Annotated in this window: 196 protein-coding genes, 1 tRNA gene and 3 pseudogenes (1 of these 200 cut by a window edge); 91 read left to right on the forward strand and 109 right to left on the reverse strand. The window is 68.8% G+C overall.

The window, feature by feature from the left end; all coding sequences use genetic code 11:
* Nucleotides 1-902: 902 nt before the first annotated feature.
* The gene (locus EV148_RS10105; protein ID WP_131997494.1) at nucleotides 903-1,217 is read right to left on the reverse strand and encodes a hypothetical protein; all 315 of its coding nucleotides are present in this window, start codon (nucleotides 1,215-1,217) and stop codon (nucleotides 903-905) included.
* Nucleotides 1,218-1,243: 26 nt separating this feature from the next.
* Between EV148_RS10105 and EV148_RS10110 the strand changes: the two genes are divergently transcribed.
* The 3 genes from EV148_RS10110 to EV148_RS10120 all read left to right on the forward strand — a co-directional run bounded on the left by EV148_RS10110 (nucleotide 1,244) and on the right by EV148_RS10120 (nucleotide 3,687).
* On the forward strand, nucleotides 1,244-1,738 hold the full coding sequence (locus EV148_RS10110) for an erythromycin esterase family protein (protein ID WP_131997497.1): 495 nt from the start codon (nucleotides 1,244-1,246) through the stop codon (nucleotides 1,736-1,738).
* Between the two features lie 14 nt (nucleotides 1,739-1,752).
* Nucleotides 1,753-2,751: a zinc-dependent alcohol dehydrogenase family protein gene (locus EV148_RS10115; protein WP_241988048.1), complete on the forward strand. Its 999-nt coding sequence runs from the start codon at nucleotides 1,753-1,755 to the stop codon at nucleotides 2,749-2,751.
* 111 nt (nucleotides 2,752-2,862) lie between these two features.
* A complete protein-coding gene (locus tag EV148_RS10120; RefSeq protein WP_131997500.1) occupies nucleotides 2,863-3,687 on the forward strand; it encodes a universal stress protein in 825 nt (274 codons plus the stop codon).
* A gap of 9 nt (nucleotides 3,688-3,696) precedes the next feature.
* Here the strand turns inward: EV148_RS10120 and EV148_RS10125 are convergent, their stop codons facing one another.
* From EV148_RS10125 to EV148_RS10135, 3 genes are all read right to left on the reverse strand, one after another.
* Complete coding sequence (locus EV148_RS10125; RefSeq protein ID WP_131997503.1) at nucleotides 3,697-4,530, reverse strand: cache domain-containing protein; 834 nt, start codon at nucleotides 4,528-4,530, stop codon at nucleotides 3,697-3,699.
* Entirely contained in the window at nucleotides 4,527-5,525 is a 999-nt protein-coding gene (locus EV148_RS10130; protein ID WP_131997506.1) for a L,D-transpeptidase family protein, read from the reverse strand. Before EV148_RS10130 ends, EV148_RS10125 begins: the two co-directional genes overlap by 4 nt.
* A 67-nt stretch (nucleotides 5,526-5,592) precedes the next feature.
* On the reverse strand, nucleotides 5,593-6,246 hold the full coding sequence (locus EV148_RS10135) for a BON domain-containing protein (RefSeq protein WP_131997509.1): 654 nt from the start codon (nucleotides 6,244-6,246) through the stop codon (nucleotides 5,593-5,595).
* A 171-nt stretch (nucleotides 6,247-6,417) separates the two neighbouring features.
* Here EV148_RS10135 and EV148_RS10140 point away from each other — a divergent pair.
* A pseudogene (locus EV148_RS10140) lies at nucleotides 6,418-6,864 on the forward strand (host attachment protein); the annotation flags it as partial.
* On the opposite strand, the gene EV148_RS10145 reads toward EV148_RS10140, so the two are convergent.
* From EV148_RS10145 to EV148_RS10170, 6 genes are all read right to left on the reverse strand, one after another.
* On the reverse strand, nucleotides 6,806-7,732 hold the full coding sequence (locus EV148_RS10145) for a universal stress protein (protein ID WP_131997515.1): 927 nt from the start codon (nucleotides 7,730-7,732) through the stop codon (nucleotides 6,806-6,808). The pseudogene EV148_RS10140 and the gene EV148_RS10145 sit on opposite strands and share 59 nt — an antisense overlap.
* Nucleotides 7,733-7,845: 113 nt before the next feature.
* The gene (locus tag EV148_RS10150; RefSeq protein WP_199222758.1) at nucleotides 7,846-8,955 is read right to left on the reverse strand and encodes an NAD(P)/FAD-dependent oxidoreductase; all 1,110 of its coding nucleotides are present in this window, start codon (nucleotides 8,953-8,955) and stop codon (nucleotides 7,846-7,848) included.
* Nucleotides 8,956-9,072: 117 nt separating this feature from the next.
* Complete coding sequence (locus tag EV148_RS10155) at nucleotides 9,073-12,342, reverse strand: efflux RND transporter permease subunit (RefSeq protein WP_131997520.1); 3,270 nt, start codon at nucleotides 12,340-12,342, stop codon at nucleotides 9,073-9,075.
* The gene (locus EV148_RS10160; protein WP_131997523.1) at nucleotides 12,335-13,342 is read right to left on the reverse strand and encodes an efflux RND transporter periplasmic adaptor subunit; all 1,008 of its coding nucleotides are present in this window, start codon (nucleotides 13,340-13,342) and stop codon (nucleotides 12,335-12,337) included. Before EV148_RS10160 ends, EV148_RS10155 begins: the two co-directional genes overlap by 8 nt.
* 67 nt (nucleotides 13,343-13,409) lie before the next feature.
* Nucleotides 13,410-13,616 (reverse strand): YgaP family membrane protein, encoded by a 207-nt coding sequence (locus tag EV148_RS10165; protein ID WP_131997526.1) that lies wholly within the window; start codon nucleotides 13,614-13,616, stop codon nucleotides 13,410-13,412.
* A gap of 43 nt (nucleotides 13,617-13,659) precedes the next feature.
* The gene (locus EV148_RS10170) at nucleotides 13,660-14,946 is read right to left on the reverse strand and encodes an NAD(P)/FAD-dependent oxidoreductase (protein ID WP_131997529.1); all 1,287 of its coding nucleotides are present in this window, start codon (nucleotides 14,944-14,946) and stop codon (nucleotides 13,660-13,662) included.
* A gap of 141 nt (nucleotides 14,947-15,087) precedes the next feature.
* Between EV148_RS10170 and EV148_RS10175 the strand changes: the two genes are divergently transcribed.
* A complete protein-coding gene (locus EV148_RS10175; RefSeq protein WP_199222759.1) occupies nucleotides 15,088-15,426 on the forward strand; it encodes an ArsR/SmtB family transcription factor in 339 nt (112 codons plus the stop codon).
* A gap of 29 nt (nucleotides 15,427-15,455) precedes the next feature.
* Here EV148_RS10175 and EV148_RS10180 read toward each other — a convergent pair whose 3' ends face one another.
* The gene (locus EV148_RS10180; RefSeq protein ID WP_199222760.1) at nucleotides 15,456-15,938 is read right to left on the reverse strand and encodes a hypothetical protein; all 483 of its coding nucleotides are present in this window, start codon (nucleotides 15,936-15,938) and stop codon (nucleotides 15,456-15,458) included.
* A 222-nt stretch (nucleotides 15,939-16,160) separates the two neighbouring features.
* Between EV148_RS10180 and EV148_RS10185 the strand changes: the two genes are divergently transcribed.
* Nucleotides 16,161-16,856: a DUF2238 domain-containing protein gene (locus EV148_RS10185; protein WP_131997532.1), complete on the forward strand. Its 696-nt coding sequence runs from the start codon at nucleotides 16,161-16,163 to the stop codon at nucleotides 16,854-16,856.
* A 9-nt stretch (nucleotides 16,857-16,865) separates the two neighbouring features.
* On the opposite strand, the gene phbB is transcribed toward EV148_RS10185, so the two are convergent.
* Nucleotides 16,866-17,597: an acetoacetyl-CoA reductase gene (phbB, locus tag EV148_RS10190; protein ID WP_131997535.1), complete on the reverse strand. Its 732-nt coding sequence runs from the start codon at nucleotides 17,595-17,597 to the stop codon at nucleotides 16,866-16,868.
* 176 nt (nucleotides 17,598-17,773) lie between these two features.
* Between phbB and ftsH the strand changes: the two genes are divergently transcribed.
* Nucleotides 17,774-19,615 (forward strand): ATP-dependent zinc metalloprotease FtsH, encoded by a 1,842-nt coding sequence (ftsH, locus tag EV148_RS10195; RefSeq protein ID WP_131997537.1) that lies wholly within the window; start codon nucleotides 17,774-17,776, stop codon nucleotides 19,613-19,615.
* A gap of 242 nt (nucleotides 19,616-19,857) precedes the next feature.
* Here the strand turns inward: ftsH and EV148_RS10200 are convergent, their stop codons facing one another.
* Entirely contained in the window at nucleotides 19,858-21,645 is a 1,788-nt protein-coding gene (locus tag EV148_RS10200) for a PHA/PHB synthase family protein (RefSeq protein WP_131997540.1), read from the reverse strand.
* A gap of 106 nt (nucleotides 21,646-21,751) precedes the next feature.
* On the opposite strand from EV148_RS10200, the gene EV148_RS10205 reads away from it, so the two are divergent.
* On the forward strand, nucleotides 21,752-22,288 hold the full coding sequence (locus EV148_RS10205; RefSeq protein ID WP_131997542.1) for a GNAT family N-acetyltransferase: 537 nt from the start codon (nucleotides 21,752-21,754) through the stop codon (nucleotides 22,286-22,288).
* 46 nt (nucleotides 22,289-22,334) lie between these two features.
* Here the strand turns inward: EV148_RS10205 and EV148_RS10210 are convergent, their stop codons facing one another.
* On the reverse strand, nucleotides 22,335-22,541 hold the full coding sequence (locus tag EV148_RS10210) for a dodecin family protein (RefSeq protein ID WP_131997545.1): 207 nt from the start codon (nucleotides 22,539-22,541) through the stop codon (nucleotides 22,335-22,337).
* 40 nt (nucleotides 22,542-22,581) lie between these two features.
* Entirely contained in the window at nucleotides 22,582-22,932 is a 351-nt protein-coding gene (locus EV148_RS10215; protein ID WP_131997548.1) for a hypothetical protein, read from the reverse strand.
* A gap of 175 nt (nucleotides 22,933-23,107) precedes the next feature.
* Here EV148_RS10215 and mgtA point away from each other — a divergent pair, with 175 nt between their 5' ends.
* The 3 genes from mgtA (at nucleotide 23,108) to EV148_RS10230 (ending at nucleotide 26,813) form a co-directional block, all read left to right on the forward strand.
* Nucleotides 23,108-25,720, forward strand: a complete 2,613-nt coding sequence (gene mgtA / locus EV148_RS10220) for a magnesium-translocating P-type ATPase (protein ID WP_131997551.1) — start codon at nucleotides 23,108-23,110, stop codon at nucleotides 25,718-25,720.
* Between the two features lie 146 nt (nucleotides 25,721-25,866).
* Nucleotides 25,867-26,313 (forward strand): Hsp20/alpha crystallin family protein, encoded by a 447-nt coding sequence (locus tag EV148_RS10225; protein WP_131997554.1) that lies wholly within the window; start codon nucleotides 25,867-25,869, stop codon nucleotides 26,311-26,313.
* A gap of 62 nt (nucleotides 26,314-26,375) precedes the next feature.
* The gene (locus EV148_RS10230) at nucleotides 26,376-26,813 is read left to right on the forward strand and encodes a universal stress protein (RefSeq protein WP_131997557.1); all 438 of its coding nucleotides are present in this window, start codon (nucleotides 26,376-26,378) and stop codon (nucleotides 26,811-26,813) included.
* A 47-nt stretch (nucleotides 26,814-26,860) separates the two neighbouring features.
* Here the strand turns inward: EV148_RS10230 and EV148_RS10235 are convergent, their stop codons facing one another.
* The 3 genes from EV148_RS10235 to EV148_RS10245 form a co-directional block, all read right to left on the reverse strand.
* Complete coding sequence (locus tag EV148_RS10235; protein ID WP_131997560.1) at nucleotides 26,861-27,583, reverse strand: murein L,D-transpeptidase catalytic domain family protein; 723 nt, start codon at nucleotides 27,581-27,583, stop codon at nucleotides 26,861-26,863.
* 299 nt (nucleotides 27,584-27,882) lie between these two features.
* Nucleotides 27,883-28,320: a universal stress protein gene (locus tag EV148_RS10240; RefSeq protein ID WP_131997563.1), complete on the reverse strand. Its 438-nt coding sequence runs from the start codon at nucleotides 28,318-28,320 to the stop codon at nucleotides 27,883-27,885.
* 14 nt (nucleotides 28,321-28,334) lie between these two features.
* Complete coding sequence (locus tag EV148_RS10245; protein ID WP_131997566.1) at nucleotides 28,335-28,772, reverse strand: universal stress protein; 438 nt, start codon at nucleotides 28,770-28,772, stop codon at nucleotides 28,335-28,337.
* Between the two features lie 115 nt (nucleotides 28,773-28,887).
* Here EV148_RS10245 and EV148_RS18490 point away from each other — a divergent pair, with 115 nt between their 5' ends.
* Entirely contained in the window at nucleotides 28,888-29,049 is a 162-nt protein-coding gene (locus EV148_RS18490) for a hypothetical protein (protein ID WP_158287423.1), read from the forward strand.
* A 60-nt stretch (nucleotides 29,050-29,109) separates the two neighbouring features.
* On the opposite strand, the gene EV148_RS18495 is transcribed toward EV148_RS18490, so the two are convergent.
* Nucleotides 29,110-29,274: a hypothetical protein gene (locus tag EV148_RS18495; RefSeq protein WP_158287424.1), complete on the reverse strand. Its 165-nt coding sequence runs from the start codon at nucleotides 29,272-29,274 to the stop codon at nucleotides 29,110-29,112.
* A gap of 11 nt (nucleotides 29,275-29,285) precedes the next feature.
* Nucleotides 29,286-29,672 (reverse strand): universal stress protein, encoded by a 387-nt coding sequence (locus tag EV148_RS10250; protein WP_131997569.1) that lies wholly within the window; start codon nucleotides 29,670-29,672, stop codon nucleotides 29,286-29,288.
* A 312-nt stretch (nucleotides 29,673-29,984) separates the two neighbouring features.
* On the opposite strand from EV148_RS10250, the gene EV148_RS10255 reads away from it, so the two are divergent.
* On the forward strand, nucleotides 29,985-30,176 hold the full coding sequence (locus EV148_RS10255) for a DUF3247 family protein (RefSeq protein WP_131997572.1): 192 nt from the start codon (nucleotides 29,985-29,987) through the stop codon (nucleotides 30,174-30,176).
* Nucleotides 30,177-30,188: 12 nt separating this feature from the next.
* Nucleotides 30,189-30,287: pseudogene (locus EV148_RS19145) on the forward strand (hypothetical protein); the annotation flags it as partial.
* A 26-nt stretch (nucleotides 30,288-30,313) separates the two neighbouring features.
* On the opposite strand, the gene EV148_RS18915 reads toward EV148_RS19145, so the two are convergent.
* Together EV148_RS18915 and EV148_RS10270 are read right to left on the reverse strand one after the other, a co-directional pair.
* On the reverse strand, nucleotides 30,314-30,742 hold the full coding sequence (locus EV148_RS18915) for a hypothetical protein (protein WP_241988050.1): 429 nt from the start codon (nucleotides 30,740-30,742) through the stop codon (nucleotides 30,314-30,316).
* 77 nt (nucleotides 30,743-30,819) lie between these two features.
* Nucleotides 30,820-31,524, reverse strand: coding sequence for a TorF family putative porin (locus EV148_RS10270; protein ID WP_131997578.1), 705 nt, complete (start codon nucleotides 31,522-31,524; stop codon nucleotides 30,820-30,822).
* A 228-nt stretch (nucleotides 31,525-31,752) separates the two neighbouring features.
* Between EV148_RS10270 and EV148_RS10275 the strand changes: the two genes are divergently transcribed.
* From EV148_RS10275 to EV148_RS10320, 10 genes are all read left to right on the forward strand, one after another.
* Nucleotides 31,753-32,370: an RNA polymerase sigma factor gene (locus EV148_RS10275; RefSeq protein ID WP_241988051.1), complete on the forward strand. Its 618-nt coding sequence runs from the start codon at nucleotides 31,753-31,755 to the stop codon at nucleotides 32,368-32,370.
* A gap of 2 nt (nucleotides 32,371-32,372) precedes the next feature.
* On the forward strand, nucleotides 32,373-33,011 hold the full coding sequence (locus EV148_RS10280; RefSeq protein WP_131997584.1) for a zf-HC2 domain-containing protein: 639 nt from the start codon (nucleotides 32,373-32,375) through the stop codon (nucleotides 33,009-33,011).
* Nucleotides 33,012-33,018: 7 nt separating this feature from the next.
* Nucleotides 33,019-34,386 (forward strand): S8 family peptidase, encoded by a 1,368-nt coding sequence (locus tag EV148_RS10285; RefSeq protein ID WP_131997587.1) that lies wholly within the window; start codon nucleotides 33,019-33,021, stop codon nucleotides 34,384-34,386.
* Entirely contained in the window at nucleotides 34,373-35,425 is a 1,053-nt protein-coding gene (locus EV148_RS10290) for a DmsE family decaheme c-type cytochrome (RefSeq protein WP_131997590.1), read from the forward strand. Before EV148_RS10285 ends, EV148_RS10290 begins: the two co-directional genes overlap by 14 nt.
* A 16-nt stretch (nucleotides 35,426-35,441) precedes the next feature.
* Entirely contained in the window at nucleotides 35,442-38,000 is a 2,559-nt protein-coding gene (locus EV148_RS10295) for an MtrB/PioB family outer membrane beta-barrel protein (RefSeq protein WP_131997593.1), read from the forward strand.
* Between the two features lie 11 nt (nucleotides 38,001-38,011).
* Entirely contained in the window at nucleotides 38,012-38,686 is a 675-nt protein-coding gene (locus EV148_RS10300; RefSeq protein WP_131997596.1) for a c-type cytochrome, read from the forward strand.
* 80 nt (nucleotides 38,687-38,766) lie between these two features.
* A complete protein-coding gene (locus EV148_RS10305) occupies nucleotides 38,767-39,174 on the forward strand; it encodes a cupredoxin domain-containing protein (RefSeq protein WP_131997599.1) in 408 nt (135 codons plus the stop codon).
* A gap of 147 nt (nucleotides 39,175-39,321) precedes the next feature.
* Nucleotides 39,322-39,447 carry a type B 50S ribosomal protein L36 gene (gene ykgO, locus EV148_RS10310; RefSeq protein WP_005913193.1) on the forward strand — a complete coding sequence of 42 codons (126 nt, stop codon included), beginning with the start codon at nucleotides 39,322-39,324 and terminating at the stop codon, nucleotides 39,445-39,447.
* Nucleotides 39,448-39,676: 229 nt separating this feature from the next.
* A complete protein-coding gene (locus EV148_RS10315) occupies nucleotides 39,677-40,018 on the forward strand; it encodes a hypothetical protein (RefSeq protein WP_131997602.1) in 342 nt (113 codons plus the stop codon).
* A gap of 3 nt (nucleotides 40,019-40,021) precedes the next feature.
* A complete protein-coding gene (locus EV148_RS10320; RefSeq protein WP_131997605.1) occupies nucleotides 40,022-41,056 on the forward strand; it encodes an agmatine deiminase family protein in 1,035 nt (344 codons plus the stop codon).
* A 9-nt stretch (nucleotides 41,057-41,065) separates the two neighbouring features.
* Here the strand turns inward: EV148_RS10320 and EV148_RS10325 are convergent, their stop codons facing one another.
* On the reverse strand, nucleotides 41,066-43,105 hold the full coding sequence (locus EV148_RS10325) for a diguanylate cyclase (RefSeq protein ID WP_131997608.1): 2,040 nt from the start codon (nucleotides 43,103-43,105) through the stop codon (nucleotides 41,066-41,068).
* A gap of 113 nt (nucleotides 43,106-43,218) precedes the next feature.
* Here EV148_RS10325 and EV148_RS10330 point away from each other — a divergent pair, with 113 nt between their 5' ends.
* The 8 genes from EV148_RS10330 to EV148_RS10365 all read left to right on the forward strand — a co-directional run bounded on the left by EV148_RS10330 (nucleotide 43,219) and on the right by EV148_RS10365 (nucleotide 55,474).
* On the forward strand, nucleotides 43,219-44,106 hold the full coding sequence (locus tag EV148_RS10330; RefSeq protein ID WP_131997611.1) for a carbon-nitrogen hydrolase: 888 nt from the start codon (nucleotides 43,219-43,221) through the stop codon (nucleotides 44,104-44,106).
* A gap of 26 nt (nucleotides 44,107-44,132) precedes the next feature.
* Nucleotides 44,133-45,347, forward strand: coding sequence for a TraB/GumN family protein (locus tag EV148_RS10335; protein ID WP_131997614.1), 1,215 nt, complete (start codon nucleotides 44,133-44,135; stop codon nucleotides 45,345-45,347).
* A 10-nt stretch (nucleotides 45,348-45,357) separates the two neighbouring features.
* Entirely contained in the window at nucleotides 45,358-47,862 is a 2,505-nt protein-coding gene (locus tag EV148_RS10340; protein WP_131997617.1) for a DUF349 domain-containing protein, read from the forward strand.
* 83 nt (nucleotides 47,863-47,945) lie between these two features.
* Entirely contained in the window at nucleotides 47,946-49,016 is a 1,071-nt protein-coding gene (locus EV148_RS10345) for an AraC family transcriptional regulator (protein WP_131997620.1), read from the forward strand.
* Nucleotides 49,017-49,161: 145 nt separating this feature from the next.
* Complete coding sequence (locus EV148_RS10350; RefSeq protein WP_131997623.1) at nucleotides 49,162-50,397, forward strand: parallel beta-helix domain-containing protein; 1,236 nt, start codon at nucleotides 49,162-49,164, stop codon at nucleotides 50,395-50,397.
* 11 nt (nucleotides 50,398-50,408) lie between these two features.
* Nucleotides 50,409-51,572 carry an SO2930 family diheme c-type cytochrome gene (locus tag EV148_RS10355; protein WP_241988052.1) on the forward strand — a complete coding sequence of 388 codons (1,164 nt, stop codon included), beginning with the start codon at nucleotides 50,409-50,411 and terminating at the stop codon, nucleotides 51,570-51,572.
* A gap of 49 nt (nucleotides 51,573-51,621) precedes the next feature.
* Nucleotides 51,622-54,066: a TonB-dependent receptor gene (locus EV148_RS10360; RefSeq protein ID WP_131997630.1), complete on the forward strand. Its 2,445-nt coding sequence runs from the start codon at nucleotides 51,622-51,624 to the stop codon at nucleotides 54,064-54,066.
* Between the two features lie 4 nt (nucleotides 54,067-54,070).
* On the forward strand, nucleotides 54,071-55,474 hold the full coding sequence (locus tag EV148_RS10365; RefSeq protein WP_131997633.1) for a coniferyl aldehyde dehydrogenase: 1,404 nt from the start codon (nucleotides 54,071-54,073) through the stop codon (nucleotides 55,472-55,474).
* A 140-nt stretch (nucleotides 55,475-55,614) separates the two neighbouring features.
* Here EV148_RS10365 and EV148_RS10370 read toward each other — a convergent pair whose 3' ends face one another.
* From EV148_RS10370 to EV148_RS10380, 3 genes are read right to left on the reverse strand one after another with little or no spacing between them, the layout of a single operon-like run.
* On the reverse strand, nucleotides 55,615-58,731 hold the full coding sequence (locus tag EV148_RS10370) for an efflux RND transporter permease subunit (RefSeq protein WP_131997636.1): 3,117 nt from the start codon (nucleotides 58,729-58,731) through the stop codon (nucleotides 55,615-55,617).
* Nucleotides 58,728-62,261 (reverse strand): efflux RND transporter permease subunit, encoded by a 3,534-nt coding sequence (locus tag EV148_RS10375; RefSeq protein WP_131997639.1) that lies wholly within the window; start codon nucleotides 62,259-62,261, stop codon nucleotides 58,728-58,730. The genes EV148_RS10370 and EV148_RS10375 overlap by 4 nt, the downstream gene beginning before the upstream one ends.
* Nucleotides 62,258-63,490, reverse strand: coding sequence for an efflux RND transporter periplasmic adaptor subunit (locus EV148_RS10380; RefSeq protein WP_131997642.1), 1,233 nt, complete (start codon nucleotides 63,488-63,490; stop codon nucleotides 62,258-62,260). The genes EV148_RS10375 and EV148_RS10380 overlap by 4 nt, the downstream gene beginning before the upstream one ends.
* A 368-nt stretch (nucleotides 63,491-63,858) precedes the next feature.
* Here EV148_RS10380 and EV148_RS10385 point away from each other — a divergent pair, with 368 nt between their 5' ends.
* Both EV148_RS10385 and EV148_RS10390 read left to right on the forward strand, forming a co-directional pair.
* Nucleotides 63,859-64,179, forward strand: a complete 321-nt coding sequence (locus tag EV148_RS10385; protein WP_131997645.1) for a c-type cytochrome — start codon at nucleotides 63,859-63,861, stop codon at nucleotides 64,177-64,179.
* A gap of 16 nt (nucleotides 64,180-64,195) precedes the next feature.
* On the forward strand, nucleotides 64,196-64,546 hold the full coding sequence (locus tag EV148_RS10390) for a c-type cytochrome (protein WP_131997648.1): 351 nt from the start codon (nucleotides 64,196-64,198) through the stop codon (nucleotides 64,544-64,546).
* A 62-nt stretch (nucleotides 64,547-64,608) separates the two neighbouring features.
* Here EV148_RS10390 and EV148_RS10395 read toward each other — a convergent pair whose 3' ends face one another.
* Nucleotides 64,609-65,205 carry an NfuA family Fe-S biogenesis protein gene (locus EV148_RS10395; protein ID WP_131997651.1) on the reverse strand — a complete coding sequence of 199 codons (597 nt, stop codon included), beginning with the start codon at nucleotides 65,203-65,205 and terminating at the stop codon, nucleotides 64,609-64,611.
* Nucleotides 65,206-65,369: 164 nt separating this feature from the next.
* On the opposite strand from EV148_RS10395, the gene EV148_RS10400 reads away from it, so the two are divergent.
* Together EV148_RS10400 and EV148_RS10405 are read left to right on the forward strand one after the other, a co-directional pair.
* Nucleotides 65,370-65,717 (forward strand): 4a-hydroxytetrahydrobiopterin dehydratase, encoded by a 348-nt coding sequence (locus EV148_RS10400; protein ID WP_131997654.1) that lies wholly within the window; start codon nucleotides 65,370-65,372, stop codon nucleotides 65,715-65,717.
* Nucleotides 65,718-65,766: 49 nt separating this feature from the next.
* Entirely contained in the window at nucleotides 65,767-67,167 is a 1,401-nt protein-coding gene (locus EV148_RS10405) for a cryptochrome/photolyase family protein (RefSeq protein ID WP_131997657.1), read from the forward strand.
* A 238-nt stretch (nucleotides 67,168-67,405) separates the two neighbouring features.
* Here the strand turns inward: EV148_RS10405 and EV148_RS10410 are convergent, their stop codons facing one another.
* Together EV148_RS10410 and EV148_RS10415 are read right to left on the reverse strand one after the other, a co-directional pair.
* The gene (locus tag EV148_RS10410) at nucleotides 67,406-68,116 is read right to left on the reverse strand and encodes an HAD family hydrolase (RefSeq protein ID WP_131997659.1); all 711 of its coding nucleotides are present in this window, start codon (nucleotides 68,114-68,116) and stop codon (nucleotides 67,406-67,408) included.
* Complete coding sequence (locus tag EV148_RS10415) at nucleotides 68,113-69,561, reverse strand: aminotransferase-like domain-containing protein (RefSeq protein WP_131997662.1); 1,449 nt, start codon at nucleotides 69,559-69,561, stop codon at nucleotides 68,113-68,115. Before EV148_RS10415 ends, EV148_RS10410 begins: the two co-directional genes overlap by 4 nt.
* A 95-nt stretch (nucleotides 69,562-69,656) precedes the next feature.
* Here EV148_RS10415 and EV148_RS10420 point away from each other — a divergent pair, with 95 nt between their 5' ends.
* A complete protein-coding gene (locus EV148_RS10420; protein WP_131997666.1) occupies nucleotides 69,657-70,562 on the forward strand; it encodes a DMT family transporter in 906 nt (301 codons plus the stop codon).
* Here EV148_RS10420 and EV148_RS10425 read toward each other — a convergent pair.
* Nucleotides 70,548-71,612 (reverse strand): RluA family pseudouridine synthase, encoded by a 1,065-nt coding sequence (locus tag EV148_RS10425; protein WP_131997669.1) that lies wholly within the window; start codon nucleotides 71,610-71,612, stop codon nucleotides 70,548-70,550. The genes EV148_RS10420 and EV148_RS10425 overlap by 15 nt on opposite strands.
* A gap of 372 nt (nucleotides 71,613-71,984) precedes the next feature.
* Here EV148_RS10425 and EV148_RS10430 point away from each other — a divergent pair, with 372 nt between their 5' ends.
* Nucleotides 71,985-75,278 (forward strand): Rne/Rng family ribonuclease, encoded by a 3,294-nt coding sequence (locus tag EV148_RS10430; RefSeq protein ID WP_131997672.1) that lies wholly within the window; start codon nucleotides 71,985-71,987, stop codon nucleotides 75,276-75,278.
* A 92-nt stretch (nucleotides 75,279-75,370) separates the two neighbouring features.
* Here EV148_RS10430 and EV148_RS10435 read toward each other — a convergent pair whose 3' ends face one another.
* The 6 genes from EV148_RS10435 to EV148_RS10460 all read right to left on the reverse strand — a co-directional run bounded on the left by EV148_RS10435 (nucleotide 75,371) and on the right by EV148_RS10460 (nucleotide 81,354).
* A complete protein-coding gene (locus tag EV148_RS10435) occupies nucleotides 75,371-76,024 on the reverse strand; it encodes a response regulator (protein WP_131997675.1) in 654 nt (217 codons plus the stop codon).
* A 451-nt stretch (nucleotides 76,025-76,475) separates the two neighbouring features.
* A complete protein-coding gene (locus EV148_RS10440; RefSeq protein ID WP_131997678.1) occupies nucleotides 76,476-77,480 on the reverse strand; it encodes a bestrophin family protein in 1,005 nt (334 codons plus the stop codon).
* A 21-nt stretch (nucleotides 77,481-77,501) separates the two neighbouring features.
* Nucleotides 77,502-78,794: a cytochrome b gene (locus tag EV148_RS10445; RefSeq protein ID WP_425479858.1), complete on the reverse strand. Its 1,293-nt coding sequence runs from the start codon at nucleotides 78,792-78,794 to the stop codon at nucleotides 77,502-77,504.
* 28 nt (nucleotides 78,795-78,822) lie between these two features.
* Complete coding sequence (locus EV148_RS10450) at nucleotides 78,823-79,350, reverse strand: Ohr family peroxiredoxin (RefSeq protein ID WP_131997684.1); 528 nt, start codon at nucleotides 79,348-79,350, stop codon at nucleotides 78,823-78,825.
* 37 nt (nucleotides 79,351-79,387) lie between these two features.
* Complete coding sequence (locus EV148_RS10455; RefSeq protein WP_131997687.1) at nucleotides 79,388-80,170, reverse strand: SDR family oxidoreductase; 783 nt, start codon at nucleotides 80,168-80,170, stop codon at nucleotides 79,388-79,390.
* A gap of 143 nt (nucleotides 80,171-80,313) precedes the next feature.
* Nucleotides 80,314-81,354 (reverse strand): LysR family transcriptional regulator, encoded by a 1,041-nt coding sequence (locus EV148_RS10460; RefSeq protein ID WP_199222763.1) that lies wholly within the window; start codon nucleotides 81,352-81,354, stop codon nucleotides 80,314-80,316.
* Between the two features lie 110 nt (nucleotides 81,355-81,464).
* Between EV148_RS10460 and EV148_RS10465 the strand changes: the two genes are divergently transcribed.
* The 4 genes from EV148_RS10465 to EV148_RS10480 all read left to right on the forward strand — a co-directional run bounded on the left by EV148_RS10465 (nucleotide 81,465) and on the right by EV148_RS10480 (nucleotide 85,273).
* A complete protein-coding gene (locus EV148_RS10465) occupies nucleotides 81,465-82,052 on the forward strand; it encodes a cupin domain-containing protein (protein WP_241988053.1) in 588 nt (195 codons plus the stop codon).
* A gap of 79 nt (nucleotides 82,053-82,131) precedes the next feature.
* Nucleotides 82,132-83,022, forward strand: coding sequence for an RNA polymerase sigma factor SigJ (gene sigJ, locus EV148_RS10470; protein ID WP_131997693.1), 891 nt, complete (start codon nucleotides 82,132-82,134; stop codon nucleotides 83,020-83,022).
* A 344-nt stretch (nucleotides 83,023-83,366) separates the two neighbouring features.
* Complete coding sequence (locus tag EV148_RS10475; RefSeq protein ID WP_199222764.1) at nucleotides 83,367-84,188, forward strand: alpha/beta fold hydrolase; 822 nt, start codon at nucleotides 83,367-83,369, stop codon at nucleotides 84,186-84,188.
* 995 nt (nucleotides 84,189-85,183) lie between these two features.
* A tRNA-Ser gene (locus tag EV148_RS10480) sits at nucleotides 85,184-85,273 on the forward strand.
* Nucleotides 85,274-85,358: 85 nt separating this feature from the next.
* Here EV148_RS10480 and EV148_RS10485 read toward each other — a convergent pair.
* Nucleotides 85,359-87,629, reverse strand: a complete 2,271-nt coding sequence (locus EV148_RS10485) for an ATP-binding protein (RefSeq protein WP_199222765.1) — start codon at nucleotides 87,627-87,629, stop codon at nucleotides 85,359-85,361.
* A gap of 183 nt (nucleotides 87,630-87,812) precedes the next feature.
* On the opposite strand from EV148_RS10485, the gene EV148_RS10490 reads away from it, so the two are divergent.
* The 5 genes from EV148_RS10490 (at nucleotide 87,813) to EV148_RS10510 (ending at nucleotide 99,637) form a co-directional block, all read left to right on the forward strand.
* The gene (locus EV148_RS10490) at nucleotides 87,813-88,688 is read left to right on the forward strand and encodes an SDR family oxidoreductase (protein WP_131998195.1); all 876 of its coding nucleotides are present in this window, start codon (nucleotides 87,813-87,815) and stop codon (nucleotides 88,686-88,688) included.
* Between the two features lie 18 nt (nucleotides 88,689-88,706).
* Nucleotides 88,707-89,081 (forward strand): hypothetical protein, encoded by a 375-nt coding sequence (locus tag EV148_RS10495; protein WP_131997699.1) that lies wholly within the window; start codon nucleotides 88,707-88,709, stop codon nucleotides 89,079-89,081.
* Between the two features lie 52 nt (nucleotides 89,082-89,133).
* Nucleotides 89,134-90,249: a DUF3182 family protein gene (locus tag EV148_RS10500; protein ID WP_158287425.1), complete on the forward strand. Its 1,116-nt coding sequence runs from the start codon at nucleotides 89,134-89,136 to the stop codon at nucleotides 90,247-90,249.
* Entirely contained in the window at nucleotides 90,233-91,042 is an 810-nt protein-coding gene (locus tag EV148_RS10505) for an alpha/beta hydrolase family protein (protein WP_131997705.1), read from the forward strand. Before EV148_RS10500 ends, EV148_RS10505 begins: the two co-directional genes overlap by 17 nt.
* Before the next feature lie 108 nt (nucleotides 91,043-91,150).
* Nucleotides 91,151-99,637, forward strand: coding sequence for a GH36-type glycosyl hydrolase domain-containing protein (locus tag EV148_RS10510; protein WP_158287426.1), 8,487 nt, complete (start codon nucleotides 91,151-91,153; stop codon nucleotides 99,635-99,637).
* Here the strand turns inward: EV148_RS10510 and EV148_RS10515 are convergent.
* On the reverse strand, nucleotides 99,634-100,692 hold the full coding sequence (locus tag EV148_RS10515) for a DNA topoisomerase IB (protein ID WP_131997711.1): 1,059 nt from the start codon (nucleotides 100,690-100,692) through the stop codon (nucleotides 99,634-99,636). The genes EV148_RS10510 and EV148_RS10515 overlap by 4 nt on opposite strands.
* Nucleotides 100,693-100,850: 158 nt before the next feature.
* On the opposite strand from EV148_RS10515, the gene EV148_RS10520 reads away from it, so the two are divergent.
* Nucleotides 100,851-101,162, forward strand: coding sequence for an EF-hand domain-containing protein (locus EV148_RS10520; protein WP_158287427.1), 312 nt, complete (start codon nucleotides 100,851-100,853; stop codon nucleotides 101,160-101,162).
* A gap of 241 nt (nucleotides 101,163-101,403) precedes the next feature.
* Here EV148_RS10520 and EV148_RS10525 read toward each other — a convergent pair whose 3' ends face one another.
* The 5 genes from EV148_RS10525 to EV148_RS10545 all read right to left on the reverse strand — a co-directional run bounded on the left by EV148_RS10525 (nucleotide 101,404) and on the right by EV148_RS10545 (nucleotide 105,701).
* Nucleotides 101,404-101,736, reverse strand: a complete 333-nt coding sequence (locus tag EV148_RS10525) for a hypothetical protein (RefSeq protein WP_131997717.1) — start codon at nucleotides 101,734-101,736, stop codon at nucleotides 101,404-101,406.
* 382 nt (nucleotides 101,737-102,118) lie between these two features.
* The gene (locus tag EV148_RS10530; RefSeq protein WP_131997720.1) at nucleotides 102,119-103,126 is read right to left on the reverse strand and encodes a HEAT repeat domain-containing protein; all 1,008 of its coding nucleotides are present in this window, start codon (nucleotides 103,124-103,126) and stop codon (nucleotides 102,119-102,121) included.
* Nucleotides 103,123-104,361, reverse strand: coding sequence for a HEAT repeat domain-containing protein (locus tag EV148_RS10535; RefSeq protein WP_131997723.1), 1,239 nt, complete (start codon nucleotides 104,359-104,361; stop codon nucleotides 103,123-103,125). Before EV148_RS10535 ends, EV148_RS10530 begins: the two co-directional genes overlap by 4 nt.
* 21 nt (nucleotides 104,362-104,382) lie before the next feature.
* Nucleotides 104,383-105,141, reverse strand: a complete 759-nt coding sequence (locus tag EV148_RS10540; RefSeq protein WP_131997726.1) for a hypothetical protein — start codon at nucleotides 105,139-105,141, stop codon at nucleotides 104,383-104,385.
* A complete protein-coding gene (locus EV148_RS10545) occupies nucleotides 105,138-105,701 on the reverse strand; it encodes an RNA polymerase sigma factor (protein WP_131997729.1) in 564 nt (187 codons plus the stop codon). Before EV148_RS10545 ends, EV148_RS10540 begins: the two co-directional genes overlap by 4 nt.
* Nucleotides 105,702-105,853: 152 nt before the next feature.
* Here EV148_RS10545 and EV148_RS10550 point away from each other — a divergent pair, with 152 nt between their 5' ends.
* From EV148_RS10550 to EV148_RS10570, 5 genes are read left to right on the forward strand one after another with little or no spacing between them, the layout of a single operon-like run.
* Nucleotides 105,854-106,405 (forward strand): RNA polymerase sigma factor, encoded by a 552-nt coding sequence (locus tag EV148_RS10550; RefSeq protein ID WP_131997732.1) that lies wholly within the window; start codon nucleotides 105,854-105,856, stop codon nucleotides 106,403-106,405.
* Complete coding sequence (locus tag EV148_RS10555; protein ID WP_131997735.1) at nucleotides 106,402-107,355, forward strand: hypothetical protein; 954 nt, start codon at nucleotides 106,402-106,404, stop codon at nucleotides 107,353-107,355. The genes EV148_RS10550 and EV148_RS10555 overlap by 4 nt, the downstream gene beginning before the upstream one ends.
* Nucleotides 107,356-107,393: 38 nt before the next feature.
* Complete coding sequence (locus EV148_RS10560; protein ID WP_131997738.1) at nucleotides 107,394-107,984, forward strand: IMPACT family protein; 591 nt, start codon at nucleotides 107,394-107,396, stop codon at nucleotides 107,982-107,984.
* A gap of 52 nt (nucleotides 107,985-108,036) precedes the next feature.
* Entirely contained in the window at nucleotides 108,037-109,803 is a 1,767-nt protein-coding gene (locus tag EV148_RS10565) for an ABC transporter transmembrane domain-containing protein (RefSeq protein WP_131997741.1), read from the forward strand.
* Nucleotides 109,803-111,560 (forward strand): O-linked N-acetylglucosamine transferase, SPINDLY family protein, encoded by a 1,758-nt coding sequence (locus EV148_RS10570; protein ID WP_131997744.1) that lies wholly within the window; start codon nucleotides 109,803-109,805, stop codon nucleotides 111,558-111,560. Before EV148_RS10565 ends, EV148_RS10570 begins: the two co-directional genes overlap by 1 nt.
* A gap of 124 nt (nucleotides 111,561-111,684) precedes the next feature.
* On the opposite strand, the gene EV148_RS10575 is transcribed toward EV148_RS10570, so the two are convergent.
* From EV148_RS10575 to EV148_RS10610, 8 genes are all read right to left on the reverse strand, one after another.
* Nucleotides 111,685-111,891 carry a cold-shock protein gene (locus EV148_RS10575; protein ID WP_131997747.1) on the reverse strand — a complete coding sequence of 69 codons (207 nt, stop codon included), beginning with the start codon at nucleotides 111,889-111,891 and terminating at the stop codon, nucleotides 111,685-111,687.
* A 163-nt stretch (nucleotides 111,892-112,054) separates the two neighbouring features.
* A complete protein-coding gene (locus EV148_RS10580) occupies nucleotides 112,055-112,804 on the reverse strand; it encodes an S-methyl-5'-thioinosine phosphorylase (RefSeq protein WP_131997750.1) in 750 nt (249 codons plus the stop codon).
* Nucleotides 112,801-113,343 carry a hypoxanthine-guanine phosphoribosyltransferase gene (locus tag EV148_RS10585; protein ID WP_131997753.1) on the reverse strand — a complete coding sequence of 181 codons (543 nt, stop codon included), beginning with the start codon at nucleotides 113,341-113,343 and terminating at the stop codon, nucleotides 112,801-112,803. The genes EV148_RS10580 and EV148_RS10585 overlap by 4 nt, the downstream gene beginning before the upstream one ends.
* Nucleotides 113,340-114,359 (reverse strand): beta-N-acetylhexosaminidase, encoded by a 1,020-nt coding sequence (nagZ, locus tag EV148_RS10590; protein WP_131997756.1) that lies wholly within the window; start codon nucleotides 114,357-114,359, stop codon nucleotides 113,340-113,342. The genes EV148_RS10585 and nagZ overlap by 4 nt, the downstream gene beginning before the upstream one ends.
* A 13-nt stretch (nucleotides 114,360-114,372) precedes the next feature.
* Entirely contained in the window at nucleotides 114,373-114,876 is a 504-nt protein-coding gene (locus tag EV148_RS10595; RefSeq protein WP_131997759.1) for a CYTH domain-containing protein, read from the reverse strand.
* Nucleotides 114,877-114,998: 122 nt separating this feature from the next.
* Nucleotides 114,999-116,300: a 23S rRNA (uracil(1939)-C(5))-methyltransferase RlmD gene (gene rlmD, locus EV148_RS10600; RefSeq protein WP_131997762.1), complete on the reverse strand. Its 1,302-nt coding sequence runs from the start codon at nucleotides 116,298-116,300 to the stop codon at nucleotides 114,999-115,001.
* 61 nt (nucleotides 116,301-116,361) lie between these two features.
* A complete protein-coding gene (locus tag EV148_RS10605; RefSeq protein WP_131997765.1) occupies nucleotides 116,362-116,964 on the reverse strand; it encodes a YdbL family probable chaperone protein in 603 nt (200 codons plus the stop codon).
* A gap of 31 nt (nucleotides 116,965-116,995) precedes the next feature.
* The gene (locus tag EV148_RS10610) at nucleotides 116,996-119,803 is read right to left on the reverse strand and encodes an intermembrane phospholipid transport YdbH family protein (RefSeq protein WP_158287428.1); all 2,808 of its coding nucleotides are present in this window, start codon (nucleotides 119,801-119,803) and stop codon (nucleotides 116,996-116,998) included.
* Between the two features lie 43 nt (nucleotides 119,804-119,846).
* Between EV148_RS10610 and EV148_RS18500 the strand changes: the two genes are divergently transcribed.
* Nucleotides 119,847-120,599, forward strand: coding sequence for a response regulator (locus EV148_RS18500; protein ID WP_158287429.1), 753 nt, complete (start codon nucleotides 119,847-119,849; stop codon nucleotides 120,597-120,599).
* Here EV148_RS18500 and recO read toward each other — a convergent pair.
* The 12 genes from recO to EV148_RS10675 all read right to left on the reverse strand — a co-directional run bounded on the left by recO (nucleotide 120,591) and on the right by EV148_RS10675 (nucleotide 133,169).
* Nucleotides 120,591-121,313: a DNA repair protein RecO gene (recO, locus tag EV148_RS10620; RefSeq protein WP_131997774.1), complete on the reverse strand. Its 723-nt coding sequence runs from the start codon at nucleotides 121,311-121,313 to the stop codon at nucleotides 120,591-120,593. The two genes, EV148_RS18500 and recO, sit on opposite strands and share 9 nt — an antisense overlap.
* 17 nt (nucleotides 121,314-121,330) lie before the next feature.
* The gene (gene era, locus EV148_RS10625; protein ID WP_131997777.1) at nucleotides 121,331-122,233 is read right to left on the reverse strand and encodes a GTPase Era; all 903 of its coding nucleotides are present in this window, start codon (nucleotides 122,231-122,233) and stop codon (nucleotides 121,331-121,333) included.
* Entirely contained in the window at nucleotides 122,230-122,898 is a 669-nt protein-coding gene (rnc, locus tag EV148_RS10630; protein WP_241988055.1) for a ribonuclease III, read from the reverse strand. Before rnc ends, era begins: the two co-directional genes overlap by 4 nt.
* Nucleotides 122,891-123,280: a DUF4845 domain-containing protein gene (locus EV148_RS10635; protein WP_241988056.1), complete on the reverse strand. Its 390-nt coding sequence runs from the start codon at nucleotides 123,278-123,280 to the stop codon at nucleotides 122,891-122,893. Before EV148_RS10635 ends, rnc begins: the two co-directional genes overlap by 8 nt.
* Before the next feature lie 50 nt (nucleotides 123,281-123,330).
* Complete coding sequence (gene lepB / locus EV148_RS10640; RefSeq protein ID WP_131997780.1) at nucleotides 123,331-124,164, reverse strand: signal peptidase I; 834 nt, start codon at nucleotides 124,162-124,164, stop codon at nucleotides 123,331-123,333.
* Nucleotides 124,165-124,261: 97 nt separating this feature from the next.
* Nucleotides 124,262-126,052: a translation elongation factor 4 gene (gene lepA / locus EV148_RS10645; RefSeq protein WP_131997783.1), complete on the reverse strand. Its 1,791-nt coding sequence runs from the start codon at nucleotides 126,050-126,052 to the stop codon at nucleotides 124,262-124,264.
* Nucleotides 126,053-126,191: 139 nt separating this feature from the next.
* A complete protein-coding gene (locus tag EV148_RS10650) occupies nucleotides 126,192-127,631 on the reverse strand; it encodes a DegQ family serine endoprotease (protein WP_131997786.1) in 1,440 nt (479 codons plus the stop codon).
* Nucleotides 127,632-127,754: 123 nt separating this feature from the next.
* Complete coding sequence (locus EV148_RS10655) at nucleotides 127,755-128,708, reverse strand: MucB/RseB C-terminal domain-containing protein (RefSeq protein ID WP_206750690.1); 954 nt, start codon at nucleotides 128,706-128,708, stop codon at nucleotides 127,755-127,757.
* A gap of 35 nt (nucleotides 128,709-128,743) precedes the next feature.
* Nucleotides 128,744-129,421 carry a sigma-E factor negative regulatory protein gene (locus EV148_RS10660; RefSeq protein ID WP_131997789.1) on the reverse strand — a complete coding sequence of 226 codons (678 nt, stop codon included), beginning with the start codon at nucleotides 129,419-129,421 and terminating at the stop codon, nucleotides 128,744-128,746.
* A complete protein-coding gene (gene rpoE, locus EV148_RS10665) occupies nucleotides 129,418-130,011 on the reverse strand; it encodes an RNA polymerase sigma factor RpoE (protein ID WP_131997792.1) in 594 nt (197 codons plus the stop codon). Before rpoE ends, EV148_RS10660 begins: the two co-directional genes overlap by 4 nt.
* An 84-nt stretch (nucleotides 130,012-130,095) precedes the next feature.
* Nucleotides 130,096-132,684 (reverse strand): EAL domain-containing protein, encoded by a 2,589-nt coding sequence (locus EV148_RS10670; protein ID WP_131997795.1) that lies wholly within the window; start codon nucleotides 132,682-132,684, stop codon nucleotides 130,096-130,098.
* The gene (locus EV148_RS10675) at nucleotides 132,681-133,169 is read right to left on the reverse strand and encodes a hypothetical protein (protein WP_131997798.1); all 489 of its coding nucleotides are present in this window, start codon (nucleotides 133,167-133,169) and stop codon (nucleotides 132,681-132,683) included. The genes EV148_RS10670 and EV148_RS10675 overlap by 4 nt, the downstream gene beginning before the upstream one ends.
* A gap of 195 nt (nucleotides 133,170-133,364) precedes the next feature.
* On the opposite strand from EV148_RS10675, the gene EV148_RS10680 reads away from it, so the two are divergent.
* Nucleotides 133,365-135,413: a 3-hydroxyacyl-CoA dehydrogenase NAD-binding domain-containing protein gene (locus EV148_RS10680; RefSeq protein WP_131997801.1), complete on the forward strand. Its 2,049-nt coding sequence runs from the start codon at nucleotides 133,365-133,367 to the stop codon at nucleotides 135,411-135,413.
* Nucleotides 135,414-135,415: 2 nt separating this feature from the next.
* Here the strand turns inward: EV148_RS10680 and EV148_RS18505 are convergent, their stop codons facing one another.
* The 8 genes from EV148_RS18505 to ald form a co-directional block, all read right to left on the reverse strand.
* Nucleotides 135,416-135,889: a GNAT family N-acetyltransferase gene (locus EV148_RS18505; RefSeq protein WP_158287431.1), complete on the reverse strand. Its 474-nt coding sequence runs from the start codon at nucleotides 135,887-135,889 to the stop codon at nucleotides 135,416-135,418.
* Between the two features lie 71 nt (nucleotides 135,890-135,960).
* Nucleotides 135,961-136,842: a carbon-nitrogen hydrolase family protein gene (locus tag EV148_RS10690; protein ID WP_131998207.1), complete on the reverse strand. Its 882-nt coding sequence runs from the start codon at nucleotides 136,840-136,842 to the stop codon at nucleotides 135,961-135,963.
* Nucleotides 136,843-136,844: 2 nt separating this feature from the next.
* Nucleotides 136,845-137,447 (reverse strand): GNAT family N-acetyltransferase, encoded by a 603-nt coding sequence (locus EV148_RS10695; RefSeq protein ID WP_131997808.1) that lies wholly within the window; start codon nucleotides 137,445-137,447, stop codon nucleotides 136,845-136,847.
* Entirely contained in the window at nucleotides 137,444-138,688 is a 1,245-nt protein-coding gene (locus EV148_RS10700; protein WP_277871140.1) for a TIGR03862 family flavoprotein, read from the reverse strand. The genes EV148_RS10695 and EV148_RS10700 overlap by 4 nt, the downstream gene beginning before the upstream one ends.
* Nucleotides 138,685-139,095 carry a ketosteroid isomerase-related protein gene (locus tag EV148_RS10705; protein ID WP_131997811.1) on the reverse strand — a complete coding sequence of 137 codons (411 nt, stop codon included), beginning with the start codon at nucleotides 139,093-139,095 and terminating at the stop codon, nucleotides 138,685-138,687. The genes EV148_RS10700 and EV148_RS10705 overlap by 4 nt, the downstream gene beginning before the upstream one ends.
* 133 nt (nucleotides 139,096-139,228) lie before the next feature.
* Entirely contained in the window at nucleotides 139,229-139,879 is a 651-nt protein-coding gene (gene lolA, locus EV148_RS10710; protein ID WP_131997814.1) for an outer membrane lipoprotein periplasmic chaperone LolA, read from the reverse strand.
* 64 nt (nucleotides 139,880-139,943) lie between these two features.
* A complete protein-coding gene (locus EV148_RS10715) occupies nucleotides 139,944-142,271 on the reverse strand; it encodes a DNA translocase FtsK (protein WP_131997817.1) in 2,328 nt (775 codons plus the stop codon).
* Nucleotides 142,272-142,377: 106 nt separating this feature from the next.
* Nucleotides 142,378-143,439: an alanine dehydrogenase gene (gene ald / locus EV148_RS10720; protein ID WP_131997820.1), complete on the reverse strand. Its 1,062-nt coding sequence runs from the start codon at nucleotides 143,437-143,439 to the stop codon at nucleotides 142,378-142,380.
* A 219-nt stretch (nucleotides 143,440-143,658) separates the two neighbouring features.
* Here ald and trxB point away from each other — a divergent pair, with 219 nt between their 5' ends.
* From trxB to EV148_RS18920, 3 genes are all read left to right on the forward strand, one after another.
* On the forward strand, nucleotides 143,659-144,609 hold the full coding sequence (trxB, locus tag EV148_RS10725; RefSeq protein ID WP_131997823.1) for a thioredoxin-disulfide reductase: 951 nt from the start codon (nucleotides 143,659-143,661) through the stop codon (nucleotides 144,607-144,609).
* A gap of 139 nt (nucleotides 144,610-144,748) precedes the next feature.
* Nucleotides 144,749-145,906: a GNAT family N-acetyltransferase gene (locus tag EV148_RS10730; RefSeq protein ID WP_131997826.1), complete on the forward strand. Its 1,158-nt coding sequence runs from the start codon at nucleotides 144,749-144,751 to the stop codon at nucleotides 145,904-145,906.
* Complete coding sequence (locus tag EV148_RS18920) at nucleotides 145,903-146,109, forward strand: hypothetical protein (RefSeq protein WP_241988057.1); 207 nt, start codon at nucleotides 145,903-145,905, stop codon at nucleotides 146,107-146,109. The genes EV148_RS10730 and EV148_RS18920 overlap by 4 nt, the downstream gene beginning before the upstream one ends.
* Here the strand turns inward: EV148_RS18920 and EV148_RS19150 are convergent.
* A pseudogene (locus EV148_RS19150) lies at nucleotides 146,052-146,393 on the reverse strand (hypothetical protein); the annotation flags it as partial. The gene EV148_RS18920 and the pseudogene EV148_RS19150 sit on opposite strands and share 58 nt — an antisense overlap.
* Before the next feature lie 85 nt (nucleotides 146,394-146,478).
* Between EV148_RS19150 and aat the strand changes: the two are divergent.
* On the forward strand, nucleotides 146,479-147,201 hold the full coding sequence (aat, locus tag EV148_RS10740) for a leucyl/phenylalanyl-tRNA--protein transferase (RefSeq protein WP_131997829.1): 723 nt from the start codon (nucleotides 146,479-146,481) through the stop codon (nucleotides 147,199-147,201).
* Between the two features lie 107 nt (nucleotides 147,202-147,308).
* On the forward strand, nucleotides 147,309-147,527 hold the full coding sequence (gene infA, locus EV148_RS10745; protein WP_131997832.1) for a translation initiation factor IF-1: 219 nt from the start codon (nucleotides 147,309-147,311) through the stop codon (nucleotides 147,525-147,527).
* Nucleotides 147,528-147,944: 417 nt separating this feature from the next.
* Here the strand turns inward: infA and clpA are convergent, their stop codons facing one another.
* Both clpA and clpS read right to left on the reverse strand, forming a co-directional pair.
* Nucleotides 147,945-150,224, reverse strand: a complete 2,280-nt coding sequence (gene clpA / locus EV148_RS10750) for an ATP-dependent Clp protease ATP-binding subunit ClpA (RefSeq protein ID WP_131997835.1) — start codon at nucleotides 150,222-150,224, stop codon at nucleotides 147,945-147,947.
* A 178-nt stretch (nucleotides 150,225-150,402) separates the two neighbouring features.
* Nucleotides 150,403-150,729 carry an ATP-dependent Clp protease adapter ClpS gene (gene clpS, locus EV148_RS10755; RefSeq protein WP_131997838.1) on the reverse strand — a complete coding sequence of 109 codons (327 nt, stop codon included), beginning with the start codon at nucleotides 150,727-150,729 and terminating at the stop codon, nucleotides 150,403-150,405.
* Between the two features lie 144 nt (nucleotides 150,730-150,873).
* Here clpS and EV148_RS10760 point away from each other — a divergent pair, with 144 nt between their 5' ends.
* From EV148_RS10760 to acnA, 4 genes are all read left to right on the forward strand, one after another.
* Nucleotides 150,874-151,344, forward strand: coding sequence for an NUDIX hydrolase (locus tag EV148_RS10760; protein ID WP_425479856.1), 471 nt, complete (start codon nucleotides 150,874-150,876; stop codon nucleotides 151,342-151,344).
* Nucleotides 151,345-151,399: 55 nt separating this feature from the next.
* Entirely contained in the window at nucleotides 151,400-152,512 is a 1,113-nt protein-coding gene (gene mnmA / locus EV148_RS10765; protein WP_241988058.1) for a tRNA 2-thiouridine(34) synthase MnmA, read from the forward strand.
* Entirely contained in the window at nucleotides 152,505-153,128 is a 624-nt protein-coding gene (hflD, locus tag EV148_RS10770; protein WP_131997844.1) for a high frequency lysogenization protein HflD, read from the forward strand. The genes mnmA and hflD overlap by 8 nt, the downstream gene beginning before the upstream one ends.
* A gap of 228 nt (nucleotides 153,129-153,356) precedes the next feature.
* Nucleotides 153,357-156,107 (forward strand): aconitate hydratase AcnA, encoded by a 2,751-nt coding sequence (acnA, locus tag EV148_RS10775; RefSeq protein WP_131997847.1) that lies wholly within the window; start codon nucleotides 153,357-153,359, stop codon nucleotides 156,105-156,107.
* Nucleotides 156,108-156,399: 292 nt separating this feature from the next.
* On the opposite strand, the gene EV148_RS10780 is transcribed toward acnA, so the two are convergent.
* Nucleotides 156,400-156,825, reverse strand: a complete 426-nt coding sequence (locus EV148_RS10780; protein ID WP_131997850.1) for a Cif family virulence factor — start codon at nucleotides 156,823-156,825, stop codon at nucleotides 156,400-156,402.
* A 142-nt stretch (nucleotides 156,826-156,967) separates the two neighbouring features.
* Here EV148_RS10780 and EV148_RS10785 point away from each other — a divergent pair, with 142 nt between their 5' ends.
* A complete protein-coding gene (locus EV148_RS10785) occupies nucleotides 156,968-158,650 on the forward strand; it encodes a long-chain-fatty-acid--CoA ligase (protein ID WP_131997853.1) in 1,683 nt (560 codons plus the stop codon).
* Between the two features lie 22 nt (nucleotides 158,651-158,672).
* On the opposite strand, the gene EV148_RS10790 is transcribed toward EV148_RS10785, so the two are convergent.
* On the reverse strand, nucleotides 158,673-159,020 hold the full coding sequence (locus EV148_RS10790; protein WP_131997856.1) for a PilZ domain-containing protein: 348 nt from the start codon (nucleotides 159,018-159,020) through the stop codon (nucleotides 158,673-158,675).
* Between the two features lie 372 nt (nucleotides 159,021-159,392).
* Here EV148_RS10790 and EV148_RS10795 point away from each other — a divergent pair, with 372 nt between their 5' ends.
* Nucleotides 159,393-160,316, forward strand: coding sequence for a crotonase/enoyl-CoA hydratase family protein (locus EV148_RS10795; RefSeq protein WP_131997858.1), 924 nt, complete (start codon nucleotides 159,393-159,395; stop codon nucleotides 160,314-160,316).
* A 28-nt stretch (nucleotides 160,317-160,344) separates the two neighbouring features.
* Here the strand turns inward: EV148_RS10795 and EV148_RS10800 are convergent, their stop codons facing one another.
* The 10 genes from EV148_RS10800 to carA form a co-directional block, all read right to left on the reverse strand.
* Nucleotides 160,345-162,495, reverse strand: coding sequence for an ATP-binding protein (locus EV148_RS10800; RefSeq protein ID WP_131997861.1), 2,151 nt, complete (start codon nucleotides 162,493-162,495; stop codon nucleotides 160,345-160,347).
* Nucleotides 162,496-162,527: 32 nt separating this feature from the next.
* Complete coding sequence (locus EV148_RS10805) at nucleotides 162,528-163,619, reverse strand: response regulator (protein WP_259393283.1); 1,092 nt, start codon at nucleotides 163,617-163,619, stop codon at nucleotides 162,528-162,530.
* 96 nt (nucleotides 163,620-163,715) lie between these two features.
* Nucleotides 163,716-165,236 carry a lysine--tRNA ligase gene (lysS, locus tag EV148_RS10810; RefSeq protein WP_131997865.1) on the reverse strand — a complete coding sequence of 507 codons (1,521 nt, stop codon included), beginning with the start codon at nucleotides 165,234-165,236 and terminating at the stop codon, nucleotides 163,716-163,718.
* Nucleotides 165,237-165,380: 144 nt separating this feature from the next.
* A protein-coding gene (prfB, locus tag EV148_RS10815) for a peptide chain release factor 2 (protein WP_131997868.1) occupies nucleotides 165,381-166,506 on the reverse strand; the annotation gives its coding sequence in 2 pieces (ribosomal slippage) (nucleotides 165,381-166,430 and nucleotides 166,432-166,506; 1,125 coding nt in all).
* Entirely contained in the window at nucleotides 166,429-166,671 is a 243-nt protein-coding gene (locus EV148_RS18685) for a hypothetical protein (protein ID WP_182517691.1), read from the reverse strand. The genes prfB and EV148_RS18685 overlap by 78 nt, the downstream gene beginning before the upstream one ends.
* A gap of 232 nt (nucleotides 166,672-166,903) precedes the next feature.
* A complete protein-coding gene (gene recJ, locus EV148_RS10820; protein ID WP_131997871.1) occupies nucleotides 166,904-168,670 on the reverse strand; it encodes a single-stranded-DNA-specific exonuclease RecJ in 1,767 nt (588 codons plus the stop codon).
* 97 nt (nucleotides 168,671-168,767) lie between these two features.
* A complete protein-coding gene (gene greA, locus EV148_RS10825) occupies nucleotides 168,768-169,247 on the reverse strand; it encodes a transcription elongation factor GreA (protein ID WP_131997874.1) in 480 nt (159 codons plus the stop codon).
* Nucleotides 169,244-172,483: a carbamoyl-phosphate synthase large subunit gene (carB, locus tag EV148_RS10830; RefSeq protein ID WP_131997877.1), complete on the reverse strand. Its 3,240-nt coding sequence runs from the start codon at nucleotides 172,481-172,483 to the stop codon at nucleotides 169,244-169,246. The genes greA and carB overlap by 4 nt, the downstream gene beginning before the upstream one ends.
* Nucleotides 172,467-172,910: a hypothetical protein gene (locus tag EV148_RS10835; RefSeq protein WP_131997880.1), complete on the reverse strand. Its 444-nt coding sequence runs from the start codon at nucleotides 172,908-172,910 to the stop codon at nucleotides 172,467-172,469. Before EV148_RS10835 ends, carB begins: the two co-directional genes overlap by 17 nt.
* A 5-nt stretch (nucleotides 172,911-172,915) precedes the next feature.
* Entirely contained in the window at nucleotides 172,916-174,055 is a 1,140-nt protein-coding gene (gene carA / locus EV148_RS10840; RefSeq protein WP_131997883.1) for a glutamine-hydrolyzing carbamoyl-phosphate synthase small subunit, read from the reverse strand.
* Between the two features lie 206 nt (nucleotides 174,056-174,261).
* Between carA and EV148_RS10845 the strand changes: the two genes are divergently transcribed.
* From EV148_RS10845 to EV148_RS10855, 4 genes are all read left to right on the forward strand, one after another.
* Nucleotides 174,262-174,987, forward strand: coding sequence for a 2OG-Fe(II) oxygenase (locus EV148_RS10845; protein WP_131997886.1), 726 nt, complete (start codon nucleotides 174,262-174,264; stop codon nucleotides 174,985-174,987).
* A 13-nt stretch (nucleotides 174,988-175,000) separates the two neighbouring features.
* Entirely contained in the window at nucleotides 175,001-175,129 is a 129-nt protein-coding gene (locus EV148_RS19070; protein WP_259393282.1) for a hypothetical protein, read from the forward strand.
* A 120-nt stretch (nucleotides 175,130-175,249) separates the two neighbouring features.
* Nucleotides 175,250-176,782, forward strand: a complete 1,533-nt coding sequence (locus tag EV148_RS10850) for a trypsin-like serine peptidase (protein ID WP_131997889.1) — start codon at nucleotides 175,250-175,252, stop codon at nucleotides 176,780-176,782.
* A complete protein-coding gene (locus EV148_RS10855; protein ID WP_199222769.1) occupies nucleotides 176,779-177,555 on the forward strand; it encodes a TatD family hydrolase in 777 nt (258 codons plus the stop codon). The genes EV148_RS10850 and EV148_RS10855 overlap by 4 nt, the downstream gene beginning before the upstream one ends.
* 1 nt (nucleotide 177,556) lies before the next feature.
* On the opposite strand, the gene tcdA is transcribed toward EV148_RS10855, so the two are convergent.
* Nucleotides 177,557-178,348, reverse strand: a complete 792-nt coding sequence (gene tcdA / locus EV148_RS10860; RefSeq protein ID WP_131997892.1) for a tRNA cyclic N6-threonylcarbamoyladenosine(37) synthase TcdA — start codon at nucleotides 178,346-178,348, stop codon at nucleotides 177,557-177,559.
* A gap of 125 nt (nucleotides 178,349-178,473) precedes the next feature.
* Here tcdA and EV148_RS10865 point away from each other — a divergent pair, with 125 nt between their 5' ends.
* The 5 genes from EV148_RS10865 (at nucleotide 178,474) to EV148_RS10885 (ending at nucleotide 183,511) form a co-directional block, all read left to right on the forward strand.
* Nucleotides 178,474-178,671: a DUF6116 family protein gene (locus EV148_RS10865; protein WP_131997894.1), complete on the forward strand. Its 198-nt coding sequence runs from the start codon at nucleotides 178,474-178,476 to the stop codon at nucleotides 178,669-178,671.
* A gap of 5 nt (nucleotides 178,672-178,676) precedes the next feature.
* On the forward strand, nucleotides 178,677-179,069 hold the full coding sequence (locus EV148_RS10870) for a hypothetical protein (RefSeq protein ID WP_131997897.1): 393 nt from the start codon (nucleotides 178,677-178,679) through the stop codon (nucleotides 179,067-179,069).
* Between the two features lie 187 nt (nucleotides 179,070-179,256).
* Nucleotides 179,257-180,738, forward strand: coding sequence for an efflux transporter outer membrane subunit (locus EV148_RS10875; RefSeq protein WP_131997899.1), 1,482 nt, complete (start codon nucleotides 179,257-179,259; stop codon nucleotides 180,736-180,738).
* A 16-nt stretch (nucleotides 180,739-180,754) separates the two neighbouring features.
* Nucleotides 180,755-181,948, forward strand: coding sequence for an HlyD/EmrA/EmrK family protein (locus EV148_RS10880; RefSeq protein ID WP_131997902.1), 1,194 nt, complete (start codon nucleotides 180,755-180,757; stop codon nucleotides 181,946-181,948).
* A gap of 9 nt (nucleotides 181,949-181,957) precedes the next feature.
* Nucleotides 181,958-183,511 (forward strand): DHA2 family efflux MFS transporter permease subunit, encoded by a 1,554-nt coding sequence (locus EV148_RS10885; protein ID WP_131997905.1) that lies wholly within the window; start codon nucleotides 181,958-181,960, stop codon nucleotides 183,509-183,511.
* Nucleotides 183,512-183,614: 103 nt separating this feature from the next.
* Here the strand turns inward: EV148_RS10885 and EV148_RS10890 are convergent, their stop codons facing one another.
* The 7 genes from EV148_RS10890 to EV148_RS10920 form a co-directional block, all read right to left on the reverse strand.
* Nucleotides 183,615-186,818 (reverse strand): WD40/YVTN/BNR-like repeat-containing protein, encoded by a 3,204-nt coding sequence (locus EV148_RS10890; RefSeq protein ID WP_131997908.1) that lies wholly within the window; start codon nucleotides 186,816-186,818, stop codon nucleotides 183,615-183,617.
* On the reverse strand, nucleotides 186,815-187,558 hold the full coding sequence (locus tag EV148_RS10895; protein ID WP_131997912.1) for a hypothetical protein: 744 nt from the start codon (nucleotides 187,556-187,558) through the stop codon (nucleotides 186,815-186,817). Before EV148_RS10895 ends, EV148_RS10890 begins: the two co-directional genes overlap by 4 nt.
* 67 nt (nucleotides 187,559-187,625) lie before the next feature.
* On the reverse strand, nucleotides 187,626-188,828 hold the full coding sequence (locus tag EV148_RS10900; protein ID WP_131997915.1) for an acyltransferase family protein: 1,203 nt from the start codon (nucleotides 188,826-188,828) through the stop codon (nucleotides 187,626-187,628).
* 10 nt (nucleotides 188,829-188,838) lie between these two features.
* Nucleotides 188,839-189,141 carry an Mpo1-like protein gene (locus EV148_RS10905; protein ID WP_131997918.1) on the reverse strand — a complete coding sequence of 101 codons (303 nt, stop codon included), beginning with the start codon at nucleotides 189,139-189,141 and terminating at the stop codon, nucleotides 188,839-188,841.
* 115 nt (nucleotides 189,142-189,256) lie between these two features.
* Entirely contained in the window at nucleotides 189,257-190,132 is an 876-nt protein-coding gene (locus tag EV148_RS10910; protein WP_131997921.1) for a pirin family protein, read from the reverse strand.
* A gap of 158 nt (nucleotides 190,133-190,290) precedes the next feature.
* On the reverse strand, nucleotides 190,291-190,500 hold the full coding sequence (locus EV148_RS10915; protein WP_131997924.1) for a cold-shock protein: 210 nt from the start codon (nucleotides 190,498-190,500) through the stop codon (nucleotides 190,291-190,293).
* Nucleotides 190,501-190,716: 216 nt separating this feature from the next.
* Nucleotides 190,717-191,760: a DUF4124 domain-containing protein gene (locus tag EV148_RS10920; RefSeq protein ID WP_158287432.1), complete on the reverse strand. Its 1,044-nt coding sequence runs from the start codon at nucleotides 191,758-191,760 to the stop codon at nucleotides 190,717-190,719.
* A gap of 282 nt (nucleotides 191,761-192,042) precedes the next feature.
* Here EV148_RS10920 and EV148_RS10925 point away from each other — a divergent pair, with 282 nt between their 5' ends.
* Nucleotides 192,043-192,348, forward strand: coding sequence for a hypothetical protein (locus tag EV148_RS10925; protein WP_131997930.1), 306 nt, complete (start codon nucleotides 192,043-192,045; stop codon nucleotides 192,346-192,348).
* A 43-nt stretch (nucleotides 192,349-192,391) separates the two neighbouring features.
* On the opposite strand, the gene EV148_RS10930 is transcribed toward EV148_RS10925, so the two are convergent.
* The 4 genes from EV148_RS10930 to EV148_RS10945 all read right to left on the reverse strand — a co-directional run bounded on the left by EV148_RS10930 (nucleotide 192,392) and on the right by EV148_RS10945 (nucleotide 199,878).
* Complete coding sequence (locus EV148_RS10930; RefSeq protein ID WP_131997933.1) at nucleotides 192,392-192,712, reverse strand: YXWGXW repeat-containing protein; 321 nt, start codon at nucleotides 192,710-192,712, stop codon at nucleotides 192,392-192,394.
* 104 nt (nucleotides 192,713-192,816) lie between these two features.
* The gene (locus EV148_RS10935) at nucleotides 192,817-193,896 is read right to left on the reverse strand and encodes an aminopeptidase (protein ID WP_131997936.1); all 1,080 of its coding nucleotides are present in this window, start codon (nucleotides 193,894-193,896) and stop codon (nucleotides 192,817-192,819) included.
* 24 nt (nucleotides 193,897-193,920) lie between these two features.
* The gene (locus tag EV148_RS10940; protein WP_131997939.1) at nucleotides 193,921-194,685 is read right to left on the reverse strand and encodes an NAD kinase; all 765 of its coding nucleotides are present in this window, start codon (nucleotides 194,683-194,685) and stop codon (nucleotides 193,921-193,923) included.
* 246 nt (nucleotides 194,686-194,931) lie between these two features.
* Nucleotides 194,932-199,878, reverse strand: coding sequence for an NAD-glutamate dehydrogenase (locus tag EV148_RS10945; RefSeq protein ID WP_131997942.1), 4,947 nt, complete (start codon nucleotides 199,876-199,878; stop codon nucleotides 194,932-194,934).
* A gap of 439 nt (nucleotides 199,879-200,317) precedes the next feature.
* On the opposite strand from EV148_RS10945, the gene EV148_RS10950 reads away from it, so the two are divergent.
* From EV148_RS10950 to EV148_RS10980, 7 genes are all read left to right on the forward strand, one after another.
* Nucleotides 200,318-201,508 carry an efflux RND transporter periplasmic adaptor subunit gene (locus EV148_RS10950; RefSeq protein ID WP_131997945.1) on the forward strand — a complete coding sequence of 397 codons (1,191 nt, stop codon included), beginning with the start codon at nucleotides 200,318-200,320 and terminating at the stop codon, nucleotides 201,506-201,508.
* A 112-nt stretch (nucleotides 201,509-201,620) separates the two neighbouring features.
* Nucleotides 201,621-204,800 carry an efflux RND transporter permease subunit gene (locus EV148_RS10955; RefSeq protein WP_131997948.1) on the forward strand — a complete coding sequence of 1,060 codons (3,180 nt, stop codon included), beginning with the start codon at nucleotides 201,621-201,623 and terminating at the stop codon, nucleotides 204,798-204,800.
* Nucleotides 204,793-205,794 carry a DUF3187 family protein gene (locus EV148_RS10960; protein WP_131997951.1) on the forward strand — a complete coding sequence of 334 codons (1,002 nt, stop codon included), beginning with the start codon at nucleotides 204,793-204,795 and terminating at the stop codon, nucleotides 205,792-205,794. The genes EV148_RS10955 and EV148_RS10960 overlap by 8 nt, the downstream gene beginning before the upstream one ends.
* Nucleotides 205,795-206,568: 774 nt before the next feature.
* Nucleotides 206,569-207,354: a lytic transglycosylase domain-containing protein gene (locus tag EV148_RS10965; RefSeq protein WP_131997954.1), complete on the forward strand. Its 786-nt coding sequence runs from the start codon at nucleotides 206,569-206,571 to the stop codon at nucleotides 207,352-207,354.
* 324 nt (nucleotides 207,355-207,678) lie between these two features.
* Nucleotides 207,679-208,434 (forward strand): class I SAM-dependent methyltransferase, encoded by a 756-nt coding sequence (locus EV148_RS10970; protein WP_158287433.1) that lies wholly within the window; start codon nucleotides 207,679-207,681, stop codon nucleotides 208,432-208,434.
* Between the two features lie 112 nt (nucleotides 208,435-208,546).
* Entirely contained in the window at nucleotides 208,547-208,897 is a 351-nt protein-coding gene (locus EV148_RS10975; RefSeq protein ID WP_131997960.1) for a GFA family protein, read from the forward strand.
* 318 nt (nucleotides 208,898-209,215) lie between these two features.
* Complete coding sequence (locus tag EV148_RS10980) at nucleotides 209,216-210,925, forward strand: hypothetical protein (RefSeq protein WP_131997963.1); 1,710 nt, start codon at nucleotides 209,216-209,218, stop codon at nucleotides 210,923-210,925.
* Between the two features lie 90 nt (nucleotides 210,926-211,015).
* Here EV148_RS10980 and EV148_RS10985 read toward each other — a convergent pair whose 3' ends face one another.
* Both EV148_RS10985 and EV148_RS10990 read right to left on the reverse strand, forming a co-directional pair.
* Nucleotides 211,016-212,176 (reverse strand): acyl-CoA dehydrogenase family protein, encoded by a 1,161-nt coding sequence (locus EV148_RS10985; RefSeq protein ID WP_131997966.1) that lies wholly within the window; start codon nucleotides 212,174-212,176, stop codon nucleotides 211,016-211,018.
* 141 nt (nucleotides 212,177-212,317) lie between these two features.
* Nucleotides 212,318-213,109 (reverse strand): carboxylesterase family protein, encoded by a 792-nt coding sequence (locus tag EV148_RS10990; RefSeq protein ID WP_131997969.1) that lies wholly within the window; start codon nucleotides 213,107-213,109, stop codon nucleotides 212,318-212,320.
* Nucleotides 213,110-213,258: 149 nt separating this feature from the next.
* Between EV148_RS10990 and EV148_RS10995 the strand changes: the two genes are divergently transcribed.
* From EV148_RS10995 to metH, 3 genes are read left to right on the forward strand one after another with little or no spacing between them, the layout of a single operon-like run.
* Entirely contained in the window at nucleotides 213,259-214,185 is a 927-nt protein-coding gene (locus EV148_RS10995) for an ArsR/SmtB family transcription factor (RefSeq protein ID WP_131997972.1), read from the forward strand.
* The gene (locus tag EV148_RS11000; protein WP_131997975.1) at nucleotides 214,182-215,270 is read left to right on the forward strand and encodes a homocysteine S-methyltransferase family protein; all 1,089 of its coding nucleotides are present in this window, start codon (nucleotides 214,182-214,184) and stop codon (nucleotides 215,268-215,270) included. The genes EV148_RS10995 and EV148_RS11000 overlap by 4 nt, the downstream gene beginning before the upstream one ends.
* Nucleotides 215,271-215,306: 36 nt before the next feature.
* Nucleotides 215,307-218,066, forward strand: a complete 2,760-nt coding sequence (gene metH / locus EV148_RS11005) for a methionine synthase (RefSeq protein WP_277871143.1) — start codon at nucleotides 215,307-215,309, stop codon at nucleotides 218,064-218,066.
* A gap of 162 nt (nucleotides 218,067-218,228) precedes the next feature.
* On the opposite strand, the gene EV148_RS11010 is transcribed toward metH, so the two are convergent.
* The 7 genes from EV148_RS11010 to EV148_RS11040 form a co-directional block, all read right to left on the reverse strand.
* Nucleotides 218,229-218,558: a lipid-A-disaccharide synthase N-terminal domain-containing protein gene (locus EV148_RS11010; RefSeq protein WP_131997981.1), complete on the reverse strand. Its 330-nt coding sequence runs from the start codon at nucleotides 218,556-218,558 to the stop codon at nucleotides 218,229-218,231.
* 205 nt (nucleotides 218,559-218,763) lie between these two features.
* Nucleotides 218,764-219,831 (reverse strand): class III poly(R)-hydroxyalkanoic acid synthase subunit PhaC, encoded by a 1,068-nt coding sequence (locus tag EV148_RS11015; protein ID WP_131997984.1) that lies wholly within the window; start codon nucleotides 219,829-219,831, stop codon nucleotides 218,764-218,766.
* Between the two features lie 14 nt (nucleotides 219,832-219,845).
* On the reverse strand, nucleotides 219,846-221,111 hold the full coding sequence (gene phaE / locus EV148_RS11020; protein WP_158287434.1) for a class III poly(R)-hydroxyalkanoic acid synthase subunit PhaE: 1,266 nt from the start codon (nucleotides 221,109-221,111) through the stop codon (nucleotides 219,846-219,848).
* 114 nt (nucleotides 221,112-221,225) lie between these two features.
* Nucleotides 221,226-222,032, reverse strand: coding sequence for a class I SAM-dependent methyltransferase (locus tag EV148_RS11025; RefSeq protein WP_199222766.1), 807 nt, complete (start codon nucleotides 222,030-222,032; stop codon nucleotides 221,226-221,228).
* A gap of 165 nt (nucleotides 222,033-222,197) precedes the next feature.
* On the reverse strand, nucleotides 222,198-222,668 hold the full coding sequence (locus EV148_RS11030; protein WP_199222767.1) for a hypothetical protein: 471 nt from the start codon (nucleotides 222,666-222,668) through the stop codon (nucleotides 222,198-222,200).
* A gap of 47 nt (nucleotides 222,669-222,715) precedes the next feature.
* Nucleotides 222,716-224,908, reverse strand: coding sequence for a bifunctional 23S rRNA (guanine(2069)-N(7))-methyltransferase RlmK/23S rRNA (guanine(2445)-N(2))-methyltransferase RlmL (gene rlmKL / locus EV148_RS11035; protein ID WP_131997990.1), 2,193 nt, complete (start codon nucleotides 224,906-224,908; stop codon nucleotides 222,716-222,718).
* Nucleotides 224,908-225,420, reverse strand: a complete 513-nt coding sequence (locus EV148_RS11040; RefSeq protein WP_131997993.1) for an alpha/beta hydrolase — start codon at nucleotides 225,418-225,420, stop codon at nucleotides 224,908-224,910. The genes rlmKL and EV148_RS11040 overlap by 1 nt, the downstream gene beginning before the upstream one ends.
* A 134-nt stretch (nucleotides 225,421-225,554) precedes the next feature.
* On the opposite strand from EV148_RS11040, the gene EV148_RS11045 reads away from it, so the two are divergent.
* The 4 genes from EV148_RS11045 (at nucleotide 225,555) to EV148_RS11060 (ending at nucleotide 228,396) form a co-directional block, all read left to right on the forward strand.
* A complete protein-coding gene (locus EV148_RS11045) occupies nucleotides 225,555-226,118 on the forward strand; it encodes an N-acetylmuramoyl-L-alanine amidase (RefSeq protein WP_131997996.1) in 564 nt (187 codons plus the stop codon).
* 139 nt (nucleotides 226,119-226,257) lie between these two features.
* The gene (gene tesB, locus EV148_RS11050) at nucleotides 226,258-227,127 is read left to right on the forward strand and encodes an acyl-CoA thioesterase II (RefSeq protein WP_131997999.1); all 870 of its coding nucleotides are present in this window, start codon (nucleotides 226,258-226,260) and stop codon (nucleotides 227,125-227,127) included.
* 61 nt (nucleotides 227,128-227,188) lie between these two features.
* Nucleotides 227,189-227,575 carry a hypothetical protein gene (locus EV148_RS11055; RefSeq protein WP_131998002.1) on the forward strand — a complete coding sequence of 129 codons (387 nt, stop codon included), beginning with the start codon at nucleotides 227,189-227,191 and terminating at the stop codon, nucleotides 227,573-227,575.
* Nucleotides 227,576-227,694: 119 nt separating this feature from the next.
* Nucleotides 227,695-228,396, forward strand: coding sequence for an arginyltransferase (locus EV148_RS11060; protein ID WP_131998005.1), 702 nt, complete (start codon nucleotides 227,695-227,697; stop codon nucleotides 228,394-228,396).
* A gap of 8 nt (nucleotides 228,397-228,404) precedes the next feature.
* On the opposite strand, the gene EV148_RS11065 is transcribed toward EV148_RS11060, so the two are convergent.
* The gene (locus EV148_RS11065; RefSeq protein WP_131998008.1) at nucleotides 228,405-228,671 is read right to left on the reverse strand and encodes a hypothetical protein; all 267 of its coding nucleotides are present in this window, start codon (nucleotides 228,669-228,671) and stop codon (nucleotides 228,405-228,407) included.
* Between the two features lie 68 nt (nucleotides 228,672-228,739).
* Nucleotides 228,740-229,921 (reverse strand): formate-dependent phosphoribosylglycinamide formyltransferase, encoded by a 1,182-nt coding sequence (purT, locus tag EV148_RS11070; RefSeq protein WP_131998011.1) that lies wholly within the window; start codon nucleotides 229,919-229,921, stop codon nucleotides 228,740-228,742.
* Between the two features lie 84 nt (nucleotides 229,922-230,005).
* On the opposite strand from purT, the gene EV148_RS11075 reads away from it, so the two are divergent.
* Nucleotides 230,006-230,686, forward strand: the start of a protein-coding gene (locus tag EV148_RS11075) for a transglutaminase-like domain-containing protein (protein ID WP_131998013.1). It continues 846 nt past the right edge of the window; only the first 681 of its 1,527 coding nucleotides appear in the window; it begins with the start codon at nucleotides 230,006-230,008; its stop codon lies off the right edge, out of view.

The following is a 230,686-nucleotide window of genomic DNA, read 5'->3' on the forward strand; positions in this document are numbered from 1 at the left end:
CAGCGTCGCCACGTCCTGAGGTGTCTTGCATCCGGACAGCAGCGCCTCGAGCGCCCTCTCGTCCACCTTGTCTGCCATCTCTGCTCCTCGCGGCATCTGCCGCTACCATACGTCAGGGAGCAGTTACACAGTTCAAATTACAGACTCGCGCTGTACGGGCAGGAGCGTCTGCTTACTACGGTTACGAACACACCGTACCGGGCACCGAGGACTCCGACGGCCGTGCTCCTCAGAGATGCTGCAGCTGCATCGCTTCTAGGAAGTCCTATAGCAGCCTACTGTGAGAGGTGCGCGAGCGCATGGCAGAATGCACTATCTGGGGCCAGAGGAAGCGCTGATGCACCGACTCTTGATGAAGATCGTGCTGGCGTTCGTTTGTATGCCATTCGCGCAACCGGCAAAGGCGTTCGTCGACACTCCATATCTAACACCTTCAGCACCTCAAGCAGGCCAGAGCGTAATGGTCAATGTACGCTTTGGGGAATGTGATGTCTTCGTTCCTGAAGACCCGTATCCAATCGTGACGAGAGAAGGAAACGCGATCCGAATACTGTTTTTTGGGTACTCGTACAGTGACCCTGAACTATGCGTGTACCCCCCTCTTCAAACGTCGCCTTCGATTGGCGAGTTTTCTCCGGGCAACTACACGGTACAGGTTGATTGGTTGCGTGTCGCAGTAGATGGGACCAGTACGACGACACTAGCTATCCTGCCTTTCACCGTCGGCGGAGTCCCCAACCCTCCCCAGCCCGCACCTGCATTGAGCGTCTTGGGTTTGGTTTTGCTCGCGACAGCCCTCAGCGTTATCGCGTCTCGAAAGCTACGCCTGATACTGCTGCCAGGAATCTTGCTGCTATGTCTGCAAATTCCCACGCAGGTTCGGGCCGATCAGCTGCCGGTCGCTACCAACACCATCGCGACACGTCCTTGATCACATACCCCATAGCGCCGGGCCAGTCTGCAGGCATTTTGAATCCATCAAACCCATCGTCTAGCCACTGCATAAGCTCCAATCCATCCGGAAGGCCTGCAAGCTGACGTCGAAGTGCGAACGCGCAGCAGTCCGCCAACTGCAAAAGTGGCACACGTTTTTGAACAAAATTGATTTCATCAATAGCGACGTCAAATGGATGCTTTGTTAGCCAGTCAAGATTGTTTCCAAAAACTTTGGGCACACGCTTCAGCTTACCCTGAAGAGCAGGCACGTCCTCCGCCATAATAATCATATTCTCGCCGGGGCCGCATCGTGGTCTGGGCGCACAATTCGCATCTGGGCGACGCGCGCGCCACCGCAATGAGCAAGCGCGGTGAATGGAATGTCGGTCAGCTGTTGCGCCAGGAGGCGGGACTCCAGGACACAGTGCTGGTCGGCTTCACGACCTATACCGGCCACGTCACGGCGGCACGCGACTGGGATCAGCCCGCGGAGCGGCGCTGGGTCCGTCCTGCACGTCGCGACAGCTACGAGCATGCGTTCTACGCGAGCGGACTGGACCGCTTCTTCCTGCCGTTGCGCGACGAGGTCGTCGCCTCGATGGACAACCCGTTGCTCGAGCGGGCAATCGGCGTGGTGTACCGACCCGAGACCGAACTCGAGAGCCACTATTTTTCGGCGCAGATCGGCTCGCAGTTCGACGCCGTGTTCCACCTTGATGAAACGAGTGCGGTCGAGCCGCTGGACATGAGCGAGCATTGGATCCGGCACGAACCGCCGGACACCTATCCGTTCGGGCTATGAGCGATGCGGAAACGATGAAAGACGAATACCGCGTGATGCAGCTCGTCGCACCGGGCATGCCACTCGCCGAAGCGACCCGGCCCATGCCACAGCCTGCAGCGGGCCAAGTGCTCGTCCGCGTCGAGGCCTGTGGCGTCTGCCGCACGGATCTGCACGTCGCCGACGGCGAGCTCCCGCAGGCACGCTATCCGATCGTTCCCGGTCACGAAGTCGTCGGCACCGTGGAAGATGTCGGCGCCGGAGTGACGTCTCCTGCTGTCGGGGAGCGCATCGGCGTCCCTTGGCTCGGTCGGACCTGCGGGCGATGCGACTTTTGCTTGGGTGATCGCGAGAACCTATGCGACGCGCCCGAGTTCATCGGCTGCACGCTGGATGGCGGATTCGCGACCCATATGCTCGCCGACGCCGCCTACTGCCTTCGATTGGGCGACATATCCGCGGAACCCGCATCGCTGGCGCCGTTGCTGTGCGCGGGCCTCATCGGTTGGCGCGCATTCCGGGCGGCCGGGCCATGCCGCGATCTCGGCTTGTACGGCTTCGGCGCGGCAGCGCACATCCTTTGCCAGATGGCCGTCGCACGAGGCGTCTCGGTGTACGCGTTCACTCGTCCCGGAGACGGGGCGACTCAAGCCTTTGCGCGAAGTCTCGGAGCATGCTGGGCCGGCGGCTCCGACGATGCGCCACCGCATCCACTCGACGCGACGATCATCTTTGCGCCCGTCGGCGCCCTCGTGCCCATCGCTCTCGGCAGGGTGCGCAAAGGTGGGCGCGTGGTATGCGCAGGCATCCACATGAGCGACATTCCAGGGTTCGAATACCGTCGACTTTGGGGCGAACGCGAACTCGTCTCCGTGGCCAATCTGACTCGCGAAGACGGACGCACGTTCTTCCTCGCCGCCGGCGACGACGTTCGAACCCGCGTGCGCACCTATCCGCTTCGCGATGCGAACCTTGCATTGGAGGCGCTTAGGGAAGGTTCGCTCAGCGGCGCAGCCGTCATCGTCCCGGACTGAGTTCAACGCACGGCACCGACAGCCGGCACATCATCGCGGATTGATCCAGATCAGCATCGACCGGCGAACGGCGCGATAGGGTGCGCTGCATCGTCGAGCGGAGATACCGTCATGAAAGACATCCTAGCTTATGCGGACAACTACTCCTCATGGACGCCGAGCATGAAGTATGCGGCGGGCTTGGCTGCTGCATTCTCGGGGCATCTGACGGGCGTCCACGTCGTGGCGTCACCGTACATGATGGTGTCTCCCTACGATGCCCCGCTCCTGCTGTCACGGATCGTCGACGAGCTTCGGCAGATCAAGGAAGAGGCATGCGCGCGGCGCAGCGCATTCGAGGCCCAGGCACGCGTACTCGGTACCCGCTCGGCACTCTGGGAAGTCGCCGAGGGAGAAGTGCCGGACGTGCTCTCGCAGATTGGCAATTGGCACGACGTGCTCGTGCTGGGTCGTGACGCGAAGAGCAACTGGGGTTCTCCCCAGTCGTTGGGAGGTCTGGTCCTGCGCAGCCACTTGCCCTGCATCGTCACGCCACCGACCTGCTCGACGGCGCGCGCTCAATGCGTGGCGCTCGGCTGGAACCATTCACCTGAAGCCATCCGCGCAATCCATGCAGCGCTTCCGATTCTCGCCACGGCCGGTCGCATCGTGATCCTCTCCGGCAAGCGGCGCGAACAGCCGTTGACGACCAGTTGGAAGCCGGAGTTCGACCTCGGAACATACCTGCGCGGCCATGGGCTGCTCGTCGAAGATCGTGAACTGGACGCGAGCGACGCCGACGCCGGCTCGGCGTTACTGGAAGCGGCTTCGGAGTGCCGCGCCGACCTGCTGGTCATGGGGGCGTACGGGCGTGCACGCTTCAGCGAATGGATTTTCGGGGGCGCCACCCGACACGTCCTCGCCGAAGCGCACATTCCGGTCTTCCTGCGGCATTGACTTGCAAGCTCAGGGGACGGGCGCTTGCTTCATCGTCGCGCTCGAGACGACCAGCCACCCGACAGCGAGCAGGAGCCCGTCGAGTACGACGAGGCTCCACCATGGCCATGGCGAGCCGCCGACAGAGGCTGTCATGGTGACGACGATCGGCAGGTCGCCCGCAACGGCGAAGGCGACCGAAGTGCCTGGTCCGGACGTGCTGACGCCCGCTTCGATGGGCGCACGCATCGCGCCGGCACTCTCCGGAATATCGAGGATCGTTCCACGCCCGCCGGCTTCCGGATCGGCAAGGACACGCCCACCGCGCGAGTGCAGGATGAGGCGCCCGAGGCTTTGCGAGTAAGCGGCGGCGTCGACGAGCGTCGTGATCGACGCCGTTCCCACGACTTCGCCGACCATGGAATCCGTGCCGCGTACCGCGTGGTGAAAGCGCAGGTCCGAACCAAGATCTCGAGAACCGGCTGATCCCGGCTCGTCGTTAGTCACGCGCAGTACCGGGCGACCGTTCGAGTCCGTCAATTCGATCTGCTTCATGCCGATCGCCTGCATGATGCGACGAAAGCGCATTTCCACGACGTCGAGTTCGCCGCTCGAGACGGCACGGCTCGTCGACGGATCGGATGCGAGCGTCGAGAGTGCCGCGCTCGCGGCGTTCGCCGAATGAGCAATGCCGCTCGCGATCGCTTGCACGTACAACTGGCGTGCTGTCTCGCGGTCCATCTCGTCGCGCATCGTCGCCTCGCGCAAGACTGCGACGCCGACCATTGACGGCGCGAGGACGGCCATGCACAGGTACGACATCGCGATCATTCGGCTGCTCAGGCGAAGGTGCGGGAACGTCACGGCGGCACTCCTGCAGTTGATTGGTCACGCAAGGCCGCGCCCATACCCGACTGCAGGATCGGAGCCACGATTTCGCCGCGCAATGCGGGCTGGTCCGTCACCAGTACGGTCGTGCCGGCGACGAGGACATCGCGCACGTGGCCCGCGAATTCGTCGGACACTTTGAGGTGTTTTGCGAGCGAATCCATAGACCACAGGCCGAGATCGCCGCGCAGCGGGTAGGCGAGCCATGTCCGCGAACCAGGCGCCCCACCCTGTTCCTCTTGCGCCACGAAAACGACGGCGCCGTGTCCCTGGAATCCTTCCGTGACGTCCACCGCGCCGGCGCCGATGCGCACGCCATTGCGCATCACGTACGCACGCCGGTCCACGAGGCTCACGAGAATGCTGACGGGTCCTTCGGTCTTCGCGTCCGCATCCCACCAGAATGATGCGGCCTGTGCGATGCCCAAATCCGGTTTCCCTAGAGGCGTTACCGGCGCCAGCACCGACGGATGGATGATCTCGGGGTCGACGGCATCGCGATCGGACACGACCACGGTATCGCCGTTGCGGGTCACCTCGAACAGGTGTTCGGCGAAGGGCTGCGGCACGCGGATGCAGCCGTGCGAGGCAGGATATCCGGGAAGTGTTCCTGCATGAATCGCCACGCCGTCCCACGTGAGTCGCTCCATGAAAGGCATCGGTGCATCGTCATACAGATTGGACCGATGTTCGCGTTCCTTCTGCAGGATCGTGAATACACCAGGCGGCGTGGCATGACCGCGCTTTCCTGAGCTGATCGCACTGGCACCGATCGCGATGCCGTTCCGGTAGACGTATGCGCGCTGTTCGACCAGGCTGACGACAATCACGACCGGACCATCCGGAGCGGTTTGCGGATACCACCATGGGGCATTCGCGATCGACACCGGATTGTTCGGATCGCTCTCGCCAGCGACCGCCTGCACGGCAAGCAGGGCTGCAAGCACGGAAATGACCCATTTGCCCGCCATTAACGCTTCCGGAGCCCGCCGAGCGCGTCGGCGGGCTCGCTTGTATCGGCACTCGTCGACGTGCGTGTCACGGCGCCACGATGATGTGATCGACGACCTGCTGGACGCCCGGAGCGTTCCATGCCGCGGCTTCGATCGTGTCGCGCTCGAGGAATGAATGCGCGGTCCCGCTCAATGTGACAGTGCCGTCGTTCACGGCCACGGTCACTTCCTTCGAATCCTGGTGAGCAAGGCGTTGCAGAGCCGCCTCGATCTTTCCCTTGACGTCCTTGATCGCCGCGTGCGGGCGCAGCGACACTGCATTGTTCAAGCCACGGACCCCGAGCAGCGGACGGACCGACGCCGCCGCGGCATCGCGCTGGTAGTCCCAGTCGACCTCGCCGGTCAAGGTGACGAAGCCGTCGTCGACCTTCACCTGCACGGCGCCGATCGGCACCGAGACGTTCCACTCGAGCGCCGTCACGGCCGCCTTGGCAATGTCCGCATCGGTTCGCTTGTTGCTTCCCGGTAATTTCACTTCCAGGTCCATTGCCACGCCCTTGACCCCGGCGACGCGCTTTGCCGCATCCGCCGCGGCGAACTTCTCGGCGTAGCTGTCGATCTCGCCGGACAACGTCACTACGCCATCTCTCGCCTCGACGCCGATATGGGCGGACTGCACCGCGGCATCCCACCGCAATTCCTCCATCACGTCCTGCTGCAACTGCCGATCGGTTTTCATGATGACTCCTCCGGGTTGAATGGACGTGATCACGATAGGCCCGGTACTGCCATTGTGAATTGATGCAGGTCAAGCGGCTCGATCTCGAATCGAGTTGATCCAGATCAATGCGCGACCAGATATTGAACGCGAGCATGCGCACGGGCCATTTCGGCCTTGTCGGAGCGTGCCATGACAATCACTTGGGTTCTCGTCGCGGACGGTAGTCGGGCGCGGTTGTTCGAGAGCACCCGGCGCGACGAGCCGCTGCACCAGCTGGAAAGCTTCCTCAATCCGGACGTACGCGCGAGCGCGCGGCAATTCACGACGGATCATCCCCCCACCGTCAATGAAAGCGTAGGGTTTGCACGTCATTCCATCGAGCCGCACACCACGCTTCGATCGAAGCAGACCATGCGCTTCGCGAGAACCCTGGCCGCGGCACTGGAGCGAGGCCGCACGGAACGTCGCTACGAACGACTCGTCGTGGCAGCGCCAGCCAAGTTCGCCGGTGCCCTGCATGGGCAATGCGCCAAGCCGTTGCGCGACTCCATTACGGCGGAAATACACCGGGATCTCGTCACGCTCTCCCCGACGGAAATCCACGAGCGTGTGGCGCCGTTGCTGGAGCCGACGGTACCGCGTTCGGAAATCGCCTGAAAGACGCCGCCCGGCGCATCCGGGCGAAACTTTCAGTTGTGCATGAACACGGGGACGGTAGCCTCGTGCAGCACGGTGCGGGTGGCGCCGCCGAATGCCATTCACCGATGCGCGACCGGCCGTAGGCACCCATCACGAGCAGGTCGGCCCCGGCTCTGGATGCCGCGAGCAGCAGAGCTTCGCCGATCCGATCGCCGTCCGCGAATGGTCCTTGGACGACGGGGTCGATGCCGTGCCGTGCGAGATGCGCATGGATGTCGAGCGGAGGCTGCCATTTGGCCTCGCTCTCCGGCGCGCCCCGGGCGCCGTCCAGCAATATGACGCGCGACGCACGCCGCAACAACGGCAGGGCGCTATGGATCGCACGCATGGCCTGTGGGGAGTCGTTCCACGCAATGGCGATGCAGTCGAACGCTGCGTTACGCCTCGCAGGCGGAACCATGAGGCACGGAACATGGGAGCGAACCACGATCGAACCGAGATCGACCGGCGCGCCCCAGGGCACATCCTGATCGCGATCGAGCACCAGCAGATCGTGCCAATTCCCGACGTGCGCGAGCGATTCCGGGGTGCGCCCGTCGGCTACCTGCCAATTCACTTGCTGCACCCCCATGCCGTTTGCCCATGCGATGAACGCCGACTCCGCAGCGCGCGCGGAGCGCTCCAGCGCACTCGCCGACTCAAAGGGCTCGAGCGCCGAGCCCGTCGGCGGTGGCATGTAGAACGGCCATAGGTGCACGAAAACGCCGGTCAGCGAGCCGCCGATGCACGAAGCCAGGCTAGCGGCGTACTCGACGCCGCAGCTCCACGCGTCATAACGCCCCGCATACACCATGATGTCTCGCATGCTCGACCTCCTCGATCAGGAACGCCCGAGGCACCGCGCGTGCGGCACCGCTTCGTGGCGTACTGCGATGGCGACGCGGAGTGGCATTGCTCGCGCCCGCGGCACCGGCCTCGTCAACGATATCGCCTCAAGTAATGGCTTTCGAACGCTGTTTTCACCCAATGCATCGCGCGCAAGGGTGGCAGCGCCCATCCGCGACCATCCGTGCGCACGACCGCCAATCCGCGGTCGAGGGTGTCGATGATGCATACCAGTTCGGGGCGGAACGTCTGCATGTGGGTCTCGCCCCGCAGTTCGCCGAGCAAGTTGCGCGCGGCAATGCTCGCTTGAAGATCCGCTTGATGAGCCTGCTTTGGCATCCAGTCGGGCCCGGGGAAGCTGCCGCCGTCGCCAGCGACGTAGACCATGGGCGCGCCGGCGACGTGGCAGCCGGCATCAGCCTGGACGAAGCCTCCAGGGGAGCGCGGCAGTGAGGTCGCATCGAGCCATGCTTGCCCGGTCAAGCCGGGCATGAACAGCGTCATGTCGCTGCGAATGCTCGTGCGCTCCAGGACGACCGCATCGGGTTCGAAGCGCAGCGGCTTCTCGCCGAGCGCGGTTTCGATGCCGCGTCCGCGCAGTTCACGTAGGAGCAGTTCGACGGCGCGCTCGCCGAGTCGCTGGCCGGGTTTTTCCGACGGACTGAAGAACACGAGCCGGAAGCGTTCACGGCGCTGCTGTCGGCGCAGCAAGGTGTCGATGCCGAGGACGAACTCGAATACCGGACCGCCACGCATCGCCGCGAGCTCCTGCGGGTTGGAGCCGAAGCCGAAGCACAGCGTGCCGCCCTCGAGCGCATCGAGGCGATCGCGAATCGCCTCGCCCGCCGCGATGCCCTCGCACGGGATGATCGCGTGTTCGATGCCGGGCAATCCGCGCAGGAAGCGTGCGCCGGTCGCGATCACGATACCGTCGTTGGCGACCTCCCCGGCATCGGTATGCAACGTGCGTGCATCTGCCGAGAGTCCGGTCGCGCTCGCGCGGTGGAAGCGGACGCGCTGGCGCTGCAGGAAGCGATCGAGGGGGACCACGACCTTCGAGCGGTCGCGTTCTCCTGATGGGATCCAGATCGTCCCGGGCAGGTAATGCAATTCGGCAACGGGCGCCACCAGGGTGAGTTCCGCATCGGCAGCGCGCGCGCGCAAGGTGCGCAGTGCCGTCAGCCCGGCGAAGCCGGCGCCCACCACGGTGATCCTCGGCTTCGTTGCTCTACTCCTCATCGGGTCACTCCTTTCGGCCGCTCGCCGCGATCCACGGAAAGCCCGGTAAGCGAGGCGCGCGTCGTTGTTCCGCTGCGCGCATCATGCAACCTGTACGACCTCACCGGTGCGCGGTCGGCGCTTGATCGCATAGTAGAGAATTGGAATCACGACCAACGTCAGGAGCGTGCTGACCAGGATCCCGAAGATCAGCGAAATGGCGAGGCCATTGAAGATCGGGTCATCGAGGATGAAGAACGCGCCGAGCATCGCGGCCACACCGGTGAGGGCAATTGGCTTGGCACGGACGGCGCACGCGTCGATCACCGCCTCCTCCAGCGGCACGCCGCGCTCGACTTCGTGACCGATGAAGTCCACCAGGAGAATCGAATTGCGCACGATGATGCCTGCTAAGGCAATCATGCCGATCATGCTCGTCGCGGTGAACTGTGCTCCGAGCAATGCATGTCCCGGCATCACGCCGATCACGGTCAACGGTATCGGTGCCATGATCACGAGCGGCACGATGTAGCTTCTAAATTGCGCAACCACCAGCAGGTAGATGAGCACCATGCCGGCGGCATAGGCGATACCCATGTCGCGAAAGGTCTCGTAAGTGATCTGCCATTCGCCGTCCCACTTCACCGCATAGCGGCTCGCGTCCGCCGGTTGCGCGATGAATGTCTGGTGCAACGGCAGCGCCTCGCCTTCGAAGCGCGCATCGCGCAGCTTCCCGACTACCGCGAACATGCCGTAGAGCGGACTGTCGAGCTTGCCGGCCTCGTCGCCGGTGACGTACGCCACGGGCAAGCCGTCCTTGTGATGGATCGTGCCGTCCCACGCGTCCGTTCGCACGCTCGCCAGTTCCGACAACGGCACCAGCCTGCCCCCTTCGCCGCGCACCCGCACGGCGAGCAGCGACGACGAGGTCGCCTGCTCCGCAGCCGGCAAGCGCAGGCGAACGGGGCGCGGATACTTCGAGGTGCCGTCATGGACGAATGTGGCATCGTCGCCCGCGACGGCCGCGGCGATCGCATCCGCGACCGCAGCCTGCGTCACACCCAGGCGTGAGGCGCGCACGCGGTCGAGCACATAGACCTCACGAGGCGCGTCGGCTTCCACGCTCGTATCGACATCGACGATGCCTTCGATACGGGCGAACTGCTCCGACGCGAGCGCGCGCGCGATACGGCGCTGGCCCGCGTAGTCCGGCCCATAGACTTCCGCCACGATCGGGGCGAGCACCGGAGGCCCGGGCGGCACCTCGACGACCTTCACCGATGCCCCGTAGTGCGCGCCTATCGCAGCAAGGCCCGGGCGCATGGCCAGCGCGATCGCATGACTCTGCCGCGAGCGAAGATGCTTGTCGACGAGGTTCACCTGCAAGTCGCCGACGTTACTGCCGCTGCGCAGGAAGTACTGGCGCACGAGTCCGTTGAAGTTGATCGGAGCCGCGGTGCCTGCATACCCCTGGTAGTCGAGCACTTCGGGTATCGTGTCGACTTCGGCAGCCAGTTCCTTCAACAGCGCGTCGGTTCTTTCGAGCGTATTGCCTTCCGGCAGGTCGACGATGACCTGGACTTCCGACTTGTTGTCGAACGGGAGCATCTTCAGAACGACCCATTCGACGATCGCGAGCGATGCCGCAAGCATCACGAGCACGATCATCGAACCGAACAGGAAACGACGCCGGCGGCGGGCATGCGGCACGAGAAATGGCGACATCAATCGCCGGAACAGGCGGTGCAATCTGCCCTGCCGCTGGTCTTCGGAGGATCGCAGGGAATGCTCGCTCGCTTCATGCCGACGCAGCAGCTTGAGCGACAACCATGGCGTGACCGTCAATGCGATGGCCAGCGACAGCAGCATCCCGGCCGACGCATTGACCGGGATCGGACGCATGTACGGCCCCATGAGCCCCGACACGAATGCCATCGGCATGAGCGCCGCGATCACCGTGAAGGTGGCCAGGATCGTCGGGCCGCCGACTTCGTTCACGGCTCCCGGGATCACTTCGGACAACGTGCGCGTTCGCCCGTCGGGACCTGGAAGCGACAGGTGCCGATGGATGTTCTCGACGATGACGACGGCGTCGTCCACGAGAATGCCTATCGAAAAGATCAGCGCGAACAATGAAACGCGGTTGAGGGTGAAACCCATCGCATGCGACGCGAACAGCGTCACCGCGAGCGTCAGGGCGACGGCGCTGCCGACGGCCACCGCCTCGCGCCAGCCGAGGGTGAACAGGACCAGCGCGATCACCGACAACGTGGCGAAGAGAAGCTTCTGCATCAGCTTCTGCGCTTTGTCCGAAGCAGTCCTGCCGTAGTCGCGGGTCACGGTCACGTGCACGCCGTCGGGAATCATCTCGCCCTGGAGTTGACCGACGCGGCGGGTGATCGCCGTCGTGATGTCGGACGCGTTGCTGCCAGGTTTCTTGGCGATCGCGACGGTTACCGCGGGAGCGATGCCGGCCCTCGGCCCCGGGCGGCCCGGTGGTGAACCGTACCAGGCGTAACGCGCGGGCAAGTCGGCCCTCGCCTCGACGGTGGCGACGTCCGAAATCAACAGTGGCTTGCCGCCATTGCTGCCGATGACGAGCGAGGCGACGTCTTCTGCGGACGCGAGGAAGCGGCCGGCCGTCACCGGCAACGCGCCATCGGCGCCCACGCGCTCCCCCGGTTGGTGCACCACGTTCGCGGCCTGCAGCGCCGTCGCGAGATCGCCGGGCGCGAGGCCGTACGCGGCGAGTTTCGCGGCATCGAGGGTGACCATGACCACACGATCCGGCGCGCCGATCGCGTACACGTTACGCGTGCCGGGAATGCGTTTGAGTTCGGCCTCGAGCGCATGCGCCACCTCCGCGAGGCGGCTCGCATCGGTTGACGCGTCGTCGCTCCAGAGGGTCAGGGCCATCACGGGCACGTCGTCGATGCCCTTCGGTTTCACCACAGGCGTGCCGACCCCGATGTTCCGCGGCCATGCATCTAGGTTCGAAAACACTTGGTTGTAGAGGCGTACGAGCGCAGCCTGCCGCTCCACCCCCACGTCGTATTCGACGGTGACCACCGCCACCCCCGGGCGGCTGACCGAGTACACGTGCTTGACGCCTTCGATTTCAGAGAGCGCCTGTTCCAGTGGCACCGCCACCAACTGCTCGACATCGCGCGCACTCGCGCCTTCGAACGGAACGATCACGTTCGCCATCGTCACGTCGATCTGCGGCTCCTCCTCGCGTGGCGTGACCATCACTGCCAGAAGGCCCAGCAGGAGCCCCGTGAGCGCGAGAATCGGCGTCAAAGGGTTGGACTGGAACGCCGCGGCCAGCCGGCCCGCGAGACCGAAGCGCGAAGGGCTCGACACGTCACTCATGCGTCGAATCCGTCGCCCGCCGCTGCGCGACCACGGCCTGCATGGCCGCGACGGGATCGCGAGCGACGATGTCGCCCGCCTTCAATCCGCTGATCACCTCCACCGTGTCCTCGTCGCGTGCGCCGAGACGAACCTGGCGCAGCAGGATCCGATCGCCCAGCTTGACGTAGACGCCGCTGAGCTCGCCGCGCTGCGCGACGGAGGCGGCGGGAATGCGTACGGACTCGCTTTCAGCTCCACCGTTTGCTGCCGCATCGAACACGACTTTCGCGGTCGTGCCCGGCGCAGGCGGCGTCGCGATTTCAGGCAGGCTCACGCGCACCACCACGCTGTGGCTGGCGACATCCGCGGCCGGAAATACGATCACGCGCGGCGACATCGTTTCGCTTCCATCCGGGAACAGGACGTGGGCGCGCGGATCGCGTCGGATCGCTTCGGCGCGGGTCTGCGGTACCGATACTTCGATGCGCAGGTCCCGTGGCGCATAGACCGACAGCAGCGGCTGCCCCGCGACCACCGTTTCGCCGGGTTCGACCTCGCGTCGCGACACCACGCCCGCGAATGGCGCTCGCACCACGGTGTATCCCGCCTGCTGCTCTGCCTGTGTCAGGCGCGCGCGTGCGGCGTCGCGCGCGGCGACGGCCGCATCACGCTCGGCACGCGCCTGATCGAGCTGAGCGCGCGACACATATTGCGCGCCCGACAATGCATCGAAGCGCGCATAGGTGCGCTCCGCCACCACGGCAGCAGCCTCCGCCGCGCGCAACTGGGCGCGTGCCGTGTTGGCGACGGCGTCCTGTTCAACCGCGACGATCCGCACCAGCACCGCGTCGGCTTCGACGCGATCATTCACGTCGGCTTCGACCGCGGCGACGGTTCCCGCGGTTTGCGCGCTGAGATCCGCACGCTGAACCGCTTCGACCACGCCGTCCCAGGCGCGGCCGGCGATCACTGCCGGCTGCTCGACCTCGAAGGTCGACAGTTCGGGCAACGGCGGCATGCGATTGGCCGAGCGCTCACCGCCGCACGCCGCGAGTGCCAGGCTCAGCGCAGTTGGCAGCCATCGCCTATTTGAACGCACAACCGCCCCCCGGCACACCGATCTTCCTGAAGACGATCGCAGCCGGGCAGAAGCCGGTCATGCTCGCCTGCAGGAGGTTCAGGCCGATGAATGCGGTCAGCAGCAGCCACCAGGCGGAAAAGAAGTGCACCAGCAGTACGCTGACGAGAATCATCACGCCGGCGAACGCCATTACGGCTCGATCGAGATTCATGACATCGACTCCTTCATTCACGTGGAAATTGCGTGCAACCTGCCTATCCATGCGTGCGACGTTCCTTGAGGCGCTCGATCCCGAGCGCGGCGAGGACGTACTTCTCGTAGATCGGTTCGGAGGTTCCGTTACGCATCTTGTAGAGGAAGTACTTCTCGAAACCGATCTTCGCCAGATGGGCCCATTTGCCCACACCGGTCCAGGTCACGTTGCGCGGCGGGATCTGCGGCAACGCGACGAAGGCGGCACCGGTATCGCCCATGTCGGCGAGGCAGACGGCGTTCCATGTGCCCTCGTAGTCGGCGGCCTCGCCTTTCAGCTCGGCCTCAATGTTGCGCACGACGGTGCTGACCATCGACTCGATCATGAAGCCGGTCTTCGGCGCTCCCGTCGGTACCGGCGTAGCCTCCACCGGCGGAATCGCGACGCACACGCCGGCGGCGAAGATGCGCGGATACTTCGTGCTTCGCTGATGCGAATCGACGGCGACGAAGCCGCGCGCATTGCAGAGCGACGCCACCGCAGCGACCGCAGGCACACCGCGGAAGGCGGGGATCATCATCGAGTAGCGAAACGGCACGGTGGTCGGAAGCGCCAGTTGGCCTCGTGCATCGAGCTGCTCGACATCCATCCCGTCCGCGCGCACCGTCGCGACGCGCGCGTTTTCGATCCACTTGATGTGGCGCTTGCGAAACTCCGACTCCATCAATGTCTTGGAATCCCCGACGCCGCCGAGGCCGAGATGCCCGAGGTAGGGCTCGGAGGTGACGAACGTGATGGGTACGCGGTCACGGAGACGGCGTTTGCGCAGATCGGCGTCGAGGATCATCGCGAACTCGTACGCAGGCCCGAAGCAGCTCGCGCCCTGCACCGCGCCGACGACGACAGGACCGGGATTCGCGAGGAAAGCCTCGTAGGCATTTCTCGCCTGCTGTGCATGCGATGCGGTACAGATCGAATGCGTATGGCCGTCCGGGCCCAGTCCCGGAATCTCGTCGAAGGCGAGATGCGGGCCCGTGCAAAGTACGAGGTAGTCGTACGACAGACGCACACCTTCGCCCGTCACCACGGCGCTCTCGTCCGCGCAGATGCGCTCGACACCGTCAGAGCGGAACGCGATGCCTCGCCGTGCCACATGCGGGGCGACGGGCATCGTGATGTCTGCCGCGTCGCGCCAGCCGATCGCCAGCCACGGATTGGACGGCGTGAAGCCGAACGCGCCTCCTCGCCCCACGAGCGTCACTTCGTGGGAAGGTCCCAGTGTTTCGCGCAGTTCGTACGCGGCACTCATGCCGCCCAAGCCTGCGCCGACGACCACGATCTTGGACATATGACGTTTCCCGGCAGGGCCATCCTTAATATATTATCTATTTCATATATAATAATCAACTGATATTACGCGATGCTGGACGGGTTAGACTGCGCACCACCGCGCGGTTCGCCGGGCGATGTTTCGCAGGAGGAGCCGTCGATGGCGCGCGGCAGAAGATCGGTTCCCGGGATCGACCCCCAGCGGATGCGCGCGCATTCGCGCGATGCCAGCCGGCTGCTCAAGACGCTCGGCAATGAGAGTCGTCTGGTGATCCTGTGTCTGCTGGCCGAAGGCGAGCGCTCCGTGACGCAACTCAACGAGCATCTCGACCTGAGTCAACCTGCGCTCTCGCAGCATCTCGCAGTGTTGCGTGACGAGGGTCTCGTGACGACGCGACGTGAAGCGCAGACGATCTACTACGCGCTCGCGCCTAGCCCCGCCACACGAGTCGTGCAAGTTTTGCACGACATCTATTGCGGCGCCGAATCGAAGGGCTGACGCCGCCGTGAGGTACGTCCTTCGCTCTTTCATGACGTGCCTCGGCCACGGCCATGCGGCGCCCCATGCCGGACAGCCGTCGACCTGCGGAGTTCGAAGCGGCTGACGGAAATGCCGAAGTCGAAACCTTTTCCCTTCGCCGCCAGCGCGAGCGACACCGGTCCCTTCGTCAGGACGCGCGCAGATCCTGCACGTGCCAGGCCCACTTCACCACCGACGGCGAGGTAGGACCCGAGGACCTCGTCGATGCTCCCGACATGGGAGAAGACGCCTCTTCCGTCGGTGATCTTCCATCTGCCCGCGGCCAGGCCGACTCCCTTGGCGCTGATGTCGACGAGCACCGTCGCCCCGTCGCTGCAGAATACGACGCCCTCGCCCTTTGCGCTCGAATAGAGGGCGGACCATTCCTTCGAGGTGAAACTGAGATGGCACCGCAAGTCCGAGTCTTCCGCGCGAGCGCCCCCGATCATTGCCGGCGCGAGTGCCATCACGATCCACGCTGCCGCTTTCATGGTGGCCTCCGTCAGCCAGTTTCAGGGCCGACACTACGCCGTGCGAACGCCTGTGCATTGACGCGCATCAAGTTCGCCGACGCCCGGCTTCCGGTCATCCGTAAGTGCCATTCGCATCGGTAGCGTGTCTCGCCGGCCCGCGCGCGTGTAGGATGCATTTCGTGAAGCGACGATGCGAGCGGGCATCGATCCGAGCCCGCGCGTGACCCTACGGAAGTGCGCATGAAGCGATGGATTGACATCCGACTCGCATACCCCGCCAGCTTGCTGGCATCGTTCGCCGCGATCTGGCTCGCCCTCGCTTGGCGCCCCTGGTATCGACAGGACTGGCTGCTCGAAAACGCACTGGTCCTCCTCGTGCTGCCATTGCTAATCGCCGGCGCACGGCGTTCACGATTGTCGAACGCCGCCTATACCTGCCTCTTCGTGTTCCTCTGCGCCCACGAGATCGGGGCTCACTACACGTACTCGATGGTTCCGTACGACGAGACGTTCCGCTCACTGAGCGGGCATTCGTTGAATGAATACCTGGGCTTTCGTCGCAATCATTTCGATCGCCTGGTCCACTTCATGTTTGGTCTGCTTCTCCTGCCGGCCACATCGGAGATGTTGAATGCGCGCGTGCGCATGCGCGGCGCATGGGCGTTCATTCTGCCCATCCTGGTCGTCGAAGCTTCGTCTGCGATCTTCGAGCTGGTCGAATGGGCCGCAGCGCTCACCTTCGGCGGCGACCTAGGTCAGGCGTACCTTGGCACCCAGGGAGACGTTTGGGATGCCCAATGGGACATGGCTCTGGCGCTGCTCGGGGCTGTCGTCGCACAGTCGGTGCGCTGCCTGGGCATGCAGCACAGGTCACGAGGCAGCCCTGGCGCACTGTTGGCATTGCGTCACGCGCTGCGGTTCCATGGCCCCCTGTGACACGACCCGTCAGGCCATGTACTGGCCGCCGTTCGCCGAGAAGGTCGCGCCTGTGATGAAACCTGCTGAGTCTTGAGCGAGGAAGGCGACGATGCGTGCGACATCCTCCGGCTCGCCGAGCCGGCCGACGGGGATCGTCGCGAGGATCGATGCCATGACGTCGTCGCGGACGGCGGCGACCATGTCGGTGTGGCAGTAGCCCGGCGCTACGCAGTTCACGGTGATACCGAAACGGGCGCTCTCCAAAGCCAATGCCTTGGTGAAGCCGATGACGCCTGCTTTGGAAGCGGCGTAGTTCGTCTGCCCGTACTGCCCCCTCTGGCCGTTCACCGAACCGATATTCACGATCCGCCCGAACTTGCGGGCCCGCATGCCTTCGATCACCGGGCGGCACATGTTGAACAGGGAACCGAGGTTGGTGGCCAGCACGTCCGTCCATTGCTCGCTCGTCATCCGATGCAGCGGCGTGTCGCGCGTGATGCCGGCGTTGTTCACGAGGATGTCGACCGGACCGAGTTCGCTCTCGACGGCGGCGACGCCACGCTTGCAGGCGTCGAAGTCCGCTACGTTCCATTTGAAGATCCGGATGCCACTTTGCTCATGGAGCATGCGCGCGCTCTCGTCGCCGGCGTGATAGACGGCTGCGACGTGGTAGCCCTCCTTCTGCAGCATTAGGCAGATCGCGCGACCAATGCCACGTGTTCCTCCAGTCACCAAGGCCGTACGACCTGCATCCGCCATTGGAATTTCCCCGCGCTTCGTTCCGCCCGACGCTAGCTTCCTTGGATCCAGCAAGGCCGGATTGATGCATGTCAACTTCACGGTGCTCGCTGATGACCCAGGTCAATTCCATGCGATGTCGAATACGAGAAGCTTGAGCCGTCGCCTCGACCGCTCGGGAATTGCATCGCGCACTCATGAAACGGCAACTCCGCTTTTCGCTCTGGTACGGCATCTTCGCCCTGATCGTGCTCGTCGTCGTCGAGCGCTATGCGGTATCGCTCGTAGAAGTCGAGACGATCCCTTACAGCCGGTTCGAGACGGATCTGAAGGCGGGCGAGATCGAGGATGTCATCGTCACCGAAGAGTCGATCCGTGGCACCTACAAGGCGCACGAACCGGCCGCGCGGCCGCGTCGCTTCGAAGCCGCTCGCGTCGAACGCGACATCGCAGCGGAACTTACGGCAGCCGGCGTGAGCTATCGCGGAGCATCTTCCTCCGGTTGGTTCGAGGGGATCCTTGGCTGGTTGGTTCCACCGCTGATCTTCCTTGCGTTATGGATGCTGTTTACGCGGCATTGGGGCGCCGGACGCGGCTCTGGCCTGATGACGATCGGCAAAAGCAATGCCAAGGTCTATCTCGAGAAGTCGATTCGGACCACGTTCGCCGACGTCGCCGGCGTCGACGATGCGAAGGCTGAACTGGAAGAAGTCATCGCCTTCCTGCGCGACCCGGAAGGCCATGGGCGCCTGGGCGCGCACGTCCCTAAAGGTGTGCTGCTCGTCGGACCGCCGGGCACGGGCAAGACCTTGCTGGCGCGCGCGGTGGCCGGCGAAGCGGGTGTCCCGTTTCTTTCGATCAACGGGTCTGAGTTCGTCGAGCTGTTCGTAGGCGTCGGTGCCGCTCGAGTACGCGACCTGTTTGAACGGGCGAGGGAGCAGGCGCCATGCATAATTTTCATCGACGAACTCGACGCGCTCGGGCGCGCCCGCGGAAGCTCCCCCGTCAGCGGCGGGCAGGACGAAAAAGAGCAGACACTGAATCAGCTCCTCTCCGAACTGGATGGGTTCGACTCGCGCAGCGGCGTCGTGCTGCTGGCAGCAACGAATCGGCCGGAAATCCTCGATCCGGCACTGTTGCGAGCTGGGCGCTTCGATCGCCAGATCCTCGTCGATCGGCCCGACAAAGTCGGCCGCCTCGCGATCCTGCGTGTGCACGCGCGCAAGGTCGTCCTGCACGGCAGCGTCTCGCTCGACGACGTGGCATCACTCACCGCCGGCTTCACGGGAGCCGATCTCGCCAATCTGGTGAACGAAGCTGCCCTCCTTGCGACACGGAGGAATGCGGCCGCCGTGGAGCAGATGGATCTCAACGAAGCGATCGAGCGCATTATCGCAGGGCTGGAGAAGAAGACGCGCATCCTTTCGCCCAGCGAACGACGCACCATTGCATATCACGAGATCGGTCATGCACTCGTCGCGCTCGCCCTGCCTGGGGCCAACCGCGTGCAGAAGGTTTCGATCATCCCGCGAGGAATCGCGGCGCTCGGCTATACCATTCAGCGGCCACTCGAAGACCGCTTCCTCATGTCGCGCGGGGAACTCGGTGACAAGCTCGCCATTCTGTTCGGCGGTCGAGCCGCGGAATCCATCGTTTTTGGCGACACTTCGACAGGCGCGGCTGACGACCTCGCCAAGGCGACCGGCATCGCGCGAAACATGGTCCTCCGTTACGGCATGGTGCCGAAGATCGGCCATGTGAGCTACGATCCTGGGGCAAGCTCGATGCTGGACCCGGCCTCCGATCCATGGAGGCCTCGATTGTACGGCGAGGCCACTGCGGCGACCGTCGATGACGCCGTGCGTTCGCTTCTCGACGCCGCGTTCGAGCGCGCCCGATCCATCCTTTCCTCCGAGCGAGCCGCTCTCGACCACGCCGCCACGATTCTTCTGGAACGCGAAACGCTGTCAGGAGACGAACTGATAAGCATGCTCGCTCCGTCGGCGCTTTCCCCCGCCACGCCGTCGACGAAAGTCTGAGATCTGAGATCGGTGCCACACGGCGCCCCGGCGCCGGCAGCTCGTTGTCGCGCTGGTCGACGCTCTCCCGCGATTGCTTCATTTGATCTGCATCAACATCCTGCGGAGGCAGGAGCTCATGCTGGCCTCAGGCCGCGCGTGAGCGCCGCCAGACGGATTCTCCAACTGGGAGAACCACGGGGCAGTGCTTTCGGAGGCCGGGGAGACCCGGCCTCCTCTTTGCACTGCCGGACGATAGAGCCCTACCTCGTCAGAACGTATTCCCCTGGTGCATCACAGAGGGCGGTCGAAGTATTGTCCGAAAATGATCGCGGCTCACCGGAATGAGCATCCAGCCATTCGATCCAACGCGGCCACCAGGATCCCGATACGACCGGACTCGACCGGCGCCATGTCTCCGCATCGAGGTAGCGGCCTCCGGGAAGTCGACACCCTGCACGATAGTGCTGACCAGGCTGGTCATCGGGCGGGGCCACGATGCCGACATTGTGTCCACCGCTCGCCAGCACGAAGGTGAGGTCGGAGTCGGTCTGGATATGCAGCTTATACACGGACGGCCACGGAGCGACGTGATCGCGCTCGGTGCCGACGACGAACAGCGGTAGGCGCACGTCGCCGAGGGAAATCGGCTTTCCGTCCACCTCGTAGCGCCCTTCAGCGAGGTCATTGTCAAGAAACAGCTTGCGAAGGTAGTCGGCGTGCATGCGATACGGCATGCGCGTCGCATCCGCGTTCCATGTCATGAGGTCGTCGGGTGTCTCCCGCTCCCCGAGTAGATACTCCCGAACGAGTCGCGACCAAACGAGGTCGTTCGAACGCAGCAGCTGGAACGCGCCGGCCATCTTCCCCGCATCGAGGAAACCCTGCTCCCACATGAGATCCTCGAGGAATGCGACCTGGCTCTCGTCGATGAACAGGGTGAGTTCCCCGGCATCGGTGAAATCCGTCTGCGCGGCAAGAAAAGTGGCCGATGCGAGACGATCGTCGCCGTCCCGCGCCATTGCCGCAGCGGCGATCGCAAGTAGCGTACCCCCGAGACAATAGCCTGCCGCGTGCACGCGCGCCGCAGGAATGAGTTCTCCGATGACGTCGAGCGCCGCGCGTATTCCGAGAACGCGATAGTCGTCGAGCGATAGATCGCGATCTTCGGGACCTGGATTCTTCCACGAGATCATGAAGACGGTGTAACCCCTGCCGACGAGGTAGCGGACAAGAGAATTCCGGGGAGAAAGATCGAGAATGTAGTACTTCATGATCCACGCGGGCACCACGAGCACGGGCTCCGGCCTCGCGACGCCGGTCACCGGCGAATACCGGATCAGTTCCATGAGCCGGTTGCGATAGATGACCTTACCCCGTGTCGCGGCGATATCTCGGCCGACCTCGAGAGCACTTGCGGAAGGCACGTGACCCACCGCGTCAAGCGCGTCGTCGATGAGATGATCCATGCCGCGCACCAAGTTGAATCCAGCCTCGCCAAGGGTGCGATCGACCACTTCAGGATTCGTTGGAGCGAAGTTCGCCGGGCAGAACATGTCGAGCCATTGTCGCGTTGCGAACGACACGACTTGCTCGTGATGGCGCGTGACGCCGCGGTTGCCAGTCATCGCGTTGTGCCACCATTGTTGCTGCAAAAGAAATGACTGGTGAATAAGGTTGTAGGGCCAACGCTGCCAGGCGGCCGCGCGGAAGCGGTGGTCCTGAGGCAATGGCTCGATGCACGCGGCTGCGCGGCGCGTGCCATACGCGCTGCGGACCAGGTAGTCGTAAAAGCGCAACAGCTTGCTGGCGAACTTTTCGACCAGACGCAACTGTTGACCGGGTGAAGCAGCGAGATGGCTAACCCAATCCGCGTACGCAGCGGCGATGGCGGCCGGATCGAGTCCGGCCGTCAGCCGCGCGATACCCGCATGGATTGATCGGTCGAACGTATCGGCCAGCGCAGTCGCGCCGTAGGAATCGCGCTCGAGGGCGATAGTACCGGGCGAAACCATGTGCGGTTTTCTGGTGCCGTCTGTGCTCGTCTGCATGACTCCTCCGCGGTGAGAGGATCCCGGAACGGAAACGCGACCTTCTTGACCGAGATCAACGACACGCCGAAGCGGCAGCGGATAGTGCCGCACAGGAGGATCGACCATGAATACGAAGCCCAGTTTCACGCCTCCCAGCGTCTGGACCGAGCAATTGCGTGACGGCCTCGTCGTGCAGATTCGCCCGCTGCGCCCCCAGGACATGGACTGTGAGCGCGCGTTCCTTACTCGCCTGCCCCAGGACGGCCTGGCGCGCCGCTTCGTCACGCTGGTGAAGCCCATCGACGACACCGTCGTGCGGAACCTGACCTGCCCTGATCCCGCGTGCGAAGTGACCATCGCCGCGTTCGCCCGCACAGGCGAAGGCGAAACCGAAATCGGCGCGGCCACCTATGTCATCCGCCCCGACGGGCTCTATTGCGACTGCACCGTGACCGTCGATCCCGACTGGCAGAAGCTCGGGGTCGGCCGCGCGCTGATGCGGCGTCTCATCGACATCGCGCGCGCGCATGGAATTCGTCGCATGTACGCGACGACCGAGCACCATGCGGGCGCGCATGCGCTGGGCGAGCATCTCGGATTCCATGCACGCCCGGACCCCGAAGATCCGCTCGTCACGACGTACGAACTCGCGCTGCCTTGAAGGTGCTGTCGACCTGCGGCCTCAGCCGCTCGGCAAACCTAGCGACCTACTCGACCACGAACGTCACGCGCATGCAGACACGCCACTCTTCGATCTCGCCATCCGGCGCCGTGACGACTTTCGTTTCGCTGATCCAGGCGCCGCGAACGTTGCCAATCGTTCCCGCAACTTTCGCCAAGCCGGTGCGCACTGCATCCTCGAAACCCTTCCTTGATGCGGAGTTGATCTCGATGACTTTGGCCACTTCGCTCATGACAGGCTCCAGTTGACTCGTTGGGATCCCTTCGGGGTGGTCAGGCGACAGCCAAGGCGCTGTCCGCCAATTCCGGATCCAACTCGCCGAACAATCGACGCGCCAGGTTCATATAGTCGGAGAACATCTCGCGCGCGACATCAGCTTCGATCATCGCGAAGTCGATCGGCAATGCGCACGTCGCCATGCGCGACAGCGCACGCACGTCCTTGGCCCAGCGCTCGATGAGGAAGCGGGTCCAGTCGCCCCGTATGCCCGCGGCATTGACGAGCCATGCGGACCAGATGTCGAGAGGCGTCTGCCCTGGAATCGCCACTGACGCCTCGGAATCGTGTGTCATGTCGCTCGCACCGGAACGGATCGGGGTCGAGACTAGTCCGTAGCCCAACAAGGAGAATTGATCGACGTCAATTCACGGTTGCCCGAAGCCCGTCCGGATTTGATCCGCATCAAGGATCCATTCGAAGTCGGCGCTAGATTGGAATCGCCAAGGCTGCTGCAGGTGCGCACGTGGTTCTCCGCGGTCAGTATCGACCGGCACGCCGCAGGCAGACGGCATCGTGACGATGCGCCGCCTGCTGACATTCCGGCGAGATCGTTCTGGTCCTGGTCGATCGGGCCAGTTGTCGGCGCAGCAGGCCGCTGAATGCGCCGCGGGCGAGCTGTTCCACCGAGTGCGGGGCGACACGGGCGGCCTGTCCACTGACGAGGTCGCGCGGCGACTGGAGCAATACGGCTTCAATGAACCGGTGTCGAAGTCGCAGGAGAGCCTGGCTTCATCACTGCTCGCACAGTTCGCCAATCCGCTGATCCTCACCCTCCTTGCTGCGGCGGTCGTATCGGGATTCCTGCGCGACCTGGTCGGCGCGTCGCTGATATCGTTCATGGTGCTGCTGAGCGTCGCGCTCAACACGGTCATCGGCGCTCGCTCACAGCGTGCCGCGGCACGATTGCGCGACAAGGTGACGCCTCTGGCGACTGCGCTGCGGGATGGTGCATGGATCGATGTCCCCCGACGCACGCTGGTGCCCGGCGACATGATCCGCTTGTGCGCCGGTGATCGGATACCCGCCGACGCCCGGCTCATTTCAGGCCGCCTGCACGTCCAGCAGGCAGCGCTCACGGGCGAGTCGATCCCGGCGGAAAAGCACGCTGTAGGGCGCACCGGACCCGACGCGCATGGAGCAGACGCGCCACATCTGCTCTTCCTCGGCACTTCGGTCGTCGCAGGAACGGCCGAAGCCCTGGTGTTCGCGACCGGCCGAGCGACGGCCTTCGGCGACGTCGCCGAGGCATTGACCCACCGCCCGCCACCGACGGAATTCGAACAGGGGCTTGCCTCGTTCGCACGCATGATCATGCGAACCGTGCTGTACCTCCTTCTATTCGTGCTGATCGTCACTTTCGTGCTGGGGCGCCCACCCTTGCAGTCGTTGCTGTTCGCGCTCGCTCTCGCGGTGGGGCTCACGCCGGAATTCATGCCCGTCATCACGACCGTCACGCTCGCGCGCGGAGCGGTCCGGATGGCCAAGCAGAACGTGATCGTCAAGCACCTCGCCGCCATCGAAGATTTCGGCAGCATGACCGTTCTGCTGAGCGACAAGACCGGGACGCTCACGACCGGGGAGATGTCGGTCGTTGCCTCCACCGACGCCTATGGACGGGATGCCGATGCAGCGGCCTGCCTCGCAGCCATCAACAGCGCGCTGGAGACCGGGATCCGCAGCCCGTTGGACGCTGCCCTGCTGCGCGACCGGCGCTGCGACCCGACCACATATCGAAAGATCGACGAGGTCCCGTTCGACTTCGAGCGACGCAGATCCAGCGTCGTCACGGATCTCGACGGGCAACGCGAACTCATCGTCAAAGGCGCTCCGGAATCGGTCCTTTCCCGATGCAGCTGCATCAGTGACGGCGCGCACGACTACCCGCTGGACGAAGGCGCGGTGACACGCAGCACGCAAGCCTATGAGGCTTTCGGCGAACGCGGCCAACGCGTGCTGGCCATCGCGCGACGGCGCGTGCCCGTCAAGGACCACTACTCGGCCGAAGATGAAACGGACCTCGTCCTCGTGGGATTCGTCGCGTTCGCCGATCCGCTCGTCGACGGCGTGGCGGAGTCATTGCGATCGCTCGCCGCCGATGGCATCTCCGTGAAGATCCTGACGGGAGACAATGCCAGCGTGGCGCGCAGCGTCTGCGGCGAGGCCGGCATCAACATCGCCGATGCCACGGGCGGCGACGTGCTCGACGATATTCCCGATGCGGCGCTCGGTGTGCTGGCGGAACGCTGCAACCTTTTCACGCGAGTTTCGCCTTCGCAGAAGCTGCGCCTCGTGCTCGCGTTGAAAGAACGCGGCCACGTCGTCGGGTTCCTGGGCGACGGCGTCAATGACGCGCCTTCGCTGCACGCCGCCGACGTCGGAATCTCGGTCATGAATGCGGTCGACGTCGCGCGTGATGCCGCCGACATCGTGCTCGGCAACCGGGACCTCGGCCTGCTTCACGAGGGGGTACTGCAAGGGCGCCGCGCGTTCGCGAACGTCATGAAATACCTGATGATGGAGACCAGCTCGAACTTCGGCAACATGCTCAGCATGGCGGCGGCGGCGGCCTTCCTGCCGTTCCTGCCGATGCTGCCGACGCAAATCCTCCTCAACAACCTCCTCTACGATCTCTCGCAGACGATGATCCCGAGCGACAACGTCGATGCTGAACAGATACGGCACCCACGACGCTGGAACGTGACTGCCATACGCCGATTCATGTACGTCGTAGGCCCGGTAAGCTCCTTGTACGATTTCCTGACGTTCTTCGCGCTCCTGTACTGGCTGCACGCGACGGAAGCCTTGTTCCAGACCGGGTGGTTCGTCGAGTCGCTGGCGACGCAGACGTTGGTCCTTTTCGTCATCCGAACGCAGGCGAGCCCCCTGCGCAGTCGCCCCAGCCTTCCCCTCGCCGCCGCGGCGCTCGGCGTCGTGGCCGTCGCGCTGCTGCTGCCGCTCTCGCCGCTGGCGGACGACTTCGGGTTCGTACCGCTCCCTGCGGCGTTCTACGCATTCCTCGGCGGCGCAACGACCACGTACTTGGCAATGGTCCAGCTGGCCAAGCAGCTTCTGGGGCTGCTGTCTGATCCGATGTCAGTCCAAGCAGCGCCCGCGCCTGAGGGATCCAAATAGCGGTGCAGCAAGCAAGCCGGCCCGGGGATCTCGCCGTGCATCGGCCTGCTCGATTGATCTGCATCAATGTTGCAAACGGATGCCCGCGTATCGTGAACATGCCCCTTCGGGCTTTCGAGTTCATTGAATGCAAGGAGAGACCTATCATGAGTGCGCTGACACGCTGGAATCCTTTCAAACCGCTGGCGCGTTTCGACGTCGCGAGCGAGTTCGATGATCTTCTTCGTGGCTTTCCGATGCGGTCCGCGTGGCGCGACATGGACCTGCAGCCCGACATCCGTATCGATGTCAGCGAAGATGCCGGTGCATATCGCGTGAAAGCCGAGATGCCCGGCGTCGAGAAGGAAGACATCGAGCTCTCCATCGACGGCAACCTGGTCACGATCGGCGCCGAGGTCAAGCGCGACATCGAACGGAAGGAAGGCGAAACCGAGCTGTACGCGGAGCGCTACTACGGCAAGGCACGCCGGTTGTTCTCGCTGCCGAGCGAAGTCGATGGCACGAAGGCTGAAGCGCGCTACGACAAGGGGGTCTTGTCGATCACGCTTCCGAAGAAGCCGAACGGCCAGACTCGCAAGATCGCGATCTCATAGCGCTCGCCTGCGGGCATCCGTCGACGACGGGTGCCCGCCTTGACCAGCACGGAGTCCCTTCCATGTTCAAGCGCGCCCTCGTACCGATCGATGGCTCGACGCTATCGACGAAGGCCTCACGCGCCGCCATCAAGCTCGCGGCCGAAGTCGGGGCGCGGCTCGTGGCCTTTCATGCCGTACCGACGTTTCGCACCTTCTCGTACGAGGTGCCGATGCTCGCAGATACGGCACGAAGTTACCGTGCTGCCTGTGTCGTGCGTGCACGAAAATTGCTGGGCGACGTCGCCGCCGAGGCTCGCCGAGCTGAAGTGACCTGCGACGAGGTGCACGTGTACAGCGACCAGCCATATCTTGCGATCCTTCGTGAAGCCAAGCGCAAGCGTTGCGATCTCATCCTGATGGCGTCACACGGACGCAAAGGATTGCGTAGCCTGCTGCTTGGCAGCGAAACGCAAAAGGTGTTGACGCACGGCGACGTGCCCGTTCTCGTCTACCGCTGACGGAGCAAACCGTCTGCTCAGAGTTCCTGGGCGACGACCGCAATTCGCTATGATCGAGGCGGGTCGCAGTCACCGAGGTATTGCGACCTCGAAAGCCAGTCCGGGTCGGGATAGTAGGCAAAAAGGAAGGAACCCTTGTTCATCGTATCGATGAGGGAACGAGCGATGGCGGGGCGCACCGCCGGGCAGCCGAAACTCCTCCCTAGTCGTCCTTGGGCGCGAATGATCCCATCATTCACGTAGTCCGCTCCATGGATCACGATTGCACGCTCCATCGCCTGATCATTGAATCCCGGCTCGAGCCCGCGCAGTCGCAAGGAATATCCGTTGTGGCCCGAATAACTGCCCGCGTTCTCGAAGACACCGATGCTGGATTCGAGGCTGCCGGGCCTGTTGGAGAAGTGCTCGGCGAGATCTCCTCCGCTATTGCGGCCATGCGCGACATGCTCCTCGAATAGCAGGTTCTGGGTTGCAACATCGAATACCCATAACCTCGGCTCGGACGATGGGCGCGAGTAGTCGATGACCGCCAAGATGCGGTCGGCCTCGTCGGCCCGCCTATTGCGGCACGCTAGCGCACTTGTCGCCATTTCGAGAACTCGTGGATTGGCCGCGGGAGCGGCACGCCAAAGCGCGCGCGCCGACGCTGCAATGGTCGCCGCCTCGGAGGCTGTTTCGAGCCTCGCTGCGCTGCAGACTCCTTGAAGAAAAAGAGCGGCAGCAAGCGAAGTGACTGCAAGAAGAATGTGCTTGGATTTCACTCTTGGCATCATCTGCTTAGCATATCAGCCATACATTCTTGACTCCATCAATCCCATATTTCGGCCGTAGCCGTTAAATTGTAGTTACCAAGGATATCGTCGCTGCTACATCTACTCGCGGCTTCCGTTTGATTCGCAAGCTCCCATTCGGCTCATCGTTTCCGCAGAGCGAGCGAAGGCTCGCCTTGACTCGTTGCGCCATCGACGAGTTGGCTCGAATGCAACGGACACGGATCAAATGGGCCGTACCCCAATCGGGACACTACGGCGGCGCGGCCGGTGGGGCTTCGCGGAACTCACGGATGCCGTCAACGGTACACGAGCACTGGGATCGTGCTGTGGGTGAGCACCTTCTGCGTTTCACTGCCGAGCAGTAGCGCGCCGAGTCCACGACGTCCGTGCGAGGCCATCAGGATCAGGTCGCAGCCATTCGCCTTCGCCGCTTCGATGATCGCGCCGGCCGGATCGTCGGTCGTCGCGTGGCGCGCGTCGCACGGCACGTCGAGCGCGCGCGCCGCCTTCTGCACGAAGCGCAGGCGCTCGTTCGCGTACGCCTGCGCCGCCTTCGCGTAATCGCCGCGGCTCGTACCGAGCAGGTCCATCATCACGTCGCTCGCGTGGAACCTCGGGATCGCATGGAAGGCGGTCACGCGCGCGTTCATCGCGTGCGCGAAGCGGATGCCCTTGCGCACCGCCTTTTCCGACAGCTTCGAGCCGTCGGTCGGAATGAGGATGTGTTCGAACACGGCGGCGCCTCCGCTCAGCGGTAGACGAGCACGGGCACGGTGCTGTGCGTGAGCACCTTCTGCGTTTCGCTGCCGAGCAGAACGCCCTGCAATCCCCGGCGCCCGTGCGAGGCCATCAGGACGAGGTCGCAGCGCTTGCGCTTCGCCTCGCGGATGATCGCCGCCCAGGGCTGGTCGCTCGACGCGTGCGCGGTGTCGCAGGCGACGCCGGCCTTGCGCGCTTCCGCGGCGACGGCCGCGAGCAGCGTGCGTGCGCGCGCGGCCGAGGCCGCGCGGTACTCGCCGGCGGTGTCCTCAAGCATCTGCGCATCGAGCGTGAAGGTGCGGAACTTCGGGATCGCGTGGAACGCGACGAGGCGCGCGCCGGTACCCGCGGCAAGGCGGATCGCGGCGCGCACCGCCTTTTTCGACAGGTCGGATCCGTCGGTCGGAACGAGGATGCGCTGGAACATGGCGATGTCTCCGCAATAGATCTTCATCTTCGAAAGTACGCCGCCCCACGATCGGCTCGTTGACGTGCATCAACTCGGGAGCGGTTAATCGTCGTCAAGCAGGCGCTCGCCCGTCGTGATCGTCGGCACGCGCCGCGATCTTCGCCGGAGCACTCGCGTTCGCCGCCGACGGCAAGGCACGCGCGTCCATGTGGCACGGGTCGAGGGCGGCAACACAGTGGTCTCGAACCTCAAGGCGGGCAAGATCAACGGCCGCGTCACGCTCGAACTGCGCTGAGCGGCGCGACGGCCCCGCCACGCCGGGTGGCCTTCCGTCAATGCTCGGTCCGATAGAGGATCAGCAGAAGCGTAGCGATTCAGCACAGCAGGATGAACAACGCCCACCCCATCCCATGACGACGCCAAGGCCGCGACGATGGGTCCAATACATCGTGCCGGCGACGAGCGACGGCACCGCGACCAGCGCGGTGATTAGCAGCAGTACTTCATTGGCGTGGTTCATGGCGTCGCTTCTCAGTTGCGCATGAGCACGGGTAGCGTCGCTTCGTGCAGGACCGTGCGCGTCACGCCGCCGAACGCCCACTCGCTGAAGCGCGACCGTCCATACGCGCCCATCACGAGCAGATCTGCGCCGACCTCGCCCGCGGCGGCGAGGATCGCCTCCCCTGCGCGGTCGTCGGGAGCGAGGATCGGCTTCACCGTCACACGCACATCATGCTGCGCGAGCCAGGCCAGCACGTCGAACGGTGGCAACCATCCCATCTCGATCTCCGGCGCGCGCCGCGGACCGTCGAGCAGCACGATACTCGAGGCGTGATGCAGGAGCGGCAGTGCGCTGTGCAGCGCGCGTACCGCTTCCGCCGACCCGTTCCAGGCGATCGCGATGCAGCCTCGCGGCAACCCCTAGGAGCGCTCTTGCCCATGGTGGTATCGGTCGATATGCGAAATCGAATGTCGGCCGTAATCGCCGTCGGTGAACTTATCCGGGAGATTCCGGAGCCCGACAGGACTCGCTACGTGAGTCGCCTTCAAGGCGCCATGAGTACCGATGTCGTAGCGAATGTCATCGCGATCAAGGATGAATTGGAAGCTAGCGGGCGAACTAGTTGACCCCCAACTATCGCACGTCCGCTATGCACGCATCGTCGACGATCGCATTGAGTATATTCGTCTTGACGGACCCGATGCCGTTGTCGCGCCCCTAGCGTTCGGATGGTCACGGGTAACGACGGGCAACGGATCACCGGCACGGTGGTCGAGCGACCGGCGCTGCAGCTGTTCGAAGACGCGGCCGGCAACGAGGGTTTCAACGCGGTCGTGCGCATCGACGACCCGGCCGCTCCGCCCTGGACGGCCCATGTCTGGCTCAGCGACATCGGCGACGTCGATCGCCTGATCGACTGACGCGTCGCGTGCATGCACTCGCCGATCCGCTCCGCGTTCGCTGTTTCGCTTCCCGTGCACGGACGCCCGCGTGGTCAGCATTTCTCGAATGCGGACATCAAGAAGCCCAATCCGGGCGAGAACTTCGTGCAGCTGCGCTATGCGTACCTGCTCGCGCCCCGATCGCGCACGGCGTGGCGCGCACGACTACGCGATCCCGCCGGCGCCGCGAAGATCGCCGCGAGCAGGCAGAGGAAGCCGACGACCGCGACAGCGCCGTGGACGAGCACGAGCCACTTCGGCAGCGGAAGCGCCTTCCAGTGGTAGTTGAGGTTGAGCACGACACCGCCGAGGGCCGCGCCGAGGAACAGCACGAGCGCGACATTGCCGAGCATCGGCAGGCCGGTCGTGAACGCCGCGTACAGCAGCAACGTTGCCGCGGCCGCCGAAAGGAACCCGTGCAGCATCGCGAGGGCGATCGGCGGGTGCGGCTTGCCGCCGAAACGGATCAGCGCCATCACGACGCCGCCCGCCGCGGATATGGCGAGCAGCACCGCCGCGGTTTGCATGACGAGCATCGGTTCCATGACGTCTCCTCGCTGCAGCGACGCACGCGCGCCGATGCGATCATTCGGCGCCCGGATTGAACGCGATCCAAACGCGATCAGAAACTCCAGACCACCGAGCCGACCCATTCCGCCTGCGACGACAACGTCGCCGTGAAGCGGTCGCCGAGGAATTCGTACGACCAGACCAGCGAGTCGGTCCAGATCCGGCTCGCATAGAGGTAGACGTCGCCTGCGCCATAGCTCGCGCCAATGCTGCCGTAGCGGTAGCTGCGCTCGCCGCGCCCGCCCGGCACCGCGATGCCCAGGCCGAGGTCGGCCGCCAGTCTGCCCGCGATGGGCCGGTGGAAGGTGGTCTCCGCCCAGGCACTGCGATGCGTCTTGCCCGAACCGCCGAAATACATGTCGGTCGCGTTCGGCGACCATGTGATCGATGCGCGCCAGAAACCGCGCCAGCCCACCGTCGCATTGAGTTCGTCGTAGCGCAGGCCGTCGCGGCGCCCGTGGCGCACGGCATCGTAATGGAGCACGCCGAGCTTCGCGCTCCAGTCGTCGTCGAGCTGCCAGCGGCGATCGAGGTAGAGGCCGAGTTGCGCATTGCGCGCGCGCCCGGACAGGTGCACCGACGTGGCGCCGATCCCCGCGACCCAGCCGTTGCCGAATTCGCAGTGCGCGTCGGCCAGCGCCGCGGGGCGCCCGTCGGTCAGGCTGATGCCGCGATAGATGTTGTCGGTCGATACGCCGACCGCTCCGCCGCAGGGACCGAGCGCACGCGCCCCGGGAGCGAAGGCGAAGAGGACCACGCCGGCCACCGATGGCCAGCAACGAGCAGCGAAGACCCTCGATTTTCCTTGAACGTGCCGCAAACGCTGTCTTCCCCAGGCAGTGGCGGCGTGCGATTCCGTGCTCGAATCCGCATCCGTGCTCCGTCGGCAGGCGCCACCATTGCACCGGGGCGGCCTGCGGCGCAACCTTTCTACCCGCAACGGGTACCCATGCTCGAGGACGGCCATCGGCGGAGCCTGGATCGCGTGAGCCAGAGAAGGACAGACCACGACCACGCCGCGGGTTCCGAAACGGAGCTCGAGTGGCTGCGGGCGATCGCGCGCCAGGATCGCACCGCGTTCGAGCAGTTGTATCGAAGCTACCACGGCCCGCTTTCGCGTTTCCTCGCCCGCTTCACCGCGCGCCGCGACCTGATCGAGGAAATGGTCAACGAAACGCTCTGGGTCGTGTGGCGTACTGCAGGCAGCTTCCGTGGCGAGTCGAAGGTACGCACCTGGATCATCGGCATCGCCTATCGCTGCCTCATGAAGCAGTTGCGCGATCACCCCGCCGAACCGACCTACGGCGCCGGCGATCGCGACCAGGAAGCATTGCACGAAGTCGCACCCGACGAGTCCGAGGCGCGCCAGGCGGAACTCCGCGACTGGCTGCGCCACGGCATGGCGCTGCTGCCGGACGAACAGCGCATGACGATCGAACTCGCGTATTACCTCGGACAATCGTGCGAGGAAATCGCGGCGATCATGAACTGCGCGGTCGGCACCGTGAAGGCGCGCATGTTCCACGCGCGCCTGCGCCTTCGCAACACGCTGCCCGCGCTCGGCGGCGATGCCGTTCCTCAGTCCCATTCCGCACAGGCTTGACCATGCAGTCTCCGCAACATCGCCAGACCTGGGACCTCATTCCCTGGCTCGTCAACGGAACCGCGACCGCATCCGATCGCGCACTCGCCGAGGCGCATCTCGCCGCCTGCGCCGATTGCCGCGACGAGTACGCGTTCCAGTCGCGCGTGCACGCGGGACTCGGCGTGGAGGCGGCCGTCGCCGACGAGCCCGGGCCCGCGTTCGGGCGCCTGCTCGAGCGCATCGAGGCCGAGCAGGCCGGGCAGGCTGCCCCTGCACACGCGCCGCGCCAGCGGCGCCTGCTGCGCGCACTGGCCGCGGCGGTCGTCGTGCAGGCGATCGGCCTCGCCACGCTCGGCGCGTGGGCGGTCGGGCATCGTCGCGCCGACGATGCGCCGGCCTACCGCACCTTGAGCACGCCCGCGGCGGAGCCTGCAATGGCGAGCCTGCGCTTCGTGCCGTCGCCCGAGCTCAGCGTCGGCCAGCTGCAGCGCCTCCTCGGCGACAATGGCCTGCACATCGTCGGCACCAACGAGGGCGGCACGATCTACACGCTGGCGCCGGTTGCATCCGCGCACACCGATGCCGGCGTCATCGCGCGCCTGCGCGCGGCGCCGGGCGTGCTGCTGGTGGAACCGATCGCCAATCCGTCGGCGAGGTGACCGGACGATGCAGGCGCGCCCCGGCTGGAAAATCCGATTGCCGCGCGTCGCCGCCGCGACGGTCTTCGCCTGCGCGTGTGCACTCGTGGCGATCCGTGCCGCTGCGCTCGATCAGGTGCCGGCGGGGCTCGCCGACGACGCGCGCCTGATCGTCGTCGCGATCGACGACAAGGCCGACCCGGCCGCCACCGCGGGCGCGACGCCGCGTGGCTATGCCGGCCTGCCCGACTACGCCGGCGGTGCCGAACGCACGCGCGCGGCGGCGCGCCGCATCGCCGGCGACTACGCGCTGCGCGAAGTGTCGGCATGGACGATCGATGCATTGCGGCTGCGCTGCATGCTCTATGAACTCCCGGCAGGCAGCGACCGCGCCGAGGCGCTCGCCCGCATCCGTGGCGACCGGCGCGTGAGCCTCGCCGAGCCGCTGCAGCAGTTCAGCACCTACTCGACCACGCCCGCGGCAGCGCCATCGCCACCAGCACCGTCGGCGGGCCCAGCCGGCGCCTACAACGATCCATACGTCGGCTTGCAGCAGGGCTTTACGCGCATCGGCGCCGCTGCCGCGCAGCGCTGGGCGAGTGGCGCGCGGATCGAGGTCGCGGTGATCGATACCGGCATCGACGCCACCCATCCCGACCTCGCCGGCCGCGTCGTCTCGCAGCGCGACTTCACCCGCGACGGGGACGCCGCAAGCGCCGGCCACGACCGTCACGGCACCGAAGTCGCAGGCGTCATCGCCGCGGTCGCCAACAACGGCGTCGGCATCGTCGGCGTCGCGCCCGGCACGCACATCCGCGCCCTGCGCGCGTGCTGGCCGGTACAGGCGAACGGCAGCGCGGCGCGCTGCGACACGTTCACGCTCGCCCAGGCGCTCGGCGCGGCCATCGCCTCGGGCGCGCGCGTGATCAATCTCAGCCTCGGTGGTCCACCCGACCCGCTGCTCGAGCAACTCGTCGCCAAGGCGGTCGAGCGCGGGGCGATCGTCATCGGCGCGGTCCCGCCCGACGCGCGCATGGACGGCTTTCCCCTCGACGTCGAAGGCGTGATCGCGGTGCGCAGCAGCGATGCAGCCGCGACGGCGCGGCCCGCCCTCGCCGCGCCCGGGCGCGACATCCTCACGCTCGAGCCCGGCGGCCACTACGACTACGCATCGGGCAGCTCGCTCGCGACCGCGCACGTGACCGGCGCAGTCGCGCTGCTGCTCGAGATCGACCCGCGACTCGACGCGAAGACCGTGTTCACGCTGCTCGACGGCTCGAGCCGCCGCGCGGACGCGTCGATCGACGCCTGCGCCGCCGTGCGCACGCTCGCGCACAAGACCGAAGGCTGCGACTCCCTGGCCACCGCAACGGGACTGGTCCATGCGAAGCACTGATGCGATCCGGCGCCTGCTGGCGCTCGTGCTGGGATGCGCGACGCTGGTACCGGCGTTGGCGCAGCAGAGCCGTGACGAACTCGCCAAATCGCTGCCACCGACGAACCTGACCAGCGACGACGTGCAGGTCGGCGCATCGATGATCGGCGTCGCGCCCGGCTTCGCGAACGCGAAGGTCGCCGACAATCCCGGTGCGCCCGGCGCGACCGCGGTCGGCGAACGCACCTGCATCGCCTGCCACCGGCTCGAGAGCGAGCATTTCACGCACACGTTCCATGCGCTCGGCCTGCACGCGGCGAGCAAGGCCGACGCGTCGATACCCGTGTGCGAGACCTGCCACGGCCCGGGCTCGGCGCACGCGAAGGATCCCGGTGCGAAGGGCTTGATCATCGGCTACACGAAGGATTCCGGCACGCCGATCGAGACGCAGACGAAGACTTGTCTCGCCTGCCATGCGGGCGGCCCGCGCGACCGCTGGCTCGGCTCGGTGCACCAGCGCAACGGCCTGTCGTGCACCGACTGCCACAACCCGATGGCGAAGTTCTCGGCCGAAGGGCTGATGGCCAGGGCGTCGATCAACGACACCTGCGCGCAGTGTCATCGCGACGTGCGCCTGCAATTCAACCGGCGCTCGCACATGCCGTTGCCGGAAGGCCAGATGAGCTGCGACGACTGCCACAACCCGCATGGCTCGGTGACCAACCCGCTGCTGAAGACCAACAGCGTCAACGAGACCTGCTACCAGTGCCATGCGGAAAAACGCGGGCCGTTCCTGTTCGAACACGCGCCGGTGCGCGAAAGCTGCCTCAACTGCCACACGCCGCACGGTTCGAACCAGCAGACCCTGCTCGTCACGCCGCTGCCGTTCCTCTGCCAGCAATGCCACTCGGGCCTGCGTCATCCGAACGACCTGCACACGCCGGGCTCGCTCGGCAACGGGGCGCACCCGGACGAACGCGCGATGGGACGTGCCTGCGTGACCTGCCACGCGAACATCCACGGCTCGAACGCGCCGTCGGGCCCGAAGTTCCACGAATAGCACCGCGGGAGGACCCATGCGCACACCTCGCCTGCTCCGCCCGCTGCCGCTCGCCGCCGCGATCGCGGCGGTGGCGGCCAACGCGCGTGCCGACAGCGGCGTCGGTGTCGACACCTGGCGCGCGAACAAACTCGATCCGACCGCAGGGGCGACGGTCGAGGGCTGTGACGCGCGCGGCACGAGCTGGCTCGAGGCCGGCGGGCACCGCACGCCGACGGGCAACCTGTACGCGTGCCCTCCACCCTCGCCCGCGACGGCCGACCATGGCGCGTGGACGACTTCGGGCATCCTGTCGGTCGGCGCGGTCGCGACCGGCGGTGACGACGGCAACGCGCTGTGGAACCGCTACGTCGACTGGGACGGCGGCATCGTCCTCGCCCTGCTCGCGTTCGAGGCCGAACGCGCCGCGGACGGCAGCTACGCGAGCGTGCGCGCGAGCCGGATCAGCGACGACGACGAGTACTACCAGGCCGTGTTCGGCCGCGCCGGCAGCTACAAGGTGCAGGCATTCCTGCGCGACATGCCGAACCTCGTCACGAACACGGCCAAGCCGATCTGGAACGGCGTCGGCACGAACCACCTGACCCTGCCGGCTGGCTACGCCGCCGGCGCGAGCACGCCGGACGCGATCGCGGGCCTGTCGGCGGCAACACCCGAGCGCACGCTCGGGGTCACGCGCGAGAAGCAGGGGCTCGGCTTCAGCGTGTACCTCACGCCGCAGTGGACCGCGTACGCGAACGCGACCGACGAGCAGCGCCACGGTGCGCGCCCGTTCGGCGGTCCGTTCTTCTTCAACTTCCCGTTTCCCGACAACGGCGGCGTGCTCGAGACGGTCAAGCCGATCGACGATTCGACCGTGAACCTCAGTGGCGGCTTCCGCTATGCGGGCACGACCTGGCGCATGGAATTCGGCTACAGCGGCTCCTTCTACCGCGACCGCTACACGCGCTACACCTACGAGATGCCGTTCGCGCTGGCGCCGCTCGTGCCCGGCGCGGTGTCGGCACCGCTGACGACCGGCCAGTTCGCGACCGAGCCCGACAACGACTGGCACAATCTCAAGGCCGCGTTCACGCGCAAGTTGCCGCTGAACGGCGAGCTCTCGATCACCGCGTCCGGCGGGCGCATGAGCCAGGACGACACGCTGATCCCGCCGGTCGCCTGCGCGGGCGTGTTCGGCATCGGCCTCGACGGCAACCTGCAGACCGGACCGCAGAACCCGTACCTGTACGACTGCGCGAACTGGAACACGCCGGACGCGCTGTCGCGCCGCTCGGCCGACATGCGCATCGACACGAGCCTCCTCGACGCACGAATGGTGCTGCAGCCCGGCGCCGACCTCACCTTGCGCGGTGGCCTGCGCCACGAGCGCGAGGACTATCGCAACGTCTATCTCGCATACAACCCGCTCACCGGCCAGTACGGCTACGTCAGCGAGAACGGTTCGCAAGGCAGCGTGGTGCCCGGCGAGTCGGGCATCTGGGACCCCACGGATCCGTCGGCGATCACGCGCATACGCAGCCTGCCGCTCGACATGCAGACGACCGAGGCGAACATCGGCGCCGACTGGAAGGTCGGTGCGCGCGACACGCTCGGCGCCACGCTCGCCTTCAGCCGCTACGAACCCAACCACCGCGAACGCGGTACGGTCGACGACGGCAGCATCAAGCTCTCCTGGACCAACCGCGCGCTCGACTGGCTCACCCTGCGCGCCAACTACACCTACCTGCACCAGGACGGCGACCGCTACGACTACGATCCATACGACTTCACGTATTCGATCAGCCTGCCCGGCTTCGTTGCTCCCCCGAACGGCGTGCCCGCGCACACGGTCGATGCGTTGCGCAAGTACGACGTCGCGAGCCGCAGCGAGCACAAGCTCGACCTCATGGCGACGTTCATGCCGCGCGACGACATGACCGTCAGCGCCTCGCTGCGCGGCGACTTCAACGATTACGACGCCGACCTCGGCCGCAAGGGCTACGACACGCTCGGCGCGACCGTGCAGTGGGAATGGCAGCCCGCGCCGGGCAGCAATGCGAGCGTCTACTACGCCTACGACCGCTCGAAGCTGCGCATGGCGAACATCAACGAGATCAACGACGGCGGCTCGAACCCGTCGATCGGCGGCAACACCTACGTCGACATCGGCCGCTGGTGGGCCGACGACACGCAGCGCAACCACAACGCAGGCGTCGTGCTCGCGCACGCGTTCGGCCGCGTGCGCCTCGACGCGAGCTGGAACTACCTCCATGCGCGCGGCACGACCGACTACCGCTTCGCCTCGCCGCTCGCGCTGGCCTGGGCCGACACCGTGATCGGCGACGGCGCCGGTGGTGGTGCGTTCCCGGCGATGACGTATCGCGTGAACTCGTTCAGCGTCGGCCTGCACATTCCGCTGCACGAACGCGTCGCACTGCGCGTATTCGACCTCTACGAACGCGGCCGCATCAGCGACTGGCACTACCTCGGCTTCGCCACGACCCACGCGATCGATCATCGCGTCTACACCGACGGCGGGCCGCAGGGCTACGACGCCAACCTCGTCGGCGTGCTGCTCGACGTGCGCCTGTGACGGGAGCCGCCATGACCGCCATCGAACGCGTGATCCGCATCCTGCTCGGCGGTGCCCTGCTCGCCGCGCCGCTCGCCCATGCCTCGGACGACCTCATCGACCTGCGCGACGCGCCGCCGGTGCGCGGCGACGCCGTCGCGGGCAAGGCCAAGGCCGCCGTGTGCAGCGCCTGCCACGGGCCGCTCGGCGTCGCGGTCGTGCCGACGTTCCCGAATCTCGCCGGCCAGAAGGCCGACTACCTGTACTGGCGCCTCGTCACGTTCAAGCGTGCCGGGGACGCGGACTCGCCGATGACCGCGCAGGTGGCCCATCTCGACGATGCGGCGATGCGCGACCTCGCCGCCTGGTTCGCCAGCCTCGAACCGGCAGCGGGCACCAACGGCGCTGCCGGGATGCCCGGCGCGACGATCTATCGCGATGGCGATCCCGCCCGCGGCGTGCCGCCCTGCCAGGGCTGCCACGGCCTGGACGCTCGTGCCCGCGTCGGTGCCGACGACGCGGCACGCGCGCGCCTGTATCCGGTCCTGCGGGGCCAGCACGCGGCCTACCTCGCCGATCGACTCGAGGATCTCGCGACCCATCCGCCGCACACCAGCACGGCCCATGTGATGGCGCCGATCGCGCGCACGCTCGATGCCGCGAGCATCGAGGCGATCACGCACTGGCTCGAAGCCGGCGCGCCGTGACGACCCGCCATTCGCCGCCGGCGCGAGCCTGCGGCGCACCACGCCAATCCCGGAATCGCCACTCGAGAGGACGACGCCCCATGCGCAAGACATCTTCCCTGCTCACCGCGCTCGCACTCGCCACTGTCGGCGCTCCGGCCGGCGCGGTCGGCCATACGATCCACGTCGGCGGGGGCGGCCTCGTGTTCACGCCGTCGAACATCGAGGCACTGGTCGGCGACACGGTCACCTTCGTCAACGACGGCGGCTTCCACAATGTCGCGTCCGACGCCGGTTCGCCGCTGTCATTCCGTTGTGCGAACGGCTGCGACGGCAGCGGTGGCAATGGCGACATCAGCAACGCGGCGTGGAGCGCGACGATCACGATCAGCCAGGCCGCGGCCCATGGTTCGATCGGCTTCCATTGCGAAGCGCACGAAGGCGCGGGCATGGTCGGCTCGATCAGCGTGACGAACCCGGTCGACCTGCAGTCGTTTTCGATCGACTGAGCCCGTTCGGACCCGCCGGGCCGGCCCCCTCGCTGAGCCCGGTCCGGCCGGTCGTCCCGCCGGCTTTCCGGACCCGCTTCCAATGCCGCGGAAATTCCTTTAGAATTCCACGCTTTCCGCGTTCAGAAACCGTTGCGAGGCGTTTCCATGAAAGTGCTGTCGTCCCTCAAGTCCGCCAAGACGCGCCATCGCGACTGCAAGGTCGTGCGCCGCCGTGGCAAGGTGTTCGTGATCTGCAAGAGCAACCCGCGTTTCAAGGCGCGCCAGCGCTGAGCGGGGCATCGCTCCCGGATTCGAGAAAGGGCCGCTCTGCGGCCCTTTTTCTTTCCGCGCATGGCGCTACGTGGCACCGGCGTGGCAGGCGGTTCCTCGCGGTCCTTTTCCTTGCACGTCATCGCACATCCGGCGGCCGGTCATGGAACCGCCGGCAGGGTTCTGATAAAAAGGCGGCTGCGGGTATGGATCAGTGGCAGTTCCCCCTTTTCGGACAAGGATTTGAGCCATGTTTGTAAAGCTTGTTCTCGCAACGGCGACCAGCCTCGCGGCAGCGGCCCTGATCGCTCCGGCCGCCCATGCCGACACGCTCGACACGAAAGCCACGAAGCGCCACCACCATCGCGCCATGGCCAGCGAAGGAGCCAACCTTCCCGCCCGCGGCATGACGATGGCGCAGGTCGAACGGCGCTTCGGTGCGCCGGCCGAGAAGCTCGCGCCGGCCGGCGGTGACGCGCCGCGCCATCCGACGATCAATCGCTGGCGCTATGCCGGCTACACCGTCTACTTCGAACGCAATCGCGTGCTGCACAGCGTCGTCGACGAAGCGCCGCCGGCGCCGAAGTCCTGATCGATGGCATCGAGCTTGCGCCTGCCTGCCGAATGGGAACCGCAGGCCGGCGTGATCATCGCCTGGCCGCACGCGGATACCGACTGGGGTCCGCGCCTCGCACGCATCGAACGCGCCTACGTCGGGCTCGCCGCGGCGATCGCGCGCTTCGAACCGCTCGTGGTCTGCGTCGCGGATGCGAAGGTGCGCGCGCGCGCGACCACGCTGCTCGCCGACGCCGGCGTCGATGCCGGACGCCTGCGTTGCGTCGAGGTCCCGTATGACGATACCTGGCTGCGCGATTCGGGGCCGCTCACCCTCGCCGGAGCCGGCCGCTTCCAGCTGCTCGACTTCCGCTTCACCGGCTGGGGCGGCAAGTACGAAGGCAGCCGCGACGACGCGCTGGTCGAGACGCTGCACGCGCGCGGCCTGTTCGGCAGCGCCGAACGCCGCCGCATCGACTGGGCGCTCGAGGGCGGCGCGATCGAGGTCGACGGCCGGGGCAGCCTGCTGACGACCTGGCGTTGCCTGCACCAGCGGCATCCGCAGATGAGCCGGGCGGAAATGGATGCGTTGCTGCGCGACGCGTTCGCGGTCGAGCGCGTGCTCTGGCTCGAACACGGCTATCTCGAAGGCGACGACACCGACGCGCACATCGACACGCTCGCGCGCTACGCACCGGGCGACGCGATCGTGCTGCAGACCTGCGACGACGCGGCCGACCCGCACCATGCCGAGCTCGGGCGCATGCGCGAGGAAATCGCCGCGCTGCGCACACCCGACGGTCGGCCATACCGCCTGCACGAACTGCCGTGGGCGCGCGCGATCGTCGACGGCGGACGCCGCCTCGCCGCGTCGTACGCGAACTATCTCGTCGTCGACGGCGGCGTCGTCATGCCGGCCTACGGCGACCCCTCGGATGCCGCCGCGGCGCGCGTGATCGCCGCCGCGCACCCCGGCCGCGAGATCGTCGCGGTCGACGCACGCGAACTGATCTGGCAGAACGGCAGCGTGCACTGCCTGACGATGCAGCTTCCCGCCGGCGTGCTCGCCACCTGAGCCGACGGCTCAGGCGTTCGCCTGGTCGGGTGACACCGGCGCGACGAGTTCGAGCCGGTAGGTGCCGCGGCCGGCCTGCTTCGCCTCGTAGAGCATCGCATCGGCGCGCGCGACGAGCTGCGCCGGCGGCAGCGGGCAGGCCTTGCAGGCGGCGACGCCGATGCTCGCGCCGACCGCGAGGGTCAAGCCTTCGCTGCGCAGTTCGAACGGGCGCGACATCGCCATCACGAGCTTGGTCGCGATCGTGCGCACGCGCTTGACGTCGGGGATGCCCTCCATGACGACGACGAACTCGTCGCCGCCGAGGCGCGCGACCGCGTCGGACGCGCGCACGTTCTCGCCGAGCCGGGTCGCGAACGCGCGTATCAGCGCGTCGCCGACCGCATGGCCGTGCGTGTCGTTGACCTGCTTGAAGCGGTCGACGTCGAGGTAGAACACGGACAGCAGCCATTCCTTCTCGCGCGAGCGCTCGATCGCCGCGTCGAGGCATTCGTGGAATGCGGCGCGGTTCATCAGGCCGGTCAGCGGGTCGATGCGCGCGAGGTGGATCAGGCGCCGCTCCTCGCGCTTCTTCGACGTGATGTCCTGCACCATCGCGTGCACGCCGATCACGCTGCCGTCCTTCTCGGCCGTTTCCGGGATGAACGTGATCTCCACGCACTGGTAATCGTCGCCGTCGCCTTCCTCGTCCTCGAACGTCACGCGTTCGCCGGCGAGCGCGCGCCCGAGGTACGGCTCGCGCCGCGCGTAGCGCGCGTCGCCGAGCACGCTGCGCAGGTCTTCGCCGACGATCGTCGGCGCATGCGCGGCGTAGGCGCGGCGGAATGCCTCGTTGGCGAAGACGAAGCGCTGCTGCGCATCGACGTAGGCGATCTTCACCGGCAGGGTGTCGGCGACCGTGCGCAGGCGCTGCTCGCTGAGTTGCAGCGCCTGCTCGACCGCGCGCATCGCGGTGATGTCCTGTGCATAGCCCATCACGTAGGCGGAACCGTCCGCGTCGGTGTACAGCCGGTTGCGGTACTGCCAGACGAGTTCCGCGCCGTCACGGTTCTGCACGCGCAGGAAGCCGGCGTCCTCGCCCGCCCGCGCGATGCGCTGCTGGTACTGGTCGATGAGGAAGCGCAGGTGCGGCGGCGCGAGGTCGCGCAGCGGCGTGCCGAGCAGTTCGGCGACGCTGCGCCCGAGCGCGGCCGCCGCGGCCGGGTTGATCGACAGCAGGGTGCCGTCAAGTTCGTGGATCCAGATGAAGCCCGTGCTGTGCTCGAAGAAGTCGCGGAAGCGCCGCTCGCTCGCCTCGAGCGCGCGCATCGCGCGCCGCTCGGTGGTGACGTCGCGCGCGCGCAGCAGCAACACGTCGCGGCCGGACAGCACGGTGCGTTCGGCGAACGATTCGACTTCGAGCTCGCGCCCGTCCTTGGTGCGGTGGCGCCCGACCATGGTACGCCCGGCCGGCGGCAGGTCCGGGCCGACCGCGACGTCGCGCGGACGCAGGTCGGGCACGCTCAGCGCGGAGAATTCCTCCTCGCTGTAGCCGTAGGTTTCGGTCGCGGCGCGGTTCGCGCCGAGGAAGCGCAACGTGTTCGGGTCGCAGATCCACACCGGGTGCGCATCGAGGTCGAACACGGTGCGCAGGCTCACGCTCTGCGTGCGCTGTTCACGCGCGCGCAGGACGCCCATCACGGCCAGGCGCAGCGCGTACTGCAGCACGAGCGGCTGCAGCCCCGGCAAGGCGAGCGCGTCGCTGGCTCCGCGCGCGAGCGCGAGGTCGCACAGCGTGCGGTCCGGCCGCGCGGCCAGCACGAGCAGGGCGACGTCCGGCGCCCGCGCGCGCAGCTTGGCGATCGATTCGAGCTGGCGCGCCCCGGCGACGTGGAGCACGACCGCGTCGAAGGCCTTGTGCACGAGGCGCGCGACCGCTTCGTGCGTGCCGGGACAGCTGGTGATCGACGCGCCCGAATCGGCGAACAACGCGCGCAGCCCCGCTTCGTCGGCGGTGCCGACGACGACGAGGACTTCGAGTGCAGCCTGCGCCGTGCCCGTGCCGGTCATGCCGCCTTCCTACACTGACGCGCCCTCTTCCACAACTGGCGTCTTGCCCCCATGCTCGCTCCCCCATGCGCGATCCGCGCTACCATCCCGGTCTGGAATCCCGCTTCTACGCCATGCCAACGAAATCCCTCAAAGTCGCCCTGCTGCAGGAAACCGACCGCGGCAGCCGCGAGGCCAACCTCGACGCGATCGAGGCGGGCCTGCGCGAAGCCGCCGCCGCGGGCGCACGGCTCGTGCTGCTGCAGGAGCTGCACAACGGACCGTACTTCTGCCAGCACGAGCACGTCGGCGAATTCGATCGCGCCGAATCGATCCCCGGCCCGAGCACCGAGCGCATCGGCCGCCTCGCCGAGGAGCTCGGGCTCGTCGTCGTCGCTTCCCTGTTCGAACGACGCGCGGCCGGCCTCTACCACAATACCGCCGTGGTATTCGACCGTTCGCGGGCGATCGCCGGCAAGTACCGCAAGATGCACATCCCCGACGATCCGGCATTCTACGAGAAGTTCTACTTCACGCCGGGCGATCTCGGTTTCGAGCCCGTGCCGACCTCGGTCGGCAAGCTCGGCGTGCTCGTCTGCTGGGACCAGTGGTATCCCGAGGGCGCGCGCCTGATGGCGCTCGCCGGCGCGGACCTGTTGCTGTATCCGACCGCGATCGGCTGGGATCCCGCCGACGCCGACGACGAGAAGGAACGCCAGCGCGACGCCTGGATCACCGTGCAGCGCGGCCACGCCGTCGCCAACGGCCTGCCGCTGCTCGCCTGCAACCGCACCGGCTTCGAGGCGGCGCCGGATGGTGCGCGCGGCATCCAGTTCTGGGGGTCGAGCTTCGTCGCCGGGCCGCAGGGCGAGTTCCTTGCCCGTGCGCGCAGCGACGGTCGCGAGCTGCTGCTCGCCGACGTCGACCTCGGCCGCAGCGAAGACGTACGGCGCATCTGGCCGTTCCTGCGCGACCGCCGCATCGACGCCTACGCGGACCTGACGCGACGGTATCGCGATTGAACGCCGACCGTGCAGGCCAGCCGCCGATGAACACCCACGCCCCGGCCGGCGACGCCCTCGCCGGCCAGCCGATCGCCCGCGTGCGGCGCGGCGACATCGAATACGTGCTGCTCGGCACCGCGCACGTGTCGCGCGTTAGTGCGGACGCCGTGCGCGCGATCCTGCAACGCGAGGCGTTCGACGCGGTCGCGGTCGAGTTGTGCGAACCGCGCTACCAGTCGATCCGCGATCCCGAGGCGTTCCGTCGCCTCGACCTGTTCCAGGTGATCCGCCAGGGCAAGGTCGGCCTCGTCGCCGCGAACCTCGCGCTGTCGGCGTTCCAGCGCCGCCTCGCCGAGCAGTTCGGCATCGAGCCCGGCGCGGAAATGAAGGCGGCGATCGACGGCGCCGACGAGCGTGGCCTGCCGGTATGGCTGGTCGACCGCGAGATCGGCATCACGCTCAAGCGCGCCTACCACAGCGTCGGCTTCCTCGACCGCCTGTCGATCGTCGGCGGCCTCGGCGCGAGCGTGTTGTCGCGCGAGGACGTCAGCGAGGACGAGATCGAGAAGCTCAAGCGCGGCGACCTGCTCGGCAGCATGTTCAGCGAGTTCGCGCGCGAGTCGCCGCCGTTGTACGACGCGCTGATCGGCGAACGCGATCGTTACATGACCGCGCGCCTGCGCGAACAGGCCGCGGCGGGCGAGGCGCGCCGCGTGCTCGTCGTCATCGGCGCGGGGCACCTCGCCGGCATCGAGCGCGAGCTGGCGAACCAGAACGAGATGCCGCGGCCGCTGGTCGAGAAGCTGTCGCAGGTGCCACCGCCGTCGCGCTGGCCGAAATGGCTCGCCTTCGGCGTGTTCCTCGTCATCGCCGGCGCGATCGGCTTCGCATTCACGCGGGGCGCGCGCGCGGGCACCGACGCGCTGCTCGCCTGGACGCTGTTCACCGGTGGCGGCGCCGCCCTGGGCGCGATCGCTGCGGCGGCGCATCCGCTGAGCGTGATCGCCGCCTTCGTCACCGCGCCGCTCAAGCCGTTCCGCCCGGGCGTGCCCGCGTCGGCGTTCAGCGCCGGCGTAGAGGCATGGCTGCGCAAGCCGCGCGTCGCCGACTTCGACAGCCTGCGCGACGACGTCGCGCACTGGACCGGCTGGTGGAAGAACCGCATCGCGCGCACCCTGCTGAACTTCATGTTCGTCACGCTCGGCACCGTCGTCGGCGAATACCTCGCCGGCTTCCACATCATCAAGAACCTGCTGTGATCCCCGCTCGATGAAATTGCCCGCCTTCCTCAGCAAGCCGCGTTGGCAGTCCAAGGACGCCGCCCAGCGGCGCGCCGCGATCGCACACGACAATGACGCCGAACTCGTCGCCAACCTCGGCCGCCTCGCGCGCGAGGACGTCGACCCCGGCGTACGCATCGCCGCCGCGCGGCGCCTCGCCGACCCCGGCATCGCGCAGACCTTGTCGCGCCATGACACCGACGCGACGGTGCGCAGCCAGGCGCGCGCGCTCTGGCTCGACCTGCTCACCGGCACGCACCCGTCGGCGCCGCCGCTGGCCGAGCGCCTGCGCCTGCTGAAGGCGCAGGAAGACGCCGAACTCGCCGAGCGCATCGCCTGCCACGCACCGGAGCCCGAACTGCGGCGCGCCGCACTCGAGCAGGTCACGCGCCCCGCGCTGCTGTTCGAGCGCACGCTCGCCGACCGCGACGCCGGCATCCGCCTCGCCCTCGTCGATCGCCTCACCGACGAGGCGATGCTCGAACGCCTGGCCGAACGCGCGCGCAAGTCCGACAAGCAGGTCAGCCGACGCGCGCGCGAGCGCATCGAAACGCTGCGCATCGGTCGCGGCGACGACACGACGCTCGAACAGCGAGCGCGCCAGCTGTGCGAGCGCATGGAGCAGTTGCTGCGCGTGCCCGGCCACGCCGATGCCGAGCGGGAACTCGTCGCGCAATGGGCGGCGATCGAAGCCGCGACGGCGCCGACGCTGCGCCAGCGCTTCCAGGCCGCACGCAACCTGCTCGCGGCGAGCCGCGAACCGGCCCCGCCACGGGCCGCACCGGCTCCGGCGGAAGAAGCGCCGGTCGAAGCGGCCACGCCGGCGCCCGCGAACGAATCCGTCGAAGCCACGCCCGGGGCCGATGCCGATGCCGTGGTCGCGCCGCTGCTCGCGCAGGCGCGCTTCGCCGCATCGCTCGACGAAGCCCAGGCCGCGCGCCGCCAGCAGGCCGAACAGCAGCGCGCCTTGATCGGCGAGCTCGAAGCGGCGCTGCGCGAATGCGCCGGCGCGCTCGAGTCGGGCCAGACGGTGGGCGCACACGCGGCGAAGGCGCGCAGCGAAACGCTGCGCCGTCGCATCGAGGCGCCGCTGCCGAAGGCGCTCGCGGCGCTGCTCGCCGAGGTCGACACGCGTTACGGCGAACTCGTCCGCTGGCAGCGCTGGGCCGACAACCAGCATCGCCAGCAGTTGTGCGAGGACATCGAGGCGCTGCCCGCCAGCGGCCTGCATCCGGATGCGGTCGCCAACAAGGTGCGCGATGCGCAGGCGGCGTGGAGCCGGCTCGATGCGCTCGAGGGCGGCAGCGCACGCGCCGGCGACCTCAACCGGCGCTTCCACGCGGCCTGTCGTGCCGCGCTCGCGCCGGCGCAAGGGTATTTCAGGAAGCGCCACGAACTGCGCCAGTCGCAGGCCGCGGGCATCCGCAGCCTGCTCGAGCGCCAGGGCTCGCTCGCCGAGGACAGCGAGGACTGGAACACGATCATCAACCTCCGCCGGGAGACGGTCGAGGCGCTGCGCGGGCTCGACCGCGTCGAACCGCGCGAGCGCAAGGCACTCGCGCAGGCACTCAAGAACGGGCTGACCGCGCTCGACGCCCGCATCGCACGCCGTGACGCCGAGATCGAGCGCGCCAAGGCCGCGCTGATCGCGGAGGCGGAAAACCTCGCCGAGACGATGCCGCGCGGCGCGGTCGCCGCCGCGCGCGAGCTGCAGCAGCGCTGGCAACGCGCTGGGCACGGTCGCCGTGCACGTGACCAGGCGCAATGGACCGCATTCCGCGCGGCGGTCGACCGCGTGTTCGGCAAGCTCGATGCGGAGCGCGCCGAACGCAGCGCGCGCGACGCCGAGGCGCGCCAGCAGGCGGAGGCGATCTGCGTCGAACTCGAAGCGCTCGCCGCGGCCGATGCGCCGCCCGAGCGCGGTACGTTCGCACGCCTGCAGGCTGCCTGGGACACGCTGCGCCCACGCGATGAGGCACTCGCACGGCGCTACGCCGACGCGCACGAGCGCCTGCGCGACCTCGCGCGGCGCCAGGAGCGCGCGCGCCGGCATGCGCGCTACCAGGCCTGGCTCGAGCGTTACCGCCTTTGCCGGGCACTCGAAACGTCGTCGACGCCGATCGGGCAGGCACGCGAGCATTGGTCGGCGGCGGCCACGAGCGACATCGCGGCCGCGGCGCTGGAGGCGCGCTTCGACGCGGCGCAGGCCGGCGCACCGCTGCCGGCGCCCGATGCCGACGATGCGCAGCGCGATCTCCTCGTCGACCTCGAGCTCCTCGCCGGTGTCGAGTCGCCCGCCGAGGATCGCGAACGGCGGCGCACACGGCAGATCAGCCGCCTGTCCGCGCGCATGGGCGGCGGCGCGACGCATGGACCCGCGGAGGAGCTCGCTTCGCTGCTGCAACGCTGGTGCGAACTCGGCGTTCCGTTCGACGTTGCGTTCGACGCGCGCCTCGAACGCGCTCTGCTGGCCGCGGTCGACACGCTGCCTTGAGCGCGCGATGTTGCGCTGCGTGAACCATGACGAGCCGGTGCATGCTAGATAGCGTGCCCTGGCCACGCACGGATTTCCCCGCAATGATCGAAGCGGCCGATGCGGACGCGAAAGCGGATGCGGCACGCAGCGCGGATGCGCGCTACACGCTGGCGGACATCCCGCCGAACGTGCTCGTCCACCTGACCGAACTGGCCAAGGCGCGCGGCATCGCCTGCGAGCGCTGGTTCGCCGGGCTCGGCATCGGCGTCGAGCAGCTCACCGATCCCGCGCTGCGCGTGTCGTACCGGCAGGCAAGCACGGTGATCCGGCGCGCGCTCGACGCGCTCGACGAACCCGCGCTCGGCCTGCACGTCGGCTGCAACGAGACGGTCGGCAGCTTCGGCCTGCTCGGCCTCGCGATGATGACCTCGCGCACGTTCGGCGACGCGATGCGCGTCGGCATCGACCACCACCGCGTGTGCGGCAGCCTGCTCGACGTCACCTTCGAGGCGATCGACGAGCGCGAAGTCGCGCTCGCGGCCTGGCCGCGCTTCCGTGACCCGCGGCTGCTGCCGTTCCTCTGCGAGGAGTTGTTCGCGAGCTCGTTCGCCGTCGCGCGTGGCCTGGTCGGTCCTTCGTTCGCGGTGCGGCGGCTCGAACTCAGCTATGCGGCGCCGGCCTACCAGGACGACTACGCCGCCTTCTTCGGCTGCGAGTTGCGCTTCGGCGCCGACCACAACCGCGCGGTGATCGACACGCGCTGGCTGTCGCACCCGCTCGCGAGCCACAACCCGCTGACCGCGACCCAGGCCCTGCTGCTGTGCCGCCAGCAACTCGCCAACGCGGGCGCGCACGGCGACGAGCTCGTCACCTCGGTCGAACACCTGCTGCGCAACCGCTTGCGCGAACATCCGCGCCTGCCCGATGTCGCGCGCACGCTCAACCTCAGCGAGCGATCGCTGCGCCGCCGCCTCGCCGACCGCGGCTGCGTGTTCCGCGAGATCCACGACCGCGTGCGCGCCGAGCGCGCGCTCGACCTGCTGCAACGCGGGCCGCTCAGCGTCGCCGAGATCGGCAGCGAGCTCGGCTTCAGCGATCCGCGCGAATTCCGCCGCGCGTTCAAGCGCTGGACCGGCATGCCGCCGCAGGCGGCGCGCCACGCGATCGCCTGACGGCGTCCCCGGTTGGCCGATCCGCCCCCCATTGGCGGAAATTCCCCCCCTCCCCGATTCCGGTGAGTTCGCCGAGAGTGCGGCAATACGCCGCGGCATGGTCCGCCTGCCGCGCCACCCCGGGGAATCCATCGGAGTCGATGTCATGCGCCTGTCCTGCCTCGCGATCCTGGTCACCGCCGCCCTCGCCGGCTGCGGCGAAAGTACCCCGCCGCCGGTGCAGAGCAGCGCCGATGCGAGCTTCCAGAGCCGGCTGCAGCAGCAGTTGCTCGACGCCAAACCCGGCAGCGTCATCGAAATCCCCGCGGGGCGCTACACGCTCAATCGAGGCCTGACCCTGCGCAGCAACGGCGTGACGATCCGCGGCGCCGGCATGGACAAGACCGTGCTGTCGTTCAAGGGCCAGGTCGTCGGGCCCGAAGGCCTGCTCGTCAACGCGAGCGACTTCACGATCGAGAACCTCGCGCTCGAGGACACCAAGGGCGACGCGCTCAAGATCAACGAGGGCACGAACATCACGATCCGCGGCGTGCGCGTCGAATGGACCGACGGCCCGAAGACGACCAACGGGGCGTACGGCCTGTATCCGGTCAAGACGAGCAACGTGCTGATCGAGGACTCGGTGGTGATCGGCGCGTCCGACGCCGGCATCTACGTCGGCCAGTCGAAGACGATCGTCGTCCGGCGCAACCGCGCCGAACGCAACGTCGCCGGGATCGAGATCGAGAATTCGATCGATGCCGACGTGTACGAGAACACGGCGACCGGAAACACCGGCGGCATCCTCGTCTTCAACATGCCGAACCTGTCGCAGGCCGGGCGCAACGCGCGCGTGTTCAGGAACAAGGTGCACGACAACAACACCGGCAACTTCGCCGCCAAGGGCGCCGCGGTCGCGAGCGTGCCGGCGGGTTCGGGCGTGATCGTCAACTCCAACGACCGCGTCGAGATCTTCGACAACGACATCGCCGACCACCGTACCGCCAACGTGATCGTGTCGAGCTACTTTTCGACGAACTACTACAACAAGACCGGCGTCGATCCGAACTACAACCCGTACCCCAAGGGCATCTTCATCCACGACAACCGCTTCAAGGGCGGCGGCGATTCGCCCGACGGCATGGACCTCAAGATCCTCAAGAGCGCGGTCTACGGCGTGACCGGCCATTTCCCGGACATCGTCTGGGACGGCTATGTCGACACGACGGCGCTGGTCGACGGGCTGCCGCCGCCGGCGGATCGCATCTGTGTGCAGAACGGCGACGTTGGCGTGCTCAATGCGGATGGCCCCGGCGGCTACAAGCATCCGAGCACCGATACGAAGCCCTACCAGTGCACGCTCGAAAAGCTGCCGCCGGTCGTGCTCGCGGGCAAGGCGTGATGGCGGCACGCGTGAAGCCGCGCCCGGCGTGGTTCCCGCGCGCGCTGGCGATCGCCTGCGCACTCGGCGCACTCGGCGCGTGCAGCCCCGCGCGGCCGCCGGTCGAGTTCCATGCCGACGGACGTCCGCCCCTGCTCAGCGACTGGCACGTCCTCGACGTCACCGGCCGGCGGCTCGTGACGAACGACGGCGTCGTGCCGTACGACCTCAACACGCCGCTCTTCACCGACTACGCGCACAAGCTGCGCACGATCTGGATGCCCAAGGGCGTGTCGGCGGCGTATTCGGCGACCGACACGTTCGACTTCCCGGTCGGCACGATCATCAGCAAGACGTTCTACTACCCGTTGCCCGCGCCCGCATCGCGATCGCCGACCGCGGTCGCGCGCGGCTACGACGTCGCGCACGACTACGGCCCGTCCGGCATCGACCTCGACCACGTCCGCCTCGTCGAAACGCGCCTGCTCGTCCGGCGCGCGGACGGCTGGGCCGCCTTTCCGTACGTCTGGAATGCGGCGCAGACCGACGCCGTGCTCGCGCGCACCGGCGACGTGATCCCGCTCGAGCTCGTCGCCGCCGACGGCGCGCGCGAAGCGTTCAACTACGTCGTGCCCGACGAGAGCCAGTGCGCGAGCTGCCATGCGCGCGACTGGGTCACGCGCGCGATCGCGCCGATCGGGCCGAAGGCGCGCCACATCAACCGTGACTTCCACTACGCCGGGGGCGCGCGCAACCAGCTCGCCGAACTCGCCCGCGTCGGTTACCTCGCCGGTGCGCCGGCGCCCGCGGACGCGCCGCGCAACGCGGTCTGGAACGACGCGAAACAGCCGCTCGACGCGCGCGCGCGCGCGTATCTGGACATCAACTGTGGCCATTGCCACAACGCGAAGGGCGCGGCGAACACGACCGCGCTCTCGCTCGACATCGCGACGCCGGAGGACCGCCACCTCGGAATCTGCAAGCCGCCCGTCGCGGCAGGCCGCGGCACCGGCGACCACTTCTTCGACATCGTGCCCGGCAAGCCCGACGACTCGATCCTGCCGTTCCGCATGGAGTCGGCCGAACCGGGCGTGATGATGCCCGAGCTCGGCCGCAGCACGGTGCACCGCGAAGGACTCGAATTGATCCGCGCCTGGATCGCTGCACGACAGGGGACCTGCAGCGGCACGGGCTGAGAACGACTCGACGGGTGTTGAGCCCGCAAAACCAGCAAGGGGAAAAAACATGATGATCCGCAAACGCGCGCTCGCGCTGTGCCTCGCCCGTGCGCTGTCGGGCCTCGCCGCCGTCGCCGGCAGCCCGGTCGTGCTCGCTGCCGACGACGCGCAGGAACCGGGCGCCGACGCGAAGGCGTCCGACGAAACCTCGCGCCTGGACGTCATCACGGTCACCGCGCAGAGCCGTGCGCAGGAAATGCAGGAGGTGCCGATCCCGCTGCAGATCGTCACCGCGAAGCAGATCGACACGCTCGCCGCGACCGACCTCAGCCGCATGAGCCTGTTCGTTCCCGGCCTCGTCGTCAACGGCGAACAGCCGACCCAGCCGAACTACCAGATCCGCGGCATCTCGACCGACGACTTCGGCGTCGGCACCGAATCGGCGGTCGGCGTCTACATCGACGGCGTCTACGCGGCGCGCTCGGGTGGCGCCCTGCTCGCCTTCAACGACGTCAAGCGCATCGAAGTGCTCAAGGGCCCGCAGGGCACGCTCTTCGGGCGCAATGCCGCCGCCGGCGCGATCTCGATCATCACCAACGAACCATCCAGCACCTTCGAGGATCGCGCGCGCGTGCGCGTCGGCAACTACGGCCGCCAGTACATCGACGGCCTGCTCAACCTGCCGTTGCGCGACGACATGGCACTGCGTTTCAGCGTCGTCGACAACCAGGGCGAAGGCTGGATCCGCGACGCGGCGAACGCGACGCGCTACGGCGGCGACGACGACTGGGGCACGCGCGCGGCCTGGCGCTGGAACGCGACCGACGACACGCGCGTGCTGCTGTCCTGGGACCACGAGAAGCTGGACCAGCTGCCCAAGGCGGCGATCGGCCTGATCCCGCTCGCGAACGATCCCTACCAGCGCCCGCCGTTCCCGGCCGATCCTTCGACCTTCCTCGATCCGCTGCACGCACCGCTCTACAACGACACCGTCGATCCGCGCGAATCGCGCCGCTTCGACGGCGCGACCCTGTCGATCGACCATGCGTTCGGCTGGGGGAACTTCACCTCCACCACCGCATGGCGCGATTTCGACACGCTCAACCGCGGCGACTACGACGGCACCAACCATATCGTGAGCTATCTCTCGACCGCCAACATCGAGTCGAACAGCAGCTGGTACCAGGAGTTCAAGTTCGCCGGCAACACCGCGCTGATGGACTGGGTCGCGGGCGCGAGCTACTACAACGAGCACGCGCGCCAGACGAGCCAGACCGACATCTTCACCGACGGCATCGACACGCTCGCGCTGAACCTCTCGCCCGCGCCGACGCCGGACGGCACGCTGTACGGCTATCTCAGCCAGGTGCTCGCGCTGAACGGATTCCCGAACACCCTGCTCGGCGAGCCGTGGCGCGAACAGATCGCCAACAACGGCCGCTTCAAGGCCTATGCCGCCTACGGTGACGTGATCTGGCACCTCGGTTCGAACTGGAACCTCACCACCGGCGTGCGCTTCACGCGCGACGAGAAGACGTTCTCCTGGTTCAACGCGCCGCGCCAGGCGCCCGGCCTCGACGCGACGCTCGCGCAGCTGCAGGCGGCGGGCATCCTCGACCTCATCGGCATCCCGATCGAGACCTTCCAGCAGAACCTCGTCTTCACCGACGCGGTCGGCGTGCCGGTCACGTTCAAGGACAGCTGGAACGACACCAGCCCGCGCGTCGTGCTCGACTACCGTTTCACGCCCGACGTGATGGGCTACGTTTCGGCGACGAAGGGCTACAAGGCGGGCGGCTACAACAGCGTGCAGGTCGCCTCGCGCTTCGAGCCCGAGAAGGTGTGGAACTACGAAGCGGGCGTGAAGAGCACGTTCCCCGAATACGGCCTGCTGCTCAATGCATCGATCTACCACTACGACTACGACAACCGCCAGTCGCTCACGCTCGACCCGAACACGGCCGGCTCCGGCGTGCCGCGCTATCTCGTCAGCAGCAGCAACCAGAAGGCCGACGGCCTCGAGATCGAGGTGCAATGGGCGCCGACCGACGCCCTGCGCCTCGACTTCACGAGCGCGTACATCGACTCGACCTACGGCCACGCGATCGCGCCGTCCGGCGTCGACCTCGGCGGCGAACCGACCGGCGAGCCGCGCTGGTCGATGTCGGCCGGCTTCGCCTACACCTGGCGCGCGATCCTCGGTGGCAACGTCGAGTTCGACCTGTCGCATGCCTGGCGCGGCAAATCGCGCTGCAACGCCGACTCGGTGCTGCAGGGCAATTGCCAGGTGAGCCCGAACTTCAGCGTCGGCAGCGCGCAGCAGCGTACCGACGCACGCATCGGCTGGACCTCGGACAACGAACGCTTCGGTGTGGCATTCTTCGTCAACAACCTGTTCGACAAGCGCTACGTGACCGGCGTCAGCAACATCTCGGCGACCGTCTTCGGCACGCCGTACGCATTGATCACGCCACCGCGCATGTGGGGCATCGAGGCACTCGTGAGATTTTGAGCCGATGACCGATGGCGAGCCTTCCCTGCACGACCGGCACGCCCGCCTGCGCGATGCGCAGGCGCGCGGCGGCGCACCCGACCTCGCCACGCGCAAGCGCCGCCTGCGCGCGCTCGAGACGCTGATCCGCGAACACCGCGCGCAGATCGCCGAGGCGATCGCCGCGGACTTCGGTCGCCGGCCGGTCGAGGAGACCGACCTGCTCGAAGTGTTCCCGAGCCTGTCCGGCATCCGCCACGCGCTGTCGCACCTGCGCCGCTGGATGCGGCCGCGGCGGCGCTGGGCGGGGTTCTGGTTCCTGCCCGCGCGCACGGAACTCCGGCCGCAGCCGCTCGGCGTGGTCGGCATCATCGTGCCGTGGAACTACCCGCTCTATCTCGCCGCCGGACCGCTCACCGACGCGCTCGCCGCCGGCAATCGCGTCATGCTCAAGACGAGCGAGCTGACGCCTGCGTTCGGCACGCTGCTGTCCGAACTCGTCGCGCGCCACTTCGAGCCGGACGAGGTCGTCGTCGTCAACGGCGGGGTCGACGTGGCGCGCGCGTTCGCGGCGCTGCCGTTCGACCACCTGCTCTTCACCGGCTCCACGTCGGTCGGCCGCGAGGTCATGCGCGCGGCCGCGGCGAACCTGGTGCCGGTCACGCTCGAACTCGGCGGCAAGTCCCCGGCGATCATCGGTGACGGCGCACGCCTGGAGCATGCGATCGAACGCATCGTGCTCGGCAAGCTGCTCAATGCCGGGCAGACCTGCATCGCACCCGACTACGTGCTGCTGCCGCGCGCGCGCGTGCAGGCCTTCATCGACGGCGCCCGTGCCGCGGTCGGCCGGCTCTATCCGCAGCTTGCCGCGAATCCGCACTACACCGGCATCGCGAGCGAGCGCCACCACATGCGCCTGTGCGAACTTCGCGATGCGGCGGTCGCGCAGGGCGCGGTCGCGCACGAACTCGCCGACGCGCCGGCCGACGCGCGCGTGATCGCGCCGACCCTGCTCACCGGTGTCGACGATCGCATGGACGTCATGCGGCAGGAGATCTTCGGCCCCCTGCTGCCGCTCGTTCCGTACGATTCGATCGACGAGGCGATCGCCTACGTCAACGCACGTCCGCATCCGCTCGCGCTGTACGTGTTCGACGACCGCCGCGCGGTGGTCGAGCGCGTGCTCGATGCGACGCTCGCCGGCGGCGTCAGCGTCAACGACACGATCCTGCACATCGCCCAGCACCACCTGCCGTTCGGCGGCGTCGGCGCGTCAGGCATGGGCGCGTACCACGGCGAGGATGGCTTCCGCACGTTCTCGCGCATGAAGCCGGTGTTCCGCCAGGCGCGCTGGAACCTCGTCGGCCTGCTCAATCCGCCGTACGGGACCCTGTTCCGCCGGATGTTGCGGTTGTTGCTCGGGGGCTGATGGCGGCGGCAGACGGCGGCACGCGCTACGCGCGTACCGCCCTACATCGCTCCTGCCGAAGGCCCGCGCGCGGGCTCTCTGTGGGAACGACGGAAGCAGCGCCCCCTGGCCGCCCAGGCCTCGACCCTCGACGCCGCACCTCAGGTCGCCGCGGGCTCCGCCGTGCCGCCGAAGCGGCCCTTCGCGCCGGCGATCACCCGTCGCATCCACAGGCTCGAGTCGTCAAGCAGCGAGTAGATGCACGGCAGCGCGAGCAGGGTCACGATCGTCGAGAACGTGAGGCCACCGGCGATCGCACGCGCCATCGGGAAGTACGGCGGGCCGTCGCTCCAAGCTTCGGCGCCGCCGAGGGCGAGCGGCAGCATGCCGAGGATCGCGGTCGCCATGGTCATGAGCACCGGGCGCAGGCGTTCCATCGCGCCGAGCACGAGCGCTTCGGTGCGCAGGTGGCCGTGGTGGCGCAGCTGGTTGATGTGCACGATCATCACGATGCCGTTGTTCACGACCACGCCCATCAGGATCAGGATGCCGATCGCGGCCATGATCGAGAACGTCGTGCCGCTGAGCCAGAACAGCCAGAACACGCCGAACACCGAGAACACGAACGTCGTCAGGATCGCGAGCGGGTAGATCATCGACTCGAACATCGCGCACATGACGATGTAGACGAGCACGAGCGCGATCAGCGTGTTGAACAACATCTGCTGGCCGGCCTGGTCCTCGCGGTCGAAACCCTCGCCGAAGCTCCAGCGATAACCGGGTGGGAACGCGAAGGCGTCGAGGGCTTCGGTGATCTCCTTGCGCGCGTCCTGCATCGTCTTCTTCTCGCCGAGATTGGCCGTGATCTTCAGCGCGGTGAGGCGGTCGACGCGCTGGATCGCCGAGGCGGTCTCGTGCGAATCGGTGCGCAGCATCGTCAGCAGCGGAACCTGCGTGCCGTCCGGCGCACGCAACTTGAAGTCCGACAGGCCGGCGAGGCTCTGGGTGTCGGCGCCCTGGAAACGCAGCCACACCGGCAACTGGCGGTCGTCGGCGTGGAAATCCTTGAGGGGCATGCCGCGCAGCGCGATCTGGATGTAGTTGGCGACGGTCTGCGCGTCGAAGCCGTACTGCTTGGCACGGATGCGGTCGACCTGGGTCGCGACCTCGCGGTCGCCGTTGCCCTTCTCGGCGCGCACGTCGCGCAGGCTCGGCAGGTGCGAGAGCACGTTGATCACGTTCGGCGCGAGCTCGCGCAATTGCTCCATCGAGTCGCCGATCAGCGAGATGTCGACGCCGCCGCCGAGGCCGCCGTCGCCGTTGCCGTCGAAACCGACCTTGCCGGTCGCGAGCTTGGGCAACCCCTTGCGGATGTCCTCCTTGATCGCCGACGACGGGCGGCTGCTGCCGTGGCCGAACAGGTCCTTCACCCATTCGATCACGCCGGGCTTCTTGTCCTCGAGCAGCACGCGCGTCATCGCCTGGCCCTGCTCGGAATACCAGGTGTAGATCGAAGCGATCTCGAACTTCTCGCGGTTGTCGTTCAGGTACTTCTCGACCTTCATGACCTCGGGCTTGAGGTCCTGCAGGCGGTAGTTCGCGTTGAGCTGGTAGAACATGCGCAGGCTGCGCGACTCGCCGCCACCGAAGAAGTCCATCTTCGTCTGCGTCATCGGCACGAAGCTCGCGATCACGAGGCCGAGCACGCCGAGCATCGTCCAGCGCCGGTGCGCGAGCGTCCACGCGACGAAGCGGCCATAGCGCGCCCGCAGGCGCGTGATCATGCTCTGGTGGCCGATGAATTTCGGCGGTGGCATGCGCGCGGCGAACATCGGCACGATGCTGACCGCGACCAGCCACGAGGCGAGGTGCGCGATCGACATCGCGATCGCGACCTGGGCGAGGAAGATCGAGATGTTGTTCGCCTCGCCGAAGATGTTCGGCAGGAACACGACCACGCTCGACAGCGTGCCCGCGGCGATCGCAACGCCGACGACCTGGGTGCCCTGCACCGCGCAGTACCACGGCTTGTCCGGGTACTTCTCGCGGTACTGGTAGATGCTCTCCACCACGACCACGGCGTTGTCGACGAGCATGCCGACCGCGAGCAGCAGGCCCATCATCGACAGCACGTTGAGGCTGATGCCGAAGAAGTACATGCAGCCGAGCGTCATCACGAAGCAGATCGGGATCGACAGCGACACCATCAGCGTCGACGGCCAGTCGCGCAGGAAGAAGAACAGCACGAGCACCGAAAGCAAGGTGCCTTCGAGGCCGGCCTTGCCGAGCTGCGACAGCGAGCCGGTCACGCTCTCGGCCTGGCTTTCCATCGCGTAGACCTGCATGCCCTTGAGCTCGGGCGAGGCCTGGATCTTCCTTACTTCGGCCATCACCGCGGTGCCGACGTCGACGAGGTTCGCGTTGCGCTCGCGCCGGATGTCTACGCCGATCGCCGGCTTGCCGTCGAGGCGGCGCGCGAAGTCGACGCGCGCGGGGCGCAGGGTCACGGTCGCGATGTCGCCGAGCTTGAGGCCCTTCGCGTCGAGCGGCACCGAGCGGATGTCGTCGAGCGTGCGCCACTGGCCCTGCGGCTGCACGCGGAAGCGCGTGCCCGCGGCATCGACCTGCCCGGCCGAGATCGCGAAGTTCGCGTTCGACAGCTTCGTGTAGAGGTCGTTGAGGTTGATGTTGTGCGCGCTGAGCCGGTCCGAGGACAGTTCGATCTGCACCTCCGGCTTGCCGATCCCGGAGATGTCGACGTTGGCGACGCCGGGGATGCGTTCGAGCGGGCGCTTGATCTCGCGTTCGATGAGCTCGTACGCGTTCGACAGGTCCGCGCCATTGGACGCGATGCGCAGCTGCAACACCGGCTCGTCCGAAGTCGAGAACTTCTGCACGAAGTAGCGTTGAACGTCAGACGGCAGCTCGGAGCGGATCGCGTCGATCTTCTCGCGCGCCTGCACCGCCTTGATCGCGACGCTCTCGCCCCACTTGAACTCCATGAAGATCTGCGCGGACTCGGCATCCGAAGTGGAGTTCATGCGCTTGACGCCGGGCAAGGTCGCGAGCGCTTCCTCGACCGGGCGCGTGATCGTGCGCTCGATCTCCGCCGGCGTCGAACCCGGGTACGGGATCTGCACGAACAGGAACGGCGCGTCGATGCTCGGGAACTGCTCGAGCGGCAACCTGAAGGCGGCGATCAAGCCGATCACCACCATCGTCACGAAGAACATGATCGCCGTGACGGGCCGCTTCAGGCTGAGCTCGGCGAGTGTCATGCGTGCTGCCCCTGCGCCGCCGGACCCTCGATCGGCAGGTCCTCGTCGGCGCCCACGTGCTCGGCCCGGGCGCGATGGCGCTCGCCGCGCGCGACGTACCACTCGTCGCCGCGGCGATCGAGCAGGTCGTACACGATCGGGATCACGACGAGGGTGAGCAGGGTCGAGACGGCGAGGCCACCGATCACCGTGAGCGCCATTGGCGCGCGCACCTCGGCCCCTTCACCCCAGCCGAGCGCGAGCGGCGCGAAGCCGATCAGCGTGCAGAGCGTCGTCATGACGATCGGGCGCAGGCGCGATTCGGCGCCTTGAGCGAGGGCCTCGCGCTTGGGCACGCCGGCCTCGCGCAACTGGTTAACGCGATCGATCAGCACGATCGCGTTCTTCACGACGATGCCGACCAGCATGATCAGGCCGATGAACACCACCACCGAAATCGCCGACCCCGAAAGCTTCAAGGCGAGGATCGCGCCAACCGCGGCGAGCGGGATCGAGAACATGATCACGAACGGATGCAGCAGCGACTCGAACTGCGATGCCATCACGAGGTAGACGAGGAAGATCGCGAGTCCGAGCGCGAACACCAGCGACTGCACGGAGGAATCGAGTTCCTCGCTCTGGCCGCCGATGCGCACCTTGACGCCCGCGGCGAGCGGATTGTTCGCGACGAGGCGCTCGACTTCCTTGACCGCGCTGGCGAGGTCGCCGTGGCGCAGGTTCGCCGAGACGATCGCGACGCGCTCCTGGCTCACGCGGTGGATCTCGCTCGGCCCTTCGGTCGCGACGACGTCGGCGACCGCGGACAGGCGCACCGGCGTGTCGGCGCTCGACTGCGCGGTCTCGCTGACGCCGCCGGTGCCGCCCGAAGTACCCGCGCCGGAACCGCCGGCGCCGATGGCGCCCGCGGCACTGCTGGTCGAGCCGGAGCTCGCGCCTTTCGACGGGATGTAGCCGACGACGAGGTTGCGCACGTCCTCGACGCCGGTGCGGTCGGCGGCGCGTGCGCGCACGAGGACGTCGATCTTGCGGTCACGGAAGTCGTAGCGCGTGGCGACCTCGCCCTTGACCTTGCGCACGACGCGATCGGCGATCTCGCGCGTCGTCAGGCCGAGCGCGGCGGCGCGATCCTGGTCGAAATGCACCTGGATCTCCGGATAGCCGCCTTCGACGGTCGACTTGACGTCGGCGAAGCGCGGCGAGCCCTTCATCAGCGAGGCGAGGCGCTGGCCGCCCTTGGCGAGCGCGTCGAGGTCGTAGCCGCGGATCTCGATCTCGAGCGGCGCGGAGAAACTGAAGAGCTCCGGGCGCGCGAACTTCACGTTCGCGTCGGCGCGCGTCATGCCCTGGCGCAGGCGTTCGACCTCGGCCGCTTCGATCTTCTTGCTGCCGCCGTCCCTGAGCGCGATCGACAGGCGCGCGATGTTCTCGCCCGACTCGGTCGGATTGGCGTCGAGGCGCGTGCCGGTGCCGGCGACACCGTAGATCGATTCGACGCCGGGATCGTTCGCATGGCGCCTGGAGATCTCGTCGACCACCTTGTCGGTGTCGGCGAGTGGCGTGCCCGGCGGCAACGTCACCGTCATGTTGAAACGACCCTGCGCGAGCTGCGGGATGAGGTCGAGACCGAGCGTCGGCACGAGCGCGAGGGTCGCCGCGAGCGCGGCGACGGCGAAGCCGAGCACCGGCCACGGGCGCGCGATCGCCTTCGGCAGGAAGCCGTGGTAAGCCTTCGCCGCACGTTCGTACGGCCACAGGACGACGACGGCGATACGCTTGAGCACGTAGCCGACCGCCGTACCGATCGGACGGAACACGATGAAGCCGAGCAGCGTGACGAGGCGCACCAGATGGGAGATCACGACCATCACCAGCAACGTGGCGGCGTAGACCACGGCGAGCGCCAGCGAGAACGGCAGCAGGACCACGAGCACGACCCAGCGCAGAACGATGGGCCAGTCCTTGTCGAGCGGCCACGCGATCATCGGCAGGACCGAGCGGGTCTTGCGCCAGAGCGGATCGCCCTGCACCGGTTCGTCCTTGTACGCGAGCGGCGAACGCCCCTTCAGCGACGCGAGCATCGGGATCAGCGTCATCGCGACGACGAGCGAGGTCAGCATCGCGAACGTGATCGTCAGCGCCTGGTCGCGGAACAGCTGCCCGGCGACGCCCTGCACGAACACGAGCGGGAAGAACACCGCGACCGTGGTCAAGGTCGATGCAGTGACCGCCATGCCGACTTCGGCGGTGCCGCGCACGGCGGCCTCTAGGATCGAAGCGCCCTTCTCACGCAGCCGCGCGATGTTCTCGAGCACCACGATCGAATCGTCGACGACCATGCCCGTCGCGAGCGCGAGGCCGCCGAGCGACATCACGTTGAGCGACAGGTGCAGCTGGTCCATGAAGAAGAACGTCGCGATCAGCGAAACCGGCAGCGACAGGGAGATGATGAACGTGCTCCACGAATCACGCAGGAAGAAGAAGATGATGAGGATCGCGAGCACGCCGCCGATCAGCGCGTCCTTCTTGACGTCGCTGAGCGCGCCTTCGATGAAGACCGACTGGTCTTCGATCATCGACAGGTTCGTGTCGGTCGGCAGCGTCTTCTTCAGGCGCTCGATCTCGGCCTTGACCGAATTGGCGACGCTGACGGTGTTGGCGTCGCCTTCCTTGTAGATCGCGAGCTCGATCGCCTCGTGGCCGTCGATGCGCACGATGCCTTCGCGCTCCTTGAAGCCCTGGCGCACTTCGGCGATGTCCTTGAGGCGGATCGGCACCGTGCCGTCGATCTTGACCAGCAGCTCGCGCATCTCGTCGAGCGTCCTGAACTGGTTGATCGTGCGCACGAGGAAGCGCTGGCTGCCCTCGTCGATGCGGCCGCCCGAAGCGTTGATGTTCTCGTTCTTGAGCCGCGTGTTGACGTCGTTGATGTCGATGCCGAGGCGCGCGAGCTTCTGCTGGTCGACCAGCACCTCGATCTCGTCCTCGAGGCCGCCGCCGACCTTGACCGCGGCGACGCCGGCGACCGGCTCCAGGTGCTTCTTGAGGTCGTCGTCGGCGAAGCGGCGCAGCTGCTTGAGGCGCGCCTCGTCGACGTCGCCCTTCGCAGTGAGGCCGAGCCGGATGATCGGGTCGGTCGACGGATTGAAGCGCAGCAGCAGCGGCTTCTTCGCTTCCAGCGGCAGCTGCACCGTGTCCAGCTTGTCGCGCACCTCGAGGCTCGCCATGTCCATGTCGGTGCCCCAGGCGAACTCGAGCACGACGTCGGACTGGCTCGTGCGCGAAACCGAATGCACCTTGCGCACGTTCTTCACCACGCCGACCGCTTCCTCGATCGGCTGGCTGATGAGGTTCTCGATCTCGAGCGGCGCCGCGCCTTCGTAGTCGGTGCGCACCGTGAGGGTCGGGTACGACAGGTCCGGCAGCAGGTTGACCTTCAGTCCGGTCAGGCCGATGAGGCCGAACAGGACCAGGGTCACGGTCATCATGCCGATCGTGACCCGCCGGCGGGTCGCCAGCTCGGGCAGATTCACGAATGCGCCTCCGTCTTCGCGAGCGACGCCATCGCGTCGGGGCTCTTGGTCGCGTTGTCGAGCACCTGCACTTCGGTGCCCTCGCGCACCGCGTTGCGGCCGATCGTGATCACGCGCTCGCCGTCGGCGAGGCCGTCGCGGATCTCGATGCGGTCGCCTTCGGCGTAGCCGGTCTTGACCACGCGGCGCTTGGCGACGAATGCGGGCGATGCCGGCTTCGCGGTTTCCGCCGCGACCGCCTCCCCCGCCTTGCCCTTCGGCGCGTCCTTGGCATCCTTCTTCTCGTCCTTCGGCGGCGCCGGTTCGACCACGAAGACCGAACTCACGCCGTCCTCCTCGACGATCGCGTTGCGCGGCACGACGAGCGCGTCGTGGCGCTGGTCGTAGGTGACCTCGATGCGACCGAACATGCCGGGCTTGAGCGTCGAGGTGGTGTCGCGGAACGCACAGGTCACGCGGAACGTGCCGCTCGCCGCATCCACGACCGGCGCGATGCGCGCGATCGAGCCGTCGAACGACTTGCCGCCGAGCGCATCGACGCGCATGCGCACGGGCTGGCCGGCCTTGAGCGTGTCGAGGTCGCGCTCGGGCACGTTGAGCACGGCCTCGAGCGGATCGAGGTCGACGATCTGGAACAGTGCCTGGTTGAGCTGCACGAGGTTGCCCACCTTGACCGAGCGCTTGGCGATCACGCCGGAGATCGGCGCGACGATGCGCGTATACGACAGGTCGAGCTGCGCGCCCTCGACGATCGCCTTCTGCGTCTCGAGGTCGTACTTCATGCTGTCGTAGTCCGCCTTCGGCGTGATCTTCAGCGCGAAGCCCTTGTCGGCCTTGTCGTAGGCGGCCTGCGCCTTCTTCAGCGCCGCCGTCGCCTGGGCGAGCTTGTTGCGCGCCGCATCGCTGTCGAGCTCGGCAAGCACCTGGCCCTTCTGCACGTGCGTGCCTTCCTCGACGAAGATCTTGAGCACGATGCCGGACGTCTTGGCGACGACCTGCGCGTCGCCGACGGCCTCGAGCGTGGCCGTGCCCGAGTAATTGGCGGTGATCGTCTGGTGCGAAGCGGGTGCGACCTCGACGGGGATCGAAGCCTGGGTGGTGGCGTCCTTGCCCATGCCGTCGCCAACGCCGCCGCAGGCGGCCAGCAGGGCGATCGCGGCCGCGAGGGTGGAGGTGCGCAGGATGCGGAAACCGCGGGATTTCGGGGAGGCGGCGAAGTTCGGGAGCATCGGAGTCGGCCTGGGAGGGGTTGACTTGGTGTTATAGTAGACTACATCACTATCTTAGTGCAATAGCCCGGACAGCCCGGCAGTCGACCCCTGGTCGTGCTTCCTTGCTGCCCCGCCGTTGCAGCAGGGGGAGGATCCTTGCGGAATGCTGCGCCGGAACCCGCGCCACGTCGTGAGCCGGTAGTCACGAGCCATGCAACGCGCGTTGGATGCACGATCGGGGCGAATCGTTGCGTCGCGACGCGCACACGACGACGCGCGTGAGGCGCGCTTCATGCATGCGGACGGTGGCCGGCGACGAGGGTTGGCCGCTATACTCCACAGGCTTGACGCCCGAGAAGTTCAACCAACGCCGCACCGGAACGAAAATGACCCGAGCGCCTCTGCTTGCTGCTGCCCTGCTGATCACGTCCCTGCCCTGCCTCGCCGCCGAAAAAGGCGATGCGGCCGCGGGCAAAACCAAGGTCTACACCTGTGCCGGTTGCCATGGCATCCCGGGCTGGAAGAACCCGTACCCGAACTACCACGTGCCGAAGGTCGGCGGACAGAACTACGACTACCTCGTCGCGGCGCTGACCGAATACAAGAAGGGCGAGCGCGCCCACCCCACGATGCGCGCGCAGGGCGAGAGCCTGTCCGAGCAGGACATCCGCGACATCGCCACCTACCTTTCCAGCCTCACGCCCTGAGACAGGACCGCACCAGATGAAGCGTTTCACCGCATCGCTGTTGATCACGACGCTCGCCGCCTGCGCGACGCCCGCCTTCGCCAAGGGCGACATCGAGGCCGGCAAGGCCAAGTCCGTGCCGTGCCAGGCCTGCCATGGCGCCGACGGCAACGCCGCCGACCCGCAGTACCCGCGTCTCGCCGGCCAGTACCACGATTACCTCGAGCGCGCGCTGCGCGAGTACAAGACCGGCGAGCGCAAGAACCCGATCATGGCCGGCTTCGCGACGACGCTGTCCGAAGAGGACATCGTCAACGTGTCCGCGTATTTCGCCAGCCTGCCGGGCAGCAAGCTCACCGACCTGCACGACAAGGTGCAGGGCGACTGATCGATCCGGGCGCGGCGCGATGCCGCGCCCTTTTCATGCCGCAACCGGCTGCGCGGGGATCTTCAGCCGTTGGCTTGCCGCTTGTAGTACGGCGTGCTGCCGCTCGCATGATCGGTCGCGTCGGCGACCCCCGTCACCTCCGGCACGCGCGCCTTGAGCGTCTGCTCGACGCCGCCGCGCAAGGTCTTGTCGACCATGCCGCAGCCATGGCAACCGCCGCCGAACTGCAGCACGACGATGCCGTCGGCGGTCACTTCGCGCAGGCTCACGCGCCCGCCGTGCGAAGCGAGCTGCGGATTGATCTCGCTCTCGATCACGTAGCGCACGCGCTCGACCACGCTGGCGTCCTCGCCGGGCACGCTGCCGCGCAGCGCCGGCGCGCGGATCGTCAACTCGCCGCCGGTCGCATTGCGCGTGAAGTCGATCGTCGCGCCGTCCAGGAACGGCACGCTGTGCGCGTCGACGAACAGCGAAAAGCCGTCGCACTCGACTTCCCATTCGCTGCCGTCGCGATCGCCAGGCTCGCTGAACTCGAGCTGGCAATCACCCTTCGGCGTACCCGCATCGACCGCGACGACGCGGATGCCGAGCCCCGGCAGCGCCTGCTGCTCGACCAGCTTGCGGAAATGCTCCTGCGCGGAAGCCGACAACGAAATCATGATGCTTGCCTTGCCCAATGCTCGTGATGAAAAGTGCGGCCAGGGACGGCCGCCCCGCTTTTCGCGGACTGGACGTCCGCACCAATACAGCACCAGTTTAGTACTGAATTGACCCGCCGTCATCCGCCTATACTCGAATGACCTCTTCGGACGGATATCCCGACATGGCCTTCTCGATCGAATCGCTGCGCGCGCAGCATTGTGTTCCACGCAAGGGCAAGGACGCCGGCCTCGACGCGGCCGGGATCGCCGACGCGCTCGCCGTGCTGCCCGGGTGGGAACGCACGGCCGACGGCGGCGGCATCCGCAAGGAATTCCGTTTCCCCGACTACTTCCGCACGATGGCGTTCGTCAACGCGGTCGCTTCGATCGCGCATCGCGAGGACCATCATCCGGACCTCGAAGTCCATTACGACCGCTGCGTCGTGCACTACTCGACCCACGACGTCGGTGGACTCTCGCTCAACGACGTCATCTGCGCAGCGCGGGTCGAGGACATCCGCGCGGCGTGACGCACGCGCGCCTCCACGGGCGCGCAGGCAAGGCGCCAACGGATCGCGCATGAGCATCGCGCTCGCCTGGTTCCGCCGCGACCTGCGCCTCGCCGACAATCCGGCGCTCGCCGCCGCGCTCGCCGCGCACGACCACGTCGTGCCCGTCTACGTGCACGCGCCGCACGAGGAAGCGCCGTGGCCAGCGGGCGCGGCCAGCCGCTGCTGGCTGCACCGTTCGCTCGTGGCGCTCGATCGCGACCTGCGTGCCCGTGGCTCGACCCTGCACGTGTACGCCGGCGACAGCCTGGCGACGCTGCGCGAAGTCGCTGCCGCGACGGGTGCGCACGCCGTCTACTGGAACCGCCTGTACGAACCGGCGGCGCGCGCGCGCGACGCATCGGTGGAGCAGGCGCTGCGCGCCGATGGCCTCGGTGTGCACGGCTTCAATTCCGCGCTGTTGTGCGAGCCGTGGGCCATCGCGACCGCGTCGGGTGGCCCGTATCGCGTGTTCACACCGTATTGGCGCAACCTGCGTGCGCGCCTCGAGCCGCGTCCACCGCTGCCGGCACCGCACCGCATGCCTGCGACCGCCCCGGCGACGGCGCCGATCGATGCGCTCGACCTGCTGCCGCGCAGGCGCTGGGACGCCGGTTTCGATGCGGCCTGGCGGCCCGGCGAAGCCGGCGCGGAAGTCGCCTTGCAGCGATTCCTCGACGAAGCGCTCGGCGGCTACGCGGTCGCGCGCGACGTGCCCTCCGTGGCCGGCACCTCGCGCCTTTCGCCGCACCTGCATTTCGGCGAGATATCGCCCATGCGCATCGCATGGGAAATCGAACACGCGCGCGTCGACGGCAAGGAAGCATTCCTGCGCGAGCTCGGCTGGCGCGAGTTCTCGCACCATCTGCTGTTCCATTTTCCCGCCAGCTCCGAACGGAACCTCGATCCCGCGTTCGACGCCTATCCGTGGGCGCGCATCGAGCCACGGCAGCTTCGCCGCTGGCAACAGGGTCGCACCGGCATGCCGATCGTCGACGCGGGCATGCGCGAGTTGTGGGCGACCGGCTGGATGCACAACCGCGTGCGCATGCTGGTCGCCTCGTTCCTGACCAAGAACCTGCGCCAGCACTGGTTGCACGGCGCACGCTGGTTCTGGGACACGCTCGTCGACGCCGACCTCGCCAACAACACGCAAGGTTGGCAGTGGACCGCCGGCACGGGCGCGGACGCGGCGCCGTATTTCCGCATCTTCAATCCCGTCACGCAGGGCGAGCGATTCGATCCCGACGGCACCTACATCCGTCGCTGGGTGCCCGAACTCGCCGCGTTCGACGCGCGCGCGATCCATCGGCCGTGGACCGTCCCCGCGGCACTTCGGCGCAGCGGCTATCCCGCACCGATCATCGACCTCGGCGCAAGCCGTGCCGCCGCGCTCGCCGGTTACGAGTCGATGCGACGCGCCGAACGCTGAGCGGAAGCATCGCGGCCGCTCCCGCGGAGCGCGGCGCACGACATCCGTGCAGGCGCGCACCCTGTGCGCGAACGTTGCGCCCCGACGGCCGGCGCTTCGACGACGTCCGCTTCCCGGGTCGCGTCCACCGCGAACGGGAACCTTCGAATTGTCGACCGGTGAAGACGGTTGCCCCCGCATCGCGCACGACGACGTGCGAGCCTGGCTGCGCGTCGGCGCCGCTTCGGCAGGAGCGGCTTCAGCCGCGACGATCGAACGCGGCCAGCGCGGCCGCGATGCCCGCGGGGCCGTCGACGGTGGCGACGCGCGGGTGGCCGCTCTCCACGCCGTGCTGCAGTTCGTGTTCCCAGGTCACGTGGTAGGGCATGTGGATGCCGTACCCACCAAGGCCGATCACCGGCTCGATGTCCGAGCGCAGCGAGTTGCCGACCATCGCGAACGCCGGCGCGGCGACGGCGCATTCGGCGAGCACGCGCGCGTAGCTGCGTTCGTCCTTCTCCGAAACGATCTCGATGCGATGGAACAGGTCGGCGAGGCCGCTCTGCTCCACCTTGCGCTCCTGGTGGAACAGGTCGCCCTTGGTGACGAGCACGATGCAATGGCGCGAGGCGACGTCCTCGACCGCGGCGCGGATGCCGTCGAGCAGCTCGACCGGATGATCGAGGATCGCACGCCCGAGCTCGACGATGCGGTGGATGTCGCGCGAGGCGATCCTGCCGGCGGTGACCTCGATCGCGGCTTCGATCATCGACAGGGTCATGCCTTTCGCGCCGTAGCCGAACAGCACGAGGTTGCGCCGCTCGACCGCGTGCAGGCGTGCGCGCACCGACGCGTCGGCGACGTCGATGTAAGCCGAGACGATGCGCTCGAACTCCGCACCGGCGTGCTGGTAGTAGCCTTCGCTGTGCCAGAGCGTGTCGTCGCCGTCGAAACCGACCAGTTCGATCATGGGCGTGTCCTCTTGTGCGCGCCGCGTCGCGCCAGTGTGTCGGCGAGGCGACCGAGCACGCGCAGGCCATCCTCGATCCGCGAGGTCCAGGCAAGCCCGAGGCCGAGCCGCACGTGGCCGCGGTAGTCGCCGCGCAACGAGAACAGGTGCCCGGGCAGGCAGCCGATGCCGCGCGCGGCGCCGGCCTCGAGCAGGGCCTGCCCTTCGACGCCGCCGCCGAGTTCGAGCCAGAGCGTCATGCCACCGGCCGGCTCGGACACGCGCGTGTCGGCGGGCCAATGGCGGCGGACCGCATCGCGCCAGCGCTGAGAGTTCGCCGCGAGTTCCCGGCGAAGGCGACGCAAGGCACGATCGAAGTCGTGCCGCGCGAGGTACTCGGCGATCGCGCGCTGCGGCAGGCTCGCCGTCGCGACCGAGGAAAAGCACTTCGCGCGCACGATGGCGTCCGTGTGTGCGCCGGCGAGCGCCCAGCCGATGCGCAGGCCCGGCGCGAGCGTCTTCGAATACGAGCTGCACGTGATCACGCTCGTGCTTCCCGCGTAGCGGCGCAGCGGCGGCGGGCGCTCGCCCGTGTAGGCGAGTTCGCCGTAGAGGTCGTCCTCGATCACCGTGACGCCGTGCTCGCCGCAGGCGGCGACGATCGCGCGCTTGTCGTCCTCGCCCGTGAGGCTGCCGCTCGGGTTGTTGAAATTGGGCACCAGCACGGCCGCGGCCACCCGATGGCGCGCGAGCACGGCGCGCACGGCGGCGGCGTCGATGCCGGCGCCGACGCGGTTGGGCACTTCGATCGCGCGCAGGCCGAGCGCGGCGATCGCCTGCAGGATGCCATAGTAGGTCGGCGTTTCGATGAGCACGACGTCGCCCGCGCGCGTGACGCTGCGCAGGGCCAGCGTGATCGCTTCCATCGCTCCCGCGGTGATCACCACCTCGCCGGGATCGACTTCGACACCGCAGTGCAGGTAGCGCCGCGCGATGCACTCGCGCAGTGCCGGGAGGCCCTGCGGCGCCCCGTACGCGAGGGCGAGTCCGGGGTCGCGTCGCAACACGTGCGAGGCCGCCGCGGCGATCGCCCGGACCGGCAACAGTTCCGCCGCCGGCGTCGTCACGTGCAAGGGCAACAGGTCCTCGCGCGAGAGCACGTCGAGCACGTCGAGCAGGGCGGGATTGCGCAGTGCCTGCGGCGCGCGGGCCTGCAGGCGCGGCAAGCGTGCCTGCGGCGGCCGCAGCGCGGCAGCGCGCACGAAATAGCCGGAGCGCTCGCGCGCCTCGACGAGCCCTTCGCGCTCGAGCCGCAGGTACGCCTCCACCGCAGTCGCAATGCTCACCCGCTCCTGCCGGCCGAGCCGCCGCAAGGACGGCAGGCGCTCGCCCGGACGCAGCAGGCCGCGGCGGATCTGCGCGCCCAGGCGTCCGGCGAGGTCTTCGTAGAGCAAGGTCGAGGCCATGTCATCTGTACTGGTCTAGTTTCATGATATCTGATCCTGTACCGGTCGTCGCGCGAGCCCTACGCTGGCCTCGTTCCCCTTGCCGGCTGCGACCGATGACTGCTTCGATCCCGAATCGCGCGAGCAGCGCGATGCTGCAACTGTTCATCGCCGAGGTCCTGATCGGCTCGGTCGGCGTGTTCGCCCACGAGGGCGGCCAGGACCCGATCACGACGGTGTTCTTCCGCTGCGTGTTCGGCAGCGCGTTCCTCCTCGCCTGGGGCATCGCGCGCGGCCAGCTGCGCGGCGTGTTCGGGGACAGCGCGCTGCTGCGCGCCGCGGTGCTGAGCGGCGTGCTGCTCGTGCTCAACTGGGTCGCGCTGTTCGCCGGCATGGCGCGCTCTTCGATCGGCGTCGCGACGCTCGTCTACCATTTCTTTCCATTCGCGATGATCGTGATCGCCGCGGTGTTCTTCGGCGAGCGCGCGCATGCAGCCGACCTCGCCTGGACCGCACTCGCCTTCGTCGGCGTCGCGTGCGCGGCCGATCCGCTCAAGCTGTTCGCGGGTGCCGGGGCCGATTACGCGCTCGGCATCGCGTTGACCTTCGTCGCGGCGATCCTCTGCGGCGCCTCGCTGCTGCTGTCGCGGCGCATCAGCCGCGAACGCCCGCTCCTCGTCGTGCTCGTGCAGTGCCTTGCCGGCGTCGCGATGCTCGCGCCATTCGCGGACGTCGGCGCGGTCGCCCACGCGGGCCCGCACTGGCTGTGGCTGGCGGGCCTCGGCCTCGTCCACAGTGGCATCTGCTACGTGCTGTTCTACTCGGCCTATCCGCGCCTGCCAGTGACGACGATCGCGGTGATGGCCTTCATCTACCCGGTCGTCACCCTGCTGCTCGACTACGTGCTGTACGCCCGCACGCTGCAACCGGTGCAGATCGCCGGCATCGTGCTGATCGTGCTCGGCACGCTCGGCGTCAACCTCAAATGGCGGCTGCCGCAGCCCGCGTCAGCGCGCACCTGAGCGTGGCACGCGCCGCCCCTGCAGCGCGTCGATGACCGCGGCGAGCTCGGGCGCCAGCGGCGCGCTGAAGCCGTAGCTGCGCTCGCCGATCGCGAACTCGAAGCGCGCCGCATGCAGGAACAGGCGCTTGAGGCCGAATTCGCGCATCGCCTTGTTGAACGCGCGGTCGCCATATTTCTCGTCGCCGGCGAGCGGGTGGCCGAGGTGCTGCGCGTGCACGCGGATCTGGTGCGTGCGGCCGGTCTCGAGCGCGACTTCGACCAGGCTCGCACCGGCATAACGCTCGACCTCGCTGAAGCGCGAGCGCGAGGGCTTGCCTTCCCCGTCGACGCGCACCATGCGCTCGCCACCCTGCAGGACCGACTTGCGCAGGGGCGCGTCGACGACGAGGCGCGTCTTCGGCAACGCGCCTTCGACGAGGGCGAGGTAGCGCTTCTCGACCCGGCCTTCGCGGATCGCCGCCTGCAACGCGGTCAGCGCCGAGCGCTTGCGCGTGAGGACGAGGATGCCGCTGGTATCGCGATCGAGCCGATGGGCGAGCTCGAGCGTGTCGCGCGGGCGCGCCGCGCGCAGCAGCTCGATCGCGCCGAAACTGACGCCGCTGCCCCCGTGGCTGGCGATCCCGGCCGGCTTGTCGATGACGAGGAAATCGCGGTCCTCGTGCACGATCGCCGCCTCGATGCGGTTCAGCTGGCCGCCCGGCGGGGGCCCCGCCTCGCCTTTTTCGGCGAGGCGGACCGGCGGGATGCGCACCTGGTCGCCCGCCGCGAGGCGCTGGTCGGGCTTGGCCCGGCCGCCGTTCACGCGCACCTCGCCGGTGCGGCAGATGCGGTAGATCAGGCTCTTGGGCGCCCCTTTGAGCCGTCCGGCGAGGAAATTGTCGAGCCGCTGGCCGTCGCGGTCGTCGTCGACGACCACGGTCTGCACGCGCGGCGTGGCCGGCGGAGCGGCGTTCGGCGTCGCGGGGGACGGCCGCGCCGCGCGCTCTGCGGCAGCGCGGCGGCGGCTGGAGTCGGCGTCGCGATTTGTCGCCGAAGTGCGTGTCTTCATTGAAAAAATCTTCCGGAAACTGCTATGCTGAACCGGCGTGTCGCGCCGTGCCGGGCCCCATCCGCGGGAGTCCGGGACAGCTATGACGCCCCCGTCCATCGCGTCCCTTTCGCGCCCTGTGCATTCGATCACTCCATCGGAGCGATGCGCAGGGAGGAAGGCCATCGTAATGGCTCGGGTCGCGGATTGCTCGCCGTCGCAACGAGGGCGAGGGTTCGCGGATGCGCAGCAACCCCATGATGCCGGCGCGCGGAAGCGCCGGTCGGAAATACGAGGCGCACCTGCCGCCGTCGGCCCGCGAAACGCGGGCATCGCGCAGCGCGACATCGCGCAGCGCCGACGGCAGTCGAGCGCCGACAAGGAAATACGACAATGAAACGCATGTTGATCAACGCGACTCAGCGGGAAGAGTTGCGCGTGGCGATCGTGGACGGGCAGAACCTTTACGACCTCGACATCGAGATCCCGTCCAAGGAACAGAAGAAGGCCAACATCTACAAGGCGCGCATCACCCGCGTCGAACCATCCCTCGAAGCCTGCTTCGTCGACTACGGCGCGGACCGCCACGGTTTCCTGCCGCTCAAGGAAATCTCCAGCCAGTACTTCGCGCCGGGGCTCAACCCCAACAAGGCCGGCATCCGCGAACTCCTCAAGGAAGGCCAGGAACTCGTCGTCCAGGTCGAGAAGGAAGAGCGCGGCAACAAGGGCGCGGCGCTGACCACGTTCATCAGCCTCGCCGGCCGCTACATGGTACTGATGCCGAACAACCCGAAGGCCGGCGGCGTGTCGCGCCGGATCGAGGGCGAGGACCGCCAGAACATCAAGGAAGCGCTCGACAGCCTGCAGGTCCCCGACGACATGGGCCTGATCGTGCGCACTGCCGGCCTCGGCCGCGACGCCGAAGAGCTGCAGTGGGACCTCGACTACCTGCTGCAGCTGTGGAAGGCGATCTCGGAGGCGGCGCAGTCGCGCCCCGCGCCGTTCCTGATCTACCAGGAATCCAAGCTCATCATCCGCGCCCTGCGCGATTACCTGCGCAACGACATCGGCGAGATCCTCATCGACAACGAGGAACTCTACGCCGACGCGCGCGAGTTCGTGCAGCAGGTGATGCCGAACAACCTGCGCAAGCTCAAGCTGTACCAGGACACGACGCCGCTGTTCTCGCGCTTCCAGATCGAAACGCAGATCGAGAATGCGTTCGAGCGTACCGTGCGCCTGCCCTCCGGCGGTTCGATCGTGATCGACCAGACCGAAGCACTCACCGCGATCGACATCAACTCGGCCAAGGCGACCAAGGGCGGCGACATCGAGGAAACCGCGTTCAACACCAACTGCGAAGCGGCCGTGGAGATCGCGCGCCAGCTGCGCATCCGCGACGCCGGCGGCCTCATCGTCATCGACTTCATCGACATGGATTCGCCGCGCCACCAGCGCGACGTCGAGGAGAAGCTCAAGGACGCGCTCAAGCTCGACCGCGCGCGCGTGCAGGTCGGCCGCATCTCGCGCTTCGGCCTGCTCGAGATGTCGCGCCAGCGCCTGCGCCCGAGCCTCGGCGAGGCGACGCAGATCGTCTGCCCGCGCTGCGAAGGCCACGGCCGCATCCGCGGCGTCGAATCGCTGTCACTGTCCGCGCTGCGCCTGGTCGAGGAACACGCGATGAAGGAAAGCACGGGCCAGGTGCTCGTGCAGGCGCCGCCGAGCGTCGCCAACTTCCTGCTCAACGAGAAGCGCAAGCAGCTCAGCGAGATCGAGGCACGCCACGACGTCAATGTGATCGTCGTCGCCGACGACAAGCTCGAGACGCCACATCTCGAGATCCAGCGCCTGCGCGTCGCCGACATCGGCGAGGACATGAAGCCGAGCTACCAGCGCACCACGCCGGTCGCGACCACGCCGTTGCCGCAAATGCTGCGCCCGAGCGAAGAGCCCGAGCAGCCGGCCGTCGCCGGCGTCGTGCGCGCGACGCCGGCACCGGAGCGCCCCGAGCCGGCCGCGCCGGCGCCGGCAGCCGCCGCCGCGACTGCACCGGCGATGCCGAGTGGCGGCCTGCTCGCCCGCTTCATCGGCTGGTTCCGCGGCGGCAGCAGCGAGCCGAAGGCCGCCGCGGCCGGCAACCCGCGCCCCGCGCAGAACGCTGCGCGACAGCAGCCCGCGCGCGCGCAGCAGCGACCGGCCGGACAGCCGCAAGGCAACCGGGCGCAGCAGCCACCCGCACAGCGCCAGGGGGGCGCCCAGCCGCAGGGCCAGCAGCGGGATGGCCGCCGCGACGGCGGCCGCCCCGGCAGCGAACAGCGCGGCCAGAGCCCGAAGCGCGACCAACAGCAACAGCGCGGCAACCGGCGTGACGAGCGCCCGGGCAGCCGCAGTGGCGAACAACCCGTCGTCGGCGATACGCGCGCCCCGCAGCGCGCCGCGAGCGAAGCGAAGCCCGCGGACGCGCGCCCCGCTCCGCAGCAAGCCGCCGCGCCCAAGCCCGGGGAAGCCGTGGTCCAGCCGACTCCGGTCGGCGCCGTGGCGCCGGCCGGGAAGGTCGAGCGCGTGGCCACTGGCGCCGCGCCGGGCGAGGCACCGAAAAGCGAAGGCGAAACGCCGCGCGACGAAATGCGCTCGCGCCGCCGCGGCCGCCGCGGCGGTCGTCGTCGTCGCAAGGAAGGCGCCGGCGATCCGGCGTCGGCCGTGCACGCCAGCACCGACGTCGACCACGACTTCGACGACGAGGATGGCAGCGACGAGCACGGCAGGCCGACAGGCGCGGCCGCCCCGCCTTCGACGCCTTCCGCGCCGAAACAGGAGCCGTCTGCGATGACGGCCCCGACGACGCCGGTCGCCAATCCGGTGCCTCCCGCGGTACCGGACCGGACGCCTCGCGTCGAGGCACCCGCGGTGAGCGTGCCGCCGGCGGAACGCGCGCCCGTGGCGCCTGCAGCAGCTTCGCCGGCACCGTCGACGTCCGCGCCGTCCATCGCCACGCCTGCGACGATAGCACCTTCGCCTGCGCCGCCTTCGACGGCGACGCCCGCCCCTGCCGCACCGACGCCCGCGGCACCCTCGACTGCCATGCCGTCGCCTGCCACGCCGTCGGCGCCTGCGCCGGTCGCAACACCGACGACGTCGGTGCCGGCTGCGCCCGCCGTCGTGCGTGCCGACGTGCCGGTCGCACCGACACCCGCGCCGGCGATGCCGGCACACGCTCCGCTGGCACCGAAGCCGGTCGCGCCCGCTGCCGCGCATGGGTTGCACGAACGATCGCTGCAGCGCGAAGTCGCGGCGGCACTTGGAACAGCGCACACGCATGGACTCGCGCCGGTCGAAGCCGCGGCGCCGCCGGTGCCGCGTGCGACGCCGAGCGACACGCGCGCGCCCACCGAGCCGCCGAAGCCGTCGTCGGCGCCCGCGCCTGCGGCGAATGTCCAGGGCCCGTCGACGACCACGCCGCCAGTCACGGCTGCCGCGCGCGCGCCGGCCACGCGCGACGTCGCTGCTGGCACCGCGCCGGCGGATTCCGCCTCGCCGGCTCCTGCCGCCACGCCGGATCGCGGGCAGACTCTCGACCTGCCGCTGCCGCGCCCGGTGCCGGTCGCCGAGGAGCGCACGCCGTCGGCCCGGGACGAGTCCGCGCGCAGCGAACCGGCACGCACGAGCGACGACGCGAAGGGCGAATGATCCGGAGCGCACCGCGGGGCCGTCGCCCCGCGGTGCGCTAGATCACTCGAAGCCTGTCGCCTGGCGGGCGGCGCGGGCGCCGCGGTGAAACATCAGTCGCTCAACGCGCGCGTGCGATCGTCGAGCAGGCCATGCGTGTGGGCGAGATGCGCCAGCGCGACCGGATTGTCGACGCCGAGCTTGTCGAACAGGCGGTACTTGTAGGTCGCCACGGTCTTCGCGCTGAGCTTGAGCTTGTCGGCGATGAGCTGCATGTCCTGGCCGCGCGCGAGCATCATCGCGACGTCGAGTTCGCGCGCCGACAGCACTTCGAACGGCGACTCGCCGCCATCGAGAGCGCCGAGCGCAAGCACTTCGGCGATGTCGGGCGAGAGATAACGCCGGCCATCGGCGACCTGGCGCACCGCGCGCACGAGTTCGTCCGCCGCGCAACCCTTGGTCAGGTAGCCGCTCGCGCCGGCCTCGATGAGGCGGCGCGGGAACGGCGCTTCGCTCACGACGGTGAGGATGACCACGCGCGTCGAAAGCTTGTGCTTGCGCACGCGATCGGTGAGTTCGATGCCGCTCAGGCGCGGCATGTGGACGTCGACGAGCGCGACGTCCGGCAACTCGCTGCGGATCAGCGCGAGCCCGTGCTCGCCGTCGGCGGCTTCACCCACGACTTCGATGCCCGCCTGCTGCGCGAGGATCATGCGGAAGCCGGTGCGCACCAGCTCGTGATCATCGACCAGAACCACTCGGATCATGCAACCCCCATCGCCTGTCCATGGACGTGGCGCGACGATACCCCAGATGGAATCGCCCGTCCGCATATAATGCGCCGAATTTCACGACGCGCGCTGTAGTAGATTTGCGACGGTTGCAGCACCGCCCGCGGGAAACGATTACATCGCGATGCGGCGCGCGCCGGCAAACAGGATCACCGACGCCTGCGGGTGCCGGTGCGTGGTGACGGCAGCCGACCGGATCGCATCGATGCACCGGCGAAGGGATTGGGAAGCCGCCGCGCATGCCTGGCACAGGTCCCGCACGGGCGGCCGGAGGCGGCGCGTGCGCACCGGCCGCAGGGCCAGCGATCGCACGCCATGCCGCGACACCCTGCCCTTTTCCACCAGGTCGCCGGGCCGATGATCCCTTCGCCTGGCACGGCCCCGCCGGACGCTTGACGCGGATTCGGCGCGGGCGACGCACGCCTCGTCACAATGCGATGTCGGCTTCCTGCTTGCCTGCGGCAACGACCTCGACTTCGCCCAGCATGTCGCGCAGGTCCGCCTCGATCTCGCCGCAGATCCGCGTGATCGGCACGTCGTTGGAGCCGCCCTCGAACGGGTTCTCCGTGTTCTCGCCGACACGGTCCAGCGACATGTACATCCACGAGATGAGGACGCTCACCGGCACGCCGAGCCAGATCATGCCCACTTGCGCCGTGCCGTCGGCGATGCCGAGCCGCGCGAACTCGCCGATGATTCCGAACGGCAGTACGAGGCAGAGGATCCGCACGAACAGCGAATTGATGAATGCGTGCTGGCGCGGATAGGGAAGGTTCTTGATGCGTTCGACGACGCCCTGCTGCCTCTGCAACTCGCCGATCACGTCCTGCAGGTCCGCGTACGCAGCGGGGTCCAGCACGCCCTCGCGCAGCAGGCGCCTGGTCTCCCGGCCCTGCAGGTTCAGCGCCTCGAGCGCCCTGGTGCGCGAGCTCAGGATGTCGGCCGCGTCTTCGGCATCGACGTAACGCGCGATCGCGTCCTGCAACGATTCCTCACGCTCCTGGATGTGGTACCGGCGGCGGTATTCGATGTTGTAGGCCTTGTTCGTCGTCTCCCACGCCCTCGCGCCGCGCAACTGGTGCCTGAGTGCCGCGAGCCATGCGAAATGCCGGTAGACGAGCGCGCGCGCGCGCACCGGATCGTCGACGAGATCCCGGCAAAGCCCGCCCCAGACGCGACTGCTGCTCACGATCGATGACCAGGCCTGTTGCGCCTCCTGCAGGCGGTTGTACGTCTGCAAGGTGCGGAATCCCGCCGACAGCGCGACGGTCGTGCCGAGCATGAACACGACGCCCCAGGGGACCGTCAGCCAGGTGAATCCCGCGAACTGATGGAGCAGTGCGGGAATGAGGGCGAGCACGAGCAGCCCGTAGATCGAGCGACGCGTCCACAGGACGAATTCCGCCAGCGTGTAGCCTTGTCCGGTGCGCATGTACTTCTCCTCGCGAGTGGTTCAATCGGTACCGAAGGTCACGCGCGCCGGAACCGGACGGGTTCTTTCGAGCCCGAAGCGCGTGTAGATCCAGGTGAACAGGAAGTAGCCGAAATACACGGCCGTCCAGAATCGGCCGAACGCGTTCTCGATCCACGTGACGTCGGCGGCCGCGCCGAACAGGCGCGGAATGAGCGTCGCCGACACGCCGGCTCCGACCGCACCCAGCAGCACGAACGACATCGCGAACAAGGCGAGCGCAATGCGGTAACCGAGCCCGCGATAGCGGACCGATCGCACGGTCCCGCGATCGAGCCACGGCAACAGGAACACGGCGAGGATCGCCGAGGACATGACGGCGATGCCGGCGAGCTTGCCCGGGATGACACGCAACATCGCGTAGTACGGTGTGAAGTACCAGACCGGCTTGATGTGCCCGGGCGTCACGAGCGGATTCGCGGGGCGAAAGTTCTCGGGTTCGAGGAAGGCCCCGCCGAAGGTCGGCGCGAAGAACACCACGAACGCCGCGAACAGGACGAAGACGGCCGTGCTGAAGAGATCGTCGACGGTGTAGTACGGATGGAACGGGACGCCGTCGACGGGGTTGCCGTCCTCGCCCCTGGTGTCCGCGATCTCCACGCCGTCCGGATTGCTCGAACCGACTTCGTGCAGCGCGAGTATGTGCACGGTGACGAGCAGCAGCAGCACGAGCGGCAACGCGATCACGTGCAGGGCGAAGAAGCGGTTGATGGTCGCGTCTCCCGGCAGGTAGTCGCCCATGATCCACCGGGTCAGGTCGTCGCCGACGACCGGTATCGCGCTGAAGAGGGAAACGATGACCTTCGCGCCCCAGAACGACATCTGTCCCCAGGGCAGCACGTAGCCCATGAATGCCTCCGCCATGAGCACGACGAAGATCAACGAGCCGAGCAGCCAGACGAGTTCCCGCGGCCGCTTGTACGAGCCGTACATGAGGCTGCGGAACATGTGGATGTAGACCACCACGAAGAACAGCGATGCGCCGGTCGAATGCAGGTAGCGGATCAGCCAGCCCCACGGCACTTCGCGCATGATGTATTCCACCGACGCGAAGGCATCGGCGGCGGTCGGCCTGAAGTGCATTGCGAGGAAGATGCCGGTCAGCAGCTGGTTGACGAGCACGACCAGCGCGAGCACGCCGAAGTAGTACCAGACGTCGAGGTTCTTCGCCACGTAGTATCCGCTGGTGTGCGCGGACAGGAACGTCAGCCATGGCAGGCGATCCTCGATCCACGCGAGGAGGCGATTCTTCGGATGGACCCGGACATACGTCAGCGGCATGGCGCGTCTCCCGTCCCTGCCCTCAGGATTGGCCGTGTTGCTGCGGCGGAGCCGCCTCGTCGATGAGCGTGACCGCATGCCGGATGCCCTGGCGGAACATCTTCGCGTACGGACAGATGCGCTCGGTGTGCCGCACGAGCTCGGCGGCGAGCCTGCGATCGACGCCAGGCAGGCTCACGCGAATGTCGGCGGACAACAGGAACCTTCCATCCACCGGGTCGCGCGCGAAGGTGACCGCGGCTTCGACGCTCGCGTCGCCCAGGGCGACGCCCGAGCGCGCCGCGAGCAGGGTCAACGCTCCGTGGAAGCATGCGGCATAGCTCGCGGCGAGCAGCTGCTCCGGATTGGTCCCGTCGCCGGGCCCGCCCAGCGCCTCCGGCAGCCGCAGGTGCACGTCGAGCCGGCCGTCGTCCGAGCGTGCGATACCCGACGCGCGCCCGTGCCGTGCCTCGCCGCCCGTGACGCATACGCGCCCCGTGTAGAGCGGCAGGACATCGTCGCCGTGGTACTTGTCGAGGAGGCTCGGCGGTGGCGGCTGCAACATGGACATGGCGGTACCGGGGCTTCGCCGCTACGCGGCAGGTTCGTCAGTGGAGCTTGTGCAGCTGGTCGTAACCGGCCGCGAACTCGGAGCATGCAAGCCAGTGCTCGAAGTCGAGCGAGCCCTTCCATGCCGCATTCGCCGGGACCAGCGTGTCGGTCGCGAGCTCGGCGCCGAAATACGGCGCGTGGACGTCCGCGATCACTTCGCGCGGATCCTCGATCCGCGACATGAAGCGTTGCGCGAGCCCGGACAGCGAATCGCGGTCGGGGCCGGCGATCTCGACGATGCCGTTCGTGGGCGGCTGCAGCGCGAAACGCGCAACCGCCTCGGCGACGTCCTCCGACGCGATCGGCTGCACGAGCGCCGGCGAGAGCCGGATCGTCGTGCCTTGCGCCGCCGATTGGATGATGCCCGGCAGGAATTCGAAGAACTGCGTCGAATGGATGATCGTGTATGGAATGCCGGATTCGCGGACCAATGCCTCCTGCGCCTGCTTGGCGCGGAAGTATCCGCTCGCCGAAAGCCGGTCCGTACCCACGACGGAGAGCGCGAGGTGGTGGCTCACGCCGGCCTTCGCCTCGGCCGCGAGCAGGTTGCGCCCGGCCGTGCGGAAGAAGTCGAGCGCGGCCGCATCCTCGAACGACGGCGAGTTCGCGAGGTCGACGACGATGCGCGCGCCTGCCAGTGCGGCGTCGAGTCCTTCGCCGGTGAGCACGTCCACGCCCGTCGCCGGGGCGGCGGCGACCACCTCGTGACCCTGGGCGCGCAAGCGCGCGGTGACCTTGCTGCCGATGCGGCCGGTGCCTCCGATGATGACGATCTTCACGGGAATCCTCCTCGACGTTGGGACATGCCGGCGGGCACGCTCTGGCCGCTACCGGCTGTCGCCATGCTAGGTATCGCCTACACGAGCCGGAAGCCGCCTGCAGGAACGCGCCGTGTTTCCGCCGGCGCATCAATCCGCGCACCTCACGCGTTCGCGACGACGTCGCGCGCGGCGAGGGCGACCGGCCAGCTCGCGGCATCGGGCCGCGGGAGCGGCGAGCAGTCGAGGTCGAGCGCCCGTACCGATGCGGTCATGAAGTCGACGAAGGCGCGAATGCGCTTGGGCAGCTGCTGCCGGCTCAGGTAGCACAGGTAGTGGCCGCCGTCGTCGGGAGAGAACTCGTCGAGGCACGTGACGAGCGTGCCGGCCCTCAGCGCGTCGCAGACGAGGCAGGCAGGGAGCTGCGCTAGCCCTTCGCCGGCGAACACCGACTCGAGGATCAAGGCGGGGTCGTTCAAGGTGAGCCCGGTCTCCGGCGTCATCGCGGACGCCCGGCCATCGACGCGGAACGTCCACTCGCGCAGGCGGCCATTGGCGAGGCGCTGGTTGATGCATGCGTGGCGCGCGATTTCGTCGACCGACTGCGGCAGGCCGTTGCGTCGTGCATAGCCGGGGGCGGCGCAGACGGCCATCTGCATCGGAATGAGCTGCTTGGCGATGACCTGGCTGTCGGCGAGCACGCCGTCGCGGAAGGCGACGTCGATGCGGTCCTTCACGAGGTCGCACTCGCGCTCGTCGAGCACGAGTTCGACGGCGACGTCGCGATGCCGCGCACGAAAGCCGGCGATCAGCGGCGCGACGACCTTGCGCCCGAAACCCAGCGGTGCGGCGATGCGAAGCAGGCCGCGCGGCGGCCCCTCGCGCAGGTCGCGCATCTCTTCGAGCGCCTGCAGGATGCGCTCGACGCCGGGACGGCAGTTCTCGAAGAAGAGCTCGCCCTCGCGCGTGAGCGACGTGGCGCGCGTGGTGCGCTGGAACAGCCGCGCGGCAAGCTGCGCTTCGAGCTTCTGCACGCTGCGGCTCACCGCCGAGCGGCCTACGCCGAGGCGCTCGCCCGCGCGCGCGAAGCTGCCTTCGGTCGCCACCGCGATGAATGCGACCACGCCGGCGTAACTCGCCGAGAAACTCGAGGTGAGAGGGTCGTGGCCGCCGGCGGCGGCATCGGACAACGAATGCGCAAGCATGTTCCTTCCCCTGTTCGAGGCCTTGGTACCCGCGAGGGAGCGAAGTCGATCGACGATCGACATCCGGTAGACGGATGGGCGAGGCGCCTTGTGACGAGGGCGACGCATTGATGCCGAACCTGCAACACGTTGCGTCCTTGCGGGCACCTACCGGGGAGCGTGCGCGGCCACCACATTTCGGGTCGGGCGCTTCGCCGCGCCAGGCCATCGACGGGGAATCGTCCAATGAGCGAGCGTCCCGGCTGGTCGACAGCAGCCGCCCCGATCTACCGTTCCAGGAGACTGACATGCGCATCATCGGTTTCGTTGCATCGCTCGCGCTCGTGTGCACCGGAGTCGTCCTCGCAGGCGAGGAGGCGGTGGAAGCACCCGCGCCGATCGTCACGACGCTTTCGCAACGCACGCTGCCGGACTATCCCGGCAAGGAGGTCCTCATGCTCGCGGTCGAGTATCCGCCGGGTGCCGTCGAGCACACGCATCGTCACGATGCGAACGCCTTCGTCTATGTCCTGCAAGGCTCGATCGTGATGGGCGTGGCCGGCGCGAACCCGGTCACGCTGAAGCCCGGGGACACGTTCCACGAGGGGCCTGACGACGTGCACACCATCGGCCGCAACGCGAGTCGGCGGGATCCTGCGAAGTTCGTCGTCGTCCTATTGAAGGACATCGGCAAGCCGGCGGTGCTACCGGCCGACTGATGACCGGGCGACGCGGCCTTCGGCACGCGGGCGACCATCCCGTGCCACAATGCGCGCACCGGCCTCGGCGGGTGCCCGCATGGAAGACGCGATCCAGATCTTCAGTCGGCTGCAGCCGCGCATGCTGGGTGCGGCGTACCGCATGCTCGGCTCGCTCGCGGAAGCGGAAGACGTGGTGCAGGACGTGTGGGCGCGCTGGCACGGCACGGATATCGACCAGATCGACAACGCCGAGGCCTGGTTGGTTGCGACGACCACGCGGCGGGCGATCGACCGCCTGCGGCAGGCGCGCGCCGAACGCGAGAAGTACATCGGCCTCTGGCTCCCCGAGCCGGTCCTCACCCCGGACGCCACGACGCCGGAGCAGCTGCTGGAAACGTCGAGCGATCTTTCGTTCGCGTTCCTGATGGTGCTCGAGCGGCTCGCCCCTGAAGCGCGTGCCGCGTTCCTGCTGCACGAAGTGCTCGATGTCGACTACGACGAAATCGCACGTGTGCTGGAAAAATCCGAGGCGACGTGCCGCCAGATCGTGCACCGTGCCCGGAACCAGCTGCGCGGCGAACGCGTCCGCTATTCCGTCACGCCGCAGGCGCACGAACGACTCATGCGCCGTTTCGTCGATGCGATCGCGGCCGGCGACCTGCGCGCGATGAAGGACATGCTTGCCGAATCGGTGGAACTCAGGAGCGACGGCGGCGGCCTCGTCCAGACGGTGAAGACGCAGCCGCTCGTCGGCGACCGCCGCATCGCCGGACTCCTGTTCGCGCCGACGCTGCGCCCGTCGATGCGGATGCGCGTCGAGCTCGCCACGATCAATGGCCATGCCGGCGTGTTGCGCTACCTGCACGGAGAGCTCGAATCGGCGCAGTTCTACGAAAGCGACGGCGAACGCATCATCCGCCTGTACGTACAGCGCAACCCGCGCAAGTTGCGTCGCCTCGCCGCGCGCGAAGTGATCGCGCTGCGCTAGGCCGCCGGATATCCGACGGTTCCCCCACGAGCGCGCACGCGGCGCCGCGATGCGCGCCCGCACTGATGCGCAGCGCTCAACAGCATGAGCCCTTCGCGATGCCTTCCGGCTGCGTCCGCAGCTTCCTAGAGTCGGTTCGCGACGGATGACTTCCCGTCGCCGGAACATCACCGCGAGGAAAATCCCATATGGATGCACCCACGAAGGCACCAACCACGAATGCGGTCGACACACACCGTCGCCGCATCCTGATCGCGAGCGCCGCCGGCGCGGTCCTCGCGGCCTTGCCACCGCCCGCGGCCGATGCGGCCGCTCGACGCCGATCCCCCACGAGGAACCACGACATGAAATCGATCACCACCAAAGACGGCACCGAGATCTTCTACAAGGACTGGGGTGCCGGACAGCCCGTCGTGTTCCACCACGGCTGGCCGTTGTCGAGCGACGACTGGGATGCGCAGATGCTGTTCTTCGCGCAGAACGGCTACCGTGTCGTCGCGCACGACCGTCGCGGCCACGGCCGCTCGACGCAGACGACGTCGGGCAACGACATGGATACCTACGCCGCCGACGTCGCGGCGCTCGTCGATCACCTGGATCTTCGCGACGCGATCCACGTCGGCCACTCGACCGGCGGCGGAGAAGCGGCGCGGTACGTCGCGCGGCATGGCGCGGGCCGGGTCGCGAAACTCGTATTGATCGGCGCCGTGCCTCCGCTGCTGCTGAAGACGCCGGCCAACCCGGGCGGCACGCCACGCGAGGTGTTCGATGGCCTGCGCACCCAGCTCGCGGCGAACCGTGCCGCGTTCTACTGGGACTTCCCGGTTCCCTTCTACGGCTTCAATCGCACCGGCACGCCGCTGTCCGAAGCGGTGCGCCAGAATTGGTGGCGCCAGGCCATGAACGGAGGCGCGAAGGCGCAGTACGACTGCATCGAAGCGTTCTCGGCGACGGACTTCAGCGGCGACCTCGAGCGCATCGACGTGCCGACGCTGGTCATGCACGGCGACGACGACCAGATCGTGCCGATCGCCGATTCGGCCATGCTCTCCTCGAAGTTGCTGAAGAACGCGACGCTCAAGGTCTACAAGGGCTTCCCGCACGGGATGTGCACGACGCACGCGGACGTGGTCAACCCCGACCTCCTGAAGTTCTTCCGCGCCTGATCGCGGCGAATGCTTTCGCCCGTCACGACGAAGACGACGGGTGCCAGGTTGTCGAGGCGGCTGTAACGGGTCGTGCACTTTCCACCCGTTCGTGCACGGGACAGCCCACGTCGGCGCGGTGTCCCCGCGAAAACCGATCAGCTACACGACAACGTGGCGGGCGAAAGCCATTCGGATGAGCCCTCGGCGCGATGCCGTGTGCAGTGGCCTGCCGTCGGATGCCGATCCCCCGCTCCGAGCGGACGGTCGCCGCCGCAGCCTTCCGTTCCACCACGCCAGCCGCTTGAGGAGAGCTACGCGCTCGATGCTTGCCGGAGCGCGTGCCCGCGCATCTCCTGCGTGCGACCCGTGGACGCGACCGCTCACAAAACGCGCAAAGTCTGCGATCATGCGCCCCCGCGAACGGAGAGATGGCGAGCGGCGGCGCAAGCTGCTGGCCCGCAGGGTGAGGGACAGGATGTCCCGAGTAAAACCGGCGCGCCGGCCAACATGGCGCGGCGACGTCACGAGACAACGGAGAGATGGCCGAGCGGTTTAAGGCACCGGTCCTGAGCGCGGAGGCAGGATGCCGGAGCCAACAGCGGCGCAAGCCGCTGGCCCGCAGGGCGAGGGACAGGATGTCCCGAGTAAAACCGGCGCGCCGGCCAACATGGCGCGGCGACGTCACGAGACAACGGAGAGATGGCCGAGCGGTTTAAGGCACCGGTCTTGAGCGCGGAGGCAGGATGCCGGAGCCAACAGCGGCGCAAGCCGCTGGCCCGCAGGGCGAGGGACAGGATGTCCCGAGTAAAACCGGCGCGCCGGCCAACATGGCGCGGCGACGTCACGAGACAACGGAGAGATGGCCGAGCGGTTTAAGGCACCGGTCTTGAGCGCGGAGGCAGGATGCCGGAGCCAACAGCGGCGCAAGCCGCTGGCCCGCAGGGCGAGGGACAGGATGTCCCGAGTAAAACCGGCGCGCCGGCCAACATGGCGCGGCGACGTCACGAGACAACGGAGAGATGGCCGAGCGGTTTAAGGCACCGGTCTTGAAAACCGGCGTGGTAGCGATACCACCGTGGGTTCGAATCCCACTCTCTCCGCCAACCATCGCCTCCCGCTCGGACGAGCGCATGCGATACCACGACGCAGGCGTGCCGGGATTCCTCCGCAGCGCTCCCCCGTCGACGCTCAGTCCATGCCGTCGAGCACCGCGCGAACCTTCTCGGCGAGCTGCTTGAGCGTGAACGGCTTGGTGATCAGCTGGACGCCCTTGTCGATGCGTCCGTGGTGGAAGATGGCGTTGCGCGCGTAGCCGGTGGTGAAGAGCACCTTGATGTCCGGCCGCAATTCGCGCGCCTTCGCCGCGACGTCGGCTCCGGTCATTCCCCCGGGCAATACCACGTCGGTGAACAGCAGGTCGATATGGCCGGCATGTTCGAGGACGCGCAGCGCCATCGCGCCGTCCGCGGCCTCGAGCACGCGGTAACCGAGGTCCATCAGTGTTTCGACGGAGACCGAGCGCACGCCGTCGTCGTCCTCGACGACGAGGATGCTCTCCTGCTCGCCTTCCGGCGGCAGCAGCGCCTCCGTTTCCTCGATCACGTCGACGGCTCCGACCAGCCGCGGCAGGTAGATCTTCACCGTGGTGCCCTGCCCCGGCTCCGAGTAGATCTTGAGATGGCCGCCGGACTGCTTCACGAAGCCGTAGACCTGGCTCAGGCCGAGGCCGGTACCGAGCCCGACGGGCTTGGTCGTGAAGAACGGCTCGACCGCGCGCGCGATCGTCGCCTCGTCCATGCCCGTTCCCGAATCGGAAACGGAGATGAGGACGTATTGTCCCGGTCGCACTTCGACGGCCTTGGCCGCGTAGTGCTCGTCGATGTACGCATTCGACGTCTCGATCGTCAGTCGCCCGCCGCCCGGCATCGCATCACGTGCATTGAGCACGAGGTTGAGGATCGCGGACTCCAGGCCGTTCGGATCGATTTCTGCCTGCCACAGGCCGACGCCGAGCACGATCTCGACCGCGACGAGTTCGCCGAGCGAACGGTGCAACAGGTCGGACATGCCGGTGACGAGCGCATTGATGTGGGTCGGCTTGGGATCCAGCGGTTGCCGGCGTGCGAACGCGAGCAGGCGCTGCGTCAACGCCGCGGCGCGCTCGGCTCCGGCGATCGCCTGCGCCGCCGCACGCTGGGCGCGACCGGACTCCTCCGGCAGGTGGCGCTGCAGGATTTCGAGGTTGCCGGTGATCGCCTGCAGGAGATTGTTGAAGTCGTGCGCGACGCCACCGGTGAGCTGGCCGATCGCTTCCATCTTCTGCGCCTGCCGCAGCGCTTCTTCGCTGCGCTTGAGCTGCTCGGTCCGCTCGCTGACCTTGTGCTCGAGCGTCGCGTTGAGCTCCTGCAAGGAGGCCTCCGTGCGCTGGCGCTCGGCGATTTCGCGCTGCGCCGCGGCGTACAGGCGCGCATTGTCGATCGCGATGGCCGCCTGGGCCGCGAGCCCTTCGAGGCCACGCTCGGAGCGTTCGCTGAACACGCCCTCGCGCGCATGGCCGAAGAAGAGGCCGCCGAGGACTTCGCCCGCGCGCGAAACCACGGGCACGGCGAGATAGCTGCGCACCGGGAGGTGGCCTTCGGGCATGCCCGCGTACGGCGCGTTGCGTCCGTATCGCGGGTCCTTCGTGATGTCGCGCGAACGGATGATGCCTTCGCCGCGGAACGTCGGCGCGAACACCGCGGTGTTGCGCGGCATCGGGAACTTCGAAAACGCCTCCACCGGCGCGCCCGACAGCGTGTACAGCATGTACGTCTTGCCGGCGTCGTCGACCACGTTGTAGAAGAAGGCGCCGAACTCGGCGCCGGTGAGCTCGACGCCGGCATCGGTCGCAAGCTGCACGAGCTGGTGCAGGTCCTGGCCCATCGCAAGTTGCGAGCCGACACGGTTCAGGATCTGGAGTGCACGGCGTTCCTCGCGCACGACCATCTCGTTCGCGCGCTGTTCGGTGCGATCGCGCAGGATCTTCACGAAGCCGATGATGGTGCCGTCGGGCCCCATGATCGGGGCGACTTCACCCGCTCCCCATACGCGCGAACCATCCTTGCGCAGGCGCCAGCCTTCGGCGCCGAGCCCGCGGCCGTGGTTGCGCGCATCCTCGAGTTCCTGGGCGAAGACGTTCCGCCGGCGGTCCTCTTCGGTGAACAGACATTCGATCGTCCTGCCGAGCATCTCCGCCTCGGACCAGCCGAGCATGCTTTGCGCGCCACGGCTCCATGTCGTGACGCGACCTTCGGGGTCGAGGCTGATCACGGCCGTCTCCACGGCGCTGTTCACGATCTGCCGCCATTCCGCGGCAGTCAGCGAAGACTCGTAGTTGGGCATGCCGGATTTCGTCGAGAGGATCGGCACGAGTATATCGCCCGGGATTTCGCGCGCGACCTGCAGCGGCGCGCCGTTCACATTCGCACCCGCCATCCGTCAGCACGCGCGCGGCGTGTCGGCCGCATGAATTGCTCCTAAGCCACGCGCCGCACCGTTCATGCTGGAGCACGCCGTGCATGCCTAGGGTCGTCTCATCCGTACGACGAGGGGCACAGCGTGGACACGCAGCAGCATCTTCCCGGCAGCGATCCGTCGACATCGATGAAGAACGCGGCGTCGCTGCACACGCGACCGCCGTTCCCGGTGCAGGCGCAGCCATGGCCGGGGCTCGCATCGAAAATGGAGCCGCGGCCCGACCACGGCGAGACCAGCTACGTCGGGCGCGGACGACTGACCGGCCGCAAGGCGCTCATCACGGGCGGCGACTCGGGCATCGGTCGCGCGGTCGCGATCGCCTTCGCACGCGAAGGCGCCGATGTCGCCCTCTCCTACCTCGAGGCCGAGGAAGCCGACGCGAACGAAGTCGCCGAACTGATCCGCGACGCCGGGCGACAGGTCGTGTGCCTCCCCGGCGACATCCGCGACGAAGGCTTCTGCCAGCGACTCGTCGGCCGCGCGGCGCAGGGACTCGGCGGCCTCGACCTGCTCGTCAACAACGCCGGGCGCCAGCAGAGCGCCGAATCGATCCTCGACATTACCACCGATGCATTCGATTGGACGTTCAAGACGAACGTCTACGCGATGTTCTGGATCACCAAGGCCGCGGTCGCCTGCATGCCGCCCGGCGCCGGGATCATCAACACGGCGTCCGTCAATTCCTACGATCCTTCCGCGCACCTGCTCGACTACGCGATGACCAAGGCAGCCATCGTGAATTTCACCAAGGGGCTCGCCAAGCAGCTCGCCCGCCAGGGCATCCGCGTCAATGCCGTCGCGCCCGGGCCGTTCTGGACCGCCCTGCAGGTGACCGGCGGACAGACGCGCGAGCGCCTCAAGGAGTTCGGTGCCGATACGCCGCTCGGCCGCCCCGGCCAGCCCGCGGAAATCGCCGCGGTCTACGTCGCCCTCGCCGCCAACGACGCGTCCTACGTGACCGGCCAGGTCTACGGCGCCTCCGGCGGCGACGGCAATCCCTGATCGCACGGAGTACATGCCATGACCAGTCGTGACCGCAAGGATCTTCCGCACGCGCACGAGCACGCCGTGCCTCCGGCCGCCGAGACCGAACGCGAGCGCGAGGCGCGCAAGGCACACGAAAGCCACGCGCTCGACGAAGCGCTGCAGGAAACCTTCCCGACCAGCGATCCGGTGTCGCCGTTCGTTCCGGCCGTGCGTTCGAGCAGCGAACCCGCGCCGGACCACAGCCATCGCTGCGCGCATCCCGCATGCACGTGCAGCGTGTCGGCGCCCGACCTCTGGTGCTCCGACGCCTGCCGCGACCAGCAGCAGGGCTACGGCACCGCGCACGCGACCTGTGGCTGCGGCCATGCCACGTGCAGGCATTCGGGGCATGCGGTTTCCAGCGAATGAGCGGGGACCGCACGTGCCTGCAGCGACGCCCGGAACGACGATCGATACCTCGATGCCGCGGAAGGCGCTGCAACGCGGGCGCGTCGTCGTGCTTGCCAGCCCCGACCGCGACAGCGCCCACCACGAATCGGTGACGCAACGGCACCTCGCGCGCGAAGCCGCCGCCTTGCTCGGTTATGCCTACGGCGGCGTGCACGAGGGCGGTCCACTCGACTGGCCCAGCTACGCGGTGCCGCAGCGCACGCTGCTCGTCGATGAAGCGCTCGCGCTCGGCATCCATTCCGACGCCGACCTGCTCGGCGGCGTCGTGCCCCATGCCTTCGTCGCCGGCAAGGCGATCACGCACGGGCTCGTCGCACGCGAAGCAGCCGCGCCCGCGGGATGGGCATACGAGCTCGCGCGCGGCCTCGACGGCGCGGTGCTCGACGGTTACTCGGCCTTCTCGCGCGAGGACGCGCGCATCGCGGCGCGCCGCCTGCTCGCACGGGGGCCGGTGCGCCTGAAGGCGGCGTCGGCATGCGGCGGGCGCGGCCAGGCCGTGTGCGCGACGTTCGACGCCTTCGAGGCCGCGCTCGCGACGATCACCGCCGGCGACCTCGACGTGCTCGGCATCGTCGTCGAACGCGACCTCGTCGACGCGCGTACCTACAGCATCGGCACGATCCGCGTGGGTGCATCGCGGATCAGCTACTTCGGCCACCAGCGCGGCGCGGTCGACCACCTCGGCCGCACGGTGTACGGCGGCAGCGACCTCGTCGCGGTGCGCGGCGACTTCGACGCGCTGTCCACGGTCGGCATGCCGGTGGTCGCCGCGGCCGCGCTCGCCAAGGCGATCCACTACGACGCGGCGGTCGCCGCCGCCTACCCGGCGTTCTACGCTTCGCGGCGCAACTACGACGTCGTGCACGGACGTGACGCCGACGGATTGCCGCACATCGGCGTGCTCGAGCAGTCCTGGCGCATCGGCGGCGCGAGCGCGGCGGAGCTGCTCGCGCTGCGCGCTTTCGCCGCGGACCCGCATCTCGCCTGCGTGCGCGTGTCGACGCACGAGGAGTACGCGGGCGGCGCGCCACCGGAGGGCGCGACCGTCTACTTCACCGACCGCAGCGGCCGCTTCGGCGGCCTGGTCAAGTACGCGAGGACGCACGGTGATGGATATCCGGCTTGACCGCGTGCGCATCCCGGTCGCGCACGAATCGATGCCAGGTGCGATGCTCATGCCCGCGCGCGAGCTGCCCGGCGTGCTGTTCGTGCACGGCTGGGGTGGCAGCCAGATCCAGGACCTCACGCGCGCGCGCGAGGCTGCGGGACTCGGCTGCGTCTGCGTCACGTTCGACCTGCGCGGCCACGGCACGCGCGAGGTGTCCACCACGGTCAGCCGCGCGCAGAACTTCGCCGACCTCGTCGCCGCCTACGACTGGATGGCCGCGCAGCCGTCCGTCGATGCCGACGCCATCGCCGTCATCGGCGTCAGTTACGGCGGCTACCTCGCCGCCTTGCTTACCGCGGAACGCCCCGTGCGCTGGCTCGCGTTGCGCTCGCCCGCGCTGTACAAGGATGCCGACTGGGACCAGCCCAAGCTTTCGCTGCATGCCGATCCCGACCTGCCCGCATGGCGCCGCCGGCGCGTCGACGCCGCCGACAACCGCGCGCTGCACGCCTGCGAGGCGTATCGCGGCGATGTCCTCCTGGTCGAGGCCGAACGCGACGACATCATCCCGCACGCGGTCATCGAGAACTACGTCGCCGCGTTCACCCATGCGCGCTCGCTCACCGCGCGCCTGGTCGCCGACGCGAACCACGCGTTCTCGAGCAAGACGATGCAGGCCGAGTACACCGGCCTGCTGATCAAATGGCTCACCGAGATGATCGCGGGCGCGCGCGCGAGCGCGGCCGCGCGCAAGGTCGAACGGCACAAGCGCGACATCGCGCGGGCCGGCCCGCAGCGGCACGGCTCGTGAAGCGCCCGCCATGAGCCGCGCAGCCGCGGGTGTCAGCGCGCATTCAGCGCCATCTTGCACACTCTGCGCACCGGCGCACGCCGGCGACCCCGGCGCAGCGGAATGATCTTGCCCTTCTCTCGCAGATCGGTGATCCCGCCCGTATTCGGCGAGGCGCCCCTTTCTGCCGAACTGCTCAACGCCGAGCAACTCGAGGAGCGCGGCCGCGAGCTCAGCGCGGAACACGCCGGCTTCGGTGTCGCGCAGCTGCGCACGAGCCACCTGCTCGATCGGCTCGCCGCCAACGAAGGCGTGATCCGCGAGGCCTGCCTCGTGCTCGCGAGCGCGGTCAAAGCCGGTCATCGCGCCACGCCCGCGGGCGAATGGCTGCTCGACAACCTCTATCTCATCGACGAGCAGGTCCGCCTCGCCCGCACGCACCTGCCGCGCCGCTACAGCGAGCAGCTGCCGGCCCTGGCCGAAGGCCCGAGCGCGGGACTGCCGCGCATCTACGACCTCATGCTCAAGGCGATTTCGCACGGCGACGGCCGCTTCGACGAAGCCTCGCTGCGGCGTTACCTCGCGGCCTACCAGGAGCGCCTGCCGCTCACGCTCGGCGAACTCTGGGCGGTACCGATCATGCTGCGGCTCGCACTGGTCGAGAACCTGCGCCGCGTCGCCGTGCGCGTGCGCCAGGGGCGCATCGACCGCAACCTCGCCGTACGCTGGGCCGACGCGATGGTCGATGCGACGCGGGCCGACCCGACCCGCCTCATCCTCGTCGCCGCCGACATGGCACGCGACGAGCCGCCGATGTCGCAGGCGTTCGTGTCCGAGCTCACGCAGCGCCTCAAGCCGCTCGGCGACGCGATGTCGCTGCCGATGACCTGGATCGAGCAGCGGCTCGCCGAGTCGGGCCTCACGAGCGCCCAACTCGTGCAGGGCGCGCAGCACGAGCAGGTCATCGACCAGGTGTCGGCGAGCAATTGCATCGGCAGCCTGCGCCTGCTCGACGCGCTCGACTGGAAAGCGTTCGTCGAAGCCGTGAGCCACGTCGAGCGTGTGCTGCGCGAGGACCCGGCGGGCGTCTACGCGCGCATGGACTTCGCCACGCGCAATCACTACCGTCGCGTGGTGGAGCATCTCGCGCGGCGCAGCGGCCGCGACGAACGCGAGCTCGCGGCGGATGCCGTCGCGCTCGCGGCCGGGCATCGCCACGACCCCGACGAACGCCTCTCGCACGTCGGCTACTACCTCGTCGATCGCGGGCGCGAGCAGCTGGAAGCACGCGTCGGCCTGCACGCACGCTTGCGCCTGCCGAGGTCGCCGCGCGCACGCGTCGCCCTCCATCTCGGCACCCTCGTCCTCCTCACCGTTGCCTTCGTCGCGACGCTCGAGCCGGCGCTCGTCGAACCCGCGCCGGCATGGTGGCTGCTCGCGGTCGTGACCGGCGCAGCCGTGATCGCCGCGAGCGAACTCGCGCTCACGGTCGCCAATCACGCGGCAGCGCGCCTGGCCCGGCCGTCGCAGTTGCCGCGGCTCGACTTTCCGGACGGCATACCGGCGAGCGCGCGCACGCTCGTCGCGGTTCCCGCCCTGCTGACCTCGATCGAGACGGCCGAAGAACTCGTTGCCGACCTCGAGGTGCGCTACATGGGCAATCGCGACGCGGAGCTGCATTTCGCCCTGCTCACGGATTTCCCCGACGCGCACGCCGCGCACGAGGCGCGCGACCCGGCGATCCTCGAAGCGGCGCGCGAGGCGATCCGCGAACTCAACCGGCGCCATCCGTCGGCGCCGTTCCTGCTCCTGCACCGGGCGCGACGCTGGAATGCGACGCAACGTGCGTGGATCGGCCACGAGCGCAAGCGCGGCAAGCTCGTCGCGCTCAACCGCCTCGTGCTCGACGGCGATGCGTCGGCGTTCGCGACGGTGGAAGGCGACATCGCGTGGCTCGCCGGCGTGCGCTACGTCATCACCCTCGATGCCGACACGCGGCTGCCGCGGGACGCCGCGCGCGCGCTCGTCGCGACGATGGCGCATCCGCTCAACGGCCCGCGCGACGACGCCGGCGGCGCGCGCGCGGGCTACGCCATCCTGCAGCCGCGCGTCGGCCACACGATGCCGGCGAACGGCCCGTCGCCCTACGCGCACCTGTTCGGCGGCGAGACCGGGATCGATCCCTACACCCGGCTCGTTTCCGACACCTACCAGGACCTGTTCGGCGCGGGCTCGTTCATCGGCAAGGGCATCTACGACGTCGCCGCGTTCGAACGGGCCCTCGCCGGCCGTCTGCCCGACAACCGCATCCTCAGCCATGATCTGCTCGAAGGCTGCCATGCGCGCGCGGGGCTCGCCAGTGACATCGAGCTGTTCGAGCACCACCCGCAGAGCTATCTCGTCGATGCGCGCCGGCGCCATCGCTGGATCCGCGGCGACTGGCAGCTCGCCGCGTGGCTGCTGCCGCGCGTGCGCGATGCGCAGGGCGTGCTGCAGCGCAATCCGCTCGATGCGTTGTCGCGCTGGAAGATCCTCGACAACCTGCGCCGCAGCCTGTTGCCGCTCGCCTTGCTCGTCCTGCTGTTCGCCGCGTGGCAGGTGCCGGAGTGGCGCGCCGCGCTCGTCGCGCTCGTGCTCGCGGTCTTCGTGCTGCCGGTCGCGCTGGACGTGCTGCAGGAATTGCTCGCCCCGCCCGGTGGCGATTCCGGCCCACGCCACCTGCGCCGCATCGGCGCGCAGGCGATGCGCAGGGCCGCACGCGCCGCATTCGTCGCCGCCTGCCTGCCGTTCGAGGCGTGGCTCTCCGCCGATGCGATCGCGCGCACGCTCTGGCGCCTGCACGTGTCGCACCGCAACCTGCTCGAGTGGCAGACCTCGAGCATGGTCGAACGCGCCCATCGCGACACGCTCGCGGCCTTCGCGACGACGCTGTGGCCCTGCTACGCCGCCGCCGCGCTGTCGATCGCGAGCGTGGTCGACGCGGGAAGCCTGCCGTGGCAGCTCGCGTGGTTGGTCGCGCCATTCCTCGCCTGGCGCCTGAGCCGTTCGCCGCGCCGCGACGAACGCCGCCTCGATGCGCGCCAGCGGACCTACCTGCGCGGACTCGCCCGGCGTACCTGGCACTTCTTCGAGCGCCACGTCACCGAGGCCGACCATTGGCTGCCGCCCGACAACCACCAGGAACAGCCGATCGAGCGCACCGCGCACCGCACCTCGCCGACCAACATCGGCCTCTATCTCCTGTCCTGTCTCGCGGCACGCGACTTCGGCTACGTCGCGCTCGGCGACTGGATCGAACGCACCGAACACACGATGCGCACACTCGAGCGCCTCGAGCGCCATCGCGGCCATTTCTACAACTGGTACGACACGATCACCCTGCAGCCGCTCGCACCGGCCTACGTTTCCACCGTCGACAGCGGCAACTTCGCGGCGCACCTGATGACCCTGCGCATCGGCCTGCTCGAGGCACCCGACGAACCGGTGATCGGCGCCGCGGCGGTCGAAGGCCTGCGCGACGTACTCGCCCTCGCCGCCGCCGGGGCGCGCGCGGGAAGCCGCGCCGCGCTCGAGGCGCTGGCCACGCGCCTCCTGCCGGAACGCGCGGGCGAATGCCTCGCCCTGCGCACGATGCTCGCCGATGCGGCGACGACGCTCGCCGCAGCGGCCGAGGACGAACCGGGCAATGCGTGGATCGCCGCCGCGCGACGGCAGGTCGACGCGCACGTCGTCGACCTGGCCGCCTTCGTCGACGGTGCCACCGGCGACGTGCCGACCTTGCGCGACGTCGCCGACGGCGGCGGGCGATGCGCGGACGCGGCGCGGCGGGCGATCGCACGGATCGAGGCGCTCGCCGCGCGCTGCAACGAGTTCGCGCGCCCCGATTTCGGGTTCCTCTACGACGCGACGCGCTCGCTGTTCGCGATCGGCTACAACGTGAGCGAACGTCGGATGGACGCGGGCTACTACGACCTGCTCGCGTCGGAGGCGCGCCTCGCCGTGTTCGTCGCGATCGCCCAGGGCGTCGTGCCCCAGGACGCCTGGTTCGCGCTCGGCCGGCTGCTCACGTCAGCGTCGGGGCGCCGCGTGCTGCTGTCGTGGAGCGGCTCGATGTTCGAGTACCTCATGCCGCAGCTCGTCATGCCCGCCTATCGCGGCACGCTGCTCGAGGAATCCAACCACGCCGCGGTACGCCAGCAGATCGACTACGGCCGCTCGCGCGGCGTTCCCTGGGGCGTTTCGGAGTCCGGTTACAACCTCACCGACGCGGCGCAGAATTACCAGTACCGCGCGTTCGGGGTGCCCGGCCTCGGGCTCGAGCGCGGCCTGTCGCAGGAACTGGTGGTGGCGCCGTACGCGACCATGCTCGCGATGCTCGCGGCGCCGCGCGAGGCGTTCGACAACCTGGCCGCGATGGACGCGCTCGGCTGGCTCACCGACCACGGCTTCTACGAGGCGGTCGACTACACGCCCGCGCGCATGCCGCATGGCGCGACCAGCGTGATCGTGCGCTCGTACATGGCGCACCACCAGGGCATGAGCCTGCTCGCCCTGCTGTCGGTGCTCGCCGCGCAGCCGATGCAGCGCCGCTTCGCCGCTGACGTCGAACTGCAGGCCACCCTGCTCCTGCTGCAGGAACGCGTGCCGCGCGGCGCGATCGACTGGGCACGTGACCCGGCGATGGTCGACGTGCGCATCTCCAGCGATGCGCCGCAATCGGCGATGCGCGTGTTCGGCGAAGCGATCCCGCCAAGGCCTGCCGTGCAGCTGCTCGGCAATGGTCGCTACCACGTCATGGTCACGACCGGCGGTGGCGGCTACAGTCGCTGGCAGGAGCTCGCGCTGACGCGCTGGCACGAGGACGCGACGCGCGACGACAAGGGCGTGTACGTGTACCTGCGCGATGCCGACAGCGGCAAGGTCTGGTCGGCGACGCCGCAACCCTGCCCCACCCCCGCGGACGCATCGGAGATCGTGTTCACCGAAGCGACCGCGGAGTTCAAGCGCTCGCTCGATGGCATCGAGACGCACCTGCAGGTGGTCGTCTCGCCGGAGGACGACATCGAACTGCGCCGGCTGCGCATCGCCAACCGCTCGCGCACGATGCGCACGATCGACGTGACGAGCTACGCCGAAATCGTCCTCGCGCCAGCGATCGCCGATGCGCTGCACCCCGCTTTCAGCAACCTGTTCGTGCAGACCGAATTCGTGCCCGAACACGAGGCGATCCTCGCCACGCGCCGTCGCTCGACCGGCGAGCAGGCGCAACACTGGTTGCTGCATGCGCTGGCCGTGCACGACGGCGAACGCCTCGCGCATTCGTTCGAGACCGACCGCATGGCCTTCATCGGCCGCGAGCGGTCGCTGCGTGCACCGCTCGCCGTCACGCGCGATGCACCGCTCGAAGGCCATGCCGGCCCGGTGCTCGACCCGATCGCCGCGAGCCGGCAGCGGGTTCGCCTCGCGCCCGAACAGGGCGTGACGATCGACCTCATCATCGGCGTCGCCGAAAGCCGCGAGAACGCCCTGCTGCTCGCCGACAAGTACCGCGACCGCCATCTCGCCGACCGCGCGATCGAGATCGCCTGGACGCACAGCCGCCTCGCGCTCGGCCAGCTCGCGATCAGCGAGGTCGACGGCCAGACGTGCAACCGGCTCGCCGGAGCGATCGTGTTCGCCGATCCCGCGCGCCGCGCGGCGCCGTCGACGATCGCCGCCAACCGCCTCGCGCAGCGCGGCCTGTGGCCGTTCGCGATCTCCGGCGACCATCCGATCGTGCTGCTGCAGATTGCCAGCGCCCGCCACATCGAACTCGTGCGCCAGCTCGTCAGCGCGCACGCGTACTGCCGCATGAAGGGGCTCGTGTTCGACCTCGTGATCTGGAACGAGGAACGCATCGGCTACCGCACCGCGCTCGGCGACGAGATCCTCGCGGTCGTGTCGACGAGCGCCGATGCGGCCATGCTCGAGCGGCCCGGCGGCGTCTACGTGCGCAACCTCGACCAGCTCGACCACGAGGACCGCGTGCTCATGCTCGCGGTCGCGCGCGCGGTGTTCGTCGACGCCGACGGCACGCTCGCCGAACAGCTCGCGCGCGACCGCAACGTGGGCGGCGACAGCGTCGTGCCGCGTTTCACGCCGCTCGCCGTCGAGGACGTGGCGCCACCGCGCGTGAGCGCGACGCCGTCGTCGCCGCTGCCTGCGCTCACGTTCGACAACGGCATCGGCGGTTTCGCCGCCGACGGGCGCGAGTACGTGGCCCGTGTCGGCACCGGGCGGGCGCCGCCGTTGCCGTGGATCAACGTGATCGCCAATCCGCGCTTCGGTTGCATCGTGTCGACCGCGGGAACGGGTTACAGCTGGGCCGAGAACGCTCACGAGTACCGTCTGTCGACCTGGAGCAACGACCCGGTCACCGACGCGGGCGGCGAGGCGATCTACCTGCGCGACGAGGACACCGGCATGTTCTGGTCGCCGACGCCGCTGCCCGCTCCGGACGAGGGCGAGTACGTCGTGCGGCACGGCTTCGGCTACACGATCGTCGAACACACCGCGCACGACATCACCAGCGCGCTGCGCATCCACGTCGACACCGAGGCGCCGGTCAAGTTCTACATGCTGCGCCTGCGCAACGACGGCGACCGCCCGCGGCGCATCTCGGTGACCGGCTACGTCGAATGGGTACTCGGCGACCTGCGCGAGAAGACCGCCATGCACGTCGTCACCGAACTCGACGACAGCGGCGCGCTGCTCGCGCGCAACGCGTACAGCCTCGAATTCCCTTCGCTCGTCGCCTTCTTCGACCTCGAACACCTGCAGCGCACGCTGAGCGGCGACCGTGCCGAGTTCATCGGCCGCAACGGATCGCTGCGCGACCCCGCGGCGATGCGGCGACAGACCCTGAGCGGCCGGCTCGGCGCCGGCATGGACCCCTGCGGCGCGATCCAGGCGCCGGTCGAGCTCGCGCCCGGCGAATCGCGCGACCTCATCTTCCGCCTCGGCGTCGGTCGCGACCGCGCCGAAGCGGTCGCGCTCGTGCAGCGTTTCCGCCGCAACGGCAGCGCGCGCGCGTCGATCGACGCGGTGCACGCGCAATGGCGCTCCCTGCTCGGCGCGGTCAGGGTGGAGACGCCCGACGCCGCGCTGGACCTGCTGGCCAACGGCTGGTTGATGTACCAGGTCATCGCCTGCCGGCTGTGGGCGCGCAGCGGCTTCTACCAGTCCGGTGGCGCGTTCGGCTTCCGCGACCAGTTGCAGGACGCGATGGCCGCCGTGCACGCCGATCCCGCCTTCCTGCGCGAGCAGGTCGTGCAATGCGCACAGCACCAGTTCGTCGAAGGCGACGTGCAGCACTGGTGGCACCCGCCCGCGGGGCGTGGCGTGCGCACGCGCTGCTCCGACGATTACCTGTGGCTGCCGCTCGCGCTCGCGCGCTACGTCGAGGTGACCGGCGACAGGACGATCCTCGCGCAGCAGGCAAGCTTCCTCGAAGGCCGCCCGCTCGGCGAAGGCGAGGAGTCGTACTACGACATGCCGATGCGTTCGCCGCACTCGGCCGACATCTACGAGCACTGCCGCCGGGCCCTGTTGCGCGGCATGCGCTACGGCGCGCATGGCCTGCCGCTGATCGGCAGCGGCGACTGGAACGACGGCATGAACAACGTCGGGCGCGACGGGCGCGGCGAGAGCGTCTGGCTCGCCTTCTTCCTGCACGACGTGCTGCGGCGCTTCGAACCGATCGCGCGGTCGCGCGGGGACGACGCGTTCGCGCAGCGCTGCGCGGAGGAGCGTTCACGTCTTGCCGACGCTGTCGAGAGGCATGCCTGGGACGGCGGCTGGTACCTGCGCGCCTACTTCGACGACGGCACGCCGCTCGGCTCCGCCGCCAGCCGCGAATGCCGCATCGATGCGCTGTCGCAGAGCTGGGCCGTGCTGTCGGGCATCGGCGCGCGCGAGCGGATCGAACGGGCGCTCGATGCGGTCGACGAGCAGCTCGTCGACGAATCGGCCGGCCTGATCCGCCTGCTCGATCCGCCATTCGATGTCAGCGAACCGGATCCCGGCTACATCCGCGGCTATCTCCCCGGCGTGCGCGAGAACGGCGGGCAGTACACCCACGCGGCGGTGTGGACGATCATGGCCTTCCTCGAAGCCGGGCGGATCGAGCGCGCATGGGCGTTGTTCGAGCTGATCGACCCGCTGCGCCATGGCGCCGACGCCGATGCGATCGCGCGCTGGAAGACCGAGCCCTACGTCGTCGCCGCCGACGTGCTGTCGATCGAACCCCATACCGGGCGTGGCGGCTGGAGCTGGTACACCGGTTCGGCCGGCTGGATGTACCGCCTCGTCGTCGAGTCGATGCTCGGCCTGCAGCGCGCGGGAGCGCGGCTGTTCGTGCGCCCGCGCGTGCCGGCCGCATGGCCGGGATTCCGCGCATGGTATGCGTTCGAGGATCGCCGCTATGCGATCGCCGTGACCCGGCGTGCAGGCAATGCGATTTCCACGGGCGAGGCCGCGTCTGCATCGCTCGCCGCCGACGCGCCCCGGGTGCAGGTGCTCGAATGGGGTGCGTGGACCATCGAGGTCACGCGCGAACCGGCGCCGGCCCGGGCCTAGGCGCGCGCACCCTTCGTACTCGCGCGCCGGTCACCGCGCAGGTAGCGCAGCAGCGCGCGCTCGGCTCGGCCCAGGCCCCGATCGGCACGCTGCACGTGGCGGAAGGCGGCGCGCGCACGCTCGGCACGCGCGGCATCCTCGGCCGCGGCTAGCACGGCGGGATGGACGTAGGTGCTGCGGCACACCGCCGGCGTATTGCCGAGGTCCGCGGCCGCGGCAGTGATCGCCGCCTGCAGCGACGATTCCGCCGGTGCGTCCGGCGTGCCGAACAGTCGCTCCGCGACGATCACGCTCGCGGCCCACGTGCGGAAGTCCTTCGCGGTGTAGTCGTCGCCCATGATCGAGCGCAGGTAGTCGTTCACGTCCCCCGAGGTGACGCGCCGGCGTCGGCCACCCTCGATGTACTGGAACAGGCACTGGCCCGGCAGGTCCTGGCAACGCCGCACCACGCGCGCGAGCCGCGGGTCTTCGAGCAGGCGCTCGTGGCGTTGCCCCGACTTGCCGCGGAACGCGATGTGCACGCGGTCGCCGCGCACGCGCACGTGGCGGTTGCGCAGCGTGCTCACGCCGTAGGATCCGTTCGCCTTCGCGTATTCCTCGTTGCCGATGCGCATGCGCGTGCGGTCGAGCAGGCGCACGATCGCCGCGAGCACGCGCTCGCGCGCGAGGCCGTCGGCGCGCAGGTCGCGCGCGACGCGACGCCGCAGCGCCGGCAGGCGTGCCGCGAATTCGATCGTGCGGCGGAACTTCACCTCGTCGCGGCGTTCGCGCCAGGCCGGGTGGTAGCGGTACTGCTTCCTGCCGCGTGCGTCGCGCGCGGTCGCCTGCAGGTGACCCTGCGCATCACGGCAGATCCAGACGTCGCGGTACGCGGGTGGTATCGCCAGCGCGTGAATGCGCGCGAGCACCCGCGCGTCGGTGACGCGGCGACCGCGCACGTCGACGTAGACGAACCCGCCACCGCTGCGCCTGCGCCGCAGGCCGGGTTGCGCGTCGGCGACGTAGACGAGGCGGCCGCGGGGCCAGTTGAACGGCGTGCTGCGCGTCGGTTTCATGGCTGGCGCATTGCCGCACGCCGTCGATGAACGCATGCGGACCCGCGTCCGATCCGCAGCTGAATCGCGTCGCCGCCGGTTCACCTGCGGCTTCGCCGCGACGATGCAGTCTGGGCGCGAACGCCGCATCCCGCGACGCGAACGAGGAGATGAACGCGATGAAGACCTTCAGCACGAGTACGTTGGCCCTTTCGCTGGTACTTGCGGCAGGCGCGTGTGCCGCGCAGGTGTCGCCGAGCAATCCGCCCGCGACGGATCCGCAGGCCCAGCCGACGCAGGGCCCCGCGATGACCTCGGATGCGTCGTGGGACGACAAGGATTCGAACAAGGACGGCTACATCACCAAGGAAGAGCTCAAGGGCGACCCGGCCCTGATCACCCATTTCGACAAGATCGACACCGACCGCGACATGAAGATCTCCATGGCGGAATGGCAGGCTTGGGGCCATGGCAGTCCGGACCGCAAGTAAGCCGGCCTGGCGGGAGCTGCGTTGCGCAGTTCCCGCCAGCGACCCACACAGGCGCGCGCACGCTGCCGCCCGGTGCCGCGCGCGTCGGAGCCGGGCCGATGCGTGACGGTCATCCGCCACGCGAGCCGGCGTTGCCGCGCAGCCACGAGCGTCCCGACACCCATGGCCCGTACGCGATCACGCCCGCTCCCGATGGAGCGCGCGCGGGCGAAGCCGCAGCCGAGCTGCGCGAGCGCGCTCCTCAGACTTCGAGCGAACGCTGCGAAGCGGCGAGATCGAGCCACTCCTTGCCCGCGACGAGGCGATAGCTCGGCAGCTCCGCGCGTTCCAGCGCATCGACGAGGGTCGAGGCGAGATGGATCGCGCGGCGTTCGCCGATGCCGAAATCGACGTACGCCTCGTACCATTGGTAACCGTGAGGCGATTTCAATGATGGCTGGATGCGGCAGGCGCCATGGTCGTCGCCGGGCCGGAAGCCCGCGACGAAGGCATCCACGCGAGCTGTGGCATCCGAGTCCGCTTCGAACACGAGTACCTGCTGCCAGCCGTTGGCCGGATTCATGACGACGCTCATGGGCGAGCCTCCAGAGCTTCGGAGCCACGACCATAGCCTCGCATCCGTTAAGGCCCTGTGATGCGGGCACGTCGGTTGCGCGAACGCCGTCACGCTTCGCGTCGGCGAGGGAAACTCCCCATCGTGCGTCGCGCCGCACGCACCCGCAAGCCACGCCACACCGGATGCCGCCAGCGCGGGCGCTACAAGGCGGCCATTGCCTCGCTGCAGGAGAACGGGATGCCGGACGTTCGCACCGCCTCGCGGATCGCCTTCGCGGCGAGCATGATCGGCCTCGGTGTACTCGGCGTCGTGCACGGCGATTTCGCGTTGGCTCGTCGCCGAAGGCTGCCGCGACCGCGGCTCGCTCGAACACCGGGCCGCGGTCGATCGGCCGGGGGTCTCAACGTGAGGCAGAACCTGCCTTGGCGAGCACCTCGTCGAGCGCCTGCAGCGCGCGCGGCGAACCCGACTGGCCGAGCCAGAACAGCGCCTGCTTCTTCGCTTCGCGTGGATACGCACCACGCAGGATCGCGATGAGCGCGTCCTCGCCCTTGCCGTCGTCGAGTTGCGACAGAGCGAACACGGCCTGCTCGCGAACGTCCGCCGATGCATCGGCGGCGACGGCCGCGCTGATGTCGGCCGCGGCGCGTGGATCGTCCAGCTGCGCCATCCAGAACAGCGCCTGGCCGCGCACGTGGTCACTGCGGTCGCTGCGTGAGATGGCGAGGATGCGCGCATAGGCATCGACGCCCGATGCCTGGGACAACGCGAAGATTGCCTTCTCGCGCAGGTCGGGATCGGCGTCGGTCGTCGCATGGTGCTCGATGATCCGCGCGCCTTCGGCGCCACGCGCATGGCCGAGCCAGAACAGCGCGTGCTCGCGCATTTCCTGCGCGTGCCCGGGTTCGGCGAGCGTCGCCAGCACGCGCGTCGCGCGCGAGTCCGCATGATGGGCAATCGCGGAAAGCGCGGCGTCCACGTCCGCCTTCGCCGAGCGCGGTCCGGTCGCCCAGTCCGTGAGCAGGTCGATGCTGCGTCCCGGTCCCACCGGATCGATGTCGCGGATCGGTTTCGCGGCACGGACCGGGCAGGAGGCACCGACCGCGCGCACGCCCTCGATCCGGCCATGCACGACGCGGGCGTACACCGCGAGTTCGGTGTCGCGGCGCAGGTCGCCGTCGCTGGTGCCGAACACGCCGATGCGCTGGTCCAGATCGCAGCCGGCTTCGAGCGGCGCAGCGCGTTTCACGCCGTAGCAGCACGGGGCGCGCACGCCATCCACGAGTGGCACGTGCCAGCCGACCCAACCGTCTTCGCGCATGACGTCCGCTGCGAAATCGGCGGCGGACGCGGGGGCCGCCAGCGCCCCGAGCGCGACCAGCATGCACGGCAGCGATGACTTGTTCACGGCTTGCCCGCCTTGTCGAGTTCGAATTCGATCGCATCGATCGCCGCGTCGTTGCCCATCGCGGTCAGCGTGCGCAGCAACGCCTTCTTCTCGTCGACGGTCTTCGCGCTGCGGTACAGCTCGAGCACGCCGTCGCTGTCGTCGGCGACGAGCAGCCCCTCGAGTACCGCGTCGCGCAGCGCGGGCGTGTTCGCGCTCGCATACAACCTGCGCAGCACCGTGTCGCCACCGCGGTCGCCGGCGACGCCGAGTGCATGCAACGCGGCGATGCGGATGTCCTCGGGCTGCTTCGCGTCGCCGGCGATCGCGGCGAGCACACCGCTGTTGCCGGCGACGCCGAGCGCCTGGATGATCGCGCGCCGGTTCGCGGGGTCCTGCGTGACGTGGTAGAGCTGTTCGAGCTCGTCCGAGGCATCCAGCGCCCCGAGGGTCTGGATCGCATGCGCGCGCACGGCCGGGTCCGCCTCACCGCGCGCGGCGGCGAGCACGAGGTCCTTGCGGTCGGCGACGAGGTAGGCGTCGAGGATCTGCCGCTTCTCGCGCGCATCCTTGCTGCCCGCATAGAGTTCGCGCAGGCGTTCGACCGCGCGATCGGCGCCGCTCACGCCGAGGATGCGCACGGCTTCCTCGCGCAGTTCCGGGTCGTTCGCGTCCTTCGCCGCCGCGACCACGTCGTCGAGGCCGTGGCTGTCGTCGAGCTGGCTCATCACGAACAGCGCACGCTTCTTCAGCTTGAGCGAATAAGGACCCTTCAGCACTTTCCTGAGCAGCGGCATCGCCTTCGCGGCCGGCGCGCTCATGAGGCCTTCGAGCGCGACCTCGGCGAGTTCCTCGCTGCCGATGTCGGCCGGCGCGGCCTTCGCGGCCGCCGGCGTCGCCTGCTGCACGAGCGCGTCGGCGTCCTTGCTCCAGCGGCTCTGCGGGAATTCGCGGCGCAGCTTCTCGAGCACGTTCTTCGCCTCGCTCGTGCGCCGCGCCTGCACGAGCGCGTAGGCTTCCCAGTACAACGCGGCGTCTGCGCTCTGCGGCTCCCTCTCGCGCAGCTTCCGCTCGAGTTCGCCGAAGCGCTTCAGCGCGGTGTTCCAGTCCGACTTCTTCAGTGCCGCCTGGCCTTGCCAGTAGAGCTCGTTCGAGGCCTTGTCGGCCGGCGCCATGTCGCCCTCGCTCGCGGCGAACGCGGCGTTCGCGGCGAGCGCGACGGCGGCGGCGAGGAGGCGGACGGTGATCGTCTTCATGCGGATGTTGCTCCGTGGTCGTTACGTGCGGCGTTCGCCGCTGCGGTCGAGTCGGGCCTGCGTCGCGCGGACCTGGAACAGGAGGTCGGTCGAGCGAAGGTAGTCGCGCAGGCCTTCATTGCTTTCGACGGGCGCCGCGGCCGGCTGGTTAGCGAGCGAGATCAACACGGGTTCGAGCTGGCGCAGGAAATCGGCGAGCTGGCCGTTGCCGGCGCGCGCGGCGGCGCGCGCGTACAGGCGGTTCGCCTCGACCAGCGAGGCGGCGAGTTCGCGGTTGCCGTCGAGGAGTTCGCGGCTGTCGCTGTTGCTCGCGGTCAGCAGCACGCCTTCGGTCGCGCGCAGGTGCGCGGCGACGTAGGCGTCGAGCACGCGCATCGCGCTCGCATCCGCGCGCGCCTGCGCGACCTCGTCGGGGCCGGGAACGCTCTGTCGTCCGGCGTGGAACGCGGCGACGGCGACGAGCACGAGCGCGAATGATGCGCCGGCCCAGGCCAGGCGCGGTGGATTGAGCCATTCGTGCAGCCGGTCGCGCCACGGCGGACGCGGCGCGCGCGCGACGAGGCGCGGTTCGAGCGCGTGCCACAGGCGGCGCTCGAAACCCGCGTCGGCGACCGGCGCGGGCAGCGCATCGACTTCGCCCAGCACGCGCAGCAGTGCGTCGCGTCGAGCGCGCAGCTGCGCCGATGCCGCGAGCGCGGCGTCGATGCGCGCGAGTTCGCCGGCATCGAGGCCGTCGCGATAGTGGTGCAGGATCAGGTCTTCATCGCTGATCGTGTTCATGGCAGCTCCGGTTCTAGCACGGCGCGCAGCTTGCGCACCGCGCGGAAGATGGCCTGCTTGCAGGCGCCGACGTTGAGCGACAGCGCCGCCGCGATGTCCTCGAGCGACCGGCCCTCGTGATGGCGCAGGACGAATGCGCTGCGCTCGAGCACGCTCATGCGTGCGAGCTCGCCCTCGATGCCGCGGCGCAGCTCGGCGCTGCGCGCGACGCGCTCCGGCCCCGGTTGCGCCTCGAGCGTGCGCGCGAGCAGGCCCTCGGCCTCCTCGCCGTCCGGCAACGCCGTCTCGACACGGCCGCGCCGGCGCAGCTGCTCGAGCGCCGCGTTGACCGCGATGCGGTGCAGCCAGGTCGCGAATGCCGCGCGCCCGTCGAAGTCGCGCAGGTGCCGCCAGGCATTGAAGAACGCCTCCTGCACCGCATCTTCGGCGACGGCCTTGTCGCCGGTGATGCGCGCGCAGACGCGGTACAACGCGCCGGCGTGCGCATCGACGAGGCGTCGAAACGCGACGGCGTCCCCTGCGCCCGCGCGGGCGATCCAGCGCGCTTCATCGTCGGTCATGGCCCCTAGGATGCGCGATCGGCGCCCCCGGTTAGCAAGGCGCACGGATGTGGTCGCCCGCGGGCGAACCCCGCGGGCCGGTCCGCGGCGTTGCACATGGCGGTCCGACCCGGATCGTGACGTTTCCGGTCCCTATGCCGTACCCTCGGCGAATGGGGGACGAAAGAACCGACGAGGCATTGATGCTCGCATACGCCGGAGGCGACCTGCTCGCCTTCGAGACGCTCTATCGGCGCCACCGCGGCACGCTGTACCGCTTCCTGCTGCGCAGCCTGCGCCATCGCGCCGATGCCGACGAGCTGTTCCAGGAGAGCTGGAGCCGGCTCGTCGCCGCGCGCGAGCGTTACCGGCCGGAGGCGAAATTCACGACCTGGCTGCTGCAGATCGCGCACAACCTCGTCGTCGACCGCTTCCGCCGCCAGCGCCCCCAAGCCTCGCCGGAAGAAACCGAGACCGTGCTGCGCAGCCTCGACGCGCCGGAGAGCGAACAGCCCGAGCGCGCGCTCAGCGAATTCGAGCAGCGCCGGCGCCTCCAGCTCGCACTGGAGGAACTGCCCGAGGAGCAACGCATCGCCTTCCTGCTGCGCGTCGAAGGCGGCCTCGGCCTCGAGGAGATCGGCGAGATCACCGGCGCCGGCCGAGAAACGGTGAAATCGCGCCTGCGCTATGCGCTCGCGCGCATCCGCGCGAGGTTCCAGGCATGAGCCTGCCGCGCGATCCCGACCACGACCTCGAGCGCCTGCTCGCCGACGACGGCGGCGACCTGGCCGCGCTGTACCGGCGCCTGCCGAAGGCCGAACCGCCGCGCCGCCTCGATCGCAGCGTGCTCGGCGAAGCCGCGCGCGCGGTCCGTGGCCATACGCCGCGGCGCCAGCGCTGGCTGCTCGGCGTCGGCTCCGCCGCGGGCATCGTGCTCGCCGCGGGCATCGCCTGGCATGTCGGCCAGGACGCACTGCGGCGCGAGGCGCAGGGCGAATGGCCGGTGCAGGGCGCGCCTGCAACCCCGTCGCGCAACCAGAATTACGTACCCGTGCACCCGCTCGACGAGCCGGCGCCGAAGCGCGCACCGCCGCCGGCGCAGGACACGGTCGACGCCGCCGCACCACCGCCGGCGCAGGACACGGTCGACGCCGCCGCACCACCGCCGGCGCAGGACACGGTCGACGCCGCCGCACCCGCCGCGGCGGCCCCGCCGCCACCGGCCGCCGCCAGGCCTGCACCGCGCAAGGCGGAAGCACGCGCGAAAGAGCACGCGCCGCCGCTTGCACAGCCGCTTGCGCCGGCGCCGCCGCCCCCTGCCCCGGCCGCGATGGCGGCGCCCGCGCCGCAGGCTGCGCCGGCCGAAGCGGAACGCGCAGAGGGCAAATCCGGCGAGGGCTTCGCCGCGGGCATCACGGCCGGAGCCGCGGATGCGACGAAGGCGAAGGTCGCGCCTGCCGGCCATGGCACGCGCTCGCGCGCGGTTTCGGCGCCGCCCAGCAGTTCGGTCGAACTGCGCCGCGACATGCAGCTCGCGCCGGACGACTGGCTCGCGCACATCCGCCAGTTGTTGCACCAGGGGCGGCGCCAGCAGGCGATCGAGAGCCTGCGCCTGTTCCAGGCCACCCATCCGGACCATCCGCTGCCGGCCGAATTGCGCGCGCTGCTCGACTGATCCGGGCCGCGCGCGTGCCGCGCGCTACACTCGCGCCGATGAGCGCCAAGTCGACCCTGCGCGCCGAAGCCGAGCTGCTGCAGGAAACCAGGAAGAGCCGCTTTCTCGCCCGCGCCGCGCCGGTCGACACGCCGGAGGCGGCGGCGGCATTCTTCGCGCGCGCGGGCGACGCTGCGGCCACGCACAATTGCTGGGCCTGGCGCATCGGCGCGAACTACCGATTCAACGACGACGGTGAGCCGGGCGGCAGCGCCGGCAAGCCGATCCTCATGGCGATCGACGGCCAGGGGCTCGACCGCGTCGCGGTGGTCGTCACGCGCTGGTTCGGCGGCATCAAGCTCGGCGTCGGCGGCCTCGTGCGCGCCTACGGCGGCTGCGCCGCCGAATGCCTGCGGCGCGCGGAACGCCGACCGATCGTCGACCTGCGTCGCGCGCGCATCCGCTGCGACTACGCGGCCCTGCCATTGCTGCACGCGCGCCTGCGTGATTTCGATGCGGCCAAACGCGCCGAAAACGCCGATGCCGATGGCATCGAACTCGAGGTCGAGCTGCCGGCCGAACGCGTCGACGCACTCGCTGCCTACGTACGCGACCTCACGCGCGGCCGCGGCGTGTTCGAACGTGCTTGAACGCGCGCCCGCTGCCCGCACCTCGACACGATCCCCGGCAACCTCCAGTGCGATGACCGACCAGCCCGCCACCGCATCGCCGCGCAAGCTCCATTCGCTCACGCGCCTGTTGCCCTTCCTCCGGCCCTATCGCGGCCTGCTCGCCGGCTGGCTCGGTTTCCTCGCGCTGTCGTCGACGGCGACGCTGGCCTTGCCGCAGGCCGTGCGCGTGATGATCGACCATGGTTTCACGCAGGTCGACGCAGCGGCGATCAATGCAAGCTTCCTCGGCCTGTTCGCGGTCGCCGCGGTGCTCGCGATCGCGACCGCGGCGCGCTTCTTCTTCGTCACCCTGCTCGGCGAACGCGTCGCCGCAGACCTGCGCCGGCGCCTGTACGACCACCTGCTCACGCTCGACCAGGCGTTCTACGAGAGCACCCGCACGGGCGAACTCGTCTCGCGCCTCGCCGCCGACACCGAACTCGTGCAGACGGTCGTCGGCTCGACCCTGTCGGTCACGCTGCGCAGCATCGTGACCCTGGTCGGCGGCGCCGCCGCGATGGTCTGGACCAGCCCGCGCCTCGCCGGTTTCACCGTGCTGGTGATTCCCGCGGTGGTGTTGCCGATCGTCGTGTTCGGCCGGCGCGTGTCGAAGCTCTCGCGCGAGAGCCAGGACCGCATCGCGGACGCGTCGGCGATCGCGAGCGAGGCGCTGAACACCGTGCACACGGTGCAGGCGTACACCCGCGAGCCGGAGGAATCGCGGCGCTACGCCGAAGCGATCCGCCGCGCACTCGAGGTCGCGCGCAGGCGCATCGCGATGACCGGAAGCCTCACCGCGATGGTGATCCTGCTCGTGTTCGGCGCGATCACGCTCGTGCTGTGGGCTGGCGCGAAGGCGGTCATGGCCGGCACGATGGCACCCGGCGTGCTCAGCCAGTTCGTGCTCTACGCGGTGTTCGCCGCGGGCTCGGTCGGTGCACTCAGCGAAGTCTGGGGCCAGGTGCTGCGCGCGGCCGGTGCGCTCGGTCGCATCGGCGACCTGCTCGACACGCGCGCGGCCATCGTCTCGCCGGAACCGGCCCTGCCGCTCGCGCGGCCCGTGCGTGGCGCGATCCGCTTCGAGCACGTCGAATTCCACTACCCGTCGCGCCGCGATCGCCCCGCCCTGCACGACTTCACGCTCGACGTACCGCCGGGCCAAACGATCGCCCTGGTCGGCCCGTCCGGCGCAGGCAAGACCACGGTGTTCCAGTTGCTGCTGCGCTTCCACGACCCGGGCAGCGGGCGCATCACGCTCGACGGCACCGACCTGCGCGCGCTCGCACTGCCCGAGCTGCGCGGCAGCATCGCGCTGGTGCCGCAGGACCCCGTCCTGTTCGGCGCCAGCGCGGCGGACAACATCGCCTTCGGCCGCGCCGGCGCGGGGCAGGCCGACGTCGTCGCGGCGGCGCGCTCGGCCGAGGCACACGACTTCATCGAGGCCTTGCCCGAAGCCTACGCGACCTATCTCGGCGAACGCGGCGTGCGCCTGTCCGGCGGCCAGCAGCAACGCATCGCGATCGCGCGCGCCCTGCTGCGCGATGCGCCGGTGCTGCTGCTCGACGAAGCGACCTCGAGCCTGGATGCGCATTCCGAACACCTCGTCCAGCAGGCGATCGAGCGCCTCGAGGCCGGACGCACGACGCTGGTGATCGCACACCGCCTCGCCACCGTGCAGCGTGCCGACCGCATCGTCGTCATGGACGGCGGGCGCATCGTCGCGCAGGGCACCCACGCCGAACTCGTGCGCGCCGGCGGCCTGTACGCCGAACTCGCACGCCTGCAATTCGCCGCCTGATGGTCGCGCGCGACGCGTTCGGCCTGCGCCTGCGCGAGGCCACCGCCCTCGCCGATCGCGGCGAGCTGCATGCGGCGATCGCACGCCTCGATGCTTTGCTGCACGAACGCCCGCATGCCGCGGTGCTGCGCCAGCTGCTCGCGCGCTGCCACCTGCGCGCGGGCGAGCGCGACGCGGCCGTCGCCGTCGCCGCGCATCCGGCGCTGTTCGCGGACCGCGAGGTCCTGTCCGCCGTGGTCGCCGATTTCGCCGCCGCCGGCGCGTGGCAGGAACGCGCGCGCCTGCTCGAGACCGTGGCGCGCCACGACCCCGGCGATTACGAAGCGGCGCTCGCGCTCGCCGCGTCCCTGCACGCGCTCGGCTGCCCGAGCGCCGCGTTGCACTGGGCCACGCAGGCGGCCGCTCTGCGCCCGGCCGAGCCGATGCCACGGGCGATCGCTGCGACCGCACTGATCGATCGTGGCGACGTCGAAGCGGGGCTCGCCGCCTACCGCGCCCTGCCCGCCGCGCAGGACGATGCGGAGCATGCCGCTCGCCATCTCGTGCTCATGCACTACGACCCCGCGCTCGAGGCGGACGCGATGTCCGCGTGCATCCGCGATTTCGCCCGGCGCTTCCTGCCGCAGCCCGATCCGGGGGCGCCGCGCGCAAGGACAGCGGGGCAACGCCTGCGCATCGGTTGGGCCTCGCCGCGTCCCGGCGACGGCCCGGTGGCCACCTTCCTGTCCGGCCTGCTGCGCGCATTCGACCGCGAGCACCACGAACACCTGCTCGTCGATCTCGCTGGCACGGATACGCGCGCGGCGCGAGCGATGCTGCGCGAGGGCGATACCTGGGTCGACGCGAGCGGCCTGGACGACGCTGCGCTGCTCGCACGCCTGCGTGCGTTGCAGCTCGACGTGCTCGTCGACCTCGCCGGCCACTCGACCGCGAACCGGCTGCGCGTGCTCGCGCGCCGCGTCGCGCCGCTGCAGCTCGCTTGGCTGGACTGGTTCGACACGACCGGAGCCGCCGCGATCGACGTGTTCGTCGGCGATCCCTGGCTCACGCCTCCGGATGTGGCGGCCGGGTTCAGCGAAACGGTCGCGCAGCTTCCTTCAGGCCGCTTCTGCTACACGCCGCCGGGGTATGCTATCGACGTGGACCGCGTGGGCGGCGGCGCGGTGGTGTTCGCCTCGTTCAACCGCCTCGCCAAGCTCAATGACCACGTGCTCGACGCCTGGGCGCGCATCCTGCACGGCTGCGCCGGGTCGCGGCTCGTCCTGCGCGCACGGCACCTCGGCGAAGCGGCGACGCGCGCGCATGTGGCGTCGCGTTTCGCCGCGCGCGGCATCGGCGCCGCGCGTCTCGAGCTCGGCGGCTCGCTGGCCTATCGCGAGCTGCTCGAAGCGTATCGCGGCGTCGACGTCGCGCTCGACCCGTTTCCGTTTTCCGGCTGCACGACGAGTTGCGATGCGCTCTGGATGGGGTGTCCCGTCGTCACGCTCGCGGGACGCAGCTATGTCGGCCGGCAGGGCGCGAGCTTGATGCATCGACTGGATGCGGCCGACTGGATCGCGGCGGACGTGGACGGCTACGTCGCGCGCGCGGTGCGCGCGGCGGCCGAGGTCGAGGCCTTGCGTGCCGCCCGCGGCACGCTGCGGCGGTGCGTGCTCGCGAAACTGTGCGACGCGCGCACGCAAGCCGACGAGTTCGCGCGCCTGGTGCAGGAGCAGTGGCAGCGCGTTGCAGCGCGCAACCGGTTCGGCCACCCGTGAACGCGTGCGGTGGCGATGGGCGAGTGCGTGGGCGCGCGGGTTCGCGACGACGATCGGCAGGATCGGGAAGGGGCCAAAAAACGAAGCCCCGCGCCGCGGGGCTTCGTAAGCGTGCGAGCCGCGGTCACTTGACCGGCTGCACGCCCGATGCCTGGGAGCCTTTCGGTCCCTGCACGATCTCGAAGTTCACGCGCTGCCCCTGTTGCAACGTGCGAAAACCCTGCGAATTGATGGCCGAGTAGTGAACGAACACGTCCTCCCCGCCGTCCTCGGGCGCGATGAAGCCGAAGCCCTTCGCGTCGTTGAACCACTTCACTGTACCGGTAAGCATCGATGCCTCTCGCTGTCTGGAACGCACCCCCAATGCCGCGCTGCGCTCCCCATGGGCCCAGCACACAGGTGCGTTTCGAGTATAACAATTGCTTAACGGATCGAATCAAGCTGCAGTGCGCAAGGCCCGAACGGCCCGGGTGGAACAGCCTGCTCGCTTCGCTTCAGGCGCCGAGCAACGCGATGACGATGCGCGGCACCATTGCCGTGGCGGCTTCGAGGTTGGCGAAGATTTCGGGCAGGCTGATCTCGGCCTCGTCGCCGCAGCCGGCGGCCCAGTTCGCGACGAGGGCGATGCACGCGTAGTCGAGTTCGAGTTCGCGTGCGAGCGCGGCTTCGGGCATGCCGGTCATGCCGACGAGGTCGCAGCCGTCGCGGCGCATGCGCGCGATTTCCGCGCGCGTCTCCAGGCGCGGGCCCTGCGTCGCGCCGTAGCAACCGCCGTCGACGACCGCGACGCCCGCGCGCGCGGCCGCGGCGAGCAGGTCGCGCCGCAGGGCGGCCGTGTACGGTTCGCTGAAATCGATGTGCCTGACCTCGGCGCCGGCGACGTCGCAGAAGCTCGTCAGGCGCTCGCTCGTGTAGTCGATGATCTGGTCGGGCAGCGCGACCACGCGCGGTCCCATGTCGGCGCGGATGCCACCGACCGCGTTGACGCCGATCACGCGGCGGGCGCCGAGATGGTGCAGCGCCCAGACATTGGCGCGGTAGTTCACCCGATGCGGCGGGATCGTGTGCGACTCGCCGTGGCGCGCGAGGAAGGCGACGCGCCTGTCGCCGAGGCGGCCGACGACGATGCTGTCGGACGGATGCCCGTAGGGCGTGTCGATCGCGTGGCGTTCGGCCGCTTCGAGGCCGGGGAAGCGGTACAGGCCCGTGCCGCCGATGAGGGCGAGGTCGATGTGCCTGTTCATGCGTCCACCGCGTAGATCGCCGCGAGGTTGCGGCCCTGTTCGTGATAGTCCATGCCGTAGCCGAACACGTAGCGGTCGGGCACCTCGACGCCGACGAAATCGGCGCGCAGGCCCGCACCGCGGCCGTGGCGCTTCTCGCAGAGCACGGCGAGCAGCACGCGCGCGGCGCCCTGTTCGACGCAGAAATCACGGATCGCCTTCAGCGTATGGCCCTCGTCGAGGATGTCGTCGACGAGCAGCACGGTCCTGTCCGCGAGCGAAATCGCCGGCTGCTTGATCCACATCAGCGCGCCGCCGCTGGTGGCGCCGCGATAGCGCGTCGCGTGCACGTAGTCGAAGGTGAGCGGCGCACGGATCGCGGTCGCGAGCTGGCCCGCGAAGGGCAGCGCGCCCTGCATGACGGTGAGGAACACCGCGGGGGCGCCGGCGAGTTCCGCGTCGATTCCGGCGCCGACGCGCGCAATCGCCGCGGCCAGCGTGGCACCGTCGTGGATGAGATCGGCGCGCGCGAGCGCGTCGGCGAGCTTGGCCGTGCTCATGTCGTGGTCCCTGCGCCGCCGTCGAGCTGGCCGAGGCGTGCGATGAAGGCGTCGCGCTGCGGATTGGCCACCAGCGCGTCCCAGGTCTGCGCCACCGCGCCCTGCAATGCGGCGACGCACTCGGGGTCGCACGGCGGCGCGTGCGCGCTCGCGGCGATCGACTCGTCGACGATCGCCGGGCTGCAGGCGAGCAGGAGGTCGCAACCGGCGAGCAGGTGCGCCTCGATGCGTGCGGCGATGCTGCCGACCTGCTCCGCCGCGGCCATGCCGATGTCGTCGCCGATCACGCAACCGCGAAAGCCCAGTTCGCCGCGCAGCACGTCCTCGATCCACACGCGCGAATAGCCCGCCGCGCGCGCATCGACCGCAGGATACGTCACGTGCGCCATCATCACCGCCTCGGCGCCGCTCGCGATCGCATCGGCGAACGGGACGAGGTCGGTCGCGAGCAGTTCCTCGAGCGGGCGCGGATCGACTGCTGCGTCGAAATGCGTGTCCTCGGCGACCGTGCCGTGGCCGGGGAAATGCTTGATCGTCGCGGCCATGCCCGCGAGCCGCATGCCGCGCAGGTAGGCCTGCGCGAGTTCGGAGGTGATCTGCGGATCGGCGTGGAACGCGCGCTCGCCGACCGCGCGGTTGCCGCGCGCGAGGTCGACCACGGGCGCGAAGCTGAGGTCGATGCCGATCGCACGCATCTCGCTCGCCATGACCCAGGCGTGTTCTTCGGCCGCGCGGATCGCCGATTGCGCGTCGCGCTCGTACACCTGGCCGATGCGCGCGAGCGCCGGCAGGCGCGTGAAACCGTCGCGGAAGCGCTGCACGGGGCCGCCTTCCTGGTCGACACAGACGAGGAACGGCTCGGGGCGCTCGGCGCGGATGTCGTCGATGAGGTCGACGACCTGGTCGCGGCTCTCGAAATTGCGCGAAAACAGGATCACGCCGCTGACCTGCGGAGCAGCGAGCTGGCGCCGGTCCGCGTCGGTGAGGGTCTTGCCGGGAAGTCCGATGATGAGCATGGCGTGGATCGTATCAGGCCGCGTCGCCGGCGTTGCGTTCGGCCTCGCTCCAGCGCGCATACGGGTGCGTCGCGAGGCGGAGGTTGTAGTAGCGCTCCAGGTGGCTCACCTCGCGTCCGAGCCAGGATGGCCGCGGGAACGGCGCGTCGACCGCGTCGAGCTCGATCTCGGCGACGACGAGCCCTGCGTTCGCGCCGCCGAATTCGTCGATTTCGAACAGGTGGCCCTCGACGTCGACGTGGTGGCGCACCTTCGTGACCACGTCGCCCGCCAGCGTCGCGAGCATGCGCCGCGCGTCTTCGACGGGGATCGCGTATTCGTATTCGTCGCGCTGCACGCCCGCCGTCGCCGACTTGATGTTGAGGAAAGCCTGCCCGCCCGCGACACGCACGCGCACCGAACAGCGCGCCGCCGGCGGCCCCGTGAGATAACCCTGCTCCATCGATTCGCTGTGCGCCACGCGCCCGCGCCAGGCGTCGCCGACGACGAGGAATTTCCGTTCGATTTCGGTAGCCATGTGTTCGAAGGTCGAGATTGAAACACGGAGCTCACGGAGAAGAGCACGACGAGAAGAACTCCTCCCGGGAAGGGGCCTCTTCCGCGTGCTCCATCTTCAAGCCTTGACGTCCGCCCGATCCGTCAACGCTCGAACAGGGCGATCGATTCGACGTGGGCGGTGTGCGGGAACATGTCCATGACGCCCGCCGCCACGAGGCGGAAGCCATGTCGGGTGACGAGCGTGCCGGCGTCGCGCGCGAGCGAGCCCGGGTGGCAGGATACGTAGACGACGCGGTCGGTGCCCTTGCGCGGCAGGTATTCGAGCACCGCGGCGGCGCCCGAGCGCGGCGGGTCGAGCAGCAGCTTGTCGTAGCGCGCCTGCGCCCACGCGGTGCCGCGCTGGTCGGCGGCGAGATCGGCCGCGTGGAACTCCGCACCGGCGATGCCGTTGCGCGTCGCATTCTCGCGCGAGCGCGCGACGAGCGCCGCCTCGCCCTCGACGCCGACGACCTCCCCGGCGAGGCGCGCGATCGGCAGGGTGAAGTTGCCGAGGCCGCAGAACAGGTCGAGCACGCGGTCGCTTGCGCGCAGGTCGAGCAGTTCGAGCGCGCGCGCGATCATGCGCTGGTTCATCCCTGCATTGACCTGGATGAAGTCGAGCGGGCGGAATGCGATGTCGATGCCGGATGCGGGGATGCGGAACGAAAGCGGCACCTGCTCCGGCCACAGCGGCACCACGCTGTCCGGCCCGCCCGGCTGCAGCAGGATGGCGAGGCCGTGGCGCTGCCCGAACGCGACCAGCGCGGCGCGGTCGCCGTCCGAGAGCGGACGCAGGTTGCGGAATGTCAGCGCGACCGTTTCGTCGCCGGCGGCGATTTCTATCTGCGCGATCTCCGCGCGCGCCTCGAGCGACCCGACGAGCGCGCCGAGATCGGCGAGCCGCTCGCCGACTTCGGGCAACAAGGTGTGGCAGCGCGCGAGGTCGGCGACGAAGCGCGGGTTGTCCTCGCGGAAGCCGACCAGCGCCTTGTCCTTCTTCGCGACCCACTTGACCGACAGGCGCCCCTTGCGGCGGTAGCCCCATGGCTCGCCGGTGAGCGGTTCGAGCCAGCGATCGGGCGCCACCTTGCCGATGCGCTCGAAGTTCTCCGCCAGGACGTGCTGCTTCGCGGCGATCTGCGCCTCCGGCGGCAGGTGCTGCAGGCTGCAGCCGCTGCAGTGGCCGAAATGCGCACAGCGCGGCTCGATGCGCTGCGGCGAGCGCACGAGGATTTCCTCCGCCTTCGACTCGTCGAAGTTGCGATGGCGCTGCACGCGGCCGAGGCGCACGCGCTCGCCCGGCAACGCGCCGGCGACGAACACGGTCTTGCCGTCGATGCGCGCGACACCGCGGCCGTCGTGCGAGAGATCGGTGATATCGACTTCGTGGTTGTGGTTCTGCATGGGATCCAAACGAAGCGCCCGCCGTCGAGGCGGGCGCGGGCAAATCGGCGGGCGGCGCCGGCTACTTCTGCTTCCAGGCGCCGGAAGAGTCCTGATAATACCAGCCGGGGCGCGCCTGCTGGATCCATTGCCGGGCGAACGTGTCGCGGATCTGCGCCTCCCACTCGGCGTGGCCGTTGGCGAGCGCGATCTCCCGGTAGACCGCCTGGCGATCGCGGTTCTCGTCCGCGATGGCCGCATTGAGCGCGGCACGTTCCGCGAGCGGCACGCTGGCGGCGTCACGCATCGCGACGAGGCCGTCGCGCGTGAAGCCGACCGCGCCGCTCGCGCAGTATTTCGCCAGCGCCGAGGCGAAACGCTGGCGCATGCGCGCCTGGATCGCCTGGATCTGCGGCGACTGGATCGTGATGTCCGCGCCCTGCGCATGGGCGCTCGGCACGACGAGGTCGAGCAGCATCGCGGCGGGCGACCGCCCCGGCGGCGGCTGGGTCGACGGTTCGGGCGCCGGCTGCGACTGTTCCGCCGCCGCGCCGATCACCTTGTCGACGAACTGCTCGGCGGCCTTCTGCGCGGCGGCCTCCGGGAAATAGACATTGATCGTGACGCAGGCGGCCGGCAGCGCGAGCGCGGCGGCGAGGACGGACCAGCGGAGGACATGGCGCATCGATGGATCTCCCGTGTGCGGACAACCGCGATCATTCGATGACCGGGCCGCTGCCGCGCGTCGCCTCGACGAGCCGCCGCACCAGCGTAGGCCAGTCGACGCGGCGGCGATGGCCGACGATCGTGATGCGTGGCAGGCCCGATCCTTCGACGATAGTGTAGCCGTCCGTCGATTCGCCGGCGCCGCCGGCGACGACCGCGACCGGGATCGGTTCGATGCCGCCCATCGCGCAGACGTCGTCGCGCAGGATGCAGCGGATGCCGAGCCGGCGATAGCCGAAGGTGTCGAACAGCTTCAGGGCCATCGTCTGCAGGTTCGCCGACAGCCCGCCACCGCCGCCGATCGCGGTGAGGTCGTTGACCGCCTTGTAGCTCATGCGCCCACCGCCGTCCGTGCGCAGCCATGCGTCGAACGCGACCGGGCTCCAGTCGACCAGGCGTACGCCGCCGATCGTGCCGGACAGGCGCCCGCTCATGCCGCCGAACGAGAACGCGCGCGTGACCTGCTCGAGGTCGAGGTTCTCGAAATGCGCATCGGCCGAAAGCGACGGCGCGACGCCGAACGGCCGCTCCAGGGCGAGGCCGCTCAAGCCGAGGTGGCCGTCGAATGCGTACAGGTCGAGACCGCCGCGGAATTCGATGCGCTCCCCGGCGAATTCGATCTCGGGGATGCCGCCGGAGAGCTTGCCGGGGAAGCGCGGCCATCCGAAGACGTCCGACAGCCGCGCCATGTCGATGCCGCCGAGCGCGAACGAGGCGGTGTAGCGGTTGCCGCGCGGCGAACGCGGCTGCGCGGTGAAGCGTTCGAGGCGCAACTGGCCGCCGAGCACGTCCACGGCGAGCGGCTGCGCGAGCGTGATCGTGCCGCCGCGTGACGCGAGTCCTGCGCGCGCAGGTCCGAACGGCAGCTCGAAGAGCTCGAGCGCGCGCCAGCCGAACGAGGTCGCCGGCCGGTCCCGCGCGACGTCCCAGTCGATCGTCCCGTCGAGGCCATCGAGCGTGAAGCGACCGGCGCCGTCGCGCACCGTGACGTCCTCGGCGGACGCAGCGAAGCGGCGAAGCCCGGCGCGGTCGAGTTCGACCTGGCCGCGCAGGCGCCCGGCGGCCGCGAGTTCGCCGTAGCCGTGCGTGGCGAGCCAGCTCCGTGCGTAACGTTGCAGCGCAGGACCGAGGCGTGCGTCGTCGAGTTCGAGCCTCAATGCCTGCAAGGGCGGCGTCGCGAGCGGTGCGAACTCGCCGCTCGCGACGAAGGCGAGCACGTCCGGGTCGTTCCATGTGAAGCGCTCGACCTGCCAGCGATCGGCGCGCATGACGAGGTCGGCGGCGACGGCGACGGGCTTGTCCGGCAGGCTCACGTAGAACGCGCCGGCGAGCGCTTCGCCGCCCTGCAGGCGCGCGTCGAGGCGGAAGCGCGGCTCGCCTGCATCGACGTCGACGCGCAATTCGCCGTCGGCACCGACGTGCGCGGCGGCGAGCGTGCCGTCGGCGTTCTCGTAACCGAGTCGTTCGGCGCGGAAGTGCGTGGCCGCGCGCATGCCGGCGTCGGCGAACGGCCGCAGCACGGTCCGTTCGAACACGAGCGTGCCGCCGGCGAGCGCGGTACGCAGCGCGCCCTGCAGCTCGAGCGAGCCGTCGCGCGCGCGCCAGCTCGAGTGCGCCGGCCCGAGCACGACGTCGCCGGCCTTCACCTTGCGCCAGGCGAGCGACGTCGGCGCGCCCTCGCCGCTCGCGCGCCAATCGAGGCTGCCGGCGATCGCATCGATCGCGAGTGCGCGCGCGGGATCGCGAACGTCGAGCGCGTCCGTCGACAAGGCGAGTCCGCGCAGGCGGCCAGCGTCGATGTCGACGCTGCCGCGCAGGCGGCCATCGAGGGCCAGCCCGCCGAGGCCGTGCGCAGCGAACAGCGTCGCGGCGTAGCGCTGCTTCACCGCCGGGAACACGAGCTCCGCCGACGACACGGACAGCGCGCGCAACGGTGCCGCCGCGGCCGGCTCGAATTCGCCGCGCGCTTCGAACGCGAGCACGTCCGGATCGCGCCAGGCGAAGCGTTCGACCGCCCAGGTTCCATCCTCGCCGACGCGCGCGTCGAGCGCGATGTCCACCGGCGTGGCGGGCAGCGCGACGCGCAGCGCGCCGACCTGCAGCGTGCCACCCCCAGCCTGCAACCCGGTCGTGATCCGCCGCGACTGCGCGGACGCGGACGTCGCGAACGAACCGTGCAACGCGAGGCCCTCGGCGGCGAAACTGCCGTCGAAGGTGCCGGCACGCACGCCGTCGGCCGCGAACGTGGCATCGATGTCGCCGTCGCCGTGCCAGCGGACCTGCGCGTCGATCGTGCCGGAACGGATGTCGCCGCCCCTCCAGGCCAGCGCGAGCGGCGCGCGCAGCCAGTCCGCCGGCACGCGTTGCAGGCGCGCGGTCGGCGCGAGGCCGTCGGCGAACGGCAGCTCGAGCGTGATGCTGCGCTCTCCCTGGTCGAGGCTCAGTGCCAGCTGCGCGCGCTCGCTGCGAACGCGCAGCGCCGCGCGTGCTACCCCGTGTTCCGAATGCAAGGCCACCGGGCCTTCGCAGGCCGACGCCCGTTCGTCGACGCGCCGCAGCGTGCACGACCACTCCAGGCGGCCGTCGAGCCCGAGCGTGGCGCTGTGCAGCTGCTCGATCGCGAGCGTGAGGGCGGCGCCGGCAGGTGCAGGAACCAGACGGAAGTGGATGCCACGCGCATCGACGTGCGCGTTCGACGCACGCGCAAGCTCGATCGACAGCTCGCGCCCGGTCGCCGTCGACGCGAACGCCACGGTGAGCAGTGGGACGACCAGCGACTGCGTTGACGGGCGGCGCATCGCCATCCATTCTGCCTCATCGCCACCAGCCTGCCAGTGTCCCGTGCCGCGCATCCTCGTCGCCGACGACAACCCGCTCAGCCTGCGTTTCCTCTCCGATGTACTCGCCGAAGCGGGTGCCGAGGTCCACGAAGCCGTCGACGGAATCGCCGCGGTGCGACTGGCGAGCGCGTCGGCCTTCGACCTGCTGCTGCTGGATGCGCGCATGCCGGGCCTCGACGGTGCGGCGGCGCTCGCGCACATCCGCGCCGGTGCAGGCCCGTCGCGCGATGCGGTCGCCCTCGCGACGACCGCGGACGATGCGCCGGCGACGGCTGCTGCGTTGCGTGAACACGGGTTTGCCGCGGTGCTGCCCAAGCCGCTGGCCGTCGATGCGCTGCGCGTTGCGGTGGCAAGCCATTTGCCGCCCGGCGCGCGCGCGATGCCGCCGGCGACGTCCGCGCGCGCCACGCGCGTCGAGGACTCGGCCGACGCCGACGCCCTCGACGACGAGCAGGCTCGGCGCGCCGCCGGCGGCGATGCGGCGATCGTCGCCGCGCTGCGCAGCCTGTTCGCGGCCGAACTCGACGCGCTGCCCGCCGAGATCGCCGCGATCGCCGCCCGCGCCGATCACGACGCGCTGCGCGAGCGCCTGCACCGGCTCGACGCGTCCGCCGGCTTCTGCGGCGTGCCGGCCCTGGTCGCCGCCTCGGCGCGCCTGCGCGATCGACTCGCCGCCGGTGCCGGCTGGCCTGCGTCGGCGGTCGCGGAATTCCTCGCCGTCGGCGAACGCGCGCGCCAGCGCCTGTCAGGCTGAGTCCGGCGCGCCCTGCGCTGCAGCGCGTGCCCAGGTCCATGCGTTGAGTTCGCCGCCGCCGAGATGGTGGCGGATCACGCCACGCATGAGGCGCCGCAGCTGCGCCTGCTGGGTTGCATCCGGCATCCGATCGGCGTCGTAGGCGAGCAGCGCCGCGCCCGCCACGTGCAAGCCGCGACCACCCTCGCCTGCCGCGTGCGCGCCCGCCTCCGGTTCGTACACGTAGTCGCAGTGCGGCAGTAGCGGCCGGCCTTCGGCATCGCGGTCAAGCACGAGGGCGTAACCGAGGTCGGCGAGCAGATCGCGCTCGAAGCGACGCAGCGTCCAGCCGGGAGGTTCGGGGCCGGCGAGCCGATCGAGGCATTGCGCGTACGCGGCGAACGCGAGCGGATGCGCGTCGTTGCGCGCGCACAGGCGCATCACGAGCTCGTTGACGTACATTGCCGAGAACAGCCTGTCCCCGGCCAGCGCGAACGGCGCGCTCGCGGCTTCGGCCGCGACGAGCGCGCCGAGTTCGCCGCGTGCGACCCAGTCGAGCAGCAGCGGCTGCAACGGCTGCAGCACGCCGCGCGGCAGGCGGCTGCGTTCGCGCCGCACGCCGCGCGCGACGAGGCCGACGCGGCCATGGTCGCGACTGAACACATCGAGCAGGAGCGATGTCTCGCGGTACGCCCGCGCGTGCAGGATGTATCCGGGTTGCTGGTCGACGCGCATCCGCGGGAGGGCGGCGGCTACTCGCTGTAGCCGAACTGCTTGAGCGCGGCGGCGTCGTCGCTCCACGATTCGCGCACGCGCACCCGGACCTCGAGGAACACCTTGCGGTCGAACACGCGTTCCATCGTACGCCGCGCAGCGCTGCCGATCTTCTTGAGCTGCGCGCCGCCGGCACCGATGACGATGCCCTTCTGGCCCTCGCGTTCCACCCAGATCACCGCGCCGATGCGCGTCAGCCCTGGCGTGTCCTCGAAATGCTCGATCTCGACCGCGGCGGCGTACGGCAGCTCGGCCGCCAGTTGCAGCATGAGCTGTTCGCGCACGAGTTCGGCGGCGAGGAACCGCTCGCTGCGGTCGGTGAATTCGTCGGGCGGGAACTCGGCCGGCCCCTCGGGCAGCAGCGCGACGATCTCGTCGAGCAAGGCCGGCACGCCGTCGCCGCGTCGCGCGGCGAGGAAATGCACGGCGGCATAGCCGCGCTCGCGCGTGACCTCGGCCGCGAACGGCAGCAGCGCCTTCTTGTCGGCGAGCTTGTCGACCTTGTTGACGACGAGCAGGCACGGCGCCGGTTGTTTCGACACGAGCTGCCAGACCGCCTCGTCCTCCTCGCGCCAGCGCACGCCGTCGATCACGTGCACGAGCAGGTCGGCCTCCTCGGGCACCTGCCGCGCGACGCGATTGAGCTGGCGGTTCAGCGCACGCTTTCCACCCTGATGCAGGCCGGGCGTGTCGATGAACACGATCTGCGCGTCGTCGCGCGTCTCCACGCCGAGGATGCGATGGCGCGTCGTCTGCGGCTTCGGCGTGACGATGCTCAGCTTGGTGCCGAGGATCGCGTTGAGCAGCGTCGACTTGCCGACGTTCGGGCGACCGACGAGGGCGACCCGGCCGAAGCGATGATGCCTGGTATCCGTATTCATCTTCCTTCCCTGGCCATGGCCGATTCGAGGGCTTGCTCCGCGGCGACCTGTTCGGCCGCGCGCCGGCTCGAGCCGCTGCCTGCGGTGCTGATCGACAATGCGTCGATCACGCAGCGCACTTCGAACACGCGCGCGTGGTCTTCGCCATGGGCCGCCACGAGTTCGTAGGTCGGCAGCGGCAGGCTGCGCCCCTGGAGAAATTCCTGCAGGCGGGTCTTCGCGTCCTTGGGCGTGTAGGCGCCCTCCGCCACGCGCGTCGCGAACAGGCGCCGCACGACGTCGCGGCAACGGCCCCATCCCGCGTCGACGTAAATGGCCGCGATCACCGCCTCGAGCGCGTCGGCAAGGATCGAATCGCGGCGGAAGCCCCCGCTCTTGAGTTCGCCGGCGCCGAGCCGGAGCCGGTCACCGAGCTCCTCGCCGCGCGCCATTTCGGCCAGCGCGGTGCCGTTGACGAGCGCCGCGCGCAGGCGCGTCATTTCGCCCTCGGTCGCGCGCGGGTGCAGTTCGAAAACCAGCTCGGCGACGAGCATGTTGAGCAGCGCGTCGCCGAGGAACTCGAGGCGCTCGTTGTTCTCGTGGCCGGCGCTGCGGTGCGTGAGTGCGCGCTCGAGCAGCGTCGCGTCGGCGAACGCGTGCCCCAGCAGGGAATGCCTGCTATTCACCGGCCCCGGTCATGCTCATCGACTTGTCGAACGTCACCAGCAGGTCGATGTTGTACATGAACGGAACGCGCCGTTCGTAATTGACCCGCAGCGTGGAAGCACCGCCCTCGCGCTTGAGCGTGATCGACTGCGGCGGCACGTTCCTTTCGTCGACGTACTGGGTGCTGAACTTGAAGGAGAGCTCGCGCCGGATCTCGTCCAGCGACTTGTTCGCCGCTCCCGCCTCCTTCCGCTCGAGTTCCATCGACTTCACCACGCCGTAGTACTCTGTGTAGGCGGGGATCAGGCGCATCGCGAGATAAGCGAAGAAGCCCGCGACGCAAAGCATGATCACGAACCCGATCAACGTGATGCCCCTGGCCTTTCGATGCTGCATGCTCATTTGCCATTCCCCTTGCGCGAACCGCGCCCAATCGTTTCCGGAAACCGACTCTACTTGATCAACGTGCCGATGCGGCTGAAATCGATGCCGCCGTCCCAGTTCATCCAGATCACGAACGCCTTGCCGACGAGGTTCGCCTCCGGGACGAAACCCCAGAAGCGGCTGTCGGCGCTGTTGTCGCGATTGTCACCCATCGCGAAATAGTGTCCAGCGGGCACGACCCAGGTTCCTTCCTTCGCGCCCCACGCCGTCGGCAGCTCGAGGATGCGGTGCTCGACGCCGTCCAGGTTCTCGCGCTTGACCTGCGCCCCGTCCATGCGGTGGCCCGGTTCGGCCGGACCGGTGTAGGCGCCGAGGTCGACTTCCTCGACCGGCTTGCCGTTCACCGACAACACCTTGTTGCGGTAGGTGATTTCATCCCCCGGCAGGCCGATGACGCGCTTGATGTAATCCTCCCTGGGGTTCTGCGGATAGCGGAACACGAACACATCGCCACGCTTGGGCTCGCCGACGTCCAGGATCTTCGTATTCAACACCGGCAGGCGCAAGCCGTATGCGAACTTGTTCACGAGGATGAAGTCGCCGACCAGCAGGGTCGGCATCATCGATCCGGACGGGATCTTGAACGGCTCGGCGACGAACGAGCGGAACAGCAGGATCGCCAGCAGGACCGGGAAGAACGAACGCGCATATTCGACCGGCACCGATTCCTGCATCGCGGTGCGCGCACGCGCCTCGCGCTCCTCCTCGGTGAGCGCGGTCATCGCCTTGATCGTGTCGGCACGCCGCGCGCGGCGCCGCGCGAGCAGCAGCCAGTCGAACAGCCAGACCACGCCGGTGACGCCGGTCAACACGACGAGCAGCAATGCGAAATCGAAATCCATCTTGGCTCCTTCGGAGCCGGAATTCGGGATTCGGGATTCGGGATTCGACAAGGCGCGCCTGCCGGATCTCGAATCCCGAATCTCCAATCCCGGCTTTCTATTTGTCCATCTGCAACACGGCGAGGAAGGCTTCCTGCGGAATCTCCACGCTGCCCACCTGCTTCATGCGCTTCTTGCCTTCCTTCTGCTTCTCCAGCAGCTTGCGCTTGCGCGTGACGTCGCCGCCGTAGCACTTCGCGAGCACGTTCTTGCGCAGCGCCTTCACCGTCGAGCGCGCGATGATCTGCGCGCCGATCGCGGCCTGGATCGCCACGTCGAACTGCTGGCGCGGGATCAGGTCCTTCATCTTCTCGACCAGCTCGCGGCCGCGGCGGTCGGCGCTCGACCGATGCAGGATCAGGCTCAGGGCATCGACGCGGTCGCCGTTGATGAGCACGTCCACGCGCACGAGCGGACCGGCCTGGAAGCGTTCGAAGTGGTACTCCATCGAGGCGTAGCCGCGCGACACCGACTTCAACTTGTCGAAGAAGTCGAGCACCACCTCGGCCAGCGGCAGCTCGTAGCTGATCTGCACCTGGCTCGCCATGTAATGGATCGAGCGCTGCACTCCGCGCTTTTCCTCGCACAGCTTGATCACGTTGCCGATGTGGTCGGGCGGCGTGAGGATGTTGGCGACGATGATCGGCTCGCGGATCTCCTCGACGTACTGCGCCGCCGGCAGCTTGGCCGGGTTGTCGAGCGACATCACGCTGCCGTCGGTCTTCAGCACCTCGTAGATCACGGTCGGCGCGGTCGTCACGAGGTCGAGGTCGTACTCGCGCTCGAGCCGCTCCTGGATGATCTCCATGTGCAGCAGGCCGAGGAAGCCGCAGCGGAAGCCGAAGCCCATCGCCTCGGAGTTCTCCGGTTCGAAGCGCAGCGCGGCGTCGTTGAGCTTGAGCTTCTCGAGTGCCTCGCGCAGTTTCGGGTAGTCGTCGGCGGCGGTCGGGAACAGGCCGGCGAACACGCGCGGCTGCATCTCGCGGAAGCCGGGCAGCGGCGTTTCGGCCGGCTTGCCGGCCTGCGTCAGGGTGTCGCCGACCGGCGCGCCGTGCACGTCCTTGATCGAGGCGGTGACCCAGCCGACCTCGCCCGCGCGCAGCGCGTCCTTGACCAGCCGCTTGGGCGTGAACACGCCGACCTGGTCGACCTCGTGGCTGCGCCCGGTCGACATCACGAGCAGCTTGTCGCCAGGGCGGATCTCGCCCTGCATCACGCGCACGAGCGAGACGACGCCGAGGTAGTTGTCGAACCACGAATCGATGATGAGCGCCTGCAGGCGGTCGGTGTCACGCGGCTTGGGCGCGGGGATGCGCGCGACGATCGCCTCGAGCACGTCGCCGACGTTGAGGCCGGTCTTCGCGCTGATCGCGATCGCTTCGGTCGCATCGATGCCGATGACGGCCTCGATCTCCTCCTTCACCTTGTCGATGTCGGCGGTCGGCAGGTCGATCTTGTTGAGCACAGGCACGACTTCGAGGCCCATTTCGACCGCGGTGTAGCAGTTGGCGACCGACTGCGCCTCGACGCCCTGCGCCGCGTCGACCACCAGCAACGCGCCCTCGCAGGCGGCGAGCGAACGGCTCACTTCGTAGCTGAAGTCGACGTGGCCCGGGGTGTCGATGAAATTGAGCTGGTAGGTCGTGCCGTCCTTCGCCTTGTACGGCAGCGAGACGGACTGCGCCTTGATCGTGATGCCGCGCTCGCGCTCGATCGGGTTGTTGTCGAGCACCTGCGCTTCCATCTCGCGCTCGCTCAGGCCTCCGCAGAGCTGGATGATGCGGTCGGCGAGCGTGGACTTGCCATGGTCGACGTGGGCGATGATCGAGAAATTGCGGATGTGTTGCATTCGGGTTGCGGCTGCGGGCGAGCGGTCGGCACAATCGCCGGATTATCGCAGAAACCGGCCCGCCGCGTCCGCAGGTCCCGGACGAACGAACGGGGCCGCGCGGCCCCGTCCGTCATTCCACCCTCGCACGGGTGCGGGGTCATCCCTTGCCGGCCGGAGGCACGGTCAATGCGAGGAACTGCGTCTGCTCGTCCCGGCGCACGAGCAGCATGACCGACTCGCCGGGCTTGGCGTCCTTCAGGCTCGCGTTGAGGTCGGCGACCGACTTCACCGGCTTGCGGCCGACCATGAGGATCACGTCGCCCGGGGCGAGCGCGGCGCGGCGTGCCGCCGCGCCGGTGATGCGCGTGACGACGACGCCCTGTCCGTCGGTTATGCCGAGCTGCTTGCGCTGTTCGGCGGTGAGGTCTTCGGCGACGATGCCGAGCGGATTGCCCGCAGCGGCCGCCGGCGCGCCGCCACGCACGCCGGCGAGCGCATCCTTGTCGGCCGGCAGCTCGCCGACCGTGACCGGAATCGTGATCGTCTTGCCTTCGCGCCATATCGACAGGTCGGCCTTGCTGCCCGGCTTGCTCGAGCCGACCAGCGGCGGCAGGTCCGCCGACATCGCGATCTCGTGGCCGGCGAAACCGAGGATGACGTCGCCGACCTGCACGCCCGCCTTGTCGGCCGCGCTTCCCGGCGTGACCTTGTTGACGAGGGCGCCACCGCTGCGCGGCAAGCCGAGCGCCTTGGCCTGCTCGCGGTCGACGTTCTGGATCTGCACGCCGATCATGCCGCGGCTGACGCGGCCGGTCGTCTTGATCTGCTCGACCGCATTCATCGCGATGTCGATCGGGATCGCGAACGACACGCCCATGAAGCCACCGGTGTTGGAGAAGATCTGCGAATTGATGCCGACGACCTGGCCGTTGAGATTGAACAACGGGCCGCCGGAATTGCCGCGGTTGATCGGCACGTCGGTCTGGATGAACGGCACGTACTGCTGGTCCGCGCCGCCGAACTGGCGGCCGACCGCGCTGACGATGCCGGCGGTGACCGAATGGTCGAAGCCGAACGGCGAGCCGATCGCGACGACCCACTGGCCGGCCTTCACCGCCTTCGAGTCGCCGATGCTGACGACCGGCAGGCCGGTCGCATTGAGCTTGAGCAAGGCGATGTCGTACTGGGCGTCGGTGCCGACGACCTTCGCGTCGAGCTCGCGCCGGTCGGACAGGCGCACGGTCACTTCGTCCGCGCCGTCGACGACGTGGTTGTTCGTCAGCACGTAGCCGTCCGGGGAAATGATGAAGCCCGAGCCCATCGACACGCGCATGCCGCGCTCGCGCGGCTGCGGGATCGGCCCGAAGAATCGCCGGAAGATCTCCGGCACGTCCTGCTGGTCGAGGGAGTCCTGCGCCTGCGCGTCGGGGTTGCCGCTCGCCTGCACGTTCACCACGGCCGGGCCGTAGCGCTCCACCAGGCCGGAAAAGTCCGGCAGCTCCATCGCCGGCACGTTCGCGGCGAATGCGAACGCGAACAGCGGCACCGCCGCCCGGCGCGACAGGGAGCGTCGTTCACTCCTTGAAAGGATCGTCATGATGTCAATGGCCTCCTGGGATTTCGATTCCGGCGCGCCCCGATCGAAGCGGGCGTCCGACTGCGCTATTGACGCCCCCGGCGCGCCGAAGTTCCGCGCAGTCCCGAGCGTTTCAGCATCGCTTCAGCGCGCGGGGGCAACTGGCTGCAGCGAGCGGACCATGCGCTCCAGCGTGACGCGCGGAACGTCGCCGATCGCGGTGAAGCGCAGCCCGCCCGCCTCGTGCGAATAGATGCCGAGCATGCCACGATCGAGGCGCTGGTCGGCACGCCCGCCGCCCGCGCCCGGCTCGATGTAGATCGAGACATTCGCCACGCCGTCGGTGTACAGCTGGTGTTCGGCGCCACCCGGGGGCGCATGCGTACGACGGAGCGTGAAACCGGGTGGCGGGTCGGCGACGCGCCAGCGCGGCGTGCCGAGCGCGGGCTCGTCGCCGGGCGCGGCGACCATCGTCCCCCGCCCCGCGGCGAGATCGCTCTCGCCGGGGCGCGCGCCGATGTCGAGCGTGACGAACATGTACTCCTCGAGCGCGCGATGGTTCGCATCGACGACGGCCGAGCGCAGCGGAAAGCCACTGTCGTCCTCGAGCCAGAGGCGATAGCCATAGCGATAGCCGTCGCGCGGAACCACATCGATGCGATGCACCCGGTAACCCGCGACGCGGTCGCTCCCTGCCGCGGCGAGGGCGTAGTAGCGCCCGGTCACCGCCGCGCGCACGTCCGGCAGCAGCGGCAGCAGTTGCGCACCCGGTTCGTGGAACAGCATCGTCGGCGCGGCGCCCTGCACGCAGGTCACGGTCGCCCCGTCGCGCACGACCTCGCTGCGCGCGCCGTTGAGACCGACCAGGCGTGCGCGTTCCACGGTGCCCGCGGCATGGAAGATGCGCAGCGCGTCGACTTGCGTGCCGCGCGTGTAGACGAACGAGCCTTCGTAGTCGAGCTGGCGGATCGCGTCGTACATCCGCACGAGCGCCTGCGGCGGGGCTGGCGGTTCGGCGCGTGCGATGCACGCGAACAGGCCCAGCGCGGCGACGAAGGCTGTACGCAGCGGCGTCACGCGCCGTCCCTCATCCGCCATGGCGATGCTGGACCGGCTCCCGCCCCGCGCCCGGCTCAACGGTCCTGCGCGCCGACCGCAGCCGGCTGCACGGCCTCGGCGGAGTTCTGCGGCGACGCCAGCAGCACGTACGGCACGAAGCCGGCCTGGCCACCGCTGCCGACGGATTGGTAATGGCGCACCAGGTAGGACTGCAGGCGCGGGTCCAGCACGACGACCTGGCCACTCTCGCCGCCGAAACTGACCGGCGAGGCATCGGCGGGCGCGTTCGGCAGCAGCAAAGGCGGTCGCACCTCGGGCAAGGCGGACACGGCGGGGGCCGTGCTCGCTGCGGCCGGAGCCGCTGCGATCGTCGGCCCGGGCAGCGTGGCGGGGCGTGCCGCCGCGACTGCGGGCGCCTCGCCCGGCACCGGGGCCGGGCGCGTCACCACGAGCGCCGCGACGGCGACCGAGGCCGCGATCGCGCCTCCCGCGCCCCAGCGCAGCCATTGGCCGCCCGCGCGCGGGCGCACGGCCGCCTCGGACTCGATACGCGCCATCACCGTGTCGGCGAAGCCGTGGCGGAGCACCACGACGTCCTGCCGCCGCAGCACCTGGCGCGTGACGTGATAGCGCTCCCAGCGCAGGGGCAGCGCGGTGTCGGCCGAAGCCCGGCGCAGCACGAAGCGCGTCTGGTCGCGCTCGAGTTCGCCGTCCATCAGGGCCGACAACTGTTCGTCGATGTGCTCGTTCATGAGGTCCTGCCTTCCTCCGACAACAGCGGACGCAATTGCTCGTCGATCGCCTCGCGAGCGCGGAAGATGCGCGAACGGACCGTTCCGATCGGGCAATTCATCGCTTCCGCGATCTCCTCGTAACTCAAACCGTCGACCTCGCGCAACGTGATCGCGGTGCGCAGCTCTTCCGGCAACTGTTCGACCGTGGTGAACACGGTTCGTTCAATTTCCTGGCGCATGAGTTCACGTTCCGGCGTGGCCGACTCGTGCAGGCGCGCCGCGCCGTCGTACTGGACCGCGTCCTCGACCGCCACGTCCTCGGTCGGCGGGCGCCGACCCTGGGAGACCAGCCAGTTCTTGGCGGTGTTGATCGCGATCCGGTAGATCCAGGTGTAGAACTGGGCGTCGCCGCGGAACGAGCCGATCGCCCGGTACGCGCGCACGAACGCCTCCTGCGCCACGTCCTGGCACTCGCTCCAGTCGTTGACATAGCGGGAAATGACGCTGACCAGCTTGTGCTGGTACTTCCTGACCAAGAGATCGAACGCGCGTTTGTCGCCCTGCTGGACGCGTTCGACGAGCGCCTGGTCCGAGTCGCTTTCGCCCATCCGGGCCTTTCTCCCTGTTTGCCGGCGCGTTCGGGCATGCCACCCTCGACCGCGACCGGCGCGAATAGTTCCGTCCCGCCGCCGTCAGGCGCGCGCGACCGGCGCGGCGACCCGCCCTAGCAAGCGGGCACGTTCCTGCAGCAGGGCCTCGAAGCTGGCCGCGGGCAGCGGCCGGCAGAACAGGAAGCCCTGCAGCACCTCGCACCCTTCGGCGCGGAGGAAATCCAGATGCTGCTCGATCTCGACGCCCTCGGCAACGACCTCGCGGTTGAGATTGTGCGCCATCGAGATCGTCGCGCGCACGATCGCCTCGTCGTCGGGATCGACGCCGATGTTGCGCACGAACGCCTGGTCGATCTTGATGCGGTCGGCCGGGAAGCGCTTGATGTAGTCCAGCGAGGACTGGCCGGTGCCGAAGTCGTCGATGGAAATGCCGCAGCCGAGGCCGCGCAGTCCATGCAACGTCTCGAGCAGGTTCGGGATCGACTTGACGTTGATGCTCTCGGTGACCTCGAGGTCGAGCAGGTGCGGATCGAGGCCCGTTTCCTTGAGCACGTCGGCGACGACCTGGACGAGGTTGGGCTGGCGCAGCTGCAGCGGCGACAGGTTCACGCCGATGCGCAGCGGCAGCCCGTGCTGCAGCTGCCAGCGGCGCGTGTCGCGGCAGGCCGCGCGCAGGATCCATTCGCCGATCGGGATGATCAGGCCCGACTCCTCGGCCAGCGGGATGAAGAAGCCGGGGCTGATCATGCCGAGCTCGGGGTGCTCCCAGCGGATCAGCGCCTCCATGCCGACGATGTCCTCGGTCTGGCCGTCGAGCTGCGGCTGGTAGAACACGCGCAGCTCGCCGTTGCGCTCGGCCTGGCGCAGCTTCGCCTCGAGCGCGAGGCGCTGCTGGTGCGATTCCTCGGGCACCGCGACGTAGGCCTGGAAGTTGTTGCGTCCCATGCCCTTGGCCGAGTACATCGCGACGTCGGCGTGCTTGAGCAGGCGTTCGGCGTCGGTCGCGTCGTCGGGGTAGAAGCTGAGGCCGAGCGACGCGGTCATGCTCAGCTCGAGGCCGCCGGCGAGCTGCAGCGGCGCCTCCATCGCGCGCACGATCTTCTCGGCGATGCGCACGACGTCCTCGCGCTGCACGATGTGGCGCAGGATCAAGGTGAATTCGTCGCCGGCGTAGCGCGCGACGGTGTCGGAACTGCGCACGCTCGCACGCAGGCGCTTGGCGACCGCGGCGAGCACCTGGTCGCCGACCGCGTGGCCGAGCGAGTCGTTGATGTTCTTGAAGCGGTCGAGGTCGACGAACACGACCGCGAACATCTCGCTCGTGCGGTGCGCCTCGTTGATCGCGGAATTGAGGCGGTCGTTGAACAGCAGGCGGTTCGGCAGGCCGGTCAGCGGGTCGCGCAGGCCGATCGCGCGCCCCTGCGCGCGCGCATGGCGCAGGTCCAGTTCGCTGGCGAGTGAATGCGCGACCACCCGCATGCCGGCGATCACCGCCGCATCGAGCACGAGGGGCTCGCGGCGCGCCATCATGAGCGCGCCGAGGCAGGTCTGCCGTTCACCGTACAGCGGCAGGCCGATCACGCATTCGTAGCGGTGCTCGCGCACCGAGGCATCCGCACCCGCGCTGCGCCAGGCACCGGATGCCTGCAGGATCTCGTTGCCGTCGAGCACGTGGCGCAGGTTCACCTCGCGCAGCGGATCCGGTCCCTCGCTGTCCTCCAGACGGCGGAACACCGCGAGCGCCTGCGGCTCGGGCGCCTGCTCGGCCGGCGCCTCGACGAATGCGGCGTAGTCGAGCGCGAGCCAGTCGACGAGGCAGCGCAGCGCCGTCTCGGCGTGGTCGTGCGAGCCGCCCTGCGCCATGCGCAGCAGCGCCACGAGGGCTTCCTGGTGCCGGCTCAGTTCCTCGATCTCGCGGAACAGGTAGAAGTGGACGACGCGCCCCTCCTGCACCGCGAGGCGCACGTGCAGGTCGACCGGGTAGCTGCCGCCGTCGGCGCGCGGCTTGCGCGCGCGCACGTGCACGCTGCCGTCGCGCTCGAGCCTGCGCGCGATCTCCTCGCGGCGCTCGGCGGAGAGAACGAGGTCGAAGCCGTCGATGCGCCCGGCGAGGATCTGCGCGCGCGGATAGCCCGAGCGCTGCACGAACGTCGCGTTGACCTCGAGGATGCGACCGCTCGCCGGGTCGACGATCGCGAGCTCGTCGAGGCTGCCGTCGAAGGCGAACTGGTAGCGGTCGCCGCCCGACGCATGCTGGCTGCGCGCGGTGCCGGCGCTGCGCGCGGCGAGCGCGACCTTGATCCGCGCGAGCGCATCGTCCGGCTTGACCGGGCGCGCGATCCATTCGATCAGGCCGGCCGGAAGGCGGCCGTCGCGCCAGCTGCCGCCACGGCTGCCGAGGATGCCGATCACCGGCAGGTCGCGCCGCGCGTGCTGGCGCAGTTCTTCGCAGAACGTGAGCGCCTCGGTCGGGTCCTCGCCGAACTCGAGCAGCACGAGGTCGATGTCGAGCTCGGGCGCGAGGAAGCCGCGCGCCTGCCCGATGTCCCGAGCGGAATAGATTTCCTCGAACGCCTGCGCGTCGAGCGCGTCGAACAGCACGCGGCGATCCTCGCGATCGGCCGCGACGATCAATGCGCCCCCGCGCGCCTCGACGACCGGGCTGTTCATGTGACCCAGCGTCCGTCGCGCAGGCGCAGCGTGCGGTGGAGCTCGCTCTCCACCGCGAGGCGGTCGTACATCCCGTCCAGTTCCTCCGGCAGCTCGTTGCGGCCGCTGACGAACACGAGTTTGCGCTCGTTGCTGGTCGGCGTGCGCGAAATGCGTCGCAGCAGCAGCACGTCGGCCGGCTTGAGGTGCGGTTCATAGTCGACGAACAGGTAGATGCCGAAGTGCATGCTCTGCAGCACGTAGCGCAACGCGTCGGACATGCGCTTGGAGCCGGGCACGTGCATGCCGCTCTCGCGCAGCGAGGCGAGGCCGCCGTCCGGATCCCAGGCGTAGATCGACGTGCCGCCGCGCATCGCCAGCACGCGCATCTGCGCCACCGTGTCCGCGACGCTCGACGTCTGCAGCGCCACGATGTGCTGCGCCGACTGCACGATGCGATCGAGCAGCTTCTGGACGACCGGCAGTTCAGCTTTGTTGTCGATCACACGTTCCCCTGACGAATCGCCGGAGCGCGACGGCCGCGCGCGTGCGCGGCAGGTCGGCCGGCGCAGGTCCCCGCCGTGCTCCCTGCTGTGATCGTACCGCAAGTGTGTTCCGCAACTCCTTGCCCATGCTGGATTGACCCGATGCACGGCTTGCCCGGATTATAGCCGTCCCCCAGTACGCTCCCGGAGCCGGTCATGTTCGAAGGCCTGCGTTTCCAGCATTGGCAGACGGCGAGCGACGCCGACGGCATCGTGGTGCTGACGCTGGACCGCGCCGGCAGCTCGGTCAACGCGCTGTCGCGCGCCGTGCTCGACGAGCTGTCCGAGATCGTCGAGCGCCTCGCCATCGAGCCGCCCAGGGGCGTGATCGTGCGCTCGGCCAAGGCGAACGGCTTCATCGTCGGCGCCGACATCAAGGAATTCGAGGGCTTCGGGAAGAACGGCACGGTGCAGGACGCGCTCGAGAACGGCCAGCGCGTCTTCCTGCGCCTGGGTCGCCTGCCCTGTCCGACCGTCGCGGCGATCCACGGCGTGTGCATGGGCGGCGGCACCGAACTCGCCCTCGCCTGCCGCCAGCGGGTCGCCTCGCGCGACCCGTCGACGCGCATCGCCCTGCCCGAGGTCAAGCTCGGCATCTTCCCCGGCTGGGGCGGCTCGGCACGCCTGCCGCGCCTGGTCGGCGCGCCGGCCGCGCTCGAACTCATGCTGACCGGACGCACGGCGTCGGCCGAGAACGCGAAGGCGATTGGCCTCGTCGACACGCTCACCTCGCCGGAACTGCTCGTCGAAGCGGCCAAGGAGCTCGTCCGTCATCCGCGCAGCCGTCCGTTCAAGCAGCGCGCGACCGCGTGGGCGACCAATACCTGGCTGGCGCGGCAGATCCTCGCGCCGATCCTCGTCAAGCAGACCGCGGCGAAAGTGCGCAAGGAACACTATCCCGCGCCGTTCGCCCTGATCGAGACCTGGCGACGCGGCGGCTCCAGCCTCGTGCAGCGGCTCAAGCTCGAGGCGCGCGCGGTCGCGAAGCTTGCCGCAACGCCGACCGCGCATAACCTGATCCGCGTGTTCTTCCTGCAGGAACGCCTCAAGGGCCTCGCCGGCGGCGCCGAGCACGGCATCAAGCACGTGCATGTGGTCGGCGCCGGCGTCATGGGCGGCGACATCGCCGCATGGTGCGCACTGCGCGGCTTCGACGTGACCCTGCAGGATCGCGAGATGAAGTACGTGCAGCCCGCGCTCGACCGCGCGAAGGACCTGTTCACGAAGAAGCTCAAGACCGCCGAGCGCGTCGCGCTGGCGCTCGCCCGACTCAAGGCGGATGTCGAGGGCAGCGGTATCCCCGACGCCGACCTCGCGATCGAGGCGATCTACGAGAATGCCGAGGCGAAGGAAGCGCTTTACCGCGCGACCGAGCCGAAGATGAAGCCCGGCGCGCTGCTCGCGACCAATACCTCGAGCATCCCGCTCGCCGAGCTGCGCACGACCGTGCAGCAGCCGGGGCGCTTCCTCGGCCTGCACTACTTCAACCCGGTCGCGCTGATGCCGCTGGTGGAAATCGTGCGCCACGACCAGCTCGACGCTGCCGCCGAAAAACGCGCGCTCGCGTTCTGCAAGGCCCTCGACAAGCTGCCGGTGCCGGTCGCCGGCACCCCCGGCTTCCTCGTCAACCGCATCCTCATGCCGTACATGCTCGAGGCCGCGCGCGCGTACAGCGAAGGCGTGCCGGGCCCGGTCATCGATCGCGCCGCGAAGAAGTTCGGCATGCCGATGGGCCCGATCGAACTCATCGACACGGTCGGCCTCGACGTCGCGGCGTCGGTCGGCGCCGAACTCGGGCCCTTCCTCGGCCTCGACATCCCGCCCGGCCTCGACGAACTCGTCAAGGGCGGCAAGCGCGGCAAGAAGGATGGCGAAGGATTCTACATCTGGAAGGACGGCAAGCCGCAGAAACCCGAAGTCGATCCGAGCTACGTCGCGCCGGACGACCTTGAGGATCGCCTCGTCCTGCCGCTCCTCAACGAGGCCGTGGCCTGCCTGCACGATCGCGTCGTCGACGACGCCGACCTGCTCGATGCGGGCGTGATCTTCGGCACCGGCTTCGCCCCGTTCCGCGGCGGCCCGATCAAGCACGTGCGTGATACCGGAGCCGACGCGCTGAAGGCGCGGCTGGAGGCGCTCGCGAGCAAGTACGGCGCGCGCTTCTCGCCTCGGCCGGGCTGGGATTCGCCCGCGCTGCGCTCCTGAGCCTACCCCGGCGGGGCGAGCCAGAGGTCCTTCGCGAGGCGCACCGCATCTTCGTCCGGCGCGTAGTATCCGGTGGACAGCGTGACTTCGTCGTAGCCGAGGCGTCGGTAGAACGCGCGCGCCACGGCGTTGCGCCGGCGCGCCTCGAGGCGGATCACGCCGATGCCTGCCTCGAGCGCCGCGGTCTCGAGCCAGCCCACGAGCGCGGCCCCGATGCCGCGGCGCTGCCAGGCAGGGAGTACCGCGAGCAGGCACAGGTGCGCTTCTTCGTCGAAGTACTGCATGACGCCGAATCCGGCGAGCCGGCCGTCGTGGCGCGCAACCGCGACGTTGGTGTCCCTTGCGGCGATCGCTCGCCGCAAGCGGCCGGGCTTCCAGCGCCAGTCGAGCCCGTGCTCGACGAGGTCGCGCGAGTGCACGGCGATCGCCGACGCTTCGTCGGCGCGCGCGAGGCCGATGTCGATCGTGGCGTCCACGCCTGCGCTATGGTGACGCGAACCGCGTTGCGCAAGAGGCGCACCCCGGCGCGATGCCGTCGACGCCCGGCTCAGGCGCGCTCGACGCGCGCGCGAGCGAGCGCGGGTCGCTGCTGCGCGGGCCAGTCGGTCGCGTTCGCGACCTGTCCTTCGCGGCGCGCGGCGGCGAGCGCGTCGAGGTCGACGTCGGCCATGGCCCAGTCTCCGCCATCCGTCGCCGCGGCGGCGATGCCGTCGGCCGGGAACCCTCGATCGACCGGCGTGTACACGGCGGCGATGCCGGTGTTGCAATCGAGCGCCGGGCTCCAGTCGGCGATGCCGGCGGTGACCGCGCAGGCGACGAACGCCTGGTTCTCGAGCGCGCGTGCCTGGCAGCCGATGCGCACGCGATTCGCGCCCGCCTCGGTGTCGGTGCAACTCGGCACGAGCAGCAGGTTCGCGCCGGCCTCGGCCTGCGCGCGCGCGTACAACGGGAACTCGATGTCGTAGCAGACGTCGATCGCGATGCGACCGAGCCCGGTCTCGAACACCTTGAGCACGTCGCCGGCTTCGATCACGCCGCTCGCGCGCTCGAAGCCGGTCAGGGTCAGCTTGTCCTGGAACGCGAGACGGCCCTCGGGCGTCGCGAGCCAGGCGCGGTTGCGATAGCGGCCGTTGCCGCACGACGTGATGAACGTGCCCGCGACGAGGTGGATTGCATGGCGGCGCGCGAGCTCGCGCGCGAGCGCCTCGTAGTCGGCGCGCACGCCCTGCAATGCCTCGAGCGAGCGCACGAAGTCGGCGCGCACGTCGCCGGGTTGCGCAGCCGCGGCCTCGAGCGCGAGGTACTCGGGCAGGACGACGCATTGCGCGCCCGCGCGCGCGGCGATGTCGACGCGCGCGGCGACGCGCGCGGCGAACGCGGCGAAATCGGCCGGCTCCCCGATCCGGTACTGCGCCACCGCGACGCGCAGGCTCATGCGGACTCCAGCGGTCGCAGCCAGAATCGAAGCGCGTGCGAACTGGCCTCGCCGGCGCCGACTTCGGGCCAGTCGAGGTGGCAGAACATGTCGTCCTGGCGCCGGTAGCCGCGCTTGCTCCAGAACGCGTCGTTGCCGCGATGGCCCGGTGGGCAACGCGGATCGCCCGCATCACGCTCGACCGCGCAGAACGCGGTCATGCGGAACCGGCCGAGTCGCCGCGCGTGCCGTTCGCGTTCGTCGAAGAAGCGATGGCCGAGGCCGCGGCCGCGGAACTCCGGCAGCAGCACGGATTCGCCGAAATAGAACACGTCGGCGGCGGGGATCCCGCGCGCGACGAACGGCTCGATGAACGCCGCCGTCTCGTGCGCGAGCGGAATGCCGGTGGACGCGCCGACGACGCGCGCGCCGTCGAAGGCGAGCACGAAGACGCTCTCGGGCGACGCCGCGTAGGCGGCGAGGTACGTCGCCTCGTAGTCGAGGTCGCCTTCGTAGAGGTATGGCCAGTCGCGGAACACGGCGATGCGCAGTGCGGCGACGGCGTCGAGGTGGCGCGCGACATCGGGGCCCGCGAGGGCCTGGATTTCGATCTGGCTCATGTGGAAACGGTATCGCTGCTCGCGCGCGAGCACCAGCCCGCGGCCGCGGCGCCGGCGATGCGACCACTCGCGAAGCATGCGGTCAACAGGTAGCCACCGGTCGGTGCTTCCCAATCGATCATCTCGCCTGCGCAGAAAACGCCGGGGAGATCGCGCAGCATCAGCTGCGCATCGAGGGCGTCGAAGCGCACGCCACCGGCGGTGCTGATCGCTTCTTCGAGCGGACGCGCGCGCAGCAGGGTCAGCGGCAGTGCCTTCAGCGTCGCGGCGACGGTCGCCGGATCGCCGACGCCGTCCTTGCCCAGCACTTCGTAGAGCAAACCTGCCTTGACGCCGTCGACGCCTGCGGTGCGACGCAGGTGTTCGCCGGCGGAGCGGCGCCCGCGCGGTCGCGCGAGATCGCGCGCGAGGCGTTCGGCATCGCGGCCGGGCGCGAGATCGAGGCGGATCGTCGCCTGGCCGCGCGCCGCGATCGTGTCGCGCAGCAGCGCGCTGTAGGCGTAGACGAGGCTGCCTTCGATGCCGTGGGAGCTGACGACGAACTCGCCCTGGCGCCGATGCACCCTGCCGTCGGCGTCCTCGCATTCGACCACGACCGGCTTGACCGGATCGCCGGCATGGCGCGCGGCGAAATGCGCGCTCCAGGCGACGTCGAAGCCGCAGTTCGACGGCTGCAGCGGCGCGATCGCGACACCGCGTGCCGCGAGGGGCGCGACCCAGCGTCCGTCGGAACCCAGCACGGGCCAACTGCCGCCACCGCAGGCGAGCACGACCGCATCGGCATCGACCACGCGCTCGCCATCGTCGGTGACGAAGCGCAGTGCACCGCGTTCATCCCAGCCGCGCCAGTCGTGGTTGACGTGGAAACGCACGCCGCTCGCACGCAGGCGCCGCACCCAGCCGCGCAACAACGGCGCCGCCTTGAGGTCGAGCGGGAACACGCGTCCCGAAGTGCCGACGAAAGTCCCGACGCCCAGTCCACGCGCCCACGCGCGCAACGCGTCGGCATCGAAGGCTTGCAGCCATGCGCGGATCTCGCCGGCGCGATCGCGGTAGCGCGACACGAACCGCTCGAACGGATCGGAATGGGTGAGGTTGAGCCCACCCTTGCCGGCGATGAGGAACTTGCGGCCGACCGAGCCCATGCGCTCGTAGACATCGACGTCGACGCCAGCGGCGCGAGCGGTCTCCGCGGCCATCAGCCCGGCGGGTCCGGCGCCGATGATCCGGGTGCGAGTCAAGCGCCGACCTGGCGCAGCCAGTCCTGCAGGTTGTAGTAGTTCGTCACGCGCGCGATGCGGCCATCACGCAGGTCGAAGAAGGCGCCGCCGGGCAGCACGTAGCGCTGGTCGCGGGCGGGCGGCAGGCCCTCGTCGTCCGCCTTGTAGCGGCCGTGCACGACGTACTCGGCAGCGGCGCGCGTGCCGTCGCTCGCCGCGAGCACGACGATGTCGCGCAGTTGCTCCTCGTAGCAGCGGTCCATGCGCGCGAGGAACGCGCGGAATGCACCGCGGCCGTGTTCGCGCGCGCCCTGGTTGAGGTCGTGCACGACGTCGTCGGCGAGGCAGTCGAGCATCGCGTTCCAGTCGGCGCGGTTGAAGGCGGCGTAGTAGGCTTCGATCAGGCTGCGTGCACCGTCGTGCGTCATGGCATGTTCCGTTGCGTCACCGCGACGGCCGGCCGCGGCATGGGCCGCGTATCGTAGCAGCCGGCTCCCATCGTCGAGCGCGCCGGAGTGGCAGGCGAAGCCATCGGGCATCGCTCGCGGGATGCCCGCCGGCTCAGTCGCGCAGCGGCATTACTTCGGCGTCCGGCTTGACGTCGCCGACGACGTCGACGCCTTCGGGCGGCGTGAAGCGGAACGCGTCCGCGGGCAAGGCCGGGTTGCGCTTCCAGTCGGAGAAACGGATCTCGGTGACGTTGCCGAGCTGGTCCTTGAAGCGCATGCGCTGCAACGATGCCGCGTCGAAACCGAGTTCGGCGTATTCGAACTCCGGCTCCTTCGCCTTCGAAGCCAGGCGCAGCCAGGCGAGTCCGTCGTGCTCGCCGGATTCGGACGCGGTGAACTGGCTGTCCAGCTGCGACAGGTCGGTCAGCACGGTGAGCGGGCTGTGCGCCTCGGCGGCGCTCTGGTTGCGCACCGACACCTGCTCGAGGTCCGGTTCGTAGACCCACACCTTGGCGCCGTCGGCGACGATCGTCTGCTGGTACGGCGCGAGCGTCTCCCAGCGGAACTGGCGCGGCGCTTCCAGCGCGAGCGTGCCGCGAGATGCGTCGCCGCGATGGCCATTGGCATCGGTGACGGACTGGCTGAAGCGGCCGCTCACCGCGTGCAGGCCCCTGGAGAACGCCTCCATGCGCGCGCGCGCGCTGTCGGCGGCGACGGCCTGGGTGGCCAGGGTGAGGGCTGCGAGGGCGGCGATCAGGCGCATGGAGGTCGTCGTCGAGTGGATCACGGCGCGCGATTATGCGCGCGACGGATGAATCGGAGCCGGCTCAATCGCCCGGTGGCGGTGGCGCGAGCACGGTGCGGTTGCCGTTGTGCTCGGGCGCGCTGACGACGCCGTCGCGTTCCATCTGCTCGATCAGGCGCGCGGCGCGGTTGTAACCGATGCGCAGGTGGCGCTGCACGCCGGAGATCGATGCGCGTCGGGTTTTGGTCACGATCGCGACCGCCTTGTCGTAGAGCTGCGCGTCCTCGCCGCCTTCGCCGTCGCCGGCATCCTGCGGCAGGCCGGTCTCGCTGATGACCTGGCCGTTGCCGAGCGACTGCACTTCCTCGAGCACGCCTTCGATGTAATCGGGTTCGCCCTGCTGGCGCAGCCAGTCGACGACCTTGTGCACTTCGTGGTCGTCGACGAAGGCGCCGTGGACGCGCTCGGGCATCGCGGTGCCGGGCGGCAGGTAGAGCATGTCGCCGTGGCCGAGCAGCGTCTCCGCGCCGGACTGGTCGAGGATCGTGCGCGAATCGATCTTGCTCGACACCTGGAACGCGATGCGGGTGGGAATGTTCGCCTTGATCAGGCCGGTGATGACGTCGACCGACGGGCGCTGCGTCGCGAGGACGAGGTGCACGCCGGCCGCGCGCGCCTTCTGCGCCAGGCGCGCGATGAGTTCCTCGACCTTCTTGCCGACGATCATCATCATGTCGGCGAACTCGTCGATGATGACGACGATGTACGGCAGCGGCTGCAGCGGCTCGGCGACGCGCGAGGGCTGCGACGCATCGGGCCGGAACAGCGGATCGAGCAGCGGCTGGCCCGCGTCCTCGGCGTCCTTGACCTTCTTGTTGAAGCCGGCGAGGTTGCGCACGCCGACCGCGGACATGAGCTTGTAACGCCGTTCCATCTCGGCGACGCACCAGCGCAGCGCGTTGGCGGCCTCCTTCATGTCGGTGACGACCGGCGCGAGCAGGTGCGGGATGCCCTGGTAGACCGAGAGTTCCAGCATCTTCGGGTCGATCATGATCAGGCGCACGTCCTTCGCGCTCGACTTGTACAGCAGGCTCAGCACCATCGCGTTGACGGCGACCGACTTGCCCGAGCCGGTCGTGCCGGCGACGAGCAGGTGCGGCATCTTGGCGAGGTCGACGACCACCGGCTTGCCGCCGATGTCCTTGCCGAGCGCGAGCGCGAGCGGCGACTTCAGCGCGTCGTACTTGTCCGAGCGCAGGATCTCGGAAAGGTAGACGATCTCGCGGTTCGCATTCGGGATCTCGAGGCCGATCACCGACTTGCCCGGGATCACGTCGACGACGCGCACGCTGGTCACCGACAGGCCGCGCGCGATGTCCTTGTCGAGCGTCGAGATCTGGCTGCCCTTGATGCCGGGGGCCGGCTGCATCTCGAAGCGCGTGATGACGGGCCCGGGGAACACGCCGACGACCTGCGCCTCGATGCGGAAATCCTTGAGCTTGAGCTCGACCTGGCGCGACAGTGCCTCGAGCGTCTCCTCCGAATAGCCCTTGACCTGCTGGCGCGGCTCGTCGAGCAGCGACAGCGGCGGCAACTGGCCAGGATCGGCGGCGCCCGAGAACAGCGGGATCTGCGTCTCGCGGTGCGCGCGCTCGCTCTTCTCGATCGGCGCGACGACCGGTTCGATGCGGATCGGCTCGCGCCTGGCCTGCTTGACCGTCTCGATCTTGCGCACGACCTCGCGCTCGGCGCGCGCCTCGCGCGCCGCGTTCCAGTCCTCCGCGCGCTTCATGCGGTCGGCCACGCCGGCTCCCGCGCCGAGCAGGAAGCGGCCGATGCCGTCCATGAGCTTGAACCACGACAGCCCGGTCGCGAGCGTGATCGCGACGAGCAGCAGCGCCAGCAGGAACAGCCCGGCGCCGAGCGGCCCGAAACTGCCGAGGAGGCTGCCGCCGACGAGATGGCCGAGGATGCCGCCGCGGCCGGACGGCAACATGCTCGGGCCCGAGCCCTGCAGGAACGCGAGGCCGGGGGCGGCGACGAAGAACGCGACGAAACCGATCAGCCGCAGGGTCGGTTCGAGCGGCGAACGTTCCTCGCGCACGGCGCCGCGCAGCACGACCCAGCCGACGACGAGCAGCAGTACCGGGAAGGCGTAGGCGACGAGGCCGATCAGGTAGAACACGAGATCGGCGATCCACGCGCCGAAGGCGCCACCGAAGTTGTGGATCGGCCGCGATGGGTCGCCGGCATGCGACCAGGCGCGGTCATCCTTGTCGTAGCTCGCCAGGCAGGCGAACAGGTAGATCGCGACCGGCAGCAGGAGGAGGAAGCCGGCTTCGCGCAGGCGCTTGTGCCAGTGCTCGTCGAGCCGCGGCGTGGGTCTTGCGGGTTTGATCGTGCGCGCCACCAGGAGAATTTACCTGAAGTTCCTTGGACAGGCCACTGTTTTGACTGGAATTCCAGCGGCAGCGCAACCTGCGCGGGCGGCCGCCCGCGCAGAATAGCAGGCCCGCTCAGCCCTTCAGCGCCGGGTGGACGATCTTGCCGCCCTCGACGTTGATGCCGCGCTTGAGCGGCTCGAACTTCTTCCAGTTCTTGTCCGACGCCAGGCGCTGCACATACGGCAGGATCGCCGCGCAGATCGCCTGCGACGAGGTCTGCGGCACCGCACCCGGCATGTTGGTCACGCAGAAGTGGGTGACGCCGTCGACCTGGTAGGTCGGTTCGGCGTAGGTCGTCGGCTTGGACGTCTCGAAGCAGCCGCCCTGGTCGATCGAGATGTCGACGAGCACCGAACCCGGCTCCATCGACTTGACCATCTTGCGCGTGACGACGTGCGGCGCCTTCGCGCTCGGGATCAGCACGGCGCCGATGACGAGGTCCGCGTCGCGCACTTCGCGCGCGACGTATTCCTCGTACGGATACAGCGCGGTCACGTTGCTGCCGAGCGCCATCATCTGCGCGAGGCGGTCCTGGCGCTTGTCGAACACGACGACGTTCGCGCCCATCGCGGCGGCGAGCGCGGCGGAATTGCCGCCCGCGGCGCCGGCGCCGAGCACGACGACCTTGCCGCGCTCGGTCGACGGCAGGCCGCCGAGCAGCTTGCCCTTGCCGCCGGCCGGCTGGTGCAGCAGGTGCGTACCGATCTGGGTCGCGATGCGGCCGGCGATGATCGACATCGGCGCGAGGAGCGGCAGCGAGCCGTCGTCTTCCTGCACGCTCTCGAACGCGACGCCGGTGAGGCCGATGTCGAGCAGCGCCTTGGTCAGCTTCGGCTCCGGAGCGAGATGCAGGTAGCAGAACAGCAGATGCTCCTCGCGCAACAGCTTGAGGTCACCCGCGATCGGCTCCTTCACCTTCACGATGAGTTCGCCGACGTCGTACAGCTTCTTCGCGGTCGCGGCGATCTTCACGCCGACGCGCGTGTAGTCCTCGTCCTTGAAGCCGCTCTTCAGGCCGGCCCCGGCCTGCACGTACACCTCGTGGCCGCGGCGCACGAGATCGGCGCAGGCAGCCGGCACGAGCGCGACGCGCCCTTCCAGGGTCTTGGTTTCCGAAGGCACACCGATACGCATTGCAGGTTCCTCGAAAGAGAGTATTGCCGGAGTCGTTGGGGAACGCGGGCGCCTTGAATCGTGCACGCGTTCCCTCCATTCTCCGGTCTCCCGCACGACGGCCGCCGCAGGCGGCGCGTCGACGAGCGAGGAATCGGAATCGCCGGGCGCATCGATCGATGCGCCGGTGTACGGAAAAACGCCACGAGTCGGTCGCCTCGAAAGCGGCCCGGATTATACATGAGCACTGCCAAGCACTCGCGACTGATCATTCTCGGCTCCGGCCCCGCCGGCTACACCGCAGCGGTGTACGCCGCGCGCGCGAACCTCAAGCCGACCCTCATCACCGGCCTCGCCCAGGGCGGCCAGCTCATGACGACGACCGACGTCGACAACTGGCCCGGCGACGTCGAGGGCCTGCAGGGCCCGGACCTCATGCGGCGCATGGCCGAGCACGCCGAGCGCTTCAATACCGAGATGGTGTTCGACCACATCCACAGCACCGACCTCTCGCAGCGCCCGTTCCGTCTCAAGGGCGACGCCGGCGAGTACACCTGCGACGCGCTCATCATCGCGACCGGCGCAACCGCGAAGTACCTCGGCATCCGCTCCGAGGAGCACTACAAGGGCAAGGGCGTGTCCGCCTGCGCGACCTGCGACGGTTTCTTCTTCCGCGAACAGGACGTCGCGGTGATCGGCGGCGGCAACACCGCGGTCGAGGAAGCGCTCTACCTCTCCAACATCTGCCGCAAGGTCACGCTGGTGCACCGGCGCGACAAGCTGCGCGCCGAAAAGATCATGCAGGACAAGCTGTTCGAGAAGGAGCGCGCCGGCAAGGTGGAGATCATCTGGAACCACGCAGTCGACGAAGTGCTCGGTGACGATGCCGGCGTCACCGGCCTGCGCCTGCGCAGCACCATCGACGACAGCAAACGCGAGATCGCGGTCAGCGGCGCGTTCATCGCGATCGGCCACACGCCCAACACGTCGATCTTCGACGGCCAGCTCGAGATGAAGAACGGCTACATCGTGATCCGCACCGGCCTCGATGGCGCCGCCACCGCGACCAGCGTGCAGGGCGTGTTCGCCGCGGGCGACGTCGCCGACCAGGTCTACCGCCAGGCGGTCACCTCGGCCGGCTTCGGCTGCATGGCCGCGCTCGACGCCGAGAAGTTCCTCGACAAGGGCTGACCTGCCTGCTCCAGCGCGAAGAAGAGAATGAACCACGAAGGACACGAAGGGCACGAAGGTCGAACACTCTTCCTTCCATTTTCTCCGTGTCCTTCATGTTTCAGTCTTCGATCTTCGTCTTCAGCGTGAGCCGGCGGACATGAAGGCGCGCTTCCACGCGGGGTTGCGTGACATTCCCGCCGCGCAGTGGGACGCACTGCGCGCTGACGACAGCCCGTTCCTCGCCCATGCCTTCCTGTCGGGGCTCGAGGCGCATGGCTGCGCGACCGTGCGCAACGGCTGGCAGCCGCACCATCTCGGCCTGTACGACGGCGATCGCCTCGTCGCGGCGGCGCCGCTCTACCTCAAGTACGACTCGCACGGCGAGTTCGTGTTCGACTGGAGCTGGGCGCACGCGTATGCGAGCCATGGCTTCGAGTACTACCCCAAGCTCCTGTGCGCGGTGCCGTATTCACCGGTCGGCGGCGCGCGCCTGCTCGTCGGCATCGGCGCGGATGCCGATGTCCTGCGCCGCGGACTCGTTGCGGCGATCCGCAACGAGGCGCAGCGACTCGCGCTGTCGTCCGCGCATCTCAATTTCGCCGCACCCGCGGAGACGGGCGCGTTCGCCGGCAGCGACTGGCTGGCGCGCTTCGACTGGCAGTTCCACTGGCGCAATGCGACCGACGGCACGCGCTGGCGGGATTTCGACGATTACCTCGCCGCGCTGACGCGCAAGAAGCGCAAGAACATCCGCCAGGAACGGGCGCAGGTCGCGCGCGCGGGCGTCACCTGCGAAATCCGCCACGGCGACGAACTCGACGAGCACGAATGGCAGGCATTGCACGACTTCTACCTCGCGACATTCGAGGACAAGGGCAACTACCCTGCCCTCACGCTCGCGTTCTTCCACCATCTCCGCGCGACGATGCCACGCAATGTCGTCGCGGTGCTGTGCCGCCGCGGCGACCGCCTCGTCGCCGGCAGCCTCATGCTGCGCAGCCGGGACACGCTGTACGGGCGCTACTGGGGCTGCCGCGAACAGGTTCCCGGCCTGCATTTCGAAGCGTGCTACTACCAGGGGATCGATTACTGCCTGCGCGAAGGCCTGGACACCTTCGAACCCGGCGCGCAGGGCGAGCACAAGCTCGCGCGCGGCTTCCTGCCGACGCGCACGCGCTCGTTCCACTGGATCGCCGATACGCGTTTCCGGGCGGCGATCGCCGCGGCCCTGCAGCGCGAGGCGATCGCGCTCGAGGACTATCGCAGCGACCTCCTCGCACACTCGCCGTACGCGCAGCCGCACGGATCGGATTGAAGCGGCGACAACCGCTGCCGCGGCTGTCGCCTGCGCGCTGGATCTTCAATGCGTGGGGCAGCCCGCGCCGCCGAGGTCGAAGCCGTCGCGCACCCGGATTGCCGCTGAACATCCATACGCCGGTGGCGCTCGACGCGGGCAACGACGGCCCCTTGATCCAGACCACGGTCGATGCGGTGCCGACGCCGCCCTCGATCCAGTAGCCGATCGGGTTGCTGCCCTCGAAGTCGGTCGCGAAGCGCAGGTCGCTGGCGTCGGGCTTCATCTCGCCGGCGCCGATGAGGCTGGCCGTGTCGACGACGAGCCGCACCTGGTAGTCGGCAAGGTCCACCCCACTTTCCTCGATGATCGTCACGGGAACGGCCGTGCTCCAGCCGGGCGGAGTGGCGCCTGCCGCCATCGGTAAAACGCACGCGAGGCCCAGCGCGAGGGTGCGGACCCGCCCCAAGGCGCAGCGGATGAGGCACGACGGCGTATCGCTGTACATTTGGAGCCCCCCTTTTGAGAAGCGGCCGGAAGCTAGCACACGTGCCGACGATTTGTGAAACGCGTCACATTCCTGGCCGCAGACGATGAAAATCCCCTGGCTGCGCGACGGCGACCTGGCGTTTCCGCCCGTCGAGCGGGCACTCGACGATCCGGACGGTCTGCTCGCCGCCGGCGGCGACCTCGCACCCGACCGCCTGCTCTCGGCGTACTGCCACGGCATCTTCCCCTGGTATTCGGACGGCCAGCCGATCCTCTGGTGGTCGCCATCCCTGCGTACGGTGTTCGACACGCGAGCCATGCATGTTCCGCGCCGGCTCGCGCGCTGGCTGCGCAGTTGCAACTGGCGCATCCGTGCCGACACCGCTTTCGCCGACGTCGTGCGCGCGTGCGCGGCCCCGCGCCGGCACGAGCACGGGACCTGGATCACCGGCGACATGTTCGCCGCCTACACCGCGCTGCATGCGCTCGGGCATGCGCACTCGGTCGAAGCGTGGGACGGCGACCGCCTGGTCGGCGGCATCTACGGCGTGGCGATCGGCCGCATGTTCTACGGCGAATCGATGTTCAGCGGGGCGACGAACGGCTCGAAGGTCGCCCTGCTCGCGCTGTGCCGCGCGATGGACGCCTGGGGCTGGCCGCTGCTCGACGCGCAGGTCGCCTCCGGCCATCTGTTCACGCTGGGCGCGCGCGAAATGCCGCGCGCCGCGTTCTGCGCGGCCGTCGCCGACCTGGCCGTACAACCGGGCCTCGACGGCTCCTGGCGCGAGCGTTTCCCGCCGCTGCAGCCCGCCGACCTGGCCCGCTGAATCCGCTGCAATGCGCGGGTTGCGGACATTTTCGCTTCCCGCAGCGGCCCGATCGTGGCAGAATCGCGCGCCTTTCCGGGCCTGACGCCCGGCCATATCGGGAACCAATGTCCAAAGACGACGTCATCGAAATGGAAGGCTCGATCCTCGAGACCCTTCCGAACACGATGTTCCGCGTGAAGCTCGAGAACGGCCACGTGGTGACCGCGCACATCTCCGGCCGCATGCGCAAGAACTACATCCGCATCCTCACCGGCGACAAGGTCAAGGTCGAAATGACCCCGTACGACCTCACCAAGGGCCGCATCACCTACCGCATGAAGTGAGCGCAGGCTGCGCTCATCCCGGCTCGCATTCGGCAGCGAGCAACCGCCGGCATTCCGGCGAAAGCCGGAATCCTGCTGTTCGTGTCAATGTGGGCGAGGGCGCCCGGGTTCCGGCGCGCCGGGCTTCTTTCGCGCGCCCGGCGTCGTCGCGAGATTCCGATCACCCTGGCGGCGGGCAAAAGTGCGCGAGCCGCAGGCAAGCACGCCTCCATGCGCGCGCGGCCACAGCCCATACACCGAACGCCGCGACAGCTGGGATGGAAAAAGACGCCAGGTCCCGGCTTTCGCCGTGACGACGATGGCTTTTCGCTCCATGTACCGCGGAACACCTGTCCGGGGCGGTCACAGGCCACCGACCGGGAACGAAAAGGCCGCGCACTGCGCGGCCTTTTTACTTCGTGGAGGAACGTTGCGGCCTTACTCCACCACCGCCGGCAGTTTCTCGGCCGCTTCGCAGTCGACCGCGAGCTTGCCGTCCTTGACCGACAGCAGCACCTTGCCGCCGTCGGCGAGCTTGCCGAACAGGAGCTCGTCGGCGAGCAGGCGCTTGACGTTCTCCTGGATCACGCGTGCCATCGGCCGCGCGCCCATCTGCGGGTCGAAGCCGTGCTCGGCGAGCCAGCGCCGGGCATCGGCGTCGACGTGCAACGCGACGTGCTTCTCCTGCAGCTGCGTCTCGAGTTCGATGAGGAACTTGTCGACGACGCGCAGGATGTGCTCGAAGTCGAGCGAGTTGAACTGCACGATCGCATCGAGGCGATTGCGGAACTCCGGCGTGAAGCCACGCTTGAGCGCTTCCATCGCGTCGGTCGTGTGGTTCTGCTCGACGAAACCGATCGTGCGCCGCGATGCCTGCTGCGCGCCGATGTTCGTCGTCATCACGACGATCACGTTCTTGAAGTTCGCCTCGCGGCCATTGGTATCGGTCAGCGCGCCGCGGTCCATGATCTGCAGGAGCACGTTGTAGACGTCCGGGTGCGCCTTCTCGATCTCGTCGAGCAGCAGCACGCAGTGCGGATGCTTGACGATCTGCTCGGTCAAGAGGCCGCCCTGGTCGAAGCCTACGTAGCCCGGAGGCGCACCGATCAGGCGCGACACCGAATGCGCTTCCATGTACTCGGACATGTCGAAGCGCACGAGCTCGATGCCGAGCTGCATCGCGAGCTGGCGCGTGACCTCGGTCTTGCCGACGCCGGTCGGTCCGGTCAGCAGGAAGCAGCCGATCGGCTTGGCCGGGTTGCCGAGGCCCGAGCGCGCCATCTTGATCGACGCGGCGAGCTTGTCGATCGCCTCGTCCTGGCCGAACACGACCATCTTGAGGTTGCGATCGAGGTTGCGCAGCACGTCGCGGTCGGACGCCGACACCTGCTTGGGCGGGATGCGCGCCATGCGCGCGACGATGAACTCGATGTCGGGCACGTCGACGAGCCCGCTGCGATCCTTCTCGGGCAGAAGATGCTGGCGCGCGCCGGCCTCGTCGATCACGTCGATCGCCTTGTCCGGCAGCAGGCGGTCGGCGATGTGCTTGACCGAGAGATCGACCGCCGCCTTCAGCGCGTCGTTGGTGTACTCGACCTTGTGATGCTCCTCGAAGCGCGTCTTGAGGCCCTTGAGGATCTCCACGCTGTCGGCGATGGAGGGCTCAACCACGTCGATCTTCTGGAAGCGCCGCGCGAGCGCACGGTCCTTCTCGAACACGCCGCGGTACTCCTGGAACGTGGTCGAGCCGATGCAACGCAGCTCGCCGCTGGCAAGCACGGGCTTGATCAGGTTGGAGGCGTCCATCGTGCCGCCCGAGGCGGAACCGGCGCCGATGATCGTATGGATCTCGTCGATGAACAGGATCGCGCCCGGTTCCTTCTTGAGCTGGCCGATCACGCCCTTGAGGCGCTTCTCGAAATCGCCGCGGTACTTGGTGCCGGCGACGAGCGCGCCGAGGTCGAGCGCCCAGATCGTGCAATGCGCGAGCACCTCGGGCACGTCGCCTTCGACGATGCGCTTGGCCAGGCCCTCGGCGAGCGCGGTCTTGCCCACGCCGGCCTCGCCGACGTAGAGCGGATTGTTCTTGCGCCGGCGGCAGAGCACCTGGATCGTGCGCTCGATCTCCTCGTTGCGACCGATCAGCGGATCGATCTTGCCCTGGCGGGCGAGCTCGTTGAGGTTGTTGGCGAACTCGGCGAGCGGGTTGCCGCGAGGCTCGTCGCCGCCCTCGGCATCGCGGCCGGCCTCGCCACCCGCGGGCTGCGAGCCGCCGGATTCGTGGCCGATCTTGGCGATGCCGTGCGAAATGTAGTTGACGACGTCGAGGCGCGACACTTCCTGCTGGCCGAGGAAGTAGACCGCGTGCGAATCCTTCTCGCCGAAGATCGCGACGAGCACGTTCGCGCCCGTGACTTCCTTCCTGCCCGACGACTGCACGTGGTAGACCGCGCGCTGCAACACGCGCTGGAAGCCGAGCGTCGGCTGCGTGTCGCGCTCGTCGTTCGCCGGCAGCACCGGAACGGTTTCGGTGATGATCGAACGGAGGTCGCGGGCGAGCTTGGCCGTATCGACGCCGCAGGCGCGCAGCACGGCGATCGCCGACGCGTTGTCGAGCAGCGCGAGCAGGAGGTGCTCCACCGTCATGAATTCATGACGCTGTTCGCGTGCCTCCTTGTAGCACTGGCCGATGGTGACCTCGAGATCCTTGCTGAACATTCAGGGTGCTCCGGACTGCTTGCCTGGGTGAATGGCTTGCAATATGTGGACCGACCCGTCGGGTTCAATCGGTGCGGTCGTCCTGGCCGCCGCATCGCGTGCGCTGGTGCGTCCTGCGAAGCCGACATGCCCGGCGGGTCGACGGCGGTCATCCCTGGCCGCCTGTTTCAGGTGCAGCTCAAGCCTTTTCCATCGTGCACAGTAACGGATGCTGGTGGCTGCGCGAGAATTCGTTGACCTGGGTCACCTTGGTTTCCGCGACCTCGCGCGTGAACACGCCGCAGACGCCCTTGCCGCGCGTATGTACGTGCAGCATGACCTGCGTCGCGCGCTCGCGATCGAGGTTGAAGAAGGTTTCGAGCACGACCACGACGAAGTCCATCGGCGTGAAGTCGTCGTTCAGCAGGACGACCTGGTACAGCGGCGGTCGCACCACCTCGGGGCGCGCCTCCTCGACGGCCAGGCCGGGGCCACGTTCGGGGTTCTGGTCGGGTTGGTTCGCCATCGGCAACGCTTCTGTTTCGTCCGGTCCAAGTATAACGCCGCGCCGCATCGGGCACGCCCGGGCAGATGGTGGCACGGCCCGACTGCACAAGGCCTGTGCGGCGCGGACTGCTACACTGCCGGGATGACCCGCATTCCCTCCGTCGTGACCGAGCTTGAAGAGGACATCTGGCGTCCACATGTGACGGTCGCGACCGTCGTCCCGCGCGACGGCCGCTTTCTCCTCGTCGAAGAAGATGTGCGCGGCCGCACCGTGCTGAACCAGCCGGCCGGGCATCTCGAACCGGATGAATCCCTGCACGACGCCGCCGTGCGGGAGACACTCGAAGAAACCGGCTGGGACGTCACGCTGACCTGCCTGCTCGGCGTGCAGCAGTGGCGCTCGCCGTCGGGCAGCCAGTTCGTGCGCTTCACGTTCGGCGCCGATGCGCTGCGCCACCACGACGATCGGCCGCTCGACACCGGCATCCTGCAGGCGCTGTGGCTCACGCACGAGGAGATCCGGGCGGCCGCGGCGAAGCTGCGCAGCCCGCTCGTCCTGGCGAGCATCGACGACTGGCTCGCCGGCCGCCGACTGCCGCTCGACAGCGTACGTTCGTTCATCACCGCGCCATGAACGCACGCGGCTTGGGATCCCTGCCGGCCGGTCACCTGCCGGGACGCTGCGCGCAGTGACGGCCCGCGTCATCGTCGGCATCTCCGGCGGCGTCGACTCCTCGGTGGCGGCGCTGCTCCTGCAGCGCGCAGGCGAGTCGATCGCTGGCCTATTCATGCAGAACTGGGAAGAGGACGAGCGCCGCGGCCCGTGCCGCGCCGACGAGGACCGCAGGGACGCCGTCGCGGTGTGCGCGAAACTCGGCATCCCGCTGTACCTGCGCAACTTCGCCGACGAGTACTGGGACCAGGTGTTCGAGCATTTCCTCGCCGAGTACCGCCGCGGACGCACGCCGAACCCGGACGTGCTGTGCAACCGCGAGATCAAGTTCAAGACCTTCCTCGACCACGCGCATGCGCTCGGCGCGGAGAAGATCGCCACCGGCCACTACGCGCGCGTCGACTGCGTGGACGGCCGCTGGCGCCTGCTGCGCGCACGCGACACGGCGAAGGACCAGACCTATTTCCTGCACGCGCTCGGCCAGCCTGCGCTCGCCTCGACCCTGTTCCCGCTCGGCGACATGCACAAGGCCGACGTGCGCGCGGTCGCGCGGGAGGCGGACCTGGCCACGCACGACAAGAAGGACTCGACCGGCATCTGTTTCATCGGCGAGCGCGACTTCCGTTCGTTCCTCGCCGAATACATCCCGGCCAGGCCCGGCCCGATGCGCACGCCGGACGGCACCACGGTCGGCGAGCACGCGGGCGTGTTCTACTACACGCTCGGCCAGCGCAGCGGCCTCGGCATCGGCGGCCGGCGTGGCGGCGAAGGCGAACCCTGGTACGTGATCGGCAAGAACGTGGCGGACAACGTGCTCTACGTCGCGCAAGGCAATGCGAACCACTGGCTGCAATCGCGCCGGCTCGCTGCGAGCGGACCCACCTGGGTCGCCGGCGAGGCGCCGGCGGCGTCGTTCCGCTGTTCGGCGATGACCCGCTACCGGCAGGAGCCGCAGGCGTGTTCGGTGGAGCTCGACGCGACCGGTTGCACGGTCGTCTTCGACGCGCCGCAGCGCGCGGTCACGCCGGGGCAGTCGGTCGTCTTCTACGACGACGACGTCTGCCTCGGCGGCGCCGTCATCGAATGCAGCGACGCGCCGTACGGCGGCTGGGAGATGCGCGATGCGTGAGTCCCGCGTCATCGCGCTCGCCGGCGTGCTGCAAGGCTGCCGCCTCGTGCACGAGGTTGCCACGCGCGGGCGCGCCGATGCGGCGAGCGTGGAGGCCAGCCTCGCCAGCGTGTTCCGCATCGACGCCGACAGCGCGGCCGCGGTATTCGGCGGCCTCGCCGGCGTGCGCCTCGGCCTCGAGACCCTGTTGCACCAGTTCGAAGGCGCCGAGCGCAACCTCGCCCTCACCCGCCTCGTGCTCGGCACCCTGCGCCTGCAGAAGCGCCTCGCGCGCAACCCGCGCATGCAGCGCGCGCTGCGCGACGGCATCGAGGCCATCCAGCGCCAGGCCGACCACTTCGGCCTTGCCCACCCGACCGTGCAGGCACGCCTCGCCGACCTCTACGTGGAAACCCTTTCGCAACTGCGCCCGCGCGTGGTCGTGCACGGCAATCCCGTGCAGCTGTCCAATCCGCAGGTCGTCGCGCAGATCCGCGCGCTGCTCCTCGCCGCGGTGCGCGCCGCCGTGCTCTGGCGCCAGGTCGGCGGCGGCCAGCTGCGCCTGCTGCTGCGCCGGCGCGAATACGCGATGCTCGCTCGCGGCCTTCTCGCCCGCAGCACGCTCGACCGGGGCTAGGTGCGCCCCCGAAAAGACTGAAACACGGAGCACGCGGAGAACGGACCAGTCCGGGCCGCTCTTCCGTGTGCTCCGTGTTCCGGAACTTTGCTCATCGCGCCCGTTTTGGCGAAGCGATCGGGTTTGCGCGATAATGGCGGGCCCATTCGCCGGTCCGCCCCCAGGACCGCGCCCGCGGCGCCGCCGCGGCCTTGCGCCAAGCGAAACGCCAGCCAGCAGGAGATGCAGATGACAGATTCGTTCTCGACCCGGGACGTCCTCGAGGTCAACGGCAAGCGCTACCACTATTCCAGCCTGGTCAAGCTCGGCCAGCGCTTCGACCTCGGGCGCCTGCCGTACTCGATGAAGATCCTCCTCGAAAACCTGCTGCGACACGAAGACGGCGTCAACGTCACCGCGAAGGAAATCGAAGCGGTCGCGAACTGGGACGCGAGGAAGGAACCGGATACCGAGATCTCCTTCATGCCTGCGCGCGTCGTGCTGCAGGATTTCACCGGCGTGCCGTGCGTGGTCGACCTCGCCGCGATGCGCGACGCGGTGGTCAAGCTCGGCGGCGACGCGACGCAGATCAACCCGCTCGCACCGGCCGAACTCGTGATCGACCACTCGGTGCAGGTCGACGCGTTCGGCTCGCCGAAGGCGCTCGAGACGAACGTCGAAATCGAATTCGAACGCAACCAGGAGCGCTATTCGTTCCTGCGCTGGGGCCAGAAGGCGTTCAACAACTTCAAGGTCGTGCCGCCGCGCACGGGCATCGTGCACCAGGTGAACCTCGAGCACCTCGCACGCGTCGTGTTCACCGCGGACAAGGACGGCGAAAGCTGGGCCTATCCGGACACCGTGTTCGGCACCGACTCGCACACGACGATGATCAACGGCATCGGCGTGCTCGGCTGGGGCGTCGGCGGCATCGAGGCCGAGGCCGCGATGCTCGGCCAGCCGTCGTCGATGCTGATTCCGCAAGTGGTCGGCTTCAGGCTCACCGGCAAGCTCGCCGAAGGCGTAACCGCGACCGACCTCGTGCTGACCGTGACGCAGATGCTGCGCAAGCTCGGCGTGGTCGGCAAGTTCGTCGAGTTCTTCGGCGACGGCCTCAAGCACCTGCCGCTCGCCGATCGCGCGACGATCGCCAACATGGCGCCGGAATACGGCGCAACCTGCGGCATCTTCCCGGTCGACGCCGAAGCGCTCGCCTACATGCGCCTGTCCGGCCGCGACGAGGCGCAGATCCGCCTCGTCGAAGCGTACGCGAAGGCGCAGGGCCTGTGGCACGACGAGTCGACGCCGGCGGCGGAGTTCAGCGCGACGCTCGAACTCGACCTCGGCGACGTCAAGCCGTCGCTCGCGGGCCCCAAGCGCCCGCAGGACCGCGTCCTGCTCGAAGGCGTGCAGAAGAGCTTCCGTGACGCACTCGGTCCGCTCACCGCGAACCGCAAGCCGCGCACGCAGGCGACGGCCGACTTCATCGCCGAAGGCGGCAGCGCGGCGATCGGCAATCCGGCCAATGCGCTTACCAACGGCGGCGTCGTGGTCGAGAAGGACGGCCAGTCGTTCAAGCTCGCCGACGGTGCGGTCGTGATCGCTGCGATCACCTCGTGCACGAACACCTCCAATCCCGCCGTCATGCTCGGCGCTGGCCTGCTCGCGAAGAAGGCCGCGGCGAAGGGACTCACGGCCAAGCCGTGGGTGAAGCCCTCGCTCGGCCCGGGTTCGCTCGTCGTGACCGATTACCTCGAGAAGACCGGCCTGCTGAAGGAACTCGAGAAGGTCGGCTTCTACGTGGTCGGATACGGCTGCACCACCTGCATCGGCAACTCGGGTCCGCTGCCGATCGAGATCAGCAAGGGCATCGCCGAAGGCGACCTCGCGGTCGCGTCGGTGCTGTCGGGCAATCGCAACTTCGAGGGCCGCGTGCATCCCGAAGTGAAGATGAACTATCTCGCCTCGCCGCCGCTCGTCGTCGCCTACGCGCTCGCCGGCACGCTCGACATCGACCTCACGAAGGATCCGCTCGGCGTCGGCAACGACGGCCAGCCGGTCTACCTCAAGGACATCTGGCCAAGCAACAAGGAAATCTCCGACACGATCGCCGGCGCGATCAACCCGGCGATGTTCACCAAGAACTACGCCGACGTGTTCAAGGGCGACAGCCGCTGGAACCGGATCGCCTCGCCCGACGGTTCGGTCTACCGCTGGGACGATTCGACCTACATCAAGAACCCGCCCTACTTCGAACGCATGGGCAAGGAGGCCGGCCGCATCGAGGACATCCACGGCGCGCGCGCGCTCGGCGTGTTCGGCGACTCGATCACCACCGATCACATCTCGCCGGCCGGTTCGATCAAGAAGGACAGCCCGGCGGGCCGCTTCCTGATCTCCAAGGGCGTCGACCCGAAGGACTTCAACTCTTACGGCTCGCGCCGCGGCAACGACGACGTGATGGTCCGCGGTACATTCGCCAACATCCGCATCAGGAACCTCATGCTGTCCGGCGTCGAAGGCGGTTACACGCTGCACGTGCCGAGCGGCGAGCAGATGTCGATCTACGACGCCGCGATGAAGTACAAGGCGGAAAAGACGCCGCTGGTCGTGCTCGCGGGCAAGGAATACGGCACCGGCTCGTCGCGCGACTGGGCCGCGAAGGGCACCCTGCTGCTCGGCGTGAAGGCGGTCATCGCCGAGAGCTTCGAGCGCATCCACCGCTCGAACCTCGTCGGCATGGGCGTGCTGCCGTGCCAGTTCATGGACGGAGAGAACGCACAGACGCTCGGCCTCACCGGCAAGGAAACCTTCGACGTGACCGGCCTGCAGGACGGCGAGGCGAAGGTCGCCGATGTCGTCGCGACGGCGGCCGACGGCAGCCGCAAGGCGTTCAAGGTGCGCGTGCTGCTGCTCACGCCGAAGGAACGCGAGTTCTTCCGCCACGGCGGCATCCTGCAGTACGTGCTGCGCCAACTGGCGGCGAAGAAGGCCGCGTAAGGCGCGCTGCCGCGCGCACGCACGCGGCATGAAAACGGCGCGGAATTTCCGCGCCGTTTTTTTTGGTCTTTCGACGGCCTCCGGGCCGAATGACGAGATCCTCCGTGCGTTCGCGCCAGGGTGCAGGCCGCAGGCCGATGTCGACGCAGCGTCGTCGGTGAGTGCCGAACGCTCCGGCTCCGCCCGCTGCGCGGGCTGCCCTCGGCGCGAACGGAATGTTCGAGTGGCCCTGCCTGCCGGGTGAAGCCGTGTCGTCGCCGCGGCCGGCGGACCGGGCCACGCAGCACGCTGGTCACGACCTGTCGTCCGACCACTTCGCGTTGTAGCAGCGCCAGGCACGGCCCTCGCGACGCCAACCCGTCTCGAAGTGCAGGGTCGTCGCGCGGTCCGCGATCCAGCGGCCGCTGGAATCGGTGATGTCGGCGTCGAAGCGCGCGACCGCGCGCTCACCGTGCAGTTCGACCGTGACCGAACCGATGCGCACGCCGATCGTGTTCGCGCCGAGCAGCTGGGCGCGCACGATGTTCGCGAGCCCGGCGCGGTCCACGCCGTCGTTGCCGACGAAATCGTCGGTGGCGAGGTCGAGCACGTCCTTGGCGCGATGCGCCTCGATCGAGGCGGCGCCCGCGGTGATCGCGGCGCGGATCGCCTCGTCGTCGGGCTGGCGCGCGCAGGCGGCGGACAACAGGCATGACAGAACGATCAGGTAGGGACGCACGCTCACCTCGCCGGGCCCACGTTGCATTGCGGCTTGCCGCTCGTTCCGGCCTTGTGCTGCAATCGACCGTACCCGTGCGGATCGTCGCAGGGTAAACGAAACCGGCGCGTCGGCGCGATCGACGCCGCCACGGGGGAACTGCATGGCGAATACGAACCGTCCCTGGCTGGCCAACTATCCGCCGGGGACTCCGGCCGAGATCGACCCGGGCCAGTACCGCTCGGTCGTGGCACTGCTCGAGGAGTGCTGCGACCGCTTCCGCCACCGGCCCGCCTTCACCAACATGGGGCGCGTGATCACCTACGGCGACCTCGACCGGCTCAGCGCGACGTTCGCGGCATTCCTCGTCAACGACCTCAAGCTCGCCAAGGGCGATCGCGTCGCGATCATGATGCCCAACGTGCTGCAGTATCCGATCGTGATCATGGCCGTGCTGCGCGCGGGCCTCACGGTCGTCAACGTCAACCCGATGTACACGCCGCGCGAGCTCAAGCACCAGCTCGACGATTCCGGCGCGAGTGCGATCATCGTGCTCGACAATTTCGCGCACACCGTCGCCGAGGTGATCGGCGACACGTCCTGCAGGCACGTGGTCTGCACCGGCGTCGGCGACCTGCTCGGCTTCCCGAAATCGGTGGTCACCAATTTCGTCGTGCGCCACGTCAAGAAGATGGTGCCGGCCTACTCGCTGCCGAATGCGATCCGCTTCAATGAAGCACTCGGGCGCGGCACGCGATCCAAGCTCGGCAAGGTCGAGGTCGGGCCCGATGACCTCGCCTTCCTGCAGTACACCGGCGGCACCACCGGCGTCGCCAAGGGCGCGATGCTCACCCATCGCAACATGGTGTCGAACATGCTGCAGTCGTCGGCGTGGATCGGCTCGAACCTGCGCGAGGGCGAAGAGGTCGTCGTCACCGCGCTGCCGCTGTACCACATCTTCGCGCTGACGGCGAACTTCCTCGTGTTCGCGCGCATCGGTGGCTTCAACCACCTGATCACCAACCCGCGCGACATGCCGGGCTTCGTGAAGTCGATCAAGTCGATCCGGTTCAGCGCGCTGTCCGGCGTCAACACCCTGTTCGCCGGCCTGCTCAATACGCCGGGCTTCGACGAAGTCGACTTCTCCAGGCTGCACCTGACGCTCGGCGGCGGCATGGCGGTGCAGCGCGCGGTCGCCGAGCGTTGGAAGAAGGTGACCGGTTGCGCCCTGCTCGAGGCCTACGGCCTGACCGAAACCAGCCCGGCCGCCTGCATCAACCCGCTCGACCTCAAGGAATACAACGGCTCGATCGGCCTGCCGATCCCGTCCACCGACGTCAACATCCAGGACGACGACGGCAATGTGCTGCCGATCGGCGAGATCGGCGAGCTGTGCATCCGCGGCCCGCAGGTCATGAAGGGCTACTGGAACCGTCCCGAGGAGACGGCCAAGGTGCTGTCGCCGGATGGCTGGCTGCGCACCGGCGACATCGCGCGGATGGAGCCCAGCGGCTACGTTTACATCGTCGATCGCAAGAAGGACATGATCCTCGTCTCCGGCTTCAACGTGTACCCGAACGAGGTCGAGGACGTCGTCGCGCAGATGCCCGGCGTGCTCGAGGTGGCCGCGGTCGGCGTTCCGGACGAGAAGTCCGGCGAGGCGGTCAAGCTCGTCATCGTCAAGAAGGACCCGGCGCTCACCGAAGAAGCCGTGCGCGCGCACTGCAAGGCCAACCTGACCGGTTACAAGCTGCCCAAATACGTCGAATTCCGCGAATCGCTGCCGAAGACCAACGTGGGCAAGATCCTGCGGCGCGAGCTGCGCGAGCCGGCCGCCGCGCCCTGAGGCGGCGGTTTCCGCTCCGGGGTCAGGCCGAATACGGCTCGAGGCGGTCGGCGTAGCCGCCGAGCAGGTTCCACAGCGGCGCTTCCTTGTTCTCCGGGATGCGCTCGTAGGCGAAACCGAGCTGCGTCTCGGTCACGCGCGCGAGGCGTGCATCGACGTGGATGTCCAGCGCCTCGCCGATCAGCATGTCGAGCACGAACACGTCATCGACCTTGCCACGCCAGTTGTCCGGCTTGGCCACGAGCACGCCGGTGGCGGAGATGTCCTCGATTTCGCTGCTCCAGGCGTTCAGGCCGCTGCTGATCAGCACGGCGGAACGGATCGACATGCGAGCCGGCCGCAGGTTCTTCTTTTCCCCTTCGTTGGTCATGCTTCCTCGCGCGTGCTGCTTGCAGCCCCAGTGTTGTCCCGTTCGGTTCCTGCAAGAACCGAACCATCGCGGAAATGTTAGTACCTGACAGCCGGACGCGCGAGCGCGCCCGCGCACGAACCCGAAACCCGGCACTCCCCCCGATTTCCCGCCGCCGCGCAGTATGGATATGCACCCTGCCGCACGCAATTCCGTGACGCAGTCGACAGAATTGACATTGACATGTCACATCCGACCGTATTTGTCAATGCTTCGTGGCGTTTACGTTAGACTCGATCGCGATCGCACGGATCAGGCACCGGGATGTGCAACACCATTCGTCGGCCGTTCGGCGGCGATCACGATCGGCCTCTTACTCTCCAGGGGTGCAACATGAGTGCCGTCGAAGCGCTGCATCGCGACAACGATTTCCGCCTGCTGCGTACACAAGAAGATCCCGTCGCCAACACGAGTTGGTGTTTCATGCACGCAACGCGCTTCCCGCGCGACAGCGGCTACCGCGCGTGTTTCAGCACGCTGCTCATCAAGGAAATACGCGACTTCCAGAAACGCGTGTCCGACCGCCTGACCTTGCAGTCCACCAACGGCGACGAGCGCATCGCGCACGTCGTGCTCGCGTCCGACGCTGACGTGTTCAACCTCGGTGGCGACCTCGAGCTGTTCTGCCGGCTCATCAAGGCGCGCAATCGCGAACACCTGCTCGCTTACGCACGCCAGTGCGTGGAAGGCGTGTACGGCTTCCACGAGCAGCTCAACCGCCACATGCACAGCGTCGCGCTGGTCCAGGGCGATGCGCTGGGCGGTGGTTTCGAAGCCGCGCTGTCCTGCCATTCGATCGTCGCCGAAAGCGGCGTCGGCATGGGCTTCCCGGAGGTGCTGTTCGACCTGTTCCCGGGCATGGGCGCGTATTCGTTCCTCTGCCAGCGCGTGAGCCCGCGCTTCGCCGAGGAAATGATGCTCAACGGCACGATCTACTCGAGCGACGAGTTGCACCGCCTCGGCGTCGTCGACGTGCTCGTGCCGAAGGGCGAGGGTGTCGCGGCCGTGCACGACCTCATCCGCCGCAACCAGCGCATATCCCACGCGCGCACGGCGATGAACCGCGTGCGCCAGATGCGCGCTCCGGTGAGCCTGGTCGAACTGATGCAGATCACCGAGGTCTGGGTCGACACCGCGATGCAGCTCGGCGAGAAGTCGCTGCGCACGATGGAACGGCTCGTGCGGGCGCAGCGCAAGCGGCCGCAGGAAGCGACCACGACGGCGCAACTGGAGGTGGTGCAGTCCGCGATGGGTTGAATCCTTTTCGACTGGCCGAGCGTCCGTGTCAGGACGGCCGCTCGGCCTCGGCGTGCTGCGGGCTTCCCTTCAATGCCGCGCGCGCGACTTCGAGGTGCTCGCGCAGGCCGCGCACCGACTGACGCCATTCGCGCGGCAACTGCCAGTTGCCGAGCCGCATCGCAGCCGCCGCAGCCTCGGCGAGTTGCGTGGCGCCCATGTTCCCCGCCACGCCCTTGAGGGCGTGGCAGCCGTCGCGGAACGCGTCCCAGCGCGCCGCGGCACCCGTCCGTTCGAGTTCGCCGATGTTCGCGAGTGCATCGCGCAGGCATTCGTCGACGAACAGCGCGACGAAATCGGTCCCGAGTTGCAACTCCTCGAGTTCGCGCAGCACCTCCGGCTCGATCGGCGAACTGGACGCGCGCGGCTTGTCGCGGCCGACCGGCTCGAGGTCCGCCGCAGGCCGCTCCGCCGGCGTCGGCGCGCTTGCGATGTCGCTCAACGTGTCGAGCAGGCGCGCCACCTGCACCGGCTTGGTCAGGAACGCCCGCGCGCCGGCCTGCTCGCACTGGCGCACGGTGCTCGTCGTCGCGTCGGCGCTGAGCATCACGAACGGCGTCGGCGTGCGCCCGGCCTGCATCACGCGCGCCTGCTTGAGCACGTCGAGGCCGCTCACGCCGGGCATGTGCAGGTCGATGATGACGGCGTCGAAATCGCCCTGCTCGATCGCGTCGAGGACCTCCTCGCCGCTGTTGACCGCGATCGCCTTGTGGCCGGCCTTCTCGAGCAGGCGCTGCAACACCGTGATGTTGGTCGGCTGGTCGTCGGCGATCAGCAGCTGCAGTGAACGCGTGCGCGCGCGGTGACGCACGAACGGGTCGCCGAACGCGATGACGTTGGCCGGGTCGACCATTCCGGTCGTCGCCGGCGTGACGAGTGCGAACGGCAACTCGACCCAGAAGTGCGACCCCTCGCCTTCGACGCTCTCGAAGCCGATGCGGCCGCCGAGCAGTTCGGTCAGTGACCTGGCGATCGTCGTGCCGAGGCCGCTGCCACCGAAGCGGCGCCCGTGGCCGCTGTCGGCCTGCTCGAACGCGTTGAAGATGCGCGCCTGCGCTTCGACCGGGATGCCGACGCCGGTGTCGCGCACGGAAAACAGCAGCCTCGCCGACGACGCGTCCGCGCCTTCGGCACGCGCGCGTTGCGACACTTCGACCACCACGCTGCCTTCCTCGGTGAACTTGATCGCGTTGGAAACGAGATTGATGAGGATCTGCCGCAGGTGGTTGGAGTCGCCGTGCAGCGAAGTCGGCGTGCCCGGCGCGACGCGGATCTCGAACAGCACGCCCTTGCCGTTGGCGAGTGGCTGCAGCATCACGCGCAGGCCGTCGAGCAGGTCGTCGAGGCGGAAGTCGAGGTCGACGCGGCGCAGCTTGCCGACTTCGATCGCGGAGATGTCGAGCACGTCCTCGATCAGCCCGAGCAGGGTCTTCGCCGAGGTCTGGATCACCGTCGCGCATTCGCGCTGCTCGGTGCTCAGCCGCGTGGTCGCAAGCAGTTCGGACATGCCGACGATGCCGTTCAGCGGCGTGCGGAACTCGTGGCTCATGTTGGCGAGGAACGTGCTCTTCGCCGCGTTGGCGCGCCGTGCCTCCTCGGTCGCGTGCGTCAATGCGCGCAGCAGCGAGGACAGGTACATCGGGATCGCGACGAGCCCGCACAGCAGGCCCCATGACAGCGCCTTGTTCTGCTGCCAGAACGGCGTGGTCATGATCACCAGGAAGAAGGACAGGCTGGCGAGGCCGATCGCCGCGCGCAGGTAGGTCGGGCCGTAGCGCAGGCCGTTGCCGATCGTGACCCACATGATGATCACGTACAGCGGCGAGACCTCCTGCCCCGACAGCGCCATGATCGCGCCGATCGAGCCGTAGTCGGTCAGCATGCCGAGGACGCGACGCGGATGCGAGACGCCCGGGTGGCGGATCAGCCAACCGAGGATCAGCGCGCCGACCACTGCATCGAGCATGACGTAGCGCAACGCGACCTGCACGGTGGCCGTGTGCGTGCCCGAAACGGTGACGAGCCCGGCGAGATAGACTAGGAAGACCATGACGATCGCCATGCGGACGATCGCCTGTTCGTGCTCGCTGTCGGGACGCTTCTGGAAGCGCGACCTGAGCTTGGCCAGCAGACGGGGCATGCCTACCTCGGCGGCGACCGGGATCGCGGCGTTCAGCCTTCTCCCGGCGGTTCGAGTTTCGCAGTGAGGATGTCGAGGATGCGTGCCTCGTTCGCCATCAATGCGTCCACACAGGAAGGATCAAAAAGCGTGCCACGGTGCGCCGTCATATAGTCGAACGCCTCCGCGGCGGTCCACGCGCGCTTGTAGGGGCGCTCGGACGTGAGCGCGTCGAAGACGTCCGCGGTGGCCACGATCCGCGCCGGCAGCGGGATTTCCTCGCCCTTGAGCCCGTCCGGATAGCCGCTGCCATCCCAGCGCTCGTGGTGGCGCAGGGCGATCAGGGCGCCCATCTGCACGAACTTGCTCTTGCTGTCGCGCAGGATGTCGTATCCGATCATGGGGTGTCGGCGCATGACCGTCATCTCTTCGTCGGTCAGGCTCGCGCGCTTGAGCAGGACCGCGTCCGGGATGCCGATCTTGCCGATGTCGTGCAGCGGCGCGGCCGAGGTCAGGATCGCGACCTCCTCCTCGTTCATGCCGAGTGCCTCGGCCAGCACCTCGGCATAGTGCGACATGCGCAGCAGGTGCAGGCCGGTGCCGCAGTCGCGGTATTCGATCGCGCGGGCGAGGCGGTACAGGGTCTCGCGCTCGCGCTGCTCCACCTCGCGCACGCCCTCGAGCACGCGCTCCTCGAGCGAGCGGGCCCGCTCCTTGACCGATTCGCCCTGCTGGCGCAGCTGCAGCAGGTTCTTGCAGCGCGTGCGCAGTTCGCGCGGGCGCACCGGCTTGACCAGGAAATCGATGACCCCCGCCTCGAGCGCGGCCTGGCGCACGGGCTCGTCGCCGACGACGCTGATGAGCACGATCGGCACGTCGCGGCGCGAGAGCGAGCGGCGGAAGCGCCGGGCGAACTCGAGCCCGTCCATGTCGGGCATGCGGTAATCGAGCAGGACGAGGTCGGTCGCATGCGCTTCGGACCAGCGCAGCGCCTCGACCGGGTTGCCGAAATCGGCGGTATGGACGCCCGGGCCGATCGCCTCGACCACATGCCGGAGCATGGTGCGAGCCGAGGACTGGTCATCGACGATCAATACATTCACGCAACTCTCCGCGACCGCGTTTGCGGGGCGTCCAAGGGGCAAACCCGCCGCTGCCCCGGGCGGGGAAGGCGGCGTGTTGGTCCTAGGGTAGCACGCGGGCGCGCCGGATCGTCCACAAGTATCCCTTCGGACGCCCTGTCACGCCTCCGGGCGCATGTACGGGAACAGCAGCACGTCGCGGATCGACGGCACGTCGGCGAAGAACATCACGAGGCGGTCGATGCCGACGCCGAGCCCGCCGGTCGGCGGCATGCCGTACTCCAGCGCACGGATGTAGTCGGCGTCGAAATGCATCGCCTCGTCGTCGCCGGCGTCCTTGGCGACGACCTGGGCGCGGAATCGCGCGGCCTGGTCTTCGGGGTCGTTGAGCTCCGAGAAGCCGTTGGCCATCTCCTTGGCGCCGATGAACAGCTCGAAGCGGTCGGTCACCTCGGGGTCGCGGTCGCTCGCGCGCGCGAGCGGCGATACCTCGACCGGGTAGTCGGTGATGAAGGTCGGCTGCACGAGCGTGCCCTCGACGGTCGCCTCGAAGAGCTCCAGCAGCAGCTTGCCCCAGCCGTAGCCGGGCTTCACGTGGATGCCAAGGCGCGCGCAATGGCGCGCGAGCGCCTCGCGGTCGCGCAGCTCGTGCTCGCCGATCTCCGGGTTGTGGTGGCGCACCGCTTCGGCCATCGCCCAGCGGCGGAACGGCGGGCCGAGATCGATGTCGCGGCCTTCCCAGGCGAGATTCGTGCGACCGAGCGTCGCCTGCGCCGTGTCGCGGATCATCGCCTCGGTGAGATCCATCACTTCGGTGTAGGTCGCGTACGCCTGGTACAGCTCGAGCATCGTGAACTCGGGGTTGTGCCGCGTCGACACGCCCTCGTTGCGGAAATTGCGGTTGATCTCGTAGACGCGCTCGAAGCCGCCGACGACGAGGCGCTTCAGGTAGAGCTCCGGCGCAACGCGCAAGTACATCGTGAGGTCGAGCGCATTATGATGCGTGACGAACGGCTTGGCCGTCGCGCCACCCGGGATCGGGTGCATCATCGGCGTCTCGACCTCCATGAAGCGCCGCGGTGGCGCCTCGAGCCATTGCCGGATGAAACGGATCATCGCCGAACGCAGCGCGAACACGCGCCGCGAGTCGGGCGTGACGATCAGGTCGACGTAGCGCTGGCGATAGCGCTGCTCCACGTCGGCGAGGCCATGCCACTTGTCGGGCAGCGGCCGCAGCGACTTGGTGAGCAGGCGCAAGGCATCCACCTTGACGCTGAGCTCGCCGGTCCTGGTGCGCATCAACGTGCCTTCGGCGCCGACGATGTCGCCGATGTCCCAGGTCTTGAAAGCGCGGAACGTCTCCTCGCCCACCGCGTTGACCTGGATGAACAGCTGGATGCGGCCGCTCATGTCCTGCACGTGCACGAAGGCGAGCTTGCCGGTGTCGCGCTTGCTCATGATGCGGCCGCCGATCCTCACGCGGCGCGCGAGCGCATCGACCTTGTCGGCCGGCCATGCCTCGCGGTCCTCGAACTCGTGCTGCAGGTCGCCGGCGAACGCGTCCGGCTTGAAGTCGTTCGGGAACGCGATGCCGTGCGCATGCAGCGCGCGCAGCTTCTCGCGGCGCTCGGCGATCAGCTTGTTCTCGTCCTGCGGAAGGGAATGGTCGGTTTCGCTCATGGGGAAATCGCTTCGGATTCGCGGCTGCGGCCCCTCTCCCGCCGGAGAGGTCGGGTGAGGGCCCGGGGTCGTGGACATGTCGCCAGTCGCCGGACCCTCATCCGGCGCTGCGCGCGGCCTTCTCCCGCGGGGAGAAGGCACGCGCTATGCGTCGATGCGTTTCGCGCCGGCCTCGAGGCCGGCCTTGAGGCTGCCCTCGATGAACTCGTCGAGGTCGCCGTCGAGCACCTTCTGCGTGTCGCTGCGCTCGATGCCGGTGCGCAGGTCCTTGATGCGGCTCTGGTCGAGCACGTAGTTGCGGATCTGGCTGCCCCAGCCGATGTCGGACTTGGTCGCCTCGAGCGCGTCCTTCTCGGCATTGCGCTTCTGCAATTCGATCTCGTAGAGCTTCGCCTTCAGCATCTTCATCGCGCGGTCGCGGTTCGCGTGCTGGCTGCGCTCGGTCTGGCAGGCGACGACCACGCCGCTGGGCACGTGCGTGATGCGCACCGCCGATTCGGTCTTGTTGACGTGCTGGCCGCCGGCGCCGGACGAGCGGTAGACGTCGGTCTTGAGGTCGGCCGGGTTGATCTCGATGTCGATGTCGTCGTCGACTTCGGGCGAGACGAACACCGAAGTGAAGCTCGTGTGGCGGCGGTTGTCCGAGTCGAACGGCGACTTGCGCACGAGGCGGTGCACGCCGATCTCGGTCTTCAGCCAGCCGTAGGCGTAGTCGCCCTCGACGCGGAACGTCGCGCTCTTGATGCCGGCGACTTCGCCCGCGCTCACTTCGAGCAGTTCGGTCTTCCAGCCCTTCGACTCGGCCCAGCGCAGGTACATGCGCAGCAGCATCTCGGCCCAGTCCTGCGCCTCGGTGCCGCCCGCGCCGGCCTGGATGTCGACGAACGCGTTGGCGGCATCCATCTCGCCGGAGAACATGCGCTGGAATTCGAGCTTCTCGACCTTGCCGGCGAGCGCGTCGACGTCGTCGGAAACCGCGACCGCGGTGCCTTCGTCGTTCTCGGCGATCGCGAGGTCGAGCAGGTCAGCCGCCTCGGCGAGGCTGTCGGTCAGGCCGCGGATGCCGTCGACGATGCGCTCGAGGCTCGCGCGTTCCTTGCCGAGATCCTGCGCGCGCTGCGGATTGTCCCAGACGTCCGGGCTCTCGAGCTCGCGCGTGACTTCTTCGAGCCGTTCGGCCTTGGCATCGAAGTCAAAGATACCCCCTGAGCGACGCCACGCGATCCTTGAGATCGGCGATGCGCGCATGGATCGGATTGGTCTCGATCATGTGGTCGGTCCGGAAAAAGGAATCGCGCATCCTAGCAAAACGGACCGGACTGTAGGGCGGTACGCGCAAGGCGCGTGCCGCCGCGCGCGGGAGGAGGAGCCGGCTGTCGTGGCAGCGGCGGGAACCGCTCCCGGGTTTGGGCCGAGCGGCGAGGCCGAGGAGCATCGCGGCTTCCTCGCCACACAAGCGCGGCGCACATCACCTGTAGGAGTACCCCGTGCGCAACCGTCGCCCGGGTGTACTGCGACGCTGCGGTCGCCCTCAGGGCGGGCTCCTACACGACGTCGCTTCGCGGCCCCCCCCCGCCGCGAGCGGTATTGCGGGACCAGGGCACGGTGCGAGCCGCCGATGTGCTCGGCGTGCCCCAAATGGAGCCGCGCTGGCGCGCGACGGCCTGCTATGCAGGTTCGATGTGACGCACGAGCAGTTGCAGGCGCTCGCGGCCGTTCCAGTCGTTGAGGTCGAGCTGGTACAGGGCGCGCACGCGAGCGGGTGGCGGCATTGCGGCGAGCGCATCGAACAGGATCGCCTCGAGCGCATCGCCGCCCTGGACCGGGCGCAATTGCATGTGCAGGTGCTTCTCGCCGACCGCGCGCCACGACGCGACCGCGAACACGTTGTCGAACGCGGGTTCGGGGAATGCCTGGCCCCACGGGGCCGCATAACGCAATGCGCGCGCGTTGTCGGCGGTGAATTCGTGCGGATGGAGTTCGCCATCGCTCCACAGGTAACGTTCGAGTTGCCCCGGGTCGAGGCGCCGGCGCGCGGCTGCATCGAATTCGGCGGCGAATGCGGCAAGGTTCGCCGCAGGCAGGCTCAGGCCCGCCGCTATCGCGTGACCACCGAAACGTCCGATCAGACCCGGATGCGCCGCGTCGACGTCGGCGAGCGCGTCGCGCAGGTGGAAGCCGGCGATCGAGCGCGCCGAGCCGCGCAACTCCACGCCGCTCTCGTCCGCTCGCGCGAATGCGACGACCGGGCGATTCAATCGCTCCTTGAGCTTGGACGCGACGAGACCGACCACGCCCGGGTGCCAGTCGGGTTCGTGCAGCACGATCCCGCACGGCAGCGACGCCTCGTCCCAGCGCTCGACGAAACGCGCGAGCATCGCCTCCCCCTGCTCCACCATCGCCGCCTGCAGTTCGCGCCGCTCGGCGTTGATCGCCGACAGGCGCTCGGCAAGAGCGAGCGCGGCGTCGGCGTCGTCGCTGAGCAGGCACTCGATGCCGAGGCTCATGTCCTCGAGCCTGCCCGCCGCATTGATGCGCGGACCGAGCGCGTAGCCGAGATCGGCCGCGACGGCGCGTCGCGGGTCGCGCCCGGCCGAGCGGTACAGCGCCGCGACGCCCGCCGACGCGCGCCCGTTGCGGATGCGATGCAGGCCCGCGGCGACGAGGATGCGATTGTTCGCATCGAGCGGCACGAGGTCGGCGACCGTGCCGAGCGCGACGAGGTCGAGCAGCGAGGCGAGGTCCGGCCGCGCGCGCGACTCGCCCGGATACAGGCGTGCGCGCAGCGCGAGCAGCAGGTAGAACATGACCCCGACGCCGGCGAGCGCCGATGCGCGTGCGCCCGCATCGGCGCAACCCGCGCACGGCGGGCTCGCGTGTGCGCAGGCGGCGAGCGCGACCGCATTCGGATTGACGATCGCGTCGGCCGGCGGCAGCGTCGGCCCGGGGAGGTGGTGGTCGGTCACGATCACGCGCATGCCGCGTGCACGCGCGGCGGCGATGCCGGCATGGCTCGCAATGCCGTTGTCGACCGTGACGACGAGATCGGGCCGGATGTCGGCGAGCGCATCGACGAGGCCGACGCCGAGGCCATAGCCGTCGACCATGCGATTGGGCACGCGGTAGCAGACGTCGCGCGCGCCGAGCAGGCGCAGGCCGCGCACGGCGACCGCGGTCCCGGTCGCACCGTCCGCGTCGAAGTCGCCGACGATGCAGATGCGCAGGTCACGGACGATCGCGTCGGCGAGCAGGTCGCAGGCCTGCTCGACGCCCCCGAGCACGGCCGGCGTGAGCAGGTCGGCGAGCCGCTGCGGGCCGGCCTCGTGCGCGGCGATGCCGCGCGCGGCGTACACGCGCGCGACGAGCGGATGCAGCTCGACCGGCCAGTCACTGCGCGTCGACGCCGGGCGCCGGCGGATGACGACCGGCTTCATGCGCCTGCAAGCGCCGGCATCGCGGCGCGCGGGCGATCACGGCGGTGCGCGCGCGTCGCGGCTGGCGCAGGCCCCGGCACCGGAGGGGATCGCATGATCAGTCCTCGTAGCGGACGCCGGTGATCTCGTAGTTGCGCGTGCCGTTCGGCGCCTGGAATTCGAAGCTGTCGCCCTCGCTCTTGCCGATCAGCGCGCGCGCGAACGGCGACGAGACCGAGATCAGGCGCTGCTTGATGTCGGCTTCGAGGTCGCCGACGATCTGGTAGCTGATCTCCTCGCCGGAATCCTCGTCGGCGAGGTCGACGGTCGCGCCGAAGACGATGCGCGTGCCCGCATTGAGGCGCGTCACGTCGATGACCTCGGCGTGCGAAAGCGCGCCTTCGAGCTCCTGGATACGGCCCTCGATGAAGCCCTGCATCTCGCGCGCGGCGTGGTACTCGGCATTCTCCTTCAGGTCGCCGTGCGCACGCGCTTCGGCGATCGCCGCGATGATGCGCGGGCGCTCCTCCGACTTGAGGCGTTCCAGTTCGGTGCGCAGCCGCTCGGCGCCCTTCTTCGTCATCGGGGGTCGCTTCATGCCAGTTCCTTGTGCAATTCCTGCAAGCTGTTGACGTCGGTGCTGTCGCGAAAATCGAGTGAATGGAGCAGTGCCCTCGCGCCGCTCACGGTGGTCGAATAGGTCACGCGCTGCTGCAGCGCTTCGCGGCGGATCGAGAACGAGTCGGCGATCGCCTGCTTGCCCTCGGTGGTGTTGACGATGAACGCGATCTCGCCGTTCTTGATCAGGTCGACGATGTGCGGGCGGCCCTCGAGCACCTTGTTGATGCGTTCGCAGGCGATGCCGTGCTCGCTGAGATAGGTATGCGTGCCGCCGGTCGCGACGAGGCCGAAGCCGCGCCGGATCAGGTCGCGTGCGACCTCGAGCAGGCGCTGCTTGTCGGCGTCGCGCACCGACAGGAACGCCTTGCCTGCCGCGGGTGCGGCGATGCCGGCGGCCTCGTGCGCGCGCGCGAACGCGGCGCCGAAGCTGCGGCCCACGCCCATGACCTCGCCGGTCGAACGCATCTCCGGGCCGAGGATCGGGTCGACGTTCTGGAACTTCAGGAACGGGAAGATCGCTTCCTTGACCGAGTAGTAGTCCGGCACGACTTCGCGCGTCGCACCCTGCGCCGCGAGCGTCTGGCCGACCATGCAACGCGCGGCGATCTTGGCGAGCGCGACGCCGGTCGCCTTGGCCACGAACGGCACCGTGCGCGACGCACGCGGGTTCACCTCGAGGATGTAGATCGTGTCGCCGCCGTTGCCGTCGGACTGGATCGCGAACTGCGTGTTCATGAGGCCGACGACGTTCAACTCGCGCGCGAGCAGGCCGACCTGGCGGCGCAGTTCGTCCTGCGTCGCCGGCGACAAGGAGTACGGTGGCAGCGAGCACGAGGAATCGCCCGAGTGCACGCCGGCTTCCTCGATGTGTTCCATCACGCCCCCGATCAGCACCTCGCCGCCCGCGTCGACGACGATGTCGACGTCGACTTCGCCGGCATGGTCGAGAAAGCGGTCGAGCAGCACGGGAGACGCGTCGGACACGCGAACCGCTTCGCGGATGTAGCGCGTGAGGTCGGCGTCGTCGTGGACGATTTCCATCGCGCGGCCACCCAGCACGTAGCTCGGGCGCACGACGAGCGGATAGCCGATCTCGCGCGCGAGCACGAGCGCCTCGTCGGCGCTGCGCGCGGTGCGGTTCGGCGGCTGGCGCAGGCCGAGCTTCTCGATCAGCTTCTGGAAGCGCTCGCGGTCCTCGGCGAGGTCGATGCTGTCCGGGCTCGTGCCGATGATCGGCGCGCCGGCCGCTTCGAGCGCGCGCGCGAGCTTGAGCGGGGTCTGCCCGCCGTACTGCACGATCACGCCCTTCGGCTTTTCCTTGTCGATGATCTCGAGCACGTCCTCGAGCGTGAGCGGCTCGAAGTACAACCGGTCGGAGGTGTCGTAGTCGGTCGACACCGTCTCCGGGTTGCAGTTGACCATGATCGTTTCATAGCCGTCCTCGCGCAGCGCGAGCGCGGCGTGCACGCAGCAGTAGTCGAACTCGATGCCCTGCCCGATGCGATTGGGGCCGCCGCCGAGGACGATGATCTTGTCGCGCGAGGTCGGCTCGGCCTCGCACTCTTCCTCGTAGGTCGAGTACATGTACGCCGTCGTCGTCGCGAACTCGGCCGCGCAGGAGTCGACGCGCTTGTACACCGGACGCACGTTGAACGCGCGGCGCAGCGCGCGCACCGCGTTCTCGTCGGTGCCGACGAGTTCGGCGAGACGCGCGTCGGAGAAGCCCTTGCGCTTGAGCCGGCGCATGCGCGCGGCATCGAGCGCGGCGAGGCCGCCCGCCTTGACCTCGCCTTCGAGCTTGACGAGGTCCTCGATCTGCACGAGGAACCACGGGTCGATGTGGGTCAGCGCGAACACGTCGGCCTGCGACAGGCCGGCGCGGAACGCGTCCGCCACGTAGAACACGCGGTCCGGGCCCGGCTCCTTGAGCTCGCGCTTGAGCGCCGAGAGGCCTTCGGGCATGGCGAGGTCGAGCTTGCTCGGATTGAGGCCGTTCTTGCCGGTCTCGAGGCCGCGCAGCGCCTTCTGCAGCGATTCCTGGAACGTGCGCCCGATCGCCATCACCTCGCCGACCGACTTCATCTGCGTGGTCAGGCGCGCGTCGGCCGCGGGGAACTTCTCGAACGCGAAGCGCGGGATCTTCGTGACGACATAGTCGATCGCCGGCTCGAACGACGCCGGCGTCCTGCCGCCGGTGATGTCGTTCCTGAGCTCGTCGAGCGTGTAACCGACCGCGAGTTTCGCCGCGACCTTGGCGATCGGGAAGCCGGTCGCCTTCGATGCCAGCGCGCTCGAGCGCGAGACGCGCGGGTTCATCTCGATGACGACGACACGCCCGTTCTGCGCATTGATGCCGAACTGCACGTTCGAGCCACCGGTGTCGACGCCGATCTTGCGCAGCACGGCGATCGAGGCGTCGCGCAGGCGCTGGTATTCCTTGTCGGTGAGCGTCTGGGCCGGCGCGACCGTGATCGAATCGCCGGTGTGCACGCCCATCGGATCGAGGTTCTCGATCGAGCAGACGATGATGCAGTTGTCCGCGGTGTCGCGGACCACTTCCATCTCGAATTCCTTCCAGCCGAGCACGGACTCTTCGACAAGTACCTCGTGCACGGGCGAGAGGTCGAGGCCGCGCTTGACGATCTCCTCGAACTCCTCCTTGTTGTAGGCGATGCCGCCGCCGCTGCCACCGAGGGTGAAGCTCGGGCGGATGATCGTCGGGTAGCCGACCTTCGCCTGGATCTCGAGCGCCTGCTCGAACGTGCGCGCGACCTCGGCCTTCGGGCAGTCGAGGCCGATCTCGGCCATCGCGACGCGGAACAGCTCGCGGTCCTCCGCCATGCGGATCGCCTCGCGCGAGGCGCCGATGAGCTTCACGCCGTACTTCTCGAGTACGCCGTTGTCGGCGAGGTCGAGCGCGCAGTTGAGCGCGGTCTGCCCGCCCATCGTCGGCAGCAGCGCGTCCGGGCGCTCCTTGGCGATGATCTTCTCGACCGTCTTCCAGTTGATCGGCTCGATGTAGACCGCATCGGCCGTGCCGGGGTCGGTCATGATCGTCGCCGGGTTGGAATTGACGAGGACGACCCGATAGCCCTCTTCCTTGAGCGCCTTGCACGCCTGCGCGCCGGAATAGTCGAACTCGCAGGCCTGACCGATGACGATCGGGCCCGCGCCGATGATGAGGATCGACTGGAGATCAGTTCTTCTTGGCACTGCCCGTACCCGCATCGTGCTGCTGCGCGGGCTTGCCCGCATCCGCCGGCTGCCCGGCGTCGGCCGGGGTCGCTTCGTCCGGCGACGGCTCGAGGACGAGGCTCACGTTGCGCACGGTCTCGCGCGGCACCGACAGCTCGACGCCGCCATGCTCCGGACCGAGCTGGATCGTCAGGCCCGGGTTCGTGTACTTGATCAGCTTGCCGCGGCGGACCGTGTGCAAGGTGGTCTCGACGATGATGTCGCTGCCGACGTGCTGCTCGAGCTCGGTGTACTCGACGAGCTTGCCGGTCGGCTGGGACGGCTTCGCGGTCTCCGCCGCGGCTTTCTGCGCGGCATGGATCGGCTTGCGCGCGAGCGCGACGTCGGCGCCGAGCAGGGTCACGGCCGCCATGAGGGCAAGGGTCAGGGAACGATGCTTGAGCATGTCGTCTACGCCGCGGCAGCCGCGCGCGCCTCCATGAGGTGGATGAACCGATCGAACAAACCGGCCACGTCGTGCGGGCCGGGACTCGCTTCCGGGTGTCCCTGGAAGCCGAACGCCGGCGCATCCGCCAGCGCGATCCCCTGCAGCGAGCCGTCGAACAGCGAACGGTGCGTCGCCCGCGCGTTCGGTGGCAGGGTCGACTCGTCGACGGCAAAGCCGTGGTTCTGGCTCGAGATCATCACGCGGCCGCTGTCGAGGTCGATCACCGGATGGTTCGCGCCGTGGTGACCGAACTTCATCTTGAGCGTGCGCGCGCCGACGGCGAGGCCGAGCAACTGGTGGCCGAGGCAGATGCCGAAGGTGGGCACCTTGGCGCGGATGAATTCGCGGATCGCGACGATCGCGTAGTCGCAGGGTTCGGGGTCGCCCGGGCCATTGGACAGGAACACGCCGTCCGGGCGCAGCGCGAACACCTCGCTCGCGGGCGTCTGCGCCGGCACGACCGTGATCTCGCAGCCGCGGTCGGCGAGCATGCGCAGGATGTTCTGCTTGACGCCGAAATCGTAGGCGACGACGCGGAAGCGCGCGGGCGGCTGCGTGAATGCCGCGCGGTCGAGGTCGTAGCTGCCGGCGCGCCAGGCATGGCGCTCGCGCACGGAGACGACCTTGGCGAGGTCGGCGCCCTTGAGGCCGGGGAACGCACGCGCCGCGGCGAGCGCGTCTTCGTCGGAGATCTCCGCGCCGGCGAGGATGCAGCCGTTCTGCGCGCCGGAATCGCGCAGGATGCGCGTCAGGCGGCGCGTGTCGATCTCGGCGATCGCGACGATGCCGTTGCGCTTCAGGTACGCATCGAGCGTCTCCTGCGAGCGCCAGTTGCTCGCCACGAGCGGCAGGTCGCGGATCACGAGCCCCGCGGCATGCACGCGCGGCGACTCCGCGTCCTCGGCATTGCAGCCGGTGTTGCCGATGTGCGGATAGGTCAGCGTGACGATCTGCTGCGCATACGAGGGATCGGTGAGGATCTCCTGGTAGCCGGTCATCGCCGTGTTGAACACGACTTCGCCACTCGTCCGGCCCTCCGCGCCGATCGAAATGCCGCGGAAGAGGCTGCCGTCGGCGAGTGCGAGGAGAGCTGGAATCGTCATGCGTTCGCCCTAGGACAAGGATAAGGAAGCCGTCACCGCGTCGATACCGGGTGCGACAGCACCCGCGGGCTGGCATGTGCCGGTCCGTGGGGGCGTGGTGAGGAATCAAGGCGAGCACAAATTCTAGGCGTCGGGCGTTCCGCTGTCCACCTGCATGGCGGCCTCGGCACTACAATCCGTGCTGCCGTTCCGACTTTTGCGACCGAATGAATGCAGCCGCCGAAACCCTGAACGATCCCGCAGCCGGACCCCTGCTCGACCCCCGGCGCCTCGACCGCGCCGACACGGTCGTGCGCGACCAGCCGTTCGCGTTCCTGATCGCGCGTGAACAGTTGCCCGCGGACGCCGCGGCGGACCTCGCACGCGATTTCCCGCGTTATCCGAACGCCGGCTTTTTCCCGCATGAAGCACGCGACTGCGGGCCGAGCGTGAACCGCCTCGTCGCCGATCTCACCTCGCCCGCGTTCGCCAATGCGATCGGGCGGCGCCTGGGTATCCCGGACCTCGGCGACAAGCCGACCCTGGTGACGATCTGTCGCTCGCTGAACAAGCGCCACGGCACGATCCACACCGACAGTCGCTCGAAGATCGTGACCGCGCTCGTCTACCTGAACGAAAGCTGGCCGGACATCAGCGAAGGCTGCTTCCGTTTCCTCAACCGCATCGACGACATCGACGACCTCGTCGTGCCGGAGGTGCGGCCGCTGTACGGCCACCTCGTCGCGTTCCGCCGCGCCGACAATTCGTTCCATGGCCACCTCCCGCACGAGGGCGAGCGTCGCGTGATCCAGGTCGCCTGGCTCACCAGCGAGGAGGAGAAGCTGCGCAAGACCCAGCGCGGCAAGTTCTCGCGCCTGTTCAAGAAGCTGTTCGGCGGCATCGACCGTCGCCTCGGCGCCGGCCGCGACCGCAACGCTGCGCATCGCGACTGACGCGCACGGATGGATGCAGCCGCACTGCACGCGCTGGTGGAAGCGTCCGCGCAGCGCGCTCGGCGTCGGCACGATCATCGCAGTCGGATTGCTGCTCGTCGCCGCCTGCTTCGGGCTGCTCGCCTCGAACGGTTGGCACTGACGTCGCGCCGGCGCGCCGCGCTCGCGGCGGCCTGAACGCGGGATGACGCCGGCGCCGCGAGGCTCGCGCGAGGCATGTGCGGCTGCTTATGCTTGGCCACCCGCACTGCGAGGAGGCCACATGCGTCGTTCGCGTCGATTCATTCCTTTCGCGCGCAGCGTGCTCGGCGTCGCGTTGCTGCTCGCTGCCGCCACGGGCCAGGCGCGCAAGGGCGAGCCGCCGTACAGCCTCGCGCATCCGGCCAAGGCGGGCTTCGACGTCGCGATCGTCGATGTGGCCGGCGTCGATGCGCCACGACGGCGCATCGATGCCGACCGCGCGATGCGCACCGCGGGCAGCAAGCGCATGCGCAGCGCGGATGCGCGCCCGTTGTCGATCACGCCGGAGCGCGATGGTCGCTGGGATACGCTCGAGGACGGCTCGCGCCTCTGGCGCGTGCGCGTACGCGCGGCGGGAGCGACCGACCTGCGCTTCGCGTTCGCGCATTTCGCGCTGCCCCGTGGCGCGACGCTGCACGTGATCGGCGCCGGCGACGACTACCAGGGCCCGTACACCGCCGACGACGCGACCGACGGGAGGTTCCATGCGCCGATCGTGCCGGGCGATACCGCGACCATCGAGTTGCACGTGCCGGCGGGCGCGACGCTCGACGCCGGGGCACTCGAACTCGACGGCGCCGGCGCAGGCTTCCGCGACCTGTACGAGCGCACGCGCAAGGACGGCGATCCGGGCGCGTCCGGCGCCTGCAACGTCAACGTCGCCTGCCCGCTCGGCGACCCGTATGCGAACGAGATCCGCGCGGTCGGCTATTACGAATACATCGCGGCTGACGACGGCGACTACTACCTCTGCAGCGGCACGCTCGTCACCGACGTGCCACACGCGCGCCGCAACCTGTTCCTCACCGCGGCGCACTGCCTGTCGCTCGCGGCGGAAGCGCAGTCGATGGTCGTCTACTGGAACTACCAGTCGACCCAGTGCAACGTGCTCGGCGCGCCGGCCGGCGGTTTCTTCGATGACGACCAACATGGCGCGGTGCTGCGCGCGACGCGCGCCGACGTCGACGTAACGCTGGTCGAACTCGCCGGCTCGCCGGCCGCGGACTGGAACCTCTACTACGCGGGCTGGGATGCCTCCGGCACCGCGCCGGCCGGCACGATCGGCATCCACCATCCGAGCGGCGACGTGAAGAAGATCACCGCCGGGCCGGCGCCGCACACGATCGACAACTGCATCGCCGAGACCGCGCCGGCCACCCACGGCACGCACTGGTACGCCGGCCCGTACACGCAGGGCACGACCGAAGGCGGTTCGTCCGGCTCGGGCCTGTTCGCGAGTGTCGGCACCGGCGGCGGCCTCGCGCGCCACCTGGTCGGCACGCTGTCCGGCGGGACGGCCGCCTGCAGCGATACCGCGCCGGGGCAACCCAACGACGGCTTCGACTGCTACGGCAAGCTCTCGGTCGCCTGGAACGGCCCGTCGCCCTCGTCACGCCTGCGCGACTGGCTCGATCCCGGCGACAGCGGCGTGACCAAGGCCGACGGCATCGGCCAGAACGACCTCTCGCAGTCCGGCAACGGCCACTCCTCGCATGCGCTGCCGCCGGTGTTGCTGCAGCGCCAGCGCGCCAACGTGGCCGGCGCAGCGCGCTGATCGTGCTGGTCGATTCGCACTGCCACCTCGACGCGGCGGAATTCGACGCCGACCGCGATGCCGTCGTCGCGCGAGCGCGCGCCGCGGGCGTCACCGCGCAGGTGGTGCCGGCGATCGCGCTGTCGGGTTTCGGCAAGCTGCGCGCGTTGTGCGCGGGCCGCCATGCCGACCTGCACGCGGCTTACGGCCTGCATCCGATGTACCTCGCCGAACACCGCCCGCCGCACCTCGACGCGCTGCGCGAATGGCTCGAGCGGGAGCGGCCGGTCGCGGTGGGCGAATGCGGCCTCGACTTCTTCGTCGAAGGGCTCGATGCGGAGGAGCAACGCCGATACTTCGTCGCGCAACTGCAGCTCGCGCGCGAATTCGACCTGCCGGCGATCATCCATGCGCGCCGCGCGGTCGACGAAGTGATCGCCACGATCCGCCGCGTCGGCGGCTTGCGCGGCGTCGTGCACAGCTTCGCCGGCAGCGCCGAGCAGGCACGCCAGCTGTGGAACCTCGGCTTCCTCGTCGGCCTCGGCGGGCCGGTGACCTACGGGCGCGCGCACCGGCTGCGCGCGCTCGTCGCGACGATGCCGCTCGACTACCTGCTGCTCGAAACCGACGCGCCGGACCAGCCGCTGGCGACGCATCGCGGCGAACGCAACGAGCCGTCGTACCTCGGCGAGGTCGCCGCGACGATCGCCGCCCTGCGCGGCATCGACGCCGGCGAGCTCGCGCGCGCGACGGGCGCGAACGCGCGCCGCCTGTTCGCGCTTGGCGCACCCTGAATCAGCTCGCGGGCATGGCGAGCAGCTTGGTGAGTGCGCGCGACACCGCCGCGAATGCGAACGTCGCCGTCACGTGCGTCGCCGCGCCGAGGCCGCCGCCGCAGTCGAGCTTGAGCGCGTCGCCGCCGGCCGGACGCGTGCCGCAGACGCTGCCGTCGGCCTGCGGGTAACGCACGTTCTCGCGCGAATACACCGCCTGCACGCCGAAGTAGCGCTTGGTGCCACGCGGGAAGTTGAACTCCTCGCGCAGTTTCTTGCGCACCAGCGCGAGCAGCGCGTCGTGTTCGGTCTTCGACAGGTCGCGCACGCCCACCAGGGTCGGATCGGTGCGGCCGCCGGCGGAGCCGATCGTGACCAGCGGCAGCTTGCGCCGCCGGCACCACGCGATCGTCTCGACCTTGACGCGGAACGCGTCGCAGGCATCGATGACGAGGTCGTAGCCGCGAGCGAGCAGTTCGCCGAGATTCGACGGCGTGAGGAACTGCGCGATCGCATCGACCGCGATGCCCGGGTTGATCGCGCGCGCTCGCGCCGCCATCACCTCGACCTTGGCCTTGCCGAATTCACCGTCGAGCGCGTGCAGCTGGCGGTTGGTGTTGCTCACGCAGACGTCGTCGGCGTCGATGAGGGTGAGCCGGCCGACGCCGCTGCGCGCGAGCGCCTCGACCGCCCACGAACCGACACCGCCGATGCCGACCACGCACACGTGCGCCCGCGCGAGGCGCGCGACGCTGCCCACGCCGTACAGGCGATCGATGCCGCGGAAGCGCTCCGCGAGTTGGGACTGGTCCATGGGGCGCGCAGCGTATCATCGCCGCACGAGCCGCTCGATCGTCGCGCACCGCGACGGAGGGCGGCACGACGTCGCAGCACGCCGGTCGCCGGCACCCGCGTGCGACACTTGCCGAGGAGACGACCATGCCGAACCCGATCATGCGACCGCTGCTGCGCTGGGCCGAAGGCCTGCGCTTTCCGCGCCTGGCGCTGATCACGGCGGCGTTGTTCGTCGCCGACCTGCTGATCCCCGACTTCATCCCGTTCGTCGACGAGATCCTGCTCGGCCTCGGCACCCTGCTGCTCGCCAACCTCAAGCAGCGCGCCAACGGAGACGGCTGAAGACCATGCGCTACCTGATCTGCCTCGTCGTCGGCGCGCTCGCCGGCGTGATCGTCGCCGGCATGTTCACCAGCGCGATGCAGCGTCGCAACGCGTGGCCGCGCGCACTCATGAACGTCATGCAGCACGAACTCGGCGCGGCGCGATCGGCGGCGCGCGACGGCACCTGCACCGTCCCCGCGCAGGCACGTTCGGCCGCGCACCTGCGCCTCGTCGCCGGCGACCTCGAGGGTGCATTGCTGGCCGCCGGCACGAAAGACCGCGTGCTCAGCCAGTACATCACCGACTTCGGCAAGGCCGTCACCGCGTGGGACGCGGCGGCCGCCTGTCCGCGGCAGGCCGAAGCGCTGACGACCATCGCCAACGCCTGCGAGGCGTGCCACCGAGACTACCGCTGAACCGTCGCGCGGGGCCGGTTGCGGCCAAATACAGAACTGGCTAGTATGGTTTTAGAGCCGACCGCCGCCTGCGGTCGCTCGTGGCGCCAGGGAACGGCGATTCGCAGGACACAGCCGCCTGCGGCGCCACGAGCGGAGCCAGCTTTTTCCCGCACGATCCTTCATCCGTTCAGTCGACGTGGATCCGATGACCGCATCCGCCAGCCGTCCCTCGCTCCGACCGATGATCGTCGCCGCCTGCGCGCTCGCGCTGGCCGCCTGCGCGATCCCCCCGAAACCCGCTCGCCCCGTCCTGCGCGACGAGGCGCCGCTCGCCGGTGTCGCCGTCTCGGTCGGCGCGGGCACCACCGAATGGCCCGATCCGCAATGGTGGAAGCGCTACGCCGACCCGCAGCTCGACCGCCTGGTCGAACAGGCGCTCGCCGGTGCGCCCTCGCTCGACGAGGCGCACAAGCGCCTCGGCAGCGCGCTCGCCGCGGTCGAGGTCGCGCGCGCGCAAGGCGGCCTGAACTCGCAAGCCAACGCGCAGGTGCAGCGCCTGCGGCTCAGTGAAAACGGGCTGATCCCGCCCCAGTTCCTCGGCTTCACCTGGTACAACCAGGGCGATCTCAGCCTGCAGTTCCAGTACGACTTCGATTTCTGGGGCAAGACGCGCGCCGCGGTCGCCGCCGCCGTCGACGAGGCGCGCGCCGCCGAGGCCGAACGCAGCGCGGCGAGCCTCGTGCTCACCAGCGCGGTCGCCGACACGTACTTCGCCTGGCAGGCGGACCAGGCGCACCTCGCGCTTGCGAACGAATCGATCGAGCTGCTGCAACGCCTGCGCATGCTCGCCGACAAGCGCGTCGCGCGCGGCATCGATGCGCCCGATCTGGTGCACCAGGCCGATGCCCAGCTCGCCGCGGCGCGCGAACTCCAGGCGACCTACACCGGCAGTGCGAAGATCCGCCTCGCCGCACTCGCCGGCCTGCTCGGCGTCGCGCCCGCGGACCTGCCGAAACTCGAAGCGCGCGCACTGCCGAGCGTCGACGCGGCATTGCCCGGCAGCGTCGGGCTCGACCTCATCGCGCGGCGCCCTGACATCGCCGCGAGCCGCTGGCGCGTCGAGGCCGCGTTGCGTCGCGTCGACGAGGCCCGCGCCGAGTTCTACCCGGACATCAGCCTCGGCGCAATGGTCGGCCTGCAATCACTCGACCTCGACAAGCTGCTGAATGCCGGCAGCCGCATGGCCTCGATCGGCCCCGCCCTGCACCTGCCGATCTTCGGCCGCGGCCAGCTCAAGGCGGGCTATCACGTCTCGCAGGCGGCGCTCGACGCGGCCGCGGCGCAGTACGACGCCGCCGTCGTCGACGCCGCGCGCGACGTCGCCACGCAGGCGCTCACGCTCGCCCAGGTCGACGCGCGCCGCAACGAACGCAATGGCCAGCTCGCCGCGACGCGCGCGCTCGAACGCACGGCCACGGCGCGCGTGCGCCAGGGCCTCGCCGACGATCGCAGCCTGCTCACCGCGCAGGCGCAGGTGCTCGAGCAGCGCGACGCGTTGCTCGCGCTCGACGCACAAGCGCTGTCCGCGCAGATCGCGCTGACCAAGGCGCTCGGCGGCGGCTACCGCCTCGACGACGACGCACTCGCGGCGAGCGACGCCGCCGGCGCGGATTTCCCCATCAAGTAACCACGAGCCCTCGACGATGAGCGATTCGCAGATTCCCGCCGCCGGCAGCACCGGCGACGCCCCGAAGAATGGCAACAATGGCAAGCGTCGCACGGTGCTCGTGGTCATCGCGCTCGTGTTCGTCGCGATCGGCGTCGCCTGGTACCTGCTCTGGCTGTTCGTCTGGTCGCAGCGCGAAGTCACCGACGACGCCTACGTCGCCGGCAACCAGGTCATGCTCTCGGCGCAGGTCCCCGGCACCGTCATCGCCGTACTCGCCGACGACACGCAGCGCGTCGAGGCCGGCCAGGTGCTGGTGAAGCTGGACCCGACCGACGCCGACCTCGCGCTCGCGAAGGCGAAGAGCGCATTGGCCAACGCGGTGCGCCAGGTGCGCCAGCAGACCGAAATGGCGTCGCAGTACGACGCCGCTGTCGCCGCGCGCAAGCTCGAACTGTCGCGTGCGCAGGCCGACCTCGCGCGGCGCCAGCCGCTGCTCGCCGACAAGGCGATCGCACCGGAGGAAGTCGCGCACGCGCGCGAGGCGGTCGACACGGCCAAGGCCGCGCTCGACCTCGCCACCCGCCAGGCCGCGGCCTCGCACGCGCTCGTCGACGGCACCGACGTCGCCAGCAATGCTTCGGTGCTGCAGGCGAAGGCGGCATTCCGCGAAGCATGGATCAATGCCGAACGCAACGCGATCGTCGCGCCGATCGGCGGTTACGTCGCGCAGCGCAGCGTGCAGGTCGGCAGCCGCGTGCAGCCGGGGCAGGCCCTGCTGACGATCATCCCGTTGCACGACCTCTGGGTCGATGCGAACTACAAGGAAAGCCAGCTCGGCCACATCCGCATCGGCCAGCCGGCGAAGGTCGAAGTCGACCTGTACGGCGGCAACGTCGAGTTCGAAGGCAAGGTGGTCGGCCTCGGCGCGGGCACCGGCTCGTCGTTCGCGCTGCTGCCGCCGCAGAACGCCTCGGGCAACTGGATCAAGGTCGTGCAGCGCGTGCCCGTGCGCATCGCGCTGGACGCCCGCCAGCTCGAGAAGTATCCGCTGCGCGTCGGCCTGTCGACCGCGGTCACGGTCGACACGCACGACCGCTCCGGGCCGATGCTGGCCGGCGCCGGCGCCACCACCGCGGTCGCGCAGACCGATGTCTACGCGCGCGACATCGCCAAGGCCGACGCCGAAGCCGAAGCGATCATCGCCGCCAACCTGCCCGGTTCGCACTGAGGACGTCCGATGGCTGCCTCGCCCGAGCAACGCCCGCCGTTGCCGCCGCTGCATGGCGCGCCGCTGGCGCTGCTGACCGTCGCGATCGCCTTCGCGACGTTCATGGAAGTACTCGACATCACGATCGTCAACGTCTCGGTGCCGCACATCGCGGGCAGCCTCGGTGTCAGCCCGCAGGAAGGCACCTGGGCGATCAGTTCCTATTCGCTCGCCAGCGCGATCATGCAACCGATCAGCGGCTGGATCGGCCGCCAGTTCGGCGAGGTGCGCGCGTTCTGCGTGTCCGCGCTGCTGTTCGTGATCTGCTCGACCCTGTGCGGCATGGCGACGAGCATGCCGATGCTCGTCGTCGGCCGCCTGCTGCAGGGCGCGGGCTCGGGCCCGATGGTCGCGCTGTCGCTGAGCCTGCTGCTCAACAACTACCCGATCGACAAGAAGGGACTCGCGCTCGCGCTGTGGGCGATGACCGTCGTGGTCGCGCCGATCTTCGGCCCGATCCTCGGCGGCTACCTCACCGACAACTACTCGTGGCCGTGGATCTTCTACATCAACGTGCCGGTCGGCCTGCTCGCGATCGTGATCACGTGGACCCTGCTGCACAAGCGCGAGTCGGTCATCGTCAAGACGCCGGTCGACACGGTCGGCCTCGTGCTGCTCGTGATCGGCGTCGGCTGCCTGCAGTTCATGCTCGACAACGGCAACGACAAGGATTGGTTCTCCTCGCAGCTGATCGTCGTGCTGGCGATCATCGCGGTGGTCTGCCTCACGTTCTTCATCGCCTGGGAGCTCATGGAGGAGCACCCGGTCGTCGACCTTTCGCTGTTCCGCAAGCGCAACTTCCTCGTCGGCGTCGCCGCGATGTCGTTCGGCATGTTCGGCTTCTTCGGCATCAACGTCGTCTATCCGCTCTGGCTGCAGACCGTGCTCGGCTACACTGCCTCGTGGGCGGGCCTCGCGACCGCGCCGGTGGGCATCCTCGCCTTCCTCGTCTCGCCAATCATCGGCCGCAACATCCAGAAGCTCGAGCTGCGCTCGGTCGTGACGTTCGCCTTCATCGTGTTCGCGGTGACCTCGTACTGGTTCGCCTCGTTCCCGGACAACGCGTCGTTCGAGCAGTTGATCTGGCCGCGCTTCATCATGGGCATCGGCATCCCCTGCTTCTTCATCCCGCTGAACCAGGTGTTCCTGTCGGGCCTCGAGCCGCACCAGATCGGATCGGCGTCGGGCCTCGCCAACTTCTGCCGCACGATCGCCGCGAGCATCTCGACCGCGGTGTCGGTCACGTTGTGGCAGCACCGCGGCGAGTACCACCATGCCGTGCTCGCCGAGCACCTCGACGGCGCGAGTGCCGCGGCGACGAGTGCGGTGCAGGGTCTGTCGGCGCTGGGCGGGCCCGCCGAGCGTGCGTGGAGCATCATCGATTCGATCGTCACGCGGCAGGCGTTCACGCTCGCGGTCAACGACGTGTTCCTGCTCTGCACCGCGCTGTTCCTCGCGATGATCCCGGTGGTCTGGTTCGCCAAGCCGCCGTTCGGCAACGTCGCCGCGGGCGCCGGCCACTGAAGGAAGAACGCCGCGCGGCACGGGCCGCGCGGCGCATCCACTCATCCCTCGTACCCCGCTGCTTCGCGCGATGCGCGAAGCAGCAGCGGTGTCGGGCAAGACGTCAGTCGCGCTCCCAAGGCGCATGCACGTCCTGCTGCCCGCCGTGCGATCCGCCACCCGCCTCGTCCTGCGGCGCGCTTGCAGGCACCGTGATCTCCGGCAGGTTGGCACCGCGCAGTGCACCGTTGACCTGCGCGAGCTCGCCCGACTGCAGCTTCTCGAACGCGCCGGCGACGTCGCCGAGTTCGCGCTGCAGCACCTCGATGCGCGCGAGCTGGTAGTCGGATGGCTTGCCGTCGTAGGACATGATCGCGCCGTACAGCGTGTCCATGTGCTCGCGCAGGCGCTCCTCGCCGGTGATCGCACCGCCTTCCTTGGTCGCGACGATCTGCTTGCGGATCTCGTCGGCATGGCCGGACAGGGCCGCGAGCTGCTTGCGCTTCGCGTCGCCTTGGGGGAGCTTCGCTGCAGCCGCGTCTGCCTGCGTGCGCACCGCGTTGATCTTGAACACCAGATCGGTCATGTCGCCGAACAGCGAGCGCACGCGCATCGCCGCGTCGTACTGCGCGCGGCGGTCGGCCACGCCGAAGCTCGAGCGGCGGTCGAGGCCGACGTCGATCTTCGTCTCGTAGACGTCCTTGCCCTTGGTCATGCGCACCGTGTAGGTGCCGGGCGGCACGCGCGGGCCCTGGGTCGCGTTGAAGGCGACCTGCGCGGCCGGCGGCACGCGCGGCGGCTTGGCGCGCATCTGCCAGGTCACGCGGTTGATGCCGCGGCGCACGCTGGCGGGGATCGTGTCGATGACCGTGCCCTTGTCGTCGAGCACTTCGATCTTGAGCTTGCCGAACAGATGGCGGCTCTTCTGGTAGTAGGCGATCTCCGCGCCCGCGGGCGGGTTCGGGCCGGTGAACGCGGCATCGCCTTCCGACCAGCCGCCGAACGCGTTGATGCGCTGTTGCACCGGTCGCGTGCCGAGGAACGCGGCTTCGCTCTCGAGCGCCTTCGCGTCGAGCGCGCGCAGCGGCGTCAGGTCGTCGATGATCCAGATGCCGCGGCCGTGCGTAGCCAGCACGAGCGAAGCGTCGCGCTGCTGGAACGCGAGGTCGCGCACCGCGACGGCCGGGAAGTCGCTGCCCTTGAACGGCGCCCACGCCTTGCCGCCGTCGGGCGAGATCCACAGCCCGAACTCGGTGCCCGCGTAGAGCAGGCCCGCGCGCTGCGGATCTTCCTTGACCACGTGCACGTAGCCACGCATGCCCTTGTCGTCCTTCGGCGTGACGAGCGCGGTCCAGCTGCGGCCGTAGTCGCGCGTCTCGTAGATGTACGGCGCCATGTCGCCGAAGGTGTGGCGGTCGAACGCGACGAACGCGCTGCCGGCATCGAAGTTGCCCGCCTGCACCCACGACACCCATGCGTGCGCGGGCACGCCCTTGATGTTGCCGACGACATTGGTCCAGGTCTTGCCGCCGTCGCGCGTGAGCTGCACGTTGCCGTCGTCGGTGCCGACCCAGATCGTGCCGGCGGCCTTCGGCGACTCGCTGATCGAGTAGATCGTGGTATGCATCTCGGCCGCCGAGTTGTCGACCGTGATGCCGCCCGACTCCTCCTGCTTCTGCTTGGCCGGGTCGTTGGTCGTGAGGTCAGGCGAAATGCGATCCCAGCTCTGGCCGTGGTCGCGCGAGCGGAACAGGAACTGCGAGCCGATGTAGATCGTTCCCTTCTCGTTCGGGCTCAGCGCGATCGGCGCGTTCCAGTTCCAGCGCAGCTTCTCCTTGTACCCTGCCAACGGCTGGATCGTGCGCAGCTCGTGCGTCTTTCGGTTCACGCGCGCGATCGAGCCGCCCTGGTACTCGGCGTAGATGTAGTCGGGATCGGCCGGGTCCTCGAACATCCAGAAGCCGTCACCGCCGTACATGTTCTCCCAGCGCTGGTTGGTGATGCCGCCAGGGTATGCGCTGTCGCCGACCCAGGAGCTGTTGTCCTGCAGGCCGCCATAAACGTGGAACGGGTCGTCGTTGTCGAGGCTCACGTGGTAGAACTGCGAGATCGGCAGGTTGTTCTGCTTCCACCACTTGTTGCCGCCGTCGTAGGACTGCCACAGGCCGCCGTCATCGCCGGTGATCACGTGCGCGGTGTCGGTCGGATCGATCCAGATCACGTGGTGGTCACCGTGCGTGCCGCCACCGGTGTTGGCGAAACTCTTGCCGCCATCGAGGCTCTGGATCAGCGCGAAGTCCGGCTTGAACAGGCGATCCGGGTTCTTCGGGTCGACCACGAGGTTGGCGAAGTAGAACGGCCGCCAGACCATGAGCTGGCTCTTGTCGCGCTTGTCCCAGGTCTTGCCGCCATCGTCGGAACGGAACAGCGCCGAGTCGGTCGATTCGACCAGTGCGTAGACGATGTTCGCGTCCGATGGCGCGACCGCGACCGCGATGCGCCCGTACGGCTTCTTCGGGAAACCCTTGTTCGCCGCTTCGGTGACTTCGGTCCACGTGCGCCCGCCGTCGCCGGAGCGGAACAGGCCGCTGCCCGACTCCGCGCTCGCCGATTCGCCACCCGAGCGGAACGTCCAGCCCTTGCGGCGGAAATCCCACAGGCCCGCGAACACGACGTCGGGGTTCTTCGGGTCGAGGCTGATCGAGGAACAGCCGGTCGAGAGGTTGCGTCCCTTCAGCACGAGCTGCCAGTTCCTGCCACCGTCGGTGGTCTTGTACAGGCCGCGCTCGGCGGAATCACTCCACAGCTTGCCGGGCACGCAGGCATAGACGACGTCGCCGTTGCGCGGATCGACCATGACCTTGGCGATGCGTTCGGACGCATCGAGGCCCATGTGCGTCCAGGTCTCGCCACCGTCGGTGGACTTGTAGATGCCGTTGCCGATCGATACGGAATTGCGTGTCCACGATTCACCGGTGCCGACCCAGATCGTGTCGTGGTGCGTCGGATCGATCGCGATCGCGCCGATCGATTGCACCGGCTGCTTGTCGAACACCGGCTTGAACGTCGTGCCGCCGTCGGTCGACTTCCACACGCCGCCGGATGCCGCGCCGACGAACAGCGTGGTCTTGCCGTCCTTGCCCGGCACCGCGTCGAGCGCGGCGACGCGGCCACTCATCGTGGCCGAACCGATGTTGCGCGCGCCGAGGCCGGACACGACGCCGGCATCGAAGCGCGGCGCGTTCGCTTCCGGCGCGGCGGCGCCGGCGGATGCGGCGCACGCGGTGGCGAGCGCGCCGAGGGTGAGTTGCACGAACAGGCGGTTCATCGGCCGGCTCCCTGGGTGTTCGGAAACGCGAACAGCGCGTCGTCCATCGGGACGTTCGCTTCGGCGTGCTCGATCGTGAGCTGCTGGCGGTTGCCGTCGGGCCTGCTTTCGGTCGCGACCGAGAACGGGAAATAGACGCCGTCCACCTGCTCGTAGTCGCCGTAGTCGCTGACGCTCTCGACCAGCGTGCCGCGCACGCTGCGCTGGGTGGCGACGCGGATTTCGAGGAAATGGTCGGGATCGAGATAGACGTATTCGACGTCGCCGTTCTTCAGGGTCACCTTGAGCTTGTGCGCATCGGTGCCGTCGACGTCCTCGGTGCCGAGGTACTCGAGCTTGCTGCCGCGCTCCTGCCAGCCGGCGAGTTGCCCGCTGATCGGCGCATCGTCGGCGAGCGCCTTGGCGTCGTCGGCGCTCATCTTCTCGGGATCCTTGCGGCCCTGGAACGGCGAGATCTGCCACGCCTCCTTGCCGTCCCAGGCCTGCACCGCGGTGAGGCCCTGGATGCTCGCCTCCGTGCGCGTCGATTCCGGCGCCTTCTGGTACTGCACGACGCCGAGTTCGAACTGGCCGCCGACGAGCAGCTTGCCTTCGGACTTCAGCGTCTTGATCGCCTGCAGCTTGGCGGCGCCGCCGCGGGCTTCGAGGTTCTTTGCAACGAGTTCATCGGCGGTCATCGCATGCACGCTCGCGCCTGCGAGCGCGAGTGCGGCGAGACCGTACTTCCATCGGACGATCATGCGGCTCTCCTGGCTGGCGCGCCTGCAGTGCCCCGAGCGCAGGCGCAGATGGGAAACCGGTGCAAGCCTAGCGGAGTGGGTCAGTCCCGTGACGGGGCCGAAAGTCATGCTCCGGACCGAGGACGCCACCGGTTACGCCCGCGGTGGGCATCGCCGCGGCGCGTTCGCGGTAGCGCGACCACGCCCGCGCGACGCGTCGGCCGAGTTCCATGCCGGGTCGTTCGACCCAGCGATACACGAGCGTCGCGAGCACGACCGTGATCGCCATGTTGGCGACGATGTAGACGCCGAGGTGCTGCACGCGCAGGACCGACCCCGCGGGCAGGCGCAGCAGCAGCCACAGCATCACCATGAACACGACCGGATGGAACAGGTAGATCGAATAGCTGATGCGGCCGAGCCAGTCGGTGAGCGCGGAGCGGATGCGCACGAAACGGGTGCCTGCGATGAAGAGCAGCAGGCCCAGCGCATACGGGATCGTGGCGTTGTACTTCCAGCCGATCGCGTACACCGCGCCGGCCGGCAGCGCGACGAGGTGCCACAGCAACAGGCCGTGCAGCCCGGCCTGCACGATGCGGTCGTCGCTGCGCGCGTCGTCGATGACGGTGCGATAAAGCGTGCCGACCAGCATCAGCGAGAGGTTGAGCAGCGTGAACGCCGCCGGCGAGCCCATCAGGGTCGTGCCATTCCACCAGCGGACGAGCATCTCGATCGAATAGGCGAGCGTGAATGCGATCGACACCGCGAGCAGGTGTCGCGGCCGGCCGAGGCTGCCGCACAGCAGCAGCACGACGCAGAGCAGGTAGAACGCCCATTCGACGAGCAAGGTCCAATACAGTCCCTCCGCTGCGGTCACGCCGAAGAAGTCCTGCAGCAGGGTCAGGTTGACGACGAATTCGCGCAGGCCGAACGGCCTTCCCCACAACCAGCAGGTGGCGAATGCGCCGAGCGGGATCGACAGCCAGTAGGCGGGATAGATGCGGAAGAAGCGCTTGATGAGGAATGTGCCGAGCGCGGCGCGCCGCTCGGGATGGATGCTGAACGGGATCACGTAGCCACTGATGAGGAAGAACGTGACCACGCCGATGCGGCCGACGTCGATCGACGATGCGACGGTCGCGAGCCAACGGCCACCCATGCCGATACCGAACCCGACGTAGGCGTCGCCGACGTGGCGCCAGACGACGAGCAATGCCGCCAGCGCGCGCAAGGCGTCGATGTGGCGCAGGCGCGCGTCGGCGCCCGCGCGCGACGGCAATTCGCCGCTCATGCGCACCCGGTCACAAGCGCACGCGCCCGCGCAGGATGTCGGCGTACATGACCCAGTCGCCGGTGAGGCTGTAGAGCGGATGACGGAACGTCGCCGGACGGTTCTTCTCGAACACGAAGTGGCCGATCCAGGCGAAGCCGTAGCCGAACACCGGCGCGAGCCACAGCCAGCGCGCGTCGCGTGCCACGCACGCGATCACGACCACCAGCAGGGCGAGGCTGCTGCCGACGAAGTGCAGGCGACGGCAATGGCGGTTCGCGTGCTCGGACAGGTAGTACGGGTAGAACTCGCGGAAACTCGTGTATCGGGACATGACGGACGCCTCGGCCGCGCAGGATAGCAGCCTGCTTCGCCGCGGGCGCGCGCCCTGCTCCGCGAAGCCCCTCCCGAGCGCCTGCTGCGCCCGGGAACAGCACCTGCACGGCCGTTCAGTGCTCGGGCAAAGGGATGAACTCGGTCTCGCCGGGCACGACCCCGATGCGCTGTGCGAGCCAATCGGCCTTGGCGCGTTCGATGCGCGCGCGATCGGAGGACACGAAGTTCCACCAGATCGTGCGTTCGCCGTCGAGCGGCGCGCCGCCGCAGAGCACCACGTGCGCCGCCGACGTCGCCGCCACTTCGATATCCGCGCCGGCAGCGAGCACGAGCATGCGCTGCGGCGCCAGCGGCTCGCCGTCGACGCGGACGTCGCCGTCGAGCACGTAGATCGCGCGTTCCTCATGTTCGCCCGGCACGCGCAGGCTCGCTCCGCCGGCGAGGTGCACGTCCGCATACAGTGTCGGCGCGTACACGCGCACCGGCGATTCCAGCCCGAACGAGCGTCCCGCGATCACGCGCAGTCGCACCCCGTCCTGCTCGCGCTCGGGCAGCGTCGACGCGGGGTAATGGAGGAACTCCGGCGCCGTTTCCTCGTGCTCGCGCGGCAGGGCGACCCAGGTCTGGATGCCGTGCATGCGGTGGCCGGCAGCACGTTCTTCCGGCGGCGTGCGCTCGGAGTGCACGATCCCGCGCCCCGCCGTCATCCAGTTGACGTCGCCGGGCCGGATCACCTGTACGGAGCCGAGGCTGTCGCGGTGACCAAGCGCCCCCTCGAAGAGATAGGTGACCGTGGCCAGGCCGATGTGCGGGTGCGGCCGCACGTCGAGTCCACGACCGGGCGGCAGTTCGGCCGGACCGATGTGGTCGAAGAATACGAACGGACCGACGTGGCGGCGCAGGCGGAACGGCAGCAGTCGGCGCACGGTGAAACCATCGCCGAGGTCGTGCAGGCGCGGTTCGATCAGCAAGGGTGTCATGTCGCTCATGCAGCGGCTCCGGTCGCCAGATGGCGATCATGCCACTTCTCGCGCGGGCCTTGCCTCCGCACGCTGCCGTCCGGGAGAAAGGCCGGCGTCCCGGTCGCCGGGCGAAAAAAAGGGCCGCGTGCGAGCGCGGCCCTTTCGTGCGAAGGACGGCGCGGGCGTCAGGCCGGCGTCACCTCTTCCGCCTGCAGGCCCTTCTGGCCCTGCACCACGCGGAAGGAAACCTTCTGGCCTTCCTGCAGCGTCTTGAAGCCCGTGCCGGTGATCGCGCGGAAATGCACGAACACGTCCGGGCCGTTCTCACGGCTGATGAAGCCGAAACCCTTGCTCTCGTTGAACCACTTGACGGTGCCCACCTGACGATCCGACATGAAACTCTCCACTCTTGACTAGTTGAATGAACCATCCCCTTCAGGGGCATGTCGACCACTGGGTATGCAGGTGTGCAGGTGAAGCGATGAAGCGGATCAACGATCGGCGCAGCATCGGGTCGCCAAACGCGGGTGAACCGTGCAGACACAGCGGCGCGAGTCTACCCGACTTGTTGCAAATTGCTACAGACCCGGCGATGGCGCCGGATGCGGCGCTCAGTACGCCCGTATGTCGTCCGGCGGATTGCGCATGAACGCGCTCCATTCGGCCGCGAGCCGGCGCAGCCCGCCCGGGTAGGCGGCATCGAGCAGGCGTTCGGCGGCGACCGGCACGCAAGGCGTCCCGGCTTGCGCGGCCAGCACTCCTTGCAGGGCGGCCCGGCCTTCGCGGTCGCGCATGAGCAGCGCGACCAGCGAGTACGCGCGCAGGTAGCGACGTTCGCGTTCGCCTGCGGCGAGCGCCTCGGTGTAGAAACCGCTTCCCTCGCGCGCAAGCAGGTCGACCAGCGCCTCGCTGCCATCGCCGCCCGGCGCCGCGCCGATCATTGCCGTCCGCTGCCCGCCGACGTCGACCTGGCCACCCATGCCGCCGCTGCGGTAGCGGCCGAAGTACTCGGCGAGCCCCTCGTTGAGCGAAACCGGCAGGTTGCCGATCGACTCATGCACGAGCGCGTGGGTGATCTCGTGGCGGAGCACGGCGAAGTTCACTTCGTCCTGGTCCTGCATGCGCACGCGGATCGTTCGGTCGACGGTCGAATACGTACCGCTGGATTTCGCCAGGGACGGATCACCGATCTGCTGCGCGTAGGCGGCCTCGGAGCGGACGAAGACGATCTGCAGGCGCATGCCCGACGGTATCGGCACGCCGAGCGTATCGTGCATGACGCGCTGCACGCCGAGCGCGTCGGCGACCGCGCGCTGTTGCAGCTGGTCCGGCAGGTTCACGTCGTAGCCGCTCGCCTGCACGTCGATCGCGGGGGCGCCGCTCACCGCGATCACGCGATGGCCTTGCGCGTTCGCTGGCGGGGCCTGGTCCGAGTAGTGCGTGATGCCGGCCGCGTCGACCCAACGGTGCACCGCGACCGGCGCGCGTGCCTGCGCCGCCTGCGTATGCGCGAGACATGCGGCCGACTGCAGGGGTTGCGGCACCTCGATCGCGGGGAGCGCGTCGACGCCGTGCGCGGGGGCTGGCTCGATCGTTGGCGCCTGCACCGGTGGCGCCGCCTGCGGCGGGGTCGAGACGACGACCGGTGCTGCCATGGGCTCGCCGATGTGCCCGTGCGCCGATCCCGCCGCCGCTGCCACCGGCGGCTCGCGTCGATCGCACCCGGCCACGGCGATGCCGGCGGAAAGGATCGCGAGCCGGACCAGGCTGGATGTTCGCTGCACGGGCATGACGCATTGTTCCGCATCCCCGCGCCACTGTCTGCGGTTCACGTCGCCGCGCCCGGTTCGCCGCGGTTAATCCGTCGTGGCCGAGGATCTCGCATGGCCGGCACACCACAGGTGCGCCGGGCGTACCACCCACAGCCGGAGGAAACCATGCGCTCCTACATCCTCGCTTTCGGCCTGCTCGGGCTGGCCGGCGGCGTCCAGGCCCAGGACACGAGCAGCACGACCTACCAGACCCCGCAAGGCGAAGTCACGGTGACGTCGGGACAACCGCAGCCGCGCCAGTATGGCGCGCCTCCGTCGTTCGCGGAGCTCGACCGCGGCGGCCGTGGCGCGCTCGGCGAAGCCGAAGCGGCCGCCTACCCGCCGCTCGGCAACGACTTCATCCATGCCGATCGCAATCGCGACGGCCGCATCAGCCGCGCCGAATACGAGCGCTGGGCAGCCCATCAGTGAACCAGGGGGACGAGGCCGCATCCTGCGGCCTCGTCCGTTCGCGCTAGAGGCGCACCCAGTGCGCGTGCCGGAAATGCCAGTCGGGTCCGATGCGGACCCAGCGGGCGCCGACGTACCGATAGCCGGGCCGCGCGACGACCCAGCGGCCGCCGATCCAGACGTGATGCGCGCCATTCCAGTGCCAGTAGCCCGGCGCCCAGACGTAGCCCGCCCGCACGCCGGCGTGTTCGACGCGCAGCGGCGGCGGAGCTACCCCGATGGCGATGTCGACGACCGCGCGTGCCTGCGCCGGTGCCGCAGCGAACACCGCAGCGTACGCGAGCGCGGCCACGCAGCAGGCGCCGGCGAGTTTGCGCATAGCCATTGATGCATTCCTCCCATGGATGCGGGCGAACATGCCCGGTATCGGGTGGAACGCAGCCGCGACCGGACGGTTGACGCCGACCACGCCTCGATCGCGCGTGCCCGTCAGCGCGAATGCGCTGCGCCGGCATCCTCGAGCGCCGCCAGCCTGCGCTCGCGCCGGTCGTGGTCGAGCCGCGCGAGCTCGCGCACGCGTGCATGGAACGCGTCCCAGCCGCCGCCTTGCGCGTACAGCATCGCGAACGCGCCGACCCAGCGGTCGTAGAGACCGAACGGCACGAGGCTTGCGTTGTTGATGGGCGCAGCCACCCAGGCGTCGTAGCCGTGCCCGCCATTCCACTCGCGATCGCGGAGCTCCACGTAGCGACGGCGGAAGGCGTCGATCTCGGCGGCCTTGCCGGCCCGCTTCGCCGCAGCATCGCGCGACGACGCATACAGCACGCGCAACCGCTCGCGCAGGTCGAGCACGAGCCGCGTGAAGCCGTCCTCGTGCGACGCATCGCGCGTGCCCGTGGGCCGTCCGTTCGTGACACGCCATTCGCGCAGGCCCTGTTCGGCGACGAAGCTCGCGTACGACTCGTTGAACGCGGTGTCGCCGGGGACGTACAGCTTCTGGTGCGCGAGTTCATGGAAGATCACGCGATCGAGCTCGTCCTGGCCACCCCGCAGCATGCTCGAGACGATCGGATCGGCGAACCAGCCCAGGGTCGAATACGCGGCGACGCCGCGCACCGCGGTGTCGTAACCCTGCGCCTGCAGCGCCGCTGCGGCACGCTCGGCGTGGTCATGGTCGAAATAGCCGAGGTAGGCGACGCAACCGGCGAACGGGAAGCAGTGGGTGAGCGGCTCGACCGAAAACTCGGGTGCCGCGAATACGCTCCACGTCACGTACGGCCGATCCAGCTGCACATAGCTCGCATAGCTGCGGTTGCGCGGCAACCCGAGCCGATCGCTCGCGAAGCGGCGTGCGGCGAGCGCGCCGCGCAGGCGCTCGCGCACGGTCGCATCGAGTCGCGTGTCGGCGATCGCGCGTTCGATCGGCTCGCGCGCGGCGAGCAGCTGCGCCTGGCCGTGCACGACGTGCGCGTAGTAGCGCAGCGCGCCGCAACCGGCCGTCGCGGTGACGGCGAGCAGCAGGCCGCAGCGTACCAGCCATGTCGCCGTGCCGCGGGCGATGCGGCGCATCGTGCGTGCGCACCGCCTCATCCGCTACAGCTCGAACTGCTCGTTGAGGATGCGCTCTTCGAGATTGTGCTCGGGATCGAACAGCAAGGTCACGGTCTGCTCGCGCGATTCGCGGATGTGCACTTCGGTAACGTCACGCACTTCGTGCGAATCCGCGGTCGCGCTGACCGGCCGCTTGTACGGATCGAGGATCTCAAACTTGACTTCGGTGATCGCAGGCAGGATCGCACCGCGCCAGCGGCGCGGCCGGAACGGACTGATCGGCGTGAGCGCGAGCAGCTGCGAACCGAGCGGCAGGATCGGCCCGTGCGCGGAAAGGTTGTACGCGGTCGATCCGGCCGTCGTCGACACGAGCACGCCGTCGCAGACGAGTTCCTCGATCTTGGCGACGCCATTGAGCAGGACGCGCACGTGCGCGGCCTGCTTGGTCTGGCGCAGCAGCGACACCTCGTTGAATGCGAGCGAGGTCGTGCTGCTGCCGGCTTCGGTCACCGCTTCCATCAGCAGCGGCCGCAGCACCGTCGGCTGCGCGTGCTCGATGCGCGACTCGAGTTCGTCGAGGCCGTACTGGTTCATGAGGAAGCCGACCGTGCCGAGCTTCATGCCGTACACGGGCAGCGCGCGCGCCATGTGGCGATGCAGCGAGCGCAGCATGAAGCCGTCGCCACCCAGCGCGACGATGACGTCGGCCTGGTCGAGCGGCACCTCGCCGTAACGGGCGACGAGCGCGGCGTGCGCGGCTGCCGCTTCCCCGGTCTGGGCGGCGACGAAGGCGATGCGTCGTGACATGGTGCGACCCGGAGGGAACGTCCCCGCGATTCTCGGCTGCGCGCGCAGATCCGCGCAACCATGCCCGCCCCGACAAGGATCGCACGCGATGCTCGTGGCGTGGGCCTTGGCCCACCACGTCGTCGCGTGAAAGCGATGGCCGCATCCTGGCGCGCGCGTGCTGAGCAGAGAACGGTGGGCCGAGGCCCACCCGGCGCGGGCATGGGGGTACGACCTGCGCGGTGGGTCTGGGCCCACCGCGTGCAGTCAGGCGGCCTTCGACGCCGCCTGCACGAGCTGGGCGAAACGACGCAGCGCGACCGAGGCGATCGGGTAATCGACCGACTGCGTGCGGATCTCCTCGAGCAGGCCGAGCGTGAACCTGAGCGCCGGGTCGTCGCGTTCGAGCCAGCGCGCAACCGGATGCTCGTCGCCGGCATCGGCACCGGCGAGCACCTGGCGCGCGAGCGCGCGATGCTGCGAGGCGAGCTCGTCGCGCAGCGAACCGCGTGCTTGCGCATGCCAGCGGCTCTCGACCGGCAGGTTCTCGATCTGCCGGCGCAGGCCGTCGATGTCGAGCGCCTGGGCGAGCTCGAAGAAGACCGAGGCGACGCGCTCGACCCCTTCGCCGGTTTCCAGCGCGATCTCCACGATGTCGAACGCCGCGTTGAGCTCGGCGACCTTGGCGAGGCGCTGCGCGAGCGCTTCGGGGATGTCGAGCCCCTGCCACTTCTCGACGTCGACGTCGTAGTCGGCGCGGGCGTTCGCGGTCAGCACACGCGGCAGCGCCGCGGAGAGTTCGGCGACGCCGGGCGCGTAGCGCTCGACGATGCCGGCGATGTCGAGGCTCGAACCGCGCTGGTTGAGCAGCCAGCGCGTGAGGTTGCGCTGCAGGTTCCAGAGCTTGAGCAACGCGTCGATCTGCACTGCTTCGCCGACCTTGCCGTCGAGCGCTTCGATCTCGGCCCAGATGCCGCGCGCATCGACGATCTCGCGCACCGCCGAGTAGGCCTTCGCGATCGACGCCGGCGACTGGCCCGTGTCTTCCTGCATGCGCAGCACGAAGGTCGCGTCCATGCGGTTGACCATCGAATTGGTCACGACCGTTGCGATGATCTCGCGCTTGAGGCGGTGGCGCTGCATGTGCGCGGCGTACTGTTCGCGCAGCGGCTCCGGGAAGTAGCGCACGAGCTCCTTCGACAGGAACGGGTCCTCCGGCACGTCGGAATCGAGCAGTTGCTGGTAGAGCTTGATCTTCGAATACGACAGCAGCACCGACAGCTCCGGACGCGTCATGCCCTGGTGGCGCGCCTTGCGCTCGGCGAGTTCGGCGTCGGACGGCAGGAACTCGATCTGCCGGTCGAGCAGGCCTTCCGCTTCGAGCGTGCGGATGAAGTGCGCGTTCGAGCCGAGGCGGTGCACCGACATGTGCTCCATCACGGTGATCGCCTGGTTCTGCCGGTAGTTGTCCGACAGCACGAGGCGCTCGACCTCGTCGGTCATCGCGGCGAGTTGCGCGTTGCGCTGCTCGAGCGTGAGCTCGCCACGCTGCACGGCGTCGTTGAGCAGGATCTTGATGTTGACTTCGTGGTCGGAGGTGTCGACGCCGGCCGAGTTGTCGATGAAGTCGGTGTTGAGCAGCACGCCGTGCAGCGCCGCCTCGATGCGGCCCTTCTGCGTGAAGCCGAGATTGCCGCCCTCGCCGACCACCTTGCAGCGCAGGTCGCGGCCGTTGACGCGCAGCGCATTGTTGGCGCGATCGCCGACATCGGCGTTGGTCTCGGACTCGGCCTTGACGTAGGTGCCGATGCCACCGTTCCACAGCAGGTCGACCGGCGCCTTGAGGATCGCGCTCATGAGTTCGGTCGGCGTGAGCTGGGTCGTACCCTCGGCGATGCCGAGCGCGCGGCACGCTTCCGGCGACAGCGGAATCGTCTTCGCACTGCGCGGGAACACGCCGCCGCCGGCGGAGATCAGCAACTTGTCGTAGTCGTCCCAAGACGAGCGCGGCAGCGCGAACAGGCGCTCGCGTTCCTTGAACGAAATCGCCGCGTCGGGGTTCGGGTCGAGGAAGATGTGGCGGTGATCGAATGCCGCGACGAGGCGGATGTGCGTGGACAGCAGCATGCCGTTGCCGAACACGTCGCCGGACATGTCGCCGATGCCCACGCAGGTGAAATCCTCGCTCTGGCTGTCGCGGCCCATCGCGCGGAAGTGGCGCTTGACCGACTCCCAGCCACCCTTCGCGGTGATGCCCATCTTCTTGTGGTCGTAGCCGACCGAGCCGCCGGAGGCGAACGCGTCGCCCAGCCAGAAACCGTGCTCGGCGCTGACGCCATTGGCGATGTCCGAGAACGTGGCCGTGCCCTTGTCCGCGGCGACGACGAGGTAGGGATCGTCACCGTCGTGGCGCACGACGTCCCTGGGATGCACGACCTTGCCTTCGACGAGGTTGTCGGTGATGTCGAGCAGGCCGTTGATGAACATCTTGTAGCAGGCGATGCCTTCGGCGAGGACGGCGTCGCGGTCGCCGCTGGCCGGCGGATGCTTGACGAAGAAGCCGCCCTTCGAGCCGACCGGCACGATCACGGTGTTCTTCACCATCTGCGCCTTGACCAGGCCGAGCACTTCGGTGCGGAAGTCCTCGCGGCGGTCGGACCAGCGCAGGCCGCCGCGCGCGACGGGGCCGAAGCGCAGGTGCACGCCCTCGACGCGCGGGCTGTACACGAAGATCTCGCGGTAGGGGCGCGGCTTGGGCAGGTCCGGCACCTTGGCCGAATCGAACTTGAAGCTGATGTACGGGCGCGGAGCGCCGTCGCGGCGCTGGAAGTAATTCGTGCGCAGGGTCGCGCCGATCACGCCGAGGTAGGCGCGCAGGATGCGGTCCTCGTCGAGGCTCGCGACGTGCTCGAGCAGTGCCTTGATCGCGCCGATGATCGCGCCGACCTGGTCCATGCGCGGCTGCGTGCGCGTCGCGACGAGGTCGTCGACGAACTTCGGCGGCAACTTCTTGGACACGTCGCCCGGGATGAGCGCGCGCAGTTCGCCGCCGAGGCGCTCGCCGGCTGCCCTGGCCGCGTCGGCGCCCACGTCCTCGCGCGCGGGATCGAAACCCGCCTCGAACAGCTCGACCAGCAGGCCGGCCAGTGCCGGATAGCGGTTGAGCGTCTCCTCCATGTAGCTCTGCGAGAACGTCACGCCGGTCTGCAGCAGGTACTTGCAGTAGCCGCGCAGCACGCTCACCTGGCGCCAGTCGAGCCGTGCGCCGAGGATGAGCTTGTTGAACGCGTCGTTCTCCGCGTCGCCGCGCCAGATGCTCGCGAACGCGTTCTCGAACGCGTCGCCGACCTGCTCGATGTCGAACGCGCAGCGCGTCGCCGCCTGCACCGCGATGTCCTGCACGTAGACGGTGGCTTCGGGAAGGCGGATCTCGCTGAGCTGCTCGGTGAGCACCCTGAGGCCCATGTTCTCGAGCAGCGGGATCACTTCCGACAGCGCGATCGCGCCGCCCTGGCGGAACACCTTGAACTGCAGCGTGTCCTCGCGACGGGTCGACGGCGCGAGGCTCAGCTTGATGTCGCCGCCGTCGCGCAGCGAGGTCGCGAGCACGAGGTCGACGGCGGCGACGCCGGGCGTCGCTTCCTCGATGTAGGACGCCGGCAGCGCGCGCGCATAGCGCGAGGCGAGGCGCAGGCCTTCGGCTTCGCCGTGCCGCGCGACCAGCGCGTCGCGCAGTTCGTCGTGCCAGTTGCGCACGATCTGGCCGATGCGCGACTCGAGGTCGGCGACGTCGTAGGCGACGAGGTCGCCCGGCTTCGGCCGCACGACGAGGTGCAGCTGCGCCAGCGGCGACTCGCCGAGCTGGATCGAGGAGTCGATGCGCTCGCCGCGCAGCGCGGCCTTCAGCGTGCCCTCGACGCGCTCGCGCACTTCGGTGTCGAAGCGGTCGCGCGGCAGGAACACGAGGCAGGAGTAGAAGCGGCCGTACTTGTCGCGACGGATGAACACGCGCGTGCGCGGCCGCTGGCCGAGCGCGAGGATGCCGGTCGCGGTCGCGAACAGCTCATCCTCGCTGGCCTGGAACAGTTCGTCGCGCGGCAGCAGCTCGAGTACGTGGCGCAGCGCCTTGCCCGAATGCGAGTCGCGGCGCAGGCCGGAACGCTGCATCACCGTCTCGACCTTGCGGCGCACGAGCGGCACGTCCTGGGGACGGGCCATGTAGGCATTGGTGGTGAACAGGCCGAGGAAGCGCTGCTCGATCACCGGCACGCCGTTCTGGTCGAAGCCGAGCACGCCGATGTAGTCCATGTAGCCCGGGCGATGCACGTGCGAGCGCGCATTGGTCTTGGTGAGGATGATCGCGTCCATGGAGCCGGACTGGGGCAGCTCCTTCGCGACGAGGGTGCGTAGCGAGCGCGGCGCGAGCGAGCGCTCCGAGCCGCGCAGGATGCCGAGGCCCGAGCCCTCGACCGCCTGCAGCACTTCGTCGTCGCCGCTCTTGACGACCGCGTATTCGCGGCAGCCGAGGAAGGTGAAGTTGTCGTTGGCGGCCCAGCGCAGGAAATCCTGCGCTTCGGCGACGCCGTCCGCATCCACCGGCATCGGCCTGGTGGCCAGCGAATCGGCGAGGTCGAGCATGCGCTGGCGCATCGCCTGCCAGTCGGTGACGCTCGCGCGCACGTCGTCGAGCGCATCGGCGACCTGCTGCTGCAGGCGGTCGAGTTCCGCGGCGTCGGCGACGCGATCGATCTCGAAATGCATGACCGACTCGGCCGCCCCCTTGTCCGCGTCGCCCGCGGCGATCGACACGAGGCGGCCGTTCGCGTCGCGTTCGACGCGGTAGACGGGATGGACGACCGAATGGATCGCATGGCCCGCCGAGGTCACGGCCATGCCGACCGAGTCGACCAGGAACGGCATGTCGTCGGTGACGACGTCGACGACGGTGCGTGCGCGGCCGGAACCCATCGCCGGATTGGAGACACGCACCTTGGCCGTGCCGACCCGGCGCTCGCGCATGAAGTCGAGCAGGCCCTGGGCCAGTGCCGACCACTCCGCCGCCGGGCGCTCGGCGATCTCGTCCGCGGCGATGCGACGCAGGAACTCGCGCGCGAAGGACTGCGCGTCCGTCAGAGCCGTGCCGCTGAGCTGGGTCGAAAGATGGACGAGGATCGGATCGACGTGCGTGCCGGACACGGCGCCTTGTGCGGTCATGAAGGGGTCCGAAGGTGGGGAAAAATGCGGGCCGCAAGGATACGCCGCGGGCCGCGGCGAATCCATACGGCCGCGGCCGGCGGACGCGGCGCGTCACCGCGCCGGAGGGACGCATGGCGGCGCGCGTGACATGCGTTTTCCCCTGCGTTTCCCGTCACGGGTGCGACGCACCCCCACGGCCGGCGAGCGTGGATGCTTTACGCAAGCTTAAGCGGTCATCGGCACCGCGCGGCACCGCGATCGCGATGTGTCCACATGTCGCGCACGTCGTAAAGTGCCATTGGACCCGTGCCGAATCCGCCGCGGCGAGGATGCATGTTCCTGTACCCGGCGGTATAGTCGCGCCGCTGCCGACGCGGCTCGCGCGAAGCACGCGCACGCCGCCGTCCTCCGTTCGGCCGCCTGCCCCTCTACGCATCCGAGAACAGGAAGCTCCACGATGAAGTTGCATCGCGCATTGACCCCTGTCGCCGTCGCGACGCTCGCCGCCATCGCCGCCGGCTGCGGCAAGCCGGCGCCGCAGCAACAGCAGATGCCGCCGCCCGAAGTCGGCGTGGTCGTCGCCAAGGCCGGCGCGGTGCCGCTCGTGCAGGAACTGGTCGGACGCCTCAGCGCGGTCCGCACCGCCGACGTGCGGGCGCGCGTCGCCGGCGTGCTGCAGAAGCGCGTCTACACCGAAGGCACCGACGTCAAGGAAGGCCAGCTGCTGTTCGAGATCGATCCGGCGCCGCTGCGCGCGACCTTGAACGCGCAGCTCGCCAACCTCGCCGCCGCGCAGGCAACCTACCAGAACAACCACATCGCCGCCGAGCGTGCGCGCTCGGTCGCCGAGAAGGGCCTGCTCTCGAAAGCCGACGTCGACGCCGCCAACGCGGCCGAACGCACCGCCGCCGCCGCCGTCAAGCAGGCGCAGGCGAACGTCGAGGCGGCGAGGATCAACCTCGGCTACGCCAACGTCACCGCGCCGATCGCCGGCCGCGCCGGCAAGCAGCAGGTGACCGAAGGCGCGCTGGTCGGCCAGGGCGAAGCGACGCTGCTGACCACGATCGAACAGATCGACCCGGTCTACGTGAACTTCAGCCAGGCGGTCGGTTCGCTCGAACAGATGCGGCGCGCGGCCGCGAAGGGCGACGTGCAGCTCTACGAGCAGGGCAAGGCGAAGGTCGAGATCACGATGCCGGACGGCAGCGCCTACGACCAGACCGGCACGCTCGACTTCTCCGATACCGCAGTCGATGCGGCGACCGGTGCGGTGACCCTGCGCGGCATCGTGCCCAATCCGCAACACCGCCTGCTGCCGGGCATGTACGTCAACGTGCGCCTCAGCCTCGGCGAGCTCAAGCATGCCTGGCTCGTCTCGCAGCGCGCGGTGCAACGCGACGGCCAGGGCGCCTACGTGTTCGTCGTCGGCGAGGACGGCAAGGTCGTGCAGAAGCGCATCGAGGCCGACACCCTGCAGGGCGACAGCTGGATCGTCACGAGCGGCCTCGCCGACGGCGACCAGATCGTCGTTTCGGGCGTGCAGAAGGTACACCCCGACGCGCCGGCAAAGGCCGTGCCGTGGCAACCAGAGGCGAACGGCCAGGCTCCCCAGGGCGCCCCGGCCGCGGCCGAAGGCGAGAAGCAGTAGAAGGTTCGCGCGCGCCCGCGCGGCGACCCTCGGGTCCGCGCGCGGGCGGCGCCACGGATGACGGCCGGCGCGGCCGCCATCCGCGACTCCAGCCATTTCCGGAATACACACCATGCCCAGTTTCTTCATCGAGCGTCCGATCTTCGCCTGGGTCATCGCGATCCTCATCACGCTGGGCGGCGTGATCGCGATCAGCCAGCTCGGCGTCGAGGCCTATCCGACGATCGCGCCGCCGCAGGTGGCGGTCAACGCGGTCTACCCGGGCGCGGACGCGAGCACGGTCGAGAAGACCGTGACCCAGGTCATCGAGCAGCAGCTCACCGGCGTCGACCACCTGCTCTATTTCAGTTCCAGTTCGAGTTCGAGCGGCACGGCGTCGATCACGCTCACCTTCGAGCCGGGCACGAACGCGGACATCGCCGCGGTGCAGACGCAGAATCGCGTCTCGCTCGCGCAGCCGCGCCTGCCGACCGAGGTGATCCAGCAGGGCATCACCGTGTCGAAGGTGAACCCGGGCTTCCTCATGGTCGGCATGCTCAAGTCCGACGACGGCTCGATGGACACCTACGCGCTCAACAACGTCGTCGCGACGCAGGTGCTCGACCAGATCCAGCGCATCCCGGGCGTCGGCAGCGCGTTCCAGTTCGGTTCCGAATTCGCTATGCGCATCTGGCTCGACCCGGACAAGCTGCACGGCTACAGCCTGTCGGCGACCGAGGTGCTGGCCGCCGTGCGCGGCCAGAACGTGCAGGTCGCGGCCGGTTCGGTCGGCGCCGAGCCGTCGGCAGGCGGCGCGAGCTTCACCGCGACGGTGCGCGCCGAGGGCCGCTTCAGCGAGCCCGAGCAGTTCGCCAACATCCTGCTGCGCGCGAACAGCGACGGCACGACCGTGCGCCTCAAGGACGTCGCGCGCATCGAGATCGGCCCGGGCAGCTACGGCTTCGCGCTCAAGTACAACGATACCTCGACGGCCGGTTTCGGCGTGCAGCTGCTCACCGGCGCCAATGCGCTCGGCGTCGCCAAGGCGGTGAAGGCCAAGCTCGCCGAACTGCAGCCGGGTTTCCCGAAGGGCGTGTCGTGGTTCATCCCGTACGACACGTCCGACTTCATCCAGATCTCGATCGAGGAAGTGGTCAAGACGCTGTTCGAGGCGATCGTGCTGGTCTTCCTCGTCATGCTGATCTTCCTGCAGAACTTCCGCATCACGCTGATCCCGACCCTGGTCATCCCGGTCGCGCTGATGGGTGGCTTCCTCGGCATGTGGATGCTCGGCTTCACGATCAACCAGCTGAGCCTGTTCGGCATGGTGCTCGCGATCGGCATCGTCGTCGACGACGCGATTGTGGTGATCGAGAACGTCGAGCGCATCATGGCCGAGGAGGGCCTTTCGCCGAAGGAAGCGACGCGCAAGGCGATGGGCCAGATCACCGGCGCGGTCATCGCGATCGCGGTCGTGCTCGCCGCCGTGTTCATCCCGAGCGCCATGCAGAGCGGCAGCGCCGGCGCGATCTACCGCCAGTTCGCGCTGACGATCGCGGTCTCGATGGGCTTCTCCGCATTCCTCGCCCTCGCCTTCACGCCGGCGTTGTGCGCGAGCATGCTCAAGCCGGTGCACGACACGAAGAAGAACCTCGTGTTCCGCTGGTTCAACGACAGCTTCAACTGGACCCAGAACCTCTACACCGGCCACGTGCGCACCGCCGTGCGCCACGCGCCGACCTGGTTCGTCGTGTTCATCGCGATCGCGGTGCTGTGCGGCTTCCTGTTCACGCGCCTGCCGGGCAGCTTCGTGCCGGAGGAAGACCAGGGCTACCTGTTCGCGATCGTGCAGCTGCCGCCAGGTGCGACGATCGATCGCACCAACAAGGTCATGGAACAGGTGCGCTCGATCGGCCGGCAGAACCCCGACGTCGAGGGCGTGGTCACGGTGTCCGGCTACAGCTTCGTCGGCCAGGGCGAGAACGTCGGCATGGCGTTCTACCGGCTGAAGCCGTGGAAGGAGCGACCGCACGTGTCGAGCGCGCTCGCGCAGCAGCTCAACGGCGCCAACTTCATGCAGATCAAGGACGCGCAGGTGTTCGTGCTGAACCTGCCGACGATCCCGGGCCTGTCGCAATTCGGTGGCTTCGAGATGTACCTGCAGGACCGCAGCGGCGCCGGCCACGACGCACTCATCGCGGCGCGCAACCAGCTGCTCGGCGCGGCAGCGAAGTCGCCGCTGCTCGCCGGCGTACGTCCGAACGGGCTCGAGGACAGCACCCAGATCAAGATGACGGTCGATCGCGTGCAGGCGCAGTCGATGGGCATCTCGCTCACCGACGTCTACTCGGCGATCCAGCTCATGCTCGCGCCCGTGTACGTCGACGACTTCTTCCACCAGGGGCGCGTGCAGCGCGTGATCATGCAGGCGGATGCGCCGTACCGCATGTCGCCCGACGCGGTCAGCCACTTCTACGTGCCGAGCAGCCTCGGCGCGGCTGCCGCCGACGGCACGCGGCCGATGGTGCCGCTGTCGAACGTCGTGCGCACCGAGTGGAGCATGGGCTCGCCGAGCCTCACGCGCTACAACGGCTACTCGGCGATCCAGATGAACGGCGGGCCCTCGCCGGGCCACAGCTCGGGCGAGGCGATGCAGGCGATGCAGGACATCATCGGCGGCAAGGACTTCCCGAGCGGCTTCAGTTACCAGTGGTCGGGCCAGTCGCTGCAGGAGATCATCTCCGGCAACCAGGCGCCGCTGCTGTTCGCGCTGTCGATCCTCGTCGTCTTCCTCTGCCTCGCCGCGTTGTACGAGAGCTGGTCGATCCCGTTCGCGGTCATGCTGGTCGTCCCCGTCGGCATCACGGGCGCGCTGGTGGCGACGCTGATGCGCCACACCTTCGACGCGAACCTCAACAACGACATCTTCTTCAAGATCGGCCTCATCACGATCATCGGCCTCGCCGCGAAGAACGCGATCCTGATCGTCGAGTTCGCGGTCGAGGAACAGCGCGCCGGGCGCAAGCTCGCCACGGCCGTGGTCGATGCCGCGCGCCTGCGACTGCGGCCGATCCTCATGACCTCGTTCTGCTTCATCCTCGGCGTGCTGCCCCTCGCGATCTCGAGCGGCGCCGGCGCCAACGCACGCCACGCGATCGGCACCGGCGTGATCGGCGGCATGATCTTCGCGACCTTCCTCGGCGTGCTGTTCATCCCGATCTTCTACGTGATCGTGCGACGCCTGCTCGGCGACAAGATGGAACCACCCGAGGAAACGCTCGCCGCGACCTCGTCGCCGCACCAGCATGGCTGATGCGGCATCGCGCCCGGGTCGCCGCAGGGCGGCCCGTTGCGCCTGGCTCGGCCTGGTCGCGCCCGCGCTGCTGCCGGCGGCCGCATCGGCCGACGGCGGCGCGCCATGGCTGCTCTATCGCGACGCCGATCCGTTCGTCGCCGCGAGCGGCCTGCCGTTCGCCCCGCCCTCCGCGGCGCCGGACGCCTGGCGCGTCGAGTTCGTCGCGAGCGCGAGCAACGCCGAACTCGCGTTCGATCGCGGCAGCGAGCACCTGCTCTACGACGGCGAGTTCCACGAAGCCCGGCTCGCGCTGACGCGCGCCTTCGGCGAATGCTGGATCGCACGCGCAACGATCGGTGAAGTCTCGTTCGGCGATGGCTTCCTCGACGGCTTCATCGAGGACTGGCACCGCACGTTCGGCCTCGACAACGGCGATCGCGGGCACCTTGCCGGTGACGGCCACGTGATCGCGTACGACGACGGCGGCGGCAATCACATCGCGCTCGATCGTCGGCTGCATGCCGCCACGCCGCTGCTCGTCGATCTCGCCTGGCGCCTGCCAGCGGGCGCGCACGAATGGCAGCTCGGCGCGACGCTGAAACTGCCGACCACGCACGCGAGCCCGCTCGTCGACGACCGCGCCGTCGACGCGAGCCTCTGGCTCGCCGCGCAGTCGACCGACGCGACGACGCGCCTGCCGTGGGGCGTGCGCGCCGGCGCGATGCGCCGCGGCGACACCGAACTGCTGCCCGCGCGCGCGAACGACGTCGTCCCGTTCGCCGACGCGTCGCTCGGCGTCGTGCTGCGCCCCGGCTGGGACGTCGCCGCGCAGTTGCAATGGCACGGTGCGCTCTACGACAGCGCAATCCCGCTGCTCAACGACGCGGCGACCCTCACGTTGTCATCCGCATGGCATGCGAAGGGCGGATGGACGCTGCGCGCGGGCCTCGTCGAGGACGCGATCGCGAAACATGCGCAGGACGTGACGATTTTTCTGTCGTTGACGCTTTGAACGCGGTTGGCGCTTCGCGCTCCTTTCCCTTCGACAGCAACGCAAATCTCTCTTCTTTCGCGACAACCGAGCCGCATCCGTGCGTGTTCGTCCCGCATCCCTGCGGGCCGGTGATTTCTCTTTGCTTGTCCAAAGAGAAGTCGCCAAGAGTAAGGACACCCCAACAGCGGCGCCCTCCGGGCATCCTGCCCTGCGGGTGCGTGAACGCCGCTTAAGGGGGACCCGAAGAGCAGCGCGCCCCTGCGCGCATAAGAGCGACGCGGCTTCGGCCTCTGCGCGCAGGAGCGCGCTGCTTTTCCCCGGGTCCCCGTGCGGCCCGGCGAGCGGCGGAGGAAGAGCCCGAAGGGGCGCGCGCAGGAAGCGCGCGCGTTCGTTGACGACACAGGGATGTGTCGCCAACGAACCCCGTAGCCCGCTCGCGTCGTCAGCGGGCAAGGAAGCCCGCTGACCGGGCCGCCCGGGGTGCCGTTCTCTTTGGTTACTTTCTCTTGGGCAAGCACTGCGCCGCCGGAGCGGCGCGAACAGCGCAGCTGGCCCGAAGGCGGAGGGCAGGATGCCGGAGTCACAGAAAGTGACCCGCCCGCAGAGATGCGAGTGGAAAACGCACGGATGCGGGTCGGTTGTCGCGAAAGAAGCCACAGCCTGCTGTTCAACGAGAACAACAACAATGACAAGCGCACCGCAAAAGCACCCTCACCCTACCCTCTCCCGCAAGCGGAAGAGGGGAACCCCCGATACCGCGCTCATTCACCCCTTCCCCCTACAATTCCCCGAATGAACCCCACGCGCCCGCTCATCGCGCTCGCCTTCGCGCTGCTCGCGTCGACGCACGGCAACGCGCGCACCGTCTACCGCTGCATCCGCGACGGCACTGTCAGCCTCGCGACCGCGCCCGAACCCGGTTCGCAGTGCTTCGCGAAGGAACTCGACGACGATGCAGCCGCGCTGCCGAACCTCTGGGGCCGCATGGGCGTGTTCCACGGCACCCTGTACAAGCGCGAGCAGGATGGAAGGACTGTCTACAGCACGCGCAACCTGCCCGGGTCCACGCCCGTGCTCGGCTTCACCGTGGCGACGCCGGCAGGCTCGCCCGCGCATGCGGGCCTCGGCAAGGTCGGCGCGCCACGCATGGACGCGTTTCCGCGCGAGTTCAGGAGCGCGGCGAAGAAGACCGGCATCGACGAGGCGTGGCTGCGCGCGATCGCCCACGCGGAAAGCTACTTCGACGCGAAAGCCGTTTCCGACAAGGGCGCACGCGGCGTCATGCAGCTGATGCCGGAAACGATCGCCGACTACGGCGTCAGGGATCCGTTCGACGCGAAGCAATCGATCCTCGCCGGCGCCAAACTGCTGAAAGCGCTGTGGACGCGTTACGAAGGCGACCTCGTGCTCGCCGCCGCCGCATACAACGCCGGCGCCGGCGCGGTGGCGCAGTACAACGGCGTGCCGCCCTACGTCGAAACGCAGGAATACGTCGCCAAGGTGCAGGCGCTGCACGCACGCTACCGCAAGGCGATGAAGCTGCCACCGCTCCCCGGCCAGCTCGCCCCCGCCCGATAGGGTCCGGTCCCCCTATGGGAGCACCTGTCTTTGCCGGCCGGCACGCCGCCAATCTCCGTTCGCGGTGCAACGGCAGGAGCCCACCCTGTGGGCGACCGCAGTGTCGCGATGCACCGAGGCGCGGCGGTCGCGCATGGGGTGCGCTCCTGCAGGTGACAGGCGCCGCGCTTGTGTGGGCGCGGCTTCTGCCGCGATGCCCTGCCCAGGGCATCGCGACTGAAGTCGGTGCGCGAACATCATGCCCACGCACGTCGGCCCTCGAGAATGCGAGGCGCGCGCGGGCGCCTGATAGAATCGCCGCCCTGCCTGCCCATGACGATCCCGATGAGCGCCGACGAACAACGCCTGCTCGACAAGACCTGGTTCTACCGTTTCCGCCTCCCGAGCGGGCGCGTGACCGCCACCTACGACGACGGCGCGCTCGATGCGATCCACGACACGCGCCTGGCGATGCTGCGCGACGTCGTATCGCGACGCTTCGGCGAGAGCCTGGCCGGCCACGACGCGATCGACATCGCCTGCCACCAGGGCTGGTTCTCGACCAAGCTGCTCGAAATGGGCGCCGATCGCGTGGTCGCCGTCGACACGCGCGACGAGCACGTCGCCGACACGCGGCTCGTGCGCGACGCGCTCGGCCTGTCGAAACTCGACGTGCGCCAGTCCGACGTGCATGCACTCGATCGCGCCGGGCTCGGCCAGTTCGACCTCGTGCTCATGCTCGGCCTCATCTATCACCTCGAGAACCCGATCGGCGCGCTGCGCCAGGCGCGCGCGCTGACGCGCCACATGTGCGTGGTCGAGACGCAGGTCGTACCGGGCATGAGCGGCATGGTCGACTACGGCAGCTACCGCTTCGTGCGCCCACTCAAGGGCTCGTTCGGCATCATCGACGAAACCGACGACACGCACGGCCCGGAAGCGAGCACGACCGGTATCTGCCTCGTGCCGAGCCTCGAGGCGCTGTTCTGGATCATGCGCAAGGTAGGCTTCAGCCGCGTCGAACTCGTGCCACCGCCGGCCGATGGTTACGAACAGCTCGTGCACGGCAAGCGCGTGATGGTGGCCGGTTACGTCGACTGAGCCGGCCCGGCCGCGCGAGTCCGGCGACGCAAGGGTCACCCGCGCATCAGGCAGGCGCCGCGGGAGTAGCATCATTCGGCGAATCGCCGCCACCACCGAGCTGGGAAGAGCCATGACCACCTATACCGGAAGCTGCCACTGCGGGAACGTCGCCTTCGAGGTCGAAGGCGAGATCGACAGCGGCCTCGCCTGCAACTGCTCGATCTGCGCGCGCAAGGCCTCGCTGCTGTGGTTCGTGCCGCGCGAGAACCTCGCACTCAGGACGCCGGAAGACGCGGCGAAGACCTACACGTTCAACAAGCACGCGATCCGCCACCGCTTCTGCCCCGAATGCGGCATCCACCCGTATGCCGAGGCGACCAATGCGCAGGGCCAACCAATGGCCGCGATCAACCTGCGCTGCATCGAGGGCCTCGATCTTTCGACGATTCCCGTCCACCATTTCGACGGACGCGCTCTCTGATTCCGGGAATCCGGGTGCGCCGGCGCAGCCCGCGACGAACGGGATGATCACGCATGGGGAGAGCCGCAGGTTCCACCGGCGGCTACCTGCCACTGCGGCCGCCGAAGCAGTCGCGCGGATCGTGACGAGCTCCAGCCGAGCGATTCCCGGATATGGCCGCTGCGCTTCCAGGGCGCCGGAGCAGAATGGATTCCCGCTTTCGCGGAATGACGCCACGGAGTGATCACGCCGGCCTCGGCGTCGCGGCATGGCGCTGTTCGCATTTCAAAAGCGTTTACCGACGTAGGATGCAGCCGCATGTCCAGGGAGGTGCGCACCATGTCGGGAATCCAGTGTTGGCGCGCGGTCGCGGTCGCGGGCCTGTTTGCCGCGAGCGGTGTCGATGCCGCGGTCGTGATCGACCTGTCGTGGGTCGACCAGGGCTCGGCGGAATTCCAGCGGTTCAAGGCGTATGTCGATCGCGCCGTGGCCGGCCATCCGGACTACGGCTTCTCCGCCGCGGACGCGGCGTACATGTACGAGCTGACCGGCCAGGCGCAATACGCGACACTCGCGGTGGCCACGGTCGAGGCGCAGGTCGCCGCGGCCGAGAGCGACATCGCCGGCGGCGGCGTGCCCGACATCGCGGGCGACCAGTACCTCGAGGTCGGACCGATGATCGAGGATCTCGCGCTCACCTATGACTGGTGCGCGAGCCACGTGACGCCGACGCAACGCACGCGCTGGGGCAACTACGCCGAACAGGCGGTATGGAACGTCTGGCATCACGACCAGGCCCAATGGGGCGGGCATCCGCATCCATGGCCGGGCTGGGGCGTCGACGACCCGGCCAACAACTACCACTACAGCTTCCTGCGCGCGACGATGTACTGGGGCCTCGCCTCGGACAGCACGACCTGGAAGAACCTGCTGCGCGACGTGCGCTGGCCTGAGCAGCTCGCCTACACCGCGACGATCCCGGGCGGCGGCAGCCAGGAAGGCACCGCGTACGGTCTCTCGCACGGCACGCTGTTCCAGCTCTACCGAGTCTGGCGCGACTCGACCGCGTCGGACATCGGCAACGCGAACGACCACGTCGACGACAGCATCCTCTGGTGGATCCACGCGACGGTACCGACGCGTGATCGAGTCGCCGCGATCGGCGACCAGGCCCGCGTGTCCGAGCCGGTCATCTACGACTACCACCGGCACCTCATGCTCGAGGCGCTCGACGTGTCCAACGACGCGACCGCGCGCGCGAACGCGTCGTGGTGGCTGCATGCGATCTCCGACCAGGCGATGGAGAGCAGTTTCAACTACCGCCACAACCTCATGCCGGCGGGGCCCGCGGGCGCGCCGCCATCGTCTCTCGTCTACCACGCGACCGGCACCGGCCAGCTGTTCGCGCGCACGGGTTGGGACACCGGCGCGATGTGGTTCGCGTTCTCCGCGGGTCCATACGTGCAGAGCCATGCGCACCAGGACCAGGGCGCGTTCACGCTGTTCGAGGGCGACTGGCTCGCGGTGACCGAGAACATCTGGACGCACAGCGGCATCCAGCAAGGCACGGACACGAACAACGTCGTACGGTTCGAGCATGCGGGTTCGATCGTGCCTCAACGCGAGGGAACGACCTCGACGATGAGCGTGACGCCCGGCACCGGCGGCGCGGTACACGCGGTCGCCGACCTCACGCCGGCCTACGACGGCAATCCGGCCGTGGCATCGTGGAAGCGCACGGTCGACTTCGCCGCGCGCAAGCTCACCGTCACCGATGCGTTCACGCTCGGCGCGGGCACGACCGCGACGTTCCAGGTCAACACGCCGGTGCAGCCGGTCGTCGACGGTCTCGTCGCGACCGCGGGGCCGCTGAAGATCCGCGTGATCTCGCCCGCCGACGCGACCTTGACCACGCTCGACTGGACCACGCGCAGCGATGCCGACGAAACGTTCAACTCGGGCTGGCGCCTCGACGTGCACGGCGGCACGACGGGCTACGTGGTGGAGTTCAGCACGAGCGACACGATCTTCGCGGACGGCTTCGACTGACGGGTCGCCGGTCGCGGCGATGTCGGTGCCGAACGGCGCGGGTGCCGGCGCCCGCAAATACGCGGCGCCATGTGGCGCCGCGTGGCACGGTCAGCGCACGCCGGTTTCGTTGCGCGCGATGACCAGGCGCTGGATCTCGCTCGTGCCTTCGTAGATCTCGGTGATCTTCGCGTCGCGGAAATAGCGCTCGAGCGGCATTTCCTTCGAATAGCCCATGCCGCCGTGGATCTGCACCGCCTGGTGGGTGATGAACATCGCCGCTTCCGAGGCGAACAGCTTGGCGACCGATGCCTCGGTGCTGAAACGCCCGCCGTCCCTGTCGGCCTGCGTCTTGGCGAACGCGGCGCGCAGCACGAGCAGGGTCGCCGCGTCGAGGCGGCACTTCATGTCGGCGATCTTCGCCTGGATCATCTGGAACGAACCGATCGGGCTGCCGAACGCCTTGCGCTCGCGCGCCCAGGCGAGGCTCGCTTCGTACGCCGCGCGCGACAGGCCGACCGCCTGCGAGGCGATGCCGATGCGTCCGGCGTCGAGCACGCCCATCGCGATCGCGAAGCCCTTGCCTTCCGGACCGAGCATGTCCTCCTTCGGGCAGACGTAATCGGTGAACTCGATCTCGCAGGTCGCCGACGCGCGGATGCCGAGCTTGGGCTCGGTCTTGCCCGCGTGGAAGCCCGGTCGCGTCGTGTCGATGATGAAGGCGGAAACGCCCTTCGCGCCGATGCCGGGCGTGGTGATCGCGAACAGCACGATGTACTTCGCGACGGGTCCGGACGTGATCCAGCTCTTCTTGCCGTTGATGACCCAGTCGCCGTTCGCATTCTTCGTCGCGCGCGTGTGCATGGCCGACGCGTCCGAGCCTGACTGCGGCTCGGTCAGCGCATAGGCGCCGATCGCCTCGCCCGTGGCAATCGCGCGCACGTACTTCTGCTTCTGCTCCTCGGTGCCGTACTTGAGGATGCCGTTGCAGTAGAGCGAGTTGTTGACCGACATGATCGTCGAATGGGCGCAGTCGGCCGCGGCGATCTCGATCATCGCGAGCGCGTAGGCGATCGTGTCCATGCCGGCGCCGCCGTATTCATGCGGCACCTCGATGCCCATGAGGCCCAGCTGGCCCATCTCGCGGATCGTGTCGAGCGGGAACTCGCCGGACTTGTCGAGTTCGGCCGCGACCGGCGCGATGCGCTTCTGTGCGAAATCGCGCGCGATGGCCTGGATCGACAGCTGGTCGTCGGTGTAGCGGAAGTCCATGGGAGCTCCTCGGATGGTCGGTTGGGGCACCCACGCCCGCCGCCCCGCGACGGCGGGATGCATTGGCGCTCTTGCGGTGATCGGCGATCGAGCCGGCCCGGCAGAGGATTCCCGCGTGCGCGGGAACGACGATGCAATGGGTCAGGGGCGGGATTTTAACGGTTCCGCCTCGTCCATGCGCGGCTCGGCGAAATCGCAGGGCGCGCCGCGCAGGCGCTGGTCGAGGATCCACGGCAGCAGCGCGGGTTCGGCATAGGCCTGCGGCCAGATCACGTGCTTTCCGCCCGCGTACTCGGTGTAGCGCGGCTGCCCGCCCATGGCGCGCAGTGCGCGCACGACCGCGCGCGAGCCGACCATCGCACCGTCGTAGCCCTTTTCGACGTCGGTATCGTCGTCGTCGCTGCCATGGAACACCCATTGCGGCACGTCGCGGATCGGCCCGAGGCCGGCCAGCTCGGTCATGCCCGACATCGGCACGCCGGCGGCGAAGCAGCGTGGCCAGGCCTTGAGCGCATCCCAGACGCCGGTGGCGCCATCGGAAATGCCGGTGAGATAGATGCGCCGCGGATCGACCGGCCAGCGTTGCAACGCATCGCGCACGACCGCGGCGACGCGCGCGGGCGGCCAGTACGCACCGGTCGTCTGTGGCGCGACGTAGACGAGCGGGATGCCGCCCTCTCGCGCCGCGTCGACGAGTTCGTACGAGCCGTTGCCCCTGCCCGCGAGTTGCGACTCGTTGTCGGTGCCGTCCTGCCAGTCGCCGTGCAGGAACACGATCAACGGCAGCTTCTCGCCGTCGCGGCGTCCGTCGGTGACCACCGCGCGATAGGGCACGTGCGCCACATCGGCGGTCCAGTATTTGCCGAGTTCGGCGTCATCGAGCGCCGCGGCGCGGCCGGTCCCGGCGAAGGCGAGGCTGCAGCAGGCTTGCAACGCGAGGGCAAACCACCTCGCAAGGTCACGTGAACGCATCGGCGAAGCATAACCGCGCCGTCGCCTGCCCGTGTCCATGCATTGACGCTGCACGGTGCAGCGGCTACCCTTCACGCTTCCATCTTTCAATCAAGATGAAAGGATAGATAGTGGATCTGGCCGCTACTTCCGCGTTGCTGCGGCTCCTGTCGGACCCGACGCGCGTGCGGCTGCTCGCCCTGCTCGAGCGCGAGGAGCTCACCGTCGCGGAACTCTCCGCCGTGCTGCGGCTGGCGCAACCGCGCGTGTCGACCCACCTCGCCAAGCTCAAGGAAGCCGACCTCGTGCGCGACCGCCGCGCCGGCGTGTCTTCGTACTACCGCTACAACGGCGAGCTCGACGCGCGCGAAGGGGCGCTGCTGCGCGCGCTCAAGGACAGCGTCGACGACGCGCTGCTGCGCGAGGACGAGCGGCGCCTGCCCGGCGTGCTCGCCAAGCGCGCGCGCGCCGAAGGCTGGGCCGACAGTGTCGCCGGCGACATGGAACGCCACTATTCGCCGGGCCGCACCTGGGAAACGCTCGCGCGCGGCATGACCCAGCTGGTCGAAACCGGCGACGTGCTCGACGTCGCGTCGGGCGACGGCGTACTCGCCGAGCTGCTCGCGCCGCGTGCGCGGTCGATCACCTGCGTCGACGCCGGCGCACGCGTGGTCGAGGCGGCGCGCCAGCGCCTCAAGGGGTTCTCCAACGTGGACGTGCGCATCGGCGACATGCACGCGCTCGATTTCCCGTCCGCGCGTTTCGACCTCGTGCTGCTCATGCACGCGCTCACCTACAGCGAACGGCCCGCGCAAGTCGTCGCGGAAGGCGCTCGCGTGCTGCGCAAGGGCGGGCGCCTGCTCGCGGCGACGCTCGGGCGCCATGCGCACCGCACCGCGGTCGAACCGTTCGAGCACCGCAACCTCGGCTTCACCGCCGACGAGCTCGCCGGCTTCGCTCGCACGGCCGGCCTCGAGGTGGTCACCTGCGAGCGCCTCACGCGCGAACGCCGTCCACCGCATTTCGAAGTCATGAGCCTGCTCGCGAGGAAACCATGAGCCGCCTGCCCCATCTCCATCCCGAGCGCGTGCGCGCACTCGAAGACGCGCTCGCGCGCCGCATCCTCGTCATCGACGGCGCGATGGGCACGATGGTGCAGGGCTACGGGCTCGACGAGGCCGACTATCGCGGCGAGCGCTTCGCGCCCGGTTTCGATACCGCGCGCGAACCGCACGCGCACGAAGCGCCGCACGGGTGCGACCTCAAGGGCAACAACGACCTGCTCGTGCTGACGCGTCCGGATGTGATCGGGGCGATCCACACCGCCTATCTCGACGCCGGCGCGGACCTCGTCGAAACCAACACGTTCAACGCGACCTCGATCAGCCAGGCCGACTACCGTCTCGAGCACCTCGTCTACGAACTCAATCGCGAAGGCGCGCGGCTCGCACGCGCCTGCTGCGAGGCGGCCGAGGCGAAGGACCCGTCGCGTCCCCGCTTCGTGATCGGCGTGCTCGGGCCGACCAGCCGCACCGCATCGATCAGTCCCGACGTGAATGATCCGGGCTTCCGCAATACGAGCTTCGAGGAACTGCGCGCGGCCTACCGCGAGGCGACGCGCGGGCTCATCGACGGCGGCGCCGACACGCTCATGGTCGAGACGATCTTCGATACGCTCAACGCGAAGGCCGCGCTGTTCGCGATCGAGGAGGAATTCGACGCGCGCGGCGGGCGCCTGCCCGTGATGATCTCGGGCACGATCACCGACCTTTCCGGCCGCACGCTTTCGGGCCAGACCGCCGAAGCGTTCTACGCCTCGGTCGCGCATGCGCGCCCGCTGTCGGTCGGCCTCAACTGCGCGCTAGGCGCGAAGGAGCTGCGGCAGTACGTCGACGTGCTCGCACAAGTCGCCACCTGCTGCGTCAGCGCCCATCCGAATGCCGGCCTGCCGAATGCGTTCGGCGAATACGACGAGACCCCCGCCGACATGGCCGCGCTGATCGGCGAATTCGCGCGCAGCGGCCTCGTCAACCTCGTCGGCGGTTGTTGCGGCACGACGCCGGCGCATATCGAGGCGATCGCGAAGGCTGTCGAGGGCGTCGTGCCGCGCACGCTGCCGGCGATGCACGCGCGCGCGGCCTGACCTCGCGGTCCCGCCGGGTCGGGGCACGACGCCTCCATTCGAACCGAAGAAGACACTTGGGTCCCGGCCTCCGCCGGGACGACGGAACAAGATCCGCGAACGATGTCCCATCCGATCCGCCCCACCCGCCTGTCCGGCCTCGAACCGCTCGTCATCACGCCCGAGCTGCTGTTCGTCAACGTGGGCGAGCGCACCAATGTCACCGGCAGCGCGCAGTTCCGCAAGCTGATCAAGGAAGAGCGCTACGCCGAGGCGGTCGAAGTCGCGCGCCAGCAGGTCGAGAACGGCGCGCAGATCATCGACGTCAACATGGACGAGGGCCTGATCGATTCGGAAGCGGCGATGGTGCGCTTCCTCAACCTCATCGCCTCCGAGCCGGACATCGCGCGCGTGCCGGTGATGGTCGACTCGTCGAAATGGAGCGTCATCGAGGCGGGCCTGCGTTGCCTGCAGGGCAAGGGCGTGGTCAATTCGATCTCGCTCAAGGAAGGCGAGGCAGCCTTCGTCGAGCATGCGCGCAAGGTGCTCCGCTACGGCGCCGCCGCGGTCGTCATGGCGTTCGACGAGCAGGGCCAGGCCGACACCTGCGCGCGCAAGGTCGAGATCTGCACGCGCGCCTACCGCATCCTGACCGAGCAGGTCGGCTTCCCGCCCGAAGACATCATCTTCGACCCCAACATCTTCGCGATCGCGACGGGCATCGAGGAGCACGACAACTACGCGGTCGACTTCATCGAGGCGACGCGCATCATCAAGGCGACCCTGCCCGGCTGCCACGTCTCCGGTGGCGTGTCGAACGTGTCGTTCTCGTTCCGCGGCAACGAGACCGTGCGCCAGGCGATCCACGCGGTGTTCCTCTATCACGCGATCGCCGCGGGGATGGACATGGGCATCGTCAACGCGGGCGCGCTGCCGATCGTCGACGACCTCGACCCGGAACTGCGCGAGCGCGTCGAAGACGTCGTGCTCAACCGGCGCAAGGACGCGACCGAACGCCTGCTCGACATCGCCGAGCGCTACAAGGCGAAGAAGGGCGACGTCGTCGTCGAGAACCTCGCCTGGCGCGCGCTGCCCGTGCGCGAACGCCTCGCGCACGCGCTCGTGCACGGCATCGACGCCTTCGTCGAAGCCGACACCGAAGAGGTCCGCGCGCAGAGCACCCGGCCGCTCGATGTCATCGAAGGCCCGCTCATGGACGGCATGAACATCGTCGGCGACCTGTTCGGTGCCGGCAAGATGTTCCTGCCGCAGGTGGTGAAATCGGCGCGCGTGATGAAGAAGGCCGTCGCCTACCTGCTGCCGTACATCGAAGCGGAAAAGGCGCGCACCGGCGACACCGGCAAGTCGAACGGCAAGATCGTCATGGCCACGGTCAAGGGCGACGTGCACGACATCGGCAAGAACATCGTCGGCGTCGTGCTCCGCTGCAACAACTTCGAGGTGATCGACCTCGGCGTGATGGTGCCGGCCCAGAAGATCCTCGATACCGCGATCGCCGAGCGGGCCGACATGATCGGCCTGTCGGGCCTGATCACGCCCTCGCTCGAGGAAATGAGCCATGTCGCCAAGGAGATGCAGCGGCAGGACCTGCGCATCCCGTTGCTGATCGGCGGTGCGACCACCTCGCGCGCGCATACCGCGTTGAAGATCGAACCGCACTACAAGTCGCCGACGGTGTGGGTCAAGGACGCCTCGCGCGCGGTCGGCGTCGCGCAGTCGCTCGTATCGAAGGAACTCGTCGACGCCTTCATGGAAAAGGTGCGCGCCGACTACGCCGAGATCCGCCAACGGCACAAGGATCGCAGCGGCGCCAAGCGCCTCGTGCCGCTCGACAAGGCGCGCGCGCAGCGCTTCGACGGCGGCTGGGCCGACTACGAGCCGCCGGCGCCGAAGCAACCCGGCATCACCGTGTTCGACGACTACCCGCTCGCCGAGCTCGTGGAACGCATCGACTGGTCGCCGTTCTTCAATGCCTGGGAGCTCGCCGGGCGTTACCCGGCGATCCTCGACGACGCGATCGTCGGCGCGCAGGCGAAGGAACTGTACCGCGACGCCCGCGCCATGCTCGAGCGCATCGTCGCCGGGAAGTGGCTGACCGCGCGCGGCGTGATCGGCTTCTGGCCCGCGCAGTCGGTCGGCGACGACATCGAACTGCGCGACGATGCGGGCGGGCGCATCGCGACGCTGCACCACCTGCGCCAGCAGGCCGACAAGCCGGTCGAGCGCCCGGATTTCTGCCTCGCCGACTTCGTCGCGCCGCAGTCGTCGGGCCGCGCCGACTGGGTCGGCGCATTCGCGGTGACCGCCGGCATCGGCATCGAGCCCCACCTCGAACGCTTCGAGCGCGACCACGACGACTATTCGTCGATCATGCTCAAGGCGCTCGCCGACCGCCTCGCCGAGGCGTTCGCCGAACGCCTGCACGAACGCGTGCGGCGCGAGTTCTGGGGCTATGCGCCCGACGAGGCGCTCGGCAACGACGAGCTCATCGCCGAGAAGTACCGTGGCATACGCCCCGCCCCCGGCTATCCCGCCTGCCCCGACCACACCGAGAAGGCGACCCTGTTCCGCCTGCTCGACGCCACCGCGAACGCCGGCATCGAACTCACCGAGGGCTACGCGATGGTTCCGACCGCGGCCGTGTCCGGCTGGTATTTCGCGCATCCGCAGAGCCAGTACTTCGTCGTCGGCCGCCTCACCCGGGAGCAGGTCGAGGACTACGCGAGGCGCAAGGGCTGGACGCTCGCGGAAGCCGAGCGCTGGCTCGCGCCGAACCTTGATTACGATCCGGAGTAGCAGCGGCGGGCGAGCACACCCATCGCCCCACTGTCCTGGTCGAGCCCACGAGGCGGGCGGACCCGAGCGCCGGCGGGCAGGCATTACTCGTGCGGCGAACGGGTGACGCGATGCGTGGCCGGGCGGCGGCACGCGCTCCGCGCGTACCGCCCTACGCGCCGGTCAGCCTTCTTCGGAACCGCCCGGACTCACCACTTCGGGCTGGTGATGGCGCACGTGCACGTAGACGTTGTAGACCGACACGAACATCGGGAACGCGTTCTGCAGGATGCCGACCGAGTCGTTCTTGCCCCAGATGAAGTACGCGAGCGTCATCACGCTGCCGACGATCGACAGGTACCAGAACGACATCGGCATGACCACGCGCTTCGACTTCTTCGTCGCGTAGAACTGCACGAACCAGCGCGCGGTGAACAGGAACGTGCCGAGCAGGCCGACCAGCTTCCACGGCGTGATCGTGAGACCGTACAGGTTGAAAAGGACGTCGCTCATGGCGGACTCGCGCGGCGGCTCGAAAGGGCCGACAGCATGCCGCAAACGGGCTTTCGGTGCGGTTTCGCCGCGGCAGGCGCCATTCCCCGAAACCCGCGGGGATGCCGGCTCCCGCCTGCGCACCTGCAATACGGCGCACGACGGCGTCATCCCCGCAGGGCGAATCGAGCCGCGCAGCGGCGGATCCGCCTCGTCCGATCGAGCGTCAGCGCGCCCGCTGCGCGAGCCAGTCGTGGATCGCCGACGGCACCTCGCGCTGGGCGCGGCCCGACACGTAGATGCCGATGTGGCCGCCGCGGAACGCGATCTGCGTGTAATCGTCCGTGCCGACGTGCTCGCCGAGCACGCGCGAGGCGGACGGCGGGACGAGGTGGTCCTGCTCGGCGAACACGTTGAGCACGGGCATCGTGATGTTGGCGAGATCCACTTCGCGCTCGCCGATCCTCAGGCCGCCCTTGACCAGCTTGTTGCCCTGGTAGAAATCCTTGATGAACTGGCGGAATGCCTCGCCGGCCTGGTCGGGCGAATCGAAGATCCACTTCTCCATGCGCAGGAAGTTCTCCATCTCCGCCTTGTCGTCGAGGATGTCGACGAGGCCGATGTACTTCTGCTGGTTGAGCCGCACCGGCTTGAGCATGAGGTAGCAGAGGTTCATGAGGTCGGCGGGCACGTTGCCGAGCGTGTCGACGAACAGGTCGACGTCGAGGTCCTGCACCCAGTTCGACAGCATGTTTTCCGGCGTCTGGAAATCGACCGGCGTGACCATCGTGATGAGGTTCTGCACCTTGTGCGGATGCATCGCGGCGAAGCACAGCGAGAACGCGCCGCCCTGGCAGATGCCGAGCAGGTTGATCTTGCGCACGCGCGCATGGCGCGCGACCGCATCGACCGAACGCGCGATGTAGCCATTGATGTAGTCGTCGAGCGTGAGCCAGCGGTCGGCGAGGTCGGGGTAGCCCCAGTCGATGAGGTAGACGTCCTCGCCCTTGGCGAGCAGGTTCTTCACCAGCGAGCGGTCGTCCTGCAGGTCGACCATGTACGGCCGGTTGACGAGCGCGTAGACGATGAGGATCGGCACCTTCGCGGTCGGCGGACGATCGCCGCGGAAGCGATAGACGACGAGCTTGTCCTCGCGGTAGATCGCCTCCTTCGCAGTCACGCCGAAGTCGACGTCGTCGACCTTGCGCAGCGTATCGATCGCCGCGGCGAGCTTGCGTTGGATGGTGAGCGCTTCTTCCAGCGCCTTGGTCGGTTCGATCTTGATCGGGCCCATGTCGCTTCCTTCGCTCAGCGCTTCTTCTTGTTGCCGGACGGGTCACGCTTGCCCGCTTCGGGCAGGGCATCGGCCTTGCGCGTGCCGCGCGACCCCAGCGAGGCATCGGCGAACTTCGCGATGCGCGAAGCGAAAGTGCCCGGCGCGACCGCGGCGACCGCGCGTCCGGCGCGCGCCTTGCGCGCACGGCGCTCGGGGGCCTTCGTCTTCGCCGGCTCCGGCGCGGGCACTGCCGCGGCGGACCTGCGTTCCGGCTTGCGTGCGGCCTTGCGCGTCGGCGCTGCCGCCGGCGGCGCCTCGACGACCGTCCTCGCGGGCGTTTCGCGGCTCGTGCCGCTCGCACCGCCGACGGACGCCTTCAGTTGCTCGAGTTCGCTGCGCAAGGAGGCGATTTCGTCGATGAGGGCGTCGCCGCCGCGCTGCGCGCGCACTTCGCGCCGCAATGCCTGCAGCCGTTCGCCGATGCTGTTGAGTTCGCTGCGTGTCGGCATGCCGAGATCGACGCTGAGGCGCTCGATCTCCTGCTGGATCTGCGAGCGAAGGCGCATCTGCGCGTTGGTCAGCTCGCCGTAGATCTCGCGGAATTCCTGCGAGAGCGCGATCTCCGCATAGCCCTCCTCGGCCGCGTCGACCCAGAGGTCATAGAGCGCGCGCAGCGATTCGATCTGCCGGCCGGGCTGCTCGCGCTCGGTCAGCTTGCCTTCGAACAGTTCGAAGCCGCGGCGCGCGGCCTCGAGCATCTTCGCGTTGTAGCGCGCGAGCTGCTCCTGGTATTCGACCCAGGCGACGGCACTCTTCTGCTGGTGTTCCTGGTGTTCACGCAGGTAGCCGAACGCGGGCAGTTGCAGCCATGCCTTGAGCTCGCCGGTCGGGTTGCCGCCACCCGGCAGCGCGCCGAACAGCCGCGCGAAGGCGGCTTGCGCATTGCCGGCGCCGGCGTGTTCGTTCCAGAGCCGCGCGAGCGGATGGTCGAACAAGGCAGGGCCACCCGGCATCGCGAACGCCTGGCGCAGCGCATCGCTCCACGGCGGCACGCCATCGGCCGGGTTCGCGCCGGCAGCCGCGAGCAACGTCTGCATGAAGGCGACGTAGTTCTTCGCGCCGTCGACGAGGCGTTCGATCGTCTCGGCCTGGCTTCCCGCGCCCGGCCCAGCCGCGAAGGCGCGCGACCACTGCTCGAAGCCGTCGACGCGGCCCCTGCCGGCCTGGCTCATCGCGTCACGCGCAACCTCGGTCCAGGCATCGACGGACTGCTGCGACAGTGCCTGCCACTGCTTCATCCAATCGGAATTCGACGAATCACCCACGGCGCAGCCTCGCAAGTCTGGGGCCGCCATGATACCGCGAGCATCGTCGCGAAATGCCGGCGCGCGCTGCGCGCCGCGATCGCCCGCTCAGTCGCGCGTGTAGACGAAGACGAAGGCGGGCGGCAGGTTGAGCGGCGCGATGCCACCGCGGCGCACCGACAAGCCGAGCTCGTCGAGCAGGTCGCGCGGGATCGGGCCGAACGGTCCATAGGTGAACTGGATCAGTGGTCGCCCCGGCCCGAGCACGGAAAAGACCGCGGACAGGATGCCCTTCTGCACTTCGCGCGGCATCGCGAGGAAACCGAGCCCGCTGATCGCGGCGTCGGCGTTTTCGAAGCCTGCCCGCGCCGCGATGGCGACGAGATCGCAGGCGTTGCCGTGCACGACGCGCGCGTCGGGGAACTGCGCCTGGAGCAAGCCGTGCAGCTCTTCGTTGAGTTCGACCACGAGCAGGTCGCGTGCACGGATGCCGTGGGCGAGCAGCGCACGCGTGAAGACGCCGGTGCCCGCGCCCAGCTCGACCACGCGACGCGCGTCCGCCGGCAACTGGGCGATCATCGCGCGCGTCAACTGGCGCCCGGAAGGCGACAGCGCCGCCATCGCGCGCGGGTTGCGCAGCCATTGCCGGAAAAACGTCCATGCGCCCGGAACCTGCGGCTGCGCCGCCATCACGGTTCGTCTGCTCTGCTCGCTCATGCACGTTTCGTCGGCCATATGTCCGCGCATCATAACCCGCAGATGGCCGTCCGAACCGACCGACCGACGCGAGCCGGTTCCAGAGCGAAGCCCGAACGAACCCGAGCCCGTCGCTTCTCCAGCTCGGCCCGGAACAACGCCGGAACGTCCCGCCAGTGATTGAAACCGTGTCAGGCCGGTAGCGCGCGCGGCGGGCACGACGCGCGGTCGCGCACAGGGTGCGCTCCTGCAGGATGTCGGCCACGTTCCAGGATCGAAAAAGAGAAACCCCGCGACGATCAGGGGAAATCGTCGCGGGGCGGAGACGCCGACGGCAGGAAGGGGGAGGGGTGGCCGCCGGCGCTGAGCGTGATCGTGAACGGGTCAGTGACGGTAATAGCCGCTCCGATCGTAATAGGTCGCGCGATGACCGTAGTCGCGCCCGTGGTGCCCACCGTCCCGGTATCCGTGACCGCGGTAACCGTGGCCATGGTAGCCATGCGACGGCCGGTCGTAATACCGCACGCCGTAGTAGCGCGGGTAGTAATACGCCGGGCCATAGTAGGCCGTGTCGTAATATGACGGACCGTAGTAGGTCGGGCCGTAATAGACCGGCGCGTAATACGCGCTGTAATACCCGCCGTAGTAGTAGTTGCCGCCCCAGCCACGGCCGCAGTGGTGGCAATCGGAGTAACCGATGCTGATGCCCGGCAGGCCGATGCCGATGCCGACATTCCAGTGGCTGCGGGCGAACGCCGCCGGCGCCAGCGCCAGACCTGCGGCGACCAGCAAACCCATGACGACCATACGAACAGACTTGCGCATTTCCACACCCTCCTCAGGCGTACGGCGCATGCTGCGGTCCACCCCCTGAATCGGTCCTGAAATTACTCCGGGCGACGTTAAGAATTCGCTGTCGGCGCAAGGCGCCTACGCAGTTCGTAACAAACATGAATGCGCGGGTTGCGCGCGAAGTCGAACGGAATCGTCGCGGGCGTGATGTCTCGAACGTCGAAGCACTCGGCCAGCGACGCATCGAGGGTGAAACGGCGCAGGTTGTTGGAGAACACGACCAGGCCATCCGGCGCGAGGCGATCGCCGACGAGGCGCAGCAGTTCGGCGTGATCGCGCTGCACGTCGAAGTCCTCCGCGCGCTTGGAGTTGGAGAACGTCGGCGGATCGACGAACACGAGGTCGTAGCGACCATGGTCGTGGCGCAGCCAGGCGAGCACGTCGGCCTGCACGAGGCGGTGGCGCGGACCGGTGCAGTCGTTGAGCGTGAAATTGCGCGCCGCCCATTCGAGATAGGTCGCCGAGAGGTCGACGCTCGTCGTCGACGCCGCGCCGCCCGCCGCCGCGTGCACGCTCGCGCTCGCCGTGTAGCAGAACAGGTTGAGCACGTTCCGTCCGCGCGCGAGTTCGCGCAGGCGCAGGCGCATCGGCCGATGGTCCAGGAACAGGCCGGTGTCGAGATAGTCGAACAGGTTCACGCGGAACTTCAGGCCGCCCTCCTCCACCACGAGGAACTCGCCGCGCTGGTCGAAGCGGCCGTATTTGGAGCCGCCTTTCGCCCTGTAGCGCGTCTTCAGCGCGATGCGTTCGCGCGGCACGTCGAACGCGTGCGATGCGGCGTGGACGAGCTCGCGCAGGCGATCGCGCGCGACCTGTTCGGGGATGTCGCGCGGCGGCGCGTATTCCTGCACGTGCAGCCAGGTCTGCGGGAACGCATCGCTGCGCGCGCGGCCGTCGTCGGCACCGACGGCACGGTAGACGTCGATCGCGGCGGCGTACTCGGGAATGTCCGCGTCGTACGCGCGCCAGCACGTGACGCCTTCGCGTTCGAGCCGCTTGCGCAGATGGCGCAGGTTCTTGGAAATGCGGTTCGCGACTGCCTGCGCGCCTTCGGACAGCGGACGCTCGACGCGTTCGCGCGGGCGTTCTTCGCGCAGCTCGAATGTCAGCAGGCGGCACTCGAGCGCGCCGTTGTAGAGCACGTAGCGCTTGTCCGCGCGCAGGCCGAGCGCGTGGCCGAGCTCGTCGTCGGCGACGATGACTGCGGCGCGCCAGCCGGCGAATGCCTCGCGCAGGCGCGCGCCGAAGGCGCGATACAGCGTGCCCAGCGCCGTGCGCTCGCCGAGGCGTTCGCCGTAGGGCGGATTCGAGATGACCAGGCCCGGCTGCTCGATGCCTTCGGGCCGGCGCAGGTGCTCGGCCGACTGGCGCGCGAGGTGCAGGAAGCCGGCGACGCCGGCGGCCTGCGCGTTGCGCCTGGCTTCCTGCAGCACGCCCGGGTCATGGTCGTAACCGAAGTACAGCGGCTGCAATGACCGCAGGCCCGCGGTCGCACGCGCCTGCGCTTCGTCGAGCAGCGCCTGCCACGTGGCCGCATCATGGCCGTGCCAGCCGAGGAAGCCCCAGTATCCGCGGCGCAGGCCGGGTGCGGCATCCGCGGCCATCAGGGCGCCTTCGATGAGCAGCGTACCTGCGCCGCACATCGGGTCGACCAGCGCTCCACCCTCGGCGGCGATCGCGGGCCAGCCCGCGCGCAGCAGCATCGCGCAGGCGAGGTTTTCCTTCAGCGGCGCCTCGCCCGTGCCCTGGCGCCAGCCACGCCGGTGCAGCGGCAGGCCGGCGAGGTCGAGCGCGATGCTCGCGCGCCCCTTGTGCACGCGCACGTTGATGCGGATCGAGGGCTCTTCTACGTCGACGTCCGGACGCGTGCCGCTGCGTTCGCGGAATTGGTCGACGATCGCATCCTTGGTGCGCAACGCGATGAACTGCGTATGGCGCAATGCACCGCTGCTGCCGACCGCATCGATCGCGAACGTGCCGTCCGGTGCGAGGTGCTGCGCCCAGTCGATCGCCTGCGCCCCGGCATGGAGCGCATCCGCGTCCGGCGCATCGAACTCGGCGAGCTGCAGCAGCACGCGGCTGGCGAGGCGCGACCACAGGCAGGCGCGATAGGCGAGTTCGAGCGGCCCGGAGAAATGCACGCCCGCGAGGGCCTCGCGCGCGTCGTCGGCGCCGAGCGCACGCAGCTCGTCGCGCAGCAGGTATTCGAGGCCCTTCGGGCAGGTCGCGAACAAGGTCGCCATCAGTCGAGCCCGGCGAGGAAATCGCGAAAGACGCCGGCGCACCAGTCGACGTGCGCGGCGAGGCGATGCCCGTCGCGCACGAGGTGCAGCGTCGCGCCGCGCGCGCGCGCGAAACCGATCGCCGCGTCGACCGGGCAGACTTCATCGTTCCAGCCGTGCACGAGCGTGGTCGGCACGTCGGCCGCGTCGAACGCACGCGGATAGCCCGGGATCGCGGTCGGCAATGCGAGCAGGAACAGGCCCGCGCTTGCGCGCCGCAGTGAAGCGAACCCCGACGTGAACGCGCCCATGCTCGAACCGGCGAACACGACGCGGCCCTCGCGGGGTGCATGCCCGAGCGCGCGATCGATGCGTGCATCGATCGCGAGCGGATCGCGGCTCGCATCGAGGTCGCGGTAGTCGGGACGCACGCTCGCCCAGCCGAGTGCGTCGCAGACGAGCGCAAGCGCGCTGACCTTGGTCGCCTGCGGGCCGCTTTCGAGGCCGTGCGAGAGGATGACGGTGCCTTTCATTGAAGGGGAATGGGGAATGGGGAATGGGGAATGGGGAAGCATAGCGGGCGTGGCCGGCGCGTGGGTGGTCGGGGAGCCGCGCCGTGGCGGAAAGCCTGTAACCTGCGCGGCAACTCCCGTTCGACCGGTTTTCCATGCCCCTCTCCATCGATGCCTGGCCCCTGCCCTACGAGGAACGACTCGCCTCGCGGCCGTCCTCCGCGATCGACCTCGTCGTCATCCATTGCACCGAGTTGCCGGACATGGCGATGGCCCGCGAGTTCGGCGAGCGCATCCACTATGCGGGCACGCAGACCGGCAACAGCGGGCACTACTACGTCGACCGCGACGGCAAGATATTCCGTTTCGTCGCCGATACCCGCGTCGCGAACCACACCTACGGCTACAACCCGCGCTCGATCGGCATCGAACTCGTCAACATCGGCCGCTACCCGCACTGGGGCGACAGCCGCTACCAGGCGTTCACGGTGCCGTACACGGCCGAACAGATCACCGCATTGCGCGCGCTGCTCGCGCAGTTGCGCAACGACCATCCGACCCTGCGCTGGATCGCCGGCCACGAGGACCTCGACCGGCGCCTCGAGCCGGCAAAGGACGATCCCACCATCATGCTGCGCCGGCGCCAGGACCCCGGCCCGCTGTTTCCGTGGGACGAAGTCATGGCCGACAGCGGACTGGAACGGTTGAGCCCCCCGTAGGGCGGTACGCGCGCAGCGCATGCCGCCGTTTGCACGCGACGGCGGCGCGTGGCGGGCTTGCGGCGGCACGCGCTGCGCGCGTACCGCCCTGCCCGCGCCCTGACCTATACTTCGCCGCCCCGCCGTCGCTCCGCAACGTATGACGCCCGCCGTCGAAGAACTGCTTTCCCTGCTCCAGCTCGAGCGCCTCGAGGACAACCTGTTCCGTGGCGAGAGTCGTGACATCGGCACGCGCTACGTGTTCGGCGGCCAGGTGCTCGGGCAGGCGCTGTCCGCCGCGCAGCAGACCGTCGATGCGAATCGCAGCGCGCATTCGCTGCATGCCTATTTCCTGCGTGCGGGCGACATCGAACATCCGATCGTCTACAACGTCGAACGCACGCGCGACGGCGGCAGCTTCTCGGTGCGCCGCGTGACCGCGATCCAGCACGGCCAGCCGATCTTCAACTTCTCGGCCTCGTTCCAGGCCGAGGAAGCCGGCGTCGAACACCAGTTGCCGATGCCGGCGGTGCCCAAGCCGGACGACCTCGAACCGGTCGAGCCGCTGCCCGCGGACGAACTCGCCAAGCTGCCGCCCAAGCTGCAGCGCTGGTTCGGCCGCTCCGGGCCGTTCGAGTTCCGCCACGTCTACCCGCGCGATGAACTCAACCCGCCCAAGCGCCCGCCATTCCAGCAGGTCTGGTTCCGCCTGACCGGCCGCGTGCCGGAAGCGAGCCCGCCACTGCACCGAGCGCTGCTCGCGTACGCATCGGACTTCCACCTGATCGGCACGACGATGTTCCCGCACGGGATTTCCTTCCTGCAGCGCAACGTGCAGGTCGCGAGCCTCGACCACGCGATGTGGTTCCACCGCCCGTTCCGCGCCGACGAATGGCTGCTCTATTCGTGCGACAGCCCGACCGCGCAAGGCGCGCGCGGTCTCGCGCGCGGCATGATCTACAGCGAGGATGGACGACTCGTCGCATCGACCGCGCAGGAAGGCCTCGTGCGCCTGCGCAGCGAGGGTTGAGCGCCCGCCGTTCACGTCCGCTCCCGAACCCGTCAGAACCCGAACCCGCTAGAATCGGACCATGCGCCAGATCTACACGTCACCGCGGATGGAGAACGTCGAGCGCGTCGTCGCGCTGATGGCCGAGCACGGCATCAAGACGACGATCGCGAACCGGCGTGCCTACCAGGGCGCGGACTGGAAGCGCTTCAGCTACACCGCGAAGGCGGACCGCGACAGCTGGCCGCAGGTGTCGGTCGTGCGCTCGGAAGACCAGACCCTCGCGCGCAAGGTGCTGCGCGACGCGGGGCTCGAGCCCGCGACGCGCTTCGCCGACGAACTCGCCGCGGCCCGCGGCGTCGGCAGCCCGACCCAGCACAACCGCGCCTCGCTGCGCATCAAGCTCGTCGTGCTCGCGCTGATCGCCGGCGTGTCGGTGCTGATCGCGCTGAGCCTGCTGCACCACTGAGGCTCGCCGGGTCGGGCGGCAGGCGATGCGCCCGGCGGTTCCCGCCGCCGGCCGGGCCACCCGGCGGGCGCGCTCGCGCCGCAACAGGCAAGCCGCTCCGAACGGGCTAGAATGAGCCCATGCGTTCGGACGTCGTCCGCCTGTTCCAGACCCTGCCGCACCCGTGCGGCTATTTCGCCTCGCGCACCGCGCAGAACATCGTCATCGACCCGAGCGCGCCGCAGCTGCCGCAGATCTACGACATTGCGGTGCAGCGCGGCTATCGCCGCGCGGGCGGCCACGTCTACCACCCGCAGTGCAACGGCTGCCGCGCCTGCGTCGCCTGTCGCGTGCCGGTCGAGCGCTTCCGGCCGGACCGCTCGCAGCGCCGCTGCCTCGCGCGCAACGCGGACCTCGCGGTGCGCGTGATGCCGGCCAACTACACCGACGAGTATTTCGCGCTGTACCGGCGCTACCTGCGCGCGCGCCATCCCGACGGCGGCATGGACGACGCGCGCCCGGAGGATTTCGCGCGCTTCCTCTACACCGCCTGGAGCCCGACCCGCTTCATCGAGCTGCGCGAACGCGAACGGCTCGTCGGCATCGCGGTCACCGACTTCTGCGTAGCCGGCCTCTCCGCGGTCTACACCTTCTTCGATCCGGAATGCGAGTCGCGCGGCCTCGGCACGTTTGCGATCCTCACCCAGCTCGACATGGCGCGCGCGCAGGGGCTGCCGCACGTCTACCTCGGCTTCTGGATCGAAGGCCATCCGAAGATGCACTACAAGGCGCGCTACCGCCCGCTCGAAGTGCTCCGGGAAGGCATCTGGACCGACCTCTGAACCCGCGCTCAGACGAAGCCGATCTCGTGCTCGCCGTGCATCGACATGACGAGCCTGACCATCGAGGTCGGCAGCATGATCTCGAGTTCGAGCGATTCGCCGTTCGGGCCCTTGCCCGCGAGCGTCATCTCGAACAGCGCGCCCGAGGCGTCGATCTCGCTGCAGACGATGTGCGGACCGCCTGGCACGTCGCGCAGGTACGGCTTGATCGGCTCGCCGAGCGCTTCGATCGCCTGCGGGTAGAGGAATACAGCGTAGTTCTTCGGATCGGTCATGTTCGAGGGCTGAGGGCTGAGGGCTGAGGGCCGGAGAATCGCCGCGACCAACGCAATGGCATACGTGGTCAGGGGTCGATGCGGAGGTGGGAAGCGGCACGCACGGCCTTGGCAACGGCGGCGCCGACGTCGACGTCGCGCGCGAGCGTGACCGCCATGCGCCGCTGGCCGCGTACCTGTGGCTTGCCGAACAGGCGCAGCATCGTGTCGGGTTCGGCGAGCGCCTCGGCGACGCCGTGGTAGCGTGGCCGGTCGCCGTCACCGCTGCACAGCACGGCGCAGGATGCCGAGGGGCCGAGTTGGCGGATCGCCGGGATCGGCAGGCCGAGGATCGCGCGCGCATGCAGCGCGAATTCGGACAGGTCCTGCGAGATGAGCGTCACGAGGCCGGTGTCGTGCGGGCGCGGGCTCACTTCGGAGAAGATCACCTCGTCGCCCTTGACGAAGAACTCGACGCCGAACACGCCATGGCCACCGAGCGCGCCGGTGATCGCGGCCGCCTGGCGTTGCGCCTCGGCGAGCGCCTTCGCGCTCATCGCTTGAGGCTGCCACGACTCGCGGTAGTCGCCGTGCTCCTGCCGATGGCCGATCGGCGCGCAGAAACTCGTGCCACCCGCATGGCGCACGGTGAGCTGGGTGATCTCGTAGTCGAAATCGACGAAGCCTTCGACGATGCAACGCCCCTTGCCGGCGCGACCGCCGGACTGCGCGTAATTCCATGCGGCGTCCACCTCGGCCTCGCTGCGCACCGTGCTCTGCCCCTTGCCCGAGCTGCTCATGACCGGCTTGATCACGAACGGCAGGCCGAGCGCCGCGACCGCGGCGCGATACTCCTCGCGCGTGTCGACGAAGCAGTAGCGCGACGTCGGCAGGCCGAGTTCCTCGGCGGCGAGGCGGCGGATGCCCTCGCGGTCCATCGTGAGCCAGGCCGCGCGCGCGGTCGGGATCACGCGCAGGCCCGCCTGTTCGAGTTCGACCAGGGTCGGCGTGTGGATCGCCTCGATCTCCGGGACGACGAGGTCGGGCCGTTCGAGTTCGATCACGCGGCGCAACGCCGCGCCATCGAGCATGTCGATCACGTGCGAGCGATGCGCCACCTGCATCGCGGGTGCATTGGCGTAGCGATCGACCGCGATCACCTCGACCGCGAAGCGCTGCAGTTCGATCGCGACTTCCTTGCCGAGCTCGCCGGAACCGAGCAGGAGGACGCGGACGGCGGTATCGGTGTGCGGGGTACCGAAGGGCTTCATGGGAAAGATCGCGGCGGCAGGGGCGCCGATTCTAGGGATCGGGCCGCACAAGTCCATCCCGACGCACGCGACGGGATCGCGCGCGTGCCCGTCCTGTCCGGCCAGGCGTCGCCGATGCCATTCGAGCCGCGCACGCCGTTCGTGCACACTAGCCACCTGCCACCGCCGGAACCACCGATGCGCCGCCTGTCACTGCTTGCCCTGCTCCTTGCCACGCTGCCGCTCGCCGCTTCCGCCGCGCCACCGGAAGACCAGTGGTTCACCGTGTTGCTCGACGGCCGCAAGATCGGCTCGTTCGAAAGCAAGCGCGAGGTGCACGGGCACGAAGTGCATACGACGCAGACGCTGCAGATCGAACTCGAGCGCAATGGTGTCAAGGTCGCACTGGGCAGCAGCGAGAGCGCGACCGAGACCCTCGACGGCCAGCCGCTTGCTTTCGCCAGCACGTCGCGCCTGTCGGGCAGCGAGACGCGCATCGAAGGACGCGTGCGCGACGGCGTGGTCGAACTCGACACCAGCACCGGCGGCGCCACCCAGCACCGGCGCATGGCATGGCCGGAAAAAGCGCTGTTGCCGGAAGGACTGCGCCTGGCCGGCCTGCGCGCCGGGCTCGCCGCGGGCACGCGTTACAGCGCGCTCGCATTCCAGCCGTCGAGCCTCGACGCGGCCGAGATCACGAGCACGGTCGGTGCCTTCGAGCGCGTCGACCTCCCCGGCGGCGCACGCACGCTGCATGCGGTCGAGCAGGTGCTCGCCTTCCCCGGC

This window comes from Dokdonella fugitiva (genome assembly GCF_004342425.1).
Taxonomy (GTDB): Bacteria; Pseudomonadota; Gammaproteobacteria; order Xanthomonadales; family Rhodanobacteraceae; genus Dokdonella_A; species Dokdonella_A fugitiva.

Coding starts and splice junctions, on each gene's coding strand:
- EV148_RS10105 (WP_131997494.1), bottom strand. CDS start 1,217: ATGGCGGAGGACGTGCCTGCTCTTCAGGGTAAGCTGAAGCGTGTGCCC.
- EV148_RS10115 (WP_241988048.1), top strand. CDS start 1,753: ATGAAAGACGAATACCGCGTGATGCAGCTCGTCGCACCGGGCATGCCA.
- EV148_RS10120 (WP_131997500.1), top strand. CDS start 2,863: ATGAAAGACATCCTAGCTTATGCGGACAACTACTCCTCATGGACGCCG.
- EV148_RS10130 (WP_131997506.1), bottom strand. CDS start 5,525: ATGGCGGGCAAATGGGTCATTTCCGTGCTTGCAGCCCTGCTTGCCGTG.
- EV148_RS10135 (WP_131997509.1), bottom strand. CDS start 6,246: ATGAAAACCGATCGGCAGTTGCAGCAGGACGTGATGGAGGAATTGCGG.
- EV148_RS10145 (WP_131997515.1), bottom strand. CDS start 7,732: ATGCGAGACATCATGGTGTATGCGGGGCGTTATGACGCGTGGAGCTGC.
- EV148_RS10155 (WP_131997520.1), bottom strand. CDS start 12,342: ATGAGTGACGTGTCGAGCCCTTCGCGCTTCGGTCTCGCGGGCCGGCTG.
- EV148_RS10160 (WP_131997523.1), bottom strand. CDS start 13,342: ATGCCGCCGTTGCCCGAACTGTCGACCTTCGAGGTCGAGCAGCCGGCA.
- EV148_RS10165 (WP_131997526.1), bottom strand. CDS start 13,616: ATGAATCTCGATCGAGCCGTAATGGCGTTCGCCGGCGTGATGATTCTC.
- EV148_RS10170 (WP_131997529.1), bottom strand. CDS start 14,946: ATGTCCAAGATCGTGGTCGTCGGCGCAGGCTTGGGCGGCATGAGTGCC.
- EV148_RS10175 (WP_199222759.1), top strand. CDS start 15,088: ATGGCGCGCGGCAGAAGATCGGTTCCCGGGATCGACCCCCAGCGGATG.
- EV148_RS10180 (WP_199222760.1), bottom strand. CDS start 15,938: ATGAAAGCGGCAGCGTGGATCGTGATGGCACTCGCGCCGGCAATGATC.
- EV148_RS10185 (WP_131997532.1), top strand. CDS start 16,161: ATGAAGCGATGGATTGACATCCGACTCGCATACCCCGCCAGCTTGCTG.
- phbB (WP_131997535.1), bottom strand. CDS start 17,597: ATGGCGGATGCAGGTCGTACGGCCTTGGTGACTGGAGGAACACGTGGC.
- ftsH (WP_131997537.1), top strand. CDS start 17,774: ATGAAACGGCAACTCCGCTTTTCGCTCTGGTACGGCATCTTCGCCCTG.
- EV148_RS10200 (WP_131997540.1), bottom strand. CDS start 21,645: ATGCAGACGAGCACAGACGGCACCAGAAAACCGCACATGGTTTCGCCC.
- EV148_RS10205 (WP_131997542.1), top strand. CDS start 21,752: ATGAATACGAAGCCCAGTTTCACGCCTCCCAGCGTCTGGACCGAGCAA.
- EV148_RS10210 (WP_131997545.1), bottom strand. CDS start 22,541: ATGAGCGAAGTGGCCAAAGTCATCGAGATCAACTCCGCATCAAGGAAG.
- mgtA (WP_131997551.1), top strand. CDS start 23,108: ATGCGCCGCCTGCTGACATTCCGGCGAGATCGTTCTGGTCCTGGTCGA.
- EV148_RS10225 (WP_131997554.1), top strand. CDS start 25,867: ATGAGTGCGCTGACACGCTGGAATCCTTTCAAACCGCTGGCGCGTTTC.
- EV148_RS10230 (WP_131997557.1), top strand. CDS start 26,376: ATGTTCAAGCGCGCCCTCGTACCGATCGATGGCTCGACGCTATCGACG.
- EV148_RS10235 (WP_131997560.1), bottom strand. CDS start 27,583: ATGCCAAGAGTGAAATCCAAGCACATTCTTCTTGCAGTCACTTCGCTT.
- EV148_RS10245 (WP_131997566.1), bottom strand. CDS start 28,772: ATGTTCCAGCGCATCCTCGTTCCGACCGACGGATCCGACCTGTCGAAA.
- EV148_RS18495 (WP_158287424.1), bottom strand. CDS start 29,274: ATGAACCACGCCAATGAAGTACTGCTGCTAATCACCGCGCTGGTCGCG.
- EV148_RS10255 (WP_131997572.1), top strand. CDS start 29,985: ATGGTCACGGGTAACGACGGGCAACGGATCACCGGCACGGTGGTCGAG.
- EV148_RS18915 (WP_241988050.1), bottom strand. CDS start 30,742: ATGGAACCGATGCTCGTCATGCAAACCGCGGCGGTGCTGCTCGCCATA.
- EV148_RS10280 (WP_131997584.1), top strand. CDS start 32,373: ATGCAGTCTCCGCAACATCGCCAGACCTGGGACCTCATTCCCTGGCTC.
- EV148_RS10285 (WP_131997587.1), top strand. CDS start 33,019: ATGCAGGCGCGCCCCGGCTGGAAAATCCGATTGCCGCGCGTCGCCGCC.
- EV148_RS10290 (WP_131997590.1), top strand. CDS start 34,373: ATGCGAAGCACTGATGCGATCCGGCGCCTGCTGGCGCTCGTGCTGGGA.
- EV148_RS10295 (WP_131997593.1), top strand. CDS start 35,442: ATGCGCACACCTCGCCTGCTCCGCCCGCTGCCGCTCGCCGCCGCGATC.
- EV148_RS10300 (WP_131997596.1), top strand. CDS start 38,012: ATGACCGCCATCGAACGCGTGATCCGCATCCTGCTCGGCGGTGCCCTG.
- EV148_RS10305 (WP_131997599.1), top strand. CDS start 38,767: ATGCGCAAGACATCTTCCCTGCTCACCGCGCTCGCACTCGCCACTGTC.
- ykgO (WP_005913193.1), top strand. CDS start 39,322: ATGAAAGTGCTGTCGTCCCTCAAGTCCGCCAAGACGCGCCATCGCGAC.
- EV148_RS10315 (WP_131997602.1), top strand. CDS start 39,677: ATGTTTGTAAAGCTTGTTCTCGCAACGGCGACCAGCCTCGCGGCAGCG.
- EV148_RS10320 (WP_131997605.1), top strand. CDS start 40,022: ATGGCATCGAGCTTGCGCCTGCCTGCCGAATGGGAACCGCAGGCCGGC.
- EV148_RS10325 (WP_131997608.1), bottom strand. CDS start 43,105: ATGACCGGCACGGGCACGGCGCAGGCTGCACTCGAAGTCCTCGTCGTC.
- EV148_RS10330 (WP_131997611.1), top strand. CDS start 43,219: ATGCCAACGAAATCCCTCAAAGTCGCCCTGCTGCAGGAAACCGACCGC.
- EV148_RS10335 (WP_131997614.1), top strand. CDS start 44,133: ATGAACACCCACGCCCCGGCCGGCGACGCCCTCGCCGGCCAGCCGATC.
- EV148_RS10340 (WP_131997617.1), top strand. CDS start 45,358: ATGAAATTGCCCGCCTTCCTCAGCAAGCCGCGTTGGCAGTCCAAGGAC.
- EV148_RS10345 (WP_131997620.1), top strand. CDS start 47,946: ATGATCGAAGCGGCCGATGCGGACGCGAAAGCGGATGCGGCACGCAGC.
- EV148_RS10350 (WP_131997623.1), top strand. CDS start 49,162: ATGCGCCTGTCCTGCCTCGCGATCCTGGTCACCGCCGCCCTCGCCGGC.
- EV148_RS10360 (WP_131997630.1), top strand. CDS start 51,622: ATGATGATCCGCAAACGCGCGCTCGCGCTGTGCCTCGCCCGTGCGCTG.
- EV148_RS10365 (WP_131997633.1), top strand. CDS start 54,071: ATGACCGATGGCGAGCCTTCCCTGCACGACCGGCACGCCCGCCTGCGC.
- EV148_RS10370 (WP_131997636.1), bottom strand. CDS start 58,731: ATGACACTCGCCGAGCTCAGCCTGAAGCGGCCCGTCACGGCGATCATG.
- EV148_RS10380 (WP_131997642.1), bottom strand. CDS start 63,490: ATGCTCCCGAACTTCGCCGCCTCCCCGAAATCCCGCGGTTTCCGCATC.
- EV148_RS10385 (WP_131997645.1), top strand. CDS start 63,859: ATGACCCGAGCGCCTCTGCTTGCTGCTGCCCTGCTGATCACGTCCCTG.
- EV148_RS10390 (WP_131997648.1), top strand. CDS start 64,196: ATGAAGCGTTTCACCGCATCGCTGTTGATCACGACGCTCGCCGCCTGC.
- EV148_RS10395 (WP_131997651.1), bottom strand. CDS start 65,205: ATGATTTCGTTGTCGGCTTCCGCGCAGGAGCATTTCCGCAAGCTGGTC.
- EV148_RS10400 (WP_131997654.1), top strand. CDS start 65,370: ATGGCCTTCTCGATCGAATCGCTGCGCGCGCAGCATTGTGTTCCACGC.
- EV148_RS10405 (WP_131997657.1), top strand. CDS start 65,767: ATGAGCATCGCGCTCGCCTGGTTCCGCCGCGACCTGCGCCTCGCCGAC.
- EV148_RS10410 (WP_131997659.1), bottom strand. CDS start 68,116: ATGATCGAACTGGTCGGTTTCGACGGCGACGACACGCTCTGGCACAGC.
- EV148_RS10415 (WP_131997662.1), bottom strand. CDS start 69,561: ATGGCCTCGACCTTGCTCTACGAAGACCTCGCCGGACGCCTGGGCGCG.
- EV148_RS10420 (WP_131997666.1), top strand. CDS start 69,657: ATGACTGCTTCGATCCCGAATCGCGCGAGCAGCGCGATGCTGCAACTG.
- EV148_RS10425 (WP_131997669.1), bottom strand. CDS start 71,612: ATGAAGACACGCACTTCGGCGACAAATCGCGACGCCGACTCCAGCCGC.
- EV148_RS10430 (WP_131997672.1), top strand. CDS start 71,985: ATGAAACGCATGTTGATCAACGCGACTCAGCGGGAAGAGTTGCGCGTG.
- EV148_RS10435 (WP_131997675.1), bottom strand. CDS start 76,024: ATGATCCGAGTGGTTCTGGTCGATGATCACGAGCTGGTGCGCACCGGC.
- EV148_RS10440 (WP_131997678.1), bottom strand. CDS start 77,480: ATGCGCACCGGACAAGGCTACACGCTGGCGGAATTCGTCCTGTGGACG.
- EV148_RS10450 (WP_131997684.1), bottom strand. CDS start 79,350: ATGTCCATGTTGCAGCCGCCACCGCCGAGCCTCCTCGACAAGTACCAC.
- EV148_RS10460 (WP_199222763.1), bottom strand. CDS start 81,354: ATGCTTGCGCATTCGTTGTCCGATGCCGCCGCCGGCGGCCACGACCCT.
- EV148_RS10465 (WP_241988053.1), top strand. CDS start 81,465: ATGCCGAACCTGCAACACGTTGCGTCCTTGCGGGCACCTACCGGGGAG.
- sigJ (WP_131997693.1), top strand. CDS start 82,132: ATGGAAGACGCGATCCAGATCTTCAGTCGGCTGCAGCCGCGCATGCTG.
- EV148_RS10475 (WP_199222764.1), top strand. CDS start 83,367: ATGAAATCGATCACCACCAAAGACGGCACCGAGATCTTCTACAAGGAC.
- EV148_RS10490 (WP_131998195.1), top strand. CDS start 87,813: ATGAAGAACGCGGCGTCGCTGCACACGCGACCGCCGTTCCCGGTGCAG.
- EV148_RS10495 (WP_131997699.1), top strand. CDS start 88,707: ATGACCAGTCGTGACCGCAAGGATCTTCCGCACGCGCACGAGCACGCC.
- EV148_RS10500 (WP_158287425.1), top strand. CDS start 89,134: ATGCCGCGGAAGGCGCTGCAACGCGGGCGCGTCGTCGTGCTTGCCAGC.
- EV148_RS10505 (WP_131997705.1), top strand. CDS start 90,233: ATGGATATCCGGCTTGACCGCGTGCGCATCCCGGTCGCGCACGAATCG.
- EV148_RS10515 (WP_131997711.1), bottom strand. CDS start 100,692: ATGAAACCGACGCGCAGCACGCCGTTCAACTGGCCCCGCGGCCGCCTC.
- EV148_RS10520 (WP_158287427.1), top strand. CDS start 100,851: ATGAAGACCTTCAGCACGAGTACGTTGGCCCTTTCGCTGGTACTTGCG.
- EV148_RS10525 (WP_131997717.1), bottom strand. CDS start 101,736: ATGAGCGTCGTCATGAATCCGGCCAACGGCTGGCAGCAGGTACTCGTG.
- EV148_RS10535 (WP_131997723.1), bottom strand. CDS start 104,361: ATGAAGACGATCACCGTCCGCCTCCTCGCCGCCGCCGTCGCGCTCGCC.
- EV148_RS10540 (WP_131997726.1), bottom strand. CDS start 105,141: ATGAACACGATCAGCGATGAAGACCTGATCCTGCACCACTATCGCGAC.
- EV148_RS10545 (WP_131997729.1), bottom strand. CDS start 105,701: ATGACCGACGATGAAGCGCGCTGGATCGCCCGCGCGGGCGCAGGGGAC.
- EV148_RS10550 (WP_131997732.1), top strand. CDS start 105,854: ATGGGGGACGAAAGAACCGACGAGGCATTGATGCTCGCATACGCCGGA.
- EV148_RS10555 (WP_131997735.1), top strand. CDS start 106,402: ATGAGCCTGCCGCGCGATCCCGACCACGACCTCGAGCGCCTGCTCGCC.
- EV148_RS10560 (WP_131997738.1), top strand. CDS start 107,394: ATGAGCGCCAAGTCGACCCTGCGCGCCGAAGCCGAGCTGCTGCAGGAA.
- EV148_RS10565 (WP_131997741.1), top strand. CDS start 108,037: ATGACCGACCAGCCCGCCACCGCATCGCCGCGCAAGCTCCATTCGCTC.
- EV148_RS10570 (WP_131997744.1), top strand. CDS start 109,803: ATGGTCGCGCGCGACGCGTTCGGCCTGCGCCTGCGCGAGGCCACCGCC.
- EV148_RS10575 (WP_131997747.1), bottom strand. CDS start 111,891: ATGCTTACCGGTACAGTGAAGTGGTTCAACGACGCGAAGGGCTTCGGC.
- EV148_RS10580 (WP_131997750.1), bottom strand. CDS start 112,804: ATGAACAGGCACATCGACCTCGCCCTCATCGGCGGCACGGGCCTGTAC.
- EV148_RS10585 (WP_131997753.1), bottom strand. CDS start 113,343: ATGAGCACGGCCAAGCTCGCCGACGCGCTCGCGCGCGCCGATCTCATC.
- nagZ (WP_131997756.1), bottom strand. CDS start 114,359: ATGCTCATCATCGGACTTCCCGGCAAGACCCTCACCGACGCGGACCGG.
- EV148_RS10595 (WP_131997759.1), bottom strand. CDS start 114,876: ATGGCTACCGAAATCGAACGGAAATTCCTCGTCGTCGGCGACGCCTGG.
- rlmD (WP_131997762.1), bottom strand. CDS start 116,300: ATGCAGAACCACAACCACGAAGTCGATATCACCGATCTCTCGCACGAC.
- EV148_RS10605 (WP_131997765.1), bottom strand. CDS start 116,964: ATGCGCCATGTCCTCCGCTGGTCCGTCCTCGCCGCCGCGCTCGCGCTG.
- EV148_RS10610 (WP_158287428.1), bottom strand. CDS start 119,803: ATGCGCCGCCCGTCAACGCAGTCGCTGGTCGTCCCACTGCTCACCGTG.
- recO (WP_131997774.1), bottom strand. CDS start 121,313: ATGCGCGTCGACCAGCAACCCGGATACATCCTGCACGCGCGGGCGTAC.
- era (WP_131997777.1), bottom strand. CDS start 122,233: ATGAATACGGATACCAGGCATCATCGCTTCGGCCGGGTCGCCCTCGTC.
- EV148_RS10635 (WP_241988056.1), bottom strand. CDS start 123,280: ATGAGCATGCAGCATCGAAAGGCCAGGGGCATCACGTTGATCGGGTTC.
- lepB (WP_131997780.1), bottom strand. CDS start 124,164: ATGGATTTCGATTTCGCATTGCTGCTCGTCGTGTTGACCGGCGTCACC.
- lepA (WP_131997783.1), bottom strand. CDS start 126,052: ATGCAACACATCCGCAATTTCTCGATCATCGCCCACGTCGACCATGGC.
- EV148_RS10650 (WP_131997786.1), bottom strand. CDS start 127,631: ATGACGATCCTTTCAAGGAGTGAACGACGCTCCCTGTCGCGCCGGGCG.
- EV148_RS10655 (WP_206750690.1), bottom strand. CDS start 128,708: ATGGCGGATGAGGGACGGCGCGTGACGCCGCTGCGTACAGCCTTCGTC.
- EV148_RS10660 (WP_131997789.1), bottom strand. CDS start 129,421: ATGAACGAGCACATCGACGAACAGTTGTCGGCCCTGATGGACGGCGAA.
- rpoE (WP_131997792.1), bottom strand. CDS start 130,011: ATGGGCGAAAGCGACTCGGACCAGGCGCTCGTCGAACGCGTCCAGCAG.
- EV148_RS10670 (WP_131997795.1), bottom strand. CDS start 132,684: ATGAACAGCCCGGTCGTCGAGGCGCGCGGGGGCGCATTGATCGTCGCG.
- EV148_RS10680 (WP_131997801.1), top strand. CDS start 133,365: ATGTTCGAAGGCCTGCGTTTCCAGCATTGGCAGACGGCGAGCGACGCC.
- EV148_RS10695 (WP_131997808.1), bottom strand. CDS start 137,447: ATGAGCCAGATCGAAATCCAGGCCCTCGCGGGCCCCGATGTCGCGCGC.
- EV148_RS10705 (WP_131997811.1), bottom strand. CDS start 139,095: ATGACGCACGACGGTGCACGCAGCCTGATCGAAGCCTACTACGCCGCC.
- lolA (WP_131997814.1), bottom strand. CDS start 139,879: ATGCGCCTGATCGCCGCCCTCGCAGCCCTCACCCTGGCCACCCAGGCC.
- ald (WP_131997820.1), bottom strand. CDS start 143,439: ATGCGTATCGGTGTGCCTTCGGAAACCAAGACCCTGGAAGGGCGCGTC.
- trxB (WP_131997823.1), top strand. CDS start 143,659: ATGAGCACTGCCAAGCACTCGCGACTGATCATTCTCGGCTCCGGCCCC.
- EV148_RS10730 (WP_131997826.1), top strand. CDS start 144,749: ATGAAGGCGCGCTTCCACGCGGGGTTGCGTGACATTCCCGCCGCGCAG.
- aat (WP_131997829.1), top strand. CDS start 146,479: ATGAAAATCCCCTGGCTGCGCGACGGCGACCTGGCGTTTCCGCCCGTC.
- infA (WP_131997832.1), top strand. CDS start 147,309: ATGTCCAAAGACGACGTCATCGAAATGGAAGGCTCGATCCTCGAGACC.
- clpA (WP_131997835.1), bottom strand. CDS start 150,224: ATGTTCAGCAAGGATCTCGAGGTCACCATCGGCCAGTGCTACAAGGAG.
- clpS (WP_131997838.1), bottom strand. CDS start 150,729: ATGGCGAACCAACCCGACCAGAACCCCGAACGTGGCCCCGGCCTGGCC.
- hflD (WP_131997844.1), top strand. CDS start 152,505: ATGCGTGAGTCCCGCGTCATCGCGCTCGCCGGCGTGCTGCAAGGCTGC.
- acnA (WP_131997847.1), top strand. CDS start 153,357: ATGACAGATTCGTTCTCGACCCGGGACGTCCTCGAGGTCAACGGCAAG.
- EV148_RS10785 (WP_131997853.1), top strand. CDS start 156,968: ATGGCGAATACGAACCGTCCCTGGCTGGCCAACTATCCGCCGGGGACT.
- EV148_RS10790 (WP_131997856.1), bottom strand. CDS start 159,020: ATGACCAACGAAGGGGAAAAGAAGAACCTGCGGCCGGCTCGCATGTCG.
- EV148_RS10795 (WP_131997858.1), top strand. CDS start 159,393: ATGAGTGCCGTCGAAGCGCTGCATCGCGACAACGATTTCCGCCTGCTG.
- EV148_RS10800 (WP_131997861.1), bottom strand. CDS start 162,495: ATGCCCCGTCTGCTGGCCAAGCTCAGGTCGCGCTTCCAGAAGCGTCCC.
- lysS (WP_131997865.1), bottom strand. CDS start 165,236: ATGAGCGAAACCGACCATTCCCTTCCGCAGGACGAGAACAAGCTGATC.
- EV148_RS18685 (WP_182517691.1), bottom strand. CDS start 166,671: ATGCTCCTCGGCCTCGCCGCTCGGCCCAAACCCGGGAGCGGTTCCCGC.
- recJ (WP_131997871.1), bottom strand. CDS start 168,670: ATGAAGCCGGTCGTCATCCGCCGGCGCCCGGCGTCGACGCGCAGTGAC.
- greA (WP_131997874.1), bottom strand. CDS start 169,247: ATGAAGCGACCCCCGATGACGAAGAAGGGCGCCGAGCGGCTGCGCACC.
- EV148_RS10835 (WP_131997880.1), bottom strand. CDS start 172,910: ATGCTCAAGCATCGTTCCCTGACCCTTGCCCTCATGGCGGCCGTGACC.
- carA (WP_131997883.1), bottom strand. CDS start 174,055: ATGACGATTCCAGCTCTCCTCGCACTCGCCGACGGCAGCCTCTTCCGC.
- EV148_RS10845 (WP_131997886.1), top strand. CDS start 174,262: ATGAATGCAGCCGCCGAAACCCTGAACGATCCCGCAGCCGGACCCCTG.
- EV148_RS19070 (WP_259393282.1), top strand. CDS start 175,001: ATGCAGCCGCACTGCACGCGCTGGTGGAAGCGTCCGCGCAGCGCGCTC.
- EV148_RS10850 (WP_131997889.1), top strand. CDS start 175,250: ATGCGTCGTTCGCGTCGATTCATTCCTTTCGCGCGCAGCGTGCTCGGC.
- tcdA (WP_131997892.1), bottom strand. CDS start 178,348: ATGGACCAGTCCCAACTCGCGGAGCGCTTCCGCGGCATCGATCGCCTG.
- EV148_RS10865 (WP_131997894.1), top strand. CDS start 178,474: ATGCCGAACCCGATCATGCGACCGCTGCTGCGCTGGGCCGAAGGCCTG.
- EV148_RS10870 (WP_131997897.1), top strand. CDS start 178,677: ATGCGCTACCTGATCTGCCTCGTCGTCGGCGCGCTCGCCGGCGTGATC.
- EV148_RS10875 (WP_131997899.1), top strand. CDS start 179,257: ATGACCGCATCCGCCAGCCGTCCCTCGCTCCGACCGATGATCGTCGCC.
- EV148_RS10880 (WP_131997902.1), top strand. CDS start 180,755: ATGAGCGATTCGCAGATTCCCGCCGCCGGCAGCACCGGCGACGCCCCG.
- EV148_RS10885 (WP_131997905.1), top strand. CDS start 181,958: ATGGCTGCCTCGCCCGAGCAACGCCCGCCGTTGCCGCCGCTGCATGGC.
- EV148_RS10890 (WP_131997908.1), bottom strand. CDS start 186,818: ATGAACCGCCTGTTCGTGCAACTCACCCTCGGCGCGCTCGCCACCGCG.
- EV148_RS10895 (WP_131997912.1), bottom strand. CDS start 187,558: ATGATCGTCCGATGGAAGTACGGTCTCGCCGCACTCGCGCTCGCAGGC.
- EV148_RS10900 (WP_131997915.1), bottom strand. CDS start 188,828: ATGAGCGGCGAATTGCCGTCGCGCGCGGGCGCCGACGCGCGCCTGCGC.
- EV148_RS10905 (WP_131997918.1), bottom strand. CDS start 189,141: ATGTCCCGATACACGAGTTTCCGCGAGTTCTACCCGTACTACCTGTCC.
- EV148_RS10910 (WP_131997921.1), bottom strand. CDS start 190,132: ATGAGCGACATGACACCCTTGCTGATCGAACCGCGCCTGCACGACCTC.
- EV148_RS10915 (WP_131997924.1), bottom strand. CDS start 190,500: ATGTCGGATCGTCAGGTGGGCACCGTCAAGTGGTTCAACGAGAGCAAG.
- EV148_RS10920 (WP_158287432.1), bottom strand. CDS start 191,760: ATGGCAGCACCGGTCGTCGTCTCGACCCCGCCGCAGGCGGCGCCACCG.
- EV148_RS10925 (WP_131997930.1), top strand. CDS start 192,043: ATGCGCTCCTACATCCTCGCTTTCGGCCTGCTCGGGCTGGCCGGCGGC.
- EV148_RS10930 (WP_131997933.1), bottom strand. CDS start 192,712: ATGGCTATGCGCAAACTCGCCGGCGCCTGCTGCGTGGCCGCGCTCGCG.
- EV148_RS10935 (WP_131997936.1), bottom strand. CDS start 193,896: ATGCGCCGCATCGCCCGCGGCACGGCGACATGGCTGGTACGCTGCGGC.
- EV148_RS10940 (WP_131997939.1), bottom strand. CDS start 194,685: ATGTCACGACGCATCGCCTTCGTCGCCGCCCAGACCGGGGAAGCGGCA.
- EV148_RS10945 (WP_131997942.1), bottom strand. CDS start 199,878: ATGACCGCACAAGGCGCCGTGTCCGGCACGCACGTCGATCCGATCCTC.
- EV148_RS10950 (WP_131997945.1), top strand. CDS start 200,318: ATGAAGTTGCATCGCGCATTGACCCCTGTCGCCGTCGCGACGCTCGCC.
- EV148_RS10955 (WP_131997948.1), top strand. CDS start 201,621: ATGCCCAGTTTCTTCATCGAGCGTCCGATCTTCGCCTGGGTCATCGCG.
- EV148_RS10960 (WP_131997951.1), top strand. CDS start 204,793: ATGGCTGATGCGGCATCGCGCCCGGGTCGCCGCAGGGCGGCCCGTTGC.
- EV148_RS10965 (WP_131997954.1), top strand. CDS start 206,569: ATGAACCCCACGCGCCCGCTCATCGCGCTCGCCTTCGCGCTGCTCGCG.
- EV148_RS10970 (WP_158287433.1), top strand. CDS start 207,679: ATGAGCGCCGACGAACAACGCCTGCTCGACAAGACCTGGTTCTACCGT.
- EV148_RS10975 (WP_131997960.1), top strand. CDS start 208,547: ATGACCACCTATACCGGAAGCTGCCACTGCGGGAACGTCGCCTTCGAG.
- EV148_RS10980 (WP_131997963.1), top strand. CDS start 209,216: ATGTCGGGAATCCAGTGTTGGCGCGCGGTCGCGGTCGCGGGCCTGTTT.
- EV148_RS10985 (WP_131997966.1), bottom strand. CDS start 212,176: ATGGACTTCCGCTACACCGACGACCAGCTGTCGATCCAGGCCATCGCG.
- EV148_RS11000 (WP_131997975.1), top strand. CDS start 214,182: ATGAGCCGCCTGCCCCATCTCCATCCCGAGCGCGTGCGCGCACTCGAA.
- EV148_RS11010 (WP_131997981.1), bottom strand. CDS start 218,558: ATGAGCGACGTCCTTTTCAACCTGTACGGTCTCACGATCACGCCGTGG.
- EV148_RS11015 (WP_131997984.1), bottom strand. CDS start 219,831: ATGGGCCCGATCAAGATCGAACCGACCAAGGCGCTGGAAGAAGCGCTC.
- phaE (WP_158287434.1), bottom strand. CDS start 221,111: ATGAAGCAGTGGCAGGCACTGTCGCAGCAGTCCGTCGATGCCTGGACC.
- EV148_RS11030 (WP_199222767.1), bottom strand. CDS start 222,668: ATGCGCCGTACGCCTGAGGAGGGTGTGGAAATGCGCAAGTCTGTTCGT.
- rlmKL (WP_131997990.1), bottom strand. CDS start 224,908: ATGGCGACCTTGTTCGCGACCTGCCCGAAGGGCCTCGAATACCTGCTG.
- EV148_RS11040 (WP_131997993.1), bottom strand. CDS start 225,420: ATGAAAGGCACCGTCATCCTCTCGCACGGCCTCGAAAGCGGCCCGCAG.
- EV148_RS11045 (WP_131997996.1), top strand. CDS start 225,555: ATGCCCCTCTCCATCGATGCCTGGCCCCTGCCCTACGAGGAACGACTC.
- tesB (WP_131997999.1), top strand. CDS start 226,258: ATGACGCCCGCCGTCGAAGAACTGCTTTCCCTGCTCCAGCTCGAGCGC.
- EV148_RS11055 (WP_131998002.1), top strand. CDS start 227,189: ATGCGCCAGATCTACACGTCACCGCGGATGGAGAACGTCGAGCGCGTC.
- EV148_RS11060 (WP_131998005.1), top strand. CDS start 227,695: ATGCGTTCGGACGTCGTCCGCCTGTTCCAGACCCTGCCGCACCCGTGC.
- EV148_RS11065 (WP_131998008.1), bottom strand. CDS start 228,671: ATGACCGATCCGAAGAACTACGCTGTATTCCTCTACCCGCAGGCGATC.
- purT (WP_131998011.1), bottom strand. CDS start 229,921: ATGAAGCCCTTCGGTACCCCGCACACCGATACCGCCGTCCGCGTCCTC.